Genomic DNA, 230686 nt, shown 5'->3' on the forward strand with positions numbered 1-230686 from the left:
GTGATCACTTGAGGTCCCGGCACGATGCCGTGGATCATCATCGCGCCGACCATCAGCGCCATCACCGCGTTGGACGGCAGGCCCATCACCAGCAAGGGAATAAACGAGGTCTGCGCCCCGGCGTTATTGGCTGATTCCGGCGCTGCCACGCCTTCAATCGCGCCCTGACCGAAACGCTCCGGCTGCTTGGCCAGACGTTTCTCCACCATGTACGCGGCAAACGAGCTGAGCATCGCGCCACCACCGGGAAGAATGCCCAGCAGCGAGCCAATGCCGGTGCCGCGCAGCACCGGCTTCCACGCCTGACGAAAATCATCCAGCCCCGGCAATACGCGGCCAATGCGTTTGAGCAGCGGCGAACGGGTTTCGTCCCGTTCCAAATTGGCGATGATCTCGCCAATGCCAAAGATGCCCATGGAGATCACTACGAAGTCGATGCCATCCGCCAGTTGCGGCAGGCCGAAGGTAAAGCGCTCCTCACCGGAGTTCACATCCACCCCGACCAGCCCCAGCAGCAGGCCGAGCAAAGTCATTGCCAGCGCTTTGAGCAGATCGCCCTGAGCCAGCACCACAGCGGCCACCAGCCCCAGCAGCATCAGCGAAAAATACTCAGCAGGGCCGAAGCGCAAGGCAAATTCAGACAACGGCGTAGAGGCAGCCGCCACCAGCAAAATGGCCAGACTGCCCGCTACGAATGAGCCAATCGCGGCAATGCCCAGTGCCACCCCTGCCCGGCCTTTGCGGGCCATGGCGTGGCCGTCAATGCAAGTCACAACGGAGGATGATTCCCCCGGCAGATTGACCAGAATCGCCGTGGTCGAACCGCCGTACTGAGCGCCGTAGTAAATCCCCGCAAGCATGATCAACGCCGCAGCAGGCGGCAGGCCGTACGTCACCGGCAACAGCATGGCGATGGTGGCCACCGGGCCTAAACCCGGCAGCACGCCCACCAAAGTGCCCAGCGTGACGCCGATCAGGCAATACAGCAGGTTTTGCCAGGTCAGCGCGGCATCAATGCCGATAGAGAGGTTGGCCAATAATTCCATTAAAAAACCACCTCAGACCGGCAGCACCGGGAGCTGCAAACCCAGCCCCCAGGCAAACACCAGCACACCGAAACCGGCCAGCGCCACAGCCAGCCCGGCCAGCTCGGCATAGCGCACCTGGCGTTGGGCAAAGCCGCTGATCAGCGTCAGCGCAACAATGGCCAGCAGCAAACCAAGCGACGGCACCAGTAAGGCAAACGCCAGCACACTGGCCACCACAAACAGCGCCGGGCGCACGGCCAAAGACGTTTGCTCGGTATCCCGTTCTACCCGCTCAAAGCTCAGGCTGCGCACCAGCACCACAACGCCCAACAACACCAGCAGCGCACTGACCAATAACGGGAAATAACCCGCGCCCATGCGCATGGCCGTGCCCAGCGGATAGGTCGTGGAGATCGAGCCGACAAACAAGCCGAAAACAATAAACAGAGCGCCGGAAATGGCGTCGCGCAGGTTGCGGATTTTCAAGCCGCCGCGCGCAGAGAAAGAAGCAGCAATTGGCATGTTCGTCTCCGGGCCCATCACAGAGCCGGTTATCACAATTGTGAAACCTGCTCCGCTGGTGCGGTCGCAGACGTATCGGGCGGAGTCTCCGCCGTTGTTAAAGCAGGTTGAGCGCGGTTTTGCCGGCCAATATCAGGGCGCTGTCCCGTTGTGGGGTGTGCACCCGGCCGCACAACACATTGCGGTAATGCCGTTGCAGCGGATGATGCAGGGACAGGCCATGATTGCCGGTCAGCTCCAACGCCTTCTCCACCACAGCCACTGCGTTCTCAGTGACCGACACTTTGATCAGCCCCGCCTCCTGGCTGCTCAGGGGATGAGTGCTGAGCGCATCCAGTTGCAGGCGATTGCTCAGCAGCAAGCGCTCGATGTCGCCGACGGTTTCCTGCACACGCGGTACGGTGCTCAGCGGTGCGCCGAGGCTGGCAGGTGCACGCTGGCCCAGCCATTCGATCAGCCAATCACGGGCCGCTTGCGCCGCGCCGTCATAAATCGCCCCAAGCAAGGTCGACATGCCACGGTTGAAGTCGGCCTGCGCCGGTGCGTTGATCGGTGGCGGCGCATCCGCCGGGAACACATCCACCGCATGTTCCAGCGGCAGGTGCACGTTCTCAAAGATCACCTCATGGCTGCCGGTGGCGCGCATACCTAGATGAGACCAGCTTTCCACCACGCGAATACCCGGCGTATCCCGATGCACCAGCCAAGTGCCCACCAGCGGCACCGGGTCATCACTGCGCGCCCACACCGCCAGCCAGGTCAGCCCCGGAATGCCGGTGGTGTAGAGCTTGTGTCCGTCCAGAATCCAGCCATCGGCCTGACGTTTGGCCACGGTTTGCGGCAGGCCGCCACGGGCAGGCGAACCCAGCTCCGGCTCAACCCGCAGGCTGTTGATCAGCGCGCCCTCTTCCAGCGCTTCGCGGATCACCCGGCGCTTAAGTTCGGCAGGCCAGTTGGGGTTGTCCGCCAGCCGCCGGTGATACAGGTACTGCATGCACAGCACCAACGCAGTGGACGGCTCGCCTTTGGCCACCGCCGCAATCACCTTGCGCAGCAATGGCAGATCCGCCCCGCCGCCACCTGAGCGCTTATCACAGGCTAAGCCGAGCAAGCCGTGCTGTTGCAACAGCTTGAGATTGGCGTGCGGGAAAGCACCGTCGCGGTCGTACTCAGCGGCATCCTCCGCCAGCGTGCGGGTCAACTCGGCGAGAAATTTATCGTCGATTGCCACCTGCGGGCTGCGGCTAACCAGATTCAATACCGTCATGCCACTTGCGCCTGACGTGCAGCGACTTTGGCGCGGGTCAGCGGCAGCAGCTCGCGGCCGTAATCAATTGCGTCTTCAATCGGGTCAAAGCCACGGATCAAGAAGGTGGTGACGCCCAAGTCGTAGTAATCCAACAGCGCATCGGCCACTTGCTCCGGCGTGCCCACCAACGCGGTGGAGTTGTGCGCGCCACCGACGACTTTGGCGATCCCGGTCCACAGACGCTTGTCGACCACATCGCCTTTCGCCGCAGTTTCACGCAGGCGTTGTGCGCCAACGCTTTCAGTCTTGTACGGCAGCACCGCACCGGCAGACTCCAGACGCTGGCGAGCGCGTTGCAGAATGTCATCGGCCTTGGCCCAAGCCGCCTCTTCGGTGTCGGCGATGATTGGGCGGAACGACACGCTGAACTGCACTTCACGGCCATGTTTGGCTGCTTCAGCCCGGACACGCTCGATGGTTTCCCGGGTTTGCTCCAGCGACTCGCCCCACAGCGCGTACACGTCAGCATGCTCGCCCGCCACCTGAATCGCTGCCGGGGATGAGCCGCCAAAGTAGATCGGCAGTTTGCCGTGCTTCGGTTTTATTGCCGAGAACGCCTGCTCAGCGCGGTAAATCTCGCCTTCATGATTGAACGGCTTTTCGCTGCTCCAGACCTGCTTCACCACCCGCAGGAATTCATCAGTGCGGGTGTAGCGCTGGTCGTGATCCAGCCAGTCACCGTCCTTGCGCTGCTCGGCATCGCTGCCGCCGCTGATCACGTGCAGCGCCAGGCGGCCATCCAACAGGTGATCCAGACTGGCCAGCTTGCGTGCCGCCAATGTCGGCGCAACGAAACCGGGGCGATGCGCCAGCAGGAAGTTGATCCGCGAGGTGGAGACACCGGCCAGCGCAGTGACCAGAAAGCCGTCCGGTTGATCTGACCAGTAGCCCACCAGAATCCGGTCAAAACCCGCTGCCTCATGGGCCTGTGCGCTGCGCACAATGTAGTCCTTGTCAAAGACCGGCCCTGTAGGCGGGATGATCTCGGTGGAAAGCCGGTGGCCGATCATGCCGATAAATTGAACGCTCATAACGGGCTCCCTTACTGGTAGGCGTTGCTGAAAGACGTGTCGATGATGCTGCTGGTGTCGAAGGCTTTAGGCAGTGCGCCGGTCTGCACCAGGAAGTCTGCGGTTTCCTGATAATCCTTCGCCGCCTGCTCATCCACCGGGCCGACGGTCATGTTGGCTTGGCCGATCCAGTGACGGGACACGGCCACATCAATGTTGGCCTTCTTGGCCCATAGGTCGGCGTAAGTTTCTTTATTCGCCTCAACCCAAGCGCGGGCCTTTTGCAGGCGATCAAGGAAGTCGGCAATGGCCTCACGCTTCGGCTCGATGGAGTTGGCGTTAGCGGCCACGCTGGACAGGCCAGGCATCAAATCACGGGCAGTAATAATCGGCTTAGCACCGCTGAACACCACCTGCTGGGAAATGTACGGTTCCCACACTGGGAAGGCGTCCACGCTGCCGCGCGGAAATGCGGCGGCCGCATCAATCGGCATCAGTTTGACGAACTCCACGTAGTCGTGGGGCAAGCCGGCTTTATCCAGCGCCCGCAGGGTCAGTTGCTGGCTCCAGGCACCGGGCCAATAGGCGACTTTTTTACCTTTAAGGTCATGGATGGTTTTCGCCGTGGAGTCTTTATTCACCAGCAAAGCGATGGTGTCCGGGTTCTGCCGCGACACGCCGATCAACTTCACCGGTGCACCTTTGGCGGCGAGGAAGATAAAGCCCGAATCCCCCAGAAAGCCCAAATCCAGCGCGCCCACTTCAAGCCCTTCTGCCACTGGCGCAGCGGACTGAAAGTGCTTCCAGTCGACCTTATACGGCGCGCCTTCCAACACACCGGAGGCCTCTACAGAAGCGCGCACGTTGTAGTAGTTCTGGTCACCAATGCGCAGCACGGTTTCTTCAGCGGACTGAGCCAGCGGTGCAACCACAGCAAGGGCAATCAGGCTACGGCGTAACAGATTCAGCAACTTCATTTTTATTCTCCGAATGTTCAGCCAGCCCGGCGCTGTTGCAGGGCGTCGATGTGTTCACGAATCGCCGGGATCAGGCCCCGGCCATACAGCTCGGCATCGTCCAGCGGATCGAAGCCACGAATCAGGAAAGTGGATGCGCCGTGCTGCCAGTAGCGGCCAAGGGCCTGCGCCACTTGTTCAGGCGTGCCGACCAGCGCGGTCGAGTTCCACTGCGCTCCGGTAAGCCGGGCCACGCCCATCCACAGGCGCTCATCCAGCACTTCACCACGCTGGGCAGCCGCCAGCAGACGCTGGGAACCGGCATTGGCCGGGGCGTGATCGTGCAAAGGCAAACCGAGGCGCTGACGGTTCTCGCGGATGCGTTCAAGGATCTCCGCCGCACGCTTCCAGGCGTCCTCTTCGGTGTCCGCCACAATCGGCCGGAACGACACAGAAATACGCGGGCTGCGGCCTTGCGCCTGCGCGGCTTTACGTACGTGCTGCACATGTTCGGCAAAGTCCGCCACCGGCTCGCCCCAGAGCATGTAGGTGTCGGCGTGGCGGGCAGCGACATCAATCGCCGCCGGTGAGCTGCCACTGAAATAGATCGGAATATGCGGCTGCTGGCGGGTGCGCACAGTCGGCAGCGCACCTTTGAAGCGGTAGTAAGTGCCTGCATGATCCACCGGACCATCGGCGGTCCAGATCGCCTTCAGCGCTTGCAGGTATTCATCCGTGCGGGCGTAGCGCTGGTCGTGGTCGAGCCAGTCGCCATCGCGCTGCTGATCCACATCGCTGCCGCCACTGATCACGTTAAGGGCCAGGCGGCCATTGCTGAACTGGTCCAACGTCGCCAGTTGCCGGGCAGCCAGCGGTGGAGCGATCACGCCCGGCCGGTACGCCAGCAGAATGCCCAGACGCTCGGTCGCCGCCGCAATAAAGGAGCTGACCACCGCGCCTTCCGCGCCATTGGAGAAATACCCCACCAATGCCCGGTCAAACCCGGCCTTCTCATGGGCCTGCGCAAAACGCCGGACAAATGCAGGATCAACCGCATCCCCCAAGGGTTGATCCACTTCAGCGCTGGGCGTCGCTGTGATCATCCCGATAATTTCTACCGTCATGTCGCATTCCTGTGTCGGTTATGCCAAACGCCAGCCATGACCTTCTTTTTTCTTATAAGAAGAAACCGATGCCTAACGAACGCTTATAAAAGTAATGCGAGGAATGACGGCTGTGAAATTCAATTTCGGCATAACCTAATATGCAAAAACAGCATTCATATTTTTATTTATATTGCTAACTGCGCATTTTAAGCAGATACGAAATGCGCCAAATGAAGCACAGAGGTATGGATATACCGACATGCCCGAAGCATGGCCGCAGTTTTGTGGGAACGGCTTTAGCCGTGAAAGCTACTGGCACGGTTTGCTGGCGTGTTGAGCAGATACCTATTCGCGGTTGAAACCGCTCCTACGAGAGTGTGCAGCTCATGCTGGAATATGGGCGCACAAGGCCTTGTGCTTAGCGAGGCGCTTCACTCGTTTGATTCTGCGCCAGACTCGCGGCACGTCTTCAAGTGGGGCCATAAGTAGAAGGATGGACCAGTAGGCCCAACCTCGCGTTCTGCTCATTAGATCCCGGTGGCGCCGATCAGGTAGTTCAAGCAGCTCAGTGATAAAGCGGTAAAAACCGGCTTGGCTGAGATATTGATCATCCAGACACTCCAACAAGCGCTCAGTAAGGTACTTGACTGCTGACACAAGAGTTGCAGCGGGAAAAATGATCAGCACCACAAGCGGAATCAGGTTGACCCACATGGCAAAGATCAAGTCCCAGGTATCGCTGATGAACTGCTCGAATGATCCAAATATGAACTCAGCATCCATATTTGCGATCACGATAGCGGCAATTATCGCGACCAAACCAGCCATATAAGTTGCAAAATTACCGGCAGTGGGCAAGTGGAAAAAGCCCATCGTTTTGCGCCACATGGGCTCCTGAGCTCGCACCCTCAGAGACTGTAACCACTCCCACTCCTTCACCAGTGCTTTGGCCAGATCCCGAATGTCCCCCGGGTGCTCAAAGGTACGGCGCAGGTAAGCCAGTTTTTGCTGATCGAAATGACGATGGGCAACCCGAAAGCGTGGTTGAGCCGCCTGAGGGTGAAACAACTGATAGCGCCGCTGCGCGCCCATGAAATAGGCCTGTACAACTCCCGGAGCTATGAACAGCTCACAGATATATAGAACAGTCACCTGCCAGCCACTTAATAGGTCAACATCGCTGGCGATGCCCAGATAAACATCTAAGGCGACTACACCAACAATCAGCCCCATCAATGTAACGCACAGCCAAAAAACAAGGGTTCCACGCGCATAGAAGAGTAATGAACGAAACGTCTTACGGTAATGCCTGATCTTGTCGCTGATTGCCTGCATGCGGCTCCCCTGCTGATCACTTCAGTATCGCGATGAGTAGCTGCTGAAATACCACGCAAGATGGCTTAATGCCACACCCGATTCTCTACCACAGTCCGCAGCCCGGACTAGCCACCCAAGCTGGCGTAAACCGGGGCACGCTGTCACATACGGAGAAAATCAGGACGGTGTTTGAGGGCCGTAGCATAGGCCTGACAAAGATGCCGAATGAAGAAACCACGGTGGGTAACCCGCTGTGCGGGCTTACGCCACCCTACGCTCGCCGCCGGTCAGGCTTTGCGCGCGTCACCTAGGCGCTCACTGATCACTTCACCAAACAGGCCGATGGCGCCTTGCAGGTTACCGACAAATGCGGCGCGGACCAGCCACAGGTCGATCATGGGTTTGAAGTCGCTGACGTTGAGCACTTCCAGTTGGTCGCGGTGGCGGCTGCCTTCCAGCAGCGGTTCGGGCACAAGGCCAAGGCCCATGCCGTTGGCGACCAAGCCCAGTTGCAGGTCGGTGCCGAAGATTTCCAGATTCACTGACAGGTTCATGCCCTGCTCCGCCAGCGCCCGTTGCAGGCCGGCGCGGAAGCCGCAGCCGTCCGGGTTGAGGACCCAGCCGTGGCTCTGGCAGTCCGCCAGTTTGTAGCTGCGTTTGCTCGCCGTGCCTTTGGGCGCAACCACAACCAGGCCCATGCGCGCCAGTGACTGACCGTGCAGCCCTTCGGGGAACACTTTGCCTGCCGGGAACAATGCAGCGACGGCATCCAACTCGCCGTTTTCCAGACGCTTGAGCAATCCACTACCCCAACCGTTGGAGACTTGCACGTGTAAGTCCGGGTAGGTGTTTTGCAAGCGCTGCAGGGCTTCCAGCAGCAGCGTATCGCCGACGGTTTGCGGTACGCCCAGGCGCAGTGAGCCGGTGGGCATCGCGTCGCTGGTGACCAGTTCGCGCAGCGCATCCACTTCACGCTGTATGGCGCAACACTGCTCGTACACACGCAGGCCCATAGGAGTTGGTTTGAGCGGTTTGGTGTTGCGGTCCAGCAATTCGACACCGAGCGACTCTTCCAGATTCTGCAAGCGACGGGTGATTGCCGATTGCGTCAGTTGCAGGGCTTCAGCCGCGTGGCTGAGGGATTGCAGGCGGATAACGGCTACGAAGGCATCGATGTCATCTATCTTCATTCTACTTTCGCATATTAGCTTATGAATAAATTGAATTTTGCTGATTATAAGCGAATTGCTACCGTGTGCACCTCGCAAACATCCAATGCCAGCGAGTCGTTGTCGAACCGGCCTTAAAGTGCAATTTACCCGGCGTCTCAGGTAGCTAAGCATTAAGCCCCGACTTTCAACATCAACTTTATCTGGCCATTGGCACTGGAAAATTACAATGAGCACACCTTTGAACCTGCACCGTCTGCGCACCTTTATTGATGGTCTGGCCAGCCTGCTGGATCAACAGCCTGAAGAACCGGCCATCCTTGAGCAAGGTGCTGACCTGCTGCGCCAACTGGTCAGCCATGATGACTGGCTGCCTGCCGAATTCGCCCAGCCCGATCCGCAACGCTATCAGCAATACCTGCTGCACTGCGACTCGCGCCAGCGCTTCTCGGTGGTGAGTTTTGTCTGGGGGCCGGGGCAGCAAACGCCGGTGCACGATCATCGTGTATGGGGCCTGATCGGAATGCTACGCGGGGCCGAGCTGTCGCAGAACTTCAGCCGTCAAGCCGATGGCAGCCTGCAACCTGATGGACCGGCCATTCGCCTAGAGCCAGGCCATGTGGAGGCGGTGTCGCCCAACGTCGGCGATATCCATCAGGTGAGTAACGCCTTCAGCGATCAGACCTCCATCAGCATTCACGTCTACGGCGGCAATATCGGCGCGGTACGGCGTGCGGTGTATGCCGAAGACGGCAGCGAAAAAACCTTTATCTCCGGTTATTCCAACCTCCTCCTTCCCAATTTATGGGACCTGTCCAAAGAGAGCCTTGCATGAGCCAAATTGCCACCCGCTCCTACGCCAGCATTCGTCAGGCTTTGCTGAATAAAGAAGAACTGGCCCTGATTGATGTGCGTGAAGAAGCGCCCTTCGCTGAAGAGCACCCGCTATTTGCCGCGAACATTTCGCTGTCCCGGCTGGAGCTTGAGATTTATGCCCGCGTGCCGCGTCGCGATACCCGCGTTACGGTCTATGACGATGGCGAGGGGCTGGCAGTAGAAGCCACAAAACGGCTGGCCAAACTCGGTTACACCGATGTGGCGCTGCTTGAAGGTGGCCTCAGCGGTTGGCGTGAGGCTGGCGGCGAGCTGTTCCGCGATGTGAACGTGCCGAGCAAAGCCTTTGGCGAGCTGGTCGAAAGCGTGCGTCACACGCCCTCGCTGGCTGCAGAAGAAGTCAAAGCGCTACTGGATGCTAAGGCTGATGTTGTGGTGCTGGATGCCCGCCGCTTTGATGAATACCAGACCATGAGCATCCCCACCGGCATCAGTGTGCCGGGGGCTGAGCTGGTGTTGCGTGCCCGCGAGCTGGCACCCAACCCAAGCACCCGGATTATCGTCAATTGCGCAGGCCGCACACGCAGCATTATCGGCACCCAGTCGCTGGTAAACGCCGGTCTGCCGAACCCGATTTCGGCTCTGCGTAACGGCACCATCGGCTGGACGCTGGCCGGGCAACAGCTTGAACACGGCCAGTCGCGCCGCTTCAGTGAGGTCAGCGAAGAGACCCGCGCAAGTGCCGCTGCATCCGCCCGTGCCGTGGCCGACAAAGCCCGCGTGGGCCGCGCCACGCTTGATGACCTGAAGCGCTGGCAGGCTGAAAGCAATCGCACTACTTATCTGTTCGACGTGCGCACGCCGGAAGAATATGAAGCTGCTCATCTGCCCGGTTCCCGCTCAACACCGGGCGGCCAACTGGTGCAGGAAACCGATCACTTCGCCAGCGTGCGCGGTGCGCGCATTGTGCTGGCAGATACCGACGGCGTACGCGCCAACATGAGCGCCTCCTGGCTGGCGCAAATGGGTTGGGATGTCTACGTGCTGGATGGTCTCAGTGACGCTGATCTGACCGCGCGCGGCGCTTGGCCTGCACCGCTGCCTGAGCAGCCACAGCCGCAAGCCGTCAGCCCGGCTACCCTCAATACATGGTTGAGTGAAGGCAATACGCAGCTGCTGGACTTCACCACCAGCGCCAACCACGTTGCCCGGCATATTCCCGGAGCCTGGTGGGCGTTGCGTTCGCAATTGCCGCAAGCCCTGGAAAAAATTCCAGTGGCTGAGCGCTATGTGCTGACCTGCGGCAGCAGCCTGCTGGCTCGGTTTGTTGTCGCAGAACTGCAAGAGCTGACCGGCAAGCCAGTAGTCGTATTAGAAGGCGGAACGGCGGCCTGGGTTGCGGCTGGTCTGCCAGTGGAAGCAGGTGAACAGCGCCTGGCCGTACCGCGCACGGATCGCTATCGCCGTCCGTATGAAGGCACAGACAACCCGCGTGAAGCCATGCAGGGTTATCTGGACTGGGAGTTCGGTTTGGTCGAACAATTGGGCCGCGATGGCACGCACGGGTTTTACGTGATTTGAATCAGGTCAAAGCCTGTCGCGACATTGAGAACCACGGTGGATGGCTTCGTCCATCCACCCTACGCGAGCGTCGTTCATGAGGGTGCGATAAGGCCGCACAGCGGCTTATCCACCAGCGTTTTCACGCCTTGCACAACACGCAAGAAATCCGGCGGAGATAAAGGCCATGGCGGATGGCAGCGTCCATCCGCCCTATGCGAGCGCCGTTCACGTTTGGGCCGATAAGGCCGCATAGCGCCTTATCGGCCTATTCATCATCAGGAAATGACGTTATCGCACTGCTGCGCGTTGGCCTGGCTGATGTTGCTACCGGCCGGTACGCTGCGGGTCAGCCAGACGTTACCGCCAATCACGGAGCCTTTGCCGATGGTGATGCGGCCGAGAATGGTCGCACCGGCGTAGATCACCACATCATCCTCAACAATCGGATGGCGCGGCTCGCCTTTATGCAGGTTGCCGTTTTCATCGGAGGTGAAGCGTTTCGCACCCAGCGTCACCGCCTGATAAATCCGCACATGGTCGCCAATGATCGCGGTCTCGCCGATCACCACGCCGGTGCCGTGGTCGATAAAGAAGCTCTTGCCGATCTGCGCGCCCGGATGGATATCAATCCCAGTGGCCGAGTGCGCCAGCTCGGAGATGATCCGCGCCAGCAAGGTCAACTCAGCCTTGTATAGATAGTGGGCGATACGGTGATGAATCACGGCAATGATGCCGGGGTAGCACAGCAGCACTTCATCCACCGTGCGCGCAGCCGGATCGCCGTTATAGGCGGCGATCACATCCAGATCGAGGCTGCGGCGCAGCTCCGGCAGACCGGCAGCAAACTCGCGCACGATCTGCACGGCGCGTTGCTCTATGTCCTGCCCGGTTTCGCCGCGCAGACGGGCGATGTAGCGCAGCTCCAAACGCACCTGAGCCAGCAAATTGTTCAGCGCTGTATCCAGGGTATGGCCGACGTAGAAATCTTCGCTTTCTTCACGCAACTCATGCGGACCAAGACGCATGGGAAACAAGGCTCCGGTCAGATCCTTGATGATTTGCGCGATCGCACCGGGAGATGGCAGCTCGCGGCCACCCAATTCTTTTGCCCGTCCGGTACTGCTGCGCCACTCGGCGCGAACGGCCCGTAACTGTTCAACAATTTGATCCAGCTGCCAGTTAACCGGCAAGGCTGCGCTTTGCCCGTCTTGGGGGCCTTTTTGCATCTCAGACATGCTATTTCCTGACGCGCCAGCTTGTGGCACAGCGCGTTTCAACGCGTATGAGTGGAAAGACGTGACCAGTTGTCCCGGTCAATCCTGAAGCCATGGCAGCTGCCAGAATCGCCAACCGCCATGTTTACTTTGCTGGTATTGCGCATCCCGACAGCCTTCGACCCCTTCCAGCACATTAAAGACCCGGCTAAAGCCTGCCTCGGATGCTGTCGCTGCTGCAGCGGCGGAGCGATATCCACTACTGCAGATCAGGCCGATTGCTGTCTCGCGTCCGGCGAGGGTATCCAGCTCCTGAATAAAGTGTGAATTGTGAATCATATTCACGCCAGTCTGCCAGGCAATGTGCATAGCACCCGGCACGCGGCCAATCGCTTGTAACTCTTCACGCGAGCGTACATCGACCAGAAGCAAGGAGCCCTCCTCCGCCAGCAACCAAGCTTCCGGTGGGTACAGGCTCCCGGCATACGATGACTCCAACAACCGGGCACGCAAATAAGCCTGCTCGAATAACGCCTGTTGTGAAAGATTCAGCACTTCACGGATGCTGACTGGGCGTTTCATCTCTTCCTGTGAGGGGTAACGGGTATCCATTGTGTATTCCTTGCCACACTCGCAAAGCGATAGGCTCCCCCAACTGAGCCACTCTACAGCGAGTACGATATAACTAAAAAATAACTAAAAATTTTACGGAAATAGCTGTCAGCGATAATAGGACTCGACCACGCCCTCATCGGTTCTGACAATCTGACAACCGGATCAGCCCTCAACTTTCCGTTTAACTTGCGCACCATCCGTCACGCAAAGCGCCTAAAATGCGCGCTCCTTCCGTGTCAGGCCTTCCTCAGATGTCAGTTGCAAGAATCCTTTCCATTCCCCTGTTCGCACTAGCAATGGGGGGCTTCGTTGTCGGTAGCAGCGAATTCATCATCATGGGCTTACTGCCCGAGCTGGCAGCGGATCTAAATGTTTCCCTGGCAGACGCGGGCCTTCTGGTCACTGCCTATGCCCTGGGCGTAGTAATTGGCGCGCCCCTGCTCGGCCCACTGCTGGACCGCATCGCCCGGCGTAAAGCGGTGATCCTGCTGATGCTGGCCTACACCATCGGCAACCTCGCCTGCGCCCTGGCCCCGGATTACAAATGGTTGGTTGCGGCGCGCCTGCTGACCGCCATCAGCCACGCTGGTTTCTTTGGCTGTGCAACCCTGTTGGCCCGTGATCTGGCACCACCGCACCGGCGTGCTTCGGCCATGGCGCTGGTTATCACTGGTCTGACTATCGCCAACGTGCTTGGCGTGCCGCTGGGTGCCTGGCTGGGACAAAGCACCAACTGGCGCGTAACCTTCTTTGTGGTTGCCGGGATCGGTCTGCTGGCCTTTATTGCGCAGTACATGTGGCTACCTGCAACGCCAAAACCGACACGCAGCGAGGGCGGCAGCTGGCAAGGCATCATGCAGCGTCCGGTGCTGCATGCACTGCTGGTGTGCTGCCTGTCTTCGGTGGCGCTGTTTGCTGTATTTACCTACATCAGCCCGTTGCTGCGGGAAGTCAGTGGCTTCAGTGCGGAGAAAACCAACTGGGCACTGCTGCTAGTCGGCATTGGCCTGACCTTGGGCAATCTGCTGGGTGGCCGCCTGGCGGATAAGGGTATCCGTCATCCGGTGCCGCTGGCGCAAGCTGGCAGCATCATTGCGCTGCTTGGTTTATTCCTGTTCCCTGACAGCAGCCTGATGGTGCTGGCCAGCCTGCTGCTGTGGGGCATGGCCAGCTTCGCCATTTCCGCGCCGTTGCAGGTGATTCTGGTGGAACAGGCTGGCGAATCGGCAGGCCTCGCAGCCACCCTCAGCCATGCAGCGTTCAATATGGGTAATGCTGCCGGTGCTTGGTTTGGCGGGTTGTGGCTGAGCACCCAGCTGGGGCTGCCGCACTTGCCGGTCTTTGGCATTCTGCTGTTGGCCCTGACCATCGCAGTAGCCTGGACGTTGCCGCGGCTGCATGCAGCGCAAGGTAAATAGATCTACTTAAAAATAAGGCCGCTCTCCCCCTGCTAAAGAGAGCGGCCTTAAAACCACTCAACGTGCAGTAATGACTGCCAGCTTCGTGATACCTGCCCGCTCGATGGATGCCATGGCTTTGGCGACAACGCCGTAGCCGACTTGGTCATCCGCCTGCAGCTGTACCTTAATCTCCGCATCGCTCGCTTTGGCGTTAATCAGGCTGCTTTCCAGCTGCTCGGGCTGAATTTGATCTTTATTGATGAAGAACTGGCCTTCACTGTCGATGCTGACCACCAGCGGGTCTTTCTGATCGGCCGGAGCAACAGCCTCAGTTTTCGGCAGATTGATCGGAATCGAGTTGGTCAAAAGCGGCGCGGTGACGATAAACACCACCAGTAGCACCAGCATCACATCCACCAGCGGCGTGACGTTGATTTCACTCAGCACTTCATCGCTGTCTTGAGTTGAGAAGGCCATATCAGGACGCCTCCTGCACTTTCAGACCGGCTTGCGCAGCAGCACGTTTGCTGCCGGGATGCACGATCACCTTGAAGGCACTCTTCTGTGCCAGGCTGTAGAAGTCATGGGCGAAGTCATCCAGATCAGCCGCAGTCAGTTTCAGGCGACGCAGAAAGTAGTTGTAAACCAGCACGGCCGGTACCGCGACAGCGATCCCCACACCGGTGGCTACCAGTGCAGCACCAATCGGCCCTGCGACGGTTTCTAGGCTGGCATTACCGGCTGCACTGATGCCCTTAAGCGCCTCCATGATTCCCCATACGGTGCCAAACAGGCCGATAAAGGGCGACGTAGAGCCGATCGAAGCCAACACCGCCAAGCCGGACTCCAGTGAACGACGCTCACGCTGAATCTGCTGACGCAGGGCACGCTCAAGGCGATCCTGATGGTTGATGGCCTGGCTCAGATCACCGGGCTGACTGGCGTCTGGCACCTGAATCGCAGAGAAGCCTGCCTGCGCCACATGGGCCACCGCGCCGGACGGGTTATGGCCCAACTCAGCGGCAGAGTCCAAGCTGGTCGCGCCCCAGAATTGCTTCTGGAACTTGCGGTCCTGATGACGCTGTCGAGTGAACTGAATGCCCTTGATCAAGGCCAGCCCCCACGTCACAACAGAAAAACCAATCAGCAACCAGATAACGGCGTGTTCGACCGATTGCAGTGGGGAATCAACTAGCAGGTTCATGGGTTACTCCTTAACAAAGTGTTGGCCGCAGCCGTTATCACATTCCACGCCTGAGTCCTCTCAGGCTTTCTGTTCATGAGCTGGCGTCTCAATCCAGACGAAAATCCAGCGGTACCGTTACCCAGCCATCAATCGCCTGATCACCGCGTTTGGCCGGCACAAAACTCCAACGCTTCACCGCCCGTAGCGCTGCTTCATCCAACGCATCACGACCGCTACTTTTTTGAACCTGAATCTCACCCGGCTTGCCGTTAGCCAACACATGCACCCGCAACAACACCGTGCCTTCCCAACCGCGTCGCTGCGCCAGGCCCGGATACTCCGGTGCCGGGTTATTCAGGTATCCGGCATTGGCTGAAGGGGGTGTTTCCTTCACCGGAGCTGGTGCAGGTGGTGCTGGCGGTGCAGGTGGTGTTTCAGCCTTGGGCTCCGGTTGCGGCGGCTCAGGCTTGGGTTGCGGTTTGGGCACAGGTTTAGGCTGCGGCTTGGGTGGCTCAGGCTTTTTCACTGCCAGTTCATCAACCACCGGTGGAGGTGGCGGTGGTGGCTCTACAACCGGCGCGACAGGCTCCGGCGGTGGCGGCGCACTGGCAAACTCGATGGTCATGGGAGGAATCTGCGCTGGCACTTCCGGCAGCACGGGCTCTTCACGTTGACTGAGCCAGAACAACACCGCGCCATGCAGCGTCAGCGCCAACACGCCAAGCAAAATGCCCTCACGACGACTCAGCAGTTTGTTGCGCTGACGCACACCGATGCGTTGCAGCCCCAGTGCCTGACGCAGCGGAACCCCAAGATCAAGCACCTCTGCCGGGCTACGCGCTTGCCGCCAGAATGCATCATTGATCTGTTCCGCTTTAACTAAGGGCCCCATCGGCTAACTCCTGAACATCTCAATCATCGTCCCTACTCCCCGCAAAGCAGCGAGCTAGTGGTCTTCGTTGAGGTAGATGATTAGCCCAGGGGCTTAGCCCATAAAGTAATTTTTAATAAGATATTAATTACTTTAAGAAATATAAGATTTTAACTATTTGATTATTAAGGGCTTTTTTAAACCATGCATTTAGGGCATTAAAAAAATGCCTCTATAGCATTGAGACGGGGTTTGTGAAGGCCTTGGAGACCGGCTTCACACCACCTAAGCCATTGCTTCATGCGAAAAACCACGGACATTCCCCCAACAAAAAAGGCGGAAGCACCGAAGCACTTACGCCTTTTGATCCAGCCAATTGATGGGTTAAAACGGCCGGCTTCCTGCGAGGCTGATGCGTTTCATCCGCCTGCGCTGAGTCGCCGGAAAGGCATTACGGCCATGCAGTGTGGCCTGGTTATCCCAGTAAACGATGTCGCCTTCTTCCCATTTGTGGGTGTAGATAAAGCGTGGATTTTGCAGGTGCTCGCGCAGGCGGGCGATCAGCGCCTTACCCTGCTCCGGGTCGTAACCGGGGATTTCCACTTCCGTGTGCACGCTTAAAAACAGCAGGTGCTTGCCGCTGTCGGGATGGGTACGCACCAGCGGGTGCTCAGTGCCCTGAATCGGCTCGATATCGGGTGTGCGGTAGGTTACAAAGCCACCGCTGTAGCCGTTTTTCAAGCGAACAAAGGGGTTGTAGTTGATCAGGCGCAGGTCATCGATGGTCCGTTTGGTTTCATCATCCAGCGCGCTGTAGGCCAGCGCCAGGTTGGTGAAGAAGGTTTCACCGCCCTCTTCTGGCACTTCCAGTGCGTATAACAACGAACCCGCTGACGGCGTCGGCGTCCACTGGTGATCGCTGTGGGACGGAATGGCGAAGTTGCCCAGCTCGCCGTCGCCAGTATTGGCGACTTTTACGATTTCAGGTGCCCGCCCTTCATCGTTGGAGGACAGCACGGCAAAGTCAGGGTGTGGCTGGAATACCGAGCCAAACCAAGAGGTAAAACGCAGAAACTGAGCATCGTCGAGCTGCTGTTTTTTAAAGATCAGAATGTGGTGTTCATTCAACGCCTGCTTCAAGCTGAGAATCTGCTCTGGAGTCAGGTCTTGGCGACCATCCAGGCCATGAATTTCGGCACCCAGTGGCGCAGCTAAGGGCTGAATGCGCAAGCTTGATACAGATTGTTGCGGATGCAATGCGGTAACGGCTGAAGTCATGCTCAGAACCTCCGGGATTCTGTCTGAGTGCCCGCTGAGCAAAACTCAGCAGGCATGTCTGCTTATTGCTTTTTAGTGGTTCGGCTGTGCTTGCCATCAATACTGACCGGCACTTCTCCGCTCAGGGTGACGCGACGCACGATGCGCTCCTGAGTGCCGTAGTCATCCACTGCGTAGTGCTGTGTGGCGCGGTTATCCCAGATCGCCACATCACCTGCCCGCCAGCGCCAACGCACGATGTTTTCCGGACGGATCACATAGCTCTGCAGGATGTTGAACAGACCTTGCGACTCAGCCGGGCTAAAACCTTTGATGCGTTTTACAAAGTGCCCCAGCAACAGGCTGCGCTGGCCACTGATCGGGTGTACACGCACCAGCGGGTGCTCGGTTTCATAGACGGTGGAGGCAAACACTTTGCGATACGCCTCAAGCACCGCAGGATCTGTATTGCGCTTGCCGTGGGCGTAGTCGTACTCGTTGCTGTGCACGGCCCAGAGCTTGTCTGCCAGCTCACGCAGTTCATCGGGCAAATCGCTGTAGGCCGTTTCGGTATTAGCCCAGAGTGTGTCTCCACCAGCGGCTGGGGCCACCACCGAACGCAAGATGGAGGCTTTCGGGTAGGCATCCACAAAGGTCACATCGGTATGCCAGGAGTTGGCGCGCTGTCCGTTGGCACCGTCGAGTTCCAGCAAGTATTTCGTGCCTTCACGTACCGGTACGGTCGGGTGTGAAATCGGCTGGCCGAGCAAGCTGGCAAATGCCTCCTGGCTTTGATCATCAAGTTGCTGATCACGGAAGAAGATGACTTTGTGCTCGACCAACGCTGCCTGAATGGCCTCAACAACATCCGCCGGCAAGTCGGCTGATAGCTGCACGCCACGGATTTCAGCACCGATGCGCCCGGCAACCGGGTGGATTTCAAGTTGAGCATGAGTCAATTTTTGCGCGAGATTGGTCATGATGTAATTCCTCGGTTGATGCAGTTAGAAGTCGTAACGCAGGGAGATGCCTGCCGTCCTGGGCTGGCCTACAGATGCGGAGTACATACCGTTGGTTGAGGCGAATACGCCCAGGTAGTAATCCTTGTCAGTGACATTGCGGACCCAGACAGAAGCGTCGAACTGCCCGTCGCCAAGATCACCACGCACGCCGGTGGAAAGGTTGAGCAAGCCGTAACCGTCGATCTTCGAAAGGTCGGAGTTGTCCAGCGTGCCCTCCGCCTCCGAGCGGTAGGAGTAGCCAGCAGTCACATAGGGTTGCAGGCCGTTATCCAGGTTCCAGCTGTACTCACCGCTGAGGTTGCCGATCCAGCGCGATGCCCCGACTACAGGTTCTCCCGTCAGGTCGCAGGTGGCATTGGGATTCACAGTGGAAACCTCGCTCGGGCACGGCGCGTTCTTGAACGATTGGTAGGTCACATCGTTGAAAGAACCGTTAGCAGTCAGCGTCAGGCCGCGGATCGGGCGCGCTGTGGCCTCAAACTCCACACCACGTGAACGCACACTGCCGGCGTTGGCCAACACCGAAACCGGCAGCAGCGAACTGTCGTTCAGCGTCAAGGTTGTCGCCTGGTAGCCAGTGATGCCAGTCCAGAACAAGTTGGCGTTGAACAGCAAACGCTGATCGAACCAACTGCTTTTGAAGCCCAACTCCGCGTCGTTGGCCCGCTCAGGTCCGACCAGTAATGAGTCAGCACCAAGCACCGGAGCACTGGCCACGGCCAAGTTGACCCCGCCGGATTTCTCGCCATGAGACAACGAGGCGTAACCCAACAAATCCGGGGTGAAGCGATAGCTCAGGCTGAGCAACCCGGAAGGAGCGGCGTTGTGAAGGGTCAGGTCACCGGAATCATAGGCACCGGTCTGGTTATTCCGAATTATCTGCCCTACACCGGTCACATCAGCGCCACCTTGAGGCGCGAAACGTTTGACCCGTGCCTGCTTCTCCTCGTACGTCCCACGCACGCCGGCGGTGAAGTCCAGACGATCCGTCAGATGCCAGGTCCCCTGAGCAAACAAGGCATAACTGTCAGTCTTTACTTTGCCGTTGGTTTTGCTGCTGATGTTGTTCAGTGCATTGAAGCTATTAACGCCTGCGGGTAGCAGATAGCGATCGGCATCTGGCCCCATCTCTACAAAGTTCTTGTTGCCCAGGTTTTGCTTGAAGTAATAAGCCCCAAGGACGTAATCGAACTTGCCGCCGGTGGGCGAAGCCAGTCGAAACTCCTGAGAAAACTGCCTGTCATGCACTGCAAAACCAGTGTTGCGAATGGCCGATATATCCAGCGAGTCGTCGTTAGCAGGCGTGAAGTTCCAGAAGCGATAGCCGCTGATAGAGGTGAAGTTGTAGCCACCCTCCAGCTTCCAGTTGGCCTCGACCGAAGTCCCCCCCTGATGCACGCTGACATGCTGGCGACTGTCGAGATTTACCTTCTTATCGTCCGGGTTACGGTGCGGTGAAGCTCCGACCAGCGCGGCACGGTCCCAGTAAAGTTGGGGGGCGCCATAGACCACCATGGTGCCGTTGGTGGAGTCCTCTGTGTTGTAGTCGGCGATCCAACGCAGGCTGAAATCATCACTGGGTTCAAACAGCAATTGGCCACGCACACCCTCGCGCTCACCGCCATTGAGTTTGTGGCCGTTGTAGGTGTTTTTGATGTAACCGTCTGAACGGCTGCGATAAGCGGAAAGACGCCCGGCCAGAGTATCGGTCAGGCCGCCGGAAACAGTGCCCTTGGTCTGGAAATAACCATCCTCACCGCCTGAAACCTCAAAGCTGCGCTCCGGGGTAAAGGTCGGCTTGCGGGTGCTGATATTGAGCACACCCGCTGTAGTGTTCTTACCGAACAATGTGCCTTGCGGACCGCGCAACAGCTCCAGCTGCTCAATGTCCAGCAGATCAAACACCGCCATGCCCGGACGACCAAGATAAACGTTATCCAGGTAAATCCCGGCGCTGCCTTCAAGACCATCACTGGCCGGGTTATTGCCGATCCCGCGCACGGCAACGCTGGACTGACGGGCATGGATGTACGCCACGTTTACGCTGGGCAGCACCTGCTGCAGATCCTGCACGCGATACACTTTCTGCGATTCGAGGGTGGCACCACTGAGCGTAGTGATTGGCGTCGGTACGTCCTGAACATCCTCCGCGCGACGACGTGCCGTCACGGTGACTTTGCCCAGCGCCACATCATCAGCCGAGGCCTTACGGGCTTTGACAGAGTTCGGGTTAACGTCCGCACTGACAGCCTCAGATACATCGGCAGGTGCACCGATGTTCTCTGCCAGCACCGCACCGGGAGCAGACAGCAGCAAGGCCATGCACAGCGCGGAATCCGATGCAGGTACGCGCAACCGGCTAATCGACCGGGACAATGGAGCAACAGCGAATCTTCGGATCAGACGCATCGGCAATTCCTTTCTTATCGACTCCCGCAGGCAAAAGCGGGCAGCAGTTGGCCGCACCACCGGAAGGTGATGTCTCTCAAATTCAGCGTTAAGTGGGGTATCCGGTAATCAGCGAAGGGCTGATTCAACTCGCATCCAAATGCACATCATTGCTGTGCATGTGGTGCTGGTTATCGGCGGTAGAGAGGTAGTTAGTTCGGTCATGGTATGGCCCTGTCAGCAGCGCAATATGCTTATCTCTTTTTGATCTACATATCTAATAAAACATAAGTTGACGGAATAAGAGCCTGCATTTAAAACCAGCACCTGAGCTGCCGCAAATGCCTTCGCCCTATATTTTCAATGCAAGGAATGCATCATGGATTTACGTCAACTTCGCTACTTTCTGGCCCTGAATGAGCACCGCAGTTTTGTTCGCGCAGCAGACGCCATGGGTATCACCCAGCCTGCATTCAGCCGCTCTATCCAAGGCCTTGAGCATGAATTCGGCTGCCAGTTGGTGGACCGTGGCAGTAAAGATTTACACCCAACCCCCGAGGGCCGTGTCGTACTGCAACATGCGCTGGCTCTGGTGCGTGGTGCGAGCAACCTGACCAACGAAATCAACCAGATGACCAAACTCGACGCAGGCGAGTTGCAGTTTGGTTGTGGTCCGGCGCTGTCAGAGAAGCTGGTACCGGACGCGCTGCTTCACTTCATGCAGCGCTATCCGCACATCCATACACGTCTCAGAGTCGACAATTGGGAGAGCCTGAGCCGAAGCCTGGGCCGGGATGAGATCGAGTTTTTTATCGCCGACGTTCGCCAGTTCGAGTCCGACCCCAGCTTGCAAATCCGCTTGCTGCGACCGCGCAGCGGCCTGTTCTTCTGCCGCCCCGGCCATCCACTGCTGGAGAAAGAGAGCCAGTCCACCAACGATCTGTTCGACTACCCGCTGGCCGCCGCACGCCTACCCGCAGGCATACATAAAGTACTGGCGAATCTCAGCGGCAAGACCCAGCTAGATCAGCATATTGAATGCGAGCACTTGCCTCTGCTGCTGAAGCTGGTGCGCAGCAGCAACACCATCGCCATGAGCACACAGGAAGCCATGAACGATTACCTGCACGAAGGAGAATTCGTGCAATTACACCTGCGCAATCTGCCTGCTGATCTGGACAGCCTGAAGGCCCACTGCGGCATTGTCAGCCGCGCTGGTTATCGGTTGTCGCCTGCAGCTAACGCGATGATTGAATTGCTGGTGAAGTTGGATCAGGAGGCAGATCAGAGTAAGGCTGCTTAGGCCTGCGCCCAAAAACCTGGACACGCTAACCAAACAAACAAAAACGGAGGCAATCACCTCCGTTTTTCAGTAGCGTCTAATCTTCAGCGACTTGCCTGAGCAGGCGTTGCAGCCACTGCTGCTGAGGCTGCCTGATCGTTCAGCGCCGCATCAAGAAACTCGCTCTGCACCCAGCCCTTCACTTGGAAGCCCTTACGGATCAGGCGCTGTTCAGCAGCGATGTTGACGCCCTTCTGCAGATGATCGAGGAATGCCTGATCAAGTCGCGGATCGAAGAGGTCAGCAAACTTGTCGTCACCGTAGCTTTTTTCCAGCAGGCCAGCAGGGTAATTAGCTCGTTCAGTCACCCGTTGCAGGTAGGTCGCTTTGTTGTCGTCATTACGCAGCCAGTTCACCGCTTTCTGCTGAGCCTTGAGCAGGCGTGCCGTGACTTCAGGGTACTGATCGACAAACTTGCCAGTGCCCAATAACACCGTTAACGCACTCCCCTCACCATTGAGATCATCTGTACTCAGCGGCAGGTCAGCCAGCCCCCGGCTATTAAGTGCGATCAGATCGAAGATGCTCCAGGTAGCGTCAATTTGCTTAGCTGCCAGTGCCGCTGCTGCCGCGTTGGTATCCAGGTTGATCACTTGCAGATCGCGCTCCTTCAGGCCCTCAGTCGCCAGCGCTGCGTTAAAGGACAGCTGGTTGGCGGTGCCTTTGAAAACCGCAACGCGCTTGCCTTTGAGGTCGCTCAGCGTCTTGATACCAGAGCCCGGAACAACGCCAAGATAGTATTTGATATTGCGTGCACTGGCGCTCAGCAGGCGCGTATCAAGACCGTTGGCCTTGCCGATAATGGCAGCCAGGTCGCCCAAATAGGCGAAGTCGATCTGGTCGTTGGCCAGGGCCTCATTAATCACCGGGCCTGCGCCTTTAAAGAAGTTCCACTGCACCTTAATGCCGTCTGCAGCGAACTCTTGCTCAAAGATGTTCTGCACACGCAACACGTCCACCACCCCACCACCGGTTGGCTTGTTTCCCGCGCTAAGGTCTGGGACCGCAATTCTGATTTCCTTGGGCAGCTCAGTGGCATGGGCCAGTTGACCAAAAGTGGTGAGCAGGCCCACCAAAACCGGAGCGGCGAACGCCCCAAAGACACGCACAAAACGATTATTCATTGAAGGGTTTCCTTGTGCTTGCAAGACGCCGGATGGCTTTGACGGGCTGACAATAAGCACAAGAAATCCAGTCAATAAAATAATAAAAGATTATTTTTTAATTCAATTAACGCATAAAAAGCCTACCACGCGGGCTGGCCGGCAAATGCGATAGAGGCATAAAAAATATTCACAAAAGGCATTGGAGGGAAAAAGAAAAAGCTCCTTTAAATGGGCTTTCTTATCGCTCAAATGAATTTATATGAAGTTTTATATGCCAATAATCATCTTTTCATATAAGCCCGAATCACACCCTCCAACAGCCCGCTGGAGGGCTTTTAAATGAGCACAGCGAGTCAACTCGGACGACTTACGCTGACTGCACATTTGCGTGCGGCCAAGCCCGTTTCACCTGATCGGTTCCTGCCCTGGATTGTCCCTGCGCTTTTATTTGCCTTATGGCTCGCAGCCAGCCACTGGCACTGGATGAGCGAGCAGGTTTTACCAAGTCCGGCGCTGGTGTGGGATACCTTGCTTGAGCTTGGTCGCGACGAGCTGTGGACGCACTTGGGCATCAGCCTGCAGCGCCTGGCACTGGGATTGGCCGGCGGGGTGTTGAGTGGCCTGCTGCTAGGTGCCCTACTCGGAAGCAGCAAACTGGCGGAAAGGCTGATTTACCCGACCTTCGCTGCGTTGGCACAGATCCCGACGCTGGCATGGATTCCATTGTTCATGCTGCTGTTCGGCATTGGTGAAGCACTGAAGCTGGTGGTGCTGATTAAAGCGATCATCGTACCGATCACTATTCATACGCTGGTAGGCGTGCGTGATGCTCAGCCGCGCTTGCGCGAAGCAGCCGAGGTACTGCGTCTGTCCCCCGTGCAGCAAGTCTTCAGACTGATCATTCCGGCAGCGTTGCCCTCCTTCATGGCTGGCCTGCGTCTGGCGCTGGCCACTGGCTGGTCCTCACTGCTGGCCGCCGAGCTGCTGGCCTCAAGTGAAGGACTCGGCTACCTGATGGTTTGGGGCCGTCAGCTGTTTATGTTGGACATCGTGTTTGTCTGCATTCTGGTGATCGGGATATTCGGTGCATTGTTTAACACCGGGATCAACTGGTTGGATAAGCGGCTGGTGTACTGGCCACACCCTGCAACTGCTGCCTTTCACCGCCAGCCTGTCGGGCCGGGCTGGCAGCGTGTGCAACCCTGGCTCCTGCCTTTAGCGTTACTGGTAATTTGGCAGAGCGCTGTGCAGTTGCGCTGGGTCGACAGCAACATTCTCGCGGCACCGCTGCACGTGCTGCAAGCGACGTGGGAAGGCCTGCGTGATGGCTCACTGGCTGAGGCCATGCTGCGCAGCCTGTCACGTGCACTGGGCGGGCTGTTGATCGGCGGCGGTCTTGGCTTGCTGTTTGGTCTGCTGCTGGGGCTGTGGAAACCGGCTGAGCGTCTGTTTGGCGGCAGTTTGTCGGCGTTGCAGCAAATCGCAATCTTTGCCTGGGTACCGCTGCTCACGGCTTGGTTCGGTTTAGGTGAAGCCGGCAAGTTGTCTTTTATCAGCCTGGCTACCTTTTTCCCACTGCTGATCGCCAGCCAACGCGGTATTGCCAACCTTTCGCCACAGCTCAACGAAGCCAGCCAGGTACTGCGCCTAGACCGCCGTCAGCACTTGCTGCGCGTGGTCTTGCCGGGTGCAGCACCGGCAATCTTTGCAGGCCTGCGTCTGGCGCTGATCTTTGCCTGGCTGGGCACCATCGGTGCCGAATACTTCATGCCCTCCAACGGTGGTATCGCCAGTCTGATGATCGGCGCACAACAGCTTTTCCGCATGGATCAGGTCATGGCCAGCATGTTGCTGATTGGCCTCACCGGTGCCCTGCTCAACACCCTCGGACAACGTCTTGAAGCGCACGTCTCGCGCTGGAGAAACGCATGAACAGCCTGACCTTCGCCACGCCGGGCGAATCCCCCTTGGAAGCAAAAAACATCGTCAGTTTTGATCGCGTCAGCAAGCACTTTGCCGTCGAAGAAGGCTCGCTGGAGGCCATTCGCGAATTCAGCCTGAACATTGACGAAGGCGAATCCATTGCCATCCTCGGCTCCAGCGGCTGCGGCAAATCCACCTTGCTGCGCCTGCTGGTAGGACTGGACCGCGAGTACGGTGGGCACATCAGAGTCGAAGGTAAGCAGATCAACGGCATTGGCAGCGAACGCGGCATCGTCTTTCAGGAGCACCGCTTGTTCCCATGGCTGACTGTGGAACAGAACATCAAGCTCGGCTTGATCAATGATCCACTGACCCAGGCTGAACGCTTCCGCAAGGTCGATGAATTTATCCATTTGGTCGGGCTCGACGGCTTTCAGCGCGCCTACCCGCACCAACTCTCCGGCGGCATGGCGCAACGCGTGGCGATTGCCCGCGGCCTGGTCGCCAGCCCGCGTATTTTGCTGCTGGATGAACCATTCGGCGCGCTCGACGCCCTGACCCGCCAACAGATGCAGGAAGAGCTGCTGGCCATCCGCGCCCGCGCCGGGATCACTACGCTGCTGGTTACGCATGATGTGGAGGAAGCCATCTTCCTTGCTGACCGCGTTGTGGTGCTGGCACCGCGGCCGGGCCGGATCAAGCGCATTGTCGAAGTAGACCTGGCACATCCGCGTAATCGCGGCAGCTATGAATTCCTGCAACTGCGCGAAGAGCTGTTGCACGAACTGACCGGAGATGGTGACTACCGCCCGCCAATGCCACGCGTGCAGGACCTGCCACTGTCATCCATCGCCTATTGATCAACTCCCGGGCCGCGCCCACCTGTATGAGGTTTACATGAGTAATCGTCCCAATTTTCTGGTGATTCTGGCTGATGACCTGGGCTTCTCGGATGTCGGTGCGTTTGGCAGCGAAATCTCCACGCCAAACCTGGATGCACTGGCCACAAATGGTCTGCGCCTGACCGACTTTCACGCAGCCTCGACCTGCTCTCCCACACGCTCAATGCTGCTTACCGGCACCGATCACCATATTGCCGGGATCGGCAGCATGGCCGAAGCCATCAGCCCCGAGCAGCAAGGAAAACCCGGCTACGAGGGCTACCTGAACGATCGAGTCGTCGCCCTGCCCGAGTTACTACGTGAAGCCGGCTACCAGACATTGATGGCGGGTAAATGGCACTTAGGACTCAAAACCGAACTGGCTCCCCATGCCCGGGGCTTTGAGCGCTCGTTCTCCCTGCTGCCTGGCGCTGCCAACCACTATGGTTTTGAGCCGCCGTACGACGACAGTACGCCGCGAATCCTCAAGGCGACGCCAGCGTTGTATATCGAGGACGATAAATTCGTCGACAAACTGCCCGAGGACTTTTATTCATCGGACGCCTTCGGCGACAAGCTGCTGCAATACCTCAAAGAGCGTGATCAGAGCCGGCCTTTCTTCGCCTACCTGCCCTTCTCCGCACCGCATTGGCCGTTGCAGGCTCCCAAAGAAATCGTCGACAAATACCGTGGCCGCTATGACCAGGGGCCAGCTGTTTTGCGCGAAGAACGACTGAACAAGCTCAAAGAGCTGGGCCTGATCGAACGTAACGTGGAACCCCATCCGGTGCTGGCACTGACAGCAGAGTGGGAACGCCTTAGCCCGGAAGATCGGGCCATATCCGCCCGCAGCATGGAAGTGTATGCCGCGATGGTTGAGCGTCTGGACTGGAACATCGGCCGCGTCGTGAATTACCTGCGTGATCAAGGCCAGTTGGACAATACCTTTATCCTCTTCCTCTCCGACAACGGAGCCGAAGGTGCTCTGCTGGAAGCCTTCCCGAAATTCGGCCCGAACTTAAAAAGCTTCCTCGATCAGCATTACGACAACAGTCTGGACAACATTGGCCGCGCCAACTCCTATGTCTGGTACGGCCCGCGCTGGGCTCAGGCAGCAACCGCGCCTTCACGCCTGTTCAAGGCCTTTACCACCCAGGGCGGCATCCGTGTCCCGGCGCTGATTCACTACCCGAAACTGGCTCGCCAAAAGCAAATCAGCCATACCTTCGGCACAGTGATGGATGTCACTCCAACCATTCTTGATCTGGCGGGTGTCCGTCATCCGGGTAATCGTTGGAACGGCCGCGAGGTGGCACCGGTACGCGGCAAATCCTGGCTGGGTTATCTGTCCGCAGAAACCAAAGAGGTGCACGACGCAAGCAGTGTGACCGGATGGGAGTTGTTCGGCATGCGTGCGTTGCGTAAAGGCGACTGGAAGATCGTCTACATCCCGTCACCGTTAGGTCCTGCCCGTTGGCAGCTCTACAACCTGAGCCAAGACCCCGGTGAAGTACACGATTTAGCCAAGAGTCATCCTCACATCCTTGAGGAACTGGCAGCTCACTGGCAAACGTACTCGGAAGAAACCGGGGTAATCATCGGGCAATCCCCGTTTCAACTGGATAAGTAATGCTACCTGCGGAGCGGCCAGGCGCTACTCCGCAGGCGTCTCACAACAGGTGTTTCTGCACCTCTCCGGTGAGAGTGACTTCCTCTGCTTCATCCTCTCCCAGAATCCGCGCACTGGCCGTCATGCCGGCACTGAGATGGACGCCTTGTGGCACCTTGTCCAAAGCGATCCGGACCGGTATGCGCTGGGCCAAACGCACCCAGTTAAACGTCGGCTCAACATCTGCCAACAACTGACCGTCTGGCGATGAGTTACGGTCGGTAATGCCCCGGCTAATACTTTCCACATGGCCGGACAACTTCTGATCCCCGCCCATTAACCAAATCTCGACAGGCATACCTTCTCGAATCTGCGGCAATTTGGTTTCTTCAAAATACCCCTGAATGTAGAACGAGCTCTCATCCACCAGCGCCATTACCGGCTGGCCGACATTCACATAGTTGCCTTGGGCCAGACGCAGGTTGGTGATATGTCCCGAGCGCGGAGCCCGGACTTCGCTGCGCTGCAGATTCAGCTGTGCCAGCTTCACGGCTGCCTGTGCCTGACGGAACTCACCTCGTGCGACTTCCATATCCAGCTTGGCGTTGTCGACTTGCTCAGCGCTGATGGCCGCCACACCCAGACGCTGGCGGCGGCTGGCCTGATGCTCGCGCTGGCGTAACTCGTCTTTGCGGGTCTGCTCAAGCGCCATCGCTTGCTCAAGTTCAGCCTTGTAGCGATCACGATCAATCGTCATCAGGACATCGCCTTTTTTGACGGACTGATTGTCGACGACTTTCAGTTCGACCACCCACCCCGAAACATCCGGCGCAATCGTCACCACATCTGCACGGATACGCGCATCACGGGTCCAGGGTGAATACATATAGTGCTGCCAGATCCAGTGCCCGGCGAACAATGCGACAGCCACAACCACCAAGGTTACGGTCACACGAATAAAGCTCTGCAATGAAAATCCCTCTTACTCAAACAGATGAAACAGCACCCGCTAACCCAATACGGCCACAATCGTCGCCAGTACACACACATAAAGCGCGCAGTCGAACAGCGCTTCATGCCAAATCCAACGAGTCAGACCCGCCCAATGGATACCTCTGCGCAACACACCGGTCACAACCAGAGCGAGCAAGGCGAATACCAGCATCGGGCTGAACAGAATCCCTCCCAGCTCTAACTCACGCAGTCCCATAGATTTCCCCACGCATTGAACACCAATGACGCCAACCACTGCGCAACTGCAACAATGCTGATTGGGCCAGACGCCGGTCAGGGCTGGACGGCAGCGCCATCAAAGCCTCGGATAGATGATTGATAGCAGGATCAAGCGCCTCCTGCCTGTCGGACTGAGGGCCCGCGTTTACCACTGCTTCATAGCGCAAGACGAATTGGTTCCAGTCGCTGGCAAGCTCAGGCAGCAACTGCACGCAGCCGCGCAGTTGCAACAATTCGTCCCCCAGATCGAGTGCAGCGACGCCCTCCTCCCAGACACTTTGCGACTGACCAGAGCCCACCGGATAGTAGCGCGCCAGTTGTACCAGACGATCAGCCATACGACCGCCGAACCAGCTTTCAGCCCCTGCCAGACTCAGGCGAGCCAGACGCCCCATGTCTCGCGCTGTCGCCTGCAACAAACGACGCCCCAGCCAGTTGCGGTTGCGTAGGCTGATCAACCTGAACGCCATCACCGCGCAACTCACACCAATCACCAGCCCCAGAGACTCATTGATAAAGAATGGCACGTCGTTGGTAACACCCGCCGGAGCAAGAGAAAGCACCACCAGATGCATACAGAACGCTGTCGCAACCGCACCTGTGGCAGGCGAGCTCATTGCCAGCGCTGCGATAAACATCGGTACACCCAGCACCAGACAAAGCAGCTCAAAGTCGTAAATAACCGGGATCAGCAGTTGCGTAATCACAAAAGCAACCGGCAGCGCCCAGAAGGTTCCACGCAGGAACATCATTCCGAGCTGGATCGCATTGTCCCGGCTGGCAAACAAACTGCACACCACCGCACATAAAAGCATTGCCCCAGTTGCCGAAGGCCAGGCCGTCGCCATCCAGAAGCTCGCCATCAGCAAAAATGCCAACGCACTGCGCATGCCAAAAAAAGCTGCGGTTTGCCAATCATGGTGCCATGACAAAGCCGGTGGCAGTTCGCGACTGGGTTGAGCGTTGCACACTGCATCAAACGAGTGCTGCGCCTTCAGCAGCGTGCCGATAAACAGAGCAAGACGATCCAGACAATGCTGCTGCGATGCTGTCCATTCGCGGGAAGACAAGGCCTCTACCAACTCCCCACGCAGTGCAGCCCAGTCAATGGCTTCATGATCGTCTAGGCCGTCGCGAACACGGGTCAGCCAGATGCTCACCTCTGCGGCCTCATTAGCCGACAATTGCCGCCACTGCCGCGCCACTCCACGGGCCAGACGCAGCATAGCCAACAGATCACGGCTCATCAGACGTACCGCCTGAGCCCGCAAGCGCCCCTGATAGCCTTCAAACCAGGCATGTTCGCGCTGCGCATCCACCGCGACGATGCGCCCGAGCATTTCCAGCAACCCTTGCCGAGGCAAACTGTCTCCGCTGAGAGACTGACTGGCAGCCTGAAGACCTGCGCGCCAAGTGCCTTGCGCCTGCCCTACCAACTGATGATTAACCCGGATCGGCCAGAGAATGATCTGCACCATCGACGCACAAATAATCCCCAGAGAGATTTCCGTCGCCCTCGCCACCGCCTCCTCAAATACATTCAGCGGGTTCCCAAGCGACGGCAGACAGATGATCCCCACGGTGTAGCCCGCCAACACAAACGAATAGGCCCAGGCACTGCGCATCATGGTTGAAGCCGCTGTACACAGCCCAAGCCAAAGCGCCACAGCCGCCAGAAATATCCAAGGCGATTGGCTGAACATCGCCATCACCACAATCGACATCACCGCCCCAACCAACGTCCCCAGCAATCGGGCGATAGCCTTTTGCAGCACCATGCCTGACAGCGGCTGCGCGACAATAACTGCCGTCATCATGGCCCATTGCGGCTGATCCAGCCCGAAGCGCAAGGCACACCACAACGCCAGAAAAGCCCCTAGCACGGTCTTGATCGCAAACTGCACAGACCTGAGGCTGGGAGCCAGAAACGGCTTGAGGAAATTCGGCACTCTGACTCCCTGTCGGACAGTGAATAGATCGTGGGATTTAATCGACAAACAATATTATTAGGCTGCTAACTATTTTCGCAAAAAAATAGTTCTGCAGTCAGATGAACGGTAATAACTGGAGAACTTCGCTCCCCAATGACAAGCCTCTAAGGGGTAAGTTCACCCCTATGCGGGATAAAAAAACGCCGTCATCACATGATGACGGCGTGCAATCCTGGGCAAACAGCCAAGGTGTCGTGGTTTGGTAAGCTCAGAAGGCAGGCAGCACAGCTCCCGAATAGCGCTGTTCAATAAAGGTTTTAACTTCCGGGCTGGTCAGAGCATCAGTCAGTTTCTGGATCGCCGGGCTGTTCTGGTTATCAGGACGGGCAACCAGGAAGTTCACATAGGGGGAATTACCGTCTTCAATCAGCAGCGCGTCTTGGGCTGGGTTGAGCTTGGCTTCCAGCGCGTAGTTGGTGTTGATCAATGCCAAATCTACTTGATCCAACACGCGCGGCAGGATGGCAGCTTCCAACTCTTTGAATTTGAAGTTGTGCGGGTTGCTGCTGATATCTTTGGGTGAAGCAACAGCGCTTTTCGGGTCCTTCAAAGTAATCAGACCAGCCTTCTGCAACAGCAGTAGCGCGCGGCCGCCGTTGCTGCCCTCATTTGGGATAGCAATGCTGGATCCATCAGGCAGTTCGGTAATGAGTTTGTGTTTGCTGGAGTACGCCCCGAACGGCTCGACGTGCACGCCTTTAACGACAACCAAGTCAGTGCCGCGACTGCTGTTAAAAGCATCCAGATACGGCTTGGTCTGGAAGTAGTTGGCATCCAGTTGCTTCTGTTGCACTTGCAGGTTGGGCTGTATGTAGTCAGTGAAGACCTTAATCTCCAGATCAACGCCTTCTTCAGCCAACTTCGGCTTGATCAGCTCCAGAATCTCGGCATGCGGGACCGGCGTGGCAGCAACCACCAGCTTTTCGCCAGCGTTTACAAAACCAGAAATGAGGGAAGCCGCAAGAGCGGTGAACAACAGTGTCTTTTTCATGTCGGAGACTCATCCATTAGCAGCCTTACACATGCATGTATGGCGAATAATCTGGGAAACCAGCCCGCTTGGCGGTTTCAGTTGGGGCGACACTACTGTTATTTTTTATTCCTCAAAAATACTGTTTTATTATTTTTATATAACCAAAGCACAAATACGCTTTTGATTAGGGACTCTGCCGCATGGACCTCTCACAGCTGACCCGCCACCTGGACCGCATCCAACGCCTCACGCTGCTGACGCAGCCCACACCACTGGAAAAACTCCAGCGTCTCTCGCAAACCCTGGGTCGCGAGATTTACATCAAACGCGATGACACCACACCGTTTGCCTTGGGCGGCAACAAGGTACGCAAGCTGGAATACCTCGGCGCAGCCGCACTCGCTGAAGGGGCTGACACCCTGATCACCGCCGGAGCCATCCAGTCCAACCACGTCCGCCAGACTGCCGCCCTCGCCGCTCGCCTCGGCCTGGATTGCCTGGCCTTACTGGAAAACCCGATCGGCACCAGCGCAGCCAACTACCTTGAAAACGGCAACCGCCTGCTGTTGGACCTGTTTGGTGCCACCGTAGAAAACGTGCCCGACCTTGATAACGCCGATCAGCTACTGAACCAAGCGGCTGCGCGTCTTAACGTGCTGGGCAAGCGGCCTTATGTAGTACCGATTGGTGGCTCCAACGCCCTAGGCGCGCTGGGCTATGTGCGGGCAGGCCTTGAGCTGGTCGAGCAGATCAAACAGAGCGGCCAGCAGTTTGCCGCCGTGATAGTGGCCTCAGGCAGCGCCGGTACCCATAGCGGCCTGGCGCTAGGGCTGGAATATGCCTTGCCGGGTACTCGCCTGATCGGTGTCACCGTCTCCCGCCCTGACGCCACTCAGCGCCCGAAAGTGGAGGGTCTGCTTAAGCAAACAGCTGAACTGCTGGAGATTGCAGTGCCGGCCAGCCTTAACATCGAACTGTGGGACAGCTATTTCGGCCCGCGTTACGGCGAAGCCAATCCGGCCACTCTCGCCAGTATTCAACTGCTGGCCAGTCAAGAAGGCATCCTGCTCGACCCGGTTTATACCGGCAAAGCCTTTGCCGGGCTGGTGGATGGCATTGAACGTGATCTGCTTGGCAATGGCCCGGTGCTGTTCGTGCATACCGGTGGTGCTCCTGCACTTTTCGCCTACCATTGATGCGAACAGTGATCAGCACCCAATTAGAAACAACCGATATATAAGAATAATTTTTAAGTATTTTAACTTCTAAAAGGAGCGCTCTAGAGTGAGCGCACTTTTACTGCAGCGCGAGGATCGCACCATGCAACGTTCCCTGTTAAGACGCCCTCTCACAGCGTTAGGCCTCGGATTGGCCTTTGTTGTTTCCCTCTCCCTCCAAGCCGTACAGGCAGCCGATTTGCTCGATCAGATCAAGCAGAAAGGCGAAATCAAAATTGGTCTGGAAGGCACCTACCCGCCATTCAACTATCAGGACGAGAACGGCAAGCTCACCGGCTTTGAAGTGGAGTTCGCCGAAGCAGTGGCCAAAGAGCTTGGCGTCAAAGCTGTATTCCAGCCGAGCAAGTGGGATGGCATCCTCGCCGCGCTTGAAACCGGTCGGCTGGATGTCGTGGTCAACCAGGTGACCATCTCTGAAGAACGTAAAAAGAAATACGATTTCAGCACGCCTTATACCGTCTCCGGTGTTCAGGTGCTGGCCCGCACCGGCGAAGAAGACCAATACAAGAAACCTGAAGATCTGGCTGGCAAAAAAGTCGGCGTGGTACTGGGCACCAACTACGAACAGTGGCTGAAAGATAACGTGCCGCAAGCCGACATCCGCACTTACGACGATGACGCCAGCCGTAATCAGGATGTCCGCGTTGGGCGCCTCGACGTGATCCTCGGTGACCGCTTGGCTGCCTTTGAACTGGTTGATAAATCCCGCGGCAAACTGGCCGTAGCTGGTGAGCCATTTGCCCCGCAAGCTGCCGGCATCGCCCTGCGCAAAGGCAACCCGCAGCTGCAGGCCGCACTGGATAAAGCCATCGCCGATCTGCGTGCCAACGGCACCCTCAAGGCGATATCGGAAAAATGGTTCAAGGCTGATGTAACCCAATGATCGAAGCAAGCCTGCAGCTTGCGCTGGATTCCGCGCCCTTCCTGCTCAAGGGCGCGCTGTACACGGTAGTTCTGAGCCTCGGCGGCATGTTTTTCGGCCTGCTGCTGGGGTTTATTCTGGCAATCACCCAGCTTTATGCCTTCGCCCCGCTGCGCCTTCTGGTGCGCATTTATGTGTCGTTCTTCCGGGGCACGCCGCTGTTGGTGCAGTTGTTCATGATCTACTACGGTTTGCCTGAAATCGGCATCCAGCTTGAGCCCCTCCCTGCCGCAATGATTGGCCTGTCTCTGAACATGGCCGCCTACGTTTCCGAAATTCTCCGTGCGGCGATTGCCTCGATTGATCGTGGCCAGTGGGAAGCCTCCGCCAGTATCGGTATGAGCCGCGTGCAAACGCTGTACCGCACCATCCTGCCGCAAGCTGCGCGCACCGCACTGCCACCGTTGGGCAACAGTTTTATCGGTTTGGTAAAGGACACCGCACTGGCCGCCACCATTCAGGTGCCGGAGCTGTTCCGTCAGGCCCAGTTGATCACCGCACGCACCTTCGAGATTTTCACCATGTACCTGGCTGCAGCCCTGATCTACTGGCTGCTCTCCAGCCTGCTGGCGCACCTGCAAAATCGCCTGGAAGCACGCGTTAATCGACATGAAAGGGATAACTGATGATCAGCGTGCGTAACCTGAAAAAGTCCTTTAAGGGCCAGCCGGTGCTCAAGGGCATCGACTTGGACATTCAACCCGGCGAAGTGCTGGCGATTATCGGCCCCAGCGGCTCGGGCAAGACCACCCTGCTGCGCTGTCTGAATCTGCTGGAAACCCCGGACAGCGGCAGCATCCGCGTCGGAGATATTGAGATTGATGCAGCCAAACCCATAAGCCAGCAGCGGTCGCTCGTGCGTAAGCTGCGCCAGCAAGTGGGTTTCGTCTTTCAGAACTTCAACCTGTTCCCGCACCGCAGCGCGCTGGATAACGTCATTGAAGGGCCGCTGATCGTCAAAAAAGAGCCCAGAGAACAGGCTGAAGCCAAGGGCCGCGCACTGCTGGCCAAAGTCGGCTTGGCAGGCAAGGAAGAGGCTTATCCCAAGCGTCTTTCCGGCGGCCAGCAACAGCGAGTCGCCATCGCCCGTGCACTGGCCATGGAACCTGAGGTGATTCTGTTTGATGAGCCCACCTCTGCCCTGGACCCGGAGCTGGTAGGCGAAGTGCTCAACACCATTCGCGGGCTCGCCGAGGAAAAACGCACGCTGGTGATCGTGACCCATGAGATGAGTTTCGCCCGGGATGTGGCCAGCCGGGCGATCTTTATTGATCAGGGCGTGATCGTCGAACAAGGCGCTGCTCAGCGATTGTTCAGCAACCCGCGTGAGCCGCGCACGCGTCAGTTCCTCAGCAAGTTCCTGCCCGTGGTTGAGCAGGATGGCAGCGGAATTTAAGGCGCGTCCTGCTCCGGCACGTAAATCATCCGGCCATCGTTGAGACGGTAAGTGATACCGGCCTTGCTGCCCTGTCCCTCACCGATCTCACCGCTGGCCTGATACTCAGTCAACTCCTGCCCATCTTTAACCAGCATGCGCATGTCGGCTTCGCCGGGGTTCTCGATCACCACCACTTTGTTCTGGTTGAACGGGTTGAGCGGACTCTGCACGATGACGATCAGCAGAATACCGATCACCACCAGAAACACGTCGATCAGGTTAACCACCGACAGCATCGGGTCATCTTCATCCTCTTCCAGAAAGCGCATCAGCAGGCCTCCTGCTGACGTTCGATAGCACGCAGCTCTTGCAACAGCCAGCGGCGGCGAATGGTGAGGATAAAGAAGCTGATGCTGGCGGCCAGCAGCGCCACGATCACCGCAGAAAACGCCACTACCAGATTCTCGCCAATACCCTGTCCATCGTTCTTAGTCAGCGCCAACAGTGCCGGCCCCATAGGAATCATGGTTGCCACTAGTCCCAGCATTGGCGTGCTGCGCGAGACCACGCGCAACCATTCCAAACGCTGCATGATCAGCAGTTCCAGATCATCGCTAGTTCCCCCATGGGTAGTTTTCCAGAGCGCCAGCACTGAACGATAACGACCGCTACGGCGCTGCCAAACCTCAACCGCAAAACTGCCCAGCGCTACAAAGGCGTATGCCAGCGCCAGCAAAATCAAAACCAGTACCGGTGTCAAAAACCAGCGGGTGAGTTCGTACAAACTGAATTCAAAGGTATTCATAACTACTGCTCAGTCAGGGTGGCCGGAAGCGGCCACCGATATGTTGTGATTAAGGATTCAAACTCGCTGGCTGCGCACCTGGCGCCAGCCGCCATACAGCAGGCACAGTGACAACAGGGCAAAGCCCAGCCAGATTTGCCATTGCGGCGTGGGCGCTGCGCTTTCCTGAGTGACCTCCTGCAACACCTGGCCACTGACGGTTTCACCGGCACCAGCGTTGTCGCCATCGGCCTCTGCCGGAGCTGCGCCAGTCAGGCCAAAACCCGCCGCCGACTGCTCGATAAACTCACGGGTCACCGGCTGCGTGCCGCTGGTTGCGCCCTGCTCGTCCAGCTCCTGCCAGCGCTCGGTCAGCTCCTTGCGGGTTTGCTCATCGGCATCCCAGTAGCCTTTGCGAATCGCCTCTAGCATGCGTTCAACCAACTGCGCCTGAGCACTGGGGTTATTCGCCTCAAACCACTCATTAAGGCCGAGGTTGCGCTGATCCATCACGTAGGTCTGGTGCAGCGCTTGCCACTGATCCGCCCGCACCATGCTGCGGTCCATGGCCTGCCAGCCCCAAACGTTGTTGACGATGTTGAGCAGCTCCAGCGTACCGGCGTAGCCTTCCTTCTGCATGGCGCCGATCCACTGCGGATTGAGATAGCGGCTGCGCAGTTCGTTACTGAGGAATTGCGCAGCCCCTTCCATACGCGGCGTATTGGTGCGCAGATCAGCGATGTACAGCGCCGGGCTGCTGCCATCCAGATGACGAATCACCAAAGAGAGACCGCCCAGATACTCGAAAGGATGATCGGTGGACAGCAGGCCATTAACCGTCGAGGAGCGCGCCAGCACGGCAGCTTCAACGCCCTTCAGCTGCTCGCCGAACAACTTTGCTCCCGCTGCCTCAGGCACTAGCCCGCGACTGCCATAGCCACTGCCCAGCCGGGACAGATACTGCTCAGCCAAGGCCGATTCGTCCTCCCACTGGGTTGAGTCCAGCGTCAGGTCGGTCACCCCACTGCCGTAGTCGCCCGGCTCATTGCTGAAAATCCGCACACTGGCCAAGCGCTTAGCCTGCTCGGCCGCCATGCCCTGCTCCTGCAAACGCCCCTGAACGGCTTTGCTATTGGCGGCGATCGGGTTATCCGCCTCATCCAGCTGCTCCAATCGCTCCACGGCCTCTGCCAACAGACGCATAAAGCCGTCGAACTGATCGCGGTAAACGCTGGTGGCTTGAATCACCACATCAATGCGCGGCCGGCCAAGTTCGGTACGGGGAATAATCGCCAGCGCCCGCACGCGCCCCCCCTCATCCCACACTGGACGCAGGCCCATGGCGTGCAGCACCTGGCTTTCCAGAATCCCAAAGTGACGCATGGCCTCAGATGACCACAGACTGAACGCCAATTTGCGCGGAGCCTGCCCTTCATGCTCGGCCTTGTAGCTGTCGATCAGTTGCTGCAGGGCTTGCTCGCCCGCCTCATAGGCTGCGCGAGTCGGCAGCTTGTCCGCCTCAAATGCATAGATATTGCGGCCGCTGGGCACCTGCGGATTACGCACCGGATCACCGCCAGAACCGGGCGCGACAAAACCACCGGCAAGCCCAGCGAGCAGCGCTTCTATCTCGCCGGTGCGGGCCAAATTCAGCTCATAGCCACGGGCCTTTTCCAGTTGCTCGCGCAAGCCCGCGCCAGGTAACTCATCCAGTGAGTAAGCCTGCAAGACGTAACGATCCAGCAGGCTATAGGCCTCGGTCTTTTTCAGCTCGGCAAAATCCATAGCCACCGGCTCCGCCTCGTAAACCTTACCGCTGGCCTCAGCCACGGCCTTCAAATAAGGCTCTCCAAGCTGCTGCAAAACCGTACTGAGGCGATGCTCAGGCCGTGACGGTTCTCCAAAGGTATGCAACCCCAACGGCAGGTTATCCGTCGCCAGTGCATGCAGATGGTCATGCAGGCGGGCGAAGAAGGTATCGAAGTCGGCTTTGGCTGTTGCTGCGTCTAATTGCAGGTCCTCCAGCAACCCAGAGGCTTGTGAAAACTCAATGATCTTAATCGCGGTCTGCTGCTGAACAGCGCCCTCTTCCAGTTGCTGATACTGATGAATCAGGTCATGCAGATCACGCAGTTCGTCGTACAACCCGGCCGGCGCAAACGGCGGTGTCTGGTGGCTGACAGTCACGGCACGGCCACGGCGACGGGCCTGAATCGCTTCGCCAATGTTGTCCTGAATATAGGGATAGAACACCGGCAGATCAGCCATCGCCAAAAAACTGTAATCGTTAACCGACAAGCCCCGGTCCTTGCCCGGCAGCCACTCTTGGGTGCCGTGGGTACCAAAGTGAATCAGCGCATCTGCCAGATCATGCAACAGCAGATAAGCGGCCAGATAAATGTGATCCGGCGGTACTTTGCTGTCGTGATAGGCCTCACCAGGGCGACCGGCCCGCGGCGGTTGCGACATCAGTGTCAGGCTGCCCAGCTTGGCCCGGGGGATGATGAACTGGGGTTTGCCGCTCAGCGTGCGAATGGCCCAATGCTTGGACGGATCACCCCAGCGCGCAGTCAGCTCATTGCGCACCGACTCCGGCAACTTGCCCAGCCAGCGCTGGTAGGCTTCAAGCGGAACACCAACGGCCAGATCATCCTTAAGCAGAGCATCCAGAGTTTCCGGGCGGTAATAACCGCCAAGCAGACGCTGCGCCGTCTCGGTCAGTTGTGCCTCGTTGCTGACCGGGACCTTGTAGCCTGCCTCAGCAAGGCGAGCACTCAGAGTCGCCAGACTGCGGGGCACATTCAGGTGCGAGGCGGAGATGTTCTTCTCGCCATCCGGGTGGTTCCAGAACAGCAGCGCCAGGCGTTTCTGCCCGACCGGCAGCGTTTGCAAACGAACCAACCGGTTGACCTTACGCATCAGTGCTTCGGCCTGCTCGGGGATCAGCACTGGCTCACCCTTCTCTACTGCACTGATCACCAGCGGATCGCTCATCCCCCAGCTTTCCGGTACGCCGAGCAAGGGCGCAACTGCATGCATGGCGATCCCGGAAGTGGACTCGCGCCAGCCTTGAATATCTGTGCTGCGCTCACCGAAGGTTTGCAAAACCGGGATATTCAGGTCGAGAAACTCAGCCTGCCGCGCAGCAGCATTTTGCATGTGCGTGAGATTGATCAGCACCTGCACGTTGGCAGGCTTAACGATCTCAGTCAGCCCGTGCGGGTTTTGCGCATCAAACCAAAACAACACCGGTGCCTGCCCGTGTGCTTCGCTGAGCTTAATCAGCCCATCCAGCATGCCCAGTTCAGCGTCCGCGATCGCCCCGCTATGGATGACAAAGCCGACACGCGGCGCGCCTTCAGGCCAGCGCTTGCTGCCCCAGGCCAAGTAGGCGTTTACATCGCTGAACAGCTCGGGCGCATCCGGGTGATACATGCCGGTTGCAGGTAGCGGCTTAGGCGGCGGCATCTGCGAAACATCCTGCCCGGCCTTAAGGGCTTTCCAATAGGACAGGAATTGGCGCAGATTTGCCTCACCACCATTAGCGTAATAACCGATCATGGCGTAGGCCATTGGCGGCGGAAGGTTACCGAAGGCCGGAGCGCCGCCCCCCACACGAATCCAGGGCGTTCGCGCATCTTTAAGACGCTCACCTAAGAAGGCCTGCATCTGCGCCAGATCATTCGGGCGCGGCGTATCCAGAATCAGCAGACCCGCGCTAAGTAAATCATCCGATAACTCTCGCTCGCGGCTAATGTTGCGACTATCCAAACGCATCCCGGCTTCGCTGGCCCAACTTTGCAAGCGCTGAAGCTTGCCCGGCAGGACGAAGTCGTTGGCCAATACGCGCACATCCGGCTGCGTATCGGCCTGCACCGTACTGGCAACGAATAGCCAGATCATGATCAGAAATAATGTGCGCATTTCAGAAGCTCAGGCTCAGACCAACGTGGAAAGTGCGCCCCGGTTCGGGGTAGTTGAACAGCGCGTCTTCATCGGCCAGACGTACATCACCGATGTTCTGAATGCCGCCGCGCACACTCAGCTCATTGGTGAGTTGCTGGGTCATTTCCAGATGCCAGAGACTATAGGCTGGCAGGCTGTACTCGCTGTCACGGCTGTAGCCGATCTGGCTGCCGACGTATTCGTTACGCACCTGAGCGGTAAAGCGCTCGGTGGGTTTCCAGCTCACGTGAGTATTGGCCAGATGCCGTGAACGCCCAGCCAAGCGACGATCCGCGCTGCGGTCGATGGCATCCAGATAGGTGTAATTCGCGCCCCAGTGCAGATCAGCTGGCAAGTCGATTTCCGCGCCCAACTCCAGACCACGAATGCGCGCTTTATCGACGTTCTCGTACTCGCGCATCTCACGCCCGCGCTGCCCGCAGGCCTGCACACAAATGGTTTGAATCAAGCCTTTGACGTTGTTCTGGAACACACCTGCCGACAGCGACCAGCCATCACCGGCGTAGTCACCGCCAAACTCGTAGGTGGTGTTGATCTCAGGGTCCAGATCCGGGTTACCGGTAATGGTGAACATGCCACCACCGCCCACAGCGGAGTAACCGGGTGACAGCTCCTTCAGCGTCGGCGCATTAAAACCACGCCCAACACCGCCGCGCAGGGTCAGCGCCTCATTGACCTGATGGACCAAATACGCGCGCGGGCTTTTCTGCCAACCGTAGTTTTCGTGGTGATCGAATCGGCTTCCCAGCACCAGCGACCAGTCATCCTGAAACTGGATTTCGTCTTGGAAAAAGGCAGCACGGTGGATCGCCTCTGCGTCACCGCCGGCAACGCTGTTGTCTTCCAGTTGCTCTCTGCGCCATTCGCCACCGACAGTAAACAAGTGCATGTTTCCAACCGGCAGGCTGATGCTGGCATCGGCTACATCGTCGGTCATGCGTTGCCATGGGTTACTCGGCACCTGGCCGTTGGTGTAGCGGTTGTCCCGCTCAAGACGGTTGCGATAAACCCGCAACGAGCTGTCGCCCCACGACCAGTGACCGGTGTGGGCCAGCGAGAAATTCTCACGTTCGATACGGTCCTTAGACTCGTATTCCACAGGCTGTCGTCCGGCACTGCGATTATTACGCCAGCGTTTTTCCAGGCCGCGCCCCGTGGTCAGATCAATCCGTTGCGCCTCATCCGGCGTCCAGCTCAGGGTTGCGGAGCCGCTGTCTACAGAGCGACCTTCAAGCTCAGACAACGCAGAGTCACGACGGTCTGATGTTTCCTGACGGCGGCGGCTTTCGCCATTCAAGGACAGACCCAATACACCCGGAATCAGCGGACCTCCGAGATAACCTGCCAACTGGTGGGTATCGCCTCCTTGACTGTTATCCACCACCCCGCCGTTGATCAGCGCACTGCCCTTCCACTCATCAGTGGCTTTGCGGGTGATGACGTTGACCACACCGCCGAGCGCCTCTGAGCCATAAAGAGAGGACATCGGCCCACGAACCACTTCAATCCGCTCTATCGCCTCAACCGGCACCCAGCTCAGATCGAAATCTGCATGAGCAATGGCGCTAGCCGAGTTGCTGATGCGCTGGCCATTGACCAGAAACAGTGTGTGTTTGGCATCCATCCCGCGAACACTGATTCCGCGACGCCCGATCCCGATACCGGAAAACTGCAAACCCGGTGTTCCGCGAAGAGCGTCGACCAGATCCTGAACGGGACGGGCCGCCAGCTCCTCCCGGGTGATCACGGTAACGCTGGCTGGCGTGTCCTTAAGCGAGCGCTCCGTGCTGGTCGCAGTGATAACGGTGGAATCAAGGTCAAGAACTCGTGCTTCGCTGATACCCGAAAGCAGTAAAACCCAAGCAGCCAGAGGCCATCGGGGGCCTGAAGAAAGTGAAAACATAGTCCGTCCCTTTGCTGAAAGGGCCAGATATTATTTTGTTATAACATAACATTCAATCAACAAAACGGATGTCTGCATCTGAACGCATAAGCTTCTCAATGCTTTATGCGGCAGCCACCTCTCCTTAAAAGTGTAATTTCTTCCCGGGCGCAAAACGGGCAGCGATGATCATCAGCACCAAAGCACCAACGCCCATGCAGACCCAGGCCAGGGTCAGATCAGCGAAACGCTGGCGAATAAGCCCGGCCAGAATCGGCACCACACTGGCGATGATGTAGCCACCGCCCTGCACCATGCTCATCAACGCACCGGCCTGTGCCGGGGTTTCGGCATGATCCATCGTGATGATCAAGGACAGCGGGAAGATGGCCCCGATCCCCAGGCCCAGCAGTATTGCGGCAGTAATGGCGAGGTCGGCTGGCGAGAATATCAAGCACAGCAGCCCAAAAACCTGCACAACCAACGTGCCCCATACCAACACCCTGCGATTCGGGAAGTAGCCCACCAACGTCGACACCAGCAAGCCGGCCACCACCTCGGCCACCGTCACCAGCCCCAGCAGCAGGCCGCTCTCGGTCGACGTCCACCCCAGCTGGGTGTAAAACGGCGGCAACCAGGCCAGCACGAGTGTGTACGCGCCGGTGGCAATGCCAAAAAAGGTCATTAGCAGCCACGCACGCGGCTCATTAAGAGGCAATCTCAGGGAGCCCCCCGCCCCTTTGTCGGAAGCCGCAGTGCCAAGCACCAGCCACAACAACGCTGCCAGCAGCGCAGGCACAGCCCAAAACGCCAGCCCACCATGCCAACTGATAACAGTGGCTAGAGGTGCCACGCTCGCTGCGGCAATGGCTGCACCGGCCATGATGCCGGTGGTGTACAAGCCCATGACCAACCCCACGCGCGCCGCAAACTGAGTCTTGATAAAAGCGGGCAACAAGGCCTGAACCAGAGCAATTCCCAGACCACCAAGCGCTGCAGTGATAATCAGGCCGCTGCTGTCGTGCCAGAGCCAACGCGCCGCGCAGGCGACGGCAATCACCGTGATCCCCAGCAGAATACCGCCGTACTGGCCAAACAGCCGCTGCAACACATTGCCCGCCAGCGCACAAATACCCATAGCCAGGACCGGCAGTGTGGTCAGCAAGCCAGCCTGAGAGCTGGTGATGCCCGTCGCAATCTGGATGTCATCCAGCACCGGACCGACGCTGGCCAGAATTGGTCGTAAATTCAGCCCCAACAGCATTAGTGCCAAAAGGATGAAACCGGCTGGTGCCGCGTGACGGCGAGCGCCAGACTGTCCACTCATACTTAAATACCTTTACTTCGACCGCTCAGGCGAGAGACGATAGTTTGATAAAAAGAATCTTTATATCAAGATAAATGCGATGAACGACAGAGCGCGCTTTGCAATAGAACAATGGAGCCGGGAAAAACCTCACCTGCCGAGCTTGCCCATGGAGCTGATTGGGCGCCTGGCAGAGGCCGCTCAGCGTATAGCCCATCAACACCTGAACCCACTATTTGCCCAACACGGCCTGCAAGCCGGTGAGTTTGATGTACTGGCCACTCTGTTACGCAGCGGCGATCCCTATGCACTCACTCCTACCGCGCTTTACGAAGCAGCCATGATGTCGTCCGGGGGCATGACCAACCGCATCGATCGCTTGGAAAAAGCCGGGCTGGTGGAGCGCCGCAAAAACCCGCATGACCGACGTGGCACGCTGGTCACGCTCACTGAATCAGGACTGGCTTTGATCAACCCACTGATGGAACTGCACGTCGCCAATGAACAGTGCATCCTGCAGTGCCTCAGTGAAGTCGAACAACAGCAGCTTAATGATTTGCTGGCTAAACTGATCAGCGCGCTCCCGACCACCTCGCGGCCGTGAAGGGTCAACCACCGATAATTTTCATCACCGTTGTGCCGCCGGCGAATGACATATCCTGCTTGTCCGCCAGCGCCCGCACCAGCATCCGCTGCAAGGCTGGCAAAGCAATGTGCCGAGGCTCATTGAGCAAATCACCGATGAAGTGCCGTTGGGTGGATGACAGACAACCGTGCAGCCAGCCGGTAGAAGACAGACGCAGCCGCGAGCACGTCCGACAAAACGGCACACTCTCGTTGGCAATCACACCAAAGAAGCCCCGGCCCACGATCTGATAACGAATGGCAGTCGCATCCACTGCCGCCTCAGCCTGGGTGTACTGATAGTGTTGGCTGATCTGCTCAAGCAACTCATCCAACCCAACAAACTGGCGCTTGAACCCCGCGTAATCGTGGGACAAATGCCCCATACGCATCAGCTCGATAAAGCGCAGCTCAAAGCCATTATCAATGCAATAATCCAGCATCGGCATGACCTGATCCAGATTCTGCCCACGTAACGGCACCATATTGATTTTGATCTTCAATCCGGCTTCGCGGGCCAGACGCAGCCCTTCGAGCACACTGGCGAGGTCGCCGCCACGGGCAATCTCGCGGAAACGCTGGGGATCAAGGGTATCGAGAGAGATATTCAGTCGGCGAATGCCACATTCGACGAGCAACGGTAACTTGCGCGCCAGTAACTGACCATTGCTGGTCAGGCTGATGTCCTCCAGTCCAAGCTGACTGACACCCCGCAGCAACCCTTCCAGTTTCGGACTGACCAGCGGCTCGCCGCCGGTAATGCGTAAACGCTCAATCCCTGCAGACTCAATCAGATAGCTCACAGCTCTGACCAATACGTCCGCACTCAGCTCGTCCTGAGCTGCAACCAGACGCTTTCCGTCCGGAACACAGTAGCCACACGCGTAATTGCACGCAGCGGTGAGGCTGAGGCGCAAGTTACGAAAGCGCCTGCCTTGGCGGTCAACGATCATGCGGTGCTCCTGAAGAATAAACGCAGGTAATGGGGCAACACCCTTGCAACTGATCGTTTAGAGCAGGCAATCGCAACCGGGCTCAGTTGGAAACGGGATCACCTTCACGCTTGCGACGGTTGCCCATGCGCACACCGATGTCCATCAAGAACTGGAAGAAACCTTCCTGATCTTCCAGCACGTTGCTCCAAAACGGCGAGTGATACAGAGCTACAGCACCGTGGACCAGCGCCCAAGCCGCACAGAAATGGAAGTATGGCGGAACATTTTCCAGCTTGCCTTCAGAAATACGTCCCTTGATCAGCTGAGTCAGTCGCTCAAAGTTGGAGGCGCGGATCTGGTGCAACTGCTCCACCATATCAGGCACTTGATTGCCCTTGACCACCTTCTCTTCCAGGCGGTCAAACAGACGATAGCGCTGCGGGTCACGCATGCGGAACTCGAAATAAGCTCGCGAGAGCGCTTCCTTGTCGCGGTCCACGTCAGAGGAATGCAGCAATTCGTTCAAATCACGCTCGTAATCAAGCATCAGACGCAGATAGATTTCAGCCTTAGATTTGAAGTGCTTGTAGATCGTGCCCTTACCGATGCCCACGGCATCAGCAATCATTTCTACTGTCACACTGTCTTCACCCTGCTCGAGAAAGAGCTTGAGTGCTGTATCAAGAATTTCCTGCTCTCTGCGGCGAAACTCACGGACCTTGCGGGGCTCTTTATGCATATAGGGACTGCGGCGTCTATAAACGAAGTCTCTTATTATGCCTAACTGTTAACAAATTGCACGGGCCTTACCACAATGTATGCAACTGAGAATGAGTTTCCCCAACAGACCGGTCTGCACTACTTAAACCATGCTGCAGTGGCCCCCTGGCCGCAGCGTGCTGTTGAGGCTGTCACCCGTTTTGCCATCGAGAACGCCCACACCGGAGCTCGTGATTACGCGAACTGGCTGCAGCTCGAAAGACGTCTGCGCGAACGCCTACAGCGCCTGCTCAACGCCCCGTCACGCAGTGACATTGCTCTGGTCAAGAACACCTCTGAAGCCCTGTCTTTTGTCGCCTTTGGTCTGGACTGGCGCGAAGGCGACCAGATCGTAATCAGCGACGAAGAATTCCCATCTAATCGGATCGTCTGGGAAGCCCTGGGTCCACTTGGTGTAGAGGTCGTTCAGGTCAATCTGCATGGCGCAAATGCTGAAGCCGCTCTGCTTGCCGCATGCGGACCGCGCACCAGACTCATGGCGATCAGCGCAGTGCAATACGCCAGCGGGCTACGCCTTGACCTCCAGCGTCTGGGCGCAGGCTGCAACGCACGCGGCGTGCTTCTATGCGTGGATGCCATCCAACAGCTGGGAGCGTTCTCCCTTGACGTGCAAAGCTGTAACTGCGCGTTCGCCATGGCTGACGGCCACAAATGGATGCTCGGCCCTGAAGGGCTGGGCGTGTTCTACTGCCGGGAAGACCTGCGCAGCCAGCTAAAACTGCACGAATACGGCTGGCACATGCTGGAAAACGCCGGTGATTACAGCAAACCCGAGTGGCAACCGGCCCGCAGCGCCCGCCGCTTTGAATGTGGCAGCCCCAACATGCTGGGCGCCACGGCACTGGAGGCCAGCCTTTCACTATTAGAAGAAGTGAGCTTAACGACCATTGAGCAGCAGATAGAAGAACGCATGCAATGGCTGATCGACGGGCTGAAAGCACTGCCACAGGTGCAATTTCATAGCGTTCTGGAACCGGAACGGCGCGCAGGGATTCTGACATTCAGCCTAGATAACTGGCAGCACGCCGCGCTTTTTGAAGCGTTAAAGCAAAAGCAGGTGATATGCGCACAACGTGGAGGCGGTATCCGCTTCTCCCCTCACTTCTACACCAGACAGCAATCGATAGATGAAACACTTCACATACTCCATACCCTGTCGACCAAATAAGCCAGTGAGGGGCTAAGAAGTATTCCAAATAGGTTTAAGAATTCCGGCGAACGGTCTGGACGATCCACAATCTTCGCCAATACTGGAACTTACTGGTGTTCGGCGCCATCCCCCAGGTGCCTCACCAGGCAAGGTGTCGTTGACCGCGCACCTTGATTTACTCCTAATGGTCTTGACCCGGACTCACCCCCAGAGCCCGGGTTTTTTTTATCTACCGTGAGCCCTACGATCATTTCACTCGCGCCAGCGGGAACAAGCGTTTGAAGTTTTCAGTGGTCTGCTCAGCCAACTGCTCAAAACTCACGCCCCGCAACACGGCCAGATACTCCGCCACATCGCGGACATATTCCGGCAGATTGGGCTTGCCACGGTGGGGAACCGGGGCCAGATATGGAGAATCCGTTTCTACCAGCAGACGATCGGCAGGTACCTGTCGCGCGACCTCACGTAACGCCTCGGCATTGCGGAAGGTCACGATGCCAGACAGAGAGATATAAAAGCCGATATCCAGAGCAGCCTTGGCCATTTCCCAATCTTCGGTAAAGCAATGCAGGACCCCCGCCTGGGGCAGCGCCGCTTCACGCAGCAACGCCAGCGTGTCAGCACGGGCCTCACGGGTATGCACGATCACCGGCTTACCCGTCACTTGCGCTGCCTGAAGATGCAGGCGAAACGCCTGTTGCTGTAATTCAGCGGCCTCCGGCTCGTAGTGGTAGTCCAGGCCGGTTTCGCCAATCGCCACCACATTCGGATGATTCAGCTCACCCAGTAACCAGTCCAGTGCAGGCGCAGCCCCCGGTTCGAGATCCAACGGGTGAACGCCCACCGAGCAATCCACATCCGCATAGCTCTCAGCCAGGCTTTTTACCGCCGCAGCATTGTCGGCGCTGACGCCGATACAGAGAAAATGACCAACGCCACGCGCACGCGCAGCCGCCAAAGCCGCATCGAGCGAGCCGCCATGGGCAGCCAAATCGAGACGATCAAGATGGCAGTGGGAATCAACCAACATGCTAAACAATCACTTGAAAAGAGGTGCCAGAGGCCGGCACCCGATACGATTTGAATGAAACGCTTACATAGTATGCGTAGGACGATCTGACGTCAGCGCACCTGCAAGATAGGTTTCGATTTTGTTGCGGGCGCTGTTGTCACCATCATTGAACTGAACACCCACACCTGCTGCACGGTTGCCTTGGGCACCTTTCGGAGTGATCCAGACGACCTTTCCGGCAACCGGGATTTTTTCTGGCTCATCCATCAGGTTGAGCAGCATGAACACTTCATCACCGAGCTTGTAGCTCTTGTTGGTAGGAATGAACAAACCACCATTTTTAATGAATGGCATATAAGCGGCATAGAGCACGGATTTGTCTTTGATGGTGAGCGACAAGATCCCATTACGCGGGCCCAGGTTAGGAGGCAAACTCATGCGGCATTCCTGTTATTTATTCTCGGTCGGTCGATTCTATCTCGGTCCCGGCAGGCTTGCCCACTGCACAAGCAGCGCTTCAAGCAGCAAAATCCGGTTCAGATTGGCCTTATTGATGACTTTTTGCCTCTGTGCAAGCAACCAATCCTGAATTGCCAGTACTTTAGGCTGGGACGACTTATCCGCCAGATACTGAATCACCTTACTCATATCCGCCTGCCCAAGGCCTGCTTCATCACCGCTCAGTTGGTAGCGCAACATCAGCTGAGACCACTGACAGAACCAGTCAAACAGCAGCGGCAGAGATACCGAATTCCAGCTCTCCGCCAATTGACTTGGGCCAATCTGTTGTTTCAAAAGCTTCTTAACACCTTCCACCACTTCGGCGCGCTGAGCGATTACGCCCTGCTCATGCATCTGCACAGCCGTCAGTGGCGAGCCATTCGCCAGAAACAGCAACTCTTCAACCACCTGTTGACTCAGGTCAGGCAGCTTCTGCTTGAGCCAGCTCTGGCTCTGTGCTGGACTTGGCAATGGACAGGCCTGCTGCACACAGCGGCTTTTTACAGTTGGCAGCAACCGGCTTGGCTGGTGACTGATCAGCAACAACACCGTATTACCAGAGGGTTCCTCAAGGCTTTTAAGCAAGGCGTTGGAAGCGTTGATATTCATCGACTCAACTGGCTCGATCAGTACCACCTTGCGCCCAGCTAGCTGCGCGGTCTGAACCACAAAACCAACTAGTTCGCGGACCTGATCCACCCGAATAGCCTTATCAGCCTCCTCAGGTTCAAGCACATAAGTGTCGGGATGAGTGCCAGCCGCAAGCAGATGACAGGACTTGCATTGTCCGCAGGCATTCAGGCCGTCAGGCTTGAGACAGAGCAGCCGCGCCATCAGGCGTTCGGCTAGAGCACGCTTACCGATCCCGGCCGGACCGTGCAGCAAATAGGCATGGGCATGCTGTGTGCGCCCGGCCAATTGCTGCCAGAGTGCATCCTGCCATGGGAATGCCTCAGCCACGAGTCAACACCAGTAGCTCCGGCAAGAGCTGATCAAGGCTCTGCTGGACGTCTTGCAAGGGTTTGGCGGCATCCACAATGCGATAGCGCTGCGGGTGCTCTGCGGCCCGCTGCAGATAGGTTTGCCGAACCGCTTCAAAAAACGCCATACCTTCTTGCTCAAAGCGATCCAGGCAGCCCCGCTCCGCCGCACGTGCCAGCCCCACTTCAACCGGCAGATCAAAAACCAAGGTCATATCAGGTCGCAACGCGCCCTGAACAAAGTCTTCCAGCACGGCAATGCGCTGGTGAGAAAGTCCACGGCCACCGCCCTGATAGGCATAGGTGGCATCGGTGAAACGATCACAGATCACCACACAGCCACGCTCAAGCGCTGGACGAATGACCTGATCAATATGCTGAGCACGGGCAGCAAACATCAGTAACAGCTCAGTATCACTGGCCATCAGCTCATCACTGGGCGCCAGAAGGATTTCCCGAATCCGCTCAGCCAGCGGCGTACCGCCCGGCTCACGGGTCAGCACTACATCAATGCCCTGCTCACGAAAACGCGTAGCCAAGTAATCCCGGTTAGTGCTTTTGCCAGCACCTTCTGGGCCTTCAAGGGTGATAAACAAACCACTCACACACTGTCCTTACTGTTGTTGGGGCGTTACCGGAGCCGGACTGGAACGGTAATCTGCCCGACGCCTGAGCTGGTACTCACGCACAGCACGATTATGTTGCTCAAGCGTTTCTGAAAATACATGGCTACCGTCACCGCGAGCAACGAAATACAGACTTTTCCCAGCGACTGGATTAAGCGCTGCATTTATAGCCTCACGCCCAGCCAGCGCAATCGGTGTCGGAGGCATGCCATCTATGGTGTAGGTGTTATACGGCGTGTGCTCACGCAAATCAGCGCGGGTAATCCGGCCGTTATAACGCGCGCCCATACCATAAATGACGGTTGGATCGGTCTGCAGGCGCATCCCTATGCGCAAGCGGCGGACAAATACCCCGGCAATTTCCCCGCGCTCCTGCGGTACACCGGTCTCCCTTTCGATCATGGACGCCATGATCAAGGCATCGTAGGGTTCCTTGTAGGGCAAGCCGTCTTGTCGCTTCTCCCATTCCTCGGCCAACACCTTTTCCAAACGGGCATTGGCCTTTTGGAGCAGATCAAGATCCGTCGTGCCGCGCACAAAACTGTAAGTGTCAGGGAAAAAACGACCTTCTGGGTGCAATCCAGCCAACCCCAACCGACTCATCAATTCTTCGTCATCAATATCGGACAAGGTTTGTTCAAGGCGCTGCTCACGAGCCAGCGCTGAACGTACTTGGCGGAAGTTCCAGCCCTCCACCAAGGTGATAGAGTATTGAATCACGTCACCACGCTGCCACATGGCCAGCAAATCAGTGACGGTTTGCCCTGGGCGCAGCTGATATTCACCGCTATGCAAGGGCTGACGGTGTAGATTGAAGCGCCAGTACTGACGCAACCAGAAGGCTTTATCAAGGATACCGTCTGCCTCAAGCCGATTTAGCACGCCGCCTGGCGTAGCTCCGCTGGGGACTTCAATCACGCGCTCAGCTGTCAGTTTAAGAGGCTGATGCAGCGCCTCGTGTTGCTGCCAGGCTGCCAGACCTAACAACAGACCGGCGAACACAACACTGCATTCGAGCAACAACAAAAGTTTTCGAATCAATTCAGCAGTCCAGAATATTTTGAGCAATGGCCTGCAGTTTACGGGTGAGCGCGCCAACCGGCCAGTCATGAGTCAACAGGGCACGCACTGGCCAGACACCATAGAGACTGTTACACAACATGACTTCATCGGCAGCCAGCAGTTCGTCATAGCTGATATCGCGCACCTGACAAACAATGCCGTGTTTTTCTGCCTGGGCCAGCAATTCGGCACGCATCACCCCAGCGACACCGCAACGGGACAGTTCGGCTGTCACCAGTGCCCCATCGATAACCATCAACAGGTTGCTGTACACCCCCTCAATGACACGACCGGAAACGTCACGCATCAGCCCTTCGGCATGCTCCGTGTCCTGCCACTCATCACGGGCCAATACTTGCTCGAGGCGATTGAGGTGCTTCAGCCCTGCCAGCAGGGGCTGCTCAGCTAAACGCGTAAGGCAGGGGAATAAGCGCACGCCCTGCTCCGCATTGGATTGCGGATAGACTGGCTTGGGTGCAGCCTGAAGAATCAGACGCGGTACAGAAGGATTCGGAGAGGCATAACCACGCTGGCCATCGCCGCGGGTGAGTATCAGTTTGCAAACGCCCTGGCCCACCAGCTGGCAAAAATCCAGCAACTGCTGACGCACGCCCGGTTCATCCAGTGGAATCGCCAGGCGTCGGCAGCCTTCCGCCAAGCGCTGCATATGGCGCTCAAACAGAATGGGGTGGCCGGCACTGACGGCGATAGTCTCGAACAGACCATCGCCGTATGCCAAGCCACGGTCCTTGACGGACAGTAACTCAGCAGGTCGGCCATCAACCCAGATCAACATCAGCCTGCAAACCGGCGGAACACCAGCGAACCGTTGGTTCCACCAAAGCCGAAGGAGTTGGACAACACCACGTCAATTGGCATTTGCCGTGCGTGATGCGGCACAAAATCCAGATCACAACCCTCGCTCGGATTTTCCAGGTTGATGGTCGGTGGAGCCACCTGATCACGCAACGCCAGGATACTGAAGATGGCTTCAACAGCCCCGGCAGCCCCCAACAAATGTCCGGTCATAGACTTGGTTGAGCTTACGGCAACCTTATAAGCATGATCGCCAAACACAGATTTCACCGCCGATGCTTCTGCCTTGTCGCCCGCCGGAGTCGACGTGCCGTGCGCATTGATGTATTGCACCTGATCAGGATTCACACCAGCATCGCGCAGTGCCGTTGCCATACAGCGGGCTGCACCAGCCCCATCTTCAGGTGGCGAAGTCATATGGTAGGCATCGCTGCTCATACCGAAGCCAATCAGCTCAGCGTAAATAGTTGCACCGCGGGCCTTGGCGTGCTCCAGTTCCTCAAGAACCAATGCACCAGAACCATCAGACAGTACGAAACCATCACGATCCTGATCCCACGGACGGCTGGCCCGGGTCGGATCATCGTTGCGAGTGGACAGAGCCCGAGCTGCACCGAAGCCGCCCATTCCCAGACCGCAAGCAGCCATCTCAGCACCGCCTGCAACCATTACATCCGCCTCGCCGTAAGCAATATTGCGGGCGGCCATGCCGATGCAGTGGGTACCAGTGGTGCATGCCGTAGCGATGGCATAGTTTGGCCCCTGCAGCCCCAGATGGATCGACAGGAAACCGGAGATCATGTTGATAATCGAGCCAGGCACAAAAAACGGCGAAATACGCCGTGGCCCCTGCTCAATCAACGACCGGCAGTTATTCTCGATATTGGTCAGACCGCCAATACCTGAACCCATGGCTACGCCGATGCGCTCACGGTTGGCATCGGTAATTTCCAGACCGGAATCGCGGACAGCTTGAAAACTAGCCGCAAGACCGTACTGAATAAACAGGTCGAGTTTTCTGGCCTCTTTCGCCGACAAGTACTCCTCAACATTGAAGCCCTTGATCGAACCACCAAAACGGGTGGAATAAGCCGAAAGGTCCATATGTTCGAGAGCAGCAATACCGCTGCGCCCTGCCAAAATACCCTGCCAGCTGCTCGGCACATCGTTACCCAGTGGCGACAGCATGCCCATACCGGTAACTACGACGCGTCTACGCGACACAGCCTTCTCCTTCTCTAGTTTTCACCGCTTGATAAGCCGCCTAAAGAAAAGCCGCACTCCCATAACAGGTGTGCGGCTTTTCCTAGCCGAGAAACGACTGATTACGTCTTACGCGTGAGCGGTTACGTAGTCGATCGCTTCTTGAACAGTGGTGATCTTCTCAGCTTGTTCGTCCGGGATCTCGGTCTCGAATTCTTCTTCGAGAGCCATCACCAGCTCAACGGTGTCAAGAGAGTCGGCACCCAGGTCTTCGACGAAGGAAGCGCTGTTGGTTACTTCCTCTTCTTTTACGCCAAGTTGTTCAGCAACGATTTTCTTGACGCGTTCTTCGATGGTGCTCATACCTTGTTTTCACTCCTATTGGACAAATCCAGGCAGCTGTTATGCAGCCAAGTGTATAGAAAGGGTTTTTAGCATTTCAAGCTGAATGCCGGGATACCCCAAAACACTTCAACGATCTGTCTATAAACCAGTTGCACTTTTATAACGGATTTTAGACAGCATCTATGACAGTTTTCTTAAGGCATCCGTCACATTTAGCTCATATACATCCCGCCATTCACAGGGATAGTAGCCCCTGTGACGTAAGCTGCACCATCTGAAGCAAGGAAAGCGACCACTTGCGCGATCTCATTAGCTTGCCCCAGACGACCCAGCGGAATCTGTGCCTGCAGCGCTTCACGCTGCGCTTCAGGCAGTTCACGGGTCATATCTGTATCGATAAAGCCCGGAGCCACTGAGTTCACAGTGATCGAGCGCGACCCGACTTCACGCGCCAGAGCACGGCTGAAACCTTCCAGACCGGCTTTGGCTGCTGCATAGTTTACTTGGCCAGCGTTGCCCATGGCACCCACTACCGAACCAATATTGATAATCCGGCCCCAGCGCGCCTTGGTCATACCACGCAGAACACCTTTGGACAGACGGTAGAGACTGTTGAGGTTGGTGTCGATCACATCGAACCACTCGTCGTCTTTCATACGCATCATCAGGTTGTCACGGGTAATGCCGGCGTTGTTGACCAGAATAGCAGGCGCACCGAACTGCTCGGTAACAGCTGCCAGCACAGCCGCTACGGACTCGTCGCTGGTAACATTAAGTTCAAGGCCTGCGCCTTGAATGCCATTAGCCTTGAGCGTTTCTGTAATACGCTCAGCACCGGAAGCCGACGTTGCAGTACCGACCACAACTGCCCCCTGACGCCCCAACTCCAGAGCAATAGCCTGGCCAATGCCACGGCTCGCGCCCGTTACCAGGGCAACCTTACCTTGCAGGCTCATTATTCGTTCTCCTCAAATCAGTTCAGGGCGGCACCTGCGGCCGCAAATGCGTCCGGGGTATCCAGATTATGGGTATTAATGCCTTTGACGCAGCGCTTGTTCAGACCGCTCAGCACTTTGCCCGGACCGCACTCAACGAGGTCAGTCACACCGTTTTCGGACAGGCAAACAATCGATTCTACCCAGCGAACAGGGCTGTATAGCTGCGCCAGCAGGTCACGCTTGAGACCATCCAGATCAGTCACGGCCGCAGCACTGACGTTCTGCACCAGAGCAATCCCAGGAGCCTTCCAGTCAATCGCGGAAACCGCTTCAGCAAAACGCTCGGCAGCCGGACGCATTAGCTCACAGTGGGATGGCACGCTGACCGGCAGTGGCATGGCGCGCTTGGCACCACGCGCCTTACATGCCTCAATTGCGCGCTCGACCGCAGCGGTTGCACCGGCAATAACCACCTGGCCTGGCGCGTTGAAGTTCACCGCACTGACAACATCGCCCTGAGCGGCCTCAGCACAGGCGGCCAAGACATCAGCATCTTCCAGACCGAGAATAGCGGCCATAGCGCCCTGCCCGGCCGGTACGGCTTGCTGCATCAACTTGCCCCGGTGTTCTACTAGCTTCACCGCATCAGCCAATGACAGACTACCGGCAGCAACCAGAGCGGAGTACTCACCCAGACTGTGGCCAGCCACAAAGGCAGGACGAGCAGCATTCTCTGCCAGCCATACACGCCACAAGGCTACAGAAGCAGTCAGGATTGCAGGCTGAGTCTTATCAGTCTGATTAAGCTGCTCTTCTGGCCCCTGTTGAGTCAAAGCCCACAGGTCGTAACCCAGAGCCTCTGAGGCTTCTGCAAAGGTTTCAAGAATCAGCGGTCGCTGCGCACCGTGCTCTGAGAGCATACCCAGAGACTGCGAACCCTGACCTGGGAAGACGAATGCAAGAGATGCGGACATGGAAGCGTGTTCCTAATATTCGTGATCGTCAGTGATGTGCGCGGATTAACGTCGCACGCAATAAACTGTCAGTTGGATGACTGGCCATTTGATGCAGTCACATTCTAAAGCAGTTGGTCCCCCAAACGACCGTAAAGGCGCTTGGGTAAATTCTCTTCAATTTCCCGCAAAGCCCGGCGAATAGCACTTTTAAAGCCCTCTGGCCCGGCAGAACCATGGCTTTTAACCACGATGCCCTGCAACCCCAGAAAACTGGCCCCGTTATGCTCTGCCGGAGCAAGCTCAACCTGCAGACGCTTTAATAACGGCATCGCCAGCAACCCGACCACCTTCGCAGCCAGACCAGATTTAAAAACCTGCTCAACACGTTCCGAGATCATGCTGGCCAAACCTTCACTGGATTTCAGCAGGATATTACCGACAAATCCGTCGCACACCACGACATCCGCGTCCCCACGGTACAAACCATCGCCTTCTATAAAGCCGATGTAATTCAAGCCCCGGGTCTGCTGCAAAAGGCTGGCGGCCAGTTTGACCTGCTGATTGCCTTTTATATCCTCAGTCCCCACATTCAACAGCGCCACGCGCGGCTGAGGCTTACCCAGCACCTCGGCTGCCACCGCCCCCATGACCGCAAACTGCTGCAGATGCTCGGCACCACAATCCACATTTGCGCCCAGATCAAGCAAATGACAGAAACCTGAACGAGTCGGGATAGCCGCCACCATTGCAGGGCGATCAATGCCCGGCAGCGTCTTCAGCACATGCCGTGACAACGCCATCAAAGCACCTGTATTGCCTGAACTGACGCACGCCTGTACCACTCCATCGCGCAAAAGCTCTAGACCGACACGCATGGAGGAGTCCGACTTGTTACGCAATGCCTGCGCCGGGCGCTCGTCCATTGCAATCACTTCAGCAGCATGCACAACGCGCAGGCGCGAACGATCAACCTCGGGATAACCAGCGATCAGAGATTCAAGCAGGGAGGATTGGCCAACAAGGACCAGATGTAACGAGGGGTATTCGGCCAAGCAAGAAATGCAGGCCGGAACAATGCTGTGGGGACCGAAGTCCCCACCCATTGCATCAATCGCAATGATCGAGACGGACAAGGATTACTCGTCAGCGCCCTTGTCGATCACTTTGCGACCACGGTAAACACCTTCTGGCGATACGTGGTGACGCAGGTGTACTTCGCCAGTGGTTTTCTCAACCGACAGAGCATTTGCTTCGAGAGCATCGTGGGAACGACGCATATCGCGAGCGGAACGGGATTTTTTGTTCTGCTGAACAGCCATAACTAATTAACTCCTAAACGTTTGGGTCACGCTTTAACTGTGCCAATACACTGAACGGGTTGGACCGCGCTACCTCGTCCTCGCTCAACTCGGGCTCTTCTTCGAGGCCGGCTGGCTGCTGGCAATCTTTAGGGTCATGAGCCGGGACAATGGGCAAAGCAAGCAGAAGCTCATCTTCAACCAACGCCAGCAGATCCAATGGGTCTTCACCCAACTCAATCACGTCATAGCCCTTCGGCACTGACTGGGTATTAGCACCCTCCCTCACCACAGCGTAATCACACTCACTATGGATCGGCAAAGTGACCAGCTCCAGACAACGCTGGCAAACCATTTTCACTTCAACCTCAAGTTCACTGTGGAAAACCACAGCTTTGCGCTCGTCGCGCTCGAACGAGAACTTCGTACGCACCATGCCTTGGTTATCGGCAAGCGGGCTGCAAAGACGCTCTAAATCAGCCAGCGGCATCTCACCCTCAAGGGTGGTGCTGCGATCGGCTAACTTTCGCGGATCAACGTGAGGTGGAATCGGGCCATTTGACATAGGCGGCGCATTCTAGGGATGCAACCCGCCCCTGTCAAAGGAATTCAGCCTGTCCACTGACTAATGCGATAGTTAGAATCGACAAATCCCCCTCAACTGACCAAGGAACAGCACCGTGCTGCCGTTAGTATTGGGCTCAAGCTCCCCCTATCGCCGTGAACTACTGAACAAGCTGCGCTTGCCATTTACTTGGAAAGCGCCGGAAATCGACGAAACCCGCCAACCGGACGAACCCGCCGAATCACTGGTGCGCAGACTGTCACTGGAAAAAGCTCAAGCCCTCACCGGGGACTTCCCCAATCATCTGATTATCGGCTCAGACCAAGTAGCAGTACTAGACGATGAAATACTGGGCAAGCCACACACATTTGAACGTGCCAGATTGCAACTGGAAGCCGCCAGCGGCAGAAGCGTGACTTTCCTGACAGGACTGACACTCCTCAACTCCCATACCGGCGAAGCACAGACCGACTGCATTCCATTTACCGTCCATTTTCGCCAACTGAGCGACGCGCAAATCAAACGCTACCTGGAAGCAGAGCAACCCTACGACTGCGCCGGAAGCTTCAAATCCGAAGGACTGGGCATCAGCCTGTTCCGCAGCACCGAAGGCACCGACAGCAACAGCCTGATCGGCCTACCCCTGATCCGCCTTGTTGACATGCTGCTTGCAAACCAGATTCAGATTCCCTGAACAAAAAGACCCGGCATGAGCCGGGTCTCTATTCACCACTTCAACACCTAGCGCAGAGTCGGCCCCTGAAAGCCCATCCACAGTGCGATACGCTCTGCAACACTGGTACCGAGCGCTTTGGCAAAACGGTCGAAGGGCGTCTCCTGAACGGTAAAATCAACGAGATTTTTCTCGCCAATAACTTCGCGCGCCACGTAACTGGTGCTGCCAAGCCCATCAATTAGCCCCAATTCAAGCGCCTGCTCACCCGACCAGATCAAGCCGGAGAACAGCTCCGGATGCTCAGTATCCTTCAGTCGGTCACCACGCCCCTTCTTCACACTGGCAATGAACTGCTTGTGCGTAGTTTCCAGAACAGTTTTCCAGAATTTGGTTTCTTCAGGGTTCTGCGGCTGGAACGGATCAAGGAACGCCTTGTGCTCACCAGAGGTATACAAACGGCGCTCAACACCAACCTTCTGCATCGCATCCACAAAACCGAAAGAAGCCGCCGTAACACCAATCGAACCAACCAGACTGGCCTTATCCGCATAGATAGCATCAGCCGCACTGGCAATGTAATAAGCCCCTGAAGCCCCAAGATCGGAAATCACCGCATACAGCTTGATATCAGGATGCTCGCCACGCAGTCGGCGAATTTCATCGTAGACATAACCCGACTGAACCGGACTGCCGCCCGGACTATTAATGCGCAGAACGACGGCTTTAGTGCCCGCATCATCAAAAGCAGCACGCAGACTGGTGACAATATTGTCGGCACTGGCCGATTCCTTGTCTGCGATCATGCCGCGGATTTCGATAAAGGCGGTGTGACTATCCGAAGCTGCCGAGCCCTGCCCCATTTTCAGCGCAGGCGAAAAGATCGCCAAGGCTGCAAATATATAGATAAAGGTGAGGAGCTTGAAAAAGATCCCCCAACGACGCGAGCGACGCTGCTCCTGAACACTTGCCAGCAGTGTTTTCTCAAGCAGCTTCCAGCTCTTAGCCTCTTCACCCTCGACCGGTGCCTTCCATTCATCCGCCATGTACAACTTCCTCAACTGAACACTTGGAAACCCGCCCATCTAACCAGGCAGCCAACTCGGTAAAACAGTCAATCTCAAGCACAGGATTACAGGCACGCAGCATTTCAAGCGATTGCGCACCATAACTCACAGCCACAGAATCCATACCGGCACGCTGAGCCATAAGCAAATCAAACGTAGAATCCCCCACCATCAGCGCCCGATCAGCACGCACGCCGCTCTGATCAAGAATCTCATGCAACATCAACGGATCAGGTTTACTGGCCGTCTCATCCGCACAGCGACTGAAATCAAAGTAATCCTCCCAGCCTCTTCCAGCTAGCGCACGCTGCAACCCAGGCCGGGCCTTTCCAGTTGCAACTGCCAATTGGTAACCCAGCTCACGGAACGCCGCCAGCGACTCAGCCACACCCTTAAATAAAGGAGAAGGCTCAGCATCCAACTCCCGGTAGTGCATGCCGTACAGTTCCCGCAAACGCATCACATCAGCATCACTTTGCATGTGCGGATAGAGGGTACGGATTGCTTCCGGCAGAGCCAAACCAATAATCCCGCGAACCTGATCATCCGTACAACGCGGCAGCATGAAGGCATCTGTCGCACGATGCATGGATTCGACGATACGACTGATGGAGTCTGCCAGAGTGCCGTCCCAGTCAAAGATCAGCAGCTGATAATCACGCACTCAGACGCTCCAGAGTCTTTGCCCAGACCTCATCAACCGGAGCCTCAACTTTGAGCTGCGTGCCATCCGGCATCGGCACATGCAATTCATAGGCATGCAAGAACAACCGCTTTCCACCCAGTTCACGCACCTCTTTGGTGAAATCGTCATCACCGTACTTGCTGTCCCCGGCAATGCTGTGCCCGGCATATTGAGTATGAACGCGAATCTGGTGCGTCCGTCCTGTGACCGGCTTTGCCTCAATGAGCGTTGCAAACTCACCAAACCGGCGCAGCACACGGAACACCGTCAGCGCTTCCTTACCCTCAGGATTGACCTCAACCATACGCTCACCTGAACGCAGGTTGCTCTTGAGCAAAGGCGCACTGACCTGCTTCTTCGCAGTCGGCCAATGACCGCGAACCAGTGCCATATAGCGTTTATCAACACCATCACCGCGTAACGCCTCATGCAGGTGACGCAACATGCTGCGTTTTTTGGCAATCATCAGCAACCCAGAGGTGTCACGATCCAAGCGGTGGACCAACTCAAGATCTTTGGCATCAGGCCGCAACTGGCGAAATGCCTCGATAACACCGTAATTCAGGCCACTGCCTCCATGTACAGCGATACCGGCCGGCTTATTCAGCACAATCAGCGCCTTGTCTTCGTAGACAATTGCCGCCTCCAAACGCTGCAACAATCCCTGAGCAAGGGGCTCAGGCTCATCACGATCAGGCAAGCGCAACGGCGGCACACGCACAATATCCCCAGCCTGAAGCTTGTACTCCGGCTTGATGCGACCTTTATTCACCCGCACTTCGCCCTTACGCAAAATCCGGTAAACCAAAGTCTTGGGCACACCCTTGAGTTGAGTGCGAAGAAAATTATCGATTCGCTGGCCGGCATACTCCGGCGAAACCTCAAGCAACTGAACGCCAGAGGTTGGAGAGGAAGGATTTGTCATCCTCTGATCATACATTTTTTATGCAATTGAAGCACTTATTCATTGCTGCTATAGTCGGGAAGCCGCCATAAGCGGACTGGCAAAAGAGTGCTTGCAAAATTGCCACCTCTGCCAACGCAACCCATTTGGGACGCAGGCCGTCCGACGGGTTATTCAAGACGTCCTTCACGATGCTGGATAGCCCGGAAACAAAGCCTAATAAAGCCTTTATGCGCAGTTGAATCCACGGATAACTGCGAGAAAAGTAACCCGCTGCGTAAGAATGCGAGCGGCACCCGAGTTTCAGCGATACGTGTAGGGTGGAGATGCACAACTGTTGGTCTGCGTAGCAATTTGCTTTACCAAGACGCGTTACCCGTCCGCTACCAACAGCTGATTCCTCCTCCTGACTTAATGCTTACTGGAAATCACAGCAAGCAGGAGACGTCCGTCGCGGACCAGCAAAATGCTGCCGCCGCTTGACACTGGAGCGCTTTACGACCGCACCAGCGACGCCCCTGACACCGACAACTGAAGTCGTGTGTGCCGAACGCCGCTTCCGCTAGCACCGGAAATCGACGGTACTACATGAAAAGAATGCTAATTAACGCAACTCAACCCGAAGAGTTGCGTGTTGCCCTGGTAGATGGCCAAAAACTCTACGATCTGGACATCGAGTCAGGCGCTCGCGAACAGAAAAAATCTAACATCTACAAAGGCCGTATTACCCGCGTAGAGCCCAGCCTTGAAGCCGCTTTCGTTGACTTCGGTTCCGAACGTCACGGTTTCCTCCCTCTCAAAGAAATCTCCCGCGAATACTTCAGCAAAGCTCCGGAAGGACGCGTCAACATTAAAGACGTCCTGAAAGAAGGTCAGGAAGTTATCGTCCAGGTAGAGAAAGAAGAGCGCGGTAATAAAGGTGCAGCACTGACCACCTTTATCAGCCTGGCTGGCCGTTATCTGGTTCTGATGCCAAACAACCCACGCGCTGGCGGTATTTCACGCCGCATCGAAGGTGAAGAGCGCAACGAGCTGCGTGAAGCACTCAATGGCCTGACCGTTCCAAACGACATGGGCCTGATTGTGCGTACTGCCGGCCTTGGCCGCAGCAGCCAGGAAATGCAATGGGACTTGGATTACCTGCTGCAACTGTGGAGCGCCATCAAAGAAGCCTCTCAGGATCGCGCAGCCCCATTCCTGATTTATCAGGAAAGCAACGTCATCATCCGCGCAATCCGCGACTACCTGCGCCAGGACATCGGCGAAGTCCTCATCGACAGCATCGAAGCCCAGCAGGAAGCACTGAGCTTCATCAATCAGGTGATGCCGCAGTACGCCAGCAAGATCAAGCTGTACGAAGACAGCGTTCCGCTGTTCAACCGCTTCCAGATCGAGAGCCAGATCGAAACCGCCTTCCAGCGTGAAGTGAAGCTGCCTTCCGGCGGCTCCATCGTGATCGATCCGACCGAAGCTCTGGTGTCCATCGACATCAACTCGGCACGCGCCACCAAAGGCAGCGACATCGAAGAAACCGCCCTGCAGACCAACCTGGAAGCGGCTGAAGAAATCGCCCGCCAACTGCGCCTGCGTGATATCGGTGGCCTGATCGTAATCGACTTCATCGACATGACTCCGGCTAAAAACCAGCGCGCCGTTGAAGACAAAGTGCGTGAAAGCCTGGAAGCAGACCGCGCCCGCGTACAAGTCGGCCGCATCTCCCGCTTCGGCCTACTGGAAATGTCCCGTCAGCGTCTGCGCCCATCCCTCGGCGAAAGCAGCGGCATCGTCTGCCCGCGCTGTAACGGCCAGGGCATCATCCGTGACGTTGAATCGCTGTCTCTGGCGATTCTGCGCCTGATCGAAGAAGAAGCCCTGAAAGACCGCACCGCTGAAGTACGCGCTCAGGTACCAATCCCGGTTGCCGCTTTCCTGCTCAACGAAAAACGCAACTCGATCACCAAGACCGAGCTGCGCACCCGCGCACGCATCGTCATCATCCCGAACGACCACCTGGAAACTCCGCACTTCGAAGTGCAGCGTATCCGCGACGACAGCCCGGAAGCACTCTCTGGCCAATCCAGCTACGAGATGGCAGCCACCGAGGTTGAAGAAGAGAAGCAGGCTACTGCAACCCGCACCCTGGTTCGCCAGGAAGCTGCCATCAAGACTGCTCCGCAGCGCACTGCACCAGCACAAGCTGAAGCAGCCCCGGTTGCTGCTCCTGCAACTACGCCCGAACCGAGCCTTTTCAAAGGTCTGGTGAAGTCGCTGGTCAGCCTGTTTGCAGGCAAACAGGAAGAAAAACCAGCAGTTGTTGAGAAGAAAACTGAACGCCCGCAGCGCGAAGAGCGCCGCAACGGCCGCCAACAAAACCGCAACCGCGCCGGTCGTAACGGCGAAGAGCGTAAGCAGCGTGAAGAACGCGCGCCGCGCGAAGATCGTGCCGCCCGTGAAGAACGTGCACCGCGTGAAGAGCGCCAGCCGCGCACCAACCGTGAAGAGCGCAACCTGCGTGAGAACGTGGAAGTCCGCGAACCACAGGAGCAGCGCCAGTCCCGCCCACCGCGCGACCGCAAACCTCGCGAAGAACGCCAGCCTCGTGAACTGCGCGAGCCACTGGATAGCGCACTGACCGAGAACAGCGCCGAGGAAACTCGCGAGCGTCCGCAGCGTGAACCACGCCAGCCACGTCAACCACGTGAAGAGCGTCAACCACGCAACGAGCAGGCTGCAGCCGCAGCTGATGAAGAACTGCTGAACAACGAAGAGCAGCACGATGACGACCAGGACAACAGCGAAGGCGGTGATCGCCCGCGTCGCCGTTCCCGTGGTCAGCGCCGTCGCAGCAACCGTCGTGAGCGCCAGAACGATGCCAATGGCAATCCGATTGAAGCCGGTGAAGAAAACGCTTCAGGCGAGGCCACTGCTGCAGCCGTTGCCGGTACCGTTGGCGCTGCAGTCGCAGAGGTTGTAGTAGCCGAGAGCGCTGCTTCTGAACAAGCACCTGCAGAAGCTGTGCCTGCTGAAGCTGTAGAAGCGCCCCAGGCAGACGAAAACCACGCAGCCAACGAAGTAGCTACTCCGGTAGAGACGGCCCAAACCGAGGTTGCTGAAGCAGCCCCCGCTGTTGAAGTTGCTGCCGAACCAGCAGCAGAGGTTGCTCCTACTGTGATCGCTGAAGCTGAACCTGCGCTGGCAGTGAAAGAAGTTGCAACTGTGGAAGAGGTGCAGACCGCTGTCAGCGAACCTACCGAAGTTGCGGCTCTTCCAGTTCAGACTGTAGAACCAGTAGCAGCACAACCGGCAGTGACAGCACCGAGCAATGGCCGCGCGCCTAACGACCCGCGCGAAGTACGCCGCCGCAAACGTGAAGCTGAGGCAGCCGCCAAAGCAGCTGCAGAAGCCCAAGCCCTCGCAGCCGCACAACCTGCCGCTGTAGTTGAAGCAGAGCCTACCGCTGAGACAGCCCCGGCCACTGAAGCGGAAGCAACTGTTGCAGCAGCTCCGGCTGTTGAGGCCGAGCCTGCTGCTAACGTGACACCCGCAGTTGAATCTGAACCAGTGGCTGAAACAACATCCGTTGCAGACACCACTGAAGCAGAAACTGTTGCCACTGAGGCTGAGCCTCAGGCAGAGCAGGCTCAACACGAGCCCAAGCCTCTGAGCTAATCGTAAGCTGCCGTAAAAAAGCCCCGCTTGGTCAACCAAGCGGGGCTTTTTATTACGTACGTTTTAGCTGTTACTCAGGCGCATAACCCAGAGTGTGCGGCTCATCTATATCCCAGAAAATACCAGGGTCATTAACACTGACGACTTGCACATCTGCCCCAAGCAGTAACGCGCGTGCACCACGGTCTCCACTTAGGCCAATCAGAGCCTGGGTGTGCACTGAGCCAAAGCCCACAGGATGTCCCATACGCCCATGCATCTGCGCCACAGCGGCCGATGCTGTCGACAGTGCAGCAGCAACCTGCTCAATGGTCTGAGTCTGAATAAACGGCATGTCGCCCAGCATAATCAGCCAACCCGAAGCATCAGCCGTGGCCCTGACGGCAGTCGCAATGCTCTGCCCCATCCCGGCCGAGACTAATGGCAACACCTGACAGCCATACCGCTCTACCAACGCCATGACTTCAACATATTCAGGCAGAGTAACCACCACCCGACGCGGCAGGCAGGCTGGCAAGTTAATCAGTACTTGTTCCAGCACCGGACGTACAACGCCATCCAGCCCATGACAGTCTGCCAGTAACTTATTCTGCCCCTCCCCGGCTACTTGGCGATAACGACTACCTTGCCCGGCGGCCAAGATCACGACACAAGGCGGCTGAATCATTCGCTGATCTGTTCAAGCGCTCGCTGCGTGTTCTTGTGCAGCAGCTGTACCTGATTTTTGATGGCGACAATTTCCGCCATCACCGACAACGCGATTTCTGCTGGCGTGTGACTGCCGATATACAACCCAATCGGCCCATGCAAACGGGCAATGGCTTCATCACTCACCCCCAGCAGCGCAAGGTTTTCACGGCGTTTCTGACTATTTTTACGAGATCCCAACGCCCCGATATAGAAGGCCCTGGACTCAAGCGCTGTCAGCAACGCCATATCATCCAAACGCGGATCATGGGTCAGCGCAAGAATAGCGGTGCGCTCGTCAGGCTGAATGCTCAGTACGGCATCATCCGGCATACCGGGCACAAAGCGGCCATGCTGCTCATCCCAGCCATAGATGAACTCTTGGCGTGGATCGCAAACCAGTATTTCAAAGTCGAGCATGCGGGCCATCTCTGCCACGTAGCGGGAGAGTTGCCCGGCACCGATCAGCAGCAGGCGCCAGCGCGGACCATAGACCGCACGTAGGCGCTGCTCATCAAACGCCAGCGAGTCGGTTTTGTCCGCCGACGTCAAGGTGACCTGCCCACTCTCCAAATCCAGCTCACGGGCCACTATCTCGTGAGCGTCACAACGGGCCAACAACTCTTCTACCCAGCCTACATCATGGATTTGCTCTTCAATAAGGCGCAACGTACCGCCGCAGGGCAAACCAAAACGAGCGGCTTCCTCTTTAGTCACGCCATAGGTAACCCATTGCACGGGCGGAGCATTTTCCGGCAGCCGCCCGTCATGCAACCGAGCGATGAGGTCATCTTCAATACAACCACCGGATACCGAGCCAATGACCACACCATCCCCGCGCAGCGCCAGCATGGCGCCGGGCTGTCTGGGAGCACTCCCCCACGTTTGTACAACGCTATAGAGCACAACGCGCTGGCCTGCGCGACGCCACTCCAGCACGCTGCGCAGGACATTCAGATCAACGCTGTCCATCAACTTTTAGCCTGACGCCAACCTTGCAGCTGTATACCAACCGGCAAGCTGCGGATGCGCTGGCCTGTAGCAGCAAAGATAGCGTTGCACAGCGCCGGAGCGATCGGCGGCACACCTGGCTCACCAACACCGCCCAAAGGCACCTCTTCAGCAGGCGTAACAAAGTGCACAGCCACTTGCTTAGGCGCCAACCCTATACGGGCGATCTCGTACATATGGAAGTTGTCCTGCTGGACCTTGCCGTCCTTAAAGGTAATCTGGCTAACCGCCGCATTACCCAAGCCCATTACGCAGGCCCCCTCCATTTGTGAGCGCACTCGGTCCGGGTTGATCTGTCGGCCACAGTCCACTGCAATGTCGGCTTTATGGACAATCAGGTTACCGCTGTCCTCAACCTCGACCTCCAGTACCACTGCCACATAGCTGACAAAGCTATAGTGCAGCGCCAGCCCCAAGCCCCGGCCTGCAGGCAATGTGCGCCCCCAACCAGCTGCTTTAGCCGCTTTTTCCAGTACTGCCCGCATACGCCCGGTATCAATGGGGTACAAAATTGGCGACTCACCATAGTTCCACCCTGCTCCGTCCAGGCTTGCCGGATCAATCTTACGATCTGGCCCCAACAGTTTGAGGTGATAAGCCAGTGGGTCTTGCCCTGCCTTATGCGCCAACTCATCGATAAAGCTCTGAATAGCAAAGGCATGGGGAATGTTCAGCACCGATCGATACCAACCCACACGGGTATGAGCTTCTGCTTCGGGGTTTTCCATACGCAAATTGGGGATGGCATAAGCCATATTGGTAATGCCCATACCCAGCTCAAACGGCGCGGTGTGCTTCGCGCCTGGCGCAAACAACGCGGCAATGGTCGGCGAGGCCACTCGTTGTAGCCACGCGGTCGGGCGACCGTCTTGATCAAGCCCTGCCTTAATGTACTCTGCAGCCACGGTATGGAAGTAGGAATGCTGAAGGTCATCCTCACGTGTCCATTGAACCCGTACCGGGGTTCCTTCAACAGCCTTGGCCAAAATGGCGGCCTCAACAATGTAGTCAGGTTTGGACTTGCGCCCGAAACCGCCCCCCAGCAGGGTGACATTTATCTTCACTTTATCCAGAGGGATTCCCAACCGCTCTGCGACACGTTCACGGGTGACCTGCGGAGCCTGAACCGGCGCCCAGACCTCGCACGCGCCAGCTTTGTACACAGCCAGAGCCACCATTGGTTCCATCGGTGCCTGCGTCAGGTGCGGCAGGTAGTAGGTCGCCTCATGGGTGCTGGCAGCTTTACTGAGTGCTTTGTCAACATCGCCGTTGTTACGCACAACTTTGCCAGCCTTTTGCACGACAGCCTCAAGCTGCTGACGGTATTCAGGCGAGTTGTAACTTGCATTGGGGCCGTTATCCCATTGCAACTTCAGGGCTTCACGTCCTTTGATCGCGCCCCAGGTATGTTTGGCCAGAACAGCAACGCCGCCCAGTGGTTGAAACTCGGATGGCAGCGGTGCTCCATCGATCTTGATGACCTTCACCACTCCCGGCACTTTATGCGCCGCACTGTCATCCACCGACACCAGTTTGCCCCCATAAACAGCGGGACGCGCGATAGTGGCATAGAGCATTCCATCAAGGCGGACGTCTGCACCATAAACGGCCTTGCCCGTGACGATATCTTCACCGTCAATGGAGCGCGTAGAGTCTTTACCGATGTAGCGAAACTCGCTGGCCGGTTTCAAGCGCAAGCGATCCCGTGGCGGCACGGGCAAATCAGCGGCCGCCTCTGCCAACTCGCCATACCCTAAGGTACGCCCGGAAGGCTGATGCAACACTTGATGCAACTGCGCTCGGCACTCAGAAACCGGGACCTGCCAGTGCTTGGCGGCAGCCTCCTCCAGCATGGTGCGAGCTGCAGCCCCGCAACGGCGCATCGGCTCATACCAATGACGCATGCTTCGCGAGCCGTCCGTATTCTGGTTACCAAAACGCACCTCGTCACCGTAGGCCTGCTGTACTTTGATCTGTTCCCAGTCAGCCTCCAGCTCATCAGCCACGACCATCGCCAGGCTGGTACGAATACCCTGCCCCATTTCTGAGCGGTTACAGATAACCGTCACACTGCCGTCTGTGGCGATGCTGATATAGACCTTAGGGTCATCTACCACACCATTCGGCATGCCATCACCGCCGTACTTTTGCTCTTCGGCGGCCAGTGCTGACGGCCAATTCCAACTTGCCATCAGCACTAAAGCGCCAGTGGCGCCCAGACCTTTGAGAAAGCTACGGCGGCTGAGGTTATTGAGGGTATAGGCGATCGGTGAGTGATTCATTATTGCGCCTCCTTCAGCTGAGTGGCTGCCTGACGGATGGCGGTTTTAATACGGTTGTACGTACCACAGCGGCAGATGTTGCCGATCATGGCCTCTTCAATCTGCTGATCTGTTGGGTTCGGGTTGCTCTTAAGCAAAGCAGTTGCAGACATGACCTGACCGCCTTGGCAGTAACCACATTGGGCAACACCGGTGTCCAGCCAAGCTGCTTGCACCAACTTACCAACCGGATCCTGATCCAGCTTATCGATTGTGCTGACGTCCTTACCAGCCACGGTGCCGATAGGTGTCACGCAACTGCGAATGGCTACACCATCAAGGTGTACAGTGCAGGCACCACACAAGCCCATACCGCATCCAAACTTGGTTCCTGTATAGCCCGCAACATCACGGATAGCCCACAACAAAGGCATGTCCTCTGTCACGTCCAGTTGTTGTTCTTGACCATTTAGTTTCAGGGTAATCATGTGCTCGCTCGCCATCATCAGGTTATGGGTTCAAACCGACTGGGTTCCAAACACCAAAGGAAAATAAGTCGGCTGAGGCAATCGGCTCTTGTATTTATCGGCCATTTGTAAGGTCTGTGGTGCAATAAAAAACAGACAGGTCTGCAGTACGCCACACACAGCGCAACTTGGCCAGCCTAAGCCAGACAAATAGCGCGGTCTGCTGCGCACGCTGATCGAGTTAAGACTCAGTACAGATTAGGCTCTATTTCCAGCTGAACGCGGAAATGTTTGGCGATATCGGCCTGGATACGCTGCGCCAATGCCAGCAACTGGGCACCGGAAGCGCTGCCATAGTTGACCAATACCAGCGCCTGTAACTTATGAACACCGGCATCGCCATCTCTGAAACCTTTCCAGCCAGCCTGCTCAATCAACCAGCCGGCGGCCAGCTTGACCTGCCCATCAGCCTGCGGATAGGCAACCAGTCCCGGATACGCCTGTTTGAGCTCAGCAGCTAACTCAGCGCTGACCAAAGGATTTTTGAAGAAACTACCGGCATTACCCAATACCGCCGGGTCTGGCAGTTTCTCACTGCGAATACTGCATACGGCGCGACTGACATCCAGTGCGGTTGGCTCACTCACGCCCTGCTCCTGCAAACGCTGCTGCAAGGGGCCATAGTGCAAAGCCAGAGATACCGAGCGATGCAGCTTGAAACGCACTCGTAATATCACCCAACGCCCGGCCTGCTGTTTAAACAGACTATCGCGGTAGGCAAACGCGCATTCATCCAGAGAGAAGTCTTTCAGTTCACCGCTTTCGCGGTTCAGCGCCGTTAAGCCAGCAAATACATCTTTAATCTCAACACCATAAGCACCGATATTCTGCATTGGCGCTGCACCAACGGTGCCCGGAATCAAACTGAGGTTCTCGAGACCAGACAAACCTTGCTCAAGCGTCCACAAGACAAAAGGATGCCAAACCTCACCTGCCTCAGCCTCTACGACAACGCTCTCACCATCATCGCTCAGCACTCGCAGGCCACGGCTGCTCATGCGCACGACCAACGCATCAACATCACGGGTCAGCAACAAGTTACTGCCGCCGCCAATCACCCACAGGGGAACTTGTTCGACAGCTGCATAGGCAAGCGCTTCACGCACATCTGATTCATTGTGGGCATCGGCAAAAAAACGCGCCCGCACATCTACACCAAAGCTGTTATAGGGCCTAAGCGAAATCTGTGACTGCACCTGCAGTGTCATAAACGTCCCTTTATTTCAGCCAACAGCGCATCACAGGCCTGCTCAATCAGGTCCAGCACCTGCTCGAAGCCATCTTCACCGCCGTAATACGGGTCAGGCACCTCACTGAGGGACAACTGATAACGACGCAGAAACAAATCAAGCTCAGCCTTGGCCGAGGCTGGTTGAATCTGTTGCAGATTAGCCAGGTTGCTTTTGTCCATCGCCAGAATCAGATCAAAGCGCTGAAAGTCTTCCGGCACCGCCTGGCGCCCGCGTAATGCCGACATGTCATAGCCGCGACGCTGGGCGGCCCGACGCGTACGGCTATCCGCCTGCTTACCGACATGCCAGTCACTGGTACCGGCCGAATCCACCTCAACGCGATCGGCCAAACCCGCTTCGTTCAGCTTATGGCGCAACACCGCCTCAGCCGTAGGTGAGCGGCAGATATTGCCCAAACATACAAACAGAACGCGCATCACGCCCCCAACAACTGGCGGACCCGCGCCAAGTCCTCAGGCGTATCAACCCCTGCCGGAGGCGCTTCAAGTGCGTCAGCCACATGAATACGCACGCCATGCCACAACGCACGGAGCTGTTCCAGGCATTCGGCGTTTTCCAGCCAGCACGGGCCCCAGCTGACGAAATCATGCAGAAATTGCGCACGGTAGGAATAAATACCGATGTGGCGGCGATACGGCACATCAGCCGGTAGCTGCTCTTTATCGCTGGCAAAGGCATCCCGCGCCCACGGCAATGGTGCACGACTGAAAGTCAGCGCCAGGCCAGTTTTATCCGACACCACCTTGACCACATTGGGGTTGAACAAGGCCTGAACTTCTTCGATTGGCTCCGCTAACGTGGCGATGGCGGCCTGAGGGTTATTCGCCAGATTGGCCGCAACCTGATCGATGATCGACGGTGGAATCAGCGGCTCGTCGCCCTGCACATTGACCACTATCGCATCAGGAGCCAACCCCAAAACCGTGGCCACTTCGGCCAGACGATCAGTGCCAGAGTTGTGATCAGCACGAGTCATCACGACTTGCGCACCAAAGGCCTGGCAGGCTTCAACAATGCGCTGATCGTCGGTGGCAACCACCACTTGTTGCGCGGCACTACGGCTGGCCTGCTCCCAGACGTGCTGGATCATCGGCTTACCGGCAATATCCTGCAGGGGTTTGCCCGGCAATCGGCTGGAAGCATAACGGGCCGGAATAACAACAGTAAAAGCAGTGCTCATTTACTTATCCAGACGCTCATCAACAGTGAGAGTGCGAGCTTCGCCTTCCAGCATGACAGGGATGCCATCACGCACGGGATAGGCCAACGCGTCGGCCTTGCAGATCAGCTCGCTCTTGTCAGCCGACAGATGCAGGGGACCTTTGCAGATCGGGCAAGCGAGGATATCGAGAAGTTTCGGGTCCATTGCATTTCCTTGTTTAACGCAGCTGGCGCAGGTCAGGGTTATCAGATCATCCAGTGTCAGCTTGATGACACCAGGCGTTGTACGTGCTGGTCAAACCAGTTGGCAAACTCCGGCGATGGCTGGGCATCTACTGCCAAGTACCACCAGTCATCCTGGGCAAAGCCACGGCATTTGACGGCATCTTTTTCAGTCATCAACACCGGCAGTTGCGGAGTGAAATTCAATACTTCAGGGCTGTAGGGCGCATGGTCGGCAAATGCATGGGTGACCGGCGTCCAGTGTAGTCCCTCAATAGTGTTGAAGAAACGCTGTGGATTGCCAATACCCGCCACCGCATGCACCGCCTGCCCCGGCGGAAAATGGCTAAGCGGATAGCGCTGCGAGCTTTTCAGATTGATTAACGCCTGAGGCTGTAAAACAAAACCATAGCCATCAGCAGGCGCATCGTAAGTACCGTTGTAAAGCAAAGCATCCACACGCTGCAGGCGCTCGGCAGGCTCCCGCAGCGGCCCTGCGGGCAGACAGCGGCGATTACCAAGACCGCGCGCGGCATCAATCAACACCAGCTCCAGATCACGGGCCAGACGGTAATGCTGCAAGCCGTCATCACTGAGGATCAGATCCAACGGCTGCTGAGCCAATAAGGCCTGCACTGCCCTGCTCCGATTGGGATCAATCATCAACGGCACGCCGCAGCGCTGCACAATCAGCAGCGGCTCATCGCCAGCCACACTGGCCGGCTGATCGGCTTCAACTCGCCAGGGAAACTGTGGAGGTTTGGCACCGTACCCCCGACTGACAACACCCACGCGCAGCCCCAACTGGCGGCAGCGCTCGACCAGCCAGAGAATCATCGGGGTTTTACCCGTGCCTCCCACCGTGATATTACCGACAACGATGACCGGCACAGGCGCACGATAGCTTTCACTCTGCCCATTCAGGAAACGCTCACGTTTGCGCCGCACCACAGTGCGATAGAGCCATTCCAGTGGGCGCAATAACATCAGGGCAGGATGACCGCCATACCAGGCCCTGTTCAGGCGATCAGCGAGACTCATTGGCAATCAGCTTCAAGGTTTAGCCTGCGCCTCGACCGTAGTCAGTCGCAGATGGGAGAAACCCAGCTTACCGGCCGCATCCATAGCGGTTACGACAGCCTGATGATGGGTCTGCGCATCCGCACTGATAATCAGTGGCAAGCTGTTATCACCGCTGGATTCTTTCTGCAGCGCGGCCATCAGGTTATCCAGATTGCTTTCCATCAATTGCTGCCCGTTCACCGAAAAGCTGCCATCAGCCGCAATCAGGATCTCCACCTGCTTCAGTTCAGTCTGCTCAGGCGGAGTCCCACTTGCCGCCTCAGGCAAGTCAACCTTCAACTGGGTTTCACGGGTAAACGTAGTGGTGACGACAAAAAACAACAGCAGGATGAACACCACATCGATCAACGATGCCAGGTTGATCTCAACATTTTCCCGGGGTTTGCGCCGGAATTTCACGCTTTATCCTCACCGAGGTCCACGTCACGATCGCCTTGGACTACTTCAACCAGGCGAATGGCTTCCTGCTCCATGCCGACCACCAGCTCATCGACACGGCGCTGCAGATAACGGTGGAAGAACAAGGCGGGAATAGCCACCATCAGACCGGCTGCCGTAGTAATCAGTGCCTTGGCAATGCCGCCAGCCAGCGAGGCTGCATTGGTCATGCCTGAGCCCATAAAAGAACTAAAAATGTCGATCATGCCCAGGACCGTACCCAAAAGGCCCAGCAGCGGCGCGATACCAGCGATCGTGCCCAGCGCATTTAGATAGCGTTCAAGCTCGTGAATAACACGGGCTGCCGCCTCCTCGATGCACTCCTTCATGATCTCGCGACCATGTTTGGAATTGGCCAGACCTGCGGCCAGAATCTGCCCAAGCGGGGAATCTGCACGTAACTCTTTGAGCTTCTGGTTGTTCAGCTTCTTTTCCTTGATCCACTTCCAGACCTGACCTAACAGGTGTGGTGGTGAAATGCGGCTGGGCCGCAGTGTCCAGAGTCGTTCAGCGATAATGCCTGCAGCAGCGATAGAACACAGAATGATCGGCAGCATAATCCAGCCGCCAGCTTTGACCAGTTCCCACACGGTGGCAGATCCCCTTCACAAAATTCTCGCAACTCTAGCATAGGCCCGCCGTCACGCGGACCGGCTCTTTGCTCATTTTTCACGCCAAAAACGCAACTCATCTCTGGCACCTGTCGCCGGACGGTATCGGCCCAGCTCAATTCTGAGAGTTCCCGACTCAGCCGTGTCATAGAGATCAGCCCCCACAGCCGAATAACGCTGCACAACTGATGCATGCGGATGACCAAACGCATTGAATGCGCCCCGTGAAATCAACGCGGAGTCAGGCCTAAGGCGGCTCAGCAACGTTAACGATGAAGAACTTTGGCTGCCATGATGCGGCGCAAGCAACCAGTGCACTTTTTCCGCCCAATCTTCAGCAGCTAATGCCTGCTCGGCGACGTGATCGATGTCGCCAGTCAGCCACAGGCGCTCGCCGTTAGCCTCAATTACCAGCACACAGGAGGCCTGATTTCCCGTGCGCGCAGCATGCCAGCGCCACAGCCGGAAACTCACACCATCCCAATCCCACTGTTCACCGGAGGCGCAGGCATCAACGGGTATAGCAATGGTCAGTTTCTCCGGTTCACCACTCACAGCACGCCTGACATAAAGACTGCGCACAACAGCTGACGCCCCGCCACTGTGGTCTGAGTCAGCATGGCTGATGAGCATCAGATCCAGTTTGCGCACATCCAGCGCCCGCAACGAGGGCACAACGATTCGTTCACCAGTATCGAAGTCCCCAAATCTCGGCCCCGCGTCATAAAGCAGATCATGGTTCTGGGTTCTAACCAGTACCGCAAGCCCTTGCCCAACATCCAGCAGCGCCACATCTGCCAGACCATGCGCCGGGCGCTCCGGCGCACAAAAATACAGCGGCAGAAGCAGGATCAACCCCAGCGCGCGAAGTGGCAGCGCTGCGGGCAACAGCAGCACCAGCGTTCCCAGGCCGACACAGCACCACGTCCATAGAGGCAACACAGGCGCTTGCCAGGCAGGCATCCACTGTGCGATCTGAGCCAGCACGAGAAACAGCAGGCTGAGAACATTGCCAGCTAGCCACAGAACAGCCTCTCCTACCCCTGCCAAAGGCAGTAAGAACAGCCCGATCAAACCCAAAGGTACCACCACAAAACCGACCACCGGACCGGCGATCAGATTGGCCAGCGGGCTACTAAGGCTGACCGGCAAGCCTAAAGCCACCAGCATCGGCAACAGACCCAGCGCCATGGTCCACTGCACGCGCCACAAACTCACCCACCAGCGCCAGGCCCCCAAGCGTCCGGAGAACAGCAGCATCAATAGCAGCACGGCTCCAAATGACAACCAAAAGCCAGGCTGCAAGCACACCAACGGCTCCCACAGCAGAACTGCCAGCAGACTGAAGCCAAATGGCCTGATAACGCCAAGATGCCGATAGCGCCAACGCCATAGCAGCACCAGCGCCACACCGACACAGGCACGCTGTACCGGCACTTCAAAACCCGCCAGCAAGCCATAGCCCAACGCCCCGAAAGCACTTACCAGACACGCCACAGGCAACCACGGCCAGCGCTGCGGCCACCCCCCCAGCCTCGCCAACCCTGCAATCAGGCCGTAGAGCAACGCCGCCATCAGACCAACGTGCTGACCTGAGATCACCATTAAATGCACGGTGCCAGTTTGCTGAAACATCGACCAGTCAGCACTGCTCAGCCCTGAGCCGTCACCCAGCACCAGCGCACTGAGCGCTCCGGCCTGCCCTGCTGCACCAGACGCCAACAACTGTTGACGCAATCCTTCGCGAACGGCTCCGGGCCCTGCTCCTTGGGTAATCAGCTGTCCGCTCTTCACGCTGCCTGTCGCGCCGATGCGCTGGCTAAGTAGCCAGGCTTCGTAATCAAACGATTGCGGATTAACTAGGCCTCGTGGCCGCTTCAGATGGACCGCCAGCCGCCAGACATCGCCGCCGCGCACCTGCGGCCCACCGTACCAGGACAGACGCATCTTGCCCGGCAGCCGGGTGCGGCGTGAGGTTGCATCTTCCAGTTCGAAGCGCACAACCTGCTGACTGTTATCCGGCAGGCCCACAACCGTACCTTGCAGCCATAAAGTGCGGCCATTCAGTTCAGACGGCAGACGATCATCCAGCGCCAGCTGAGCACTCCAGCAGGCCCAGCTCAACCCCAGCAAGAACAATCCCAGCGGATAACCTCGAAAAGGCAGCAGGACAATGCCCGCGACAAGCATCAGACCAACACAACCTGATGATGGCAGTGCTGGCAACCAGCGCAGTAGCAATAGACCTGCGAGCAGAGCGAACATCCCTATCCGCATGACCCACTCCCTGAGTCCCTGATGAAGCCCATGCAACAGCACAGGCTGTCACTTCATCCGCCGAAACATACATCGACTCACCCGGTTCGGCTGCCCGAGCATTCTCAAAGACGAATCAACAGCGTGCGTATATGGATCGGAGCACCTACTTCTGCGTCAGCGCCGCAACAGCCTCACGCAACCACTGCACGCACTCCGGCGTCATCCAGGTGCCTTTCGACAAGTGCGGTTCATCCACCATTGCCTGACGAAACTTCTGATGTGTCTCCGGATTGGTTCCTGCATAGGAATGGAACAGTGCCAACCACTCCCCGGCCAACTCAGAAGCCTCTCCCGAAAAGGTATCAAGCCTGGCAGCTACGGCCTGATGCAGGCGCTGAACATCGGCCAGGTTGTACAGCCGGTAACCTGCCGCGCTTCTGGCAGAGGGGAGCAGAAGCCCTGTTTCCTTCTAATGGTGCAGGGTACGAACCGATATACCGGCCCGCTTGGCCAGCTCACCCACCTGAATCAACATTCCGACTCCCTATGTTCTGCCAGTGAACGAACTCTGAGGCCTCACGCGACGTGAGGGTCAAGATCATAAATGCAAAAAAAAACGACTCACAAAGGAGTCGTTCTTTCGCTGCGTCATCTGCCACTACCTATTCGTAGCGCAGCGCCTCTGCAGGCTGAATGCGTGATGCACGCCAAGATGGATAGATAGTCGCCAGAAAGCTCAGGCTAAATGCTGCCGTGCAGATCAGCACCACATCAAACACCTGCAAATCCGAAGGCAGATTGCTGACGAAATAGACATCCGAGCTCATCACATGCTGCCCCGTCACGCGCTCAATCCAGCCTACCAACTGACTGACATTCAGCGCAGCCAGCACACCCAGCACCGCACCAATCAGTGTACCGATCAGGCCAATCACCGTGCCCTGCACCATAAAGATGCCCATAATCTGCTGCGGCGTAGCACCCAGCGTCCGCAGGATTGCGATATCCGCGCCCTTATCCGACACCACCATGATCAGAGTGGCAATGATGTTAAATGCCGCCACTGCCACGATCAGCAGAAGAAGCAGGCCGATCATGGTTTTTTCCATCTTCATCGCGCTGAACAGACTGCCCTGAGTTTGTGTCCAGTCACTTGGCTTGTAACCCTGCCCCAAGCTCGCAGAGATACTCGCGGCCACTTGTGGTGCCTGATACAAATCAACCAGCTTGAGACGAACGCTCTGCACTTGGCCGGGTTCAAAACGCTGAATCTGCGCGGCATCAGCCACATTAATCAGTGCCAGAGAGCTGTCCAGTTCAGCCCCAACCTTGAAAATGCCCACCACGTTCAGGCGCTGCATGCGAGGGCTGATGCCGCCGGGCACACTACTCAGTTCCGGTACGATGAGCGCCAGTTTGTCACCAATGCGCAACTGGAAGCGGCGCGCTGTAATTTCACCGATCACCACCCCGAACTCACCTTCACGCAGGTCCTCAAGGCGGCCCTGAATCATGTGCTGGCCAATGATTGACACCTGCGGCTCAAGCAATGGATCAACACCGTGCAATTGTACCGGCTGCATCATGCCCCGGTAAGAGAGCAAGCCTTCAAGCTCGGCAAACGGGACCGCACCCAACACCTGCGGATTTTTCCGAGCTTCTGCCGCCACACTCTGCCAGTCATTCAACGGCTTTTCCGCTGAAATACTGGCGTGCGGCACCATGCCGAGAATCCGGGTGCTCATTTCCTTCTGGAAGCCGTTCATCACCGACAACACCACAATCATCGCCAGCACACCCAGTGCCAGACCGATCATTGATGTCATCGAAATGAAAGAAATGTAGTGGTTACGCCGCTTGGCACCGGTGTATCGAATACCGATAAAGAGACTCAGCGGGCGAAACATTAGGCTACCACCAACTTGCCGCCTTCCAGACGCAGCACGCGGTCCATCTGCTGCGCCAGAGACATATCATGAGTCACCACCAGAAAGGCCGTCTGAGAAGAACTGCTGAGCTCCTTCATCAGCTCCTGAATCCCCTGAGCGGTGTGCTGATCCAGGTTGCCGGTCGGCTCATCCAGCAGCACCAATCCCGGACGGTTAACCAGTGCGCGTGCAATCGCAACACGCTGCCGCTCACCACCTGACAGTTCAGCCGGTTTGTGCGCCAAACGATGCCCCAGCCCGACGCGCTCCAGCAAAGCTGTTGCCCGCTCACGCGCCTCGTTAATCGGCGTGCTACCTATCAGCAACGGCATGCACACGTTCTCCAGCGCAGTGAACTCAGGCAGCAGGTGGTGGAACTGGTAAACAAAGCCCAAGGCCCGGTTACGCAGCAGCCCGCGCTGTTTTTCATTCAGCGCAGACAACTCCTCACCTGCCAGCCAGACACTACCGGTACTTGGTGTATCCAACCCGCCCAGCATGTTGAGCAGTGTACTTTTGCCCGAGCCGGAACTCCCTACGATGGCTACACGCTCGCCTGGATGCAACTCCAACTGTAAGTCCTGCAGGACCACAACCGACTGCGGACCTTCGTCATAACTCTTGCCGAGATTGCGGCAACTCAACACTGCTCGATCTTGCATAACCTGATCACTCATAACGCAGAGCCTCCGCTGGCTGGGTGCGCGCAGCACGCCAGGCCGGATAAAGGGTGGCTAGAAAACTCAGAAGCAACGCAGCACCACATACCATCAGTACGTCCGCCAGCATCAATTGGGAGGGCAAATAGTCGATGAAGTAGACATCTGCATTGAGAAACTGAATACCGAGGACCTTCTCAACCCAGGCGATCACACTGCTGATATTCAGCGCGGCCAATATCCCCAACACCGCACCAATCAAGGTGCCAAATACACCAATCACAGTCCCCTGCACCATAAAGATGGACATGATCTGACCCGGCGTAGCACCCAGCGTTCGCAGAATGGCGATGTCCCCCTTCTTGTCGGTGACCACCATGACCAACGTGGAAATGATGTTGAAAGCCGCCACCGCCACAATAAGCAGCAACAACAGGCCAATCATGGCCTTCTCCATGCGGATAGCCTGATACAGATTGCCGTGTGTGCGGGTCCAGTCCCGGGCGTAATAATCACCATTGCCCAACTGTTCAGACAACGCCCACGCGGTACGCGGAGCTTGGAACAGATCAGCAAACTTCAGGCGGATACCCTGAACCTGATCAGGCTTCCAGCGTTGCAGACGTGCGATGTCCTGCACGTGGGTCAGCGCAAGGTGTCCGTCTACTTCACCAGCCCCGACGTGGAAGATGCCAACCACGGTGAAACGCTTGAGTCGCGGGAACATACCGCCTGGAGTAACCGTCACCTCAGGGGCAACAAAGGTAATCTTGTCCCCTACTGCTACGCCCAACTTAGAAGCAGCCTTGTCGCCCAACACCATGCCGAACTCGCCGGCTTTGAGCGCTTGCAAATTGCCCTGCTGGAAGAAGTCATCAATGATCGACACCTTCGACTCTTCTGCCGGATCAACTGCGTTGATCAGCACCTTCTGGACCTGCCCGTTATTACTGAGCAGACCTTGCATCTGGCTAAACGGCGCGGCCGCTACGACCTGGGAATTCCCCTGCGCACGCTGGGCCAGATCGCGCCAGTCATTGATAGGTGTCGGGCTTTCGATAGTCGCGTGGGGCACCATGCCGAGCACACGGGTGCGCATCTCATGATCGAAGCCATTCATAACCGACAACACAAGAATCATCACCAGCACACCCAGTGCCAGTCCAATCATCGAGGTCAGGGAAATAAAAGAAACAAAATGGCTTCGGCGTTTGGCCCGCGTGTAGCGCGTACCAATAAATACAAATAATGGTCTGAACATATCGGGCTGATTCGCGGGAAAAAGGAACGTCCTTGTGGCAGGGCAGAAAAAGCGGCCGTACACTCTGACCACTACTGTTGCTATGGATTCGCCATGCCGATGCAAGAAGATATTGATCGCCGCGAATACTATCGTATAGACGATACGATAGCACTGGAATTCACCCAGCTTACAGGTCCTGAAGCTGTAGCCAGTGATGAGCTTCACGACAGCTCACCGCTGTTCAACCTGCTCAGCGATCTGCAACTCATGGATATCGAATCCCAACATCTGTTACGCAACATCAGTGAGCGTGACCGCACGCTGGCCAATTACCTCAAGCTCACCAACAAGCGCATTGAATTACTGGGGCAGGCACTCTCCCAAAGTCTCCTTCGCGATATTGGTCCGGCCCGGGAAGTGAGCATTTCCGAAGGCGGCATCAATTTCCTGCACAACACCCCAGTTGAGCAAAACAGTCACCTAGCGCTGAAAATGATCCTTATGCCTCAGGCACTTGGACTGTTATTACGCGCCCGAGTAGTCCACTGCCGCGCCGTAGCCAATGAAAAATTCGAGTTGGGCCTTGAGTTTGAGTCACTCACTGAAGCCCAGCGCCAGACGCTCGCAAGGCATATCCTACAACGTCAGGCACAAAAGCGCCGCGAGGCTCTAAAACAACCCAAGTGAGATCGTCATGAAACAGTTTCTGTTTATGATGCTGCTTCTACCAGGCCTAACGATCGCCGATACCCTGCGCATTCCGATCGGGCAACAAGGCGGGGATCTGCCCCATCTTCCTCAATATGGCGAATCCAGACGCACTGTACTGGAGCGTTTCGGCCTGGCCGATGAAGAACATCCCAGTGTCGGCAACCCACCAATTACGCGCTGGGACTACCGTGAATTCAGCGTCTACTTCGAGCGCGATCATGTCATCAACAGCGTTCGTCATCATTCCAGCACCAGCCAAAACATTAAGGAGCAGCAGTGACAGTTATCTACGGACATCGCGGTGGCAAAGGTGAGGTGCCCGAAAACACACTGGCCAGTTTCCAGCAATGCCTGAGTCACGGCGTACGTCGCTGCGAGCTGGACCTGCATCTGTCCCGCGACGGCGAGCTGATGGTCATTCACGACCCAACCCTAAAGCGTACAACCGGTCGCAGAGGTAAAGTTGTCGAGCACGATGCAGCCGAGCTGGTGACTTATGACGCCCGCAAAGGTGGCCCAGGCGCAGTTGTACCCTGCCCGATCCCCAGACTTGAGGAGCTGTTTCAGAAGTGCGATTTCGAACACTGGCAACTTGAAGTCAAGAGTGCCTCCAAGGTGCGCTCAGCTCGCATGGTGGAACAAATCTCAGCACTGGCCGCCAAGTATCAGCTGACTGACAAAGTCACCGTAACATCCAGCTCCCGTGTAGTCTTGAGCGCACTCAAGGAGCTGGCCCCGCACCTGAAGCGCGGACTGGTAGCCGAATACGCTTGGCTGGATCCGCTGAAAGTCGCCAAAAACTACGATTGCCACCTGCTGGCATTGAACTGGACGCTGTGCACACCGGAGCGCCTGCTCAAGGCACAGAAAAACGGCCTGCATGTATCCGTCTGGACGGTCAACGAACCAGCACTGATGCGCCGCCTGGCTGACTTCGGCGTAGACAGCATCATCACTGACTTCCCCGGTCTGGCCGTGGATACATTAGGCAAAGCGGCCTGTGCTTAAACCGGCCTGATTCGCGCCCACAAAAAACCGGCCATACTGGCCGGTTTTTCTTAGACAGCCTGATCAGAAACTCTCCCGATTAGGCCAACGCCACTCACTGGAGTTCCTGAACGGATCCCCTCCGGCCGGCTCAGGCCGCCGGCCGGAGTCGCTCAAAAAAGACGGTTCAGACCATCAAATGCCGCCACACGATAGGCTTCCGCCATAGTCGGGTAGTTGAACGTGGTGTTGACGAAGTACTTCAGCGTGTTCAGTTCACCCGGCTGATTCATGATTGCCTGGCCAATGTGAACAATCTCGGAAGCCTGATAGCCGAAGCAGTGAACGCCCAGAATTTCCAGGGTTTCACGATGGAACAGGATCTTCAGCATACCCACAGGCTCGCTGGAAATCTGCGCACGGGCCATGCCTTTGAAGAAGGCCTTACCCACTTCGTATGGGATTTTGGCCTGGGTCAGTTCGCGCTCGTTCTTACCCACGGAGCTGATTTCCGGGATGGTGTAGATGCCAGTCGGAACATCATCCACAAAGCGCCAGTTATCCCCTTCGCAGATATTGCCGGAAGCCGAACGACCCTGGTCATAAGCAGCACTGGCCAGACTAGGCCAGCCGATAACGTCACCCGCTGCGTACACATTCGCAACTGAAGTACGGTAGTGCTTGTCGACTTCGATCTGGCCGCGGCTGTTGGCTTTGATTCCGATGTTTTCCAAGCCCAGTTGGTCGGTGTTGCCAGTGCGACCGTTACACCACAGCAGCGCATCCGCCTTGATCTTCTTGCCGGATTTAAGGTGCAAGATCACGCCGTTTTCCAAGCCTTCGATGCGCTCGTACTCTTCGTTGTGGCGAACCAGTACGTTGTTGTTGCGCAGGTGATAGCTCAGGGCGTCGGAAATTTCATCATCAAGGAAGCTCAGCAGCTGATCACGGTTGTCGATCAGGTCAACCAATACCCCAAGACCACTGAAGATCGAGGCATATTCGGAACCGATCACACCAGCTCCGTAAATGATCAGACGACGCGGGGTGTGGCTCAACGTCAGAATAGTGTCGCTGTCATAGACACGCGGATGGCTGAAATCAACGTCAGCCGGACGATACGGACGGGAGCCGGTTGCTACGATGATCTGCTTGGCCACCAGCTTCTCGACGGCACCATTCGGGCAAACTACCTCGATAGTGTTTTCATCTGCAAAGCTGCCGGTGCCGAAGAACACGTCAATACGGTTACGTGCGTAGTAGCCAGTGCGCGAAGTCACCTGCTTGGCAATCACACGCTCAGCACTTTTCAGCACATCGGGGAACGAGAACCAGCGCGGCTCGCCGATCTGGCGAAACATCGGGTTGGTATTGAACTGCATAATCTGGCGCACGGAATGACGCAGCGCCTTTGACGGGATTGTCCCCAGATGGGTGCAATTACCCCCAACTTCACGACGGTTATCCACTACAGCAACCTTGCGCCCGGCCTTGGATGCGTTCATTGCTGCACCCTCACCCGCAGGGCCGGAACCCAGCACCACTACGTCGTAGTTATAAACCGCCATGATTTCTCCTCAGATCGTACCGGAGCCACTCTGTTTACTCCGGCGACACCACCCAGCTATCTGCGGATGGTTTAATTAATACAAATACAGCCTTGAGCCTAGCGGGCCGACAAGACAACTAAGACTTGGTCGCGTCATACGCCAAGGCATCCGCATCGTTTTGCGGATTGTTATTGATCTCTTCACACTTCTCGCGGTTGCCGCCGCAAATGGAGCATTCTTTTTCAATACCCAAGTTAGCGATACCGCCACATGAGCCTGCAATTGGCTTACGCCCCATCATCACCCCAATGGCCATCATGCCGACAACCAGCAGCATGACCACAAACACCATGACAACAATCATTGCTTATCTCCTTCAGCAAACAACCGCTCGAATGCACTGCTGCCCTCTGTGACGAACCCGCTGTCAGAGCGGGTCACGAAAAACGCCGCCACATCATGTAGCTCAGCAAAAGCCATGCCGCGCTCAGTACCCAATACCATTAGCAGAGTAGACAAGCCATCTGCACGTAATGTCGAAGGGTCAATCACCGTCACGGCCGCAAGCTTGTGAGTAATTGGCGCACCGGTTATCGGGTCAAGCGTATGCGAATAGCGCTTGCCGTTTTCCTCAAAGTAATTGCGATAGTCACCGGAAGTGGACACTCCGTAACCATCCAGTTCAATTATACGTTGCGCTACACGCTGGTCTGTCTGTGGCGCCTCTAGCGCGATACGCCACGGATTGCCGTCAGGCTTTTTGCCGATAGCCTTGAGCTCACCCGTGACCTCAACCAGAGTGCTGTTAATACCTAACTCAGCAAGTCGCTGAATGATCAGGTCAACCGTGTATCCGGCAGCAATGCTGTTGAAATCCACCTGAACATCATTGTCTTTACAGAGTTCATCCCCCTGACGACGCAGGTGTTGCATGCCGGTTAAAGCCTTGGCAGCTGTCAATGCTTCTGAATCAGGGACTTTTTCAGCACGGGCTTTGGGACCAAAGCCCCAGAGGTTCAGCAAAGGTTCAAGCGTCAGATCAAATGCACCATCACTGAGCGCATTCAACTCCCGACCTGTATCGATAAGTTTAAACACCGGTGCAGGCATCGCCTGGCAAGAACCTGCCGGGGCATCGTTAAACTGTTCGATTATCGAATCAGGACGGTAAGTGGACATCTGCTTATCCACTTCAGCCAATATCGCCTGGGTTTCCGCCTTGAGCTGCTCAAGGCTAGGAGAATCACTGCTACGAACATATTTGATGGTGTAGGTGCTACCCATGGTCGGGCCGGAAAACTCTTCTACACGATCAGAAAAGCCGCAACCCGTTAAGGCTGCCAGCAAGCTGGCAACAATAACGGGTCGAAGGTACACAAAATTCATGCTTAGCCGCCGAAGTCATCGAGCAGGATATTCTCCTCCTCTACTCCCAAATCGACCAGCATCTTGATCACCGATGCGTTCATCATGGGTGGGCCGCACATGTAGAACTCACAGTCCTCTGGAGCAGGATGATCCTTGAGGTAGTTCTCGTACAGCACGTTATGGATGAAGCCGGTGTAACCCGTCCAATTGTCTTCTGGCAGAGGATCGGACAAAGCCAGATGCCACTGGAAGTTCGGGTTCTCAGCCTGCAGCTTGTCAAACTCCTCAGTATAGAAGGCTTCACGCAGAGAGCGGGCACCATACCAGAAGGTGATCTTGCGCTTGGACTTGAGGCGTTTGAGCTGGTCAAAGATGTGCGAGCGCATTGGCGCCATCCCGGCACCACCACCGATAAAGACCATCTCAGCATCGGTATCTTTGGCGAAGAACTCACCGAAAGGTCCGTACACAGTGATCTTATCGCCCGGCTTGAGGCTGAACACATAGGAAGACATCTTGCCTGGCGGCAGATCGTCCTTACCAGGAGGCGGCGAGGCGATACGGATATTGAACTTAACAATCCCCTCTTCTTCCGGGTAGTTAGCCATCGAGTAAGCGCGAATGACGGTTTCCTCAACCTTGGACACGTATTTCCACTGGTTGAACCTGTCCCAGTCACCGCGATACTCCTCCTGAATATCGAAGTCCTTATAGTGAACTTCGTGCGGTGGACACTCCAATTGCACATAACCACCGGCACGGAAATCGACATTCTCGCCTTCGGGCAACTTCAGCGTCAGCTCCTTGATGAACGTAGCGACGTTCGGGTTGGACTCGACGGTGCATTCCCACTTCTTGACTCCGAAGACCTCCTCCGGGACTTCGATCTTCATGTCCTGCTTAACCGGAGTCTGGCAAGACAGGCGCCAGCCCGCACGGGCCTCACGCTTGGTGAAGTGCGATTCTTCGGTGGACAGCATCTCACCACCACCGCTTTCCACAATGCACTTGCACTGAGCGCAGGTACCACCACCACCACAGGCAGAGGACAGGAAGATGTTATGGTTGGCCAGCGTCTGCAGCAGCTTGCCGCCAGCCGGTACAACGATGGTTTTTTCGCCGTTGATCTCGATGCTTACGTCACCGCTGGAAACCAGCTTGGCGCGGGCAGCGAGAATCAGCACCACCAACGCCAAAACAATGGCGGTGAACATGCCGATGGCGAGAAAGATTTCGTAATTCATCTGTTCATCCTTTCCTTACAGCTGCACGCCGGAGAAGGACATGAAGCCCAACGACATCAGACCGATGGTGATGAAGGTGATGCCCAGCCCCTGCAAGCCAGCCGGTACATCGCTGTACTTGAGCTTCTCGCGGATACCCGCCAGCGCGGCTATCGCCAGCGCCCAAGACAGACCAGAGCCAAATCCATAAACGGTACTTTCGGCCAGGTTGTAGTCGCGCTCTACCATGAACAGGGTGCCACCCATGATGGCGCAGTTCACGGTGATCAGCGGCAAGAACACGCCTAAGGCGTTGTAGAGCGCCGGTACGTATTTATCCAGCAGCATCTCGAGGATCTGTACGATAGCCGCGATCACGCCAATGTAGCTGAGCAGGCCAAGGAAGCTTAGATCGACCTCAGGCAGACCAGCCCACGCCAGCGCACCATCCTTCAGCAGATAGGTATAAATCAGGTTGTTCGCCGGCACGGTGATGACCTGCACCACAATCACCGCGATGCCCAGACCAATTGCAGTCTCGACCTTCTTGGAGATAGCGATGAAAGTACACATGCCTAGGAAGAAAGCCAGCGCCATGTTCTCGACGAACACAGCCTTGGCCAGCAGGCTGAGATAATGCTCCATTAGTAGGCCTCCTTGCTGGATACCTGAGGTGCCATCTTGTAGGCATTCGCCTCTACCTGATCCTTCTTCCAGCTACGGATAGCCCAGATGAAAAGACCGATAAGGAAGAACGCGGAAGGCGGCAGCAACAGCATGCCGTTGGGCTGATACCAACCACCATCGTTGACCACCGAAAAGACCTCGTAGCCCATCAGTTTGCCGGCACCGAACAGCTCACGGATGACACCCAGCGCAATTAGCATGGCGCTATAGCCCAGACCGTTACCGATGCCGTCAAAGAACGACAACATGGGCGGATTTTGCATGGCGAAAGCTTCGGCACGCCCCATCACGATGCAGTTGGTGATAATCAGACCAACGAACACCGAAAGCTGCTTGGACAAACTGAAGGCATAGGCCTTGAGGACCTGATCGACCACGATTACCAGCGAGGCGATGATCACCATCTGCACGATCATGCGGATCGAACCCGGGATCTGGCTGCGGATCATCGAGATGAACAGGTTGGAGAAGCCAGTCACCAGCGTCAGCGCGGCGGACATCACCAGCGCGGTCTGCAAGTTCGAGGTCACTGCCAGCGCCGAGCAGATTCCGAGGATCTGCAGACCAATAGGGTTGTTGTTGAAGATCGGATTAAGCAGGACTTCTTTAATAGTCGGCTGCGACATGATCAGGCCTCCCCTGCACGCAGGTTAGCGATAAACGGGCCGAAGCCGTTCTGGCCGAGCCAGAACTTCAGCAGCTTGTCCACACCGACGCTGGTCAGGGTGGCGCCGGCCAGGCCGTCGACTTGGTGAGTAGCTTGCGGGCTCTGCGGATCGACACCGCCCTTGACGATCTGTACGGCGAGTTTGCCGTTTTCATCGAAAAGGGTCTTGCCAGGCCATTGGCCTTTCCATTTCGGATTGTCCACCTCGCCACCGAGACCAGGAGTCTCGCTATGCTGGTAGAAGCCCATGCCCACAACAGTGTTCAAGTCACCTTTCAGGGCGATAAAACCGTGCAGGGTCGACCACAGGCCATAACCACGCACCGGAAGGATCAGGGTGTCCATTTCGCCGTTCTTTTCCACCAAGTAAACAGTGGTGTAACGCTCCTGGCGCTTGATCCCGGCTATATCTTCGCTGCCCTTAAGAACCTCGGAGGTTTTCGGATCCTTGGCGGCCTTGAGCGGGTCGAAGGTAATCGGATCAAACGCATCAGAGAACTTACCGCTCTCCAGGTCCACCAGCTTGGCGGTAATGGTGCTGTCGAACACTTCCTTGACCTTGGCACCGGACATGCCAGCCTCTCCCAAGCCAGCAATGGCAAGGATACTGCGCTGCTTGTCCAACAGGCGGTTTTCAACCTGGGTCGGCTTCAGTGCCACGGCAGCGCCGGCGACGAACACCGAGCACACCAAGCACACCAGTACTGCCACCGTCAGCGTGCGGATGGTGGATTCTTTTTGACTAGACATTGCGTGCCAGCCTCCGCTTGATATTGGCTTGAACGACAAAGTGGTCGATCAGCGGTGCAAACAGGTTGGCGAACAGGATCGCCAGCATCATGCCCTCAGGGAAAGCCGGGTTGACCACACGGATCAGCACAACCATCACACCGATCAGGGCACCGAAGATCCACTTGCCGGTATTGGTCATGGACGCCGAAACGGGATCGGTTGCCATGAAGAACATACCGAACGCAAAACCCCCCATCACGACGTGCCAGTACCACGGCACGGCGAACAGCGGATTGCTGTCCGATCCGATTGAGTTGAACAACATGCTGGTAGCAATCGTGCCCAGCATGACGCCTGCCACAATGCGCCACGAAGCAATCTTGCTCAGCAGCAACACCAAACCACCGATCATGATGGCCAGCGTGCTGGTTTCCCCCAGCGAACCTTGAATCGTACCAATAAAGGCATCCATCCAAGTAACACCGTGATTGATGACGTTATCAATACCGCCAGACGCAGCCAGGCTCAGGGATGTTGCACCAGCAAAGCCATCCACAGTGGTCCACACCAGATCGCCGGACATTTGCGCCGGGTAGGCGAAGAACAGAAATGCACGGCCAGCAAGTGCCGGGTTGAGGAAGTTCTTGCCGGTACCACCGAATACTTCCTTACCGATCACCACACCAAAGCTGATCCCCAATGCAACCTGCCACAGTGGGATGCTCGGCGGCAGAATCAGGGCAAACAGCACGGAGGTGACGAAGAAGCCTTCGTTAACTTCATGTTTGCGGATCGAAGCAAAGAGCACTTCCCAGAAGCCGCCGACGATGAAGGTCACCGCGTAGACAGGCAGGAAGTAAGCAGCACCCTGGATGAAGTTGTCCCACAGGCTGTTCGGATCGAAGCCAGCCAGCGAGCCGATCAAAGCAAAGCGCCAGCCATCTTGGCTTGCCAGCAGCTCGGGGCTCTGGGCAAAGATCAGGTTGGCTTGGTAGCCCGCGTTCCACATACCAAAGAACATGGCCGGAAAGGTGCACAGCCACACGGTGATCATCATGCGTTTGAGGTCGATGCCATCACGCACGTGAGCGGTAGTCTTGGTCACACTGCCTGGACGGTAGAAGAAGGTGTCAAATGCCTCATATAAGGCATACCACTTTTCGTACTTACCGCCCTTTTCGAAGTTGTGCTCGATCTTATCGAGAAATGCACGAATGCCCACGGATTAACCCTCCTTCTCGATGCGGGTGAGGTTGTCCCGCAGGATCGGGCCATATTCATACTTGCCAGCACAGACATAGGTGCACAGCGCCAGATCTTCTTCGTCGAGTTCCAAACAGCCGAGTTTCTGGGCCATTTCGGTATCACCAACGATCAGATAACGCAGCAGTTGAGTTGGGAGGATATCCAGCGGCATCACTGCCTCATAGTTACCTACCGGAACCATGGCACGTGGGCTGCCATTTGTGCTTGTGGAGAAGGCAAATTTCTTGGCGGCCATAAGCTTGGAAATAAAGATATTCATTACCGAATGCTTGTTCACGCCGGCGCGCATGTAATGCAGGAGTTCGCGCTCATTACCTTCAGCCAGACAGGAAACCTGGAGGTGATAACGCCCCAGGAAGTCGCACGCACCGCGGGCAGTACGGCCACCCAAAACAGAGCCGGACACTACACGGTTGTTACCGCTATTCAACTCACCCGCGGTCAGCTCAGAGAGATTGGCCCCCAAACGGGTACGTAACAGACGCGGTTGATTGACAACCGGCCCGGCCAGAGACACCACGCGCTCTGTCCAAAGCTGGCCTGTAGTGAACAATTTGCCGACCGCAATCACATCCTGATAGTTGATAGTCCATACGCTCTTGTGCACATGTACCGGGTCAAGGAAATGAATATGCGTACCAGCTAGCCCCGCTGGGTGCGGACCAGCGAATGCTTCGGTGTGCACATTAGCTACCTGCTCGCCCGGCAATTGCTTGCCATCCGCTTTACACAGGAAGACTTTGGCCAGATTGGTCAAAACCTTCAGGCCGTTCTCAAAGTCTGCTGCGTATTCAGCAATGATCACAGTCGGATCGGCTGCCAGAGGGTGCGTATCGATTGCAGTGACAAAAATCGATGCTGGCACAGCATCTATAGCTGGCACCTTGCTGAACGGACGCGTGCGCAGCGCAGTCCACAGGCCTGACTGCTGCAGCAATTCACGAACTTTTTCATCACCGGCAGTGCTCAGTTTGTCTGCACTGAGATGAGCAAATGTAATGGCCTCATCGCCGTCAACATCGATTACGACCGATTGCAGTACACGCTTTTCACCACGGTGAATGGCACTGACAACCCCCGCTGCCGGGGCGGTGTAATGGATGCCCTGGGACTTTTTGTCCGAAAACAATACTTGTCCAAGTTTGACGCGATCACCGACCTGAACGTCCATGGTCGGTTTCATGCCGTGATAGTCGAAGCCTATGACGGCGACGCTACGCACAGGCTTACCAGCCTCAATACGCTGCACCGGCTCGCCGGTTATGGGCAAATCAAGCCCATGTTTGATTTTGATCATAGGTTTGCCTAACCACTGATTTATTAAGCCTTTTAGGTTACCGATCGCACCTGCTGAAATTTAAAAGTGCGACACAGCGTTTGAATCCATCAAACACTGCACTTAAATGTCGGTCGCGGGAAAATCTGGCCAATTATAGAGGCCAGAACCAAAGACTGGCCACACAAGACCTTGTTTTTCTTGACCGTTGGCTTTGCACGTAAACCTACGCCACATGCGTAAAACGGCCTTACACACACCTTTTGTAAAACAAAAAAGCAACCACTGCTGTGCAAAATTCAAAACATCACAAACAAAAAACGGGAGCCGAAGCTCCCGTTTTTTGTTACTTAGCGATTAGCGTGGGAAAGCTGGCGGATTTACACCGGCCATATCTTCCATCACACGAATCACCTGACAGCTGTAACCGAACTCATTGTCGTACCACACGTACAGCACAACACGGTTGTCATTGCAGATAGTGGCTTCTGCGTCGACTACACCTGCGTGGCGCGAGCCAACGAAGTCAGTCGAAACAACTTCCTGCGACTGTACGAAGTCGATCTGCTTCTGCAGCTCGGAGTGCATGGCCATCTGGCGCAAGTACTCGTTGATCTCTTCGCGGGTGGTGGCCTTCTCAAGATTCAGGTTGAGGATAGCCATAGAAACGTTCGGCGTCGGAACACGGATCGCGTTACCGGTCAGTTTGCCTTTCAACACCGGCAGAGCCTTGGCCGCAGCAGTGGCCGCGCCAGTCTCAGTGATAACCATGTTCAGCGCAGCACTACGACCGCGACGGCTTCCTTTATGGAAGTTGTCGATCAGGTTCTGGTCGTTAGTGTAGGAGTGAACGGTTTCAACGTGACCGTTGACGATGCCGTACTGATCATTAACAGCCTTCAGCACCGGCACAATGGCGTTGGTGGTGCAGGAAGCAGCGGAAATGATCTTGTCGTCAGCACTGATTTCGCTGTGGTTGATGCCGTGAACGATGTTCTTCAGCGCGCCTTTGCCAGGTGCAGTCAGAATCACGCGATCAACGCCCGGGCACTTCAGGTGCTGACCCAGGCCTTCTGCATCACGCCATTTACCAGTGTTATCCACCAGCAGCGCGTTCTTGATGCCGTACTGGGTGTAGTCAACCGAGGACGGATCGTTGGAGTAGATCACCTGAATCAGGTTGCCGTTGGCAGTGATGGTGTTGTTGGCTTCATCAATGGTGATGGTGCCATTGAACTTGCCATGCACTGAGTCGCGGCGCAGCAGGCTGGCACGCTTGATCAGGTCGTTCTCTGCACCTTTACGTACAACGATGGCACGAAGACGCAGGCCGTCACCGCCGCCAGTTTTCTCGATCAGGATGCGCGCCAACAGGCGACCGATACGGCCAAAACCGTACAGCACAACATCAGTGCCTTCGCGGGCATCACCGTTCTGCTTGCCTGCAACGTCAGCCAGTTCGTCCTTGACAAACTGTTCAATGCTGCGGCCATTGCCTTCGGTTTTGAACTTACCGACCATCTTGCCCAGATCAACCGAAGCCGAACCCAGCTTCAGTTCGCTCATGGTTTTGAGCACCGGGAAGGTATCGTGAACCGACAGTTCGCTTTCATCGCTCAGGCGATGACGTGCGAAACGGTGGGCTTTAAGAATGTCGATAACCGAACGGTTGATCAGACCACGGCCGTAGATCGAGGTGACCACGTTATTGTTACGGTAGAGCTGGCCAATCATCGGAATCATCGCTTCTGCGAGAGCTTCACGATCAATCCACTCACCGAGACACTGGTCGGGCTTCTGAGTCACGGGCAGTACCTTCCACTTTGTAGGGGCTGAAAAAAAGGGGCTACATTATGACGATGCCGGCGTTCGGGAGCAATCCACGACTGTCTTGACTGACACCACTGCCAATCGCCCGCTACAATCCCCCGCTTCGTACCACCAACGTGAGCCACCTGTGTCCGTACTGCGCCTTCCGTCCCTACCGGCCAGCGCCGGGAAACAACATTGGGGCAACTTGCCCGGAGCTGCACTGAGTCTGGCGATTGCCGAAGCTGCCAGCAGCGCCAAACGTTTCACTTTATTACTGACGCCTGACAGCCAAAGTGCCGAGCGGCTTGAGCAGGAGCTACGTTTTTTTGCGCCTGAGTTGCCGATTCTGCATTTTCCTGACTGGGAAACCCTGCCGTACGACCTGTTCTCTCCGCATCAGGACATCATTTCCCAGCGGGTTTCGACTCTCTACCGCTTGCCGGAACTGAAACATGGCATTTTGGTTGTGCCGATCACTACGGCACTACATCGCCTAGCTCCCAAGCGCTTTCTGCTGGGTAGCAGCTTGGTGATGGAGGTCGGCCAGCAGGTCGATGTGGAGCAACTGCGCGGCAACCTTGAGGCGGCAGGCTATCGCTGCGTTGACACGGTGTACGAACATGGCGAATTTGCAGTTCGCGGAGCCCTGATTGATATCTACCCGATGGGCAGCAGCGAGCCTTACCGCATCGACTTGTTTGACGATGAAGTGGAGACACTGCGCACCTTCGACCCGGAAACTCAGCGCTCCGTAGATAAGGTCGAATCCATCAAACTACTGCCTGCCCGCGAGTTCCCGCTGGAGAAAAAGGCTGTTACTGACTTCCGTGGCCGCTTCCGCGAGCGTTTCGACGTAGATTTCCGCCGCTGCCCGATCTATCAGGATCTCAGCACCGGCATTACACCAGCCGGTATCGAGTATTACCTGCCACTGTTCTTTGAAGAAACAGCCACCCTCTTCGATTACCTGCCAACTGACACACAGGTGTTCTCACTTCCGGGAATCGAAAAAGCCTCCGAGCAGTTCTGGACCGATGCACGCAGCCGCTACGAAGACCGCAGAGTCGACCCCGAGCGCCCTCTGCTGCCTCCAGCCGATATTTTCCTACCCGTAGAAGATTGCTTTGCCCGCCTAAAAAGCTGGCCCCGCGTAGTCATCAGTCAGGACGACATAGAAGAAGGTGTCGGTAACAGCTGCTTCAACGCGCGCCATTTACCAGACCTGGCAATTCAGGCCAAAGCCGGTGAGCCACTGGCTGCGCTGCGCCGCTTTATTGAGGAATACACCGGTCGCGTACTGTTCTGCGCCGAGTCCGCAGGTCGCCGCGAAGTGCTGCTTGAGCTGTTGGCCCGACTGAAACTCAAGCCGAAAGAGTTTGAGAACTGGCAGGCTTTTACTACCGGCAAGGATCGTCTGGGCATCTGCATTGCACCGCTGGACGAAGGTCTGCTGTTGGATGATCTGGCCCTGGTAGCCGAAAGCCCGCTATTCGGCCAACGCGTCATGCAGCGTCGGCGTCGGGAGAAAACCCGCGATGGCGGCGACAACGTCATCAAAAACCTAACCGAGCTGCGCGAAGGCGCGCCGGTGGTGCATATCGACCACGGCGTGGGCCGTTACCTCGGCTTAGTCACCATGGAGTTCGACGGCCAGGCCGCCGAGTTCCTCGCCCTGCAATACGCCGACGAAGCCAAACTCTATGTACCGGTCGCCAGCCTCCATCTGATCGCCCGCTACACAGGCAGCGACGACGCTCTGGCACCATTGCATAAACTGGGTTCTGAAACCTGGCAAAAAGCCAAGCGCAAAGCAGCAGAACAGGTGCGTGACGTAGCTGCCGAATTGCTCGACATCTACGCACGCCGCGCCGCCCGTGAAGGATATGCCTTCGCAGACCCGAAAGTTGACTACGCCACGTTCAGTGCCGGCTTCCCGTTCGAAGAAACACCCGACCAGCAAGCCGCCATTGATGCTGTGCGTGAAGACATGCTGGCAGCCAAACCGATGGATCGCCTGGTCTGCGGCGATGTGGGGTTTGGTAAGACCGAAGTAGCCATGCGCGCAGCCTTTATTGCCGTACATAGCGGCAGACAGGTCGCCGTTCTGGTGCCCACCACCCTGCTCGCCCAGCAGCACTACAACAGCTTCCGTGACCGTTTCGCCGACTGGCCGGTAAAAGTGGAAGTGATGAGCCGCTTCAAGAGCGCCAAAGAAGTCAGTGACGCCATGCAGCAACTGGCCGAAGGCAAGGTGGATATCGTTATCGGCACCCACAAACTGCTGCAGGATGACGTCAAGTTCAGCAATCTGGGGCTGGTGATCATCGACGAAGAACACCGTTTTGGGGTGCGCCAGAAGGAACAGCTCAAAGCGCTGCGCAGCGAGGTGGACATTCTCACCCTCACCGCTACACCAATTCCGCGCACCCTGAATATGGCTGTGGCCGGCATGCGCGATCTGTCGATTATCGCCACGCCGCCCGCCCGTCGCCTGTCTGTGCGCACCTTTGTGATGGAAGAACACAACAACGTCATTAAGGAAGCGTTGCTGCGTGAACTGCTACGTGGTGGCCAGGTGTATTACCTGCACAACGATGTAAAAACCATCGAAAAATGTGCCGCAGACCTGGCTGAATTGGTCCCGGAAGCTCGTATTGGCATCGGTCACGGGCAGATGCGCGAGCGCGAGCTGGAACAGGTGATGGGCGATTTCTACCACAAGCGCTTCAACGTGCTGGTGGCCTCAACCATTATCGAAACCGGCATCGACGTCCCGAGCGCCAACACCATCATCATTGAGCGCGCCGACAAGTTCGGCTTGGCGCAACTGCACCAACTGCGTGGCCGCGTCGGCCGCAGCCACCACCAAGCGTACTGCTACCTACTGACTCCAGCGCGCAAGGCGATGACCGACGACGCGCAAAAGCGTCTGGAAGCCATTTCCGGCGCGCAAGACCTTGGCGCTGGCTTTACCCTAGCCACCCACGACTTGGAAATCCGTGGTGCTGGCGAACTGCTTGGCGATGGCCAGAGCGGGCAGATCCAGGCGGTCGGCTTCACCCTGTATATGGAAATGCTCGAACGGGCAGTCAAATCCATCCGCAAGGGTGAACAGCCAAATCTGGAACAACCACTGGGCGGCGGCCCGGAAATAAACCTGCGCGTACCGGCGCTGATCCCCGAGGATTATCTGCCGGATGTGCATGCGCGCCTAATTCTGTACAAACGCATCGCCAACGCCAGCGATGAGGAAGGCCTGAAAGAGCTGCAAGTGGAGATGATCGACCGCTTCGGCCTGCTGCCGGATGCGACCAAGAACCTGATCCGCCTGACGCTGCTGAAACTGCAGGCAGAAAAGCTTGGCATCACCAAAGTCGATGCAGGTCCGCAAGGCGGACGGGTAGAGTTTGCGACGGACACCTGCGTCGACCCTCTGACCCTGATCAAGCTGATTCAGAGCGCACCAAACCGCTACAAATTCGAAGGTGCAACTCTCTTCAAATTCCAGGTGCCGATGGAGCGCGCCGAAGAGCGTTTCAATACAATTGAGGCCTTGTTTGAACGCCTCACCCCGTCAACCTAAGGATTGCTTCATGCGTGCATTACGTTCACTGGCTTTGCTCGTACTTACCCTATTCGGCGGGCTCAACGCCCCTGCTGCACTGGCAGATAGCTTGTTCTTGGTCGAAACCATCGTTTTTCGCCAGTCTGAGCAGGTCATCCCAAGCACTCAACAGCCCAAGGATGACTGGAGCGAAAATGCCCGCGTCTTAGACAGTAGTATCAGTCGCGTTTCCACACTGAACGATGAGGCCAGCAAACTGACACCTGAGAACGGCTATCAGATTCTGCTACACAAAGCCTGGCAGCAAAGCATCAGCAGTGATGACAGCAGCGTTGCCATCAGTGAGGGGCAAGGCCAGTTCGGGCACTTTCCGGTACAAGGCACCATTACCCTGCGCGAAAAACGACCGGTGGAGCTGGATGCCGACATTTGGGTCAATCGCTTCGACAACCATGGTTCAATTTCCCAGAGCGAGCGACTCAAGCGCACCTCGCGCCTGAGCGTGGGAGAATTAACCTATCTGGACGGTGGCAGCATCGGCATGCTGATCCGTATACGGGCCTTGTGAATCCCGGCAACTAAAAAGGGCCGCATTAGCGGCCCTTTTTAGTTCAGTTGCAATCACATCAAACTCAAGTGGTCTGCAGAAATTCCACAACCTGCTCAGCAGCAAACGGCCAGTTGAGCTCCGCGCCGGTGTCCAATCGACGCAATACCGGTATGCGCAAGCCATAAGCCTCGACCCATTGTTCTTGTTCGGCAATATCGATTAACTCGACCAGCAGGCCACGCTCAGCAAACGGCATGAGCACCGCCTCAGCCACTTCGCAAAGGTGGCAACCAAGGGTTCCGAACAGTTGGCACTCGGGAAACATCAGCAGGCATCCAGGTAACGAAAGGCGCAGTAGTCTATCACTGCGCCTGACTTAGAGACCTAGATCAGCTTGCTGAGTCCTTCAAGCAAGCTCTGATTGAGTTGGCCGGCCTTGTCCAATGCCGCCGGGCTGAAGCGGTCATCCAGCGAGAAACCACCGTTAAGCAGTGCCAGCAGGTTTTCCGGAGCCGCCTCTTTATCCGAGACCTGTTCAGCGCTTTTCAGCGCATCCAACAATGCCTGGGCGTAGTCGGCCAGCCAACCGTTAACAGCACTACTGGCCTGGCCATTGCCTTCCTGAGCGACTGCACTGTAAGCGTCGGTTGCCTGGCGAATGCTAGTCTGGGTCAGTCGTAGGCTCATGGACGCGAGTTGTTCGCCATCCATTTTTAAGTTCATGGCCTTATCGAAGGCCCCGGACAGATCGCCGGCGTAAAACTTGTCAGACAGCTCCTGTACCTGACTAAAGAGTTTTTCCAGCGCGGCCACTTCTTCATCGTCAAGCTCGCCATCCACCTGAACCTGCCAGGCGCCGATCTGGATGCTGCCTGACTGGCTGCTGGCAACTGCCACACTGCTGGAGCCGTTGCTACTAAATGCTGCTGCGCTCTGCGACCAATTGGCCGAGGCTTGTGCCACAGAGATACGCAGACGATCACCATCACGAGTGGTGATCGCCATATCAAAGGTCTCAGCCTGAGCGGTAAAGCGCTCACTGTAGGCTGCTGCGCTCAGATTCGCGGTACTACCAGACAAAGGCTTGATCTGCTTGGACAGCTCGCCGAGACCATCCTGAATCTTCTGATAGGTTGAGTCGATATCCTCAGCCACCTTGCCCTGCAGTGCGCCCATTCCATCGAGAATCTTGCGGGCGTCAGCAAAGCCCTTCTCAATCCCGGCCCGGGCCTGATCGAGTAAACCTTGTAACTGCGCGGTATCCGCCCCTGCAGCTTTTTCAGCCTGCAGGCGCTGCCCAACGAATCCCAGCACTCGTTCCGCCACTTTATCCGGCGAATAATCACTGGCCTTAGTCGTTAATGCGCCCGGCTCAAGTCCTAACCGCTCGCCCAAACGGTTAGCCAGCGTCGACTGACCATCAACGCCGTTGCGGCTGATAGGTTGCGGATTGAACGCCGGAAGGCGGGAAGCTGCGGAGGCAAAGCTAGCCAAGGGATTCATGACAGTGCACCTGAAACGGGTATTCAGCTCTATAGCGGCAGCCCCGGACTATTCTTTAGGCATACGTCTTAATAACCGGACTAATGGCGTAACGTTGAGCAGCGCATACGATCTGACGAATGACATTGGGCACATTTTGTGAGGCCGTCCCATACTCAAAAGCCACACTTAAGTGCTAGTTAATTTGTGAACATTTGTCCCTGATCAAAGTCGAATGGATCACACCCTACACGGAAGAGGAAGAAACAATGCCCCGTAAGTCCGCTTCAACTGCCAATGCCGCGCAAGACAAACTGCTCGAACAATTCCAGTCTTTGGTTTCTGATACCGAAAAACTACTTCAGGAATCCGCCGACTTGGCTGGCGATCAGGCAGAGAGCCTGCGCGAACAACTCCGAAACAGCCTAAGTAAGGCCCGGGACGCACTGAAGGGCACCGAAGAATCCCTTAAAGAACGTGGCAAAGCTGCAATTGATGCCACAGAAGGCTACGTGCAGAGCAATCCCTGGCAGACCATTGGTTTCGCAGCTGCGATCGGTGTGCTGATCGGCCTGCTCATCGGCCGTCGTTAAGGGAAACTCATGGACGCAACAACGCCCACCACTGAAAGTACGCGCAGCAACTCCCCCCGCCGATTTGCCAGCGCTCTGTTGGGACTGTTGCAAGGCCATGTCGCCCTGTTTGTCGAAGAGTTAAAAGAGCAGCAAAGCAATACGCTCACCCTGCTGATAGTCACCGGCCTGGGGCTTCTGTTTGCTTTGCTGCTTATCTTCGGCCTTTCGGCAGCCTTGCTGATCGCTTTTTGGGACGACCACCGCTTGTTGGTCATCTGCCTACTGTGCGCCTTTTATGCGCTGGGGCTGCTGACCTGCGTGGGTGTCCTGATCAGCCGCTTACGTAATGCCCCGACACCTTTCAGTGCGAGTCTCGAAGAATTGGCCCGCGACCGGGAGCAATTACTGCCATGAACCTTCCTGAAGTACCCGCCAAAGCCTCACGCCGTGAACTGCGAAAATCGGTACTACGCATGCAACTCGAACTGCATCGTCAGGAAATGCGCCATGAGGCTCTGGTGATGCTGGAGCCGCTGCGCAAAGTCCAGGGGCTGCGCAGTTCCATTGGCAGCACGTTAAAAGCCGGCCCCGCTCCGTTGTGGCTAACCGGCGGTGCACTATTGTTCACAGCCCTGGGGCGCAAGCGCCGTGGGTGGCGGCAAGTACTACGTCTGGCGCTGATTGCGCTGCCCCTTTTGCGTCGCAAAGTTAAAAGCTGATTTCCCTGATAATTGACGGGTTTAATACGCCGGGATCTTGCATCCTCCCGCCATAAAACCGAAGCTAGCGGGCATTGGCCTGTTATGGCGAGGATCAGCTTTGGATTGGCACTCACTGCTTAACCGTGAACGACTCGGCAAACCTACCCATAGTGCAGCCGAACTTGGACGTACCCCTTTTCACAAAGACCACGACCGCATCATCTTCTCCGGCGCATTCCGCCGTCTGGGCCGCAAAACTCAGGTCCATCCTGTCTCCAGCAACGACCACATTCACACCCGCCTGACCCACTCTCTGGAAGTCGGCTGTGTGGGACGCTCGTTAGGTATGCGCGTTGGCGAGATGATCCGTGACACATTGCCTGAATGGTGTGCGCCCAGTGATTTGGGCGTAGTCGTGCAGTCTGCCTGTTTGGCCCACGACATCGGCAATCCGCCCTTCGGCCACTCAGGTGAAGATGCCATCCGCCACTGGTTCCATCAGGCTGCCCAGCGCGGCTGGCTGGACAGTATGAGCGACAGCGAGCGCAATGATTTTCTCAACTTCGAAGGCAATGCCCAGGGTTTTCGCGTGCTAACCCAGCTGGAGTATCACCAGTTTGATGGCGGCACACGGCTGACCTACGCAACCTTGGGCAGCTACCTGAAATACCCTTGGACAGCCCGACACGCAGAAGCCCTAGGCTATAAGAAGCACAAGTTTGGCTGTTACCAGAATGAACTGCCTGTCTTGAGCCAGATCGCCCACAAGCTGGGCTTACCGCAACTGGAAGATGAACGCTGGGCACGCCACCCACTGGTGTACCTGATGGAAGCAGCGGACGACATCTGCTACGGCCTAATCGACCTGGAGGACGGCCTGGAAATGGAGCTACTCGAATACAGTGAAGTAGAAGCTCTGCTCCTCGGTCTGGTCGGTGAAGACTTACCGGAAACCTACCGCCAGCTGGGTCCTAGCGATTCCAGACGGCGGAAACTGGCGATTTTACGTGGCAAAGCCATCGAGCACCTGACCAATGCCGCCGCCCAGGCTTTTGTCGAGCAGCAAGATGCGCTGCTGGCGGGTAATCTCAGCGGTGACCTGGTGGAGCACATGCACGGCACCGCCAAACACTGCGTACAAAGTGCAAAAGACATGGCCCGCCAGAAAATCTTCCAAGATAAGCGTAAAACCCTGCATGAAATCGGGGCTTACACCACGCTTGAGATTCTCCTCAACGCATTTTGCGGTGCAGCCCTTGAGCAACACGGAGGACGTAGCCCTTCGTTTAAGAACCGGCGAATCCTTGATCTTTTAGGCAACAACGCCCCCGATCCTAATAGCTCCCTTTACCACGCCTTTTTGCGCATGATCGACTTCATCGCCGGGATGACGGACAGCTACGCTACTGAAATGGCCCGCGAAATGACGGGGCGCTCCAGTCCGGTTTAAACCATGCGCACATCTCTCAGAGAAATATTCAGCTGGCATGCCGGCCCTCCCGCGTGGGGGGCTGCGCTGGTGGCTGGGCTGGGCTGCGGATTGCCCTTACTGCTGGGGCTGTTCAGCGCTCATCCCGGCTTTCTCTGGGCGTCGGTTGGTGCCTTTCAAGCAGCCCAAGCCAATCCTATGCATCGCCTGGGCATGTTGCGCATGCTGATGCTGTGCATGCTTGGGGCACTGAGTGCCGGACTGGGGTTTTGGGTTGCCGACCAACATGTCTACAGTCTGTTTGTGTTTGCCGCATACGGTTTCCTACTGGCATGGCTGCAGCGTTTTGGCAGTGAGGCCGGAAAATTAGGCGTGGGCTTGGCTATCTGCTTGTGCCTCGGCCAGGCCCAACAAAGCCTGGGCGCGATGAACAGCCCGTATGCTGCCGCGATGTTGTTTATCCTCGGCGGACTGTGGGTCATGCTGCTGGCGTTTTTCCTGCGCGGCTTTCATGGCCTACGCATGTGGCCGCATATACCGCGCTTGCGCAGCTTGTTTAAAGTACTGCGCCAACATGCCAAACGCATGCCGCAGCATAAATGGCGTCTGCATGCACTGGGCTGTACCCTGGCCTTTGCTCTGTCGGGCTTGGTAGTCAATCTGGCCAATCTGCATCGTGGCTACTGGCTCACTATTACCGTCCTCTCGACCCTGCAACTGGAGTTCAAAGGCAGCCTGGTCAGGGCCGTTCAATCCACACTGGCCGGCCTTAGCGCAGCCGGCCTGCTGATTCTGCTGGGCCACAGCCTACAGAACCCGGTCATGATGATCAGTTTGGTATTGCCTCTAATCGTTCTCAGCCGGGCACTGCAAGCCAACCATTACGGCCTGTTCGTGGCACAAACCACCATTTGCTTCGTGCTGCTGGCAGAAAGCCTGTCCCATGACTGGCATCTACCAGCCATCCGACTGTTCAACAGCCTGCTGGGTGTGGCGATTGGTCTGACAGTGGCGCTGTTCATTTATGGGCTGGCACGCAGGATAGAGCAGCGCCAGCCACCGATGCCTGCCCCTCAAAACGAACAGTAAGCAGCCCCCCCGCACACTTTTCCAATGGGGCGCAACGCGCGGGCAGCAAACTGTCCAGCTTTCACTATGCTTTCGACAGAGCATTAAGTACTAAGGTGTCGAATGCATACCCTTCCGGAGTCTGACAAGCGCAGGTTTGCCCTGCACATTCACATAAGCCTGCTATTCAGCCTGTTGCTGCTGGGGTCAGGCATCATCTTGGGTATTTTCAATTATCAGCAGACCAGCAAGATCATCCTCGACAGCAGCAGTCAGCTGTTCGGGCAAATGCGCAATAGCGTCGAAGCCGACCTGAAAGGCACCTACCAGCCGATCCGTTCCATGCTCAACTTGCTCGCGCGCAATGAACAACTCAGCGGACGCGACCGTCACGCCCGTATGGTGATGCTGCCGATCTTCACCCAAGCTCTGATTGATAATCCTCGGCTCACGTCGATCTACGTGGGCTACCCCAATGGCAGCTTCTACATGGTGCGTGCCCTACGCAACCAGACGACCCGGGAGCTGTTCTATGCCCCGCCCGAAGCAGCGTACCAAGTCTGGAGTATCGACCGGATCAGTGAACGCCGTGCGGACTCGGAATTTCTTTACATCGATGCGCAACTTAACATCATCAGCCGCCGCCAGAACCTGCGCGAGCCCTACGACCCACGCAGTCGCCCGTGGTATAGCAACGCCTTGCAAAGGCCTGGCCATTACACCACCGAGCCTTACAGTTTCTTCTCTACCAAAGAGATCGGCACAACCCTGGCCTTGGCCAGTGATGATAAAGGGGTAGTGGTCGCCGCCGACCTGACTCTGGCCGACCTTTCCGCCACCCTGGCCGCACACACACTGACACCCTCCTCCGAGCTGGTCCTGTACAGCCCAGACGGACGGGTTGTGGCCTACCCTGATGCTGGCAAGCTGATCAAACCCGGTAACGATCAGCAGCGCACACATATCGCAGAACTGAGTCCGGTGCTGGACACCTTTTTAACGCTCGATGTGGATGACGGCAGCCCGCTGAACCATGTCGTGATAAATCATGAACGCTGGCAAGTGTCCTACTCAAAGTTCAGCGAGGGCGGTCCCAACGGTTTACGCCTGCTCATTCTTGCCCCTGAAAAAGAGCTGCTGAGCGATGCCTACCGAATCCGCTGGCAGGCCGCCGCCATCAGCCTGACCATTTTGTTGTTGTGCATACCTCTGGCCTGGCTGCTCTCCCATATCCTGGCCAAATCCCTGCGGGTTCTGGTCGGAGAAGCTGAGGCGATAAGGCGCTTCGACTTCAGTTACCCCGCCAGCGGGCGCAGCCTGGTTAAAGAAGTCGACCAACTCGCGGTGTCGATGAAGCGCATGAAGGAGACCTTGTCGAGCTTCCTTGATATCACTGCCAGCCTATCCGCCGAAACGCGCTTTGATTCGCTGCTCAAGCGAGTGCTGCGGGAAACCGTTGAGCTCAGCGAGGCCCATGCTGGCTTGCTCTACCTGCTGAACGGCCACGACCTGGAACCCATCGGACTGTTTATTGATGGTCAGCAGCAAGACCTGAGTGAACACAACCTTAGTCACATCGACCTCGCCGCAGATGACACACCTAATGTGTTCAAACACGTTGCGTCAGGCGGTACCAGCATCAGCGAGTCGCTGGGGGAGACAGCCTCGGATACCTTTCACGGCATCTTGCAGGCGCTATCTTGCGAGCAAGCCCACTTGGTCTGCACCGGCTTGCATAATCGCCAGGGGCAAACACTTGGCGTGCTGTTACTACTGAACCGAAACGAAGGACAAGACGACAATCTAGCCATGCTGCGGCCGGAGCGGATTGCATTTGTCGAAGCGGTCTCTGGAGTTGCTGCGCTCTGCATCGAAAGTCAGCGTCTACTGGAGCAGCAAAAAAACCTGCTGGATGCCTTTATCCAACTGCTGGCAGGTGCCATCGATGCCAAAAGCCCCTACACCGGCGGGCATTGCCAGCGGGTTCCAGAAATCACCCTGATGCTGGCCAAAGCTGCAGCCGAGAGCGAAGAAGCGCCGTTCCGAGATTACCAACCCACAGACGAAGACTGGGAAGCCCTGCACATCGCCGCTTGGCTACACGACTGCGGCAAAATCACTACGCCCGAATACGTGGTGGATAAAGCCACCAAACTGGAAACCCTCTACGACCGTCTGCATGAAGTGCGCATGCGATTTGAGGTTATCAAACGCGACGCCTGGATCAGCTACTGGCAAGCAGTGGCTAACGGTGGCAACACAGAAGAACTGGCCCAAATCAGAGACAACCTGCTACATACACTCGACGATGAATTCGCATTTGTCGCCCAGTGCAACCTCGGCAGTGAAGCCATGGACGAAAGCGCTCTGCAGCGGCTCCACGAGATTGGACAAAGGACCTGGAGCCGTACCCTCAGTGATCGCATAGGCTTGTCCTGGGAAGAAAACCAGCGCCAGTCACGTACCACCGAACCTGCTCTCCCGGTCGCCGAATACTTGCTGAGTGACAAGCCGGAACATCTGTTTGAACGCCCGCCGAATGAAAAAATCGCACAGAACAATCCGTGGAATTTCAAAATGCAGGAGCCTCCGTACAAGTACAACCGCGGTGAGCTGTATAACCTTGGCATACGGCGCGGCACCCTGACCGACGAAGAACGCTACATCATCAACGGTCATATGCTCCAGACCATCCGCATGCTGACCCTTCTGCCGTTCCCGCCGCACCTTCGTAGCGTGGCCGATCTTGCCGGGGCTCATCACGAAAAAATGGACGGCACGGGCTATCCCAAGCGATTGAAACGCGAAGACATGTCGCTGCCAGCCAGAATGATGGCAATTGCCGATATATTCGAGGCGCTAACTGCGGTGGACCGCCCCTACAAGAAAGGGAAACGCCTGTCTGAGTCGCTCAACATCATGGCGGGCATGTGCACAAACGGCCATATCGATGCCGAACTGTTTGGGCTCTTCATCCGGAAACAGATCTACCTGCACTACGCCAAACGCTTTATGCAAGACAATCAGATTGATCAGATCGACGAACAGGCAATATTGGCCAGAGCTGGCCTGAAATGAGAGCAGATTGGGCTCAGCCTAAACAACTCGGGGCCCGAAATCGGGCCCCGATGAATCAGACTCAAGCCTTGTTGACTGGAGTCTCTGGGTACCACACGTCCAGTAGCGGGCTAACAGTCAGCTCAGTCAGCTCAGAACGGGCTTTCAGCCAGCTCTCAACGGCTGCACGCTGTTCTTCGTTGACCGAACCACGCTTGGCCAGGCAAACCAGACCAAAATCGTCACCGCCAACATAGGCCAGACCATTTGCTTCCATCGCCTCGCTCAGGAACGCATCCAGAAATGCATCAATGGCCTCTTCGCTCAAGTCTTCCTTGAAGTTCAGATTCAGCTCAAAGCCCAGCTCCTGGAATTCATCCACACAGAGTTTTTTGCGCAGACGGCGGGAACGGTTAGTAGCCATGGAACAATCCTCACAAGTAATAACGGCCCGCACTCTAACAGGTTCGCCAGCAAAGTGCCTCTTTATGGGGCGATGCGCTGAACGATCAGCAGCGAGTTTCCTGACCTGTGGCGCGATTTGCCCTGATCTGAACAGCGGATTCGGGCATAATCTACGGCGTTCATTCAGGCCGCCCGGCCATTGCTGCGCCTGCCTTTTCAGCTGGAGACGAGCTGCACATGATGAAAACACTTCGCCGACTGGCCCTTGCCAGTTTGCTTCTGCCTGTGTGCCTGCCCCTGGCCGCAGCTGAGAGCCCTCTCTCAAACAAAGTTCAACAAGCCCTCAAAGTAAACAAAATCAGCCCACAATCGCTGTCCATCGCCGTTATTCCGCTGGACGCCCCAGGCAATAGCGCGTTCTACAACGCCGACATTTCCGTCAACCCAGCCTCCACGATGAAGCTGGTCACCACCTTTGCCGCGCTGGAACTTCTAGGCCCAAACTACCAATGGAAAACCGAGTTCTATACCGATGGCACTCTGCGTAACGGTGTGCTTAACGGCAACCTCTACCTTAAAGGTGGCGGTGACCCAAAACTCAACATGGAGAAACTCTGGCTGCTGATGCGTGATCTGCGCGCCAATGGTGTACAACAGGTCAATGGCGACCTGATTCTGGATCGCAGCTATTTCGCTCAGCCGCTGCACCCGGAGTTCGATGACGACGGTGGCGACGCCTACAAACCATTCTTGGTTGCGCCTGACTCCCTTCTGGTCAACCTCAAGGCTTTGCGCTTTATCAGCCGTACTGAAGGCGGCAAGGTGTATGTGGCCGCCGAGCCGCCCATTGCCTCAATCCAGATCGACAATCAGGTCAAAGCCCTGCCAGCTGCCAAATGCCCGGGCTGGCCGGATGTCCGTTACAACCCGGTCTCAGACAGCAACGGCATCCGCGTTGTCGTCAGTGGACAGCTGGCTGAAGGTTGCAGCTCGCAAGCCTACATTGCCCTGCTCGACCACCCCGGCTACGCCGCTGGCGTTATCCGCAGTACTTGGCAGGAGCTGGGCGGCAGCATCAGTGGTCAGAATCGCCTGGGCGCGGTGCCCGACAAAGCACGTCTTCTGGCCCGCGCTTACTCGCCAGACCTCGCGGAGGTAATCCGCGACATCAACAAGTACAGCAACAACACCATGGCCAAGCAGCTGTTTCTCAGCATCGGAGCTCATTACCGCACCAGCAGCGACACCGATGACGGCAAAGCTGCTCAGCGGGTTATCCGCAGCTGGCTGGCACGCAAGGGCATCACTGCCTCGCATCTGGTGATGGAAAACGGCTCGGGCCTGTCCCGCGCAGAGCGCGTGAGTGCCCGTGAGCTGGCTCAGTTACTGCAAGCCGCGTGGAAGAGCCCCTACGCAGCCGAGTTCATGACCTCACTGCCCTTGGCCGGCATGGACGGCACTATGCGCCGCCGCCTGCAGAACAGCCCACTAAAGGGTGAGGCCCGCATCAAAACGGGTACCCTCAACAATGTTCGGGCAATCGCAGGCTACAGCCGGGACAGCAATGGCAAAACCTGGGCGGTGGTCAGCATTCTCAACGACCCGCGGCCATGGGGAGCATCATCGATTCTTGATCAGGTTCTGCTTGACCTGCATCGCCAGCCCAAGATCACAACCCAACGCTAGTCGTACCTGACGGCGTGCACGCGCGCCGTCAGTCAGGAGAACCCAGTGCTGATTCCCCATTATCTGCTTGAGGCTGAAACGCTCACCCGCTTGATTGAAGACTTCGTCACCCGGGAGGGCACTGACAACGGCGACGAAACCCCGCTGCATACCCGTACAGAACGGGTAAGACGGGCGCTCGAACGCCAAGAAGCCGTGATTGTCTTTGACCCAGAAAGCCAGCAGTGTCAGTTGGCCCTGAAACGGGATGTCCCGAAAGAATGGATTGAAGCTTTGAATCAGGCGCTCGACGAATAATCGCCCCTCCCCCGTCTGACCAAACGCATCGGCTGGTCAGTGAGTAGAGACATAGATTTACTTAGTGCGCGGCATCCGCATTTTGTCAGCCATTGCAGCCATCTCGTCATAGATCAACTGTGGGTTCTTCTGCTTCACCGCCCATGCCATCCGTCCCTGCTCATGGGGCAAAATCATGAACTGACCTTTGGCCACTTCCTGATAAATATAATCCGCAATGTCCGCAGCACTGATCGGCGAACCTTCCAGCAGCTTGCCAACCTGAGCCTTCATCTCCGGCTTAGGGCCACGGAAGGAGTCCAGCAGGTTGGTCTGGAAGAAAGAAGGACAGACCACGTGCACATCAATCTCCTGCATCTTCAACTCAGCCAAGAGGCTTTCAGAAAGCGCCACTACACCGGCTTTCGCCACATTGTAGTTACTCATTGCCGGCCCCTGCATCAGCGCTGCCATTGAAGCAATATTGATGATTGTCCCTTTACTCTCGACCAGCAAAGGCAGAAACGCCTTACAACCCTTAACTACGCCCATCAGATTGATTGCGATCTGCCAATCCCAATCTTCCAAAGAGAGCTCATTAAAGAATCCGCCAGATGCCACACCCGCGTTGTTAACGATGACATCAATACCACCGAGCTTCTCTTCGCACGCTTGAGCGAATGCAGTCAGCTGACTGAAGTCCCTTACGTCACAGCGCTGAGTAAAACCATCACCACCGGCTTCGCGCACCATCTTGAGGGTTTCAGCGACCCCCACGTCATTCACATCCGACAACGCCAGCTGCCAACCTTCACGCGCCCAACGCAACGCGATTTCACGCCCCAAGCCTGATCCTGCACCGGTGATCATCATGCGATTTTGCATAACGAGATCCTTTGATGGTTATTGTTCAGCGCATTCTAGCCAAGCCACCTAATAATCCATTCACCATCAAGGTGCTGAATACAGACTCCAAAAGTTGCTCGAACATCCTGTTCAAGCTTGTCCCTCGTGATTACATAAAGAAAGAGGCCGGTCTTAGCCGGCCTCTTGCTGCATTATTTGACGGACAACTTGTCCCGATTCTTCTCAAAAAGCCCTTCGCCAATTCCCTTCACTTCAAGCAGCTCATCAACCGAAGCAAAACTGCCATGCTGCTCACGATAGCTGACGATTGCCTGCGCCTTGACAGCCCCTACACCAGATAACTCGCGCTGGAGGGTATCAGCGTCCGCTGTATTGAGATTAACCAGAACTGATGCAGATGATGGAGAAGATAAGCCCGGCTCACCTGCTTTAATAGTCTCAGCAGCACCCACCACAGACACTGAGGCACACAAGGCAAAAGCCAGAATCGCTAAAATATTTTTCATGGAAGAGTCCTTTCGTATTTTATGAGTTATGAGCAGAGCGCCCACACTCTGGACCCTAAACGACTGCCAAAAGGAGTCAAAAATGCAATTGATCTAATGCCAATAGATTCACAGCTACGCCTCTGAATCTGGATATTACGCAGCACAGACCACACGCTAGGGCTTTTAAGAGTAATCCGCTCATGACTCGGCAAGCACCTTGCTGACCACCCAACAGCAGTGCTAACAATTCGTCCTCACTCTAGGGTGACGTGCTTCTGCTTATAGGCCCAATCGACAATGCTCTGTTCCGGGCAATACCCCGTTACCAGCTCGGTTAGCAGCTGGCGAAGGCGCACAAAGTCATCCTCATCCACCGCATCCAACAACTCAGACAAACGTGCCTTAAACAATGGCCAAGCCAGATACTCTTCATTGGCCTTCATGATCATCGGATGGTCAGTCTCGGCGACCCCCTCACCAATCAACAACTCCTCATAGAGTTTCTCGCCGGGGCGCAGGCCACTGAACTCAATGGCAATATCACCATGCGGGTTGGTCTCTGAGCGGACACTAAATCCCGAGTACTGAATCATCTTCTCAGCTAGATCGACGATTTTGATCGGGTCACCCATGTCTAACACAAACACGTCGCCCCCTACTCCCATAGCCCCGGCCTGAATCACCAATTGAGCAGCTTCAGGAATGGTCATGAAATAACGGGTAATGTCTGGGTGGGTCACAGTAACCGGGCCACCGGCTTTGATTTGCTCCCGGAACAATGGGATCACAGACCCCGAAGAGCCCAATACATTGCCGAAGCGGACCATGGTAAAGCGCGTTTTGTTGACATGGGAGATGTTGCTGGAATCGCCAAATAACGTCGGCGCAGACTCACTACTCAACGCCTGCAAAACCATCTCAGCCAGACGCTTGGTGCTACCCATGATATTGGTTGGCCGTACCGCCTTATCGGTCGAAATCAGTACAAAATTCGACACGCCTGCACACAGAGCAGCCTGCGCGGTATATAGCGTACCTAGAACATTGTTGTACACGCCTTCAGCAATGTTGTGCTCAACCAGCGGAACCTGCTTATAGGCCGCAGCGTGGTACAGCGTCTGCACCTTCCAGCTGCTCATCACATCCAACAGCTTCCTGGCGTTGCTGACAGAGCCCAGTATGGGCACCAGCTTTATAGACATAGCAGAGCATTCAACTTTTGCCTGCAACTCCTTGTGAATGCTGTAGAGGTTGAACTCACTGTGCTCGTACAAGATGACTACCAGCGGCTTCAAGGCAATAATCTGCCGACACAACTCAGAGCCAATTGAGCCACCAGCCCCCGTAACCATAACCACTTTGTCGCTTACACAACCACGCAATAAGTGGGGATCGGCCGGCACCGGATCACGTCCTAACAGATCTGCAATATCTACTTCGCGAATGTCCTCAACCTTAACTTTGCCGCTGGCAAGGTCAGCAAAGTTTGGAACACTCCTTACATGAATTGGGAAATGCTCCAGCAGCGTCAGGATTTCCCGTCGACGACTACGGGAGATTGACGGTAACGCCAGCAAAACTTCCTGTGCGCCGGTCTTATCAATCATGGCCTGGATATAGGCCGGACTATACACGTGCAAACCCGCGATCGAACGATTGGCAATACTGACGTCGTCGTCAATAAAAGCTACCGGCCGCATATGACGCCCCATCCGCAGCGCAGCAACCAATTGGTTCCCGGCTACACCTGCTCCATAAACAGCAACACGGCGCTCATGTGGTGAAATGCTAGACAGGACGTTATAGGGCGAAGCAGTAAACCAATCCCCCATAAAATACTGCCGCATGCACAAGCGCAGGCCACCAATAATTACCAAAGCCAAAAACCAGTAATTGAAAATCACAGTTCGGGGAATCGTCTGCGCATGCACGCCTAAGAAGTAGGAAACACCTGCCAGCACAAGAGATGAAAGAGTCACTGCCTTGATGATTGCAATCAAGGCATCGTTGCCGAAATAGCGCATAACCGCGCGATACATACCCATCCTAATAAATACAGGTATCGATACAACAGGAGCCAGAATAAATAACCAGGTGTACTTCTCGAACGGCCCCCAAATATCAGAAACACCTAGTCGGACCAGGAATGCCAGCCATAGGGCGCTCCAGACCAGTAGAATATCCGTCACTACCTGAAGCAGACGCTTTCGGCTTTTGGGCATTGCTAACAGCCAGGCTCTGGCTCTATCCATCTTCACCCATCCTGAACCACAAATAGATAACGGCAATATTGAGTAATTCCAGCGACCCTGCGCATGTTCCTCGCTAGTTCAAATAGGGTTATGCCTTGTACCCGCTCCGAAGTAAAAAGCCAAAACACCAAGCGGTATGAACGCTAAAAACAAACCAGTTATAACCGATAAGTACTCCGTAGCGACCAACATGCTGATGGGCAACAAAAACAAAAAGTTAATACACGCTACCGAGATAGTCACACGCTTATGGCCATATCGATTAGCAGCATGCTGATAAGCATGTGATCTATGCGCTTGATACACTCGCTCCCCGCGAATAAACCGGCGCGCTAACGTAAGCGTGGCATCGACAATAAATACACCCAGCATTATTGCCCAGCAAAACATAAGATCAGGCTTATGCCAACCGGCGTTTATCGCCAAGAGTCCAAGACATAAACCCAGAAAGCCGCTGCCAACATCCCCCATAAATATTCTCGCTGGCGGGAAGTTCAGGATCAGAAAACCAGTGACAGCGGCGGCCAGCAATAGAGGTACAGCAATAAGATGTTCGAAACCAAACAGCCCGTAGATTAGGCACATGGCTACGCAACAGCAGATGGCCTCTATAGCCGCAAGACCATCGATACCATCCATAAAATTATAAAGATTCAGCAGCCATACCAAGCTGGTAAGCCCCAGCAGCCATGACAACAGCTGAGGTTCAACAACAAAACCTGCCAATGTGAAAGATGGAAGGCCATTCAGCCAATACAGGCCGACCCCGGCTCCTAGAAAGTGGGCAAGCAACCGCCATCTTGCGGGGATCGACGCATGATCATCAGCAAAACCTATCAACGCGACGACTCCACAACCACCAGCCAAACTGATAGCAAGTGACGACTGCGCTGTTCCAAGCAAATAAAGAAGTACTACAGCTGAGATAAACGCCAAGACAAAGCCCACCCCTCCACCGCGGGGAGTCGGTATAGCATGGGAGCTTCGGGCGTTTGGAATATCCAGGATGTGTCTGGATAATGCGTACTTGAGAGATCGCTGGGTCAGAAACCAGGAAAGCAGAAATACTGGGACCGCGAGCCATGAAAATGACATCAGCTATACAGCTCCAAACTAAGATTTTTATAGTTATACAAGACTAAACTATGGAGCCAACTAGTTACCCAGCCTGACCGCCCTTCAGTTGCCCCATATGGCAACTGAAGGATATTTAATCATCAGCCCTCCAAAAGCTTCAAAAGATACTGACCATAGCCAGTCTTTTTCAGATCGTTAGCCTGAACCAGCAGTTGCTCGGCATCTATCCAGCCATTGCTAAACGCAATCTCCTCTAAGCAAGCGACTTTCAAGCCTTGGCGTTTTTCAATGGTATTCACAAAATGGCTGGCCTCAAGCAATGAGTCATGAGTTCCGGTATCCAACCAAGCAAAACCACGACCTAGCAGCTCGACATTCAGTGAATCTTGTTCCAGGTACACACGGTTGACGTCCGTGATTTCAAGCTCGCCTCTTGCAGAAGGCTTAATATTCTTAGCAATATCAACAACCTGATTGTCGTAGAAGTACAAACCTGTCACAGCGTAGTTAGATTTAGGCTTTAGCGGCTTTTCTTCGATACTCAGTGCCCTTCCGGCTTGGTCGAATTCGACTACGCCAAATCGCTCCGGATCAGACACGTGATAACCAAACACCGTCGCCCCTTGAGTTTTCGCGTTAGCCGAGTGCAAGTAATCGCTGAAGTGCTGGCCGTAAAAAATATTGTCCCCCAGAATCAAACTGCAGGGATCATTGCCAATGAACTGTTCCCCAATCAGAAATGCTTGAGCCAAACCGTCAGGGCTGGGCTGTTCTGCATAACTCAGTTGAATCCCAAATTGGCTACCATCTCCGAGGAGACGGCGAAAGCCAGGGAGATCATCAGGTGTACTGATAACCAAGACCTCACGGATACCGGCCAACATCAGTACAGAAAGCGGATAATAGATCATTGGCTTGTCGTAAATCGGCAGCATCTGCTTGGACACACCAAGGGTCAGAGGGTGCAGACGAGTTCCAGAGCCGCCAGCCAGGATTATTCCCTTTCGGTTCAATGAATTCATTTATTGAGTACTTCCATTAACATACGTCTAACGCCAACTTTCCAGTCAGGCAAATAAATGGAAAATGCGTCCTGTAATTTATTTGTATTGAGGCGTGAGTTTTTAGGGCGGGCTGCAGGTGTTGGAAATTCCTCACTGCATATTGGCTGAACTGTTTCAACTCGCAGCGGCAATCCCAGTTCGCGTGCAATCGAAAAAGCGTACTCCGCATAACCATGCCACGAAGTTTCGCCCGATGCGGCCAGATGATAGATCCCTGAGTATTCCGGTCGTGCAACAGCAGCTTTAATAGCTTGGGCCGTAACGTCTGCGATTAACTCCGCACCAGTTGGAGCCCCAACCTGATCCGCCACAACACTTAAAGATTCCCGCTCGCCAGCCAGGCGCAACATGGTCTTAGCGAAGTTATTACCCCGCGCACCATAAACCCAGCTAGTACGAAAAATCAGGTGGTTGCATTTACTAGCAGTTATCGCCTGCTCTCCAGCCAACTTGGTCACACCATATTGGTTCAATGGTCCCGTGTCAGCAGACTCAGTCCAAGGCTTGTCGCCCTCTCCATTGAAAACATAATCAGTCGAGTAGTGGACCAATAATGTTCCAAGAGAAGCTGCTTCTTCAGCAAGCAATTGACATGCTATTGAATTGACTTGGTATGCGCGCTCAGGCTCCGTTTCTGCCTTATCAACTGCGGTATAGGCAGCGGCATTAACGATGACGTCAGGTTTGAGCAATCGAATTGTTTTGCGAAGCGCTTCCGCGTTAGCTAAATCACCGCAAAGCGCACCCTCGTAATTTCGGTCCAGCGCGATTAACTCACCCAGAACCATTAACGAGCGCTGGAGTTCCCAACCGACCTGGCCGTTTTTTCCCAGCAATAGAATCCTCACGGTTACGTCTCACGTTGCGAATATTGCTGCTCGAACCAATTCTGATAGCTGCCACTTTTAACATGGGCTACCCACTCTGTGTTGGCCAAATACCACTCGACAGTCTTACGTATCCCCGTTTCAAATGTCTCCTCAGGCGTCCAACCTAACTCGCGCTGAATCTTGCTCGCATCAATAGCGTAACGCATGTCATGCCCCGGACGATCCTGAACATAAGTAATCAGCTGTGCGTGTGGACGATGAGGTGAATCAGGCAGCAACTCATCCAGCAAGGAACATAGCGTATTAACAACCTCTATATTCTGCTTCTCGTTGTGCCCTCCGATGTTATACGTCTCACCGACAACACCTTCGGTCACAACCTTATATAAAGCTCGGGCGTGATCTTCAACATACAACCAGTCACGAATCTGATTACCCTTCCCGTAAACAGGCAAAGGCTTTCCCTCAACCGCATTGAGAATCATCAGGGGAATCAGTTTCTCAGGGAAATGATAGGGCCCATAATTATTCGAGCAGTTAGTAACAAGAACTGGCAACCCGTAGGTTCGGGCCCAAGCACGAACCAGATGGTCAGAGCTGGCCTTGCTAGCTGAATAAGGAGAACTAGGCTGGTACGGAGTCGTTTCGGTAAAAAGGTCTTCGGGACCTTCCAGGTCTCCGTAGACTTCATCCGTTGAAATATGGTGGAAGCGAAACGCAGCCTTACGCGCCTCATCCAAACTCATCCAATACTGGCGAGCGGCTTCGAGGAGAACATATGTGCCGACTATATTGGTCTGGATAAACTCAGAAGGCCCAGAAATGGATCGGTCAACATGGGACTCTGCTGCCAAGTGCATAATCACATCAGGCTGGTGAGACTGAATAACTCGCTCAACTTCTTCGCGATCACAGATATCGACTTTTTCAAACCTGTATCGCGAACTGCTCGAAACAGATGACAGCGACTCAAGATTTCCAGCATATGTCAATTTATCTACGTTGACGACCTCATCACCCGTATTATTGATTATATGCCGCACCACTGCCGAGCCAATAAAGCCGGCACCACCTGTCACCAGAACCTTCACAAAAGTACCTTTGAATACCCAAACCAGCTACGAAAAACAGATAAGAAAATTATACGTCTTACCTGAAAGAAGAAAGGCTCACCCATTAGAGGGCAGCTTAAAGAGATCAACGCCCATTAGGAGAACCTAATCAGGCATCTTCTTCCTCATTAACCCGATCACGTAATTCCTTACCAGGTTTAAAGTGAGGAACGTATTTCCCATCTAGCCGTACCGAGTCTCCGGTCTTAGGATTTCGACCGATGCGGGGAGCTCGATAGTGCAGTGAAAAACTTCCAAATCCGCGGATTTCGATACGATCGCCTGTCGAAAGTGCCTGAGACATTTGCTCAAGCATGGTCTTGATTGCCAACTCGACATCTTTAGACGAGAGCTGTCCCTGTTGGGAGACTATGCGCTCGATCAACTCCGACTTGGTCATGATTTTCCCTTCTTTTTCAAGCGGCTAGATCACTGGATAGGGTGTTTTTAGCATGCCTGATCGGATTTGAACAGCCTATAAAACAATGTGTTATAAAATTTCAAGCACAAAAAAGGGCGACCGAAGTCGCCCTTTTTCTGGATAACCTGAACTTAGTTCTGGTTTTCCATTTGCGCACGGATCAGATCACCAATGGTGGTCGGACCAGCAGTTTCAACTTCCTGCTTACGCATTTCTTTGATTGCTTCTTTCTCGTCTTCAACGTCTTTCGACTTGATCGACAAGCTGATTACGCGGCTCTTACGATCAACGCTGATGATCTTGGCTTCAACTTCTTCGCCTTCTTTCAGTACGTTGCGAGCGTCTTCAACGCGATCACGGCTGATTTCAGAGGCCTTCAGAGTAGCTTCGATGCCATCAGCCAGAGTGATTACAGCACCCTTAGCGTCAACTTCTTTAACAGTACCGCGAACGATAGTGCCTTTGTCGTTAACAGCAACGTAGTCGGAGAACGGGTCTTCTTCCAGTTGCTTGATACCCAGGGAGATGCGCTCACGCTCTGGATCTACGGACAGGATAACGGTTTCCAGCTCATCGCCTTTCTTGAAGCGACGTACAGCTTCTTCGCCTACTTCGTTCCAGGAGATGTCGGACAGGTGAACGAGGCCGTCGATGCCGCCATCCAGACCAATGAAGATACCGAAATCGGTGATCGACTTGATGGTACCGGAGATCTTGTCACCCTTGTTGAACTGGCCGGAGAAGTCTTCCCACGGGTTGGTTTTGCACTGCTTGATACCCAGGGAGATACGACGACGCTCTTCGTCGATATCCAGAACCATAACTTCCACTTCGTCACCAACGTTAACAACTTTGGACGGGTGGATGTTCTTGTTGGTCCAATCCATTTCGGATACGTGCACCAGACCTTCCACGCCTTCTTCCAGCTCTGCGAAGCAGCCGTAGTCGGTCAGGTTGGTTACGCGTGCAGTAACGCGGGTGTTCTCCGGGTAACGTGCCTTGATAGCAACCCATGGGTCTTCACCCAGTTGCTTGAGGCCCAGGGAAACACGATTGCGCTCGCGATCGTACTTGAGGATTTTAACGTCGATTTCGTCACCAACGTTGACGATCTCGGAAGGATGCTTGATGCGCTTCCAAGCCATGTCGGTGATGTGCAGCAGGCCGTCGACGCCACCCAGATCCACGAACGCGCCGTAGTCGGTGAGGTTCTTGACGATACCTTTGACTTGCTGACCTTCCTGCAGGGATTCCAGCAGAGCTTCGCGCTCGGCGCTGTTCTCGGCTTCCAGAACGCTGCGGCGGGAAACGACAACGTTGTTGCGCTTCTGGTCCAGCTTGATAACTTTGAACTCGAGTTCTTTGCCTTCCAGGTGAGTGGTATCACGCACTGGACGGACATCAACCAGGGAACCTGGCAGGAACGCACGGATGCCGTTAACGTCGACAGTGAAGCCGCCTTTAACCTTACCGTTGATAACGCCCTTGACCACTTCCTCAGCGGCGAAAGCTGCTTCCAGAACAATCCAGCACTCGGCACGTTTGGCTTTTTCACGGGACAGTTTGGTTTCACCGAAACCATCTTCAACCGCGTCCAGAGCAACGTGAACTTCGTCACCGACATTGATAGTCAACTCGCCAGCTTCGTTCTGGAACTGCTCCAGAGGAATCAGGCCTTCGGACTTCAGACCAGCGTGAACAGTTACCCAACCAGCTTGGTAATCGATGTCCACGATGATAGCGGTGATGATCGAGCCTGCCTGAAGGTTCAGGGTTTGTAGGCTTTCTTCAAACAGTTCAGCAAAGCTTTCGCTCATTTTAATTCCTGTAAATTTAGGGCAGGGAATCCGCCCAAACCACACTCCAGACAATGTGGGTACGTTCATATTAAAAGAGACAAAAGGGTCTGGGACTGGGCACCCAAGCGTCTCCCTTTGAGCAAATCAACTTAAGGCAGTTGACGCTCGGTCATTCCACGATGTCGCGCGTTGCGGCCTCGTGAAGAATTCGTTCAAGCACTTGCTCAATAGTCAATTCAGTGGAATCCAGCACAATTGCGTCAGCTGCTGGCTTGAGCGGCGCTACCGCACGCTGGCTATCGCGCTCATCGCGCGCCTGAATCTCTTCGAGAAGACTCGCGAGATTAACATCATCGCCCTTTGCCTTCAACTGCAAGTAACGACGACGCGCACGTTCTTCTGCACTGGCTGTAAGGAATATCTTCAGGGGCGCGCCCGGGAAGACCACCGTCCCCATGTCGCGGCCATCGGCAACAAGCCCCGGCAATTCCTGAAAAGCCTGCTGCCTCTGCAATAGCGCTTCACGCACGGCGGGAAGGGAAGCGACCTGTGAAGCACTGGCCCCAACTTGCTCATTGCGGATCAGGCCGGTTACCTCCTCCCCCTCAAGGATGATGCGCTGCTCCTGGCCACCATCAGCAGCAATAAACTGCACGTCCAGATGAGCAGCGAGCAGCTTCATAGCCTCTTCGTTAGTCAGATCGATACGGCGATTTCCTGCTGCAAACGCCAGCAGACGGTACAGGGCGCCGGAGTCAAGAAGGTTCCAGCCGAGTTTTCGTGCGAGCAAACCGGCAATAGTGCCCTTGCCTGATCCACTCGGGCCGTCAATAGTGATGACTGGCGCAACAATCATGCCTTACCCTCTTCAGCCACCCGGATGCCCACCTGCGCAGACAGCGCCAGGAAGTTCGGGAACGATGTCGCGACATTGGCGCAGTCATGAATACGGATTGGCGCAGTCGCGCGCAACGAGGCGACACTGAACGACATGGCAATGCGATGATCGCCATGAGCCCAGACCTCACCACCACCGATGCTGCCTCCTTCAATGATAATACCGTCCGGTGTCGGCTCCGCCTTAACCCCCAAGGCGATCAGACCATCGGCCATCACCTGGATGCGGTCCGACTCCTTGACCCGCAGCTCGGCGGCGCCACGCAGAACGGTACGCCCCTCGGCCACAGCAGCCGCGACAAACAGTACCGGGAACTCATCGATTGCCAGCGGGACCAGATCTTCAGGGATATCAATCCCCTTCAGTTTGGCACTACGCACACGAATGTCAGCCACCGGCTCGCCACCGACCTCGCGCTGATTTTCCAGGGTAATGTCCCCGCCCATCAGCTTGAGGATGTCGATAATGCCGGTGCGCGTTGGGTTGATGCCTACATGCTCCAGCACCAGCTCCGAGTTTTCGGCGATGCTGGCAGCCACCAAAAAGAATGCGGCTGAGGAAATATCCGCCGGCACTTCAATATGGGTCGCACTCAGCTTGTGACCAGACTCAACACTAGCAGTGCTGCCGTTAACATCGACCGGGTAGCCGAAACCACGCAGCATACGCTCGGTATGGTCGCGGGTTGGCGCAGGCTCAGTGACCGCAGTACGGCCAGCGGCATACAGACCCGCCAACAGCAGGCAGGACTTAACTTGAGCGCTAGCCATCGGCATGTCGTATTCCATACCAGTCAGGCGCTGGCCGCCCCTGATGGTCAGCGGCGGACGCCCTTCAGGCCCAGTCTCGATTACCGCACCCATTTCACGCAGCGGCTTGGCTACACGATTCATCGGGCGCTTGGACAGCGAGGCATCGCCGGTCAGCGTGGTATCGAACGGCTGTGCTGCCAGCAAGCCCGAGAGCAGGCGCATGGAGGTACCGGAGTTGCCCATATACAGCGGGCCTGCCGGCGCTTTCAGACCATTCAGGCCAACACCGTGAATGGTCACACGGCCGTGATGCGGCCCCTCAATTACCACCCCCATATCGCGGAATGCCTGCAATGTAGCCAGCGCATCCTCACCCTCAAGGAAACCTTCTACATGGGTAACGCCTTCGGCCAGCGAACCCAGCATGATGGAACGGTGAGAAATGGATTTATCACCCGGCACACGGATGCGACCGGATACAGAGCCACCAGGATTTGCCAGAAAAATCAGATCATTCGCGTGCATAGCGTCCACATAAGCCCGACGGGCCAGAATTTTGCCGAAATGCTCACGGGCAACCCGGGCGCGGGTAAAGACGCCCAGCAGTTGATGCCCATCCCCTGCTTCAACCGCGTCGCGCAATGCGTCGAGGTCGTCGCGAAATACATCCAGTGTGCGCAGCACAGCCTCACGATTAGCGAGAAAAATGTCGTGCCACATCACCGGATCACTGCCGGCGATTCGTGTGAAATCACGAAAGCCACCGGCTGCGTAACGAAAAATCTCAAGGTTCTCACTGCGCTTGGCCAGCGAGTCGACCAAAGTAAAGGCCAGCAAATGTGGCAAATGACTGGTCGCTGCCAGCACCTCATCGTGGTGCTCGACATCCATGTGCTCGACATCTGCACCCAGCGCACGCCACAAGCCATCAACCAGCTGCAATGCCGACTCATCACTGAACTCCCCTGGAGTGAGGATGACCTTATGGCGACGGAACAGCTGGGCATTGGCCGCCTCGACACCGCTCTGCTCGGAACCGGCAATCGGGTGACCGGGTACAAAGCGTACAGACTTGCCGACAAATGAACGGCGCGCTGCCCGAACGACATTACCCTTGGCACTGCCCACATCCGTCAGCACGGCATCGCCTAAGTCCAGATTAACCAGCTCAGCCAGCAGTCTTTCCATCGCCAGAATCGGCACAGCCAACTGGATGACATCCGCCCCCTGACAAGCCAGAGCCAGGTCAGTTTCGCAGCGATCAACCACACCCAACTCAACGGCTAGGCGACGCGACTCGGCATCCAGATCAACCCCTACAACCTCGCGAAACAGCCCCTGCTCGCGCAGCCCTTTGGCAAACGAACCACCAATCAACCCCAGACCGACCACCACAAGGCGGCCCATCTTAGGGACAACAGGTTGCACCTGAGTTACAGCCGCCTGCGATCCACTCACGCGCTCAACACCTTGGCCAACGCCTCAAGGAAGCGAGCATTCTCTGCAGGCAAGCCAATCGAAACACGCAGGAAGTTCGGCATGCCGTAACCGGCAACCGGGCGCACGATCACACCTTCGCGCAGCAGCGCCTGATTGATCGCAGCGGTATCACGACCAAAGTCCACGGCAATGAAATTGCCCTTCGACGGAATCCAGCTCAGCCCCAGCTCACGCAGCCCGGCTTCAAGCTGAGCCATACCGGCATCGTTCAGCTCACGGCTCTTCTGCATGTACTCAACGTCATCCAACGCCGCGCATGCAGCAGCCAGCGCCAGGCTGTTTACATTGAAAGGCTGACGCACACGATTGAGCACGTCAGCAATCTGCGCCGAGCTCAGTGCGTAGCCGACACGCAGCGAAGCCAGGCCATAGGCTTTGGAAAATGTGCGAGAAACCAGCAGGTTTTCGTAACGCGCCAAATACTTGAGACCATCCGGTAACTCATCGCCTTCAGCAAATTCGATATAGGCCTCATCCAATACCACCAATACGTCTTTAGGTACTTTAGAGAGGAATATCTCCAGCGCTTCAGGACCAAACCAGGTACCGGTCGGGTTATTCGGGTTGGCAATAAATACGACACGGGTGTTCGCGTCGATTGCCGTCAGCATGGCCTCAAGATCATGACCATAGTCTTTAGCCGGAACCACTTTGGCCTCGGCACCAACAGCCTGGGTTGCGATTGGATAGACCGCAAAGGCGTACTGACTGAAGACTGCATTAACGCCAGGTGCCAGGTAAGCACGGGCAACCAGATCAAGAATATCGTTGGAGCCATTGCCCAGCGTGACCTGATCAATCGCTACCCCACAACGGGCAGCCAGACGACTTTTCAGCTCAAAGCCGTTGCCATCCGGGTAGCGGGTCAGTTCGGCCAGTTCGGACCGAATTGCCTCCAGCACCTTCGGGCTTGGGCCCAGCGGGTTTTCATTGCTGGCCAGCTTGACGATCCCGGCAGGATCAAGATTCAGCTCTCGGGCCAACTCATCAACTGGCTTACCTGGCACATAAGGGGACAGTTGCTGCACGCCCGGCTGAGCCAGGGCAAGAAAATCAGTCATTGCAAAGCCTCACGCATAGCTTGCAGCTTTCATGCGCTCCGGCAATACAGAGCACATGAAAGCTGGTGGAGCAATTTAAAGAACCGCTTTCGGGTATGAGCCCAGCACCTTCACGGCCACGGCTTCATGATTGATCTTTTCCAGGACATCCTTGATTAGCGGATCACGGTGATGGCCGACAAAATCAATGAAGAACACATAGGTCCACTTACCACTGCGCGAAGGACGCGTTTCGATACGAGTCAGGTCGATGCCATTGTTATGGAATGGCACCAGCAGCTCATGCAGAGCACCAGGCTTGTTGCGCATGGAAATGATCACCGAAGTCTTATCATCCCCTGTCGGCGGCACTTCCTGATTACCGATAATGAGGAAGCGCGTGGAGTTGTCCGGGCGGTCCTCAATTTTCTCGGCCAGTTTGCTCAGGTCATAGAGCTTAGCCGCCATATCACCGGCGATCGCCGCACTGTTCCATTCGCTTTTGACACGCTTGGCGGCATCGGCATTGCTGGAAACCGCCACACGCTCCACATTCGGATAGTGCGCATCCAGCCACTTGCGGCACTGAGCCAAGGACTGTGCGTGGGAGTATATACGGGTGATTTTGTCGGTCTTAGTGTTCTCGCCCACCAGCAGGTGATGGTGAATGCGCAACTCAACCTCACCACAGATCACCAGATCATGCTCAAGGAAGCTGTCGAGGGTGTGGTTGATCGCACCTTCGGTAGAGTTCTCAACCGGTACCACACCGAAGTTGACCGCACCGGCTGCCACCTCACGGAACACCTCATCAATGGCCGCCATCGGCACACTAATCACTGCATGTCCAAAGTGCTTCATTGCGGCAGCCTGGGAGAACGTACCCTCAGGACCGAGATATGCCACACGCAGCGGATTTTCCAGAGCCAGGCAGGAAGACATGATTTCGCGGAATAACCGCGCCATTTCCTCGTTACCCAAAGGCCCCTTGTTGCGCTCCATGATGCGTTTAAGCACCTGAGCCTCGCGCTCCGGACGGTAAAAGACCGGCTTTTCACCTTCTGCCAGCTCTTTCATCTTGACGCGCGCCACCTCTTCAGCACAGCGGGCGCGATCACTAATCAGCTCGAGAATCTTTTCATCAAGATTGTCGATACGCAGACGCAATGCCTGCAGCTCCTGCTCAGACATCAGCCGTGCTCCTTCTCGAACTCGGCCATGTAGGCAACCAGCGCCTCGACTGCATCCAGACCCACAGCGTTATAAATGGAGGCACGCATGCCGCCAACGGAGCGGTGACCTTTCAGGTTCAACAGACCGCGCGCATCGGCCCCCAACAAGAACGGCTTATCCAGACGCTCATCAGCCAGGCGGAAAGGCACGTTCATCCACGAACGAGCATTGACGCTGATCGGGTTGCTGTAGAAGTCACTGCTGTCGATAGCTTTGTACAGCAGGTCTTTCTTAGCACGGTTCAGCTTCTCCATCGCCTCAACACCGCCCTGCTCCTTCAGCCACTCAAAGACCAAGCCAGACAGGTACCAAGCAAAAGTCGACGGGGTGTTGTACATGGAGCCGTTATCGGCAGCAATTTTGTAGTTGAGCATGGTCGGGCAAATACTGCGGGCGCGGCCGAGCAGGTCCTCGCGGACAATCACCACAACCAGGCCGCTCGGGCCGATATTCTTCTGCGCACCGGCATAGATCAGGCCGTAGCGGGACACATCCACTGGGCGGGACAGAATATCGGAAGACATATCTGTCACCAGCGGCACGTCGCCCACCTCTGGAATCCAGTCGAACTGCAGACCACCAATGGTTTCATTGCTGGCGTAGTGCAGGTAAGCAGCGTCCTTAGACAGCTTCCACTCGTTCTGCCCCGGAATGGCGAAGTAGTCGTATGCCTTAGCGCTGGCGGCGACATTTACATTGCCGAAGCGGCTGGCTTCTTCAATGCTCTTTTTCGACCAGATACCGGTGTCGATGTAATCAGCAACACCGTCTTCAGGCAGCAGGTTCAGCGGAATCTCAGCAAACTGCTGGCTCGCGCCACCCTGCAGGAACAACACCTTGTAGTTGTTCGGAATCGCCATCAGGTCGCGCAGGTCTTGCTCGGCCTTGGCTGCAATCGCCGTGTACTCGTCACTGCGGTGGCTCATTTCCATGACTGACAGACCTTTACCCTGCCAATCCAGGAGTTCAGCCTGGGCGCGTTGCAACACTGCTTCAGGAAGCGCGGCCGGGCCGGCGCAGAAGTTAAAGGCTCGCTTGCTCACATCCACTCTCGCTCAAAAATAGGGCGGCCGTGGAATTCCACGGCCCGCCAGACACTACACCAGCGGGGCGGCCTAAGCCGCCCCGACAGATCACTCTTCGCTTAGCGGGGCTGCATCCTCGCCCGCATCGGCTTCAGTGGCATCCTCTGCCTGAACGTCGGCAATTTCTTCGCCTTCCAGCAGCTCATCTTCGCCATCGTCCGACGGTTCCTGTACGCGCTCCAGACCAACCAGGGTTTCATCCTTGGCCAGTTTGATCAGGGTTACACCCTGCGTGTTACGGCCCAAGCATGAAATTTCGCTAACACGGGTACGCACCAGTGTGCCTTGGTCAGAAATCAGCATGATTTCCTCACCGTCGAGCACCTGCACAGCCCCAACCAGCTTGCCGTTACGCTCGTTGCTGACCATGGCGATAACGCCCTGACCGCCACGACCACGGCGTGGGAACTCCTGAATCTCGGTACGCTTGCCGTAGCCACGCTCGGAGGCGGTCAGGATCTGCGCGCCACCTTCTGGGATCAGCATGGAAATGATGCGCTGACCTTCCATCAGGCGCATGCCGCGCACACCGCGAGCGGTACGCCCCATGGTGCGGACGTGTTTTTCCTTGAAGCGGATAACCTTGCCGCCGTCAGAGAACATCATCACATCACGCGCACCATCAGTGATGGCAGCCGCGATCAGGGTGTCACCCTCTTCCAGCTTCAGGGCAATCAGACCGCTACTACGCGGACGGCTGAACTGCACCAGCGGAGTCTTCTTCACAGTACCGAACGCGGTTGCCATAAAGATGTAGGCGCCAGTCGGCTCGTCCTGCTCGTCATCCGCCACCTCGGAATCGCCGTCCTCAGCGCCTTCAGCCTCAACAACCTCACCTTCCAACACGACGCCTTCGGCATCGTCCAGCTCGTCTTCGTCACCACCACTTTGCTGCAGGGCTTCCAGATCGACCTGAAGCATGGCGGTGATACGCTCACCTTCATCCAGCGGCAGTAAGTTCACCAGCGGACGACCACGTGCAGCGCGGGAGGCTTCCGGGATTTCGTAGGTTTTCAGCCAATAAACCTTACCTTTGCTGGAGAACAGCAGCAGCGTGGCATGGCTGTTGGCAACCAACAGGTGCTCGATGTAATCCTCATCTTTCACGCCAGTCGCCGACTTACCGCGACCGCCACGGCGCTGAGCCTGATAGGCATGCAGCGGCTGGCTCTTGGCATAGCCACCGTGGGAAATAGTGACAACACGCTCTTCTTCGGTGATCAGGTCGGCAATGGTCAGGTCCATGCGCGATGCAACGATTTCGGTGCGACGGTCATCGCCGAATTCAGCCTTAATCGCCTCCAGTTCTTCGCGGATCACTTCCATCAGGCGCTCGGCGCTGGTCAGGATGCGAATCAGCTCACCAATCTGAGTCAGAATTTCCTGATATTCGGCCAGCAGTTTTTCATGCTCAAGACCGGTCAGGCGGTGCAGGCGCAGATCCAGAATGGCCTGAGCTTGTTCCGGTGACAGGAAGTACTTGCCATCACGCAGACCGTATTGCGGGTCTAGGTCTTCCGGGCGGCAGGTATCGGCACCGGCACGCTCAACCATTGCTTCAACGGCGGCGGATTCCCACGCAGTGCTGATCAGCGCCTGCTTGGCTTCTGCCGGGGTTGGCGAGGCTTTGATCAGGGCAATAACCGGATCAATGTTTGACAGCGCAACGGCCTGCCCTTCAAGGATATGGCCACGCTCACGCGCCTTGCGCAGCTCGAACACGGTGCGGCGGGTAACCACTTCGCGACGGTGCAGAATAAAGGCTTCGAGCATGTCTTTAAGGTTCAGGACACGCGGCTGACCGTCAATCAACGCTACGACGTTGATACCGAACACGCTCTGCATCTGGGTCTGCGCGTACAGGTTGTTCAGCACAACCTCTGGCACTTCACCACGGCGCAGCTCGATCACCACGCGCATACCGTCCTTGTCGGACTCGTCGCGCAGCTCGGTGATCCCTTCGATTTTCTTTTCTTTGACCAGCTCAGCGATCTTCTCGATCAGGCGCGCCTTATTCAGCTGGTAAGGCAGCTCAGTCACGACGATCTGCTGGCGGGTACCGCTCTTGTCGATGTCTTCGACTTCAGCACGGGCGCGCATGTAAATGCGGCCACGGCCAGTGCGGTAAGCCTCGATGATACCGGCGCGGCCATTGATAATGCCCGCAGTAGGGAAGTCCGGACCTGGGATGTGCTGCATCAGCTCATCCACAGTCAGCTCCGGGTTCTCGATCAGGGCCAGACAGCCGTTGATCACCTCAGTGAGGTTGTGCGGCGGGATGTTGGTCGCCATGCCAACAGCAATACCGCTGGAGCCGTTAACCAACAAGCTTGGAATTTTGGTCGGCATGACCGCCGGAATCAGTTCAGTGCCGTCATAGTTCGGCACCCAATCCACGGTTTCTTTGTGCAGGTCAGCCAGCAGCTCGTGAGCGAGCTTGGTCATACGCACTTCGGTGTATCGCATGGCTGCAGCGTTGTCGCCGTCCACAGAACCGAAGTTACCCTGACCATCTACCAGCAGATAACGCAGGGAGAACGGCTGGGCCATACGTACGATGGTGTCGTATACAGCGGTGTCACCGTGCGGGTGATATTTACCGATTACGTCACCAACCACACGGGCGGACTTCTTGTATGGCTTGTTCCAGTCGTTGCCCAACTCGCTCATCGCAAACAGCACGCGGCGGTGTACAGGCTTCAAGCCATCACGTGCATCAGGCAGTGCCCGACCGACGATTACGCTCATTGCGTAGTCGAGGTAAGACTGCTTGAGTTCGTCTTCAATATTGACCGGGAGGATTTCTTTGGCCAGTTCGCCCATGAGTAGCCTGGTTCCTTTTTCTGGTGAAACTCCGCGCCATTCGTCCTGAATGACAGGGAGCCAGTCGCCCAGCCTTACGGCTTACAGCGACTCACGACAAATCAATCAGTTATGCCATCTATCAGCGCTGGTAAGAGGCCCCATCAAGGGCCCCTGAAACCGCCGGAGCTTACCACAAACAGTACGCTGCACCTATCCCTTAGAGCAGCGAGTAGACGGTACAGACAGCGACTGGTGTCAATGCAGACGTTTACGGCACATTAACTGTGCCAGTTTCTCGGCATCCGGACGCTCTACAACGCCTTTTTCCGTCACCAGGAAGTCGATCAGATCGGCAGGCGTGATGTCATATACCGGATTAAATGCTGCAACCTCTCCGCCCAGGCCTTCACCGGCCATCGCCAGAAGCTCTCCAGCCGCACGCTCTTCCAGAACGAGCTCATCACCATGGCACAACGACATATCGATACAGCAGCTCGATGCCACCACCATAACTCGAACGCCATGATGCATGGCTGCCACGGAGAGCTGGTAAGAGCCAATTTTGCCGACCACATCGCCATTTGCGGCAATTCTGTCCGCACCTAACACCAGCCAGGTGATCGGCTCCATCTTCATTAAATGAGAAGCTGCAGAATCCGCCACCACAGTGACAGGGATGTGCTCCTGAGCCAGCTCCCAGGCGGTTAGCCTCGACCCCAGCAGCAGCGGCCGGGTTTCATCGGTGTAGATGCGTTCAACCAGTTGCCGTCGCCAAGCGGCACGCACGACGCCCAACGCTGTACCAAACCCTCCGGTTGCCAATGCCCCGGCATTGCCGTGGGTCATTAGACACTGCGCACCTTCCTGATGACGCCGAATCAGCCCTATACCATATTCCGCCATGGCCAGATTGGCTTCACGGTCAGCCTGATGAATCGCCACTGCTTCAGCCTCCATCAGCGCTGGCAGATGATCAGCACTTGAGTGTCGCTGCAACTGTTCACGCATATGCGCCAACACCTGCAACAAGTTAAAGACTGCAGGCCGCGCCGACTCCAGCTCAGCAATGTCGCTCAGCACAGACTCAAACCACTGCTCACTACAGCGAAAATGACGCCGAACAGACATCGACACTGCATATGCTGCACAGATGGCGATTGCCGCACCACCACGCACGCTCAGGGTTCGAATTGCCTGGGCGACCTCAGTCGCTTCCACACACGGCAGCCAAACGTTTCTATCCGGCAGCATCCGCTGATCCAGAATATGCACAGCGCCGTCGCACCAGCGGACTGAACAGACCACCTCGGTCGATAACAATTGATCGCGCATCACTCCCCCATACTCAGCCGGCCATTATAGGCACAAGGTCGGCCAAACCTATGCACAGCTCACTGACAACCCTTCATGACCCAGGCGTTCCCCTATACACTCCCCCTCTTTTTTATGCGTTATGGAGAACCCGCCATGCCCCGCCCTGTGCTTGACCTGCTGCTCCTGCCGGACTGGCTGGTCCCGGTCGAACCTGCGGGCGTGCTACTGAAGAACCATGGCTTGGGCGTAGCGGACGGAAAAATCGTACTGATCGCGCCCCGCGCAGATGCGCTAAAGCATCAAGCCAAACACGTGATGGAACTGCCGGGGCGGCTACTGACGCCGGGCTTGGTGAATGCCCACGGGCATGCAGCAATGAGCCTGTTTCGTGGTATTGCAGACGACTTACCGCTGACCACCTGGTTGGAAAAGCACATCTGGCCAGCTGAGGCCAAATGGGTCACCGAGCAGTTCGTGCAGGATGGCACCGAACTAGCCATTGCCGAACAGCTGAAAGGCGGAATCACCTGCTTTTCGGATATGTACTTTTACCCGCAAGCAGCCTGCGGGCAAGTTCACGAAAGCGGCATTCGCGCCCAGATCACCCTACCCATCCTCGACTTCCCGATTCCCGGTGCCCGTGATGCCGCAGAAGCTCTGCGCAACGGCATGAGACTGTTTGATGACCTGCGCCACCATCCGCGCCTGAAAGTCGCCTTTGGTCCTCACGCTCCTTACACCGTCAGCGATGACAAGTTGGAGAACATTCGGGTTCTAGCCGACCAGCTGGACGCAGGCATTCATATGCACGTTCACGAAACCGCCCATGAGGTTCGCCAGAGCCTGGAGCAAAGGGGCGAACGTCCCCTGGCCCGACTCAATCGCCTCGGTCTCTTGGGCCCGCGTTTCCAGGCCGTGCATATGACCCAGATAAATGATGACGACCTCGAACTACTGGTCACCAGCAACAGCAGCATCATTCATTGCCCGGAATCCAATATGAAGCTGGCCAGCGGCTTCTGCCCGGTTGAAAAACTCTGGCAAGCGGGCATCAACGTAGCCATCGGTACTGACGGCGCAGCCAGCAATAATGATCTCGACCTGCTTGGCGAAACCCGCACCGCAGCCCTGCTGGCCAAAGCGGTCTCCGGATCGGCCTGCGCCCTAGACGCCCACCGAGCCTTGCGCATGGCCACACTTAACGGTGCCCGAGCGTTAGGACTGGATGACCAGATCGGCTCGCTGGAAGTCGGCAAACAGGCCGACTTGGTAGTGTTTAATCTTAACAACTTGGCCCAGCAGCCAGTGTATGACCCACTTTCACAGCTGATTTACACCGCAGGCAGCGCCTGTACAGAGCACCTGTGGGTCGGCGGCAAGCAATTGCTGGAGAGCGGCGCCTTGCTGCGCATGGACGAGCAACGCATCATCGACACCGCCCGCGCGTGGGGTGAAAAGATCCGAACCGGCCAGACGGGCACATCTGCATGACAAACGCTGCGACAAACTGACATACGTCTGCCATGCAACAGACGCCCAATGCACCCGACTAAACTGGCAACATGAGCTATTTGGCTCTCACCCTTGCCGCACTCTGATTCAGGGAACCTTATGAGCAACGTAGACCACGCCGAAATCGCCAAATTTGAAGCACTGGCCCACCGCTGGTGGGACCGTGAAAGCGAGTTCAAGCCCCTGCACGACATCAATCCACTACGCGTCAACTGGATCGACCAGCGCGTCGGTCTGGCTGGCAAGAAAGTGCTGGACGTTGGCTGTGGCGGCGGCATTCTCAGCGAAGCTATGGCCCAGCGCGGCGCTAACGTAACCGGCATTGACATGGGCGAAGCACCGCTGGCTGTAGCACAGCTACACCAGCTGGAGTCTGGCGTACAGGTTGAATACCGCCAGATCACCGCAGAAGCGCTGGCCGAGGAAATGCCCGCCCAGTTTGATGTGGTCACCTGCCTGGAGATGCTTGAGCACGTACCCGACCCCGCCTCGGTCATCCGCGCCTGCTACAAAATGGTCAAACCCGGCGGCCAGGTGTTTTTCTCCACCATCAACCGCAACCCCAAGGCTTACATGTTCGCCATCATTGGTGCGGAATACATCATGCGCCTGCTGCCACGCGGCACCCATGACTTCAAGAAATTCATTCGCCCTTCCGAGCTCGGCGCTTGGTGCCGCGCTGCCAATCTTCAGGTCAAAGACATTATCGGACTGACCTACAACCCGCTGACCAAACACTACAAGTTGGCCCCGGATGTGGACGTCAACTATATGATCCAGACTCTGCGCGAGGAATAAGGGGCATGCGTTTACGTGCAGTACTTTTTGACATGGATGGCACGCTACTCGACAGCGCCCCCGACTTTATCGCCATCTGTCACGCAATGCGTACAGAGCGCGGGCTGGAGCCGGTTGCGGACAAACTGATCCGTGACAACGTCTCCGGTGGAGCCCGTGCCATGGTCGCCGCCAACTTCAATATGAGCGTGGATGACGACGGCTTTGAAGCCCTGCGCCTGGAGTTTTTGGAGCGCTACCAAAACCACTGCGCAGTCCTGACCCGCCCATTCGACGGCATTGGTCAACTGCTCAATGAAATTGAGCAGGCCAATATGATCTGGGGCGTGGCCACCAACAAACCAGTACGCTACGCCGAACCGATCATGCAGCAACTCAGCCTGGCCGAACGCTCTGCCGTGTTGGTCTGCCCTGACCACGTCAGCCGCAGCAAGCCCGATCCAGAGATGATCCTGCTCGCCTGCGAGAAAATGGGCGTAGCGCCGTCAGCCACCCTGTTTGTCGGTGACGACGAAAGGGACATCGAAGCGGGCCGGGCCGCAGGCTGCAAAACAGCTGCAGTCAGCTATGGCTACATCCATCCTCAGGACAATCCCCGTAACTGGGGCGCAGACGTGGTGGTGGACAGTCCCATGGAACTGCGTGACGTTCTTGAACGCGCTCAATGCGGCTGCTGAATCCCCACGCAGCCACAAATGAATCAATGAGGCTTATTCATGTTTGATTACACTGCCCGCCCTGACCTGCTGAAAAACCGGGTAATTCTGGTCACAGGCGCAGGTCGCGGAATCGGCGCTGCAGCGGCCATGAGCTATGCTGCCCATGGCGCTACCGTGCTCCTGCTGGGCAAAACAGAAGATCATCTGGCCCGCATTTACGATGCCATCGAAGCCGCGGGATACCCACAAGCTGCGGTCATTCCGTTCAACCTGGAAACCGCACTGCCACACCAGTACGACGAACTCGCGGCCATGATCGAAGCCGAGTTCGGCAAAATTGACGGTCTCCTGCACAATGCCTCCATCATCGGCCCACGCACTCCGCTGGAACAGCTGTCTGGCGATAACTTCATGCGCGTCATGCAGATCAACGTCAACGCCATGTTTATGCTGACCAGCACCCTGCTGCCGCTGCTGAAACTCTCGGACGATGCTTCAGTGATATTCACCTCCAGCAGTGTCGGCCGCAAAGGACGGGCGTACTGGGGCGCCTACGCGGTGTCAAAATTTGCCACCGAAGGCCTGATGCAGGTGATGGCCGATGAAGTCGAAGGCATCAGCAATGTTCGCGCAAACAGCGTAAACCCAGGTGCAACCCGCACCGACATGCGCGCCCAGGCTTACCCTGGTGAAAACCCGCAGAACAACCCTCTGCCCGAAGCCATCATGCCGGTCTATTTGTACCTGATGGGTCCCGACAGCAAAGGCGTCAACGGCAAAGCATTCGACGCCCAGTGACCCCCGCATCACCGCCGGTTTTCCGGCGGTGATAACCGCAAAGACAGCAATTAGCCACTACGCACGGCAAAATTCCGGCAAACATTTGCCACTACCGCTCTCCAACACCTCTGAAAGCCAGTAAATTCAAGGCTTATCAAGGTTGGCATGAAAATCGCTCTAGCCCATACATTACCGCGTTACGGGTTAGAGGTAGAGTTTCATGTCACCGCGTAAACCAACCAACACTATTGATTTTGATACCGCCAAACTGCAACGCCTTGGCTACACCAAGCCTGCACAGAAGCCGATCAAGCCAATCAGCTTGGCGCAGTTGCGTCAGCAGCTCAATTTGCGCCTGCAAACCTCACTGGAAGTGGAGCGCATCATCGAGATGTTCTTCAACGAGGTGCAGCAGCTAATCCCGCTGAACACCCTGAGCTACGAGCTGAGCTCCTGCGACCTGCGATTCGAACTGGGTGAACGCGCCACGCACTGCGCCAGTTACCACCTCAATCATCAGGACCAATACTTAGGTGAGCTGACCTTCCGCCGCAGCGTCCGCTTCAGAGAAGAAGAACTCGCACAGCTGGAATCACTCTTGGCCAGCCTGGTCTACCCCCTGCGCAACGCCCTGCTCTACCGAGTTGCCGTACATTCTGCGCTGCGTGATCCGCTGACTGAGACCGGCAACCGCATTGCCATGGAGCAGGCGCTGGGCCGCGAAATCGAAATTGCCCGGCGCAACCTGCAGCCTTTGTCGATCCTAATGATCGATATCGACCACTTTAAACAGATCAACGACAACCATGGCCATGGTACCGGCGATGAAGCCCTGAAAGCCGTAGCAGGCGCTCTGAAATCCAGCCTGCGCAATGTCGACATGGTCTTCCGCATCGGCGGTGAAGAGTTTCTGGTGCTACTGTCCAACACTAGCCAGGAAGCAGCCTCCATGGTGGGTGAGCGCCTGCGCCAGGCGGTGATGAACACCCAGTATGTGGTAAACGGCGAAGCCATGACGCTGTCGATCAGCCTTGGTTGTGCAAGCCTGCAACCGGGCGAGTCGAAAGACAGCCTGATGCACCGTGCTGACTGCGCTATGTATGCCTCCAAACGCGCCGGCCGTAACCGTCTGTCTATGGCCAGCTAAAACCTGCTGCCTCATAGATGCGCATAAAAAAGGCGACCCTAAGGTCGCCTTTTTAGCATCTGCCAGACTTTATTCAGGCTTGCGGCCACGGCCAAAGCCAGGACGCTGACCGTCCCGGGCCGGCTGGCTGCGGCGTTTGTCAGCACCTGCTGGCTTGCGACCCGGACGCTCAGTCAGCTCAATGCCAGGACGTTGACGCTTCTTGCCTACTTCAGCCGGACGCTCCGCCACCGGCGTACCACGACCTTGTTCCTGACGCGAGGCGCGCCCACGCCCGCCTTCAGCAGAGGCTGGCGAACCGTTGGCCGGACGCAGCGTGCGTGCCGGGCGCTCACCACGTACAGGTTTGGCCGCCTTGCGCTGCATACGCTCCAGCTTGTCACGGGCCTTTTCCTTCATCTCTGGCAAGGCAACCGGCTTGAGGCCAACTTCCTCACTGAGGATATCGACTTCACGCTGCCCCATCTCACGCCAACGCCCCATCGGCAGGTCAGAAGTCATGAATACCGGACCGAAACGCACGCGCTTCAAACGGCTGACCACAACGCCCTGGGATTCCCAAAGACGGCGTACCTCACGGTTACGACCTTCCATCACCACGCAGTGATACCAGTGGTTAAAGCCTTCACCGCCCGGCGCTTCCTGAATATCAGTGAACTTAGCTGGGCCGTCTTCCAGCATGACGCCAGCCTTCAGACGCTCGATCATCTCTTCAGTGACTTCACCACGTACGCGCACAGCGTATTCACGGTCCATCTGATACGAAGGGTGCATCAGGCGGTTAGCCAGCTCACCGTCAGTGGTGAACATCAGCAAACCGGTGGTGTTGATATCCAGACGACCGATATTGATCCAGCGGCCTTCACGCGGACGCGGCAGACGATCAAACACAGTCGGACGGCCTTCAGGGTCGTCACGGGTGCAGATTTCACCTTCTGGCTTGTTGTAGATGATGACGCGGCGAACGGTTTCAGCACGCTCTTCGCGGCGAATCACCTTGCCATCAACGGCAATGGCGTCATGCAGGTCAACGCGCATACCCAACGTGGCCACTTCACCATTGACCTTAACGCGGCCAGCGGTGATCCAGGCTTCAACTTCACGGCGGGACGCCAGCCCCATACGGGCCATGACTTTTTGCAGCTTCTCGCCTGCAGGACGGATTTCTTCGATTTCACTCATCTGGGCACCTCCCGGTGTTATCTGGTGAATAGACGAGCCAGACTGGCTCATCGAGGGGCGCGGATCATACGCGAAATATGGGTACACCGCACGGTTCAGATTAGCTGGTGATCAGCAGACCTTCAGTTTTTATCCTAAGACAACGCCGAAAGCGTCAGCAAACGCATGTCTGCTTCAGCCAACACCGCCCGCTGCTCGGCCTTGTCGAGCTTTTTCCAGGCTTTAATTTCAGCTTTACTGCGACCGCAACCGCGACAGATATTTCGATCAAACTTGCAGACTTTAATGCATGGATTCTTCACATCAACGCCCTAATTGCCTGATACCGGCTCCTCCTCGGCAACTGGCCGATCTTCATCGGTATCATCTTGAGTGTCTTGGCCCAACGCTGGCTCATCCTGCTCACCTGGCCAAACAGCCAGGTCATCGAAATCGGTTTTTAGACCTACTTCCATAGAGTCCAGTTCTGCCAGCAGGCTGCTGAAACTGGTTTCTTCTGAGACTTCGATGGTTTCTTCTTCAGCCGCTGCTGCATCAACCCGTGCCTGCAATCCTTCTGGAACAGCAGGATCATCATCAAAGGCCAACGCTGGCTCAGGCTCCAACTCACGTAGAGCGGCCAGTGGCGGCAGCTCATCCAAGCTTTTCAGGTTGAAGTGATCAAGGAACGAACGGGTGGTGGCAAACATAGCGGGCTTGCCCGGCACATCCCGGTAGCCCACCACACGAATCCACTCTCGCTCAAGCAAGGTTTTGACGATCTGACTGTTGACCGCAACGCCCCGCACATCTTCAATTTCGCCTCGGGTGATCGGCTGGCGATAGGCGATCAGAGCCAGAGTCTCCAACATCGCCCGGGAATAACGCTGCGGACGCTCTTCCCACAACCGGCCCACCCACGGCGCAAAACGCTCGCGTACTTGCAGTCGGTAGCCAGAGGCCACTTCCACTAACTCAAAGGCCCGACCTTCGCAGGATTTGGCCAGATGTTCCAACGCCTGCTTAAACAGCCCAGGCTCTGGCCGTTCGGCTTCTTCAAATAACTCGAACAACCGCTCAAGGGAGTTGGCTTTACCGGAGGCCAGCAAAAAAGCTTCAAGCAAGCTGGCCAGTTCCTGGGGATCATTCAGATTCATGCTTATTCAGCCCGCGCCCGCACATGGATTGGCCCGAAGGCTTCGTTCTGCACCAACTCGACCAATGATTCCTTGATCAACTCAAGCACCGCCATAAAGGTCACCACTACGCCAAGCTTGCCTTCCTCGGCAGTAAAAAGACTGACAAAAGGTACAAATGCCCCGCCTTTGAGACGTTCCAGCACTTCGCTCATACGCTCGCGGGTGGACAAGACCTCCCGCGTGACCTGATGGCTTTCAAACATATCCGCCCGGCGCAGTACTTCTGCCATGGACACCAGCAGCTCTTCCAAACTGACATCCGGCAACAGCTTGCGGGCACGGGCTTCCGGTGCATCCAGACGTGGCACGGTTATATCGCGGCCAACGCGGCTCAGGCCATCAATACCTTCTGCGGCGGCCTTGAAACGCTCGTATTCCTGCAGGCGGCGGATCAGTTCGGCACGCGGATCTTCTTCCTCAGCATCCGCCTCAGCTGATCGCGGCAGCAGCATGCGTGACTTGATCTCAGCCAACATAGCAGCCATCACCAGATACTCAGCGGCCAGTTCCAGGCGAACTGTACGCATCAGCTCGACATAGCTCATGTACTGTCGGGTGATCTCTGCAACAGGAATATCCAGAACATCAATATTCTGTTTACGGATCAGGTACAGCAGCAGGTCCAACGGCCCCTCGAAAGCCTCTAGGAAGACCTCCAGCGCGTCCGGCGGAATATAAAGATCCTGCGGCAGCTCGGTCAGCGCCTGGCCATAGACCACGGCAAATGGCAGTTCTTGCTGAGCGCCAGCCTGTGGGTCCGGGGCAATTTGTTCTGTCATAGGGGTTCTCGCGTCCGGGCTCAGCGCTCAGCGCCGAATGGTGTCGGATCACCACACCCAACCCGTAGCACCTGTGGTTCTTCTTCAAGCAGACTGACCACGGTAGAAGCCTCGAGATTGCCGTAGCCACCATCAATCACCAGATCCACCTGATGCTCAAGCATCTGGCGCATCTCGTAAGGATCGCTCATGGGCAGAGACTCGCCCGGCAAAATCAGGCTGACACTCATCAGCGGCTCACCCAGCTCAGCCAGCAATGCCAGGGCAATAGGATGACTCGGCACACGCATGCCGATGGTGCGGCGCTTGGCATGCAGCATGATACGCGGCACTTCCCGGGTCGCATTGAGAATGAAGGTGTAAGGGCCCGGCGTGTAGGTCTTGAGCAGGCGGAAGGCGGCCGTATCAACCTTGGCAAAGGTGCTCAACTGAGAAAGATCAGAGCACGCCAAGGTAAAGTTGTGCTTGTCATCCAGTTGGCGCAGGCGACGGATTTTCTCCAGAGCGCCTTTATCACCCAACTGACAGCCGAGTGCGTAGGAGGAATCGGTCGGATACACCACGACGCCACCGTTGCGAATGATGTCAGCAGCCTGCTTGATCAGCCGCGGCTGGGGATTTTCCGGGTGTATCTGAAAGAACTGGCTCACTCTCGATCCCTGATCAGATTGCTATTTGTTGTTCTGCCTGGCCAAAGCGTTGCCACAGAAGCGGCAGATCGTCAGGTAACGGGCGATACATGCCCAACTCTGACCATTGGCCCGGACCATGGAAGTCACTACCAGCACTCACTAACAGTCCGAATTCTCGCGCCAGAATGGCCAGCGTGCCAACCTGTTCTGCAGGCTGCATACCATTGACCACCTCCAGCGCATGCCCGCCAGCACCTATAAACTCCGCCACCAGCTTGCGCCTTTTACTGCGGGTAAAGTCGTAATGCCAAGGGTGGGCTAGGCTCACCCATGCGCCAGAACGGCGTAGTGTGCCGACAGTCTCAGTCAACTCTGGCCAATGCTGTTTAACGTCGCCCAGTTTGCCTGCACCGAGCCATTTACGGAAAGCCTCGGTACGATCCTTCACATAACCCGCACGTATCAGATAATCAGCAAAATGTGGCCTGGCCGGGGCATTACCGCTGTCGCCGAGCGCCTGCTGAATCTCTCGGGCACCTTCTAGCGCCCCACTCATGCCTTTAAGAGCCAAACGCCTGGAGATTTCCTCGGCCCGCAGCCAGCGACCTTCATGCAGGGCAGTGATGGCCTTCTGTATAGCGGGAGCGGCAGGATCAAAGTCATAACCCAGCACGTGAATAGTCGCCCCGCCCCAAGTACAGGACAGTTCGATGCCACTTATCAAACGGACTCCCAGCTTGCGCGCTTCAGCCCGCGCCTCTTCAAGGCCTTCCAGGGTGTCATGGTCCGTCAGCGCCAACGTCCGTACACCACGCTCATGGGCGCGGGCCACCAGCGCAGCCGGGCTGAGTGAGCCATCTGACGCGGTACTGTGGCAATGTAGATCAACTTCCATAACGGGCACTTTTCGAGTCATTCATGTTTGTTATTATGCAGGCAGATCACGATTCTTGCTGGCCCACACGACCATTCCCCTAAGTAAGCTGAGTTTGGCTGTTTTTATCTGGCTCGCCAGCAGCACACCTACTGATTAAGGACCATGATGTTTTACGCAATCATCGCCACCGACGCTGAGAACTCACTGCAAGGCCGTCTGGATGCACGCCCTGCACACTTGGCCCGTCTCGAACAGCTGAAAAATGAAGGTCGCCTGCTGCTGGCTGGCCCGCATCCGGCGGTAGACAGCAACGATCCGGGCCCTGCTGGCTTTTCCGGCAGCCTGATCGTGGCAGAATTCGAATCCCTGACGGCTGCACAGCAATGGGCTGAAGCCGATCCTTATCGGGCCGCCGGGGTGTATGCCTCTGTTCTGGTTAAACCATTCAAACGTGTACTGCCGTAACCCTCTGACGTCTGCCACCTCTAATAATTAAGGATTTCCGATGAGATTAGGCTCACTGATTCTGCTGACAGCGTTATCTGCTCCTTGCTCTGTGCTTGCCGAACAAACCACACCGGTGTCATCTGAAATCTCAACGGCTGCGGCTGCTCCGACTGCAGCAGTGCAAGCGTCCACAGCGCTCGAACTGCAGCTGCAACAGCAAACGGCAGAGCAGGACGTTCAGCTGCAAGCTGCCCGCGAAGAAAATCAGCGCCTGCTCCAGAGACTGAGCCAGGCTCAGGCCAATAGCGCTCCACCGCCGCTGATTAGCGAACAACAAGCTTGGTACCTGATCGGCGCAGGTACTTTCCTGCTCGGCACTCTGCTCGGTGCATTGCTTCGTGGAAGCCGGCGGACCCGCCGTGAGTGGCTCAACTAAGCCATGTCTCATCTGCTACTGATAGACGATGATGTCGAACTCTGCGAACTGCTGGGCAGCTGGCTGACCCAGGAAGGCTTCCAGGTCAACGCCTGCCACGACGGCGCCAGCGCGCGTGAGGTCCTAAGTGCACTCACGCCCGAGGCCGTAGTGCTGGATGTCATGCTCCCGGATGGCAGCGGACTGGAGCTGCTTAAAAAGCTTCGCAGCGATTATCCAGACCTGCCGGTTCTGATGCTATCAGCACGTGGAGAGCCGCTGGATCGAATATTGGGCTTGGAACTGGGAGCTGATGATTACCTGGCTAAGCCATGCGACCCGCGCGAGCTCACCGCTCGTTTGCGGGCCGTGCTGCGGCGCAGCCATACCCCCGCGCAAAGCAGTCAATTCGATTTGGGCGACCTGCATTACAGTCAGGCCCGAGGCACCGTCAGCATTGGTGATCACGAAGTCACCTTGACCGTCTCCGAAAGCCGCATTCTTGAAGCGCTGCTGCAACAACCCGGCGAGCCGGTAGACAAACAAGTGCTGGCGCAGCTGGCTCTGGGCCGCAAACTAACCCTGTACGACCGCAGCCTGGATATGCACGTCAGTAACCTGCGCAAAAAGCTCGGCCCACACAGCGACGGCCGTCAACGTATCCTGGCCTTACGCAGCCGTGGCTACTATTACGCGGTTTAACCGTTTATTTACCAAAGCTTTACGTTGCCCTGACTGCGCTTGACCTTGACCACCCTAAACTGAGCTCATCCGGTATCCACCGGGCTCAGAGAAGGAGAAATACTCATGCGCAAGACGCTAACCGCAGCCCTGATCGCCCTGACCCTGCCAGCTATGGCTATGGCCATGCCACAAGGTGAACACCGACGCGCCGATGACTTTGGCCCCCGCTTTGCTAAGCAGCTGAACCTAACCCGCGAACAAAGCCGCGACATCCACAAAGCCATGGCAGAAAGCATGCGCACTCGCCATGACATCACCCAGCGTTATCTGGACAAACTGCCTGCAGCCGAAAAACAAGCCATGCAGGACGAACTCAAGGCTGCCCGTGACAAGCAGCAAAGCAGCATTCGCAGCCTGCTGAATTCAGAGCAGCAGAAAGCCTTCGACGAGCTGCAAAAAAAGATGCAGGCGCGACAGGCTGAACGGGCCGAATTCCAAGCCTGGAAGGCCGAGAAGGACAAAAAGGCGCAATAATCTGGCGTCTCTCAGCGCCCGTCACACCTCACGTGTGACGGGCTTTGTCATGCGTGGTTAAGGAGCCGGTGTGCGATCACTTTTTTGGCGTGTATTTGCTAGTTTCTGGCTGGCCATTGCCCTTACGGCCGGGTTTTCTTTACTGCTGGGACGGGTTATCAATCAGGACGCCTGGTTGTTGAACCAACACCCGGCGCTCAAAGGCCTGGCCGAAGCCTGGACACAGCGCTACGAAAACGATGGCCCCGATGCTTCGCAGCAATTGCTGGAGGCGCGCAAGCGTGAATACCGGGTGGACGTGCAGGTGCTGGATGAAAATGGCATCTCCATTATCAGGGGTACCTTCCCTCCCCGAGCCGCCGCCTATGAAGCCCGGCATCCCAACGAAAAGCGCCTGCCGTGGCGGCGCCTGAGTGTGGAATACACCAGCCCGAAAAGCGGCGAAACCTACTTGCTGATTTACCGCCTGCCACTGCCTGCCGTCATTGAATGGCAACGTCAGAGTTTACTGTGGCCGATCAGCGCCATCAGCATCGCGTTATTGGTTGTCATCCTCGTCAGCCTCTGGCTGAGCCTGTCCATCACCCGTCCGCTCAACCGCTTGCGCGGCGCGGTACATGATCTTGGCCAAACCGCCTACCAGCAAAGCAGCTTGGCACACCTTGCCAAGCGCAGGGATGAGCTGGGCACACTGGCCGCCGACTTCAACCGCATGGGCGAACGGGTCCAGGGGCTGATCAGCAGCCAGCGCCAGCTGCTACGTGATGTTTCCCATGAATTGCGCTCGCCGCTGGCGCGCCTGCGCATTGCTATTGCCCTGAGCGAGCGCGCCGAACCGGCCGAGCAAAAGAAATACTGGCCACGCCTTACTCAGGAGTGCGACCGCCTGGAAGCTCTGATCAGCGAAATTCTGACCTTAGCCCGGCTGGATGCAGAATCCGGCAGCGTGCAAACCATTGCGCTGCGCCAAATGCTCGAGAAACTGCAGGAAGACGCCCGCATCGAAGCACCGGTGCAACACCTCCGAGTCGAATGCGAACCCAATCTGCCCCTTGTCGGTTGGGCGGATATGATCCAGAGCGCGCTGGAAAATCTGCTGCGAAACGCGCTGCGCTTCAATCCGCCGGAACAGGCCATAGAACTGTTAGCGCGCAAAGAAGGTGACTGGATTTGCCTGAGTGTGCGCGATCACGGTCCCGGCGTAGCTGAAGAGCACCTGGCCAGACTCCACGAGCCCTTCTTCCGGGCTCCGGATCAGTCCGCCAACGGCCATGGACTTGGCCTGGCCATAGCACGGCGTGCAGCTGAGCGGCATGGTGGCCAGCTAATCCTGGCCAACCACAAAGATGGCGGGTTTATCGCAACCCTGCGCCTGCCGCTTAAACCTTCGGCCAGCGCGTAATGAACGGCGTGATGTCAGGACGCGGCGCAGTCCGAGGTTCCTTCTCAGGCGTACCCAAATAGAGATAACCCACCAGTTGCTCATTGGCTTGCAAGCCCAGCCCGGCCAGCACCTGCGGGTTGTAGGCCATATCCCCAGTACGCCAGACGGCACCAATGCCCTGGGCATGAGCCGCGAGCAACATAGCGTGAGCCGCGCAACCAGCCGCGAGCACCTGTTCCTGCACCGGTACCTTGTGGCCCTCACTCACACAAGCAATCACCACAACCATCAGCGGGGCCCGTAATGGCATGTTACGGGCCTTGTTCAGGGCTTCCGGGGTGCTCTCAGCAGGCAGAGATGAAGCAAACAGCTCGCCCAGTTCCACCAAACCATCGCCCTCAATGGTGAGAAAACGCCAAGGCTTTAGCTGACCGTGATCCGGGGCGCGCAATGCTGCCTGAAATAAGCGTTCACGCTGCGCCGCATCAGGGGCAGGTGCAACCAGGCGCGGGACCGAAACCCGCTCAGTCAGCGCGACAAGAGCATCCATCAGAAACCTCAGGTAGTAGAGTGGTCCGCCATTCTAATACCTGAACGCCGAAGTGGGACAATGCTCTACGCTATGCCACACGATCCGGCGACATTTCCGGCTGCTGAGGCGGCGTCAGTGGCGGCAGGCCATGGGCGCGGCGGGCATCGTCGCAGCGTGGGTTATGTACGCCATCAACCCAAGACGCTTCAAACTCGCGGCACGGTGAGGAGCGATGCTCATACAACGTGCAACGCACGCCGTCACCTACAGTGCCCATCAAGGCCGTGCAGCGTGAAGGTTTAGCGTCAGTCCCGATCATGGCAACACGATGCGGACTGATCTGTACCACTTTGTCATCCGGCACAGTTCCACCTGCCGATTGACACTCTCCCCAGAAAAAAGACACACGAAAAAACGCGCAGCAGGCACCGCACGTGAGACACGGATTGTTATCAGACATGATGTGGTCGACTCAGAAACCGGTGAGCACCGGCGCAAGTGGAATATTCTTATTCGGCGCAAAGCGCTTGTAAAGCGGCACCTTAGGGCTCTGCACAGGTAAACCGGTGCAGAGTAGAATGCAGCCTTTGTTCATCAATTGCCGAGTCTGTTCATGTCAATGCCGACCGTGCGCATCATCGCCTTTATCCTCGGCATTTTCCTGATAACCCTCGCCGTCAGTATGCTGATTCCCATGCTGACGCTGCTGACCTACTCCGCTACCGGCGACCTCAGCGCCTTCATCTGGTCCAGCCTGATAACAGCCATAGCAGGCCTGGCCATGGTGCTGCCTGGCCGCCCAAAAGAAGCACACCTGCGGCCGCGTGACATGTACCTGCTGACAACCGCCAGTTGGCTGGTGGTCTGCATCTTCGCTGCACTGCCGCTGATCATGGTGCAGCACATGAGCTACACCGATGCGTTTTTCGAAACTATGTCAGGTATCACCACCACCGGCGCAACGGTGCTGGTGGGACTGGACAGCACCTCCCCCGGTATTCTGATCTGGCGTTCGATGCTGCACTGGCTCGGTGGCATCGGTTTTATCGGCATGGCGGTGGCCATTCTGCCGCTGCTGCGCGTGGGCGGGATGCGCCTGTTCCAGACCGAATCCTCAGACTGGGGCGAAAAGGTCATGCCGCGCTCACACATGGCCGCTAAATACATTCTGGTGATCTATCTGGCGCTCACCCTCATTGGTTTCCTGGCCTTCTGGCAGGCCGGGATGACACCATTCGATGCGATCAACCACTCAATGGCGTCCATCTCCACCGGCGGTTTTTCCACCTCAGATCAATCCCTGGCGCACTGGCAACAACCAGCCGTGCACTGGGTTGCGGTGATCATGATGATCAGCGGCAGCCTGCCCTTTACCTTGTATGTGGCAACCCTGCGCGGCAATCGCAAGGCCATGATCCGTGATCAGCAGGTACGCGGCTTTTTGGGGTTCCTGCTGGTGACCTGGCTGGTACTGGGCACCTGGCTGTGGCTGAACTCGAATAACGACTGGCTGGACGCCCTGCGCATCTCAGCGGTGAATGTCACCTCAATCGTCACCACTACCGGCTTTGCCTTGGGCGATTACACCACCTGGGGCAGCTTCGCCATCCTCCTGTTTTTCTACCTGACCTTTATCGGCGGCTGCTCAGGCTCCACCGCTGGCGGCCTGAAAATCTTCCGTTTGCAAGTGGCCTACGTGTTACTCAAGGCCAACCTGCAGCAACTGATTCATCCCCGCGCGGTGATTAAGCAGCGCTACAACAACCACACCATCGACGAAGACATCGTCCGCTCGATGATTACCTTCTCGTTTTTCTTTGCCATCACCATCGGTGTGATTGCCCTTGGACTGGCGGCAGTAGGATTGGACTGGACCACTGCACTGACCGGTGCCGTCACCGCCGTGTGCAACGTCGGCCCCGGTATGGGCCCGATCATTGGCCCAGCCGGTAACTTCGCCAGTCTGCCGGATACTGCCAAATGGCTGCTGAGCCTGGGCATGCTGCTGGGCCGCCTGGAAATTCTCACCGTACTGGTATTGCTGACCCGAGCGTTCTGGCGGCATTGATCTGCGCCGGAACCCCCTGAACTGACTAGACTCTATAACGCTTCGTCTTGACGACATGGACCTTTGTTAAATGGCTTGGCCAACCCTTCGGATCATCACCTTCATCAACGGCATCTTTTTGCTGACGCTGTCCATCAGCATGGTCATTCCCATGCTGACGCTCACCATGTTTTCCCGGCCTGAAGAGATCAACCCGTTTCTCTGGTCCAGTGTGATCACCTTTATGTCCGGCCTGAGCATGGTCCTCTACGGCCGTGCCCGTGACGTGCACCTACGACCACGGGACATGTATCTGCTGACTGTCTCCAGCTGGGTATTGGTGGGGCTGTTTGCAGCGCTGCCGTTTATGTTTTCCCAGCACTTGGATTTCACCGACGCGGTGTTTGAGAGCATGTCTGGGATCACCGCCACTGGAGCCACCGTACTGGTTGGTCTGGATGAAATGTCCCCCGGCATTCTGATCTGGCGCTCGGTGCTGCACTGGCTCGGCGGTATCGGTTTTATCGCCATGGCGGTGGCCATTTTGCCGATGCTGCGCATCGGGGGAATGCGTCTGTTCCAAACAGAATCGTCAGACCGCTCTGAAAAAATCATGCCGCGCTCACATATGGTCGCCAAATACATGGTGGCGGCGTATGTGGGGGTCAGCACTTTGGGGTTTCTGGCACTGTGGCTGGCAGGTATGAGCGTGTTTGATGCGATCAACCACAGCATGTCGGCCATCTCCACAGGCGGATTCTCCACCTCGGATCAGTCACTGGCGAAATGGACTAATCCTGCCGTGCACTGGGTCGTTATCGTCCTGATGATTCTCGGCAGCCTGCCGTTCATGCTGTTTGCCTCGGCCTTGCGCGGAAACTTTATGGCGCTGGTCCGCGATCAGCAGGTGCGTGGCTTCATCACCATTTTGCTGTGCACTTGGTTCATTCTTGGGATCTGGTACTGGCTTACGACCGATATGCACTGGTACGACGCACTGCGTCATGTAGCGTTCAATACCACATCGATCATGACCACCACCGGGTTTGCCTTGGGCGACTACACCCTCTGGGGCGGCTTCGCCAGCATGCTGTTCTTCTACTTGGGTTTTATCGGTGGCTGCTCAGGCTCAACCGCAGGCGGTCTGAAAATCTTCCGTTTCCAGGTGGCTTACACCCTGCTTAAAGCCAACCTGATGCTGTTGATTCACCCGCGCGCCGTGATCAAGCAACAGTACAACCGACACAATCTGGATGAAGATATCGTCCGCTCAATCCTCACCTTCTCCTTCTTTTTCAGTATCACCATTGCCGTTCTGGCGTTGGGCCTGACGCTGTGTGGTCTGGACTGGATTACCGCACTGACGGGAGCCGCCAGTACTGTGGCCGGTGTAGGCCCCGGCATGGGCCCGGTGATCGGCCCGTCCGGCAACTTCGCCAGCCTGCCAGATGCCGCCAAATGGATGCTAACGGTCGGTATGCTGCTGGGCCGCCTGGAAATTCTGACAGTTCTGGTCCTGCTGTTGCCGGCCTTCTGGCGCCACTAAGGCTTAAGCCGCGTCCGGTATTCGCCGGGCGTGGTATCAAACCAGCGGCGGAACGCACGGAAGAAGTTGCTCGGGTCGGAAAAACCCAGCAGATAGGAAATTTCCAGCAGTGTCAGGTTGATCTGTTCCAGATACTGCACCGCCAGTTCGCGGCGTGTGTCGTCCAACAATTGCTGGTAACTGGTGCCCTCATCTTGCAGTCGCCGCTGCAACGTCCGCTCTGATAACAACAACGCCTGTGCCACCACCTCACGCTTGGGCTCCCCCTGAGGCAGCAGGCGGCACAGCACCTGGCGCACCTGATGCGTCACCCTGCTGCCGGAAAAGCGTGCGAGATATTCACCGGCAAACCGATCGTGCAACAGTGCCAGCGACTCATTAGCCGATGGCAGTGGTGCCTCCATATCAGCGACCTCCATCAGCAGGGAGCAACATGGTGCATTGAAGCTGATGGGACACTGAAAAACATCCTTATAAGGAGTCAAGTCCTGAGGAGCACTCCCCGTAAAGTAAGCATGGCGCGGCCGCAAAGGCCGGTCGGTAATCCAACGGAAAAACGCCAGCGAGTACGCCATTGATGCCTCACCGCTCTGCGGAGCCGAAGCAATACGGTCACCATGAACAACCAGCTTGATCTCATAGCCTTCCGGCGTTGACTGGAGGCAAAGATCAGCACCTTCCGCAATGATTCGCTGGTAACGCACCAGACGTGAAATACCTTCCTTGAGGTTGCGGCTGCTCATCAAGGCGTAACCGACCACATTGAATGAGGATGGCCGTAGAACCTTCGCCATGTTCAGGCCAATCGCAGGATTGCCGGTTAATTCAACTGCGCGTTGCCATAAGCGAGTCATCCCATCCTGAGGGAAACGAGCTTCCGGATCGCTCAGTAAGGAATAATCCAGGCCAAGCTGAGTGAACAGACTTTTACTGTCCAAGCCACCGTATTCGAGCGCTGCAGCAATCCCTGCCGCCCAACTTGAGGATGTGGTGCGTTCTGTCATGTGATGTTCTTATTAGGCGCTTATGGCAACGAAAGGATACTAATCTGGCACCAAATGTCAGTAGGTTTATCCACTCCCGCGCCTAGACTGCTACCAAGCCTGCGTGGCTGCAAGTCGTCAAAACAGCAATAACAAGAGGAGAGCTGTGATGAGTACCAAGGCACAAGAGCGCTTCACCAGCTTTGCTGAGTTCTACCCTTATTATCTGCAAGAACACAGCAATGCCGTTTGTCGTCGCCTGCATTATGTCGGCAGCATTCTGATTCTGGTGATGCTGGCCTACGTGCTGATGACCCAACATTGGCTGTGGCTGATCAGTCTGCCATTCATCGGTTATGGCTTCGCCTGGGTCGGCCATTTCGTTTTTGAGAAGAACCGCCCCGCTACCTTCGATTACCCGCTCTATTCGCTGATGGGTGACTGGGTAATGCTCAAAGACGCCTTCACCGGTCGCATCAAGTTCTAACGTACTAAAATGACGGTTTCCAACTAACAATAAAGCGTTAGGCGGAAACCGTTCACACTGCTGAAATAGCTCTGGCACACCGCCTTGGTTATGATTCCCGCCTTTTTGATGTCGAACCCCCTTCGCGTCTGAGCCGTAAACAGCAGGGATTGCACCATAACTATGGATGACTTGAGCTCTTCGCTTATCAGGAATCTTCCAGCCCCACCCATGCGTGAATACTACTCACGCACATTGGCCTACGTCGCCATGGCGGCCACCGTAACCGCTGGGGTGATCTGCCATTGTTTCACCTACGAAATCATCTGGCTTATTCCTTATCTACTGATCTACCCGCATCTGGCCCACCAGATTGGCCGCCGTTTCAGGCATCAGTACCCAGAAGAAACACGCCTCTGGCTGCTGTTTGTCGACGCTATGCACACCGGCAGCATCATGGCACTGCTAGGTTTCTCCATTGTTCCCTCAATGATATCCGTGCTGCTTCTGGCGTCCATCTCACTGGTGTCCGGCGGACTGCGTTACCTGAGCCTGACCATGCTGGTCACGCTCAGCAGCGCCGCGCTTTGCGCCGCCCTGTCTGAGGTTCAGATAGACCTCAATACCCCACCTCTGGTGGCGATGGTCAGCCTCTCGTTCAGTGCCCTGCACATCTGTGTCACCGCCTACTTTGTGCACCGCCAGAGCCTCAAGCTGATGGAGGTCACACAGGGCATGACCGAGGAAAAGCACAAAGCAGCCCAATTGGCACAGAACCTAGCCAAGTACCTGTCGCCTCAGGTGTGGGAGTCCATCTTTACCGGCCAGCGCAGCGTGCGCCTGGAAACCCAGCGCAAGAAGCTGACGGTTTTCTTTTCCGACATCAAAGACTTCACCGAACTGTCCGATGAGCTGGAAGCCGAAGCCCTCACCGATTTGCTCAACAGCTATCTGAACGAGATGTCGAAAATCTGCCTGAAATACGGCGGCACCATCGACAAGTTCGTCGGGGACAGCCTGATGGTGTTCTTCGGCGACCCAACAAGCAACGGCAGCAAAATCGACGCCATTAACGCCGTTTCAATGGCCATTGCCATGCGTAATCACATGCGAGTGATGCGCCAGCAATGGCGTAAACAGGGCATCACCAAACCCCTGCAAATCCGCATGGGCCTTAATACCGGTTACTGCACAGTGGGCAATTTCGGCGCGGACACACGTATGGACTACACCATCATCGGCCGCGAGGTGAACTTGGCCAGCCGCCTGGAGAGCGCAGCCGATACCGACGAAATCCTGATTTCCCACGAAACCTATTCACTGATCAAAGACCAGATCGTGTGCCACGATAAAGGCAACATCTGGGTCAAGGGTTTTACCCGCCCGGTGAAGATTTATCAGGTCGCCGACTTCCGTCACTGCATGGGCAAGCCGTCCAGCTATATCGAGCATGAAATTCCCGGGTTCTCCATGAGCCTGGACACCAACCACTTAAACAGCTACGACAAAGAACGGATTATCAGCGCATTGCGCGAGGCCGCTCACGAGCTGGAAAAAGACACCGTCAACCCGGACTAGGCTCGGCCCGCATACAGGGCAAGCCATCCAGGGCAGGCTGAGCGCGCAGAAACGCCTCGGCCGAAGCCCGCCAGCTATGCTCCTGCATCGCGCGGGAACACCGTTCCCGGTCCAACAACAGTGCAGCCATACACGCAGCCTGCAGATCATCCGACATCACCCCGCTGACGCCCTCCACAATCACGTCCAGCGGCCCGGCAACCGGGAACGCCGCCACTGGTGTCCCACAAGCAATAGCCTCCACCATCACCAGCCCGTATGTGTCCGTCAACGACGGAAAAACCAAGACACTAGCCTGCTGATAAGCCTCGCGCAGCTCAGCGGCGAACAGATATCCGCTGAACTGCACATCCGGGTATTCCTGCTGCAGAGTTTCACGCTCAGGTCCATCACCCACCACTCGCTTGATGCCCGGCAATGCCAGATCGAGAAATGCCCTGAGGTTCTTTTCCAGCGCAACCCGGCCGACATACAGGAACACCGGCAGCGCTTTGGATGGCGCATGCTCGCTAGGATAAAACAGCTCCGCGTCGACACCTTTTCGCCAGATTTTCAGCGTGGTAAACCCCAGCGCAGAAAATCCCTCATAAAGCCGCTCAGTGGTCACCAGTACGGCCTGACTCGGTGCATGAAAATGGCGCAATAAGGCATAACCCCAACGCAGCGGTACGAATGGAAATCGCGTGGTGACGTATTCAGGAAAGCGCGTATGGATAGCCGTGGAAAATGCCAGGCCCCGCCGTTTCAACCAGAACCGTGCTGCCCAGCCCAATGGCCCCTCTGTGGCCAGGTGCACGCAATCCGGCGAAAACGCTTGGATGGCCGGGCCTACACGCCAGAGATCCCAGACCAATGGAATTTCGTTATAAGTCGGACACGGGACGCTGCGAAAATCCTGCGGTGACAGCACTTTCACCACATGCCCGAGACGCGTCAGCTCCTGCTCCAGTGAGCTCAGACAGGTGACCACTCCATTGACTTGCGGCGTCCATGCATCCGTAACGATCAGAATCCTCACGCAACCGGCTCGACAGCACGTGCTTGTTGCCGCGTCATCTGCGCGACCGGGTCTTCAGCCAGGCGATACAGAATGATCGAACCGTCCATGTGCTCAATCAGAGCAGAGCAGGACTCAACCCAGTCCCCACAGTTCATGTACTCAAACGCGCCCATCGGCCTGATTTCAGCGTGGTGAATATGGCCACACACCACGCCGTTAAAACCGCGTCTGGAGCACTCATGGGCAATCGCCTCCTCAAAATCGCTGATGAAGTTCACTGCGGTTTTGACCTTGTGCTTGAGGTACGCCGACAGCGACCAATAACCGTAGCCATAGCGACTGCGCCAGTAGTTAAGCCAGCGGTTGAGAGTCAGTGTCAGGCCGTACGCCGAATCCCCGAGAAATGCCAGCCAGCGGTGGTAACGGGTAATCACATCAAACTGATCTCCGTGAATCACCAGCAGGCGGCGGCCGTCGGCCGTGGTGTGCTCGGCCTCATCCACCAGTTGCACATTACCGAGCGCCAGCGCGCTGTAGCGGCGTAGGAATTCATCGTGATTTCCGGTGACGTAAATCACCTGAGTACCGCGCTTGCTCATAGTCAGCAGGCGACGGATGACGTTACTGTGACTCTGCGGCCAATACACGCCACTACGCAGTTTCCAGCCGTCGATGATGTCCCCGACCAAATAGATTTTGTCAGTGTGATAACGCTTGAGAAAACGGGCCAGATGTTCGGCCTGAGAATCCCGCGTTCCCAGGTGCACGTCGGAAATCCATAACGTCCGCACACGCTGTTTACGGCTGGGCCTGGCTAAGTTGGCAGTATTCATTGACAGCCTCCGGCACGTTTTCTTCGAGTGTGCGCAGCACCGGTGAACCCTCCGTTACAGCCAGACGACAGTCTCGTGACAGTCCTCAGCCGGGCGGGTGTCCAGCCGCAGCCCGTTCAGCCTGATAGACTGCGTTTCTCAGCACAGGAAGCGCGGTCATGTCCTCACCTCTTTCGATTCGTCACTACACTCACGACCTCATATGCCACAGCCATGAGCATGCTCAGCTGGTATTCGGCCTGAGCGGACGGTTGGACTTTGAGGTCGAAGGGCATGGCAGCCAAGTGGTCAGTCAGATGCTCTCAGTCATACCTCATGAAGCCCGGCATGCGTGTGGCAGTCCAACTGGAAGCCGCTGTCTGGTGGTGGATGTCCCCCCTGCATCCTGGCTGCAACAGCACCTCGGTCAGCACGCCTCAGCAGTGCGCCGGCTACTGGATACATCCGCCACATTCAGCCTGAACACCCAGCAGAGCCAGTTGGTCAGTTGGCTGGCTAACAGCCCGGTGAACGATCCGGTCATTGCTGAACAAGGCTGTGCTCTATTGCTCGCCAGCCTGAGCGTGCAAGCTCCGGCAATGCCTTCCAGCAGCGACCTGCCCATGGCCGCTTTGAATGCGCACATCGACCGCCACGCCGCACATCCGCTACAAGTCAGTGATCTGGCACAGCTGGCCGGCCTTTCTGTCGCACGCTTTCACGTGCGTTTTATGCAAGAAACCGGTCAGACACCTATGGACTACTTACGCACCCGCCGGCTCGAACAGGCCCGTGAGCTATTGCTCAACACTGCCCTACCAATCAGCGAAGTGGCGGCCAGGGTCGGCTACAGCTCACAAAGCGCCTTTACCGCCGCGTTGTCCCGCTACTTGGGGCAATCAGCCCGCGCCCTACGCCAGTCGCGCGATTAAGGCGACAAATCACACAAGTCCTGCGACAGATCGAACGGCTCCAGACGCTTAGACTGAGGACAACATTTCACGGAGCATGTGCTGTGTCGTATATCGAATGGGAAGATTTCCAACGGGTTGAGCTGCGTGTCGGCACAATCATTTCCGCCATCCCCAACATCAAGGCCAACAAGCCGGCTTACGTGCTGCAGGTGGACCTAGGGGAACTCGGCATCAAAACCTCAAGCGCGCAAATCACCGTGCATTACCGCTGTGATGAGCTACCTGGCAAGCAGGTATTGTGTGTCTGTAATTTCGCTCCCAAGAGAATTGCCGGAGTCCGTTCTGAGATTCTGGTGACCGGTGTGTATGACAGCGACAATCACGTAGTGCTGGCCGGTTTCGACAAGCCGCTGCCCAATGGAGCCCGCCTGGCATGACACCCCGTAATGCGCTATTGGCTATCCATTTAGGTGCCCTGTTGTTTGGTCTGTCCGGGATTTTCGGCAAGCTGGCCGACACCTCGGCTGAAATGATTACCGCAGGTCGTTCGCTATTCGCGGTGATCGCCCTGTTGATCTTCGCTAAGCTGGTCAGCAAAGTTCGCCTGGTCAACCTCGGCCTCCGGCAGACCGCTGCCCTGGCCTTGGGCGGGGCTTTGTTGGGCGGTCACTGGTGGGCCTTCTTCGAAGCCGTGCGCATCTCCGGGGTTGCCATTGCAACGCTGGGCTTCGCTAGCTTCCCGGCCTTTACAGTGGTGCTGGAGAGCTTGCTGCTACGGGAGCGGGCCAGCCGCATTGAGTACGCCATGATTGCGCTGGTGTGCCTTGGACTGGTGCTGGTCACACCGCACTTCGACCTCAGCAGCCAGGCCACAGCGGGTCTACTCTGGGCGGTGTTCTCAGGGCTGCTGTTCGCGCTGCTTTCAGTACTTAACCGGGTTTCAACTCAAGGGATCGAACCGGCGCAGGCAGCGTTGTACCAGAATATCACCGTCCTGCTGCTATACCTGCCCTTTGCCTGGCCAACGCTGCCACACACCCAGGCGCACAACTGGTTGTGGATGGTGATGCTCGGGGTGCTGTGCACCGGCCTGGCACATACGCTGTTTGTGGCCAGCTTGAAGGTACTCAAAGCCAGAACCACAGCCGTAATTTTTGCCCTTGAGCCAGTCTACGGAATCGCCTTTGCCTGGGTTCTGTTCAATGAACAACCAACCTTACGCATGCTCGCCGGTGGACTGCTGATCGTAAGCGCCATCTTCATCTCAGCCAGGCTGGTTAAACACTAGCCACTAACGGTGGGTACGGTCGTTGTGGCCAAGGTCGCGTTGCGGGTCAATTACATCCCGGACCCGCTGCTTAAGCACCTTGGCTTCGGGGAAGCCACCATCGGCTTTGCGCTCCCAAACCTGCACACCGCCGCACGTGATTCTGAAGGTGCCGCCTGTGGCAGGCTCCAGACTGACGCGAGCCAAGTCATCGGAGAAGGTAGAAAGCAGCTCCTGCGCCAGCCAGGCAGCCCGCAATAACCACTGACACTGCGTGCAATAGGTGATGACCACCTCAGCCTTAGGATTCGACATCGCACACCTCACGTTAAAAACGCCGATGATACGCCCAAGCTGCAACAACAAAAACGCCCGCAGGCCAAGGCACTGCGGGCGCTTTTAAGGGGACTTAGTGATCAGGCAATCTTCGCCAGAAGATCACGGGCTTCCTTCTGGGCGTTTTCGTCACCCTCCAGAATCACCTCGTTAAGCACCTGACAGGCTCCGTCGATATTGCCCTGATCAATGAACGCCTGAGCGATATTTAGCTTGGCCAGGTTGTCCTTAACCGTGCTATCGAAATCATCGTCCAGTTGCAGATCAAGTTCGAGCAGCTCGGCGCTGAGTTCATCTTTCCAAGTGCCATCGTTGGCCTCTTCCACCAGCATGCTTTGGGCAAACGGGCTGCGGGCGTCGCGACTATCGGCCAGGTCAAAGATTTCAGCGGTTTCCTTAACCGGCTCAGCTTTGCTCGGTGCAGGCGCAGCGAAAGGATTTAAATCCTCCCAATCGGCATTGAGGGTGAAGTCATCCAGATTCAGTGGACTTTCAGGCTGCTCTGCCGAGCGTTTTGGGGCCTGAGGCTCGTCCAGTTGCACATCGTCCAGCAGATTCGCCGGTGGCTGGACAAACAGCTGGGCGTGGCTGGCCTTCAGTTCATCCAGACGCACTGGGTTAAAACCGGTGGCACGTACCTTCGGCTCAAGCTCCAGATACCCTTGACCATCGCCTAGTTTGGCCAGCACTTCCAGGTAACGGAAGCCGATATCACCACGCGTTGGCTCAGCAGCCCAAGCCTGACTAAGGGTTGCCGCAGCCTCTTTAAAGTGGCCGTAGGCGATATACACATTTGCGGTTTGCAGGGCATCTGTCTGTGCAGGTGCGGCCCGCACAGGAGCAACGCCCTGTTCTGCGCCCTTCTCAGCACGTACATACACCGGAGCAATCGCCGCACTGCGGCTGGAAGCAGCAACCGCCGTTTGCTGCAGCACATCTGCCGGTTTCGGATTACGGTTTCTACGCCACAACAGGGCCAGCACGCCCGCCATAACCAATGCCAGCAAACCGGCTGCACCTGCAAACCAGTTGGATGATGTCTCGCTGTTTTGCATCGTGACGCTTTGCACAGGCGCTACGGCAGCCTGCTGAACCGGTGCTGCAGGCGCAGCCACTTCACGTTCAGCCAGCTCGGCCTGCAACAGAGCAATCTGCTGATCGCGGGCAATCATCTGCTCCTGCAGCTGCTGTACCTGCTGTGCCAGTGTCTCGACATTCTGCTGCAGTTGCTGGGTTTGCTCAGACTGGCTGGCAAGCGCTTGACCGAGCTGATCGGCCTGCTCATTGAGGGCTTGTTCAGGGGCGACATCAGCCACCTCTGCCGCAACAGCCGGAGCTTGAACGGGCGCAACTGCAGGTGTTTCAGCCGCCGGAGCAGCGACCTGTGCAGGTGCTGCGGTTGGGCTTGGCAGCTCAGCCCGGTCAGGCAGGCGAAGCTCAACACCTGCACGCAGTCGGTTCATGTCACCTGCAACAAACGCCTGCGGGTTCAGCGCGTGGATATCCGCCATCAGCGACGGAATAGCACCCGCCGAAGGCGCATAGCGCTTGGCAATCTTCCACAGGCTGTCGCCGCTCACCACACTGTAGCCCTTGCCCAGCTCTGCTTTTGGCATTACTGCTGGAGGCGGAGCAATACGCGGCGCCGGCGTTGCGGTGCGTGCGACAGAAACCGACTGCACCGCTGCAACGCTCTGATACGCCGACGAGCCCGGTGGATCCAGCAGCACCGTGTACTCGCGGTACATCTGGCCACTCGGGCGCTCAAGTTCAACGATAAAATTCAGATAAGGCTCGCTGACAGGCTGATTCGATACCACACGAATAACGCTGTTATCGCCCTTGAGTACTGGGGTAAAACGCAGGTCGTTGAGGAACATCAAACGCTCAACCCCAGCACGGCTGTACACCTCGGCCGGGGCCAGACGAACACGCAGATCGTTATCGCTGAGCTCCCCGACATTTATCAGTTTGATCTCGGCATTCAGCGGCTGACTCAACGCCGAATGCAGCGTGATCTCACCCAATCCGAGTGCCGAAGCAAAACCCGAGTAGAGGGCAGAGCTGGACGCCAGGCCGATAAGCAGATGACGAACCTTTTCCATTGAAATCGCTCCCGGTGAAACGCCCCACAACCTCTTCCTGCTATACAGGAGCGTCCAGCACCAGAGATTGTCAGACAGGCGGCTCAAACAATGCGAAGGGAAACGGTCCGTGTACAGCCCCAAGCTTCACAGTCATTGGCAGATGCAAGTCAGTCGCTGCAATTCAACCAAAAATGGCAATATGCCACATTAATGGCAGAGTAACAGCACAGTCAATTAAATGACAAGTAAGAGTTTAAATTCGAGCAGTGTCATCTTCTCGTCAATTTAACGCCTCTTGCAGCCAGTATAGTCACCAAAAAAATCAGTGCGACTAGCCAGAATGTCTGTTTGAACGCCGTCATTTCAGCCAGCGAATCGCCGCCCTCCGTAGCGTGCCGCCATTCCAGGAAAAAGGTCATCAGGTTCACCCCGAAGGCTCCGCCCAACTGACGTACGAAGGTAATCGCCCCAGTGCCTTGCGCCAACTCCTCGGGCTTGAGCATATCCAGCGAGCCAGTGCTGAGTGCTGGCAGCATCAAAGCCAAGCCTGAGCGTCCCAAACAGGCCCACAGACATAAGACTAAGAACGAGGCGCCGGGAGCAATGAGAGCAAAGCCAACAGCCGACACGGCAAATGCCAAAAGCCCCAAACTCAACAATAAGGCCGCTGACAAACGGTCACTCAGCAAGCCGCCAACAAAGGACGCAGCCCCCATCAGCAACCCTGCCGGCAGAAGCAAGAGACCGGCCTCTCCTGCCGTAAAGCCTTCACCCATTTGCAAATAGAGGGGAATCAGGTAGGTCGAGCCATACAGGCCAAAGCCTAGGGTCAAGGCCACCCAACTGGCGCTGACAAACGCACGGTGCCGCCACAGATGCATCGGCAACAATGGCGCTTGCGAACGTCGGTTACGCCTCACGAAGAGCCCAATCGCCAGCAATGCCAGCACGCCCGGCCCCCACACTTGCGGAGCCTGCAAGGGATAGCGCTGCAGTTCAGTACAGAAACCAAGGCCCGCGAAAATAGCCAGACACAACCAGATGAAGCCTTGTGCATCCAACCGCAAGCGCAGCAGATCAGCCTGTGTCGGCAACAGCCACTGGCCGCTCACCAGCGCCAGCGCACACAGTGGCAAGGGCATCCAGAAAATGCCCTCCCAACCAAAGTGATCCACCAAATACCCGGCAATACCCGGCCCCAACGAGGGTGCCATCATGATGCCCAGACCATAGATGCCCAACGCCATGCCTCGCCCGCCATCATTAAAGGTGCGGAAGATCAGCACGGTAGCCAGCGGCTGCACGATGCCCGCACACGCCCCCTGAACAATACGCACTGCAATCAGGTGCCAGGCATCCTGAGCCAGTAACGCCAACAGCGAACTGGCGACAAACAGCAGCAAGCCAATCTGAGCGGTCAGCCGTGCGCCGAAGCGTGCATGGGCCCAGGCGCTCAGCAGCAGGCCGGCCGTCATCGCGGCAAGGAAGCCGGTGGACAGCCACTGCGCCAGTGAGCGACCAATGCTGAAGTCGGCCATGATGACCGGGATTGCCACGTTAATGCTGGTCGAGGACAGCACCATGGCCATGCTGCCAAGCATCAACACAGCCAACAGCCAGTTCGGGTAGCGCTTACCGTAACGTAGCTGCAGGCTGTGCAGATCCGTGGCCATTAACGCCTTTCCAGGTTTCTCAGAACCTGTGCATGCACAGCTTGGCAGCGACGCAGATCGTCTTCGTCGATACCAGCGAAGACTTCCTGACGCAACTGCGCAGAAATGGCCTCAATCTTTTCAATTAGCGGTCGCGCCTGCGGGCTCAGAGCGACCTTCTTCGCGCGGCGGTCTTCCGGAACAGCCTGGCGGCTGACTAGCCCCTGGGCTTCGAGGCTGTCCAACAGGCGGGCCAGGGTCGGGCCTTCTACGCCGACACTCTGCGCCAATTCGCGCTGAGTCGGCAGTTCATCAAAACGCCCCAGATGCAGCAGCACTAGCCAGCGCGCCTGTGAAAGGCCTAAGCCCACCAGACGGCGGTCCAGCTCGGCTCGCCAGGATCGGGATAATTGCGCAACTTGCATGGCAAAACGGTGTTGATCGGTATGCGACATGGAAAGCAGCTCGTGACCAAAAACTAATAATTAGTCAGCTAACCATAACGTCAGCAATCAAACAAGCCTGTCGAAAAGTACAAGCATTGCATTAGTTTTCACAATTCTAGCCACCACCCCGCTTTCACCCGCGAAAAGCCAGGGTAGACAGCCTCTCTCAGGCCTCAAACTCTGCCTGCAAAGCTGCGCGAACGCAGTGCAGAACGCCCAGATCGACCTGACCAGCAAACATCTCGCTGATTTCAGCCACAGGCGGCAATTCTCCTTCACCATCCAGGAAGGCATCCTGGATCTCACCCAGCAGTTCTTCCGGCAGATCCAGCGCCTGCTCCAGAGACAGCTGTTGGCGAGCGATGGCCTCAGCCAGCATGCCGTACACCGATTTTTCTGTGCAGCTGAGCTGGCTGGCAATTTGTGCAGGCGTCATCCCGGCGCGGGCCAGGCTAACCAGTTCATGGCGCAGATCTGCCACTGCCCGCGGCGTGTCTTCAGCGCCATTAAGCACTTCCAGGAACGCCTCACCATATCGCTCAAGCTTGCGCGCCCCCACACCGCTGACTTGGGCCATTTCCGCCAGTGTGGAAGGTTTGCTGCGCAGCATTTCCAGCAAGGTTGCATCTGGGAAGATCACGTACGGCGGAACGCTATGTTCCTCTGCCAATTTGCGCCGCAGGGTGCGCAGCGCTTCCCACTGCGCTTTCTCATCACTGCGCACCAGCTGGCTGGCGGCGCTAGTGGTGGCTTTGGCACTCAGTTGCGGTTTCAGGTCACGACGTAGTTGCAGGGTTACATCACCTTTTAGCAGCGGTCGGCAACTGTCGGACAGGCGCAATCCGCCAAAGCCTTCCAGATCTACATCCACTAACCCGCGCGCCACCAACTGGCGAAACAGGGAGCGCCACTCTCCGTCATTCAGTGATTTGCCGATACCGAACACGCTCAAGTGCTGATGACCGAGATCACGCACTTTGTCGTTTTCACGGCCCTGCAACACATCCACCAGATGGCCCACACCGAAGCGCTGGCCTGTGCGATAGATAGCCGACAGCGCTTGCCGCGCAGGTTCAGTGGCGTCCCAGGTCTGCACGGCATCCACACAGTTGTCGCAATGACCGCACGGCTGTTCCAGCTCTTCATCGAAGTACTTCAGCAGCGCCTGGCGACGGCAGCGAGTTTCCTCGCACAGCGCCAGCATGGCATCCAGCTTGTGCTGTTCGATACGTTTGTGGCGCTCGTCGCCTTCAGAGTTGTTGAGCATCTGCTTGAGGAAAATCACATCCTGCAAGCCATAAGTCATCCAGGCATCTGCCGGGAGACCATCACGCCCTGCACGTCCGGTCTCCTGATAGTAGGCTTCCAGAGATTTGGGCAGATCCATGTGGGCGACAAAGCGAACGTTGGGCTTGTCGATGCCCATGCCGAAAGCAATGGTTGCCACCATGATCAGACCTTCCTCATTGAGGAAGCGCTTTTGATGGTAAGCGCGCAAATCATTGCTCAGGCCAGCGTGATACGGCAGCGCCGGAAAACCCTGTTCACTCAGAAAACTCGCAACCTCTTCCACCTTCTTGCGTGACAGGCAATAGACGATGCCCGCATCGCCTTTACGCGGCGTCAGGAAACTCAAGAGCTGCTTTCGCGGCTGCTCTTTGGGCACGATGCGGTAAAAAATATTGGGCCGGTCAAAACTGGAGAGAAAACGCTCTGCCGATTGCAGGTGCAAGCGCTGCACGATCTCTTCACGTGTACGCATGTCTGCCGTGGCAGTCAGGGCGATACGTGGCACGTCCGGGAACAACTCAGCAAGCTGCCCCAGCTGCAGGTATTCCGGGCGGAAATCATGGCCCCATTGCGACACGCAATGCGCTTCATCAATGGCGAACAGCGCAATTTGCAAGCCCTCAAGGAAGCTCAGCATACGCGGCTGCACCAGACGCTCGGGAGCCACATACAACAGTTTGATTTCACCGCGACGAATACGTCCGGCAATCTCAATCTGCTCTTCCGTGCTCAGGCTGGAGTTCAGTGCCACAGCCGCCACCCCGAGTTCATTGAGGGTAGCGACCTGGTCCTCCATCAGCGCAATCAGTGGTGACACCACCACGGCCAAGCCGTCACGCAACAAGGCTGGCACCTGAAAGCACAGCGACTTGCCGCCGCCGGTTGGCATCAGCACCAGTGCGTCGCCGCCACTGGCTACACGCTCGATAATGGCATCCTGGCGGCCCCGAAAACTGTCGTAGCCGAATACGTCTTTAAGGATGCGTTGCGCCTGCTCAAGCATGAAGGGTCTCCAAAACAAGCCGTGCATTATACGCACCTGTCGGGAGAGTCGGCTGCGGCGCATATGCTTTACGTCTAAATACACCTGTATTGAGCCGTAGCTATGGCCGCTAAGGCCTTACTGGACTAGAATCCAGCGTTGTTTATTCCCTTAAGGTAGCGCCCAATGTCCTTCGCCGAGCAACTCTCCCGCCTTCAAGCCTTCCTCGATGCTGACGAGTTGCATGAAGAAGCGCTGGACTACATTGCCGCTCACGGCTATCTGACTGCGCTGTCCATCTGCCCGGAAAAAGTCCCGGAGCGCGAGTGGATTGATGCCCTCTTCTCGGAAACGCCACATTACCGTGACGACGCCCAGCGCGAAGAGATCGAATCCACCCTGATTCAGCTTCAGGCCCATATCGCCCGTCAGCTGGCCAGTGATGATGATCCTGAAGTGCCGTGCGAACTGGACCTGGGTGATGACCCGGATGAATCCGAACTGCGCGGCTGGTGCATCGGTTTTATGGAAGGCGTGTTTCTGCGTGAAAGCGTGTGGTTCGACGACGCCGAAGACGAAGTCAGCGAGCTGCTACTGCCGATCATGGTGGCATCCGGTCTGTTCGACGAGCAGCCGGAATTTGCTGACATTGCCCGTGACAGCGATCTGGTCGACAGCATGGTTGATCAGATTCCTGACGTACTCACTGCCCTCTTTCTGCTGTGCAACGCACCGGAAGAAAAACCGGCGCTGCTGAAACCCCGCCACCATTGATACCGCGCCCGCCCCATGGCGCGCCCTATCAAAAAACAGCGTAACCCGCTCATTCGCTATGCTCTGCTGGCCATCGGCTGGCTGAGCGTAGCGCTGGGCGTTATCGGTATCTTTCTCCCGGTCTTACCGACGACACCTTTTCTGTTGCTTGCCGCTGCCTGTTTTATGCGCAGCTCAGAACGTTTCTATCTGTGGCTGATTCATCACCGCCATCTCGGGCCGTGGATCGTCGATTACCTTGAAGGCGAAGGTATCCCCCTTAAAGGCAAGGTTTACGCGATTAGCCTGATGTGGTTAAGCATCGGCGTCTCGAGCTACTTGGTGCCGCTGTTTTGGGCGCGCCTGTTTATGCTCACCAGCGCTGTGCTGGTGACGCTGTACATCCTCAGGCAGAAAACCCTGAAAAAAGGCTGAGTTCGGAATACCTGCCGCTTATTGGTATATTCGTACGATAAAACTAAGCTTCCCTTTCAGGGGCACAAAGACCGAGGCGCAGTACATGCAGGCCTGTCAGTCCAAACGCGGATGGCATCAGCGCTTCAAACCAGCGCTGGCGGGCTTGTGCATCTTGATGATTGGCCTGGCCAGCGCGCTGGCAGAATGGGATTTCGGCCTGGTGATCCAGAACGCCGAAAAGCGTTACGGCAGCTTAGGGCCCGGTAAAGACCGCATTCTCGCTTGGGAAGAACAAATCAAAGCCAACCTGACCAGCTCCGAGCGGGAAAAGCTCAACGACATCAATCGATTCTTCAATCGTCAGGTGCGTTTCTCGGATGACATCAATGTTTGGCGGCAAAACGATTACTGGGCAACCCCCGTTGAGATGCTGACCAAAGGTGCCGGCGACTGTGAAGACTATTCCATCGCCAAATACTTCACCCTACGCCGTCTCGGCATCCCCAGCGAAAAGCTGCGCATCACCTACGTTAAGGCGCTGAATTACAACCAGGCTCACATGGTGCTGACTTACTACGCCACGCCCACCTCAGAGCCTTTGGTGCTGGACAACCTGATCAACGACATTCTGCCGGCTTCCCAGCGCAAGGATTTGCTGCCTGTGTATTCCTTCAACGCGGAAGGCCTGTATTTGCCGGGTTCCAACAACAAGAAAAGCGACACAAAAAAACTCTCGCGCTGGCAAGACCTGCTGAAAAAAATGCGCACTGAAGGCTTCGCCATTGGCGAAGGCTAGGAGGACACATGTCATTGCTCAAACAGCTTTTTATCGCCATCTGCCTGTTGTTGGCCGTGGCGTTCACCGGCAGTTTTATCGTCGGCGTAGAAAGCTCGCGTGAACAACAGCTCAGCCAGCTGCGCTCCCACGCGCAGGATGCCGCCACGGCGCTGGGCCTGTCTCTGACCCCACATGTGGATGACTTGGCGATGTCCGAGCTGATGATCAGCTCAATCTTCGACAGCGGCTACTTCGCCAGCATTCGCCTGATCCGCATCCCCGACAACGAGGTGCTGGTTGAACGCAGCACCGATTCGGCCAGTGAGACTGTTCCGAAATGGTTCAGCAGCCTGATCAATCTGCAACCGCAAACCGGTGATGCCCTGATCATGCGCGGCTGGGAACAGGCCGCACGGGTTGAAGTCATCAGCCACCCCAACTTCGCCCTCGCCCGCCTCTGGGACAGTGCCATCGGCAGCCTGGCCTGGCTGCTGCTGTGCGGCGTGGTCAGCGCCACTCTCGGCGGCTGGTTGTTGCGCCAGCAGCTACGTCCACTGGACAAGATGGTGCAGCAAGCTCAGGCCATCAGCCGCCGTGAATTCCTGACTCTGAACAAGGTGCCACGCACCCCGGAACTCAAGCGCGTCGTCAGCGCCATGAACCAGATGGTGGACAAGCTCAAAACACTCTTCGCCGAAGAAGCCTCACGCAGTGAGAAGCTGCGTGAAGAGGCCTATCAGGACAGCATCACCGGCCTGGCTAACCGTCGACAGTTCGATATCAGCCTGGCCAACCAACTCGACACGAACGAACAGAACACAGAGGGCTACCTGCTTCTGCTACGCGTTAACGATCTGGCAGGACTCAACCAGCGCTTCGGCGGGCAACGCACGGACGTATTGATTGCGGCGGTTGGTGAGCTGTTCAAGCGCCTGCTGGCCCAGCATCCGCATGGCGGCTGGCTGGCATCACGTAGCCGAGGTGGTGAATTCAGCCTGCTGGCACCGGGGCTGGGCAGTGAAGAAGCCGAACAGCTGGCCAATGACCTGCACGACGGCCTGCAAACACTGCTGCAAACCGGAGCCAGTGATTGCAACCCGGTTGCCCATGTCGGCATCACCGCCTTCCGCCCCGGCGAAGAGCCAGCCCAAGTGATCGGCCGTGCCGACCAAGCACTGGCTCAGGCCCAGTCAAACCATGATGCCAACCGCAACTGGGCACGCTTGGACGACTTCAGCGCGCAGCCCAGCCAAAGCCTGCATGAATGGCGCGAATGGATTGATGAGGCGCTCAACAAGGGCAAGGTTCAGCTATATTTTCAGCCGGTAGTTCAATGCGGCAACCGCGACCAGTTACTTCATCATAAAGTCCTGGCACGCCTGCTTGATCCTCAAGGCGACGCCATTGCGGCCGGGCGTTTCCTGCCGTGGATTGAGCGCCTCGGCTGGGCTCATCGCTTCGACCTGGCCATGCTGGAGCACAGTCTGCAGCATCTGCAGAAACATCCATCGGCACTGGCGTTGAGTCTATCCAGCGCGACCATCCGCGACAGCAATGCCTTCAATGCTCTGATTGACCTGCTCAAGCAGCATCCGCAGCAAGCCCCGCTGCTGACTCTGGAACTGGACGAACGTCATCTACCGCCTGCCGCCGAGCTCGACCAGCTGAGCCAGCGCGTGCGTGATTGCGGTTGCCAACTGGGCTTGCAGCACTTCGGTGGGCGTTTCAGCCTGATCGGCAACCTGACTCACCTGGGGCTGGCCTACCTGAAACTGGATGGTGCCTATATCCGCGCGATCGACCTGGAAAACGACAAGCGCTTGTTTATCGAGGCGGTATTCCGCGCCACCAACAGCATCGACTTGCCTTTGATTGCAGAAATGGTGGAAACCGAAGGGGAATTCGCCGCCCTGCGCGACCTAGGCCTGTACGGTGCCATGGGCCGCTTGCTCGGCGCACCACTGCCTTGGCGCGGCTGAGGTGAATAAGGGCGCGTCACTTGGCGCGCCCACCTGTCAGGCCTCAGCTGGCAAACAGATAGCCTTCCACGTCCAGCCCTGCATCGCGCATCTGCGCCAGTTTGTAACGCAGGGTGCGGGGGCTGATGCCCAGACGCTCGGCGGCTTCTTTGCGGCGGCCCCGCTCAGCACGCAAAGTGTCGATGATCATCTGAAACTCATGACGACGCAGATCATCGCCCAGCGCGCTGGACTCGCCCGCCGACGGTTCACTGAGTGGCACGACAGCAGTCGGCGCCGGAGCAACTTGCGCCGCAGGCACCGGGCCCAGCCCGATCACAGCGTTCAGGCACAGATCATCAGGCTGAATCAGGCCGCCCTGCTGCAGAATCACCGCACGCTGAATAGCGTTATCCAGTTCGCGCACGTTCCCCGGCCACTGATGCTGCTGCAGCGCCTGTTGGGCCGCGGCAGAAAGACGAATGGGAGCATGATTCATCTTCTTCACATACTTGGCCAGCAAGCGCTCCGCCAGCGGCACAATATCTGCCGGACGTTCACGCAACGGCCGCCAGGCCAGTGGAAACACAGACAGACGATAGAACAGGTCTTCCCGGAAACGCCCCGCCGCAACCTCAGAAGCCAGATCACGGTTGCTGGTCGCCAGCACGCGAATATCCAGACTGATCGGCTTGCGCGCGCCCACCCGCTCCACTTCCCGCTCCTGTAGCACCCGCAGCAGCTTAGCCTGCAAGCCCAACGGCATTTCAGAGATTTCATCCAGCAGAATCGTGCCGCCTTCTGCCAGTTCAAATTTTCCCGGCGCACTGGCAATCGCGCCGGTGAATGCGCCCTTTTCATGGCCGAACAGTGTGGCTTCCAGCATGTTGTCTGGAATCGCTGCACAGTTGATGGCAATAAACGGCTTATCCGAGCGTGGCGATTGCTGGTGAATGTACTGTGCCAGCACCTCTTTGCCAGTGCCGGACTCACCGGTGATGAGCACGGTTGAATCGCTCTGCGCCACCCGTGCGGCAAGCGCCAGCAGCTGCACACTGACCGGCTCAACCGCCACCGGACCGTCCTGCTCAGCGCTGGCCACGCGGCCTAAGGCGTGCTTGTCGACCAGCGCCAGCAGCGTTTTCGGCTCGAAGGGTTTGACCAGATAATCCACTGCGCCAAGACGCATTGCATCCACCGCCCGCTCCACCGCCGCAAACGCGGTCATCAGCAGCACCGGCAGTTGCGCATAGTGCTGACGTACCTGAGCGAGCAAGCCATGACCATCCATGCCAGGCATGTTGACGTCACTGATGACCATACTGAAAGGCTCTTCACGTAAGGCCAGTAAGGCTGCCTCCGCACAATCCACCGCGCGGTATTCATGGCCGGCGATAGCCAAGGTGTCAGCCAGCGCTTCGCGCAGGGCTCTGTCGTCTTCGACCAAAAGAATTTTGCGACTCATCACAGCCACTCCTAACCCACAGTTTGCGGTGTACAGATCAGCGGCAGACTCAACACGGCACAGGTGCCAAAGCCAAGCCGCGAACGCAGTTGCAGATCACCTTTATGGGCCCGGGCCACAGCCTTGACCACGGCAATACCCAGACCGGTTCCGGTGGTTTTGGTGGTGAAAAAGGGTTCGCCCAAGTGCTGCAGCGTTTCAGCGGCAATCCCCGGCCCGTTGTCGCTGACACACAGGCGCAGGGTTTGCCCACGCACGTAGAGATGCACTTTAAGCAGAGGTTCAGATGCGTCAGCCTGCACGGCATTCTCAATCAGGTTCAGCACTGCACCGGTGAGAGTGTCGCGGTTGCACAGCACTTCACCGAAGTTGCTATCGCACTGCCAACGCACTTGCAGCCCCTGCACGTGAGGTTCGGCGGCGCTGCGCACAGCTTCAAACAATGCCTTGGGCGACAGTCGGTCCGGCAGCGGCAAATCGCCCCGGGCGAAAACCAGCATGTCGCGGACCTGATGCTCAAGCTCGTACAGACGCTCCTTGAGGCGCACAGCAAAGCGCTTTTGTTGCTCGCTGGTCAGGGTTTCATCCGCCAGATGGCTGGCATACAGCATCGCCGCAGACAGTGGCGTACGTACCTGATGGGCCAGTGAAGCGACCATACGCCCCAGCGCCGACAAGCGCTCGTGCCGAGCCAGCTGGTCTTGCAGACGGCGGGTTTCGGTCATGTCGGTCAGTAGAATTAGCTGTCCGGGCTCACCATCAAGCGAGCGGGTGGCGAGCGAAAGACGGCGACCATCTTTGAGAGAGATTTCATGGCCATCGTCTTCGCGAGGGGAAAAATTACGCACGATAACGTCGCGCCAGAGCATGCCCAGCAACGGCTTGCCTAACAACGCACAGGCCACCGGATTAGCCTCACGCACCACACCTTGAGCATCCAGCACGATGACCCCGCCGGGCAGCAGATCTAGCAGGCTTTGCAGACGCTGGGCCAACCGCTCTTTCTCGGCCAGTTCCTGCATGCGCTGGGCGCTGACCAGCTCAAGTTGCCCTTTCAGGTCGTTCACCTTGGCTTCCAGCATGCTGTAGGAAGCACTCAACTGATCAGACATGTGACTGAACAGGCTAAAGGCTTGCTCAACTTCAGCAGGGCTGGCAGGTGCGGTCAGACCTGAGGAGGCTTGCAGTTCCAGACGTTGGGCGGTCGCGTTCATCGTTCTCTCTCGGTGAAGCGTCATAAGACGGTCAGTTGCCGAGAGCTATAGCAATACCCGTGCCTGAAAAATTTATCCTTAAAAATCAGATAGATAAAAATAAAGCCGAAGACTTTAAGAGCCTTCGGCTTTATTTTAGAGATGAAACGCCAAGTTGCTGACAGGCTGTCTGCTTACTCGTCGACACCCTCATCTTCGCGGCGGCTCATGCCGTATTTGCGCATTTTCTCCACCAGCGTGGTGCGGCGGATGCGCAGACGTTCAGCCGCGCGGGCCACAACGCCACCGGCATCGTCCAACGCTTGCTGAATCAGGCCCTGTTCCAGATTGCCCAGATAGTCCTTCAGATCCAGCCCTTCCGGCGGCAGCATAGCGACTGTGTCGACGCCTGGCAGACCAGCCATCAGTGTTGCCCGCTCATCCAGCTCCTCGCGGATACCTGCCGCCAGGGATTCATCGTCGTCATCTACATGGCGGAACTTCTTCGGCAGCTCACCCACGCCGATAACTCCGTACGGATGCATGATCGCCATGCGCTCAACCAAGTTAGCCAGCTCACGCACGTTACCTGCCCAATCATGGCGACACAGCGACATGATTGCGGCGGAGTTGAAACGGATGGAGCCGCGCTTTTCGACTTCCATGCGCGAGATCAGCTCGTTGAGCAGCAGCGGGATGTCTTCGATACGCTCACGTAGCGGAGCCATTTCGATGGGGAACACGTTGAGGCGGTAATACAGGTCCTCGCGGAAGCTACCGTCCTCAATCATCTGCTCGAGATTTTTGTGAGTTGCGGCAATGATGCGCACGTCGGCATTTTGCGTTTTGTTGCTGCCAACCCGCTCAAAGGTACGCTCCTGCAGCACGCGCAGCAGTTTGACCTGCATCGGCAACGGCATATCGCCGATCTCGTCGAGGAACAGTGTGCCGCCGTTAGCCAGCTCAAAGCGCCCGGCACGGCTGGTGATTGCACCGGTGAATGCACCCTTTTCGTGGCCAAACAGCTCACTTTCCAGCAGCTCGGCCGGAATCGCACCACAGTTAACGGGAACAAATGGAGCTTCGCGACGCTTGGAGTGGTAGTGCAGGTTACGCGCTACCACTTCCTTACCGGTGCCAGACTCACCAAGAATCAACACGCTGGCCTCGGTATCCGCCACTTGCTGCATCATCTTGCGCACTTGCTGAATGGCACGGCTGGTGCCGACCAAACTACGGAACAGGTTGGGCTCACGCTGACGACCGCGTTCGCGGGCTTGGTCGTACATTTCGCGATACACCTGCGCGCGATGCAGGCTGTCCAATAGCTTGTTGTAGCTCGGTGGCATTTCCAAGCTGGCCAGAACACTGCGGCGCTGCTCTTCCGGCCATTCTGCCGGAACCTGATCAGCTATCAGCAGCGTCGGCACAAGGGCATCCCAGGCAGCCAGTTGCTTAAGTACTTCAAGCGCACCGCCTTTTGCCTGCACCTCGCCCAACAGGACGCTAAGCACTTCGCGGCTGGACTCTAACTCTGTGACTGTTTGCCGCCAATTCTGGCTGTCACAGGCCAGATGATCTTCCCCCAGGAAATTCAGAATTACCGTCAAGTCACGACGGCGCTCACTGTTGTCATCAATCAGGAGAATCTTAGTCTCACGCCACATAGTAAATCTGCTGTTCCTGAAGTGGAAAATTCACCACTAACCCGGCTTTCAGGGTCAGCGCTACTAATTGGCCACTAGTAAAGTCAATTTCGAAGGTGCTGTCAATTTTATGGCGTATATTTTTCGCTGAACAGCTGAAGTTACAAACTATCGTCCAACAAAAGATTTTGGATATTCGTAACAAAAGGCGGAACTAAGGCGGGAGCCGACCTCTTTGCGAGGACGGCTTTTTGAAATGAGAACTAGCTCAAAAACTGATATACCTTGGCGCTTTGCTTGGACTGGTTGAGCTGCACCATCTCCTGAGCCAGTCGGCGTTGCTCAACCTGACACAGGTTGACCAGCTCGCGGTACAAATCCAGCAGCTCCTGCATACGAGCGCGCAATAGCGCCTCGTCAGCGACTGACTCAACCATGACGTCGTCAACCGCCTGCCTGCACTGCAGATCAAGCTCACCTATGGCAGCCCAGTCGCGACTGGCCAAAGCCTGGCGCAATGCGCTGCCGGTTTCTTCTAGACGCTGCACGGATGTGCTCATTTACTATTCCTCGACTGGGGGCGCCTCACTGCGCGATTGCATCCCAGCCTGACTTCACATTGCGCAGCAGACCTGCAACTTCATCCAACGGTTCGACCTGATTGTTGACGTTCGCTTCAAACAGTCGACCGGCCATATATTCGTACAGACTATCCAAATTGGTGGCGATCTCGCCACCCACTTCGAGGTTCAGACCTTGGCGCAGGCCACCGATAATACCGATCGCCTTGCTGATCAGCTCACCTTTCATGGCTGTCTGGCCACGTTCCATTGCACCACGCGCCTGGGCAATACGGGTCAGGCCGCCTTCCATCAACATCTGAATCAGACGATGCGGGCTCGCTTCAATAGCCTGAGCCTGAGTGTTGACGGTTTGATATTGCTTGAGGGCCGCCATTGGGTTCATCGCATGTTCTCGCTATTGGCTAAGTTGATACTTCTTGTATCGGTCAGGCCAGGCAAAACTTTAGCGATAAACCCTTCTAAATCAGCTTTCCAGAGCGGGTTGGGCTTCTGGTTCGATCGCGTCCCAGGCGGTTTTGATCTTTTCCAGCAGCGCCTGCACTTCGTCCAGAGACTCCAGCGACTTATCCAAGGCAACGCCAGCCAGTCGGCGGGTCATATAGTCGTACAGCGAGTCTAGATTTTCGGCGATATCGCCGCCCAGTGACTTGTCCAGACTGGCCTGAAGCACACCGAGGATCGTGATGGTGGTGCCAACGGCCAGGCCGCGAATCTCAGTATCACCTTCAGCATGTGCATGCTTGGCCAGCATCACGCGCTGCAAGGCACCTTCCAGAAGCAGCTGAACCGTACGGTGCGGAGAAACCTCTTGGTTCAGATTGACCTGCTTATAGGTGTCGATCGGGGCCTTGCTCATTTCGAATCCTTTTTAACGACGCCAGGCAAGCTGGCCAGAGAGTTGGTCAGGTTTTCACTGGTGCGGGTCAGTTGAGCAATCAGGCTATCCATGGCGTTGTACTGAGCATAGAGGCGTGTTTGTAGCTTCTCCATACGCATATCCAGAGCCGATTGCTGGGTCTTGATATTGGCTTTGGTCTCCCACAACGCGCTGTCGCGCTGTTTGATCACACCGTCTGTGCCGAGGTAAGGCTTGGTCACACCCTCGAGGCGGCCCATCAGGCCATTCGCGCCGGCCAGATATTCACCGACCTTGTCGTAGTTGTTCACCAAGTACGCGTCGAGTTTTGAGCTGTCGAGACTGAGGGTGCCGTCTTTGGCCGTGGTAATACCCAACTCGGCCAACGAACTCGGGCCATTCGCATTGGTGTTGAGGCTCACCATTTCTTTACGCAGTCCAGCCAGCAGGTTACGTACAGAAGAGTCGCCGACCAGTGCGCCGGTCACCGGAACTTCACCTTCTTGAGCAGAAGGGACAACCACGGTCAGGCTGTTGGTGGCGCTAATCAGCTTGTTATAGCTGTCGACGAACTGTTGCAGATTGGTGCGTACTGCCCCTTTGTCCTGGCTGATGGTGATATCCACGGTTTTGTTCGCAGCGATATCGTCCGCCGACTGCACACCTGTGAGCTTGATGGTGACGCCATCAATTACATCATCAATTGTGTTGGTCAGCTTCTCAACCGAGAGGCCATCTACGGTGAACAGTGCAGATTTGGCAGTGTCGATAGTTTTACTGTTGCTGCCCGGGACTGATGCCAACGCACTGAGGCTATTGTCCCCAGCGCTGCTGTCATCACCGCTTGCAGTAACGCTAAGATCCTCGCCATTGCTGGAGCGAATAACCAGACGTGAACCGCCTTCAACGGTTTCCAAGGATGCACTGATACCCTGAGACTCACCTGCGGCGTTGATCTTCTGCAGGATGGTGTCAAGGCTATCACCCGCTTCAACCTGAACATCCAGGCTAACCGAACCACTGGCAATGGTAAGCGAGCCTTGCTTGAAGGTAGCCGCTGCTCCAGTTTCAACGACTGGCAGCTGAGTAACACTACTGCCGCCTTCGAAGCTCAGCGAATTAAGCGTGTTGCTGCCGGTTTTGAGACCGTCTTCGTTCACTGAAACTTTCAGATCATTGCCTGATCCAGTTTTGCTGGAACTAAGCACAAGCCGTGAGCCAGACGAGTCCGTCACAATACTGGCGCTAATGCCACTGTTCGCACCAGCGCTGTTGATAGCGTCACGAATACCCAGCAGATTGTTGTTCTGCTCGGTGATATCCACATCAATACTGGTTTCGCCAGCACTAATGGTCAGTGAGCCCGTATTAAAAGTCGCTGCCGAACCGCCCGTTACAGAAGGCAAGACCACCTTGCTGCTGGACGCGAGCTGCTGAACCTGAAGACTAAATTTGCTGGGCGGAATGTTGCCGCTCGACGTCACCGTCAGGACAGAAGAGTTTGAGGACGAGACACTTTGTTTCTGGAAGGCAGAGGCTTTATTTAGGTTCTGCAGTGCGCTGCTCAGCTCGTTAACAGCGGAGTACAGAGTGCCCAGCGCTGAAATCTTGGCCTCAGTGGTTTTCAGCAGATTATTAAGCTGATTCTGCTTGGGCGCTTTTTCAGCCGCCACAAGTGCAGGAACGATCTCATCGATCTTAATTCCCGAACCTAAACCTGATATCCCAGCCATGCTTCACCTCGCCAAAAATATGACTGCCAACCGTTGATGTCGATTGACAGTCAAAAGCCATGCCAACCTTTTGAGTCAGGCCTCGGCCTTGAACAGCAGACTGCGAACCTCCGAGAGGTTTTCTGCCAGTTGCAATGCTTCCTCGGAAGGAATCTGACGGATCACGTCACCCGAACCACTATCGGTAACTTTAACCACGACCCGACCACTCCCCTCTTCGAGGGAAAAATTCAGGCTCCGGCTGACTGTCTGCACGAAGTCCTGGATTGTAGAGACAGCAGCCTCAACATCTTTGCGAGAACCACCTGTATTCACGACATTGCCTTGCTGCTCGCCGGTTTGACCTTGAGCAGTTGAACTCGAAACGCGGCTGTCGTTGAGAACCGTCGCTGTAGCGGAGTTTGCAATAGACCTGATATCCATAATCCTCTCCTCAGAATGAGGCAACGGGGGAAGGAGCTGCGCCCATTCCCCCGAAGTCTAGCTTGTTATGCTTAGCCTAGGAGGCTGAGCACTGCTTGTGGAAGCTGGTTGGCCTGAGCCAAGATCGCTGTACCAGCTTGTTGAAGGATCTGATTTTTAGTCAGTTCCGAAGTCTCAGCTGCGAAGTCGGTATCACGAATCCGGCTGCGAGCTGCAGAGGCGTTTTCCGAAATATTCTGCAGGTTAGAGATTGTGTTTTCAAAGCGGTTTTGTACAGCACCGAGTTGAGCACGCTGGGAGTCGATGTTAGCAATCGCACCGTTGATGATACCCAGAGCATCCTGAGCACCAGTCGCAGTACTGATATCGATCTCACGAACAGTTTCCAGCTCACTGAACACCGCGCCGCTAGCTACTGTGGACATACCAGCGCCCATGCCACTTACGGAGAAGGCGTCGGACGCTTCGAAGCGAACCTGGCCATCAACCCGCATACCGGCACCAGAGGTGATAGTACCCGAGCCCAGTGCAGTTTCACCGGCGAAGTCGTATGCAGTCAGGCTTGCAGTGCCGGAAGTTGCTGCAAAGTCACCGATTACAATGGCGTCACCACGTGAACTAACCAGCTCAATCTCGCCACCTTTGGAGATGGCAGAAATACCAGTCTTACCAGTCTCTTTGTTGATTGCATCAGCCAAAGCGCCCAGATCGGATGGGTCTTTGATTACTGCCGATACAGTTGCACCATCAGTCTCAGTGGTTTTGCTGCTAGCGCCGTACAGTTTGAACGACACAGTGTTGCTACCCGAAGCACCGGCAGAGATGCCACCCAAGCGGGCAACAGTACGAGCACTGGCGGTCACACCGGTTTCATCGCTCTTAGAGTTAACAGCCGCAGAAACTTCACTGGCCGAACCACTCATTGCGTAGGAGACAGAAACATCACCATCGGACAGTTTGGAGTTGATGCTAAAACCGCTGGATGCGAATGCACTGCCAGAAGTCGCGTTGAAACCACTGCCCAAAGTCGCTGGAACGTAACCGGTACCTGCAGAACTGGTGAAGCGGTTTACACCGATACGGTCAGTCGCCGCGGAACCAATGGAAACGCTAATGGTTTCATAAGCGTTCGCACCCACTTGGAAGCTCTGGGAGCCGAAAGAGCCGTCCAGAATCTTGCGACCACCAAAGCTGGTAGTTTCGGCGATACGGTTGAGTTCTTGTTGCAGCTGAGCCACTTCACCTTGAAGGGCAGCACGTTCACTCGCACCGTTGGAACCGTTAGCCGATTGCAGTGCCAGATCGCGCATACGCTGCAGGATGCCGGTGGACTGTTGCAGAGCGCCTTCAGCGGTCTGAGCCAGGGAGATACCGTCATTCGAGTTACGGGTAGCAACGTTCAGACCGTTGATCTGGCTGGTCAGTCGGTTGGAAATCTGCAGACCAGCAGCGTCATCTTTTGCGCTGTTGATGCGGAAACCAGTCGACAGGCGCTGCAGGGAAGTATCCAGACCCTTGGCCGAGGTATTGAGGTTACGCTGAGTGTTCAGCGAGGCAACGTTAGTATTTACAGTAAGGGCCATGGTGAATTCCTCCAAAGGACCTAGCAAAGTTTGTCTGAGCTTGCGAGCTTCGGGCCTGCTTGCTCAGACGCCCCATAAAGTTCGCATTCGTTACTTTTATCGGCACGTCCCTAAAGAGCTTTAGGGCCATCTCCGAATTTTTTTTTGACGCATTAAAATTGGCACCAAGGCGGTTGGAGGCTCATTTAAGGCCTCCTTTATTAGCTGCAACAGTCTCTAGACGGCTCCGACCAACACTACTTCAGTCAAGGCGTAGTGTTGGCCACACCGCTATTGGCCAGACCAAGCCTGTAGCCAGTTCCTGGCTGCGTTTTCGTCGAGCATCCAGTCGCTGAGCACACGCGCCTGCAACTGATCTCCCATCCTTGCAGTCGCATCCAAATCACGGATATGAGCACGGATTGCATCGACCCAATCCTTAAAGCGATTTTTCACCCGAGTGACCGGGAAATCACCCTGATAGCAAGCCAGATCGCTACAAATGACCGGGTACCCACATACGCCATATTCAAGGAGACGCAGGTTGCTCTTGCACTCGTTGAAGAGGTTTTGCTCGACAGGTGCAAGCGCCAGATCCAGATTTAAGCTAGCTAACATCGCCGGATACTTAGCTATATCGACACCTGGGTGGAATTCGTGAATGTAGGGGCGAAGTTTGGCCGGACACATACCGAAGAACACCCATTCCACTTCATTGGCGAGCTCTTTCACCACGTCAGCGATCATCTCCAAGTCGCCGGTATGGCTCACGCCGCCGGCCCAGCCTACTCGCGGCTTATTACCTTGCCTGCGCTGACTTGATAGCCCTTCCCACCACTGCGGGGCCAAGCGGTTTTCAACCACTTTGATTTCACCGTGCAGACCTGAAAACGCATCTGCCAGGCGCTCGGTTGACACCACAAAGCGGTCTACAAAACCCAAGCCTTTGCGCAAGGATTTCAAAATATCCTTGGGCATCTGCTCACGGTGCATGTTTTTAAGCGGGAGGTTAGGCAGATAGTCATCCAACTCATAAACCTTGTAAGCACGCGAGAACTTCTGGATACGACGCATGGCCTCAAGACGTTCATCGCCAATCTGACGTTGCAGCACGATGACATCCGGGTTGTAACGCTCAAGGTCAGCCACATGTAACAGGCCGGCAGACAACATACCGTCAGCCAGACCAGCCTGTTGCTGGGCTTTGAACGGCAGTATGACGCGGTAATTACCACAACCATGCCCATCAGCCGGATGAGCCAACACCACAGGGAGCGGACGCCAGCTCAGCGGACGCCAGGTCAGCTTGAAATCAGGCTCGATTTCAAAACCCACGCCGTTAAGTGACAGGTTTGCGTTGTAAGCGGGATCGCGGGCGAGGACAGACACCCAGCGCTCGTACATCGCATCCTGCTCAGACACAAAACGCTTGAGTTTGGCCTCAGCGGCGGCAGTATCCACACTGTTCTGGCTGACGCTGCCTTCGTGTAACAGCTGCGCAAATGGTGTCCATACAGTCAAATAGCCGGCCTGACGGGACTTCAGGCACAAATCCACATCGTTGTAGGAAACCTTGAAGACCTCCTCATCCAACCCACCGACCTGCTCGTACACTTCACGGCGAATCATCAGGCAGGCAGCAGTCACAGCGGTGTAGTTCTGCACCACTTGCATGCGCTGCATGTAACCCGGCGCATCCGCCGGCGAGCCAATAAACGGATGGTCCGCTGGCCCGCGCAGGCCCAAGACCACACCGGCGTGCTGAATGCGACCGTCTGGGTACAGCAGCTTGGCCCCAACAATACCCACTTCCGGTCGCTGAGCGTGATTGAGCAACTCGTCCAGCCAGTTCCCGTCGATAATGGCTGTGTCGTTGTTCAGCAGAACCAAGTACTCGCCGCGCGCTTCACGGGCAGCCATGTTGTTAATGGCCGAGTAGTTGAACGGGTGTGGATAGCGCAAGACACGTAACTTGGGCTCATTAAGGCCAATAATCCCTTGCAGCCACTCGCGAGCTTCCGGGGTTTCGCTGTTGTTGTCGACGATGATGACTTCGTAATTCTGGTAACGCGTCAACTCCAGCAGCGACTCGACACAGCGCTGCACCATAGGCAGTTGGTCTTTGGTCGGAATGATGATCGACACCAGTGGCTGGTTGGGGTGCTGATAATTGATGCGGTAGCGGCCCGGCAGATGCTCCTGCAGCTCAGCCGCATAACCGCGCAGGTTCAGGTGACGCAGCAGCGTAGCCTGTTCTTGCGGATTGTCCTGCAGCTGCGGCGCATCGGTGATCAAAAGCGGCTCAGCGACATGGCCCAGACCGTTCAGGCCATCCTGTTCAATCAGGCGCAGGATCAGATCGAACTCCATGGCCTCAGGCAGATCCGCAGAGTAACCGCCCAGCTCCACAAACAGCTCGCGCTTAACCAGCCAGTGGTGCGCCATCACTACCGGCATGCTCAGCAGGTAATCCAGGTTGAACCCCGGACGCAGGGCTGCGCCGAGTTCGTCATTGGCCAGACGGTGCATTTCATCACCATACAAGGCCCGGCATTGCGGCTGCCGGATCAGCTCCAATGCAGCCATCATCAGACCACTTGGGGTGAACTCCTCACCGGCGCGGGCGAGCATAAACCACCCAACCTGGCTCTCACTGATGACGCTATTGAGCTGCGCCACATAGTCAGCCGGATCGATGTTGACGAAATGCAGCTTGTCCGCGGGACTGGTCTGCGGCACGTTCGCAGGCGTCAGTACGATAATTTTCAGCGTGGCGTAGAGGCAGCGATCCAGACCAAGACTCTTGATAGTGGTCATCAGCTTGGCACTGTCGCCTTCCAGATCGACCACGACCACACCCAGCAGCGGCCCACCCTGATGCTGCTCAAGGTAACCGGCAATCAGCTGGTTCTCCTGCTCGGTAGGCAAGCGGTTGGCCAGCCAGGTGCGGGTAATGTCGACTTCAGCAGCCGTTGTTTGCGGCGCGGTAAAACTGACAGTCTGGGCTGGTGCCCCCTGATCCAGATAGCGTTGCAAGGCCTGACGTAAGCGGGTCGGCGACAAACGCACATCCAACATGGACGCTTTAAGGCCATCCACGCTGCCGGGGAACAACTGAACCTGACGCTGGAACTCAACTTCCTGGGCCAGGAATGCATCGGCATCGACCGGTTTACCCGTTAGCTGGCTGACCACACGCGACGACAGCTCGGCGAGATGCAGCGGAGTATCGGCCATCGGCTGGGCAACACTGCCAATCCGCGCCAGACTGTGGAACATGCCCCGGAACAGTGGCAGTGCCACATCAATCTCCGGCCAAAGTTGCCACTCCAGATCAAACAGTGTGCCGTTGCCTTCAGCATCAAGCACCAGATTGAACGGCGTGGCATCAAAGTATTGACCGGGAAGCACAGTGCGACCGCCCTTATCAACGGCTGCACTAAACAGCACGCGGGACAACGGACGCAGCCACTCGGCCAGAGCGCTCACCCCCCAGCCTTCACGGTTCATCAGGGTCAACAGCGAGTTGAAAAGCAACTCACCCTGATGCAGCGGCTCAACCGGACTGAACTGCATCCAGGCTGGCAGTGCGGCGTGGCTATCAAGCAGTTGGCGGCGCACTTCCAGTGCAGTGCCCGCACAATGGATGCTGACTTCTTTACTCAGCTGGCGACGACGGCCCTGAGAGTAGGTGAACGCAACAGCGTCCGGGTCACCAGTCCAGTTACCGCTGCCTTTCTTGGCAACGATAAAGAAAGAGTTTGCCAGATCACCGACCAGGCCGTTTTCAACCAGGCCGCGCTGAGCCGCGCCTTCGGAGAACGTGCGCTGATAGTTCGCCCCTTGCACCGGCGCAAATACGCCGGAAAGCAGGTTGACCAGTACGTCATCGCGCTGCTCGAGGGCACGCTCGGTGAGCACCATCGAAGGCAGTTTGTAATCTGGGTACGGATAGAAAAACTCAAGCTCAGAGAAATCGGCCTGCTTAAGAATGCGGGCCAAATCGCGACGTCCGAACGTCACCGCTTCGCCGTCGCCATACAGGCTTTCGATACCATAGAACGGCACGCCCTGGTGATCTTCGTAGGCACCGGCCCAGTACTTGAGACCGAGCTTGTTCTCAATCGCGACCAGCAAAACCCCGTCCGGTTTAAGGAAGGATCGCGCCAAGGCCAGCGCTGCGCCAACTGGATCCTCACCGCCAATAAACTTGCGGCTGTACTCAAGCACCCCGATCAGCGTCACGACATCAAAACGCTCGTCGGTTTCAAAGTTCTGGAAGTTGTCGTTGTAGACCTTGACGTTGTTCAGGTCGCGGCAACGGGCTGCCGTAATACCGGCACGACGAAGGCTACCTTCAACACACGTGAGCTCGCACCCGGACTCCCCCAGGAAGCGACTGATTGCACCGCAGCCTGAACCCAGCTCCAGCACCTTTTTACCCTGCAGGCTGGCAGCAATCGGGCGGAACAGGTTGGCGCGCATCGGACTCAGGTGATAGAGCGTCGGCCAGTTGCTGATGTGCTGCTGCAGCTCTTCAGAGCCTGTGGAGACATCCGCAGCGTTCTTGATGACGTTATAGAGGAAGTTCTCCACCGCATCGCCGTCACTGTAGTTAAAGCGATTCGCCTCAGGGCGCGTGTAGAGATTGTGTTCAGCGTCAAACTTATACCGAGTGCTCACATCAAAGCCTTCCAGTGAGTTGATAGATATCCAGGCTCATGCCTGCTCGAAACCATGTGGAAATCGTTTCAGCCCTTCAGCGCATTGATCGATAACGCCAGATGATCATGCGAGTAAGGATGTACCGCTCCGAAATACTCAACAGGCACATGAGGAATTTCCCAATTCTTCCCCCGGATGCTCTGGTACTCCCTGTGAAAAAGCTCCCACTTCGAGCCTTCATCATTGGATGAAGTCCCGCCATGGAATTGATGGAAGGTCCCTTCTCCCAACAGCACAATCAGGTTCTGCGGCAGCAGTTCCAGCGCGCGGCGGAATATATCCAAGTTGCACAATCCGCCCCCCGGCAGCTCAAACGCAGGGTCATAACCGCCCAACTGCTCCCAGGTTTGCTTAAGCATGAACAGTGCATTGCTTTCGCTGGTGGGTCCGAACCAGCCACGCGGAGACGAGCCGGCGTAACAGGACACAACAAACAGCCGATACGGGTCTTTGGCCCAGTCGATGGATGCCAGCAGGAAGTCTTCAAACTTTTGCTCATAGCCCATCGCCACACTACGCGACTGATGGACTGGCCCCAGATGGAAACCTACGGTTGAAATCACCGGCTCTTCGCGCAGGTTCCTGGCTTTGAGCACACGGGCCAGCAGCCCCGGCGTCACCATACGTGCGCCGTCTACGATCACTCCACACACTTCGCCACGGGCCTCAGCCAAGCCAAGGTTTACCGCCGCGACAGGGGATTTGTTCGGCTTTTCCACCTGCAGACAACGCACATCCGCGCCCCAAGTACTCAGCACGCTCTGCGGCACAGGCTCGGCCGAACCGTTATCCACTACGATGATTTCGTAATCATCGGCACTGATGCCCTGCTGTAGCTGCGGCGAGAGGGACTGCACGGTGCGTGGAAGTTCACGCTCCATATTGAACGCCACAACAATGACAGAGAGTTTTTTCATAGTCCTCTCCACGCCAGCAGCTTGCGCAGTTTATGCATCTGTTCTTGTGGCTCGTGAGAGGTCCTGACGGTTTTAATCAACTCGCAGGTGGAGACAATCAGTTCATTATTTGGAGCCATCGCACCTTCCCTACGCAGCACCCCTTCAGGTACAGCCAGGTCGTTATGGACGTACTCCTTGAGGATGGTTTCATAGTTATCGCTCAGCGCGGTATTGGAAGGGTCCAGGCCAATAATCAGCAGCAAGCCACTGGGCCATGTATCCAACAGAATCTGAACCAGATCCGGGCGGTAGCGCTTGAGGCAGTCGCGCAGTTTCCAGACATCGCCAGTCCACACTGTGGTCTTGCGATCCCGGGCAGCCTGAGCCGGGTGGTTGGGGCACATGTCATCCAGGACCACCACAGTCCAAGGAGTCGCATACGCCTCAATATTAATGAAGTCACGCAGTGCGTATTCGAACAGGTGCATGCCATCAATAAAGGCCAGATCCACCTTCTCTTCGATGTTGCTGTTTTTTGCAGCAGCAAAAAAGTCATCGCTGGTCATCTCATAGAACAGCGTTGTGGCGGGAAGCTCTTTAGTGAACTGCTTGAGCGGGTCAATTCCCACTGCGCAGCCTTTGGCCAGACTCAGGCTCCCGGCGTTGCGTACGCCCACTTCCATATAAAGGTCCGGTAACAACTGCTCATGCAGTATGTTCAGTACCTCAAGGTAATTGCGCTGACCCGCGACAGCTTCTTGGCTCATGCCACCACTCCCCTTCAATCCCATGCGTGCTAGCTAGATAAACCAAGCCCGCGAGCACTCGCTCGAACGTCTTGGTCAGGGTGCAAATGTCAGTGTTCTGACGCTAAGCACAGTTTGGGTGGTTCTCTGCAAATATCCCGCCAACTCCCTTGGCCAACCCGCTTAGTGTTCGCCCGTCGCCCTAAGAGCAACGACAGGGCACTCGAAAAGCACCACTGCGCCCATCGAATCAGGCCAGATGCTGTTAAAAAAAAAATCAACCCGAACAGCCTCGCTGCAAACCTTGCTGTAGACATCCCGCTTACAGAATGACACTCCTGCCAAAAGATAGCTCAGTGCCACTATTTTATTTTTTACGTTAAAGTTGTTCGACAATCTGCCGATTTCCCAGCCGACTCTCCCCCAAAATAGCTTGGGGCAACAATTAATAAGCCTGAAAAACAAGAACGGGCTTGTGCATCTGATAATCAGAGGGCAGCACACAATGAGCACAACAATTACGAGCTTTAAGTCCTACACGCTTGATCAGATCGTTAGCCTGAGCACAGAGCAGATTCGAAGTGCAGGCTCTGGCGCAATTAAGACACTGTCAGCCCAACAGATTCAGATGTTTTCCGCTGAACAAGTAAAGGCGATTAGCGAAGACGTCATCGTTAAACTCAGTGCATCACAGATCAAAGCCTTCTCTGATTATCAGATTGAATACGGCCTGACCTCAGGCCAAGTCAGGAACTTCACCAGCGCTCAGTTGCGCAGCCTGGATACCAAGCAGATTGCCAGCCTGACCTATGCGCAAATTGATGCCATCAACGATGATCTGGACAAGGTGCAGAAGCTCACTGCCCAGCAGTTGGCCGCGCTGAGTGCAGACCAGTTGCGTGCGCTGGAAGAAGATGCTGATGACTCTGCCTTGACCAAAACCCAGGTCCAGGCCCTGACTGCGGCTCAACTGGATGCCGTTAATGTGCTGAGCACTTATCAGATTCAGCAGCTCTCGACCCGCCAGATCGGTCAACTGACTGTTGAACAGCTGCGCTCCATGTCCGAAGAGCAAATCGGCTCGTTGACCTCTGCGCAGATCCAAGCCCTCAAGCCTGCGCAACTGGATGCCATCGACATCCTGGGCACTGCGCAGATTGCCAGCCTGAGCGCCAAGCAGGTCTCCACGCTGACCACAGATCAGCTGCAAGTTATGACCTCTGAACAATTGGGCGCCCTGACCGGGACCCAAGTCAGAGCACTTAAGACCAACCAGATTCAGGCACTGGACGACAGTCAGATACGTAGCCTGTCTCCTAACCAGACCCGATTCCTGACCGCTGCACAGGTGGGTGCATTCACCACCGACCAAGTCAAGGCCCTGTCCGTAGACAGCCTGCAGACCATGTCGACCCAACAGGTTGCAGCCTTGACCGCCGGCCAGATCAAAGCTTTGTCAGATGAGCAGCTCTCAGGATTGCTGCCAGCCCAGATTAAAGCCCTGAAGAACGACCGCATCCAGGCACTTGAACCCAATCAGATCAGCTCCCTGAGCACCGGTGCAATCCGCGCCATGACCAACGCCCAGATTACGGCGCTGGGTTCGAACCAGCTCAAGGCCCTGACTGATGATCAACTGGGTGCCCTGACTACCGCCCAAGTGCGCGCATTAGGCCATGATGATGACGGCATTAAGGCACTTGAATCTAACCAAATTGCTGCGCTCAGTGCCAACGGAATCATGGCGCTTACCACTGCTCAAGTGGCCAGCCTCAGTAATACTCAATTGCAGAGCCTGACCACCGATCAGACAGCTTCTCTGACCTCGGCGCAAATTCGTGCAATCGGTAACAGCTCGCTCCAAACACTGAGCAACGAACAGATTGCTTCGCTCTCGACGTCCGCCATTGCGGCCCTGCGTACCGATCAGATTCAGGCACTGACTACAGACCAAGTCCAGGCGCTGACCACAACCCAAGCTGAAAAACTTAACAGCAAAGCCGCACAAAGCCTCACAAGCGGTCAGCTGAAGTTGATGAATGCCGAAACAATCGCCAAGCTTTCCAAGGCCCTCACTTCCGGTCAAATCCAGCACCTGACCACAGAACAGGTCCAGGCGTTGACCACAACGCAGTTCAAGTCACTGACAACGGCACAAGTTGCAGCACTCAGTGGTGAGCATCTCAAAGCATTAAGCACCGACCATCTGGCCAACATGACCACTGCACAGGTGCGTGCACTGGGTACCGGCACCAACGGCATCAGCGTACTCAGCGGTGAGCAGATCAAGGCCTTGAGCACGGCTGCAATTGCAGCCCTGCGTACAGAGCAAGTGGCAGCATTGACCGCTGACCAAATCACCAGTCTAGAAGATGATCAGGCTGCAAAACTGACCGCAGCGGCAGTCAAAGCGCTTAATAGCAGCCAGATCCAGGCACTGGAAACTCAAGACATCAAAGCCTTGGGCACCAAACTGCAAACCAGTCAGGTTGCACAACTGACCATTGAGCAAGTTCAAAGTCTGGACACTGATCAAATCAAAGCCCTGAGCACTACTCAGGTTGGCTCATTGACCGACGAGCAAGTTGCAGCCATGTCCGCCACTCAGATTGGGGCCATGGAAACCAACCAACTGCGTGCGCTCAAAACCAACCAGCTCAACAGCCTGTCTGCTGAAGCTCTGAAAGCATTGAGCACTACTTCGGTCAAAGCGCTGACCACCGCTCAAATCAGCAACCTCAGCACAGAGCACGTGCGTAACATGACCAGCGCTCAGGTCAACGCGTTGACGACTCAGCAGATCCGCGCACTGACCAGTGACCAGGTCAAAGCCCTTGAGTCAGAAGACATCGCTAACGTCCAAGCCAGACTGAAAGATCAGCAGATCAAAGAGCTGACTGACACCCAAGTCGCCGAACTGGATACCTCGGCGCTGACTACCAGCCAGGTTCGCGCACTGCAAACCACTCAGCTGGCGCTGATGTCGTACAACCAGATCAAAGACCTCAGCAGCGACCAGATGCGTGTCATGAGCACCGGCCAGTTAGCTGGCCTCAGCGCAGGCCAGGTTGCCAGCATTGATGGCATTGATCTGAAAGCCCTCAACACGACTCAGCTGAACGCCCTTAGCGCGTCGAAAATGCAGGGGCTGACTTCTGCTCAGGTGAAAGATCTGACCAACACCCAAATTCGTGCGCTGGATAGCACTCGCCTGAATGCCATCCTGAATAACCTGACAACCGACCAGATCAGCCAGCTCACCACTACTCAAGTTAAGAGCCTGAATACGGATCAGCTGATCAGCCTGACCAACGATCAGGTGTCCAAGTTCACCCAGAACCAGTTGCGCGCGATGGATTCGACCCAAATGGCTGCCATTGCAGATCTGGGTGCAGCTGATATCAGCCACTTCACCTCAGGGCAGATCAGCGGGCTATCCGCTACCAAATTGAGCGAGCTGACCTATAACCAGGTCAAAGGCCTGAGTTCTGAGCAAGTGCAAGCGCTGGACGACGCGCAAGTTGCTGCCATTGTGAAAAAACTCACCGGCGACGACATCAAAGACCTGTCTGTGACCCAAATCAGCGGCCTCTCCGCCACCAGCATTGGCGCACTGAGCACCAACCAAGTTGCTGGTTTGAGTGACGAGCAACTCAAAGCCCTGGATGACACGCAGCTGTTGACTGAACTGACAGCGTCTACAGGAGGCAATCTGTCGTTGCTGCGCCAGTTGGGTGATCGGGTTGATCAGCTCACTGTTGATCAGATCGCAGCCCTTAATGTCAGCGGCGTTACCGACGCTAACAAGGGGCTCAGTGCAGATCAGATCGCCAAGCTGACCGACGTACAACTGCGCGCACTGACAACTGAACAAGTAGAAGTGCTGACACAGGGCCAGTTGGAGAAGATCTCCAACGCCAGCTTCGGTGCTCTGCTGAACAGCCAGATCGAAGCGCTGACGCCCGCGCAAATGGCCCACATCAGCGCTGGCCAGGTGGGTGCTATGTCCGCCAGCCAGACAGCCACCCTGACTGCAGCGCAGATCAACGGATTGGCATCCGCCAGCATCAAGGCAATCACGTCTGACAACATCAAAGAGCTGAGCAAAACTCAGCTTCAGGGCATGAATGACGCTGCGCTAGGTGCGCTCAACGCAAGTCAAGTCAGTCAGTTCACCAATGATCAACTCGAGCACTTGGGAGTCGCCAAACTCGAGAAAGTGGATCTCAGTGCACTGACCACTGCGCAAACCGACTTCCTCAAGGAGATTCTGTCCGCGGACGATCTGGATACCCTCGGCATCTCCTGATTGAGTTGAGCGGCAGGCTGGACGGCAATTTTGCCATCCAGCCTGTTATCGCCCGTTTTCTGATGAACTGGACATAAATGGCCAAGAAGAACGCCCTGCCTCAGACAACACAGCCAGACTTCGCTCAGGCCACGCTTCAAGCCTGGAACGGACAGTTGGGTTTACTCCAACTGTTAGAGCTCTGTAACCAACTCAGCGAACAAAACGCGCCGCTGGCTGCTGTTCTGTACCAGACCTGGCTCAAACGTAACCGCACCACCCACGACCACCTTGCCCTGTTCAACCTGGGCGTGATCCTGTTCAACGAAGGGGATTACGCCGGAGCAGGTGAGGTCTATAGCCGGGCCATACGCTTGGCACCTGATTTTCTGCAACCTCGCTTTAACCTGGGCTTGGTGCATGAACGCCTGGGCCAGTTCGACATTGCTACCGCCCAGTGGCAATGGATTGAAACCCATGCCGACGCCAGCGACCCTGAACAACGCCAGTTCCTGTTAATGGCAGTGAACAACTTGGGCCGTCATTATGAAGAACAAGGCCGGCTTGCAGATGCCTTGCACTCGCTCACCAAAAGCCTGCGTATTGAGCCCAATCAACCGGATGTGATCCACCACTGGGTCTTCCTGCGCGCCAAACAGTGCGTGTGGCCGGTTTACGAACCATTGCCCGGACTTCCGGAAGCCATGCAGCGCGAGTACACCTCGGCCATGGCAATGATCAGCATCTCCGAAGACCCGCAGCAGCAGCTGATTGCCGCCCAGAATTATGTGCGCAACAAAATGGCTCCGGTGACTCACAAACTGGCACCGGAAAAGCCGTACAAGCACAAGAAGCTGCGCATTGCTTACTGCTCCTCAGACTTCTGCCTGCACCCGGTTGCTCAGCTCACGGTGGAACTGTTCGAACTGCACAATCGTGACCAGTTTGAGGTGTATGGCTTTGACTGGAGCCGCGAAGATGGCTCGCCCATCCGTCAGCGCGTGATCAAGGCGATGGATCATTTCGAGCGCATTCACCACCTCAGTGATGAAGCCGCTGCGCAGCTGATCCGCCAGCACGAAATCGACATCTTGATCGACCTGCAAGGGCAAACCCTTGGTGCACGCCCCGCCATAGTCGCGCTGCGCCCTGCTCCGATCCAGATCACCTACCTGGGTCTGCCAGCCACCACCGGCCTGCCATCAATCGATTACGTGATAGCGGACAAATTCCTGATCCCGGAAGACCAGGCTCAGTACTACTCAGAAAAACCGCTGTACTTGCCGGACGTCTACCAGTCCAGCGACCGTAAACGTAAACACGCGGCCATCCCAACCCGCAGCAGCTGCGGCCTGCCGGAAGGCGCAGTGGTGTTCTGCTCGTTCAACAACAACTACAAGTTCACTGAAGAGATGTTCGACTGCTGGATGCGAATCCTGAAGCGCACGCCTAATTCGGTGTTGTGGTTGCTGGCGGACAACCCGTGGGCGCAGGCCAACCTCATTGCCCATGCGCAAGGTGCAGGCATCGATATGACCCGGCTGATATTCGCGCCACGCGTATCACCAGAGGATTATCTCGCGCGTTTTGCTGTAGCCGATCTGTTCCTAGACACCTACCCGTTCAACGCTGGCACCACCGCCAACGATGCGCTGTGGATGGGCCTGCCGGTGCTCACCCGCACCGGTAAAACCTTTGCTTCACGCATGGCCGGTGCGCTACTGACTGCCGCGGGTATGCCCGAGCTGATTACCTATGATGTAGCCAGCTACGAAGAACAAGCCGTAGCACTGGCCAACTCACCGGACAAGCTCAAGGCCATGCGCAAGCAGCTGGACGGCGTCCGTAAAAATGGCGTGCTGTTTGATACGCCCCGGCTGGTTAAAAACCTGGAAGAGCAGTTCAAACATTTGGTCAGACCGCACTAACAAGAAGCCCGCCATTTGGCGGGCTTCTTGTTTCAGGTATCAACGCAACTGGTTAAACAGGTTGAGGCTGGCAATCTTCACATAACTCTGTTGCGCCGCCTCAAGCACGATGGTCTGGAACGACAAACGCGACAATGCTTCGGCGTAGTCCAGCTCACGCAAATCAGCCTGAACGGCCTTGTTTACCAAGGTCACGTCCTCATTGTCGGTTTGCGTGGTATCGATCAGATTCAGGCGCGCGCCAATCTGCGTCTGCACGCCCAGCACGTTACCAATACCGTTATCAATGTTGGTCAGGGCTATAGCCACTTCATCACGAATCGCCAGGTTGCCGTTGGGCGAATCCGGCATCGACTCCAGCGCCTGACGCAAACGGCTGACGGTGTCGAGAATGCTGCGCTGCTCCTGGAACTGCGGCATGACCGTGAACTGATCACCTGCTGCCAGCGTGTCATTAACCTGCAAGGTAACGCCAAGCACCTCGACCGTATCAGGCGGCCCAGCCATTACCGGAGCCGTTTGCAACACTGGGTTACCTGCTTTGTAAGGCTGAGCAAACACCTCAAAATCAGTCCCGTTGTAGCGCATCATCACACCTGAGGTCGGGAACTGACTGTTGAACACGGGCGTATTAGTGATGCCTTGCGGGACCAGCCGCGCAGATGAGGTGTTGCCTGATGAACGACTGGTTGAAAAATCAGTCGGCACGGAGGACAGCGTAAAGCTGTGAGTTCCGGGAGTGCCCGGTGTTTCTGTGTCGGCCAACAGCCTGTCCATGTCCTTCGGGTTGTCCCCGTCTTTGAGGATCACATCCAACTGGAAGCGCATGCCGCGAAAGTCGATCACATTGCCGCTACTGGCGTTTGGATCAATTCGCCCACCGCCTTTAATGTCGGAAGTCACATCGTTGCCATCCTTATCGTACATGGCGAACTCAGTGCCGCTGACCATCACCATCGAATAAGGCTCGCCCTCGCGGAACTGGCTGTTGTAGAGCTTGTTGTCCTGCACCAGGCCGGGCGAAATAAACATGCGCTGCTCATCGGCTGGTTTGGCAGCAAACGATGTGGACTGCAACGGCGGCATGGGTAGGTTGGGGTTGTCTACACCGCCCTCCCCCTGCACGCGGTTGGCATTGGTGACGGACTGAAACAAGCTTTTGCCGTTGTCATTGATCGCAACCGTGGTCGAGGACGCCACCTGCAAGCTGCGCTGGCCTTCATCACCGTGATAGGAGTAAGTGCCGTCCGGGTTACGGGTGAAGGGTTGAGTCTTCCCCAAGTTACCGCTGAACAGGTACTCGCCCCGGGCGTTGCGCGTGTTCATCAGGTTAAGCAGTTCATCCTCACGCTCCGCTAGCTCTTGAGCCAGAGAATTGCGGTCTTCTGCAGACAGAGCCCCACCACCCGCTTGCACAGCCAGCTCACGGATACGCTGCATAACAGTGTTGACTGAGTTCAGAGTTGCCTCTTCCTGCGTCAGGCTGTTCTTAGCCGCCGTCAGGTTGGCTTTGTACTGGCCCAACATAGAGGCCTGCTGCTCCAGCTGCATCAGGCGCACGGAGGCAACCGGGTCATCCGCCGGCGTCAGAATACGGTTGCCGCTGCTGATCTGCTCCTGCGTGCGGATCACATTGGAGTAGTTGCGGCCCAGGCCACCTACCCCGTTATTGAAGGCCTGCAGCGAAGAAATGCGCATAACCATATTGCTAACCTCGAAACTCTACAGGCTGCCGCAGCAGCCCATCAGAATGAATTAATCAATGTATCGAACAGGCTGCGGGCAACTTGAATAATCTGTGCCGATGCTTGGTAGTACTGCTCAAACTTGATCAGGTTTGCCGCCTCTTCATCCAGGTTCACCGCCGACACCGAATCCCGGTTGTCGGTAGCCTGTTTGAGGATCGCGGTATTCGCTTCACCATCCACCCGCGCCTGGCTGGTCAGAGTACCGACACGTTCAACCAGATCACCGTAAGCATCATTGAAGCTGGCCCCAGTGGTTTCCGGCGATAGCGGATTAACGCCGATAACCGGGCGCTTCTGCAGATCAATCAACTGCAAGGCGTTGCGGTTATCGGAGACGCCATTGGTGTTAAACGACACGGAGAAACTGTCGCCTGCCTTCGGCCGACCACCAATGTCCACGGTGTAGGTGAACTCTTCCAGATACGGCGGACCGACTTCCGGCGGAATGGTGATCTCGATGGTGTTGTTCTGACCTGGCGTAATGCTGTTGCTGTACAGGATATTACCGGCCGTGTCGTACACATCAAATGTTTGCAAGCCACCCGCTACAGTCGGCTCCGGCCCCATCACAATGCGAACGGGTGGCTGTTGACGCAGGCTGTCTTCAACCCAGGTTTTGGCGTCTGGGTCGTAAATATCAATCTGGGTTTTCAGTGTCGGCTGACTGATGGTGCCGGTACCGACGTTAGCCGGGCTGACCTCAGATTTCAGCGGCGAAGCAAAGGCCAGCTCCTCCGGCTGTTTCATATCCGCGCGGATGCCTTGCGCCGCATTGCGGGTCGGGATCAGGCGGAACTTATCACCATCCACAACGCTACCGGCATTGATGTTGATCGACAGCCCATCGAACTCGGCAGGCGGCACCGAGCCTACATCAAACGGGCCGAAGTCCTTGCCGTCATCCAAACGGCGCACTGTGAATTCTGATGCGCTGGTGAAGGTGACTTCGTAATCACTGGTGGTCAGCAAATTAGTGTCAGTGATCAACACATTGAGGTTGGCGTCACCGTCGTAGTTACCCACCTGAGCAAGGCTGCGCAGCTTGGTCAGTTCTGGATCGTTGATATCACGGAACAGACCTCGGCCGAATTCGCCGTTGAGGTCCAGCCCCTGACCGAGCTGACGGTTCATCTGATCAGTAACAGACAGCGCGAGGCGGCCGATGGAATTGAGGGTGTTGTCCAGTACATCTTCGCGGTAGCGGATAAGCCCGCCCATTTCACCGCCTGTGACCATGCTGGTGATGGTCTGGCGCGAGTTGCCGCTGACAAACTGCACCTCGTTGCGCATCGGATCTTTAGTGCCAGGCACCACCTCCAGACGCGCCGCCTTGTTGCCAACCACCAGGGGCTGACCTGAACCGACAAAGACGTTGTAGCTGTTGTCATCCTGCGCCACCACCGACACACCAACGAAGGTCGACAGCTGACGGATTGCCTCTTCACGGGAATCCAGCAAGTCGTTCGGCGCGCTGCCGGATGCAGCTGCTGTGGCGATCGCGTCATTCAGCTTGGCGATTGAGGTAGCCAGCTGATTGACCTGATCACTGATGGCCGACATCTGCTTGTTAACAAATGCGTTCTGCTCATTCAGACGGTCGTAGACGGTATTGAAACGCTTGGCCAGGCCTTCGGCTTCAGACAGCACCAGCTGCCGCGCCGGCAAATCAGAAGGATCCTCTGCAGCCGTCTGCAAAGCTGCGAACAGCTTCTGCATGCCCGGCGTGATCCCGGTGGTGGTGCCTGCCAGCAACGAGTCGAGCTGGCTGATCTGGCTCAGGTACGACTGCGCATCGCTGTTCAGCGCCGTGCTGCTACGCACCTGATTTGTCAGGAACTCGTTATAGATTCGACGCACATCCGCCAGCGTTGTGCCGGTGCCGATAAACCCTGCACCACTGAACTGCGGTGTCTGTGTCGACTGAATCGTGCTTTGCCGGGAAAAGCCCGGCGTGTTCACGTTGGTGATGTTGTGGCCGGTAACCGCCAGTGAAGTTTTATTGGCGCTCAGACCGGACAAGCCGATTTGGAGTAAGTCAGCCATTGTTCATCAACCTTTTGCTGGCGGCACAGTCACGGCCGCAACGGTTTGGTAGGTCTGCATCTGCCGGGCTATCTGGGCAATCTTGCGGGCGTAGTTAGGGTCAGTCGCATAACCGGCCTTTTGCAGTTCCTGGGCAAATTGCTCGGGCTTGTGGGTATTGGCCAGCGCCCTTTCATAGCGTTGGTTGCCCTGCAGGAAACTCACATAGTCATCAAAACTGTGGGCGTAAGAGGCATACGCACGGAACGATGCGGACTCTTTCACCGGCTTGCCATTCACGTATTCAGTGGTCACTACACGGGCCGACTCACCGCCCCAACTGTTATGACTCTTAATGCCAAACAGGTTGTGACTGCTGCTGCCATCTTGCTGGCGGATAACTGATTTGCCCCAACCGGTCTCAAGCGCGGCCTGCGCCACCAGATAACGCGGGTCGACACCAATCTTGTCAGCCGCTTGTTCAGCCAGCGGCAGCATGGTGGCAATAAATTCTTCTTTAGAACCGAATGCAGCCTTGCCCGGTGCCAGCGGCGGCTGCGCCAAGCGGCGACCAGTAATCGCGTCAGCACCGTTAATGCTCAATACCTTGTCACCCGGAGCGGCAAAGCTCTTAGCTGGAATCCAATCCTCTTTGCTCAGCGTGTTGGCCTCATCACCCGCAGTCGGCACGATGCCAGCCAGCAAGCGATCAGTCAGTTTGCCCGGCAAAGACAGACGACGCTGATTGAGCAGCGAGGTGTCATCACGGCTAGCGTCAGCAAACCCAGCTTTTTCCATCGGTTTGCCCGGTGCCGCCGGAACCGGCTCATTGACCTGAGCAAACGGATTCGGACGGTCACTGACGTTCTTGATCTTGGATAGCTGACGGGTCAGTACATCGGCCAGACCTATGCCGTTATTGCTGCTGGCCATGGTCACTGACAGCTGCTGGTCATACATATCTTGATAGGTTTTGCCTTCGCTGCTGTTGAGGTAATTACCTTCAGCAAATACCTCGTTGGCAGAACGCATAGCCTTGAGCATTTCGTTCAAAAACAGCGACTCAAACTCCTGAGCCACCTTCTTGATGTTTTCCTCGTTATCACCGCCCACTTTGAACTGCTGAAGGCGGTTCAGATCGTTGTATGAGCCCGAATCGATGGCGCCTTTAGCACCACCGAGTAAGCCTGCAGAAATTCGAGAATCCATAGCGGCAGCCTCAAATCACGATCAGATCAGCCTGCAAAGCGCCCGCTTGTTTCAGCGCTTCGAGGATGGCCATAAGGTCGGAAGGCGCAGCGCCTACCTGATTCACAGCACGTACAATTTCATCCAGCGTGGTGCCCGGGCCGAACTTGAACATTGGCTTGGCTTCCTCTTCTGCATTGACGCGGGAGCGCGGCACCACTGCGGTCTGGCCACCGGAAAGCGCTTCCGGCTGGCTCACAATCGGGTCTTCGGTGATGGTCACAGTCAGACTGCCGTGGGTCACGGCAGCTGGCTGCACGCGCACGTTCTGGCCAATCACGATGGTGCCTGTGCGGGAGTTAATGATGACCTTGGCCACCGCCTGCCCGACTTCCACTTCGAGGTTTTCCAGAATCGACAAATAATCGACACGTTGGCTTGGGTCCAGCGGCGCGGTCACCCGAATCGAGCCACCATCAATGGCTTGAGCAACCCCAGGGCCGAGCAGATCGTTGATGTGATCGACGATGTTCTTCGCCGTGGTGAAGTCAGGGCGATTCAGGTTCAGGGTCAGAGTATTGCCCTGATCGAAGCCGCTCGGCACCGGACGCTCAACCGTGGCACCAGCCGGGATACGGCCAGCCGACGGCACGTTAACCGTGATGCGTGAACCGTCGCCGCCTGTAGCATCAAAACCACCGACGACCAGGTTGCCCTGCGCCACGGCATAGACGTTGCCGTCGATACCTTTCAGCGGTGTCATCAGCAGGCTGCCGCCACGCAGACTTTTGGCATTACCGATGGACGATACGGTGACATCGATAGTCTGGCCAGGCTTGGCGAAAGCAGGCAGATCAGCATGGATGGATACAGCCGCTACGTTCTTCAACTGGACGTTGCCGCCCTGCGGCACCTTGATGCCGAACTGCGCCATCATGTTGTTGAAGGTCTGCACGGTAAAAGGCGTCTGAGTGGTCTGGTCGCCGGTGCCGTTAAGGCCCACCACCAGACCATAGCCGATCAGTTGGTTGGTCCGTACACCCTGAATGCTGGCCAGATCTTTAAGGCGCTCAGCCTGGGCCGTCGAGCTGATAATCAGTGCGGCAGAGGCGGCAAGCAGGTACTTGATAAACGTCATGCTGGTCATCCTCAGAACGGCCACAGCGGGCTCATAAAGAACCGGCTCATCCAGCCTGGCTGGCTGGCATCTGCAAAGGCACCAGTGCCCGAATAAGTGATACGTGCATCAGCGATACGAGTCGATGACACGGTGTTGTCAGTGGCGATGTCATCAGCACGCACCAGGCCGGTAATACGCACCAGCTCATCACCGGTATTCAAGGTCATCCACTTCTCGCCGCGTACCAGCAGAATGCCGTTGGGCATCACTTCAGCCACAGATACGGTGATTGAGCCGCTCAGGCTGTTGCTCTGACCGGCTTGACCGGAGCCCTTGTTGGCACGGCTTGCATCCCAGTCAGCGCTGAGGTCCAGGTTATCGCCAGTCATCCCCAGCGCACTGAGACCGGCAAGCGGGTTCTTCGGCGCAACCGCCATACCAAACAGGTTAGGCACGCCCAGGCTGCCGGAACTATCTTTGGACAATTGGCTGTTGTTGTTTTTGCTCGCCTGAGTGCGCTCGTTCAGGGTGATGGTGATGATGTCACCCACACGGTAAGCCTTACGGTCAGTGAACAGACCATTTTCAAAACCAGCCTGATAGATAGCGCCGTTGTTCTGGGCAGCAGGCAGTGGTGTACGTGGCATGACCGGCGCGTAATAAGGGTCATTCGGCTTCGGCGAAGGTGCCATACAGCCACTCAAAGCCAGAGAGCCAATGACTACGCTGAGAGTTACAAGCCGTTTCATATTACTTACCTCATGTCTTGCCAGAACCGGCAATACGCGCCGGATCAACCTGTTCTGCCTGCGCCAGTCAGTGCCGGCGCATTTCAGCGATTAAAGATTCTGCGAAATAAAGCCCAGCATCTGATCTGCTGTGGAGATGACCTTGGAGTTCATCTCGTAGGCGCGCTGGGTGGTGATCATATTCACCAGCTCTTCCACCACGCTCACGTTGGAGTTTTCCAGGGTGTTCTGCAGCGTCGTGCCCAAACCGTTCAAGCCCGGTGTACCGACTTGTGGCGCGCCACTGGCTGCGGTTTCCAGGAACAGGTTGTTGCCGATCGCTTCAAGGCCCGCCGGGTTGATGAAGTCAGCGGTTTGCAGGTTGCCGATGATCTGCGCCTGCGGATCACCCGCCGTGGTCACAGATACCGTGCCGTCCTCACCCACAGTGAAGGTGCGCACTTCGTTCGGCAGCACAATGGCTGGCTCCAGCGGATAGCCACTGGAAGTCACCACTTGACCGTCGGAGTTCAAATGGAAGCTACCGTCACGGGTGTAAGAAACCGTGCCATCCGGCATCAGAATCTGGAAGAAGCCACGGCCATTAATTGCCATGTCCAGCGGCTGCTCGGTGGTTTGCAGGCTGCCTGCGGTGAACACTTTCTGCGTGCCGACCACCCGCACACCGGTACCCAATTGCAGACCGGAAGGCAGTTGACTGTCTTGCGTGGACTGGCCACCCGGCTGACGACGGATCTGGTACAGCAGGTCTTCAAATTCCGCACGATCGCGTTTGAAGCCAGTGGTCGAGACGTTGGCCAAGTTGTTGGAAATGGTGGTCAGGTTCATGTCCTGGGCGGTGAGGCCCGTCTTGCTGACCCAAAGTGCTGGAAGCATAGCGTTTCTCCTCGGGCGACGGTTTAACGTCGCCGCGTTGTGATCATCAGGTCATCTGCAAGACGCGGGCCATGGCTGAGGAATTATCCTCGGCGGTGCGCATCATCTTCACTTGCAGCTCGAACTGGCGGGACAGAGACAGAATGGCTGTCATTTCTTCGACGGCATTGACGTTGCTCGACTCAAGAAAACCCGACGTCACCTGCACCGTAGCATCAGCCTCAACAAGGCCCTGCCCTGTGTAGCGGATCATGCCGTCCTGCCCCTTCTCCATCTGTTTGAGATCGGGGTTGACCAGCTTGATGCGGTCAACCTCGGCCAGCACATTGGGAGCCTCGCCCAACGCACGAATGGAGATGGTGCCGTCAGCACCGATCTCAATTTTCTGCTCTGGTGGAATGGCAATCGGCCCGGCATTGCCCAACACCGGCAAACCATTGCCGGTACGCAACACCCCGAGCGCATCAACATTGAGGCTGGCAGTCCGTACGTAAGCCTCACCGCCATCTGGTGCCTGGACAGCGATCCAACCCTTGCCACCCACAGCCACATCCAGGTCGCGCCCGGTCTCCTGCAGTGAGCCAGGGGTGAAATCAGTCCCTGGACGCTCACTCATCGCGTAAACCCGCGCCGGGAAACTGTCACCAAACACAGGCATCGAACGGGCCTGTTCAAAATCCCGTCGGAAGCCGGTGGTGGATATGTTGGCCAAATTGTTGGCATGGGCACGCTGAGCCAGCGTGTTCTGGTGCGCCCCAGTCATGGAGACGTAAAGCATCTTGTCCATGTTGATCCTCCGCGTGGGCCATCGCCCTTTGCTCAATACAGGCTATTAAGCAAAGGATGTGCCAAATCAACAAATGGAACGCAAGGCACTGATTTTATTAACTTAAATAGAAAAAGGCTCCCGCAGGAGCCTTTTTTATGACGCTTTGAATGCATCGTGAAGCAAAAAACAACCGACACGCCTCACCAAGCGTCAAAGCCTTAACGCAGGTTGATGATGGTCTGCGTAATTGCACTCTGAGTTTCGATGGTTTTAGCGTTCGCTTGATAGTTACGCTGGGCCACAATCAGGTTAACCAATTGGTCAGACAGCTCGACGTTGGAATCCTCCAGCGCCCCGCCCTGTAGCGCCCCCAAAGTACTACTCATCGGTTCGCCGATTGCGGGTTCCCCGGACTCATGAGTTTGCACCCAGGAAGTTTTCCCTACCGGCGTCAACCCCTGAATGTTGGCGAAGTTAGCCAGCAATATTTGACCTTGAGCCTTGGACTGGCCATTGGTGTAACGAGCAAAAATGACACCACTGTCATCAACTTCCAGACCAGACAGCTGGCCGGTAGTGAAGCCATCCTGATTAATGGAGTTCACACCAAAGCGAGCTGCATATTGGGTCGTGCCACGCATATCGAACGTAATCGGAGAAGCCGCAGCACCATTGGGCACCATGGTTCCCGGATTCGCAGGGTCCGCCTCAGCCGGCTGCCAAGTACCTTGAGGCAGAGCGAACACACCATTCGGTGCATCAACCGGAATTGCAGGCGTGTCTGTCAGCTGCGGCGGAACACTGACAACCAGAGGAGTGAAAGCGGGCTCCCTAAGCTGGCCAGCCTCGTCAAAATCCAGGCTGTAGCTGAAAGGCTGATCGCTCGACGGATCAGCCGGGTTAACCCCATCGATCAACACATGCATGGTCCAGCCATTGTTAGCCGGTGCTTCGTTTTTAACGAAGTACTGGGTCATGACATGGGCATTACCTTGGGCGTCATAAATGTTGGTTGAAGTTGACTCGTTGTATGACAAGGGGTCACTGGGGTCAAAAGTCGGCGCCAGCATTGTCCCTGCATTGGTCGGGCGAACCTGAGTCGAGTTGAGGTTGAGCTTTTGCGCGACCTGAGTAGTCGCCTTAGGCTCCTGCTGATCCACCTGAATACGCAGATCAGCCTGAACCTTGATCAGGTTGCCGTCGATATCAGCGGCATACCCCTGCAAGCGCTGGCCGAAGTTATTGACGATGTAGCCATCACGGTCAGTGCCGAAATACCCGGCACGGGTGTAGCTGATCGCCCCGTTATCACTGGTGATGAAAAAGCCGTTGCCATTCACCGCCAGATCCAGCGGATTCTGGGTGTAATTGATGTTGCCTTGGTTAAATTGCTGAGAAACATCCCCCAGCATCACACCGCTGCCTTGTTGATTTTTGCCCGTACCCAACACAGAGGCTGCGTATACATCGGCAAACTCGGCACGTGAAGATTTGAAGCCAGCAGTGCCTGCGTTGGCAATGTTATTACCGGTTACGTTCAGGTCATTGTTGGCAGCACGCAGGCCACTGAGACCGATATTGAAACTCATAAAAAACTCCTATGCCGACCAGCCGGCGAGCAAAAACTGAAAACTACTGACCGATAACCTGAACTTGCGAGAGCGGAACACTGCCAATCCCGGCCAAGTTCAACACCAACTCGGAACCACCCAGCGTGACGCTATCCACATTCGCCGGGAGCATCGTGTACAAGCCCTTAGTCCCATCTGAATAACTGGCCTGTGCCTCAAATTTGTATGTGCCCGGCGGCAACGTATTGCCGCTAGCATCCTTGCCATCCCAGATGAAGCTGACATTGCCAGCTTCTTGAGCACCGAGATTGACACGCCCAACCGCTGCCCCTGCCTGGTCATAAACGTTGACGTAAACGTTGCCACTACTGATGGGCAGCACCAGGCTCGCCTTAAAGCTTTCACTGGTGTCCACCACGGCCTTATCTGTTGGGATAACAACCTTGGTCCCAACCATTGAAGACGCCTGCAATGCTTGCGAGGACTGATAGCCCGTCAGCAGCGCCTCCATACTGGTGTTGAGCTTTTCAACCCCCTCGACCTGACTGAACTGAGCCAGCTGAGCGATAAATTCACCATTGCCCTGAGGCTCAAGTGGGTTCTGGTTATTCAACTGTGCAACCAGCAGCTCTAGAAATTGGTTCTTGCCGAGTTCATCGGACTTGGCACCGTTCTCCTGCTTGATCTGGTACTGATCAAGCACAGAACCCGTAACGTTACTAACCGTGCTCATCTACGTTGCACTCCTGATCCGCCGCTTACTGGCCCAATGTCAGCACACGCTGCATCATTTGCTTGGCGGTATTCATCATTTCGGTGTTGGTCTGGAAAGCACGACTGGCGGAGATCATGTCTGCCATTTCTTCCACCACGTTCACATTCGGGTAGTACACATAGCCGTTTTCGTCTGCCGAGGGGTGGTTCGGCTCGTAGCGCGGCATCAGCGTGCTCTGATCCTCAACGATGCCCAAGACCTGCACACCAACACCGGCGTTATCCTGATCAGCAAACAGCGATCCACGATCGCCCCCCTGCTGAGCAGCCTGTTGATACATGGTGGCAAACACCGGATGCCGTGCACGGTAGGTCTGATCAATACTGGAAGAGACCGTTTCGGCGTTGGCAATGTTGCTGGAGATGGTGTTGAGACGAGTGCTCTGGGCGCTCATGCCAGTACCGGCAATGTTGAATACGCTAAGAAGAGACATGGTTCAGGCTCCTGTTATTCGCCGCGCAGGGCACCGATCAGCCCTTTGAATTTGCTGTTAAGCAGAGTGAAGCTGGCCTGGAAGTTGACCGAGTTTTCTGCGTAATTTGACTGTTCGATCTGCAGGTCGACCGTGTTGCCATCAATAGAAGGATGCAACGGTATGCGGTAATCCAAGTCACCATCTCCGATACCAACCCCTTCACCAGCAATGTGCTTGGCATTTGTACGATCCAGGCTGATGTGCCCTTTGTCGTTTTTGGCGCTTTGCGCCGCCAGCACATTGGCGAAGGTCAAATCGCGCGCTTGGTAGTTGGGGGTGTCAGCATTGGCAATGTTGTTAGCCAGAACCTCGGCACGCTGCGCGCGGAAGCCCAAGGCCTTCTCATGGATACCCAGTGCCCGATCGAAGTTAATGCTCATGGTCAGAAACCTATTCTGGTTGCCGTAATGGAAGTCGTCGCAACCAGCAAAGCAAAGGTTGTGCCACAATAAAGAACCCTTATATATCAATGAGTTATCCGGATATCGCAGCTCTCTTAATTGCCAAGCGGCAAAGGATTTCCGCCAATCTGCCACCGCGCGGCAAACGATTTCAGGCTAAAACGGCTTGGAGCGACAAAAACCCGACACTTATCTGAAACGCCCCAACGCCATCTGTCAGCCCTCTCCACCTCCGCCCAGTTCTTCTATTAGCCGCCAGAAAACAACCGTGAAATTGGCACGCTGAACGGTAGGACAATTATGAGAGAATGCCTTTGACAACCATTCTCATTCACATTAGTATCTCGACCACTCTCCAAACACTACTTGAGCGTGATCCATGTACGTTTGTCTTTGCGAAGGTGTTACTGACGGTCAGATCCGTGAAGCCATTTACGAAGGCTGCTGCAGTTATCGTGAAGTGCGCACCAGCCTCGGCATTGCGTCCCAATGTGGAAAATGCGCCTGCCTTGCCAAGCAGGTGGTTCGTGAAACACTCAGCGACGTGCAAAACAGTCAAGCCGCTCTCGCCTATCCAGCAACATTCGTCGCTGCCTAATTCACGCTCTTCTTAAAAGCCGGACCTTGCGTCCGGCTTTTTTGTATCTGTAATCAATGCCTTAGCGTTTAGATGCAGAACTAAAGCCTTCTCATTCACATTAAATTTAACTTTAAATTCAACTACTTAGGTTTGACAGCCGATCGGGTGCGAGCCAGAATCCTGCATTATCCCCTCCTCTTCAAGGCAGAAGCAGACATGAAAGGCGACAAGAAAGTCATCCAGCATCTGAACAAGATCCTCGGTAACGAGTTGGTCGCAATTAACCAGTACTTCTTGCATGCCCGCATGTACGAAGACTGGGGCCTGAAGAAGCTCGGCGAGCACGAGTATCACGAGTCCATCGACGAGATGAAGCATGCGGACAAGCTGATCAAGCGCATCCTCTTCCTCGAAGGCCTGCCCAACCTGCAAGACCTCGGCAAAATCCTGATCGGTGAAAACACCCAGGAAATGCTTGAGTGCGACCTGAAGATTGAGCACAAAGCCCACGCCGACCTCAAAGCCGCCATTGCCTATTGCGAAAGCGTTGGTGATTACGCCAGCCGCGAGCTGCTCGAAGACATCCTCAGCTCAGAAGAAGAACACATTGACTGGCTGGAAACCCAACTGAGCCTCATCAATGCCGTCGGCCTGCAAAACTACCTGCAGTCGCAAATGGACGAGTAACCGTCCTATTCCGAAAACGGGAGCCAAGGCTCCCGTTTTTTATGCCTGCCAATCCTGAACTGCAGGCGAAAAAAAACCGATGCACAGGCATCGGTCTTTTTCAACACAAGAGGCTTAGGCGTTGGTGCCCTGCACAGCCCCTTTGATCAGGGACTGCAATTCACCCTTCTCAAACATCTCAACCATGATATCGCTGCCGCCTACCAGCTCACCGCTCACCCACAGCTGCGGGAAAGTCGGCCAGTTTGCGTACTTAGGCAGGTTGGCACGGATTTCCGGGTTTTGCAGGATGTCGACGTAAGCGAACTTCTCACCACAGCCCATCACAACCTGAGCAGCCTTAGCGGAAAAGCCGCACTGCGGAGCGTTTGGCGAGCCTTTCATGTACAGCAGGACAGTGTTGTTGGCGATCTGCTCTTTGATGGTTTCGATGATATCCATGGGGCACCTCAGAACTTGACTAACCCGACCCACAGGTCGGCACGGTGGCGGCATTGTATATAAAAGCCGAGCGCAATGCTCGGCCTTACGCTGCGACACAATTGCTTAGCCGACAAACTCCAGCCCTCCTCAAACCTTAGGAAACCGAACAATCCGACTAAAATTTGCAGCACTGGAGTGTTGGCTGAGTTGTACTGCCCTATCAGTTGCTTATAAGATCGATGTTTCCCCGTTTCGTCGCAATATGCGGCCCCCAGCCGCAGGTTCTGCTGTTTCTTCCGTTTGAGAAAGCCATTGGACCTGCGCCCAGCTGTTAAAAGGTAGTTATCGATGAGCGCTAGACACTTTCTCTCCCTTAAGGACTGCACGCCGGAAGAACTCAACGGCCTGATCCGCCGAGGCATGGAGCTGAAGGACCTGCGCAACCGAGGCGTCCTGTTTGAGCCTCTGAAAAACCGCGTGCTGGGCATGATCTTCGAGAAAGCCTCTACCCGCACCCGCCTGTCTTTCGAAGCCGGCATGATTCAGTTGGGCGGCCAGGCTATTTTTCTGTCGCCGCGTGACACTCAGTTGGGCCGTGGTGAACCGATTGGTGACGCTGCGATTGTTATGTCGCGCATGCTCGACGTGGTGATGATCCGCACCTTCGCCCACAGCACCCTGACCGACTTTGCCGCCAACTCCCGTGTACCGGTGATCAACGGCCTGTCCGATGACCTGCACCCGTGCCAGCTGCTGGCCGATATGCAGACCTATCAGGAGCATCGCGGCAGCATTAAAGGCAAGACCGCCGCGTGGATCGGCGACGGCAACAACATGTGCAACTCCTATATCGAGGCAGCTATCCAGTTTGACTTCCAGCTGCGGGTCGCATGCCCGGAAGGCTATGAGCCGGATGCCCGTTTGCTGGCTGAAGCCGGTGACCGTGTTCAAGTACTTCGTGACCCACGCGAAGCTGTGGCCGGAGCACATCTGATCAGCACCGACGTGTGGGCGTCGATGGGCCAAGAAGAGGAAGCGGCTGAGCGTATCAAGCAATTCCGCCCTTATCAGGTCGACCGCGCTCTGCTGGACTGTGCCGCAGAAGACGTACTGTTCCTGCACTGCCTGCCAGCTCATCGCGGTGAAGAAATCAGCGAAGACTTGCTCGATGATCCGCGCTCGGCTGTGTGGGATCAGGCTGAAAACCGCCTGCATGCGCAGAAAGCACTGCTCGAATTCCTGGTAGAACCGGCGTATCACCACGCATGAGCCAGGCACTGCTGAACCTGCGGGACCTGAGCTGCAGTTACGATAGCCACAAGGTTGTCCAAAACCTCAACCTGCACCTCAATGCAGGCGATATCGGCTGCCTGCTAGGGCCTTCGGGCTGCGGTAAAACCACAACACTTCGGGCTATTGCCGGTTTTGAACCGGTACACGCCGGTGAGATTGAGCTGGCTGGCGGTGTGATCTCCAAAGCAGGGTTCACCCTGGCTCCGGAAAAACGCCGGATTGGCATGGTGTTTCAGGACTACGCCCTGTTCCCACACCTGACGGTCGCGGAGAACGTCGGCTTTGGTATTCGTAAGCAGGCCAATTGCGAAAAAGTGGTGGACGAGCTGCTCGAGCTAGTCAAGCTAGGCCACCTCAGCAAGCGCTACCCTCACGAGCTATCCGGCGGCCAGCAACAACGGGTAGCGTTGGCCCGCGCACTGGCGCCATCACCTCAACTGCTGTTGCTGGATGAACCCTTCTCCAACCTGGATGGCGAATTGCGTCGCCGTCTGAGTCACGAAGTTCGGGAAATTCTAAAACTGCGTGGCACCAGCGCGATTCTGGTCACCCACGATCAGGAAGAGGCTTTCGCCGTAAGTGATCAGGTCGGGGTCTTTAAGGAAGGCCGTCTGGAGCAGTGGGACACGCCCTATAACCTCTACCACGAACCGCACACGCCTTTTGTCGCCAGCTTTATCGGCCAGGGTTACTTTATCCGCGGCCAGTTGCTGAGCCCGGATTCGGTCCAGACCGAACTTGGCATCATCCAGGGCGATCGCGCGTACAGCCTGCCTCTCAGCAGCGCAGTGGATGTCCTGCTACGCCCTGACGACATCGTCTATGCGCCTGACAGCGACCTTAAAGCCATGATAGTGGGCAAGACCTTCCTCGGTGCTGCCACCCTGTACCGCCTGCAACTAAGCACCGGCACACAGCTGGAAGCGATCTTCCCCAGTCATGCCGATCACCAACCGGGCCAGTCTGTGGGCATTCGCGTCGAGGCTGATCACTTGGTTCTGTTTCCAGCTCAGGGCAGCATCGCGGCGCAGGTAAATCTCAGCGAAAGCGGTGTCAGGCGCTACAGCAGCAGTTGAGCGTCACAGCGCCGCCAACAACTGCCCCTGCGCTACCAACACCGCATGCCCGGCAATCCTGACCCGGTTGCCCACCAACTCACACTGCAACTCTCCGCCACGGGCTGAGCACTGGCGCGCACTGAGCGAACTCTTGTTGAGTCGCTGCGCCCAGTAAGGCGTCAGCATGCAATGGGTTGAGCCTGTCACCGGGTCTTCGTCTATACCGATGGCAGGAGCAAAGTAGCGGGAGACGAAATCATGCTGTTCACCAACAGCCGTCACAATCAACCCAGAGCCCGGTAGCTGTGCCACAGCGTCAAGATCAGGCTGGCAGTCACGCACCTGCGACTCAGAACCTACAACAGCCATCAACTCCTGAATCCGGCCTTCGCTTTCCAGCGCCAGCAGAGCCTCAAGCGGTACACCCAAAGCTCGCTCCACTGCCCCATCAATGGCTTGAGCAGTCAACTCCCGCAGCGGAAAGTCCAGCACCAACTGCTCACCCTGCCGACTCACGCGCAAAGGGCCAGAAGCACTGACAAACTCGATCGTCTCTGCGCCCTCACCCAACACCTCAAACAGAACATAGGCAGAGGCAAGCGTGGCATGGCCACACAGAGGCACCTCTACTTCCGGCGTGAACCAGCGAATACGCCAGTGAGCTTCTTCTTTAACAACAAAGGCGGTTTCTGCCAGATTGTGTTCAGCCGCAATGCGCTGCATCTGCGCCTCGTTCAGCCAATTTTCCATGCAGTAAACGATGGCCGGATTGCCTGCGAACGGGCGATGGGTAAACGCATCTACTTGATAGAAGTTGAGTGCCATATATGGGCTCCTTTAAAGCTCAGGAGTATGCCTCAAGGCTGCCCATCTGCACCTGACACAGTCAGGGGCAAAAAAACGCCAACAGTGGCGGGTCAGAATCAGTGCTCAGTCACGCCGTAAGCGTCAAACAACGCCTTGAGGCGACCGTCTGCACGGAAGCGCTTTATCCCTTCATCGAAGATCTTGGCGTAGCGCACGCTGGACTCCAGCACCGGAGAGAACGCAATGTAGATAGGCACATCCGGGCTGCGGCAACCGGCCTCGCGAACAGTGCCTGCGCGCCCCTTTTTTGCCAGCATCGCCTCAACCACCCAGGGATTCTCCAGCACCACATCCAGACGCTTACGCTGCAGCTTGCCCAAACTCAATGCCAACGCGCGGTCACCGGACGCAAGCTGAACCCGCGACGCATCGTTGCGGTAAGCACTGATGTAAGTATTGAGGATGTCACCGTAGCTGTAGTCGTTGATGACCCCCAGCGTCTGGCCATCCAATGAATTCACGCCGCCCCACGTCCAGGTCGAGTCCAGGCGCGTATAAAAGCAGTTGCGCGACATTGCCATCGGCACGTCATGAAAAAGAAAGTCCGGGGCATCCTCGACGCCGGCACCGATGGCGCCATTAAGCCCGCCTCGCCGGACTAACTGCAGGGTGCGCGCCCAATTCATGGTCTGATATTCAACGCGAATGCCGAACTCAGCGAAGATATCGCGGGCCAGCTCGACAAAAATGCCGGGCCTCTCCGAACCCTCTTCACAATTGACCGGGCACCACTCGTCCGCAGCGATTTTCAAGGTCTCACTGCGTGACAGCTCGGAGTAGCCGATCAGCAGCAGAAGCAGTCCATGAGTAGCCAGCAATCGTATAAACGACATGCACAATCCAAGGCTCAAGCCTGAATGAGAGCCACGCTTCCTTAAATCTGCGTGGCACGTTGTTACTAACAATTCAGATAGTTATAGCTCTTAGCATGCGAGCTGTCTTTAGCGAGCCCCTCATTCCCGCCCTATTGCGGCGAACTGCGCCCCGGCCAATTCAGCCAGCTCGTGAGCAGACAGCTGCACCTCAAGGCCACGCCGACCGGCGCTTACATAGATCGATGGATGCTGCTGTGCCGAGTCATCTATAAAAGTGCGCAAGCGCTTTTTCTGACCCAACGGACTAATCCCACCTAACAAATACCCAGTTGCCCGCTGAGCCGCAGCAGGATCAGCCATTTCAACTTTCTTTACACCAGCTGCATGAGCCAGCGCTTTTAAATCGAGTGAGCCAGCAACAGGGACCACTGCCACCAACAGTTCGGCCTTTTCACTGGCCGCCAGCAGCGTTTTAAAAACCTGCGCGGGGTTCAGATTAAGCTTTTCCGCAGCCTCAAGACCATAAGACGGCGCTTTTGGGTCGTGCTCATAACTGTGAACCTGATGGTCGACACGACGCTTTTTCAGGAGATCCAACGCTGGAGTCATCCCCAATCCCCAATGGCTCATAAAGACAAGTCGACCAATCTAGGACAAAACTTAAAATGACTCCATAGCACCCAATGCATTAGCCGACTTTTCTACGGACCTAAACCCAGCGCCACCGGTCAGATAGGCACATATGTTCACTTTCGATCTTTGACAGCATCATTTAACCGATTTATTTTTCGTTTTCGAAAATATGGACATTACACATGACCTGGATGGTTGCCTTAAGGCGGTCCCTCACCGCTCCTGCTGTTGGCGCGCCATCCAGTCTCACAACAACAAGGAAAGCGCCCGTCATGACTGCCCCCGCCCCTACTCTTCTCGGTCAGTGCACCGCCGAATTTTTAGGCACTGCACTTCTCATCTTTTTTGGCACCGGCTGTGTGGCAGCCCTAAAAGTGGCTGGAGCCAGCTTCGGCTTATGGGAAATCAGCATCATCTGGGGGATGGGCGTCAGCATGGCGATTTACCTCAGCGCCGGTGTATCCGGTGCGCACTTAAATCCTGCGGTGAGCATCGCCCTGAGCCTGTTTGCCGGTTTCGAAAAGCGCAAAGTACCCTTCTATATCCTCGCCCAGATTGCCGGTGCGTTTTGTGCCGCCGCACTGGTCTACTACCTCTACAGCAATCTGTTTATCAACTATGAACAGAGCCACAATCTGGTCCGAGGTAGCCAGGCCAGCCTTGAACTGGCCTCGATATTTTCCACCTACCCGCATCCGGCGATTTCAGTCGGCCAGGCATTCCTTGTTGAAGTGGTGATCACCGCTATTCTGATGGCGGTGATCATGGCTCTGTCTGACAACAGCAACGGCCTGCCGCGCGGGGCACTGGCTCCCCTGCTGATTGGCCTGTTGATTGCTGTAATCGGCAGTGCCATGGGACCGCTCACAGGCTTTGCCATGAACCCGGCCCGCGACTTCGGACCTAAATTGATGACCTACTTTGCAGGCTGGGGTGATGTAGCCTTTACTGGCGGCCGTTCAGTGCCCTACTTTCTGGTACCGATTTTTGCGCCCATTGTCGGTGCCTGTCTGGGCGCGGCGCTGTATCGAATTCTCATCGCCCGCCACTTGCCCGCCCCCGTTTCACCTACTGCCAAGGCCGAACCGAGCCCGCAGAACAACGCGCATGCCTAACCGGTTTGCTACACGACTTACACTTGCTGCAAGGCCACTGCTATGACAGACAGTCAGAACAAGAACTACATCATCGCCCTTGACCAAGGGACCACCAGTTCTCGCGCCATCATCTTTGATCGCAACGCCAACGTGGTTGGCCTCTCTCAGCGTGAGTTTGCTCAACACTATCCGCAAGGCGGCTGGGTTGAGCACGACCCCATGGAAATCTTCGCCACCCAGAGTGCGACCATGGTTGAAGCACTGGCTCAAGCCTCGATCAGCCATGATCAGGTCGCTGCAATCGGCATTACCAACCAACGTGAAACCACCGTAGTTTGGGACAAACACACTGGCCGCCCGGTCTACAACGCCATTGTCTGGCAGTGCCGCCGCAGCACCGAAATCTGCCAGCAGCTCAAACGCGACGGACACGAAGACTACATCCGCGAAACAACCGGTCTGGTCACCGACCCGTACTTCTCGGGAACCAAACTCAAGTGGATCTTGGACAATGTTGAAGGTGCCCGCGAGCGCGCGGAAAAAGGCGACCTGCTGTTCGGTACCGTCGACAGCTGGCTGATCTGGAAATTCAGCGGCGGCAAAGTGCATGTCACCGACTACACCAACGCCTCGCGCACCATGCTCTTCAACATCAACACCCTGCAGTGGGATGAGAAGATGCTGCAGATCCTCAACATCCCACGCCAGATGCTGCCGCAAGCCCGTCCTTCGTCTGAGGTGTACGGCTACACCAAAAGCAACATCGCCATCGCCGGGATCGCCGGCGACCAGCAATCAGCACTTTTCGGGCAAATGTGCGTTAACCCCGGCGAAGCCAAAAACACCTACGGCACCGGCTGTTTCCTGCTGATGAACACCGGCAAGAAGGCCGTTAAGTCCGCCCACGGCCTACTCACCACACTGGCCTGCGGACCACGCGGTGAGGCGGCTTACGCACTTGAGGGCGCGGTATTCAATGGCGGCTCCACCGTGCAGTGGCTGCGTGATGAACTGAAAATCGTCAATGACGCCTACGACACCGACTACTTCGCCAGCAAAGTCAAAGACAGCAATGGCGTGTACTTGGTCCCTGCTTTTACCGGCCTGGGAGCGCCTTACTGGGACCCTTACGCTCGGGGCGCCCTATTTGGTCTGACCCGTGGCGTTAAGGTTGATCACATCATCCGTGCCGCACTGGAATCGATCGCCTACCAGACTCGTGACGTGCTGGACGCCATGCAGCAGGATTGCGGCGAACGCCTGAGCGCATTGCGTGTGGACGGTGGCGCTGTCGCCAACAACTTCCTCATGCAATTCCAGGCCGATATTCTCGGCACCAAGGTCGAGCGCCCACAGATGCGTGAGACCACAGCCCTTGGCGCTGCCTATCTTGCAGGCCTGGCTACCGGCTTCTGGGGCAGTCTGGATGAGCTGCGCGACAAAGCCGTTATTGAGCGCGAATTCCAGCCGCAACTGGGCGAAGCGGAAAAAGAGCAGCTCTACGCGGGCTGGAAAAAAGCCATCGAACGCACCCGCAACTGGCAAGATCATTAAGCCTGGCTACTGCTACTAAGCCGCTGCCAGCGCTGTGCAGCGGCTTGTCCAGCCCACCTTGTAGTCGCACTTGCTTTTATTGATGATGAGCGCCATTGCCGATGCCACATAAGGATGGTCCATGAACCTGCCGCCACGCCAACACAACATTCTCGAACTGATACGCGAACGTGGCTACGTCAGCATCGAGGAAATGGCCCAGTTGTTCGTCGTGACCCCGCAAACCATCCGCCGCGATATCAACCAGCTCGCCGAGCTGAACCTACTACGCCGCTACCATGGCGGTGCTGCCTACGACTCCAGCATTGAAAACACCGATTACGCCATGCGCGCCGATCAGATGCGCGACGAAAAACAGCGTATCGCCCAAGCTATTGCCAACCAGATCCCTGATCACGCCTCGCTATTCATCAACATCGGTACCACCACAGAAACCATTGCCCGCGAACTGCTCAACCACACCGCACTCAAGGTCATCACCAACAACCTGCACGTAGCCGCCCTACTGAGCGCCAAAGATGATTTCGAAGTGCTGTTGGCAGGCGGAACCGTCCGCAGTGATGGCGGCGTGGTGGGCCAGGCAGCAGTGGACTTTATTCAGCAGTTCAAAGTCGATTACGCCATCGTCGGCATCAGCGGTATCGATGATGACGGCAGCCTGTTGGATTTCGACTATCAGGAAGTCCGGGTCTCCCAGGCCATCATCCATAACGCCCGACAAACCATCCTGGCAGCCGACTCCAGCAAGTTCGGGCGCAACGCCATGGTGCGCCTTGGCCCAATCAGCCTGGTCCACAGCTTGGTAACAGATCAGCCGCCTTCAGCCGCGTTCTGCGAATTGCTGCACCAGCACAAAATTCGCCTGGACGTGGTTTAAGTCAGAGCACGCAGCTGCCTGTTTTCGTTTCTGATCATCCGTTTGTCATCTGCAGCCACTTAACTGGAGATTCAGACTGGCTGGAAGCTTTCTGCTGAGCTAGTATTTTCGAATACGAACATTGATGTTCACTTTCGATATTCCGGCGCAATCAGGAGACCCGCCATGCCCAACACCCAGACACCCGCAGCCCAAGTAGCAGACACCTATGATCTGGTGGTAATCGGCGGCGGAATCAATGGCGTTGGCATTGCAGCAGATGCTGCTGGGCGTGGCCTGTCTGTTTTCCTTTGCGAAAAAGACGATCTGGCCAGCCACACCTCCTCAGCCAGCAGCAAACTGATCCATGGCGGCCTGCGCTATCTGGAGCACTACGAGTTTCGTCTGGTTCACGAAGCACTGGCCGAGCGCGAAGTCCTCCTGCGCAAGGCACCGCATATCGTCAAACCCATGCGTTTTATCCTGCCGCACCGCCCTCACCTGCGCCCAGCCTGGATGATTCGCTGCGGCCTGTTCCTATACGACTACCTGGGTAAACGCAAAACTCTGGGCGCGTCGCGCAGCCTGCGCTTTGGCCCTGACCATCCGTTGCAGTCCCAGATCAGCCGTGGTTTCGAATACGCCGACTGCACCGTGGACGACGCTCGCTTGGTAGTGCTCAATGCCATGGCCGCCCGTGAGCGGGGCGCTCACATCCATACACGTACCCGCTGCGTCAGCGCCCGGCGCGTTGACGGACTCTGGCAAGTCGAGGTGCAGCACGCTGACGGCCGTCTCAACACATTGCGCGCCCGCGCCTTGGTCAACGCTGCCGGTCCATGGGTGTCCAGCTTTATCCGCGATGACCTGCAACTGAAAGCTCCCTACGGCATCCGTCTGATTCAGGGCAGTCACATCATCGTGCCGAAACTCTACGATCTGCCGCAGTCGTTCATTCTGCAGAACGAAGACCGCCGCATCGTGTTTGTCATCCCCTATCACGAACACTTCACCCTGATCGGCACCACAGATAAGGAATACACCGGCGACCCTGCCCAAGTGCGCATCAGCGATGAGGAAGTCGACTACCTTCTCAGCGTGGTCAACAACCATTTCAAAAAGCAGATTAATCGCGCCGACATCATCAGCACATACTCAGGTGTACGCCCGCTGTGTGACGACGAATCAGATGATCCCTCAGCCGTGACCCGCGACTACACCCTCGCCCTAAGCGAAAAGAGCGCGGGCGCACCGCTGCTGTCCGTGTTCGGTGGCAAGTTGACGACCTACCGCAAACTCGCCGAGTCAGCCATGCAGCAGCTCAGTGAGTTCTTCCCGAGCATGTCCCAACCCTGGACCGACAAGGCTCCCTTGCCGGGAGCAGAACAACTGACCAGCACCAGCGAACTGACCGACAGCATCCGGACCAGCTTCAACTGGCTGCCCCTCAGCATTGCCCAGCGCTGGACCCACACCTACGGCTCGCGCACCTGGAGCATGCTAAACGGCATCAAGAACCTCAGCGACATGGGCGAACACCTAGGCGCGGGGCTCTACACGCGGGAAGTCGATTACCTGTGCGAGCAGGAGTGGGCGGTCACGGCAGAAGATATCCTCTGGCGACGCAGCAAACTCGGCCTGTACATGGATGAGGAACAGCAAAACGCCCTGCGCCACTACCTATCCGCCAAAGCGGGTGGCAGCCACGGCCTGCCAGCCGAGACGGTCAGCTAACAGGCGTAAAAAGCTCAAAACGCAGACGAAAAAAAAGGGCGACAAAGTCGCCCCAAGTTGCCTTGCGTGCCCCTGAATCGGCAGGATTCAGCTTTTATTGCTGTCGCGTTTGCGAGCGTCCTGCCAGATGAAATAACCAACCGCACCGACGAAAGCGACCATCAAACCGACAGTGCCAATACCTGCGAGAACGACTGTATCGATGAACATGGTGCCTCCTGTTTGTGGCTTAACCCGTTTGGGAATGGCTCCACCTTAACAGGGCAACGCCGGGGCTAATTGATCCAGATCAACAGCCATCCAGCGGCATTGACAGAGAGGTTAATGAACTGATCCAGATCAACTAATCAGCCCCTCTCAGAGCAGAAATCAGCGCTTTTTCGGCTTTTTAGCAGGCTTTTTCTTTTTGCCTTTCGGCAGCGGCAGTGCCTGCTCAAAGGCAGAGCGCACCTCATTCAGGCGCTTCTCATGCAAATCATGGATGCGCTTGTCGCGCTCGGCAGAAAAGTCGATCAGCTTGGGTTCGTTACTCATAGCGGGCTATTTATCAATCGAAAGGTCAGATTCAGGCGGGGTGTATTGCAGCGTTGCGTCTTAGCAACTTGATGTTGCCAATGATGCTGGGTTGGCCCCCGCATTACCAGCAACGAACCATGTTCCAGCTGAACTGAGTGCTCAATACGCTTCTGCCCTTTGCGACGCAGATCCAAACGGCGGCTTGCCCCCAAACTCACGGAGGCGATCACAGGCTGCGTGCCAAGCTCTGGTTCATCATCACTGTGCCACCCCATAGAGTCCCGTCCATCCCTATATAAGTTGAGCAAGACGGAATTGAGTGGGTGGTTGATGGTGGCCTGCAGGCGCTCACGCATAGCCTCAAGCACGGACGTCCAGGGCATGGGCTGATGGGTGTGGCCAGAGTAGCGGTAACTCGCGCCCTCATCACCATGCCAAGCAACCAAACGCGGCGTCGGGTGCTCCTTACCAAATAGCTTCAGTACAGGCTGTTGCCAGGCGGTCTGCGCAACTATCTGGCGCTGCCACTGCGTTGCAAGCGGTTCTGTCAGCCATCCCGGATAGAGAGTCAGATCAGCGTCCGGGTAATCCAGTACAACCGGCTTGCTATTCATCGACACTGGCCTCTGATAAATCCTGCGGGCAGCTCCACAGTCAATCAAGGAAGAGCCCGCCCTCTACACCCTCAAACCTCTATATCCACCCACAACCCCTGCCTGGGCAGATCCTTCAGCTTATCGAAATCCTCCTCGGCGATATCGCCTTGAGCGATTTCCTGCGGCGTGTAGCCCCGGCGGCGCTGACGCCTGCGTTGCTCCTCACGCAGCAACATCTCAGCTTCTTGCGGATGCCGCTTATCCAAGCTGACGCCGCTTTCCTTGGCGCTTTCAGCCGCTGGGGTGACCGGTTGGATATCAGGTCGTGGTTTGACCACATCCTGCTGTGCGGTAACAGGCACAAGCCCCTGAGGAATTGGTGGCAGCATCCTTTACAACCTCCAGCATCCGGCATTTAACTGCGTCGGAGATGACTTTACCTACCATTCGTCACACATTTAAGCGCGACACTATTGCAAAGTTCTTCACTTCAGACCGTAAACACGGTCTCTTATTGACCGCTAGCCGCCCCACAAAGTGCACTACGTTCATCATTGCGCCTTTGGCCAGCGGCTGTGCTGCGTTAATATACCCAGCTTTTTTACGCGGGAGAAAAGCATGGCGCAGTATCAACCGGGGCAACGCTGGATCAGTGACAGCGAGGCAGAACTGGGTCTGGGGACCGTACTGATGCAGGACGGCCGCATGCTCACCATGCTCTACCCGGCTACAGGTGAGACGCGCCAATATGCAGTGCGTAACGCCCCCCTGACCCGCGTGCGCTTCTCTCCGGGTGATGAAGTCACCCACTTCGAAGGCTGGAAGATGACCGTTCAGGAAGTGGACGACATCGACGGCCTGCTGGTTTACCACGGCATCAACGCGCAAAACGAAGACGTCACCCTGCCGGAAACCCAGCTGTCCAACTTCATTCAATTCCGTCTGGCCAGCGACCGCCTGTTTGCTGGCCAGATTGACCCACTGCCATGGTTTGGCCTGCGCTATCGCACACTGGATTACACCAGCAAGCAACTGCAATCCACTCTCTGGGGCCTCGGCGGCGTACGCGCCCAACCGATTGCCCACCAGCTGCACATCGCCCGCGAAGTCGCTGACCGTATCGCGCCACGGGTTCTGCTGGCTGATGAAGTCGGTTTGGGTAAAACCATTGAGGCGGGCCTGATCATTCACCGCCAGCTGCTCAGTGGCCGCGCCAGCCGCGTCCTGATCCTGGTGCCTGAAAACCTGCAGCATCAATGGCTGGTGGAAATGCGCCGCCGCTTCAACCTCGAAGTGGCGCTGTTTGATGCTGAGCGCTTCCTTGAGAGCGACGCCAGCAACCCATTTGAGGACTGCCAGCTCGCACTGGTCGCCTTGGAATGGCTACGCGAAGACGAAAACGCTCAGGACGCGCTATTTGCTGCAGGCTGGGACCTGATGGTAGTCGATGAAGCGCACCACTTGGTTTGGCACCCAGAGCAAGCCAGCCCGGAATACGCGCTGGTTGAACAGCTGGCGCAGGTCATTCCCGGTGTTCTGCTGCTGACTGCAACACCTGAGCAGTTGGGCCTGGACAGCCACTTCGCGCGCCTGCGCCTGCTGGATCCAAACCGTTTCCACGACCTGCAGGCCTTCCGCGCCGAAAGCGAGCACTACAAGCCGATTGCTGAAGCGGTACAGGAGCTGCTCGACCAAGGCCGCCTGTCAGACGCTGCAAACAAGACAATCCGCGACTTCCTCGGCACAGAAGCCGAAGAACTACTGAGCGCTGTCAGCGCGGGCGATACCGAAGCCTCGCAGCGTCTGGTTCGCGAGCTGCTGGACCGCCATGGCACCGGCCGTTTGCTGTTCCGTAACACCCGTGCCGCTGTACAGGGCTTCCCTGAGCGAGAGCTGCATGCTTACCCGCTGCCAAGCCCGGATGAATACATGGAGCTGCCGCTGGGCGAGCACGCTGATCTGTACCCGGAAGTGGCCTATCAGGCCCAGCCGGATGTGGATGAAGAGCAGCGCTGGTGGAAATTCGACCCTCGTGTCGAGTGGCTAATCGACACGCTGAAGATGCTGAAAAAGGTCAAGGTGCTGGTGATCTGCGCCCACGCCGAAACGGCCATGGACCTTGAAGATGCCCTGCGTGTGCTCAAAGGCATTCCAGCCACCGTATTCCACGAAGGCATGAGCATCCTTGAGCGAGACCGAGCCGCCGCCTACTTCGCGGACGAAGAGTTTGGCGCGCAGGTGCTGATCTGCTCCGAAATCGGCTCCGAAGGGCGCAACTTCCAGTTTGCCCATCATCTGGTGCTGTTCGATCTGCCTGCCCACCCGGATTTGCTTGAGCAACGGATTGGCCGTCTTGACCGTATCGGTCAGAAGTACCGTATCCAGCTGCACGTGCCATATCTGGAAAACAGCCCGCAAGAGCGCCTGTTCCATTGGTATCACCAGGCACTCAACGCGTTCCTCGCCACCTGCCCGACGGGTAATGCCCTGCAGCATCAGTTCGGCAGCCGCCTGCTGCCGCTGCTGGAAGGCGGCGACGATGACACGTGGGAAAAACTGGTTGCAGAAGCACGTGACGAACGTCTGCGCCTGGAAAGCGAGTTGCACGACGGCCGCGACCGCCTGCTGGAACTGAATTCCGGTGGCGCTGGCGAAGGCGAAGCCCTGGTCGAAGCAATCCGCGAGCAAGACGACCAGTTCGCCCTGCCGATCTACATGGAACAGCTGTTCGACGCGTTTGGTATCGACAGTGAAGATCACTCCGAGAACGCTCTGATCTTGCGCCCCAGCGAAAAAATGCTGGATGCGAGCTTCCCGCTGGGCAGCGATGAAGGTGTCACCATCACCTACGACCGCGAACTGGCGCTAGCCCGTGAAGACATGCAATTCCTCACCTGGGAACACCCTATGGTGCAAGGCGGCATGGATCTGGTGCGCTCCGGCTCCATGGGCAACACCGGCGTGGCACTGATCAAGAACAAAGGCCTCAAGCCAGGCACCGTGCTGGTGGAAATGCTCTATGTGAGTGAGGCCGTCGCACCCAAAGCTCTGCAACTGAGCCGATATCTGCCGCCGGTAGCGCTACGCTGCCTGTTGGATGCCAACGGCAATGATCTGGCGCACAAAGTGTCTTTCGAAACCCTGAACGATCAATTGGAAAGCGTACCGCGCGCCAGCGCCAATAAGTTTGTTCAGGCTCAGCGTGACAGCCTCGCCACACTGATCAATGGCGGTGAAGGCAAAGTCGCACCGCGCCACGAGCAGCGAGTGGAAGAAGCCAAACGCCGCTTGGCCTCGGAAACCGAAGAGGAACTGGCCCGTTTGATTGCCCTGCAAAAGGTCAACCCGAGCGTGCGCGACAGTGAGATCGAAGCACTGCGTCAGCAACGTGAACAAGGCCTGGCCTTCCTCGACAAAGCTGCGTTGCGCCTCGAAGCGATCCGCGTGCTGGTCGCAGGCTAACCTACACAGGGGCGGACTTAGTGCGCCCCGCTCCCGCCCATCAGTACCGCCTGCTCCTGCTCACACAGCCCCAGCAAATAATCCCAGACCAAACGCAAGCGCACCGAGCGATGCAGCTCCCGGCGCGTACTCATCCAGTATTTGCGTTCAATAAACAGCTCCGGCAAAACCGCCTGCAGCTGTACATCATACGCACCGACAAAGTGCGGCAAGATCGCAAGACCAACGCCAGAACGCGCTGCCTGCTGTTGGGCAGACACACTGGTACTGCGGAAGATCACCTGCGGATGGCGGCAGAAACTCTGCTGGAACATCAGCTCCTGCGTGAACAGCAGATCATCCACATAACCAATCCATGCGTGCTGGTTCAAATCCTCGCGACTGCGTAGTGGCGGTGCCTCCCTGAGGTAAGCAGGGCTGGCATACAACCCCAGACGGTAACGGGTAAGTAAACGGGAGATAAGCAAATCAGCAATAGGCTGCTCCAGAGTGATAGCGATATCCGCCTCCCGGTTGGTGATACTGACAAAGCGAGGCACCGAGACCAGCTCAACCTCCAACCCCGGATATTGCTTGAGCAGGCCGCCCAGACGCTGCGCCAGAAAACCGTTGCCCAGCCCTTCAGTAACGCCAATGCGCACCTGGCCAAGCGGTGAAATACTCTGGCTGAGCTCCTCTTGCGCCAGCAACGCGGTGTTCTCCATTGCCTCTGCATGCTGCAGCAGCGCCTGCCCTGCCGGAGTCAGCTGGTAGCCACCGGTATGTTGCACAAAAAGCTGTGTGCCCAAGCCGCGTTCAAGCTGCTCAATGTGCCGCGCCACTGTGGCGTGAGTGGTGTCCATCCGCTTGGCTACCGCCAGTAATCGGCCGGTGCGGTGCAACTCAAGGAAGTAACGCAAATCCCCCCAATCAAACACAGACACCTCCGCCTGTTAGAAAACGAACAACCAATGGTCAAAAATGATCGTTTTTTTAACGCGAATGAACGATTAGCCTCAAGCATCAGACAACAATAAGAAGCAATGAGGTGCGCAATGTCACAGGATTCCTGGGACTACATCATCGTCGGCGCAGGCCCAGCCGGCTGCCTGCTTGCCAACCGCCTGTCTGCAGACCCGAGCAAACGCGTCCTGCTGCTCGAAGCCGGTGGCAAGGACAACTATCCCTGGATCCATATTCCGGTCGGCTACCTCTACTGCATTGGCAACCCGCGCACTGACTGGTGCTTTGATACTGAACAGGTGCCAGGCTTGGCGGGCCGCGCTCTCAAATATCCGCGCGGTCGCGTTCTCGGCGGTTGCTCCTCAATCAACGGCATGATTTACATGCGCGGCCAGGCCCGGGACTACGACAGCTGGGCCGCACAAGGCAATCCAGGTTGGGCCTGGAACGACGTGTTGCCACTTTTCAAAGCGGTTGAAGATCACTATGCCGGTGCCTCCGAGCTGCATGGCAGCGGCGGCGAGTGGCGGGTGGAACGCCAGCGTTTGTCTTGGGAGATTCTGCAGGCCTTCCGCAGTGCCGCCGCGCAAACCGGGATCGCCCGGATTGAGGACTTCAACGGCGGAGATAACGAGGGCTGCAGCTACTTTGAAGTCAATCAGCGCTCCGGCGTTCGCTGGAATGCCTCTAAAGCCTTTCTCCATCCTGTGACCCACCGCCCCAACCTAAGCGTACTGACGGACGCTCAGGTTGAACGCATCCTCCTCGAAAACGGCCGTGCGAGCGGTGTGTTGCTACGTCATCAAGGTGAGCACAAGCAGGTACTGGCGCGCAGGGAAGTCATCCTCTGTGCCGGTGCAATTGGCTCCCCCACACTACTGCAACGCTCGGGCATTGGCCCGCAGCGCCTGCTGCAAAAGCACGGCATTGCTGTTCGACATGCGCTCGAAAGCGTAGGCGCCAACCTGCAGGATCACCTGCAACTGCGCCTGATTTATCGCTTTAGCGGCGCACCTTCACTAAACAAGATCGCCGCCAGTGTCTGGGGCAAGATGGGCATGGGCTTGCAATACCTGTTCAAGCGCAGCGGGCCTTTATCCATGGCCCCCAGCCAACTCGGCGCGTTTGCTAAGTCTGATCCGCAACAGACCAGCGCGAATCTCGAATACCACGTACAACCCTTGTCGCTTGAGCGTTTCGGCGAGCCGCTGCACAACTTTCCAGCCTTTACTGCGTCCGTTTGCGATTTGCGTCCGCTCAGTCGCGGCAGCGTACAGATTCGCTCGGCCGATATGGATGACAAGCCCATCATCCAGCCCAATTACCTGAGCCACCCGCAGGATTTGCAAGTGGCAGCCGATGCCATCCGCCTGACCCGTCGCATCGTCTCAGCCCCAGCCCTGTGCCCTTATCGCCCGTTGGAATACAAGCCAGGTCTGGAATACCAGAGTGAAGATGATCTGAGGCAAGCCGCAGCAGAAATTGGCACCACCATTTTTCATCCAGTCGGCACCTGCCGCATGGGCGAAGACTCCACAGCCGTAGTTGACAGTCGCCTGCGTGTCCACGGCATCCCCGGTCTGCGGGTTGTCGATGCGTCAATCATGCCCACCATCACCTCTGGCAATACCTGCTCGCCGGTGCTGATGATCGCGGAGAAAGCCGCCCGCATGATCTTGGCCGACAGCGAGCGCCTGAACCTTAGCTCCACCCTGAACTCAACCCAATTTGCATCCACCGCGTGGTCTTAATTCTGCGGTAGATGCATGCAACCGGTGCCGTACGGCCAGGAGGTCGATACCGAATAATAAAAAACTGAAGCCCCACAAGGGCAGGAGAACGCTCAATGAGCCTATCTGCAAAGAACCCGACCTGCGCATCTACTCAGGTATCCCGGCATGAAGAACGCAAAGTGATCTTGGCCTCGTCACTGGGTACGGTTTTCGAGTGGTACGACTTCTTTCTCTACGGTGCCCTGGCCGCGATCATCAGCAAGCAGTTCTTTGCCGGGGTCAATGACACAACTGCGTTTATCTTTGCTTTACTGGCGTTTGCCGCCGGCTTTCTGGTGCGACCGTTCGGTGCGCTGGTGTTTGGCCGTCTGGGTGACATGATCGGGCGTAAGCATACCTTTCTCGCCACTATCGTACTGATGGGCCTGTCAACCTTCTGCGTCGGCCTGCTGCCCTCTTACGCCAGCATTGGCGTGGCAGCGCCGGTCATGCTGGTGGCCCTGCGCATGCTGCAAGGGCTGGCATTGGGTGGTGAATACGGCGGTGCTGCCACCTATGTAGCTGAGCATGCTCCCGCTAATAAACGCGGCAGTTACACCAGCTGGATACAGTCAACAGCGAGTGCCGGACTACTGCTGTCATTACTGGTGATTGGTGTATGTCGTTATCTGACTGGTGACGACTTCGAGGTCTGGGGCTGGCGTCTACCGTTCCTGTTGTCGATCGTACTGCTGGGGATTTCCACCTGGATCCGCCTCTCAATGCACGAATCCCCGGCCTTTGTGAAAATGAAAAACGAGGGCAAATGCAGTAAAGCCCCGCTGCGGGAATCCTTTACCCGCTGGAACAATCTGAAAGTGGTACTAACTGCTCTGTTCAGCATCAACGCCGGTCAGGCTGTAACCTTTTATACAGCCCAGTTCTATGTCCTGTTCTTTCTGACCCAAGTGCTAAAAGTGGACGCCGGTCTGGCCAACAACCTGCTGATCATTGCCATCGTTATCGGAGCACCGTTCTTTATTGTCAGCGGCTGGTTGTCTGACCGAATCGGCCGAAAACCGGTCATTGTTGCCGGGCTACTGCTCGCAACCCTGTTGTATTTCCCGCTGTTCAAGGCGCTGACTCACTACGCCAACCCTCAAATTGATGCAGCCTCAAGGCAAGCCCCTGTCACTGTGATTGCGGATCCTGCAACCTGCACATTTCAATTTGATCCGGTGGGCAAGGCGCGCTTCGACACACCGTGCGACCTGACCAAAGCACAGCTGGCCAAAGGCGGCATTCCTTATCAGACCCTAGCCAGTGAACCTGGCAGTACGCTGGTGGTAAAAGTGGGTTCGCACAGCATTACAGGGCTTGATGGCGAAGCTCTGAGCGCAGCACTGAAACAGGCTGGCTATCCCGCTGAAGCTGACTCATCCCAACTCGACCACACCATGGTGGTTGTCATCATGGTCGCCCTATTGCTGATTGCCTGCCTTTGCTATGGCCCGCTCGCGGCCATGATGGTTGAACTGTTTCCAACACGCATCCGCTACACCTCACTGTCACTGCCTTACCACATCGGTAATGGTTGGTTTGGTGGGCTTCTGCCGACGATCTCCTTCGCGCTGGTAGTTTACACAGGCGATATTTACTACGGTTTGTGGTACCCAGTGCTAATAACCGGCGCGAGCCTTATATGCGCGCTGCTATTTCTCCGTGAGACACGCCACAGGGACATCCACGCCGAATAACCACTCGGAAGTACCGCCGAGCATAGCGCCATTACGGTTTGAAATTGCAGCTCACCCTCCTAGCTAACACTTCAAACCGTACGCCAAACACCCGCACAAACAGCTCCACAGCCACTGTCGATGCACACGGTGAGTGCACGGGCATCACTCCCCAGCAAGCCCACGCTGCATGGCTTCGGAATCAGCCACGAAATTGCGGGAGGCCATGAAGAGCGCCACCATCGTCAGCAACATCGCGACCGGCACCATATACAATGCGTCGTGCAAGCCAACAGCCCTAAAAGCTTCCGTCATCTCTACTGCACCTGCCGCCACCATAGCAGCGTTGGCAAAGTAGTCCGAAAGTCCTCCTACAACCACAGGCCCTAAACCGCCACCGAGCAGATACAACCCGGCAAAGAACAATGCCATCGCCGTGCCACGCAGACGAGGCTCAACTACATCTTGAATCGCAGTGTACACACAGGTGTAGAAGTTGTAGGAAAACAGCCAACCTACACTGAATATTGCCACGAAAAGCGAAATGTCTATCCGGCCGGCCCACAATGCAAGACCGGTTGCTGCAGCAGCGACCAGTAAGCTGCCGGTCGCAAACAATAAGCGTCCACGCGCCCAACGCTGGTGGATTTTATCGGCAAGCCATCCACCCAACGTCAGTCCGATCAGCCCTGTAACACCGACAATGACCCCTGTTGCAACGGCCGCGTCTTGTAAGGACAAAAAGAAGTAACGCTGCAACATAGGCACCATAAAGGAGTTGTTGGCGTAGGTTGCGAAGTTGAATGCCAGCCCCGCCACGACTAACCACCAGAAAGTCCGAATCGACAGCACTTTACGCATCGGTTTTTCGACGACTTCAGCCTTGGCCTGCATCTGTTCAGCTGCGCCACGCTGCGGCTCTTTAATTAAAAAGATGAACACAGCCAAGATCAGTCCAGGGACCGCAGCAATAAAGAATGGCGCGCGCCAGCTGCCAAAGGCTTCAACCATTGCGCCGATGGTGAAATACGCCAGCAGTAACCCCACCGGCAATCCAAGCATGAATATGCCCATAGCTCGGGCGCGCTTATTCGCCGGAAATAAATCACCGATTAATGAATTAGCCGCAGGCGCATAACTCGCCTCACCGATGCCAATTCCCATGCGCATAAGCAAAAAGCTCCAATAGCTCCAAGCAAGCCCATTGAGAGCAGTCAGCCCACTCCAAACCGTTAAGCCCAACCCCATTATTTTGCGACGCGAGCCTGTATCGGCCATTCGCCCTAGGGGAATACCCGCAATTGCGTAAACCAAAGTGAAGGCTGTGCCCATAAGCCCGATTTGGAAATCGTTGAGATTCCATTCCAACCGAATGGGCTCGCCCAGAATCGCAGGAATCGTCCGGTCAAAAAAATTGAATAGGTTAGCCAAAAAAAGAAGGAGCAAGACGCGCCAGGCATTGGACGCTTGTTGAGGCTGGTGCATGGTTTATCTCTCTTGTTGTCAGCACACGCAATCAGTGCCGAACATTACACAGCACCTTGAGGTGCAATCTAGAAGCAAGAGCCGCCGTTGTCAGCGACTATTCGCCTGCGTTATATCGGTTAATGAAAGAGCTGCTCCCTAGCCACGCCATATTCCTATCCGCCCACCTGATGAACCTTCAGCCCCCAGCCTGGCAGCAATAATAGTGCAGCCGCTTGCTGCGTAATACGCCAGCGCAGCATTTACAGCCCCCTCAAACCAATAGGCAGTCGACCTGTAAGCTCATGATCAACAAAAAAATGCTCTGGATCAGAAAGGTCGATCTATGACTTTGCACGCTCAAGCATGAATAGAAACCTGTGCTTCACTAAACGTAATCCTTTGTTAAGCAAGGCCAGGTCTCATGCAGTGGTTCCCAGTCCAATTTTTATCTGAGCTGCCGCTTGACCACTATGTGGTTCTCACCTGCAGCCATACCCTGTGGTTGGTCTTACTTTCCTACCTGATTGCGGTATTCGGCAGCCACATCACCCTAACAATCGCAAAACAGGCCAGTAGAACCGCCAACACAATAATGAAACGGGTATGGACAGTGCTGGGAGCCATATGCCTGGCAGGCGGTATTTGGACCATGCACTTTATCGGCATGCTCGCTTTCAAAGCCCCGGTTTCCATTCATTACGACCTGAGCGTCACGCTTTTTTCATTTCTGGTGGCCCTGACAGCCTCACTGATCGCCATGCACTACATGACCATGCAAGCCCCGCGCATGCTCCAGCAGATTCTCGCGGCAGTACTGATTGGCGTGGGCATTTCTGCCATGCACTACAGTGGAATGACGGCCATGCAATCAGTGGCCAAGACCTATCACCATCCAGGATTGTTTGCCCTTTCAATCCTCGTCGCTATCAGTGCTAGCTATGCGGCGCTCAAGCTCGCCGAATACTTTCGTGATGGAGAGAAACGTAACGTCACCTGGCTGAAATATTCAGCAGCCATGGTTATGGGCGCGGCTATCTGCTCAATGCATTACACCGGCATGAGCGGGTTGTACTTAGTAGTCCCGGATAATACTCCTCTGCAACTGCGCAGCGCCGATAACAGCGTTCAGCTGGGGCTGATCATTGCGTCAATCACCTTCCTAATTCTGAGCCTGAGCCTTGCAGCAGCTTGGGCCAGTAGAAAACTGGAAGAGAAAGAACAAGACCTGCAAAGGGTAAACATCCTGTTGCACCAACTTGATCAAGCTCAGGCTTCACTTGAACAGATCGCCCACTTCGACCCCCTCACAGAGCAACTCAACCGACGCGGGTTCAACCGCGTATTCAATGCCGCGATAGAGGAACACACCATTTCAGGACGCAACCTGGCAGTGATGTTCCTCGACGTCGACCATTTCAAACGAGTCAACGACACCCTCGGCCACGATGCCGGTGACGAACTCCTACGCATCGTTGCGCAGCGCATCCGCAGCTCCTTGCGTGAGCGCGATATTGTTTCCCGCCTCGGAGGAGATGAATTCTGCATTGTGACCAGCATCGATAGCGATGATGCCCTTCTGCCGCTCGCCAATCGCATACTGGAAAAAATGAAAGAACCGATCAACTTGGGCGAACGCAAAATGGTGATGACCACCAGTATTGGCATCAGCCGCTTTCCGCAAGACGGCGTTACCGTAGAAGAACTCATCAAACATGCAGACTTGGCGCTTTATCAGGCCAAGGCTGACGGACGTAATACCATCCATGTGTTTAAGCAGCACCTCACAGAAAAAGCTTCCATCGAACTGCAACTGGAAGAAGATCTGCGCCAGGCCCTACAACTGGATAAAGACCTAAAGCTCTACTATCAACCCATAATCGACCTATCCAGTGGCGAAGTAACCCGACTAGAAGCGCTAATCCGCTGGCAACATCCCCGTCTTGGCTTACTGACACCAGAGCGTTTTATAGGGATTGCAGAAGCTAATGGATTTGTAGAACTCCTGGATAAATGGGTTATGCAACAGGCCTGCAAAGACCTCGCAATCATGCTTGATCAAGGCTATCGAAACACTAAGATCGCAGTTAACTGCTCAGCAATAAACCTCACCCACAACCTGCTCTCCGAAAGCATCAGCGACGCACTTCAGGGCAATAACTTGTTGGCCGAGAGACTGGAGATTGAAGTAACAGAAAGTACTCTGCTGAGCAATATCCGTTGTGTCAAAAATCAACTCGAATCTATCAAAAGACAAGGCGTGAGCATCGCCCTGGACGACTTCGGAACCGGCTACTCATCACTGACGTATCTACGTCGATTACCCTTGGATGTACTAAAAATTGACCGCTCTTTCATCAAGGAAATAACAGAGTCGCCACAGGATAGGGAAATTGTCAGAGCCATCATCAGCATGGCCCACGCACTGAACATGAAAACCGTAGCCGAAGGTGTTGAGACAAACGCTCAACTGAGCTTGTTGGTGGAATTGTCCTGCGATCAGGTACAGGGCTACCTGTTCAGTAAGCCGCAACCAATGGAAGAAATCCACGCCCGATTCCCACCTAAGCGCCCTGTTTTAGAAAGTGCGTATGCGAAGTTTTAAATGTGTTTGTGTAATTGCAATTACACAAACACATCGTAATCAGCCTAAGGAAGTAGCAGGCTTGCGCTGGACACCCAACAGGATCCCTACAGGGAACCAGAATATGACCCAATAAGGGCTAGGCCGGTGAAACACTGCATAGACATCAGAAATCATTGCCACCATCGCAAAAACCAGCAATGCCAAGCCTAGTAGGGCGATCGGCTGCTCACGGCACTGCCAGCCTTTCCACAACAAACTCAGCAACAGCGCAACAAATAAGCTGATGCCGACGATGCCGTATTCATACCAGAGTTGCAGGTAGAGACTGTGAGCGTGAACGACTTCAAAACCATTGGAAAATCGGTAGAACAACTCCGCACCAGCACCTGCTCCATATATCCAGAACGCATTCAAGTGGTGAAACCAATTATCCCAGATATGATCCCTATTACTTAAGCCGACAGTATACTCAGCCAAAAAAACCGACCAATATAGATATATAAAAACAGCCCCAGCCAGTCCCCCTAAAATCAATAAGAGCTGAGATTTTCTATTGAACGAAATAATTAACAAAGTTAAAGCACTTAAAATTACAGAAAACCATGCACCACGTGAAAAGGTGAACATTACATAAAGAGCGACACCAAGTACGCAGACAACCAAACTTATAATCTGCCAGGTACGTAATGGAAAGCAAACGAAAAGCCAACAAGCCAAAACTATAAAAATACCGTAATAAAGGCCTGCAACAACAGGGTGCCTAAGATCAGCAAGACCGCCCCAGCCGAGCTCAAAAAGCCTGTAGCTGCGCACAGCTGGATAAACTAGAGGCCTATCTAAAACACCATATTGATTGAACAGTGTTAGCCAAGCAAATAAGGCAGAAACGAAAAACACACAGCCCACAAGAATTTTAAAACCAGTTAAGCTTTGGCTTGCAACGCTGACAGCATATACATAAAGAAGAATCAAAAGTACAACTTTTAGCCAGTACCACGCATCCCGAACAGACCCTTCATGTAAGGCACCAACTAAAAAAACCCAAGAAAGCAAAAGAAAAAACAAGATGAAGGACAACTGACAAGAAACTAAGAAATCAAATTTCCTGACAACCAAAAGAAAAAGAGACGGTATAAAAAGAGAAAAGTAAAGCTGAGTAGCATACTTACTACCATCTTGATTAAAAAGCAGTCCCGATATTTGAATAAAAATACCCAGACAGACTAATAAAAATAAGTAAGAGAAAGCTCCTTCACCTAGACCCCCACGCTGCCGTCGAAAAAAATAAGTCATCAAACCAGACTACCTAGCAATACCAATCATCGAGATTCAGCAACATCAATACGCATTACTACCAACGAACCCTTTATACACCGTCTTAACTATAATCTTTAGATCAAGACCTAGTGACCAATTATCGATATACCACAAATCATACTCTACACGCTTTTTCATCTTATCTAAGGTATCCGTCTCTCCGCGGTACCCATTCACCTGTGCCCAGCCTGTAATACCAGGTTTAACCTTGTGACGCTGCATATATGACTCTACCAGATCCTTATAATACTCGTTGTGAGCTAGCGCATGCGGACGAGGCCCCACAATAGACATTCGACCTTGTAAAACATTAAAAAATTGAGGTAGCTCGTCGAGACTAGTACGCCGAAGAAATGCCCCGACCTTGGTTACCCGGGCATCTCCTTTGGTTGCTTGAGTAACTGTGCCGGATGACTCGTCGTGGACAACCATTGAACGAAATTTATACACTTTAAAGCGTTTGCCATTAATCCCCGTACGGTACTGCTTAAACACTACCGGCCCAGGGGAGGTAACTTTAATTGCTACACAAATTAGTAAGCATACAGGAATAATAAGGATCGAAATCAATCCCCCTATAACTAGATCTTCGCTCCTCTTGATAAAGCGTGAAGCCCCCTCCATAGGAGTACAACTTAAATCTAGGGAGTATAGTCCAGCTATACTGCTGATGCGATGATTTAAAAGTGGGATATCACCCCATTCAGGGATAAAGCGTATTTCGACTGTATGATGACGCAACTCATAAAGCACAGCCTTAATAGCAGAACCTGCAGAAAGTGGCAAACACAACCAAACTTCATGTGCGCGACTGCTGTTTACAATCTCAACAATTTTATTCAACCAAACATTATCAGAATCGTACTTTAACCTTGCAGAAACTTGATAGCCATATTCTCGCAATGAGCTCTCAGCAACATTCAAATTAGAAGCATCAGAATCGATCTCAACTAAAACAACCCCTTTTAGGTTATGGCCGCTTAAGCGTAAAGCACGCAATACGTGGAAAAATATTGCCCTCACCAATACACAAGTAGCAAACCCGACTCCCAGCATTAGAAAAAACCACTTTCGGGAATAGACACCTGAAATCTTAAAGAAGAATGCCAAAGCAAAAGCAAAACCTGCCGCAGTCAGCCAGCCAAGGTTCAATGTAGCAAGCTGACGAAGGAACGAACGCCCTCGCCAGGAGCGGTAGCTACCACAGAGCAACAAACTCAATATGACAAGTAATGCAAAAGAGAAATTCGCCAAGGTATAACGAACATCCATTTCAAAAGTCTGAAAGCGGCAATAAAAAGATAGATATCCAGAACCAATAACAAGCAGAAAATCAAAAACCGCCGCCAGAACCGCAACAGGATAACGTTCAGCAAATGTAGGCTGGTAAGGTCGATTGAACAGCATAGTCTTCTGCGGTACTCCCTACTAAACAAAGTAAACCATAACGAGAGATTATTAAAAAACAACCATAGCAGGCAACGAAGATTTTCTCGAGCCTAGGAACACACGCAACGACTTTTTCTCAAAAAATAAGCAAAATAAAGACGCACACCATTTTCTGGCTCGAATTGGTACTGAATCACACAATGGGGGACAGCTACCATAAAATGACTCTCACCAAGAACGCACTCAAGAAAAGTGAGGCACCTAGCGAGATACATACGATCAGCGATACCCTACAGGGAAACGGGTTCTTATAGCTTAGGATGCCATTGGCACAAAAGCTGCTCGTACTCGCCCAAAACTTCGGGCCAAGTAAAACGCTCATGAAATCGCTGTAAACTCCCAGACTTCATAGTGGAGATATCAAAACCATCATCGATTAGACGGTCGAACAAACCAGCACAGTCAGACTCGTCTGCAAAATATGATGCGCTTTCACCAGCAACCCAGCGATTAAAAGAATTGTCTTGTGCAATAACAGCACAACCGGCACCAAGCGCTTCAACTAAAGAAGGATTTGTGCCACCAACACGGTGGCCGTGCAAATAAAATCGGCAATAAAATCGGAGCGCTTCGACAACTCGAGAATCATATATGGCACCGGGAAAAACCACTTCGTCACTAGCAACCTTCATTACAGCACGGTGAAAGTGATTGGATTCAGGCTGAAAATTACCTAGAACGACTAGCGTATGTCCTCGTACACGCTTACTAAAAGCACTCACTATCTCTAGAATAGAGTTTTCAGGTTCAGGGCGTGCAATAATTACTGAGAACTTCCCAGGAGTGAGGCCATATGTTTGTAAAGGTTCAACCTCGGCATTGCATACTTCTGCACCACCATAGGGGATCATAGTAATCTTGCTGCTACGTACCCGAGTCGCCAAATGGTTTTTAATTTGTGGATGATCAGCAACCAAGTGATTTCCGACCCAGCAACCGATTCGTTCATTTATCCAAAACCAAGTTTTGGCAACAGCCCCCCACTTATCTCGACGCCACTCAATACCGTCCATATTGATGATATTTACTTGGCCTTTTATACGCTGAACAACATTGAAAACAGCAGTATTATAGCCAAGAGTCAATACAATACCGTCATGAGATAGTGCGTGGAAGGAAGCTTTCAAATCAAAGAGAATCGTGCCAAGCACCCCCTGTGCTTTTACAGGAATATTAATTAAATTAACACCCGACCATAAGCTTTTAGTTATGGGACCACTTCCATCCTGCTGGCAGTAGACAGTTACATCCCATCCTTTCCCTACTAAATACAAAGATAGATTTTCAGCAAACGACTCAAATCCACCATGGCAAGCAGGCAATCCTCGGATTCCTAAAATAATTAGATGCTTACGATCTGACATCTACATTTCCTGACTTTAAATAATACAGAGAAAGCGAACAATAAAAGATCAAAACTGAGAGCTGATGCTTCCAACTCACAGCATTCGTCAATCCGCAAATAAGAAAAACCAATAAAACTGAAAAACATCGCCACTGTTCATTAGACAATTTATGAGAACGGACTGCCCGTACGAGAGGGTTGATGTAGATTAGCATGAACATCCCTCCACCCAATATTACCCCATAAGACACAAAATAATTGAGCATATCTTGGTGTGGATCGAATACCGAGTCGAAGGGCACTCCATAGTCATACTTCAAATACGCCCAATTACCCCCACCAACACCTAACCAGAAATTATCTAAGAACATAGATATGGTTGAAGACCACAAGATTATTCGAGTGACCATCGAAGATGAATCAGGCGTAATAGATATATAACCAGGATCATACCCTGACTCAAAAACCAACCTCACCCCATTAACGACGCTCTGTCCAGCTGAGGTATAGCCGAGAAGCCCAAAACCAGCAACAGCGCCCAAAAGAACGAATGCCACAAAAATATCGATTCGATTGTATTTAACAATAAACATTATAAACACGGCCAAAAATGTGGCGACTAACGAGAATCGTGTAGCAGAAAAATAAATAGCCAATAAAAAAGCAAATAGAGAAAATAAAGAATAAAACCTTTTATAAAAACTATCTCTCTGCAGGGAAAGGACAAATATAGCTGCCATAAAATGGCCAAATGCGTTAGTACCATAATTCCCGCTTGTCAATCGATCATGACCACGCAACCAACTAAATACAGCCGCCTCAACTATTACAGCCAAGCCGACAAAGATCAACGATTGAAAGAATTCTTTATTATAGGAAGTTACATTCGAAAAATTGAAAATAAACATCATCAAAATCAAATATCTTAGCTGGAACCCTCCTATAAGAGCCGTACCACCGTACCCGGAATAAATTGCCGATAACAATACAAGCGCATAAATTCCTACCACCGACACTAAAAGCCCCCAAAAGACTAATCTTGAGGACCTTGAAAAATCGCAGTATGCAATGACGCCCGCCATTAAAAAAATGTCAATATGAGTAAAGAAAGAGAATTGAGGCGAATCGGCATCTATCGAGATTGGCAATGATGGAAATATGTCATTGATTGCATTAGGAGTGAAGAAAACAATAAATGGTGCAATTCTCCAGTAATTTTTTTCTGAAGATAACGCACACGCCATAAGCACAATATAAAAAAATAGAGAAGCTATAGATAACCACCCCAGCTCCTCCAAGAAATGAAAATCACTAAAGATAAGACCTATAGCAAACCAAGAGACAACAAGAAGCATCAAAAAAAATTTTGATAGAATATTGATTTGATGACTCCCAACCACCCCCACGTTCATTTATATATACATCCCGATCCAAATCATAAACACTTGATATCAAATCTCTTAAAAAAGTCATCTAAAAAAATTTTCTCACCCGAAACTATAAGATCGACTTTATTCCCGGCAATAGATATAGATTCTATCTCCGAGTGACAACGCTTTATATTGATCAATGCTGAGCTATAGAAACTCATTACACGCTTAGGTCTCAAGGTCATAACTAACATTTCCGCTGGGATTTCAGCACTCTCAGCATCAAGCTTAGTCATTCCCGGAATTACACCCTCATTAAAGTCATGATGCGGCTTATAGTAATATTTGTACTCTGCTGGGGGATACTGTAAGTACATCTTCTCCAAACATTGAAAACGTTCAGACTCTGTCATTCGACCATTCGTATTTTGATCCAGAAAGAGGATTATTTTTTCATCATAATTAAGCTGAGGGGCCACAAACTCCAAGCGCCAAAGTCGTCCTAAGCTTTCTTTACGTACAGCTAGTTCGGGCATAGACAAGAATGCCCCGTCATATGAGCCAGCATCATAACCTGCTAGATGTCCAGCATACTTCTTATAAGGGTGAAGACAAAACAGGGCGAACACTCTTTTAGTCAATGATACAGGCTCATATACAAGCTCAGCATCATAATAATTCAGTAGCCCGTCCTCATATATAAAACACCTCTTGCCATTTCTTTGGACAAAGAAAAGATAATTCGTAAAAATGTTTGCCGGGTGAGGCATATACACATCAATATCTTTCTTAGTCAACAAATACCATTTAACTTTAAAAGAAAAAATGAAAAACATTATAAAATTTGATAGTTTACCACCTCGTCCTGTATGAAAAGATCGCTTATATCTCCTCTGCGTCTCAGGCCACAACTTACTAAAGCAGCAGTAAACCTCACCCTCTAGTGAATCAATAATTTGACGACTTGCGTAAGCATGATAGGGCGTAAAACCAATTACAATAGAAACTTTTGACAATTCACACCCCGACACTCAGAACCTAACGTTTAACAGCAAGAAGACCTTCAAGGACAGGTGTATTTCTTCTAACATCAACCAGTAATGTACTACCCAATACCTGTTCATAATGTTTGGGTGCCATGCCATATCCAGGACGAACACTTCTGATCATATCAGCTGTAATGGTATCTCCAGCCACACCATCTCGCACGAAGTATAATGACCTACGAAACTTAACATTTACACTTTCGCTGGACTTCCGACCGTAATCAACTTTACCCAGTGCTGACCAAGCAATTTTGCTACCTTCACACAATGCTTTTAAATCCTGTGGTTCCAGAGAAAAACTATCATCAGGCCCACCACCATTTCTGTCTAGGGTAAAATGCTTCTCAATGATGCATGCACCAAGAGCAACACTGGCAATTGCGGTTGTATTGTCCAAAGTATGATCCGACAACCCAGTTACCAGCCCAAAACGCTGCGTCATATCAACAATGGTTCTTAAATTATAATCCTCAGCAGGTGCTGGATATCCACTTACACAATGGAGAATCGCTAGCTCCTTGCATCCACCATCTCTTGCCGCTTCAATAGCTTCTGCAATTTCCTGATCATCCGCCATTCCCGTTGATATAATCATCGGTTTGCCGGTGCTCGCGACATATTTGATCAGCGGTAAGTCAACAGCTTCGAAAGAAGCAATTTTATATGCTGGAGCATTGAGATTTTCTAGAAGATCTACAGCCGTGCTGTCAAAAGGCGAGCTAAATATCGTAATACCCAGCTTTCTTGCGTAATCAAAAAGAGGCCCATGCCATTCCCATGGCATGTGCGCCTCTTCGTATAACTCGTATAACGACCGTCCATCCCAAAGCCCACCGCGTATCTGAAACTCTTCAGAATCGCAGTCAAGTGTAATTGTATCAGCCTTATAGGTCTGTAACTTTATGGCATCGGCACCTGCCGATTTTGCCTCTTCTATGATCTTCAGTGCAGTTTCTATCTTACCATTGTGGTTGGCTGATAACTCAGCAATTATATATGGTGGAGCCTCAGCACCAATAACTCTTCCATTTATTACTATACTTGGAATAGACATAAATCACCAAAATCCTGCTACGTCCACTCGGACGCAAGCAATCCGTATAAATATATTGAGTGGTACACCCCGGCCGTAAAACTCTGCTCCCGAAGCATACCTTCTTCTTTAAAACCTAACTTCCTGTGCAACCCCATTGACTTTTGATTAAAAGCCAATACCTGCCCACATACCTTATGCAAAGCCATTTCCTTAAATGCGTAATTAAGCGCACTCAGCCCTAGCAAGGTACCGATACCTTTTGATGCTGTCGGAGATGCATAAAAGCCCCAATCAGCTATCTTTGATTCCTTCACAACCGAAAAATTTATAAAGCCTTGCGAAGTACCGTCCAACTCGTAGATAAGTAAATGCTTGCAACTATTTTCTACTGCAGTGTCATACCACTTTAGATGCTCATCCAAGGTTATTATTTCTTGACTAAACATATAACGCCTTACATTAGGATGATTTCTCCAACTCAATATCATCTCTAACTCGGAACGTTTCAACTTCCGGACATTCCCTTTATCCATGCTTATCTCCCTCGACGAGAAAGTCAGCTATCAGAAAAACACCAGTACCTTCAGTAATCCTTATCGACTCTCTTGTCATAGAAAGCATTCTATGTGGACTTAGAAACTTTGAAAGACTAGTGGATATATCCTTAATATTATCTAATGTTCCCACTAACTCAGCAGCGTTCGCCGCGGCAAGAGCTCGTGCTCCTGCCAATTGGTTTTCGGCAAGAACAATCAACAGTGTTGGAACCCCTAAGCAGCAGCGCTCCCAAGAAGTACTCCCTGCAGCACCGATCGAGAGGTCAGCATCAGACATTATCTGAGCCATATTATTTACGCCGACAAAAACCTCCGTCTCCCAAGGCATACTTCGTGCCTGCACTCTTACATCGTCTTTCCAAGGGGCTGAAGCTCCCAACACAACACTTATTTTTGTTCCCTCAGCTAATTCTGCAGTTCTCAGCTCGTGCAATATTCGAGCTGTAGCATTAGATTGATCTACCCCCCCCATTGTAACCAGGATGTGGTTGAGCTCTCCTGCAGCCCGACGTTTTAAGCTGTATTCACGGAGTTCTGAAAACTCTGGCCTCAGCAACGCGTACTGTGGACCGATTAGAAACCGACAGGGCTTACGTACTAACTTGTCGTAGTCCTGAGCTTCACGCCCCAAATTTTGGTCTAACAATAAATCACACGAATGCTCACGATCAGCCAGATCATCGATAACCATGAGCCGATTATAGAAAGGCTTTAATAGATCCTCCCAGGTCGCATCAAGGGAATAGTGATCAACAATTAGCCAATCTAGCTTCATATCCTGAATAACTAACGAGGTTTGCGCCGCATCTTCAGCCTGACTTGAACCCAACCAACTCGCATGTGCCACCACATTGGTTGTCGCAACTCCGAGACAAAGGTCATCGACATTACCGACAGGCAAGGCATGAACTTTAAAACCGTTTTCAGCTATTAGGTCTAGCAAGTTGCCAGGATGCTCACGACAAATAAAGTGGCACTCAAAACCCTTCTCAGCTAATGCCTGAGCTAATGTTAGACAGCGCATAACATGGCCACTGCCTATCTGTAGTGAAGCATCCGCTCTAAAGGCAACCTTCTTCATGCATTCACCAAGCAGTCCATCCACCATCAACAACGATGTTAGCCCCATTGATAAATGAGGAGGATCTAGCAATTAAAAAAACTATCGGCCCTTTGATATCTTCTGAAATTCCTATACGTCCTAGCGGTACCTTTTTTGAAAGCGAATCCACAAAAAAAGGACTCTGTACTTGTACCGTTGGCGCAGGAAATGGGCCCGGGGAGATACTGTTAACTCTTATACCCTCATGGCCAAATTCACATGCTGCGTATCGTGACCACTGAATTAGTGCCGCTTTAGATGCACCATAGAAAGGAGGATTAACTGCTGATGCGCTTTCATAAATACGATGATCAGGGCTAACCATCCCGTACATTGAAGCGACATTTACAACACTGGCATCCCCATCCTCAATGACTGCCCTACGCAACAAAGGCAATGCATCTCTAACGATATTATGGGCGGCCAATACAGAAACAGAATAGCTGTTTAGATATTCGGCTTGAGCGGTGTTCTCTATACTCCCCGCCCCACCAGAATATGCATTGTTAACAATTCCATTAATTTTCTTGATATTGCTGCTATCAAAAAATGACTTAATACTATCGCCATTAGATACATCAAACACAGCAGACTGAGCCAAAAAACCTAAACGTTTAATTGATGAAACCAAATCTTCACATTTGCCATGATCCCTGGAATTTACAAGAACCATTGCACCTGCTTCGGCCAGTGCATACGCCATTGCCTGCCCTAAATATCCCGACGCCCCTGTTACCAAAACCACTTTATTTTCTAGGGAAAACATCTGATTTAAACTAGCCATTAAAGACTCTTCCATAGCGCTGGATTCAGTGCACTCTCAGTCAGAATAGGCCTCATTGACTCGATATCAAGTGACTCTTCCTCAGTGAGAGGGGCGTAGTCCTGCAACATCAAGTTATCATTCAATTGCTCGACAGACTCAACACCTACGACTACACCATCAATCCATGATTGAGCAAGAACATAACTCATACATAAATCACCAACTGAACGACGCTTATACCGCTCTGCACATCTTGCCAACCAATTAATATAAACATAAGAATCTACAACATTGGCCCTCCCCCAAACAGCTGGGCTATCGCTGAGCAGTACGCCTTGAAGGTAAATACTCCTTACATGCACTATCAGCGAGCGTTCTTTCTTGACTTTCTTAATGCTCTCTATAGTCTTTTTCCAGCGCCAATCTAGAAGATTATATGGAAGCTGAAT

Annotated in this window: 210 protein-coding genes (2 of these 210 running past the window's edge); 63 read left to right on the forward strand and 147 right to left on the reverse strand. The window is 55.8% G+C overall.

What is annotated here, in order from left to right; translation table 11 throughout:
* The 8 genes from AO726_RS01330 to AO726_RS01365 form a co-directional block, all read right to left on the reverse strand.
* Positions 1 to 1046, reverse strand: the 5' portion of a protein-coding gene (locus tag AO726_RS01330) for a tripartite tricarboxylate transporter permease (protein WP_058066244.1). Its footprint begins 460 nt before the window's first position; the window shows 1046 of its 1506 coding nt (coding positions 1-1046); the start codon lies at positions 1044 to 1046; its stop codon lies off the left edge, out of view.
* 12 nt (positions 1047 to 1058) lie between these two features.
* Positions 1059 to 1550 carry a tripartite tricarboxylate transporter TctB family protein gene (locus AO726_RS01335; protein WP_058066245.1) on the reverse strand — a complete coding sequence of 164 codons (492 nt, stop codon included), beginning with the start codon at positions 1548 to 1550 and terminating at the stop codon, positions 1059 to 1061.
* 97 nt (positions 1551 to 1647) lie between these two features.
* Positions 1648 to 2817, reverse strand: coding sequence for an acyl-CoA dehydrogenase family protein (locus AO726_RS01340; protein WP_058066246.1), 1170 nt, complete (start codon positions 2815 to 2817; stop codon positions 1648 to 1650).
* On the reverse strand, positions 2814 to 3890 hold the full coding sequence (locus AO726_RS01345; protein WP_058066247.1) for an LLM class flavin-dependent oxidoreductase: 1077 nt from the start codon (positions 3888 to 3890) through the stop codon (positions 2814 to 2816). Before AO726_RS01345 ends, AO726_RS01340 begins: the two co-directional genes overlap by 4 nt.
* 11 nt (positions 3891 to 3901) lie before the next feature.
* Positions 3902 to 4846, reverse strand: coding sequence for an ABC transporter substrate-binding protein (locus tag AO726_RS01350; protein WP_058066248.1), 945 nt, complete (start codon positions 4844 to 4846; stop codon positions 3902 to 3904).
* 17 nt (positions 4847 to 4863) lie between these two features.
* The gene (locus AO726_RS01355) at positions 4864 to 5928 is read right to left on the reverse strand and encodes an LLM class flavin-dependent oxidoreductase (RefSeq protein ID WP_152987237.1); all 1065 of its coding nucleotides are present in this window, start codon (positions 5926 to 5928) and stop codon (positions 4864 to 4866) included.
* Between the two features lie 387 nt (positions 5929 to 6315).
* Positions 6316 to 7266, reverse strand: a complete 951-nt coding sequence (locus AO726_RS01360; protein ID WP_058066250.1) for a hypothetical protein — start codon at positions 7264 to 7266, stop codon at positions 6316 to 6318.
* A gap of 269 nt (positions 7267 to 7535) precedes the next feature.
* Entirely contained in the window at positions 7536 to 8438 is a 903-nt protein-coding gene (locus AO726_RS01365; RefSeq protein WP_058066251.1) for a LysR family transcriptional regulator, read from the reverse strand.
* 208 nt (positions 8439 to 8646) lie between these two features.
* Between AO726_RS01365 and AO726_RS01370 the strand changes: the two genes are divergently transcribed.
* On the forward strand, positions 8647 to 9252 hold the full coding sequence (locus tag AO726_RS01370) for a cysteine dioxygenase family protein (protein WP_058066252.1): 606 nt from the start codon (positions 8647 to 8649) through the stop codon (positions 9250 to 9252).
* Entirely contained in the window at positions 9249 to 10832 is a 1584-nt protein-coding gene (locus tag AO726_RS01375) for a rhodanese-related sulfurtransferase (RefSeq protein ID WP_058066253.1), read from the forward strand. Before AO726_RS01370 ends, AO726_RS01375 begins: the two co-directional genes overlap by 4 nt.
* 257 nt (positions 10833 to 11089) lie before the next feature.
* Here AO726_RS01375 and epsC read toward each other — a convergent pair whose 3' ends face one another.
* Complete coding sequence (gene epsC / locus AO726_RS01380; RefSeq protein WP_058066254.1) at positions 11090 to 12049, reverse strand: serine O-acetyltransferase EpsC; 960 nt, start codon at positions 12047 to 12049, stop codon at positions 11090 to 11092.
* Between the two features lie 78 nt (positions 12050 to 12127).
* Positions 12128 to 12640, reverse strand: a complete 513-nt coding sequence (locus tag AO726_RS01385; protein ID WP_058066255.1) for a rhodanese-like domain-containing protein — start codon at positions 12638 to 12640, stop codon at positions 12128 to 12130.
* A 254-nt stretch (positions 12641 to 12894) separates the two neighbouring features.
* On the opposite strand from AO726_RS01385, the gene AO726_RS01390 reads away from it, so the two are divergent.
* Complete coding sequence (locus AO726_RS01390) at positions 12895 to 14061, forward strand: MFS transporter (protein ID WP_058066256.1); 1167 nt, start codon at positions 12895 to 12897, stop codon at positions 14059 to 14061.
* A gap of 57 nt (positions 14062 to 14118) precedes the next feature.
* Here the strand turns inward: AO726_RS01390 and AO726_RS01395 are convergent, their stop codons facing one another.
* From AO726_RS01395 to AO726_RS01420, 6 genes are all read right to left on the reverse strand, one after another.
* Positions 14119 to 14520, reverse strand: a complete 402-nt coding sequence (locus tag AO726_RS01395) for an ExbD/TolR family protein (protein ID WP_058066257.1) — start codon at positions 14518 to 14520, stop codon at positions 14119 to 14121.
* A gap of 1 nt (position 14521) precedes the next feature.
* Positions 14522 to 15247 (reverse strand): MotA/TolQ/ExbB proton channel family protein, encoded by a 726-nt coding sequence (locus AO726_RS01400; protein ID WP_058066258.1) that lies wholly within the window; start codon positions 15245 to 15247, stop codon positions 14522 to 14524.
* An 88-nt stretch (positions 15248 to 15335) separates the two neighbouring features.
* Positions 15336 to 16121, reverse strand: a complete 786-nt coding sequence (locus tag AO726_RS01405) for an energy transducer TonB (RefSeq protein WP_058066259.1) — start codon at positions 16119 to 16121, stop codon at positions 15336 to 15338.
* A gap of 363 nt (positions 16122 to 16484) precedes the next feature.
* Positions 16485 to 17378 (reverse strand): TauD/TfdA dioxygenase family protein, encoded by an 894-nt coding sequence (locus AO726_RS01410; protein ID WP_058066260.1) that lies wholly within the window; start codon positions 17376 to 17378, stop codon positions 16485 to 16487.
* Positions 17379 to 17440: 62 nt separating this feature from the next.
* The gene (locus AO726_RS01415) at positions 17441 to 18337 is read right to left on the reverse strand and encodes a TauD/TfdA dioxygenase family protein (protein WP_058066261.1); all 897 of its coding nucleotides are present in this window, start codon (positions 18335 to 18337) and stop codon (positions 17441 to 17443) included.
* Positions 18338 to 18361: 24 nt separating this feature from the next.
* Positions 18362 to 20788: a TonB-dependent receptor gene (locus AO726_RS01420; protein WP_342633106.1), complete on the reverse strand. Its 2427-nt coding sequence runs from the start codon at positions 20786 to 20788 to the stop codon at positions 18362 to 18364.
* Positions 20789 to 21146: 358 nt separating this feature from the next.
* Here AO726_RS01420 and AO726_RS01425 point away from each other — a divergent pair, with 358 nt between their 5' ends.
* Complete coding sequence (locus AO726_RS01425; protein ID WP_058066263.1) at positions 21147 to 22070, forward strand: LysR family transcriptional regulator; 924 nt, start codon at positions 21147 to 21149, stop codon at positions 22068 to 22070.
* Between the two features lie 83 nt (positions 22071 to 22153).
* Here the strand turns inward: AO726_RS01425 and AO726_RS01430 are convergent, their stop codons facing one another.
* A complete protein-coding gene (locus tag AO726_RS01430; protein WP_058066264.1) occupies positions 22154 to 23233 on the reverse strand; it encodes an ABC transporter substrate-binding protein in 1080 nt (359 codons plus the stop codon).
* Positions 23234 to 23554: 321 nt separating this feature from the next.
* Here AO726_RS01430 and AO726_RS01435 point away from each other — a divergent pair, with 321 nt between their 5' ends.
* The 3 genes from AO726_RS01435 to AO726_RS01445 are packed head-to-tail and all read left to right on the forward strand — an operon-like array spanning position 23555 to position 27649.
* Positions 23555 to 25147 carry an ABC transporter permease gene (locus AO726_RS01435; protein WP_058066265.1) on the forward strand — a complete coding sequence of 531 codons (1593 nt, stop codon included), beginning with the start codon at positions 23555 to 23557 and terminating at the stop codon, positions 25145 to 25147.
* Positions 25144 to 25998: an ABC transporter ATP-binding protein gene (locus tag AO726_RS01440; RefSeq protein WP_152987214.1), complete on the forward strand. Its 855-nt coding sequence runs from the start codon at positions 25144 to 25146 to the stop codon at positions 25996 to 25998. Before AO726_RS01435 ends, AO726_RS01440 begins: the two co-directional genes overlap by 4 nt.
* A gap of 37 nt (positions 25999 to 26035) precedes the next feature.
* Positions 26036 to 27649, forward strand: coding sequence for an arylsulfatase (locus AO726_RS01445; RefSeq protein ID WP_058066266.1), 1614 nt, complete (start codon positions 26036 to 26038; stop codon positions 27647 to 27649).
* Between the two features lie 40 nt (positions 27650 to 27689).
* Here AO726_RS01445 and AO726_RS01450 read toward each other — a convergent pair whose 3' ends face one another.
* From AO726_RS01450 to AO726_RS01465, 4 genes are all read right to left on the reverse strand, one after another.
* Positions 27690 to 28598: an efflux RND transporter periplasmic adaptor subunit gene (locus tag AO726_RS01450; RefSeq protein WP_058066267.1), complete on the reverse strand. Its 909-nt coding sequence runs from the start codon at positions 28596 to 28598 to the stop codon at positions 27690 to 27692.
* A 39-nt stretch (positions 28599 to 28637) separates the two neighbouring features.
* Positions 28638 to 28838 (reverse strand): DUF1656 domain-containing protein, encoded by a 201-nt coding sequence (locus AO726_RS01455; RefSeq protein WP_058066268.1) that lies wholly within the window; start codon positions 28836 to 28838, stop codon positions 28638 to 28640.
* Positions 28825 to 30810, reverse strand: a complete 1986-nt coding sequence (locus AO726_RS01460; protein ID WP_058066269.1) for an FUSC family protein — start codon at positions 30808 to 30810, stop codon at positions 28825 to 28827. The genes AO726_RS01455 and AO726_RS01460 overlap by 14 nt, the downstream gene beginning before the upstream one ends.
* 250 nt (positions 30811 to 31060) lie before the next feature.
* Positions 31061 to 31843 (reverse strand): MetQ/NlpA family ABC transporter substrate-binding protein, encoded by a 783-nt coding sequence (locus tag AO726_RS01465; RefSeq protein ID WP_058066270.1) that lies wholly within the window; start codon positions 31841 to 31843, stop codon positions 31061 to 31063.
* Between the two features lie 182 nt (positions 31844 to 32025).
* On the opposite strand from AO726_RS01465, the gene AO726_RS01470 reads away from it, so the two are divergent.
* The 4 genes from AO726_RS01470 (at position 32026) to tcyN (ending at position 35381) form a co-directional block, all read left to right on the forward strand.
* Entirely contained in the window at positions 32026 to 33021 is a 996-nt protein-coding gene (locus AO726_RS01470; protein WP_058066271.1) for a D-cysteine desulfhydrase, read from the forward strand.
* A gap of 124 nt (positions 33022 to 33145) precedes the next feature.
* Positions 33146 to 33946: a cystine ABC transporter substrate-binding protein gene (gene tcyJ, locus AO726_RS01475; protein WP_058067064.1), complete on the forward strand. Its 801-nt coding sequence runs from the start codon at positions 33146 to 33148 to the stop codon at positions 33944 to 33946.
* Positions 33943 to 34611, forward strand: a complete 669-nt coding sequence (tcyL, locus tag AO726_RS01480) for a cystine ABC transporter permease (RefSeq protein WP_058066272.1) — start codon at positions 33943 to 33945, stop codon at positions 34609 to 34611. The genes tcyJ and tcyL overlap by 4 nt, the downstream gene beginning before the upstream one ends.
* Positions 34611 to 35381, forward strand: coding sequence for an L-cystine ABC transporter ATP-binding protein TcyN (gene tcyN / locus AO726_RS01485; protein WP_058066273.1), 771 nt, complete (start codon positions 34611 to 34613; stop codon positions 35379 to 35381). Before tcyL ends, tcyN begins: the two co-directional genes overlap by 1 nt.
* Here tcyN and AO726_RS01490 read toward each other — a convergent pair.
* From AO726_RS01490 to AO726_RS01510, 5 genes are all read right to left on the reverse strand, one after another.
* A complete protein-coding gene (locus AO726_RS01490) occupies positions 35378 to 35692 on the reverse strand; it encodes a DUF2149 domain-containing protein (RefSeq protein WP_058066274.1) in 315 nt (104 codons plus the stop codon). The two genes, tcyN and AO726_RS01490, sit on opposite strands and share 4 nt — an antisense overlap.
* Entirely contained in the window at positions 35692 to 36168 is a 477-nt protein-coding gene (locus AO726_RS01495) for a MotA/TolQ/ExbB proton channel family protein (protein ID WP_058066275.1), read from the reverse strand. Before AO726_RS01495 ends, AO726_RS01490 begins: the two co-directional genes overlap by 1 nt.
* A 57-nt stretch (positions 36169 to 36225) precedes the next feature.
* Positions 36226 to 40071, reverse strand: a complete 3846-nt coding sequence (cobN, locus tag AO726_RS01500) for a cobaltochelatase subunit CobN (protein ID WP_058066276.1) — start codon at positions 40069 to 40071, stop codon at positions 36226 to 36228.
* A 1-nt stretch (position 40072) separates the two neighbouring features.
* Positions 40073 to 42016, reverse strand: a complete 1944-nt coding sequence (locus AO726_RS01505) for a TonB-dependent receptor domain-containing protein (RefSeq protein WP_058066277.1) — start codon at positions 42014 to 42016, stop codon at positions 40073 to 40075.
* A 124-nt stretch (positions 42017 to 42140) separates the two neighbouring features.
* Positions 42141 to 43322 carry an MFS transporter gene (locus tag AO726_RS01510; RefSeq protein WP_058066278.1) on the reverse strand — a complete coding sequence of 394 codons (1182 nt, stop codon included), beginning with the start codon at positions 43320 to 43322 and terminating at the stop codon, positions 42141 to 42143.
* A gap of 79 nt (positions 43323 to 43401) precedes the next feature.
* On the opposite strand from AO726_RS01510, the gene AO726_RS01515 reads away from it, so the two are divergent.
* Entirely contained in the window at positions 43402 to 43905 is a 504-nt protein-coding gene (locus AO726_RS01515) for a MarR family winged helix-turn-helix transcriptional regulator (protein ID WP_058066279.1), read from the forward strand.
* A 4-nt stretch (positions 43906 to 43909) separates the two neighbouring features.
* Here the strand turns inward: AO726_RS01515 and AO726_RS01520 are convergent, their stop codons facing one another.
* Together AO726_RS01520 and AO726_RS01525 are read right to left on the reverse strand one after the other, a co-directional pair.
* Positions 43910 to 44878 (reverse strand): GTP 3',8-cyclase MoaA, encoded by a 969-nt coding sequence (locus AO726_RS01520; RefSeq protein ID WP_058066280.1) that lies wholly within the window; start codon positions 44876 to 44878, stop codon positions 43910 to 43912.
* Between the two features lie 82 nt (positions 44879 to 44960).
* Positions 44961 to 45599, reverse strand: coding sequence for a TetR/AcrR family transcriptional regulator (locus tag AO726_RS01525; protein WP_058066281.1), 639 nt, complete (start codon positions 45597 to 45599; stop codon positions 44961 to 44963).
* Between the two features lie 75 nt (positions 45600 to 45674).
* Between AO726_RS01525 and AO726_RS01530 the strand changes: the two genes are divergently transcribed.
* A complete protein-coding gene (locus tag AO726_RS01530) occupies positions 45675 to 46808 on the forward strand; it encodes an aminotransferase class V-fold PLP-dependent enzyme (protein ID WP_058066282.1) in 1134 nt (377 codons plus the stop codon).
* 229 nt (positions 46809 to 47037) lie between these two features.
* Here the strand turns inward: AO726_RS01530 and AO726_RS01535 are convergent, their stop codons facing one another.
* The 13 genes from AO726_RS01535 to AO726_RS01595 all read right to left on the reverse strand — a co-directional run bounded on the left by AO726_RS01535 (position 47038) and on the right by AO726_RS01595 (position 57092).
* A complete protein-coding gene (locus AO726_RS01535; RefSeq protein ID WP_058066283.1) occupies positions 47038 to 47820 on the reverse strand; it encodes a TatD family hydrolase in 783 nt (260 codons plus the stop codon).
* A 63-nt stretch (positions 47821 to 47883) separates the two neighbouring features.
* Positions 47884 to 48240 (reverse strand): PilZ domain-containing protein, encoded by a 357-nt coding sequence (locus tag AO726_RS01540; RefSeq protein WP_058066284.1) that lies wholly within the window; start codon positions 48238 to 48240, stop codon positions 47884 to 47886.
* 36 nt (positions 48241 to 48276) lie between these two features.
* Positions 48277 to 49263, reverse strand: coding sequence for a DNA polymerase III subunit delta' (locus tag AO726_RS01545; RefSeq protein ID WP_058066285.1), 987 nt, complete (start codon positions 49261 to 49263; stop codon positions 48277 to 48279).
* Positions 49256 to 49888: a dTMP kinase gene (gene tmk, locus AO726_RS01550; protein WP_058066286.1), complete on the reverse strand. Its 633-nt coding sequence runs from the start codon at positions 49886 to 49888 to the stop codon at positions 49256 to 49258. Before tmk ends, AO726_RS01545 begins: the two co-directional genes overlap by 8 nt.
* A 9-nt stretch (positions 49889 to 49897) precedes the next feature.
* Entirely contained in the window at positions 49898 to 50950 is a 1053-nt protein-coding gene (gene mltG, locus AO726_RS01555; RefSeq protein WP_058066287.1) for an endolytic transglycosylase MltG, read from the reverse strand.
* 1 nt (position 50951) lies between these two features.
* Positions 50952 to 51767, reverse strand: coding sequence for an aminodeoxychorismate lyase (pabC, locus tag AO726_RS01560; protein ID WP_058066288.1), 816 nt, complete (start codon positions 51765 to 51767; stop codon positions 50952 to 50954).
* Positions 51767 to 53011 carry a beta-ketoacyl-ACP synthase II gene (gene fabF, locus AO726_RS01565; protein ID WP_058066289.1) on the reverse strand — a complete coding sequence of 415 codons (1245 nt, stop codon included), beginning with the start codon at positions 53009 to 53011 and terminating at the stop codon, positions 51767 to 51769. Before fabF ends, pabC begins: the two co-directional genes overlap by 1 nt.
* Positions 53012 to 53119: 108 nt before the next feature.
* Entirely contained in the window at positions 53120 to 53353 is a 234-nt protein-coding gene (gene acpP / locus AO726_RS01570) for an acyl carrier protein (RefSeq protein ID WP_058066290.1), read from the reverse strand.
* A gap of 194 nt (positions 53354 to 53547) precedes the next feature.
* Positions 53548 to 54291, reverse strand: coding sequence for a 3-oxoacyl-ACP reductase FabG (gene fabG / locus AO726_RS01575; protein ID WP_058066291.1), 744 nt, complete (start codon positions 54289 to 54291; stop codon positions 53548 to 53550).
* Between the two features lie 17 nt (positions 54292 to 54308).
* Positions 54309 to 55247 carry an ACP S-malonyltransferase gene (gene fabD / locus AO726_RS01580; RefSeq protein ID WP_058066292.1) on the reverse strand — a complete coding sequence of 313 codons (939 nt, stop codon included), beginning with the start codon at positions 55245 to 55247 and terminating at the stop codon, positions 54309 to 54311.
* A 104-nt stretch (positions 55248 to 55351) separates the two neighbouring features.
* Positions 55352 to 56362 carry a phosphate acyltransferase PlsX gene (gene plsX, locus AO726_RS01585; RefSeq protein ID WP_082629025.1) on the reverse strand — a complete coding sequence of 337 codons (1011 nt, stop codon included), beginning with the start codon at positions 56360 to 56362 and terminating at the stop codon, positions 55352 to 55354.
* Between the two features lie 3 nt (positions 56363 to 56365).
* The gene (gene rpmF, locus AO726_RS01590) at positions 56366 to 56548 is read right to left on the reverse strand and encodes a 50S ribosomal protein L32 (protein WP_009406838.1); all 183 of its coding nucleotides are present in this window, start codon (positions 56546 to 56548) and stop codon (positions 56366 to 56368) included.
* A 13-nt stretch (positions 56549 to 56561) separates the two neighbouring features.
* Positions 56562 to 57092: a YceD family protein gene (locus AO726_RS01595; protein ID WP_058066294.1), complete on the reverse strand. Its 531-nt coding sequence runs from the start codon at positions 57090 to 57092 to the stop codon at positions 56562 to 56564.
* Positions 57093 to 57207: 115 nt separating this feature from the next.
* Here AO726_RS01595 and AO726_RS01600 point away from each other — a divergent pair, with 115 nt between their 5' ends.
* Entirely contained in the window at positions 57208 to 57786 is a 579-nt protein-coding gene (locus AO726_RS01600; protein ID WP_446737403.1) for a Maf family protein, read from the forward strand.
* Positions 57787 to 57833: 47 nt separating this feature from the next.
* Here the strand turns inward: AO726_RS01600 and AO726_RS01605 are convergent, their stop codons facing one another.
* Genes AO726_RS01605 through rluC form a run of 3 tightly spaced genes read right to left on the reverse strand, consistent with a single transcriptional unit; the run spans position 57834 to position 60442 of the window.
* The gene (locus tag AO726_RS01605) at positions 57834 to 58811 is read right to left on the reverse strand and encodes a S49 family peptidase (RefSeq protein ID WP_058066295.1); all 978 of its coding nucleotides are present in this window, start codon (positions 58809 to 58811) and stop codon (positions 57834 to 57836) included.
* Positions 58801 to 59496, reverse strand: coding sequence for an HAD-IA family hydrolase (locus tag AO726_RS01610; RefSeq protein ID WP_058066296.1), 696 nt, complete (start codon positions 59494 to 59496; stop codon positions 58801 to 58803). The genes AO726_RS01605 and AO726_RS01610 overlap by 11 nt, the downstream gene beginning before the upstream one ends.
* On the reverse strand, positions 59489 to 60442 hold the full coding sequence (rluC, locus tag AO726_RS01615) for a 23S rRNA pseudouridine(955/2504/2580) synthase RluC (protein WP_058066297.1): 954 nt from the start codon (positions 60440 to 60442) through the stop codon (positions 59489 to 59491). The genes AO726_RS01610 and rluC overlap by 8 nt, the downstream gene beginning before the upstream one ends.
* 567 nt (positions 60443 to 61009) lie before the next feature.
* Between rluC and rne the strand changes: the two genes are divergently transcribed.
* Complete coding sequence (rne, locus tag AO726_RS01620) at positions 61010 to 64090, forward strand: ribonuclease E (protein WP_058066298.1); 3081 nt, start codon at positions 61010 to 61012, stop codon at positions 64088 to 64090.
* 70 nt (positions 64091 to 64160) lie between these two features.
* Here the strand turns inward: rne and AO726_RS01625 are convergent, their stop codons facing one another.
* From AO726_RS01625 to AO726_RS01695, 15 genes are all read right to left on the reverse strand, one after another.
* Positions 64161 to 64757 (reverse strand): nucleotidyltransferase family protein, encoded by a 597-nt coding sequence (locus AO726_RS01625; RefSeq protein WP_058066299.1) that lies wholly within the window; start codon positions 64755 to 64757, stop codon positions 64161 to 64163.
* Positions 64754 to 65749, reverse strand: a complete 996-nt coding sequence (locus tag AO726_RS01630) for an XdhC family protein (protein WP_058066300.1) — start codon at positions 65747 to 65749, stop codon at positions 64754 to 64756. Before AO726_RS01630 ends, AO726_RS01625 begins: the two co-directional genes overlap by 4 nt.
* Positions 65749 to 68070 (reverse strand): xanthine dehydrogenase family protein molybdopterin-binding subunit, encoded by a 2322-nt coding sequence (locus tag AO726_RS01635; RefSeq protein ID WP_058066301.1) that lies wholly within the window; start codon positions 68068 to 68070, stop codon positions 65749 to 65751. The genes AO726_RS01630 and AO726_RS01635 overlap by 1 nt, the downstream gene beginning before the upstream one ends.
* Complete coding sequence (locus tag AO726_RS01640) at positions 68070 to 68537, reverse strand: (2Fe-2S)-binding protein (protein WP_058067066.1); 468 nt, start codon at positions 68535 to 68537, stop codon at positions 68070 to 68072. Before AO726_RS01640 ends, AO726_RS01635 begins: the two co-directional genes overlap by 1 nt.
* A 227-nt stretch (positions 68538 to 68764) precedes the next feature.
* A complete protein-coding gene (gene murB, locus AO726_RS01645) occupies positions 68765 to 69784 on the reverse strand; it encodes a UDP-N-acetylmuramate dehydrogenase (protein ID WP_058066302.1) in 1020 nt (339 codons plus the stop codon).
* Positions 69781 to 70245, reverse strand: a complete 465-nt coding sequence (locus tag AO726_RS01650) for a low molecular weight protein-tyrosine-phosphatase (RefSeq protein ID WP_058066303.1) — start codon at positions 70243 to 70245, stop codon at positions 69781 to 69783. Before AO726_RS01650 ends, murB begins: the two co-directional genes overlap by 4 nt.
* Positions 70245 to 71009 (reverse strand): 3-deoxy-manno-octulosonate cytidylyltransferase, encoded by a 765-nt coding sequence (gene kdsB / locus AO726_RS01655; RefSeq protein WP_058066304.1) that lies wholly within the window; start codon positions 71007 to 71009, stop codon positions 70245 to 70247. The genes AO726_RS01650 and kdsB overlap by 1 nt, the downstream gene beginning before the upstream one ends.
* Positions 71010 to 71195 (reverse strand): Trm112 family protein, encoded by a 186-nt coding sequence (locus AO726_RS01660; protein WP_058066305.1) that lies wholly within the window; start codon positions 71193 to 71195, stop codon positions 71010 to 71012.
* Positions 71196 to 71251: 56 nt separating this feature from the next.
* Positions 71252 to 72253 (reverse strand): tetraacyldisaccharide 4'-kinase, encoded by a 1002-nt coding sequence (gene lpxK, locus AO726_RS01665; protein ID WP_058066306.1) that lies wholly within the window; start codon positions 72251 to 72253, stop codon positions 71252 to 71254.
* Positions 72254 to 72265: 12 nt separating this feature from the next.
* Positions 72266 to 72694 carry an ExbD/TolR family protein gene (locus AO726_RS01670; protein ID WP_058066307.1) on the reverse strand — a complete coding sequence of 143 codons (429 nt, stop codon included), beginning with the start codon at positions 72692 to 72694 and terminating at the stop codon, positions 72266 to 72268.
* A complete protein-coding gene (locus AO726_RS01675; protein ID WP_058066308.1) occupies positions 72691 to 73323 on the reverse strand; it encodes a MotA/TolQ/ExbB proton channel family protein in 633 nt (210 codons plus the stop codon). Before AO726_RS01675 ends, AO726_RS01670 begins: the two co-directional genes overlap by 4 nt.
* 72 nt (positions 73324 to 73395) lie before the next feature.
* The gene (locus AO726_RS01680) at positions 73396 to 75621 is read right to left on the reverse strand and encodes a DNA internalization-related competence protein ComEC/Rec2 (RefSeq protein WP_082629026.1); all 2226 of its coding nucleotides are present in this window, start codon (positions 75619 to 75621) and stop codon (positions 73396 to 73398) included.
* Between the two features lie 644 nt (positions 75622 to 76265).
* Positions 76266 to 77510, reverse strand: a complete 1245-nt coding sequence (locus AO726_RS01685; RefSeq protein ID WP_058066310.1) for a lipoprotein-releasing ABC transporter permease subunit — start codon at positions 77508 to 77510, stop codon at positions 76266 to 76268.
* Positions 77510 to 78193, reverse strand: coding sequence for a lipoprotein-releasing ABC transporter ATP-binding protein LolD (lolD, locus tag AO726_RS01690; RefSeq protein ID WP_162491571.1), 684 nt, complete (start codon positions 78191 to 78193; stop codon positions 77510 to 77512). The genes AO726_RS01685 and lolD overlap by 1 nt, the downstream gene beginning before the upstream one ends.
* A gap of 7 nt (positions 78194 to 78200) precedes the next feature.
* Positions 78201 to 79451, reverse strand: a complete 1251-nt coding sequence (locus AO726_RS01695; RefSeq protein ID WP_058066312.1) for a lipoprotein-releasing ABC transporter permease subunit — start codon at positions 79449 to 79451, stop codon at positions 78201 to 78203.
* Positions 79452 to 79544: 93 nt separating this feature from the next.
* On the opposite strand from AO726_RS01695, the gene AO726_RS01700 reads away from it, so the two are divergent.
* The 3 genes from AO726_RS01700 to AO726_RS01710 are packed head-to-tail and all read left to right on the forward strand — an operon-like array spanning position 79545 to position 81152.
* Positions 79545 to 80120, forward strand: a complete 576-nt coding sequence (locus tag AO726_RS01700; protein ID WP_058066313.1) for a PilZ domain-containing protein — start codon at positions 79545 to 79547, stop codon at positions 80118 to 80120.
* A gap of 7 nt (positions 80121 to 80127) precedes the next feature.
* Positions 80128 to 80424 carry a hypothetical protein gene (locus AO726_RS01705; protein WP_058066314.1) on the forward strand — a complete coding sequence of 99 codons (297 nt, stop codon included), beginning with the start codon at positions 80128 to 80130 and terminating at the stop codon, positions 80422 to 80424.
* Positions 80421 to 81152 (forward strand): glycerophosphodiester phosphodiesterase, encoded by a 732-nt coding sequence (locus AO726_RS01710; RefSeq protein ID WP_058066315.1) that lies wholly within the window; start codon positions 80421 to 80423, stop codon positions 81150 to 81152. The genes AO726_RS01705 and AO726_RS01710 overlap by 4 nt, the downstream gene beginning before the upstream one ends.
* 152 nt (positions 81153 to 81304) lie before the next feature.
* On the opposite strand, the gene sthA is transcribed toward AO726_RS01710, so the two are convergent.
* The 10 genes from sthA to AO726_RS01760 form a co-directional block, all read right to left on the reverse strand.
* Positions 81305 to 82699, reverse strand: a complete 1395-nt coding sequence (gene sthA, locus AO726_RS01715) for a Si-specific NAD(P)(+) transhydrogenase (protein WP_058066316.1) — start codon at positions 82697 to 82699, stop codon at positions 81305 to 81307.
* A 118-nt stretch (positions 82700 to 82817) separates the two neighbouring features.
* Positions 82818 to 83045 (reverse strand): (Na+)-NQR maturation NqrM, encoded by a 228-nt coding sequence (gene nqrM, locus AO726_RS01720; protein WP_058066317.1) that lies wholly within the window; start codon positions 83043 to 83045, stop codon positions 82818 to 82820.
* The gene (locus tag AO726_RS01725) at positions 83042 to 84067 is read right to left on the reverse strand and encodes an FAD:protein FMN transferase (RefSeq protein ID WP_241492037.1); all 1026 of its coding nucleotides are present in this window, start codon (positions 84065 to 84067) and stop codon (positions 83042 to 83044) included. The genes nqrM and AO726_RS01725 overlap by 4 nt, the downstream gene beginning before the upstream one ends.
* A gap of 2 nt (positions 84068 to 84069) precedes the next feature.
* Positions 84070 to 85293 (reverse strand): NADH:ubiquinone reductase (Na(+)-transporting) subunit F, encoded by a 1224-nt coding sequence (gene nqrF / locus AO726_RS01730; RefSeq protein WP_058066318.1) that lies wholly within the window; start codon positions 85291 to 85293, stop codon positions 84070 to 84072.
* Positions 85294 to 85308: 15 nt separating this feature from the next.
* On the reverse strand, positions 85309 to 85917 hold the full coding sequence (gene nqrE, locus AO726_RS01735) for an NADH:ubiquinone reductase (Na(+)-transporting) subunit E (protein WP_013714786.1): 609 nt from the start codon (positions 85915 to 85917) through the stop codon (positions 85309 to 85311).
* Positions 85917 to 86591: an NADH:ubiquinone reductase (Na(+)-transporting) subunit D gene (locus AO726_RS01740; RefSeq protein WP_177330536.1), complete on the reverse strand. Its 675-nt coding sequence runs from the start codon at positions 86589 to 86591 to the stop codon at positions 85917 to 85919. Before AO726_RS01740 ends, nqrE begins: the two co-directional genes overlap by 1 nt.
* Positions 86588 to 87376, reverse strand: a complete 789-nt coding sequence (locus tag AO726_RS01745) for a Na(+)-translocating NADH-quinone reductase subunit C (RefSeq protein ID WP_058066320.1) — start codon at positions 87374 to 87376, stop codon at positions 86588 to 86590. Before AO726_RS01745 ends, AO726_RS01740 begins: the two co-directional genes overlap by 4 nt.
* Complete coding sequence (locus AO726_RS01750; protein WP_058066321.1) at positions 87369 to 88580, reverse strand: NADH:ubiquinone reductase (Na(+)-transporting) subunit B; 1212 nt, start codon at positions 88578 to 88580, stop codon at positions 87369 to 87371. Before AO726_RS01750 ends, AO726_RS01745 begins: the two co-directional genes overlap by 8 nt.
* 3 nt (positions 88581 to 88583) lie before the next feature.
* Positions 88584 to 89921: a Na(+)-translocating NADH-quinone reductase subunit A gene (locus tag AO726_RS01755; RefSeq protein WP_058066322.1), complete on the reverse strand. Its 1338-nt coding sequence runs from the start codon at positions 89919 to 89921 to the stop codon at positions 88584 to 88586.
* A 336-nt stretch (positions 89922 to 90257) separates the two neighbouring features.
* On the reverse strand, positions 90258 to 91706 hold the full coding sequence (locus AO726_RS01760) for a glyceraldehyde-3-phosphate dehydrogenase (RefSeq protein WP_058066323.1): 1449 nt from the start codon (positions 91704 to 91706) through the stop codon (positions 90258 to 90260).
* A gap of 151 nt (positions 91707 to 91857) precedes the next feature.
* Between AO726_RS01760 and mfd the strand changes: the two genes are divergently transcribed.
* A complete protein-coding gene (gene mfd / locus AO726_RS01765) occupies positions 91858 to 95295 on the forward strand; it encodes a transcription-repair coupling factor (protein ID WP_058066324.1) in 3438 nt (1145 codons plus the stop codon).
* Positions 95296 to 95305: 10 nt separating this feature from the next.
* On the forward strand, positions 95306 to 95845 hold the full coding sequence (locus AO726_RS01770) for a CsiV family protein (RefSeq protein ID WP_058066325.1): 540 nt from the start codon (positions 95306 to 95308) through the stop codon (positions 95843 to 95845).
* Positions 95846 to 95909: 64 nt separating this feature from the next.
* On the opposite strand, the gene AO726_RS01775 is transcribed toward AO726_RS01770, so the two are convergent.
* Positions 95910 to 96152, reverse strand: coding sequence for a glutaredoxin family protein (locus tag AO726_RS01775; RefSeq protein WP_058066326.1), 243 nt, complete (start codon positions 96150 to 96152; stop codon positions 95910 to 95912).
* Positions 96153 to 96211: 59 nt separating this feature from the next.
* Positions 96212 to 97330 carry a DUF5610 domain-containing protein gene (locus tag AO726_RS01780; RefSeq protein ID WP_058066327.1) on the reverse strand — a complete coding sequence of 373 codons (1119 nt, stop codon included), beginning with the start codon at positions 97328 to 97330 and terminating at the stop codon, positions 96212 to 96214.
* Between the two features lie 248 nt (positions 97331 to 97578).
* On the opposite strand from AO726_RS01780, the gene AO726_RS01785 reads away from it, so the two are divergent.
* The 6 genes from AO726_RS01785 to AO726_RS01810 all read left to right on the forward strand — a co-directional run bounded on the left by AO726_RS01785 (position 97579) and on the right by AO726_RS01810 (position 104160).
* Positions 97579 to 97902 carry a DUF883 family protein gene (locus tag AO726_RS01785; protein ID WP_058066328.1) on the forward strand — a complete coding sequence of 108 codons (324 nt, stop codon included), beginning with the start codon at positions 97579 to 97581 and terminating at the stop codon, positions 97900 to 97902.
* A gap of 9 nt (positions 97903 to 97911) precedes the next feature.
* A complete protein-coding gene (locus AO726_RS01790; protein WP_058066329.1) occupies positions 97912 to 98298 on the forward strand; it encodes a phage holin family protein in 387 nt (128 codons plus the stop codon).
* Positions 98295 to 98603, forward strand: coding sequence for a hypothetical protein (locus tag AO726_RS01795; protein ID WP_058066330.1), 309 nt, complete (start codon positions 98295 to 98297; stop codon positions 98601 to 98603). Before AO726_RS01790 ends, AO726_RS01795 begins: the two co-directional genes overlap by 4 nt.
* A gap of 100 nt (positions 98604 to 98703) precedes the next feature.
* The gene (locus AO726_RS01800; RefSeq protein ID WP_058066331.1) at positions 98704 to 100035 is read left to right on the forward strand and encodes a deoxyguanosinetriphosphate triphosphohydrolase; all 1332 of its coding nucleotides are present in this window, start codon (positions 98704 to 98706) and stop codon (positions 100033 to 100035) included.
* Between the two features lie 3 nt (positions 100036 to 100038).
* Complete coding sequence (locus tag AO726_RS01805; RefSeq protein ID WP_058066332.1) at positions 100039 to 101103, forward strand: FUSC family protein; 1065 nt, start codon at positions 100039 to 100041, stop codon at positions 101101 to 101103.
* Positions 101104 to 101205: 102 nt separating this feature from the next.
* Positions 101206 to 104160, forward strand: a complete 2955-nt coding sequence (locus tag AO726_RS01810; RefSeq protein WP_058066333.1) for an HD domain-containing phosphohydrolase — start codon at positions 101206 to 101208, stop codon at positions 104158 to 104160.
* 61 nt (positions 104161 to 104221) lie between these two features.
* Here AO726_RS01810 and AO726_RS01815 read toward each other — a convergent pair whose 3' ends face one another.
* Positions 104222 to 104563, reverse strand: a complete 342-nt coding sequence (locus AO726_RS01815; protein WP_058066334.1) for a YggL family protein — start codon at positions 104561 to 104563, stop codon at positions 104222 to 104224.
* 218 nt (positions 104564 to 104781) lie between these two features.
* Between AO726_RS01815 and dacB the strand changes: the two genes are divergently transcribed.
* Positions 104782 to 106230, forward strand: coding sequence for a D-alanyl-D-alanine carboxypeptidase/D-alanyl-D-alanine endopeptidase (dacB, locus tag AO726_RS01820; protein WP_058066335.1), 1449 nt, complete (start codon positions 104782 to 104784; stop codon positions 106228 to 106230).
* Between the two features lie 45 nt (positions 106231 to 106275).
* A complete protein-coding gene (locus AO726_RS01825) occupies positions 106276 to 106527 on the forward strand; it encodes a YheU family protein (RefSeq protein WP_058066336.1) in 252 nt (83 codons plus the stop codon).
* A gap of 57 nt (positions 106528 to 106584) precedes the next feature.
* Here AO726_RS01825 and AO726_RS01830 read toward each other — a convergent pair whose 3' ends face one another.
* The 16 genes from AO726_RS01830 to mtnA form a co-directional block, all read right to left on the reverse strand.
* Entirely contained in the window at positions 106585 to 107391 is an 807-nt protein-coding gene (locus tag AO726_RS01830) for an SDR family oxidoreductase (RefSeq protein ID WP_058066337.1), read from the reverse strand.
* A gap of 173 nt (positions 107392 to 107564) precedes the next feature.
* Entirely contained in the window at positions 107565 to 107879 is a 315-nt protein-coding gene (locus AO726_RS01835) for a ComEA family DNA-binding protein (protein WP_058066338.1), read from the reverse strand.
* A gap of 236 nt (positions 107880 to 108115) precedes the next feature.
* Positions 108116 to 110113: a polysaccharide biosynthesis protein gene (locus AO726_RS01840; protein WP_058066339.1), complete on the reverse strand. Its 1998-nt coding sequence runs from the start codon at positions 110111 to 110113 to the stop codon at positions 108116 to 108118.
* A 78-nt stretch (positions 110114 to 110191) separates the two neighbouring features.
* A complete protein-coding gene (locus AO726_RS01845) occupies positions 110192 to 111208 on the reverse strand; it encodes an MraY family glycosyltransferase (RefSeq protein ID WP_058066340.1) in 1017 nt (338 codons plus the stop codon).
* Positions 111209 to 111330: 122 nt separating this feature from the next.
* A complete protein-coding gene (rfbA, locus tag AO726_RS01850) occupies positions 111331 to 112212 on the reverse strand; it encodes a glucose-1-phosphate thymidylyltransferase RfbA (RefSeq protein ID WP_058066341.1) in 882 nt (293 codons plus the stop codon).
* On the reverse strand, positions 112209 to 113102 hold the full coding sequence (gene rfbD / locus AO726_RS01855; RefSeq protein ID WP_058066342.1) for a dTDP-4-dehydrorhamnose reductase: 894 nt from the start codon (positions 113100 to 113102) through the stop codon (positions 112209 to 112211). The genes rfbA and rfbD overlap by 4 nt, the downstream gene beginning before the upstream one ends.
* A 2-nt stretch (positions 113103 to 113104) precedes the next feature.
* Positions 113105 to 114175, reverse strand: a complete 1071-nt coding sequence (gene rfbB, locus AO726_RS01860) for a dTDP-glucose 4,6-dehydratase (protein WP_058066343.1) — start codon at positions 114173 to 114175, stop codon at positions 113105 to 113107.
* 130 nt (positions 114176 to 114305) lie between these two features.
* Positions 114306 to 114596: an integration host factor subunit beta gene (gene ihfB / locus AO726_RS01865; RefSeq protein ID WP_058066344.1), complete on the reverse strand. Its 291-nt coding sequence runs from the start codon at positions 114594 to 114596 to the stop codon at positions 114306 to 114308.
* 152 nt (positions 114597 to 114748) lie between these two features.
* Positions 114749 to 116434, reverse strand: a complete 1686-nt coding sequence (rpsA, locus tag AO726_RS01870; RefSeq protein WP_058066345.1) for a 30S ribosomal protein S1 — start codon at positions 116432 to 116434, stop codon at positions 114749 to 114751.
* Positions 116435 to 116585: 151 nt separating this feature from the next.
* Entirely contained in the window at positions 116586 to 117272 is a 687-nt protein-coding gene (gene cmk / locus AO726_RS01875) for a (d)CMP kinase (RefSeq protein ID WP_058066346.1), read from the reverse strand.
* Complete coding sequence (locus AO726_RS01880; protein ID WP_058066347.1) at positions 117269 to 119473, reverse strand: bifunctional prephenate dehydrogenase/3-phosphoshikimate 1-carboxyvinyltransferase; 2205 nt, start codon at positions 119471 to 119473, stop codon at positions 117269 to 117271. Before AO726_RS01880 ends, cmk begins: the two co-directional genes overlap by 4 nt.
* A gap of 47 nt (positions 119474 to 119520) precedes the next feature.
* Positions 119521 to 120627, reverse strand: coding sequence for a histidinol-phosphate transaminase (hisC, locus tag AO726_RS01885; RefSeq protein ID WP_058066348.1), 1107 nt, complete (start codon positions 120625 to 120627; stop codon positions 119521 to 119523).
* 75 nt (positions 120628 to 120702) lie between these two features.
* A complete protein-coding gene (pheA, locus tag AO726_RS01890; RefSeq protein WP_058066349.1) occupies positions 120703 to 121797 on the reverse strand; it encodes a prephenate dehydratase in 1095 nt (364 codons plus the stop codon).
* On the reverse strand, positions 121797 to 122882 hold the full coding sequence (gene serC, locus AO726_RS01895) for a 3-phosphoserine/phosphohydroxythreonine transaminase (RefSeq protein ID WP_058067068.1): 1086 nt from the start codon (positions 122880 to 122882) through the stop codon (positions 121797 to 121799). Before serC ends, pheA begins: the two co-directional genes overlap by 1 nt.
* 90 nt (positions 122883 to 122972) lie before the next feature.
* Positions 122973 to 125747: a DNA gyrase subunit A gene (gyrA, locus tag AO726_RS01900; RefSeq protein ID WP_058066350.1), complete on the reverse strand. Its 2775-nt coding sequence runs from the start codon at positions 125745 to 125747 to the stop codon at positions 122973 to 122975.
* Positions 125748 to 125984: 237 nt separating this feature from the next.
* Entirely contained in the window at positions 125985 to 127061 is a 1077-nt protein-coding gene (gene mtnA, locus AO726_RS01905; protein WP_058066351.1) for an S-methyl-5-thioribose-1-phosphate isomerase, read from the reverse strand.
* Positions 127062 to 127196: 135 nt separating this feature from the next.
* On the opposite strand from mtnA, the gene AO726_RS01910 reads away from it, so the two are divergent.
* From AO726_RS01910 to AO726_RS01930, 5 genes are all read left to right on the forward strand, one after another.
* Complete coding sequence (locus AO726_RS01910) at positions 127197 to 128534, forward strand: TRZ/ATZ family hydrolase (RefSeq protein WP_058066352.1); 1338 nt, start codon at positions 127197 to 127199, stop codon at positions 128532 to 128534.
* Between the two features lie 120 nt (positions 128535 to 128654).
* Positions 128655 to 129353, forward strand: coding sequence for a bifunctional 2-polyprenyl-6-hydroxyphenol methylase/3-demethylubiquinol 3-O-methyltransferase UbiG (gene ubiG / locus AO726_RS01915; protein WP_058066353.1), 699 nt, complete (start codon positions 128655 to 128657; stop codon positions 129351 to 129353).
* Between the two features lie 5 nt (positions 129354 to 129358).
* On the forward strand, positions 129359 to 130030 hold the full coding sequence (gene mupP, locus AO726_RS01920; RefSeq protein ID WP_058066354.1) for an N-acetylmuramic acid 6-phosphate phosphatase MupP: 672 nt from the start codon (positions 129359 to 129361) through the stop codon (positions 130028 to 130030).
* A gap of 39 nt (positions 130031 to 130069) precedes the next feature.
* Positions 130070 to 130810 carry a YciK family oxidoreductase gene (locus tag AO726_RS01925; protein WP_058066355.1) on the forward strand — a complete coding sequence of 247 codons (741 nt, stop codon included), beginning with the start codon at positions 130070 to 130072 and terminating at the stop codon, positions 130808 to 130810.
* 202 nt (positions 130811 to 131012) lie between these two features.
* On the forward strand, positions 131013 to 131939 hold the full coding sequence (locus AO726_RS01930; RefSeq protein WP_058066356.1) for a GGDEF domain-containing protein: 927 nt from the start codon (positions 131013 to 131015) through the stop codon (positions 131937 to 131939).
* 69 nt (positions 131940 to 132008) lie between these two features.
* Here AO726_RS01930 and rluB read toward each other — a convergent pair whose 3' ends face one another.
* The 6 genes from rluB to AO726_RS01960 all read right to left on the reverse strand — a co-directional run bounded on the left by rluB (position 132009) and on the right by AO726_RS01960 (position 136605).
* On the reverse strand, positions 132009 to 133121 hold the full coding sequence (gene rluB, locus AO726_RS01935; protein WP_058066357.1) for a 23S rRNA pseudouridine(2605) synthase RluB: 1113 nt from the start codon (positions 133119 to 133121) through the stop codon (positions 132009 to 132011).
* 134 nt (positions 133122 to 133255) lie between these two features.
* On the reverse strand, positions 133256 to 133423 hold the full coding sequence (locus AO726_RS01940) for a DUF1289 domain-containing protein (RefSeq protein ID WP_058066358.1): 168 nt from the start codon (positions 133421 to 133423) through the stop codon (positions 133256 to 133258).
* A 9-nt stretch (positions 133424 to 133432) separates the two neighbouring features.
* Positions 133433 to 134257, reverse strand: a complete 825-nt coding sequence (scpB, locus tag AO726_RS01945; protein ID WP_058066359.1) for an SMC-Scp complex subunit ScpB — start codon at positions 134255 to 134257, stop codon at positions 133433 to 133435.
* A 2-nt stretch (positions 134258 to 134259) separates the two neighbouring features.
* The gene (locus tag AO726_RS01950; RefSeq protein ID WP_162491572.1) at positions 134260 to 134958 is read right to left on the reverse strand and encodes a segregation and condensation protein A; all 699 of its coding nucleotides are present in this window, start codon (positions 134956 to 134958) and stop codon (positions 134260 to 134262) included.
* A 140-nt stretch (positions 134959 to 135098) separates the two neighbouring features.
* Positions 135099 to 135728, reverse strand: coding sequence for an L-threonylcarbamoyladenylate synthase (locus AO726_RS01955; protein WP_058066361.1), 630 nt, complete (start codon positions 135726 to 135728; stop codon positions 135099 to 135101).
* A 13-nt stretch (positions 135729 to 135741) separates the two neighbouring features.
* On the reverse strand, positions 135742 to 136605 hold the full coding sequence (locus AO726_RS01960) for a PHP domain-containing protein (protein WP_058066362.1): 864 nt from the start codon (positions 136603 to 136605) through the stop codon (positions 135742 to 135744).
* A 147-nt stretch (positions 136606 to 136752) separates the two neighbouring features.
* Here AO726_RS01960 and AO726_RS01965 point away from each other — a divergent pair, with 147 nt between their 5' ends.
* The 5 genes from AO726_RS01965 to AO726_RS01985 all read left to right on the forward strand — a co-directional run bounded on the left by AO726_RS01965 (position 136753) and on the right by AO726_RS01985 (position 140069).
* Entirely contained in the window at positions 136753 to 137052 is a 300-nt protein-coding gene (locus AO726_RS01965; RefSeq protein WP_058067069.1) for a YciI family protein, read from the forward strand.
* Between the two features lie 40 nt (positions 137053 to 137092).
* On the forward strand, positions 137093 to 137470 hold the full coding sequence (locus tag AO726_RS01970) for a hypothetical protein (RefSeq protein WP_058066363.1): 378 nt from the start codon (positions 137093 to 137095) through the stop codon (positions 137468 to 137470).
* A 3-nt stretch (positions 137471 to 137473) separates the two neighbouring features.
* Positions 137474 to 138151, forward strand: coding sequence for a response regulator transcription factor (locus tag AO726_RS01975; RefSeq protein WP_058066364.1), 678 nt, complete (start codon positions 137474 to 137476; stop codon positions 138149 to 138151).
* A 105-nt stretch (positions 138152 to 138256) separates the two neighbouring features.
* Positions 138257 to 138667: an LTXXQ domain protein gene (locus AO726_RS01980; protein ID WP_058066365.1), complete on the forward strand. Its 411-nt coding sequence runs from the start codon at positions 138257 to 138259 to the stop codon at positions 138665 to 138667.
* 70 nt (positions 138668 to 138737) lie between these two features.
* Positions 138738 to 140069 (forward strand): sensor histidine kinase, encoded by a 1332-nt coding sequence (locus tag AO726_RS01985; RefSeq protein WP_058066366.1) that lies wholly within the window; start codon positions 138738 to 138740, stop codon positions 140067 to 140069.
* Here AO726_RS01985 and AO726_RS01990 read toward each other — a convergent pair.
* On the reverse strand, positions 140047 to 140601 hold the full coding sequence (locus tag AO726_RS01990) for a nitroreductase family protein (protein ID WP_058066367.1): 555 nt from the start codon (positions 140599 to 140601) through the stop codon (positions 140047 to 140049). The genes AO726_RS01985 and AO726_RS01990 overlap by 23 nt on opposite strands.
* A 70-nt stretch (positions 140602 to 140671) precedes the next feature.
* Complete coding sequence (locus AO726_RS01995; RefSeq protein WP_058066368.1) at positions 140672 to 141043, reverse strand: YkgJ family cysteine cluster protein; 372 nt, start codon at positions 141041 to 141043, stop codon at positions 140672 to 140674.
* A 153-nt stretch (positions 141044 to 141196) separates the two neighbouring features.
* Here AO726_RS01995 and AO726_RS02000 point away from each other — a divergent pair, with 153 nt between their 5' ends.
* Positions 141197 to 142651, forward strand: coding sequence for a TrkH family potassium uptake protein (locus tag AO726_RS02000; RefSeq protein ID WP_058066369.1), 1455 nt, complete (start codon positions 141197 to 141199; stop codon positions 142649 to 142651).
* Between the two features lie 70 nt (positions 142652 to 142721).
* Positions 142722 to 144176 (forward strand): TrkH family potassium uptake protein, encoded by a 1455-nt coding sequence (locus AO726_RS02005; RefSeq protein ID WP_058066370.1) that lies wholly within the window; start codon positions 142722 to 142724, stop codon positions 144174 to 144176.
* Here the strand turns inward: AO726_RS02005 and AO726_RS02010 are convergent.
* Entirely contained in the window at positions 144173 to 145180 is a 1008-nt protein-coding gene (locus AO726_RS02010; protein WP_058066371.1) for an AraC family transcriptional regulator, read from the reverse strand. The genes AO726_RS02005 and AO726_RS02010 overlap by 4 nt on opposite strands.
* A gap of 148 nt (positions 145181 to 145328) precedes the next feature.
* Between AO726_RS02010 and AO726_RS02015 the strand changes: the two genes are divergently transcribed.
* Entirely contained in the window at positions 145329 to 145646 is a 318-nt protein-coding gene (locus AO726_RS02015; RefSeq protein WP_058066372.1) for an Mpo1-like protein, read from the forward strand.
* Positions 145647 to 145808: 162 nt separating this feature from the next.
* A complete protein-coding gene (locus AO726_RS02020) occupies positions 145809 to 147203 on the forward strand; it encodes an adenylate/guanylate cyclase domain-containing protein (protein WP_058066373.1) in 1395 nt (464 codons plus the stop codon).
* Here the strand turns inward: AO726_RS02020 and AO726_RS02025 are convergent.
* Entirely contained in the window at positions 147190 to 148221 is a 1032-nt protein-coding gene (locus AO726_RS02025; RefSeq protein ID WP_058066374.1) for a glycosyltransferase family 4 protein, read from the reverse strand. The genes AO726_RS02020 and AO726_RS02025 overlap by 14 nt on opposite strands.
* Positions 148218 to 149036: a UDP-2,3-diacylglucosamine diphosphatase gene (locus AO726_RS02030; protein ID WP_058066375.1), complete on the reverse strand. Its 819-nt coding sequence runs from the start codon at positions 149034 to 149036 to the stop codon at positions 148218 to 148220. Before AO726_RS02030 ends, AO726_RS02025 begins: the two co-directional genes overlap by 4 nt.
* A gap of 158 nt (positions 149037 to 149194) precedes the next feature.
* Between AO726_RS02030 and AO726_RS02035 the strand changes: the two genes are divergently transcribed.
* From AO726_RS02035 to AO726_RS02045, 3 genes are all read left to right on the forward strand, one after another.
* Complete coding sequence (locus AO726_RS02035; protein WP_058066376.1) at positions 149195 to 149947, forward strand: helix-turn-helix domain-containing protein; 753 nt, start codon at positions 149195 to 149197, stop codon at positions 149945 to 149947.
* 83 nt (positions 149948 to 150030) lie between these two features.
* Entirely contained in the window at positions 150031 to 150366 is a 336-nt protein-coding gene (locus tag AO726_RS02040; protein WP_058066377.1) for a tRNA-binding protein, read from the forward strand.
* Complete coding sequence (locus AO726_RS02045) at positions 150363 to 151217, forward strand: DMT family transporter (RefSeq protein ID WP_058066378.1); 855 nt, start codon at positions 150363 to 150365, stop codon at positions 151215 to 151217. The genes AO726_RS02040 and AO726_RS02045 overlap by 4 nt, the downstream gene beginning before the upstream one ends.
* A gap of 3 nt (positions 151218 to 151220) precedes the next feature.
* Here AO726_RS02045 and AO726_RS02050 read toward each other — a convergent pair whose 3' ends face one another.
* The 5 genes from AO726_RS02050 to recQ form a co-directional block, all read right to left on the reverse strand.
* Positions 151221 to 151511, reverse strand: coding sequence for a SelT/SelW/SelH family protein (locus AO726_RS02050; protein ID WP_058066379.1), 291 nt, complete (start codon positions 151509 to 151511; stop codon positions 151221 to 151223).
* Between the two features lie 101 nt (positions 151512 to 151612).
* Entirely contained in the window at positions 151613 to 153637 is a 2025-nt protein-coding gene (locus tag AO726_RS02055) for a FimV/HubP family polar landmark protein (protein ID WP_058066380.1), read from the reverse strand.
* Between the two features lie 251 nt (positions 153638 to 153888).
* Complete coding sequence (locus tag AO726_RS02060; RefSeq protein ID WP_058066381.1) at positions 153889 to 155292, reverse strand: DHA2 family efflux MFS transporter permease subunit; 1404 nt, start codon at positions 155290 to 155292, stop codon at positions 153889 to 153891.
* The gene (locus AO726_RS02065) at positions 155292 to 155726 is read right to left on the reverse strand and encodes a MarR family transcriptional regulator (protein WP_058066382.1); all 435 of its coding nucleotides are present in this window, start codon (positions 155724 to 155726) and stop codon (positions 155292 to 155294) included. Before AO726_RS02065 ends, AO726_RS02060 begins: the two co-directional genes overlap by 1 nt.
* 157 nt (positions 155727 to 155883) lie before the next feature.
* Positions 155884 to 158010, reverse strand: coding sequence for a DNA helicase RecQ (recQ, locus tag AO726_RS02070; protein WP_058066383.1), 2127 nt, complete (start codon positions 158008 to 158010; stop codon positions 155884 to 155886).
* 165 nt (positions 158011 to 158175) lie between these two features.
* Here recQ and AO726_RS02075 point away from each other — a divergent pair, with 165 nt between their 5' ends.
* The 4 genes from AO726_RS02075 to lapD all read left to right on the forward strand — a co-directional run bounded on the left by AO726_RS02075 (position 158176) and on the right by lapD (position 161916).
* A complete protein-coding gene (locus AO726_RS02075) occupies positions 158176 to 158763 on the forward strand; it encodes a UPF0149 family protein (RefSeq protein WP_058066384.1) in 588 nt (195 codons plus the stop codon).
* A gap of 15 nt (positions 158764 to 158778) precedes the next feature.
* Positions 158779 to 159177 carry a YbaN family protein gene (locus AO726_RS02080; RefSeq protein WP_058066385.1) on the forward strand — a complete coding sequence of 133 codons (399 nt, stop codon included), beginning with the start codon at positions 158779 to 158781 and terminating at the stop codon, positions 159175 to 159177.
* Between the two features lie 85 nt (positions 159178 to 159262).
* Positions 159263 to 159955 carry a cysteine protease LapG gene (gene lapG / locus AO726_RS02085; RefSeq protein WP_058066386.1) on the forward strand — a complete coding sequence of 231 codons (693 nt, stop codon included), beginning with the start codon at positions 159263 to 159265 and terminating at the stop codon, positions 159953 to 159955.
* Positions 159956 to 159963: 8 nt separating this feature from the next.
* A complete protein-coding gene (lapD, locus tag AO726_RS02090) occupies positions 159964 to 161916 on the forward strand; it encodes a cyclic di-GMP receptor LapD (RefSeq protein WP_058066387.1) in 1953 nt (650 codons plus the stop codon).
* Positions 161917 to 161959: 43 nt separating this feature from the next.
* Here the strand turns inward: lapD and AO726_RS02095 are convergent, their stop codons facing one another.
* The 12 genes from AO726_RS02095 to AO726_RS02150 form a co-directional block, all read right to left on the reverse strand.
* Complete coding sequence (locus AO726_RS02095; protein ID WP_058066388.1) at positions 161960 to 163360, reverse strand: sigma-54-dependent transcriptional regulator; 1401 nt, start codon at positions 163358 to 163360, stop codon at positions 161960 to 161962.
* 11 nt (positions 163361 to 163371) lie between these two features.
* Entirely contained in the window at positions 163372 to 164574 is a 1203-nt protein-coding gene (locus tag AO726_RS02100) for a sensor histidine kinase (RefSeq protein WP_058066389.1), read from the reverse strand.
* 173 nt (positions 164575 to 164747) lie between these two features.
* Positions 164748 to 166220 (reverse strand): sigma-54 dependent transcriptional regulator, encoded by a 1473-nt coding sequence (locus AO726_RS02105; RefSeq protein WP_058066390.1) that lies wholly within the window; start codon positions 166218 to 166220, stop codon positions 164748 to 164750.
* 242 nt (positions 166221 to 166462) lie between these two features.
* Positions 166463 to 166759, reverse strand: a complete 297-nt coding sequence (locus AO726_RS02110) for a flagellar protein FliT (RefSeq protein WP_058066391.1) — start codon at positions 166757 to 166759, stop codon at positions 166463 to 166465.
* A 25-nt stretch (positions 166760 to 166784) separates the two neighbouring features.
* A complete protein-coding gene (gene fliS, locus AO726_RS02115) occupies positions 166785 to 167165 on the reverse strand; it encodes a flagellar export chaperone FliS (protein ID WP_058066392.1) in 381 nt (126 codons plus the stop codon).
* An 81-nt stretch (positions 167166 to 167246) separates the two neighbouring features.
* On the reverse strand, positions 167247 to 167639 hold the full coding sequence (gene fliS, locus AO726_RS02120) for a flagellar export chaperone FliS (protein WP_058066393.1): 393 nt from the start codon (positions 167637 to 167639) through the stop codon (positions 167247 to 167249).
* Complete coding sequence (gene fliD, locus AO726_RS02125; protein WP_058066394.1) at positions 167636 to 169372, reverse strand: flagellar filament capping protein FliD; 1737 nt, start codon at positions 169370 to 169372, stop codon at positions 167636 to 167638. The genes fliS (AO726_RS02120) and fliD overlap by 4 nt, the downstream gene beginning before the upstream one ends.
* A 75-nt stretch (positions 169373 to 169447) precedes the next feature.
* On the reverse strand, positions 169448 to 169795 hold the full coding sequence (locus AO726_RS02130; protein WP_058066395.1) for a flagellar protein FlaG: 348 nt from the start codon (positions 169793 to 169795) through the stop codon (positions 169448 to 169450).
* Between the two features lie 71 nt (positions 169796 to 169866).
* Positions 169867 to 171378, reverse strand: coding sequence for a flagellin (locus AO726_RS02135; protein WP_058066396.1), 1512 nt, complete (start codon positions 171376 to 171378; stop codon positions 169867 to 169869).
* Positions 171379 to 171648: 270 nt separating this feature from the next.
* Positions 171649 to 176040, reverse strand: coding sequence for a glycosyltransferase (locus tag AO726_RS02140; protein WP_058066397.1), 4392 nt, complete (start codon positions 176038 to 176040; stop codon positions 171649 to 171651).
* A gap of 68 nt (positions 176041 to 176108) precedes the next feature.
* A complete protein-coding gene (locus AO726_RS02145) occupies positions 176109 to 176999 on the reverse strand; it encodes a glycosyltransferase family 2 protein (RefSeq protein WP_058066398.1) in 891 nt (296 codons plus the stop codon).
* Positions 176996 to 177748: a class I SAM-dependent methyltransferase gene (locus tag AO726_RS02150; RefSeq protein WP_058066399.1), complete on the reverse strand. Its 753-nt coding sequence runs from the start codon at positions 177746 to 177748 to the stop codon at positions 176996 to 176998. Before AO726_RS02150 ends, AO726_RS02145 begins: the two co-directional genes overlap by 4 nt.
* Positions 177749 to 178232: 484 nt before the next feature.
* Between AO726_RS02150 and AO726_RS02155 the strand changes: the two genes are divergently transcribed.
* Both AO726_RS02155 and AO726_RS02160 read left to right on the forward strand, forming a co-directional pair.
* Positions 178233 to 182036, forward strand: a complete 3804-nt coding sequence (locus AO726_RS02155; RefSeq protein ID WP_058066400.1) for a hypothetical protein — start codon at positions 178233 to 178235, stop codon at positions 182034 to 182036.
* 77 nt (positions 182037 to 182113) lie between these two features.
* Entirely contained in the window at positions 182114 to 183943 is a 1830-nt protein-coding gene (locus AO726_RS02160) for an O-linked N-acetylglucosamine transferase, SPINDLY family protein (protein WP_058066401.1), read from the forward strand.
* A gap of 39 nt (positions 183944 to 183982) precedes the next feature.
* Here the strand turns inward: AO726_RS02160 and AO726_RS02165 are convergent, their stop codons facing one another.
* The 11 genes from AO726_RS02165 to flgB form a co-directional block, all read right to left on the reverse strand.
* The gene (locus tag AO726_RS02165; protein WP_058066402.1) at positions 183983 to 185647 is read right to left on the reverse strand and encodes a flagellar hook-associated protein 3; all 1665 of its coding nucleotides are present in this window, start codon (positions 185645 to 185647) and stop codon (positions 183983 to 183985) included.
* Between the two features lie 41 nt (positions 185648 to 185688).
* Positions 185689 to 187734 carry a flagellar hook-associated protein FlgK gene (flgK, locus tag AO726_RS02170; protein ID WP_058066403.1) on the reverse strand — a complete coding sequence of 682 codons (2046 nt, stop codon included), beginning with the start codon at positions 187732 to 187734 and terminating at the stop codon, positions 185689 to 185691.
* A gap of 6 nt (positions 187735 to 187740) precedes the next feature.
* Positions 187741 to 188922: a flagellar assembly peptidoglycan hydrolase FlgJ gene (flgJ, locus tag AO726_RS02175; protein WP_058066404.1), complete on the reverse strand. Its 1182-nt coding sequence runs from the start codon at positions 188920 to 188922 to the stop codon at positions 187741 to 187743.
* Between the two features lie 10 nt (positions 188923 to 188932).
* Positions 188933 to 190039: a flagellar basal body P-ring protein FlgI gene (locus AO726_RS02180; protein WP_058067070.1), complete on the reverse strand. Its 1107-nt coding sequence runs from the start codon at positions 190037 to 190039 to the stop codon at positions 188933 to 188935.
* Between the two features lie 11 nt (positions 190040 to 190050).
* Positions 190051 to 190770: a flagellar basal body L-ring protein FlgH gene (gene flgH / locus AO726_RS02185; protein ID WP_058066405.1), complete on the reverse strand. Its 720-nt coding sequence runs from the start codon at positions 190768 to 190770 to the stop codon at positions 190051 to 190053.
* 90 nt (positions 190771 to 190860) lie between these two features.
* Complete coding sequence (gene flgG / locus AO726_RS02190; RefSeq protein WP_058066406.1) at positions 190861 to 191646, reverse strand: flagellar basal-body rod protein FlgG; 786 nt, start codon at positions 191644 to 191646, stop codon at positions 190861 to 190863.
* A gap of 46 nt (positions 191647 to 191692) precedes the next feature.
* Positions 191693 to 192433: a flagellar basal body rod protein FlgF gene (locus AO726_RS02195; protein ID WP_058066407.1), complete on the reverse strand. Its 741-nt coding sequence runs from the start codon at positions 192431 to 192433 to the stop codon at positions 191693 to 191695.
* Positions 192434 to 192633: 200 nt separating this feature from the next.
* Positions 192634 to 194004, reverse strand: a complete 1371-nt coding sequence (flgE, locus tag AO726_RS02200) for a flagellar hook protein FlgE (RefSeq protein WP_058066408.1) — start codon at positions 194002 to 194004, stop codon at positions 192634 to 192636.
* Between the two features lie 43 nt (positions 194005 to 194047).
* Positions 194048 to 194719, reverse strand: coding sequence for a flagellar hook assembly protein FlgD (locus AO726_RS02205; protein ID WP_058066409.1), 672 nt, complete (start codon positions 194717 to 194719; stop codon positions 194048 to 194050).
* Positions 194720 to 194744: 25 nt separating this feature from the next.
* The gene (flgC, locus tag AO726_RS02210) at positions 194745 to 195194 is read right to left on the reverse strand and encodes a flagellar basal body rod protein FlgC (RefSeq protein ID WP_058066410.1); all 450 of its coding nucleotides are present in this window, start codon (positions 195192 to 195194) and stop codon (positions 194745 to 194747) included.
* A gap of 14 nt (positions 195195 to 195208) precedes the next feature.
* A complete protein-coding gene (gene flgB / locus AO726_RS02215; RefSeq protein WP_058066411.1) occupies positions 195209 to 195616 on the reverse strand; it encodes a flagellar basal body rod protein FlgB in 408 nt (135 codons plus the stop codon).
* Positions 195617 to 196016: 400 nt separating this feature from the next.
* Between flgB and AO726_RS02220 the strand changes: the two genes are divergently transcribed.
* Together AO726_RS02220 and bfr are read left to right on the forward strand one after the other, a co-directional pair.
* Positions 196017 to 196235, forward strand: a complete 219-nt coding sequence (locus AO726_RS02220) for a bacterioferritin-associated ferredoxin (RefSeq protein ID WP_058066412.1) — start codon at positions 196017 to 196019, stop codon at positions 196233 to 196235.
* 198 nt (positions 196236 to 196433) lie between these two features.
* Positions 196434 to 196904, forward strand: a complete 471-nt coding sequence (bfr, locus tag AO726_RS02225) for a bacterioferritin (protein WP_058066413.1) — start codon at positions 196434 to 196436, stop codon at positions 196902 to 196904.
* A gap of 114 nt (positions 196905 to 197018) precedes the next feature.
* Here bfr and grxD read toward each other — a convergent pair whose 3' ends face one another.
* Complete coding sequence (gene grxD, locus AO726_RS02230) at positions 197019 to 197345, reverse strand: Grx4 family monothiol glutaredoxin (RefSeq protein ID WP_058066414.1); 327 nt, start codon at positions 197343 to 197345, stop codon at positions 197019 to 197021.
* 330 nt (positions 197346 to 197675) lie between these two features.
* Here grxD and argF point away from each other — a divergent pair, with 330 nt between their 5' ends.
* Complete coding sequence (gene argF, locus AO726_RS02235) at positions 197676 to 198596, forward strand: ornithine carbamoyltransferase (protein WP_058066415.1); 921 nt, start codon at positions 197676 to 197678, stop codon at positions 198594 to 198596.
* A complete protein-coding gene (locus AO726_RS02240; RefSeq protein WP_058066416.1) occupies positions 198593 to 199696 on the forward strand; it encodes an ABC transporter ATP-binding protein in 1104 nt (367 codons plus the stop codon). Before argF ends, AO726_RS02240 begins: the two co-directional genes overlap by 4 nt.
* A 3-nt stretch (positions 199697 to 199699) precedes the next feature.
* On the opposite strand, the gene AO726_RS02245 is transcribed toward AO726_RS02240, so the two are convergent.
* From AO726_RS02245 to ybaK, 3 genes are all read right to left on the reverse strand, one after another.
* Positions 199700 to 200503, reverse strand: coding sequence for a PhzF family phenazine biosynthesis protein (locus AO726_RS02245; protein ID WP_058066417.1), 804 nt, complete (start codon positions 200501 to 200503; stop codon positions 199700 to 199702).
* Between the two features lie 98 nt (positions 200504 to 200601).
* The gene (locus tag AO726_RS02250; RefSeq protein WP_082629027.1) at positions 200602 to 201378 is read right to left on the reverse strand and encodes a substrate-binding periplasmic protein; all 777 of its coding nucleotides are present in this window, start codon (positions 201376 to 201378) and stop codon (positions 200602 to 200604) included.
* A 120-nt stretch (positions 201379 to 201498) separates the two neighbouring features.
* Complete coding sequence (gene ybaK / locus AO726_RS02255; protein WP_058066418.1) at positions 201499 to 201969, reverse strand: Cys-tRNA(Pro) deacylase; 471 nt, start codon at positions 201967 to 201969, stop codon at positions 201499 to 201501.
* A gap of 296 nt (positions 201970 to 202265) precedes the next feature.
* Between ybaK and AO726_RS02260 the strand changes: the two genes are divergently transcribed.
* The 4 genes from AO726_RS02260 (at position 202266) to glpD (ending at position 207234) form a co-directional block, all read left to right on the forward strand.
* The gene (locus AO726_RS02260; protein ID WP_058066419.1) at positions 202266 to 203108 is read left to right on the forward strand and encodes an MIP/aquaporin family protein; all 843 of its coding nucleotides are present in this window, start codon (positions 202266 to 202268) and stop codon (positions 203106 to 203108) included.
* 42 nt (positions 203109 to 203150) lie between these two features.
* Complete coding sequence (gene glpK, locus AO726_RS02265) at positions 203151 to 204644, forward strand: glycerol kinase GlpK (RefSeq protein WP_058066420.1); 1494 nt, start codon at positions 203151 to 203153, stop codon at positions 204642 to 204644.
* Between the two features lie 121 nt (positions 204645 to 204765).
* Positions 204766 to 205521 (forward strand): DeoR/GlpR family DNA-binding transcription regulator, encoded by a 756-nt coding sequence (locus AO726_RS02270; RefSeq protein ID WP_058066421.1) that lies wholly within the window; start codon positions 204766 to 204768, stop codon positions 205519 to 205521.
* Positions 205522 to 205686: 165 nt separating this feature from the next.
* Entirely contained in the window at positions 205687 to 207234 is a 1548-nt protein-coding gene (gene glpD, locus AO726_RS02275) for a glycerol-3-phosphate dehydrogenase (RefSeq protein WP_058066422.1), read from the forward strand.
* Between the two features lie 87 nt (positions 207235 to 207321).
* Here the strand turns inward: glpD and ccoM are convergent, their stop codons facing one another.
* The 4 genes from ccoM to AO726_RS02290 all read right to left on the reverse strand — a co-directional run bounded on the left by ccoM (position 207322) and on the right by AO726_RS02290 (position 208735).
* Positions 207322 to 207444, reverse strand: coding sequence for a cytochrome c oxidase subunit CcoM (gene ccoM, locus AO726_RS21490; protein ID WP_058066423.1), 123 nt, complete (start codon positions 207442 to 207444; stop codon positions 207322 to 207324).
* A gap of 159 nt (positions 207445 to 207603) precedes the next feature.
* A complete protein-coding gene (locus tag AO726_RS21255; RefSeq protein WP_162838884.1) occupies positions 207604 to 207768 on the reverse strand; it encodes a hypothetical protein in 165 nt (54 codons plus the stop codon).
* Positions 207765 to 208364: an alpha-ketoglutarate-dependent dioxygenase AlkB family protein gene (locus AO726_RS02285; RefSeq protein ID WP_058066424.1), complete on the reverse strand. Its 600-nt coding sequence runs from the start codon at positions 208362 to 208364 to the stop codon at positions 207765 to 207767. The genes AO726_RS21255 and AO726_RS02285 overlap by 4 nt, the downstream gene beginning before the upstream one ends.
* Positions 208365 to 208435: 71 nt before the next feature.
* Positions 208436 to 208735: a hypothetical protein gene (locus tag AO726_RS02290; RefSeq protein WP_058066425.1), complete on the reverse strand. Its 300-nt coding sequence runs from the start codon at positions 208733 to 208735 to the stop codon at positions 208436 to 208438.
* A 229-nt stretch (positions 208736 to 208964) separates the two neighbouring features.
* Here AO726_RS02290 and rapA point away from each other — a divergent pair, with 229 nt between their 5' ends.
* Entirely contained in the window at positions 208965 to 211808 is a 2844-nt protein-coding gene (gene rapA, locus AO726_RS02295) for an RNA polymerase-associated protein RapA (RefSeq protein WP_058066426.1), read from the forward strand.
* A 17-nt stretch (positions 211809 to 211825) separates the two neighbouring features.
* Here the strand turns inward: rapA and AO726_RS02300 are convergent, their stop codons facing one another.
* Positions 211826 to 212725 carry a LysR family transcriptional regulator gene (locus tag AO726_RS02300; RefSeq protein WP_058066427.1) on the reverse strand — a complete coding sequence of 300 codons (900 nt, stop codon included), beginning with the start codon at positions 212723 to 212725 and terminating at the stop codon, positions 211826 to 211828.
* Between the two features lie 117 nt (positions 212726 to 212842).
* Here AO726_RS02300 and AO726_RS02305 point away from each other — a divergent pair, with 117 nt between their 5' ends.
* Both AO726_RS02305 and AO726_RS02310 read left to right on the forward strand, forming a co-directional pair.
* A complete protein-coding gene (locus AO726_RS02305) occupies positions 212843 to 214501 on the forward strand; it encodes a GMC family oxidoreductase (RefSeq protein WP_058066428.1) in 1659 nt (552 codons plus the stop codon).
* Positions 214502 to 214596: 95 nt separating this feature from the next.
* The gene (locus AO726_RS02310) at positions 214597 to 216219 is read left to right on the forward strand and encodes an MFS transporter (protein ID WP_058066429.1); all 1623 of its coding nucleotides are present in this window, start codon (positions 214597 to 214599) and stop codon (positions 216217 to 216219) included.
* A 144-nt stretch (positions 216220 to 216363) separates the two neighbouring features.
* Here AO726_RS02310 and AO726_RS02315 read toward each other — a convergent pair whose 3' ends face one another.
* The gene (locus AO726_RS02315; RefSeq protein ID WP_058066430.1) at positions 216364 to 217683 is read right to left on the reverse strand and encodes a spinster family MFS transporter; all 1320 of its coding nucleotides are present in this window, start codon (positions 217681 to 217683) and stop codon (positions 216364 to 216366) included.
* A 403-nt stretch (positions 217684 to 218086) separates the two neighbouring features.
* Between AO726_RS02315 and AO726_RS02320 the strand changes: the two genes are divergently transcribed.
* Positions 218087 to 220267 (forward strand): putative bifunctional diguanylate cyclase/phosphodiesterase, encoded by a 2181-nt coding sequence (locus AO726_RS02320; protein WP_058066431.1) that lies wholly within the window; start codon positions 218087 to 218089, stop codon positions 220265 to 220267.
* A gap of 39 nt (positions 220268 to 220306) precedes the next feature.
* On the opposite strand, the gene AO726_RS02325 is transcribed toward AO726_RS02320, so the two are convergent.
* From AO726_RS02325 to AO726_RS02365, 10 genes are all read right to left on the reverse strand, one after another.
* Positions 220307 to 221542, reverse strand: a complete 1236-nt coding sequence (locus tag AO726_RS02325) for an O-antigen ligase family protein (RefSeq protein WP_058066432.1) — start codon at positions 221540 to 221542, stop codon at positions 220307 to 220309.
* A gap of 45 nt (positions 221543 to 221587) precedes the next feature.
* On the reverse strand, positions 221588 to 222973 hold the full coding sequence (locus AO726_RS02330) for an undecaprenyl-phosphate glucose phosphotransferase (protein ID WP_058066433.1): 1386 nt from the start codon (positions 222971 to 222973) through the stop codon (positions 221588 to 221590).
* Positions 222974 to 223263: 290 nt separating this feature from the next.
* The gene (locus tag AO726_RS20845) at positions 223264 to 224379 is read right to left on the reverse strand and encodes a DUF1972 domain-containing protein (RefSeq protein WP_082629028.1); all 1116 of its coding nucleotides are present in this window, start codon (positions 224377 to 224379) and stop codon (positions 223264 to 223266) included.
* Positions 224366 to 225772: an O-antigen ligase family protein gene (locus AO726_RS02340; protein WP_058066435.1), complete on the reverse strand. Its 1407-nt coding sequence runs from the start codon at positions 225770 to 225772 to the stop codon at positions 224366 to 224368. Before AO726_RS02340 ends, AO726_RS20845 begins: the two co-directional genes overlap by 14 nt.
* Before the next feature lie 23 nt (positions 225773 to 225795).
* Positions 225796 to 226746 carry a polysialyltransferase family glycosyltransferase gene (locus AO726_RS02345; RefSeq protein ID WP_152987215.1) on the reverse strand — a complete coding sequence of 317 codons (951 nt, stop codon included), beginning with the start codon at positions 226744 to 226746 and terminating at the stop codon, positions 225796 to 225798.
* A gap of 22 nt (positions 226747 to 226768) precedes the next feature.
* The gene (pseI, locus tag AO726_RS02350; protein ID WP_058066437.1) at positions 226769 to 227830 is read right to left on the reverse strand and encodes a pseudaminic acid synthase; all 1062 of its coding nucleotides are present in this window, start codon (positions 227828 to 227830) and stop codon (positions 226769 to 226771) included.
* A gap of 17 nt (positions 227831 to 227847) precedes the next feature.
* Complete coding sequence (pseH, locus tag AO726_RS02355) at positions 227848 to 228345, reverse strand: UDP-4-amino-4,6-dideoxy-N-acetyl-beta-L-altrosamine N-acetyltransferase (protein WP_058066438.1); 498 nt, start codon at positions 228343 to 228345, stop codon at positions 227848 to 227850.
* Positions 228338 to 229450 (reverse strand): UDP-2,4-diacetamido-2,4,6-trideoxy-beta-L-altropyranose hydrolase, encoded by a 1113-nt coding sequence (gene pseG / locus AO726_RS02360; protein ID WP_058067072.1) that lies wholly within the window; start codon positions 229448 to 229450, stop codon positions 228338 to 228340. The genes pseH and pseG overlap by 8 nt, the downstream gene beginning before the upstream one ends.
* Positions 229451 to 229454: 4 nt before the next feature.
* Positions 229455 to 230255 (reverse strand): SDR family NAD(P)-dependent oxidoreductase, encoded by an 801-nt coding sequence (locus AO726_RS20850; protein ID WP_082629029.1) that lies wholly within the window; start codon positions 230253 to 230255, stop codon positions 229455 to 229457.
* Positions 230255 to 230686 carry the end of an aldo/keto reductase gene (locus AO726_RS02365; protein ID WP_082629030.1) on the reverse strand. Its footprint extends 1290 nt past the window's final position, so 432 of the gene's 1722 nt are visible here — the last part of the coding sequence; the start codon falls outside the window, past its right edge; its stop codon occupies positions 230255 to 230257. Before AO726_RS02365 ends, AO726_RS20850 begins: the two co-directional genes overlap by 1 nt.

Source organism: Pseudomonas sp. TTU2014-080ASC, from assembly GCF_001446935.1.
Taxonomy (GTDB): Bacteria; Pseudomonadota; Gammaproteobacteria; order Pseudomonadales; family Pseudomonadaceae; genus Aquipseudomonas.

Excerpts from the sequence above, each read along its gene's own strand:
- gyrA (WP_058066350.1), bottom strand. The coding sequence starts at position 125,747 with ATGGGCGAACTGGCCAAAGAAATCCTCCCGGTCAATATTGAAGACGAA.
- grxD (WP_058066414.1), bottom strand. The coding sequence starts at position 197,345 with ATGGATATCATCGAAACCATCAAAGAGCAGATCGCCAACAACACTGTC.
- AO726_RS21255 (WP_162838884.1), bottom strand. The coding sequence starts at position 207,768 with ATGAGTAACGAACCCAAGCTGATCGACTTTTCTGCCGAGCGCGACAAG.
- AO726_RS01430 (WP_058066264.1), bottom strand. The coding sequence starts at position 23,233 with ATGAATAATCGTTTTGTGCGTGTCTTTGGGGCGTTCGCCGCTCCGGTT.
- AO726_RS02000 (WP_058066369.1), top strand. The coding sequence starts at position 141,197 with ATGTCAATGCCGACCGTGCGCATCATCGCCTTTATCCTCGGCATTTTC.
- AO726_RS01435 (WP_058066265.1), top strand. The coding sequence starts at position 23,555 with ATGAGCACAGCGAGTCAACTCGGACGACTTACGCTGACTGCACATTTG.
- AO726_RS02015 (WP_058066372.1), top strand. The coding sequence starts at position 145,329 with ATGAGTACCAAGGCACAAGAGCGCTTCACCAGCTTTGCTGAGTTCTAC.
- AO726_RS01390 (WP_058066256.1), top strand. The coding sequence starts at position 12,895 with ATGTCAGTTGCAAGAATCCTTTCCATTCCCCTGTTCGCACTAGCAATG.
- AO726_RS01745 (WP_058066320.1), bottom strand. The coding sequence starts at position 87,376 with ATGTCTAGTCAAAAAGAATCCACCATCCGCACGCTGACGGTGGCAGTA.
- nqrE (WP_013714786.1), bottom strand. The coding sequence starts at position 85,917 with ATGGAGCATTATCTCAGCCTGCTGGCCAAGGCTGTGTTCGTCGAGAAC.
- AO726_RS01375 (WP_058066253.1), top strand. The coding sequence starts at position 9,249 with ATGAGCCAAATTGCCACCCGCTCCTACGCCAGCATTCGTCAGGCTTTG.
- AO726_RS01960 (WP_058066362.1), bottom strand. The coding sequence starts at position 136,605 with ATGGAAGTTGATCTACATTGCCACAGTACCGCGTCAGATGGCTCACTC.
- AO726_RS01845 (WP_058066340.1), bottom strand. The coding sequence starts at position 111,208 with ATGTCATTTTCATGGCTCGCGGTCCCAGTATTTCTGCTTTCCTGGTTT.
- AO726_RS01815 (WP_058066334.1), bottom strand. The coding sequence starts at position 104,563 with ATGGCTACTAACCGTTCCCGCCGTCTGCGCAAAAAACTCTGTGTGGAT.
- AO726_RS02150 (WP_058066399.1), bottom strand. The coding sequence starts at position 177,748 with ATGAGCCAAGAAGCTGTCGCGGGTCAGCGCAATTACCTTGAGGTACTG.
- AO726_RS01930 (WP_058066356.1), top strand. The coding sequence starts at position 131,013 with ATGTCACCGCGTAAACCAACCAACACTATTGATTTTGATACCGCCAAA.
- AO726_RS02290 (WP_058066425.1), bottom strand. The coding sequence starts at position 208,735 with ATGCTGCCACCAATTCCTCAGGGGCTTGTGCCTGTTACCGCACAGCAG.
- AO726_RS01470 (WP_058066271.1), top strand. The coding sequence starts at position 32,026 with ATGGACCTCTCACAGCTGACCCGCCACCTGGACCGCATCCAACGCCTC.
- AO726_RS02320 (WP_058066431.1), top strand. The coding sequence starts at position 218,087 with ATGCAGTGGTTCCCAGTCCAATTTTTATCTGAGCTGCCGCTTGACCAC.
- AO726_RS01495 (WP_058066275.1), bottom strand. The coding sequence starts at position 36,168 with ATGAATACCTTTGAATTCAGTTTGTACGAACTCACCCGCTGGTTTTTG.
- nqrF (WP_058066318.1), bottom strand. The coding sequence starts at position 85,293 with ATGAATTACGAAATCTTTCTCGCCATCGGCATGTTCACCGCCATTGTT.
- AO726_RS01625 (WP_058066299.1), bottom strand. The coding sequence starts at position 64,757 with ATGATTCAGCCGCCTTGTGTCGTGATCTTGGCCGCCGGGCAAGGTAGT.
- AO726_RS01880 (WP_058066347.1), bottom strand. The coding sequence starts at position 119,473 with ATGGGCCGCCTTGTGGTGGTCGGTCTGGGGTTGATTGGTGGTTCGTTT.
- AO726_RS01810 (WP_058066333.1), top strand. The coding sequence starts at position 101,206 with ATGCATACCCTTCCGGAGTCTGACAAGCGCAGGTTTGCCCTGCACATT.
- AO726_RS02285 (WP_058066424.1), bottom strand. The coding sequence starts at position 208,364 with ATGAATAGCAAGCCGGTTGTACTGGATTACCCGGACGCTGATCTGACT.
- rfbA (WP_058066341.1), bottom strand. The coding sequence starts at position 112,212 with ATGAATTCATTGAACCGAAAGGGAATAATCCTGGCTGGCGGCTCTGGA.
- AO726_RS02130 (WP_058066395.1), bottom strand. The coding sequence starts at position 169,795 with ATGGATATCAGGTCTATTGCAAACTCCGCTACAGCGACGGTTCTCAAC.
- AO726_RS02205 (WP_058066409.1), bottom strand. The coding sequence starts at position 194,719 with ATGAGCACGGTTAGTAACGTTACGGGTTCTGTGCTTGATCAGTACCAG.
- argF (WP_058066415.1), top strand. The coding sequence starts at position 197,676 with ATGAGCGCTAGACACTTTCTCTCCCTTAAGGACTGCACGCCGGAAGAA.
- AO726_RS01840 (WP_058066339.1), bottom strand. The coding sequence starts at position 110,113 with ATGGATAGAGCCAGAGCCTGGCTGTTAGCAATGCCCAAAAGCCGAAAG.
- ihfB (WP_058066344.1), bottom strand. The coding sequence starts at position 114,596 with ATGACCAAGTCGGAGTTGATCGAGCGCATAGTCTCCCAACAGGGACAG.
- pseH (WP_058066438.1), bottom strand. The coding sequence starts at position 228,345 with ATGGATAAAGGGAATGTCCGGAAGTTGAAACGTTCCGAGTTAGAGATG.
- AO726_RS01455 (WP_058066268.1), bottom strand. The coding sequence starts at position 28,838 with ATGGGACTGCGTGAGTTAGAGCTGGGAGGGATTCTGTTCAGCCCGATG.
- AO726_RS02315 (WP_058066430.1), bottom strand. The coding sequence starts at position 217,683 with ATGCACCAGCCTCAACAAGCGTCCAATGCCTGGCGCGTCTTGCTCCTT.
- AO726_RS02195 (WP_058066407.1), bottom strand. The coding sequence starts at position 192,433 with ATGGACAAGATGCTTTACGTCTCCATGACTGGGGCGCACCAGAACACG.
- ybaK (WP_058066418.1), bottom strand. The coding sequence starts at position 201,969 with ATGACTCCAGCGTTGGATCTCCTGAAAAAGCGTCGTGTCGACCATCAG.
- AO726_RS01705 (WP_058066314.1), top strand. The coding sequence starts at position 80,128 with ATGAAACAGTTTCTGTTTATGATGCTGCTTCTACCAGGCCTAACGATC.
- AO726_RS02260 (WP_058066419.1), top strand. The coding sequence starts at position 202,266 with ATGACTGCCCCCGCCCCTACTCTTCTCGGTCAGTGCACCGCCGAATTT.
- AO726_RS02105 (WP_058066390.1), bottom strand. The coding sequence starts at position 166,220 with ATGTGGCGTGAGACTAAGATTCTCCTGATTGATGACAACAGTGAGCGC.
- AO726_RS02080 (WP_058066385.1), top strand. The coding sequence starts at position 158,779 with ATGGCGCGCCCTATCAAAAAACAGCGTAACCCGCTCATTCGCTATGCT.
- hisC (WP_058066348.1), bottom strand. The coding sequence starts at position 120,627 with ATGACTGATTTTCTTGCCCTGGCTCAGCCGGGCGTGCAGCAACTGTCC.
- flgJ (WP_058066404.1), bottom strand. The coding sequence starts at position 188,922 with ATGGATTCTCGAATTTCTGCAGGCTTACTCGGTGGTGCTAAAGGCGCC.
- AO726_RS01425 (WP_058066263.1), top strand. The coding sequence starts at position 21,147 with ATGGATTTACGTCAACTTCGCTACTTTCTGGCCCTGAATGAGCACCGC.
- AO726_RS02065 (WP_058066382.1), bottom strand. The coding sequence starts at position 155,726 with ATGTCGCATACCGATCAACACCGTTTTGCCATGCAAGTTGCGCAATTA.
- AO726_RS01520 (WP_058066280.1), bottom strand. The coding sequence starts at position 44,878 with ATGATCGTTGACCGCCAAGGCAGGCGCTTTCGTAACTTGCGCCTCAGC.
- AO726_RS01365 (WP_058066251.1), bottom strand. The coding sequence starts at position 8,438 with ATGAAGATAGATGACATCGATGCCTTCGTAGCCGTTATCCGCCTGCAA.
- rluC (WP_058066297.1), bottom strand. The coding sequence starts at position 60,442 with ATGACAAATCCTTCCTCTCCAACCTCTGGCGTTCAGTTGCTTGAGGTT.
- AO726_RS01445 (WP_058066266.1), top strand. The coding sequence starts at position 26,036 with ATGAGTAATCGTCCCAATTTTCTGGTGATTCTGGCTGATGACCTGGGC.
- AO726_RS02030 (WP_058066375.1), bottom strand. The coding sequence starts at position 149,036 with ATGAATACTGCCAACTTAGCCAGGCCCAGCCGTAAACAGCGTGTGCGG.
- AO726_RS01680 (WP_082629026.1), bottom strand. The coding sequence starts at position 75,621 with ATGCGGATAGGGATGTTCGCTCTGCTCGCAGGTCTATTGCTACTGCGC.
- AO726_RS01980 (WP_058066365.1), top strand. The coding sequence starts at position 138,257 with ATGCGCAAGACGCTAACCGCAGCCCTGATCGCCCTGACCCTGCCAGCT.
- AO726_RS01995 (WP_058066368.1), bottom strand. The coding sequence starts at position 141,043 with ATGTCTGATAACAATCCGTGTCTCACGTGCGGTGCCTGCTGCGCGTTT.
- AO726_RS02005 (WP_058066370.1), top strand. The coding sequence starts at position 142,722 with ATGGCTTGGCCAACCCTTCGGATCATCACCTTCATCAACGGCATCTTT.
- nqrM (WP_058066317.1), bottom strand. The coding sequence starts at position 83,045 with ATGATTGTTGTCATGGTGTTTGTGGTCATGCTGCTGGTTGTCGGCATG.
- AO726_RS01395 (WP_058066257.1), bottom strand. The coding sequence starts at position 14,520 with ATGGCCTTCTCAACTCAAGACAGCGATGAAGTGCTGAGTGAAATCAAC.
- AO726_RS01530 (WP_058066282.1), top strand. The coding sequence starts at position 45,675 with ATGTATGCAACTGAGAATGAGTTTCCCCAACAGACCGGTCTGCACTAC.
- AO726_RS01835 (WP_058066338.1), bottom strand. The coding sequence starts at position 107,879 with ATGAAAAATATTTTAGCGATTCTGGCTTTTGCCTTGTGTGCCTCAGTG.
- AO726_RS01490 (WP_058066274.1), bottom strand. The coding sequence starts at position 35,692 with ATGCGCTTTCTGGAAGAGGATGAAGATGACCCGATGCTGTCGGTGGTT.
- AO726_RS01420 (WP_342633106.1), bottom strand. The coding sequence starts at position 20,788 with ATGCGTCTGATCCGAAGATTCGCTGTTGCTCCATTGTCCCGGTCGATT.
- AO726_RS01700 (WP_058066313.1), top strand. The coding sequence starts at position 79,545 with ATGCCGATGCAAGAAGATATTGATCGCCGCGAATACTATCGTATAGAC.
- AO726_RS02340 (WP_058066435.1), bottom strand. The coding sequence starts at position 225,772 with ATGAACGTGGGGGTGGTTGGGAGTCATCAAATCAATATTCTATCAAAA.
- AO726_RS01830 (WP_058066337.1), bottom strand. The coding sequence starts at position 107,391 with ATGCAAAATCGCATGATGATCACCGGTGCAGGATCAGGCTTGGGGCGT.
- rluB (WP_058066357.1), bottom strand. The coding sequence starts at position 133,121 with ATGAGTGAAATCGAAGAAATCCGTCCTGCAGGCGAGAAGCTGCAAAAA.
- AO726_RS01335 (WP_058066245.1), bottom strand. The coding sequence starts at position 1,550 with ATGCCAATTGCTGCTTCTTTCTCTGCGCGCGGCGGCTTGAAAATCCGC.
- AO726_RS01510 (WP_058066278.1), bottom strand. The coding sequence starts at position 43,322 with ATGAGTGGACAGTCTGGCGCTCGCCGTCACGCGGCACCAGCCGGTTTC.
- flgE (WP_058066408.1), bottom strand. The coding sequence starts at position 194,004 with ATGAGTTTCAATATCGGTCTCAGTGGCCTGCGTGCTGCCAACAATGAC.
- AO726_RS01725 (WP_241492037.1), bottom strand. The coding sequence starts at position 84,067 with ATGAATTTTGTGTACCTTCGACCCGTTATTGTTGCCAGCTTGCTGGCA.
- AO726_RS02155 (WP_058066400.1), top strand. The coding sequence starts at position 178,233 with ATGAGCACAACAATTACGAGCTTTAAGTCCTACACGCTTGATCAGATC.
- lolD (WP_162491571.1), bottom strand. The coding sequence starts at position 78,193 with ATGCAAGATCGAGCAGTGTTGAGTTGCCGCAATCTCGGCAAGAGTTAT.
- bfr (WP_058066413.1), top strand. The coding sequence starts at position 196,434 with ATGAAAGGCGACAAGAAAGTCATCCAGCATCTGAACAAGATCCTCGGT.
- fliS (WP_058066393.1), bottom strand. The coding sequence starts at position 167,639 with ATGAGCAAGGCCCCGATCGACACCTATAAGCAGGTCAATCTGAACCAA.
- fliD (WP_058066394.1), bottom strand. The coding sequence starts at position 169,372 with ATGGCTGGGATATCAGGTTTAGGTTCGGGAATTAAGATCGATGAGATC.
- AO726_RS01685 (WP_058066310.1), bottom strand. The coding sequence starts at position 77,510 with ATGTTTCGCCCGCTGAGTCTCTTTATCGGTATTCGATACACCGGTGCC.
- AO726_RS01970 (WP_058066363.1), top strand. The coding sequence starts at position 137,093 with ATGAGATTAGGCTCACTGATTCTGCTGACAGCGTTATCTGCTCCTTGC.
- scpB (WP_058066359.1), bottom strand. The coding sequence starts at position 134,257 with ATGAATCTGAATGATCCCCAGGAACTGGCCAGCTTGCTTGAAGCTTTT.
- lapD (WP_058066387.1), top strand. The coding sequence starts at position 159,964 with ATGTCATTGCTCAAACAGCTTTTTATCGCCATCTGCCTGTTGTTGGCC.
- rpmF (WP_009406838.1), bottom strand. The coding sequence starts at position 56,548 with ATGGCTGTTCAGCAGAACAAAAAATCCCGTTCCGCTCGCGATATGCGT.
- AO726_RS01505 (WP_058066277.1), bottom strand. The coding sequence starts at position 42,016 with ATGTTTTCACTTTCTTCAGGCCCCCGATGGCCTCTGGCTGCTTGGGTT.
- AO726_RS02035 (WP_058066376.1), top strand. The coding sequence starts at position 149,195 with ATGTCCTCACCTCTTTCGATTCGTCACTACACTCACGACCTCATATGC.
- flgG (WP_058066406.1), bottom strand. The coding sequence starts at position 191,646 with ATGCTTCCAGCACTTTGGGTCAGCAAGACGGGCCTCACCGCCCAGGAC.
- mupP (WP_058066354.1), top strand. The coding sequence starts at position 129,359 with ATGCGTTTACGTGCAGTACTTTTTGACATGGATGGCACGCTACTCGAC.
- AO726_RS02100 (WP_058066389.1), bottom strand. The coding sequence starts at position 164,574 with ATGAACGCGACCGCCCAACGTCTGGAACTGCAAGCCTCCTCAGGTCTG.
- AO726_RS01355 (WP_152987237.1), bottom strand. The coding sequence starts at position 5,928 with ATGATCACAGCGACGCCCAGCGCTGAAGTGGATCAACCCTTGGGGGAT.
- AO726_RS02305 (WP_058066428.1), top strand. The coding sequence starts at position 212,843 with ATGTCACAGGATTCCTGGGACTACATCATCGTCGGCGCAGGCCCAGCC.
- AO726_RS02325 (WP_058066432.1), bottom strand. The coding sequence starts at position 221,542 with ATGACTTATTTTTTTCGACGGCAGCGTGGGGGTCTAGGTGAAGGAGCT.
- AO726_RS01650 (WP_058066303.1), bottom strand. The coding sequence starts at position 70,245 with ATGCGCGTTCTGTTTGTATGTTTGGGCAATATCTGCCGCTCACCTACG.
- AO726_RS01640 (WP_058067066.1), bottom strand. The coding sequence starts at position 68,537 with ATGATTACCCTGAAACTAAATGGTCAAGAACAACAACTGGACGTGACA.
- AO726_RS02045 (WP_058066378.1), top strand. The coding sequence starts at position 150,363 with ATGACACCCCGTAATGCGCTATTGGCTATCCATTTAGGTGCCCTGTTG.
- AO726_RS01515 (WP_058066279.1), top strand. The coding sequence starts at position 43,402 with ATGAACGACAGAGCGCGCTTTGCAATAGAACAATGGAGCCGGGAAAAA.
- AO726_RS02240 (WP_058066416.1), top strand. The coding sequence starts at position 198,593 with ATGAGCCAGGCACTGCTGAACCTGCGGGACCTGAGCTGCAGTTACGAT.
- AO726_RS01350 (WP_058066248.1), bottom strand. The coding sequence starts at position 4,846 with ATGAAGTTGCTGAATCTGTTACGCCGTAGCCTGATTGCCCTTGCTGTG.
- AO726_RS01345 (WP_058066247.1), bottom strand. The coding sequence starts at position 3,890 with ATGAGCGTTCAATTTATCGGCATGATCGGCCACCGGCTTTCCACCGAG.
- AO726_RS01910 (WP_058066352.1), top strand. The coding sequence starts at position 127,197 with ATGCCCCGCCCTGTGCTTGACCTGCTGCTCCTGCCGGACTGGCTGGTC.
- AO726_RS02060 (WP_058066381.1), bottom strand. The coding sequence starts at position 155,292 with ATGGCCACGGATCTGCACAGCCTGCAGCTACGTTACGGTAAGCGCTAC.
- AO726_RS02245 (WP_058066417.1), bottom strand. The coding sequence starts at position 200,503 with ATGGCACTCAACTTCTATCAAGTAGATGCGTTTACCCATCGCCCGTTC.
- flgC (WP_058066410.1), bottom strand. The coding sequence starts at position 195,194 with ATGTCTCTTCTTAGCGTATTCAACATTGCCGGTACTGGCATGAGCGCC.
- AO726_RS20850 (WP_082629029.1), bottom strand. The coding sequence starts at position 230,255 with ATGGCTAGTTTAAATCAGATGTTTTCCCTAGAAAATAAAGTGGTTTTG.
- AO726_RS01635 (WP_058066301.1), bottom strand. The coding sequence starts at position 68,070 with ATGAATCACTCACCGATCGCCTATACCCTCAATAACCTCAGCCGCCGT.
- flgH (WP_058066405.1), bottom strand. The coding sequence starts at position 190,770 with ATGAAACGGCTTGTAACTCTCAGCGTAGTCATTGGCTCTCTGGCTTTG.
- tcyJ (WP_058067064.1), top strand. The coding sequence starts at position 33,146 with ATGCAACGTTCCCTGTTAAGACGCCCTCTCACAGCGTTAGGCCTCGGA.
- dacB (WP_058066335.1), top strand. The coding sequence starts at position 104,782 with ATGATGAAAACACTTCGCCGACTGGCCCTTGCCAGTTTGCTTCTGCCT.
- fabD (WP_058066292.1), bottom strand. The coding sequence starts at position 55,247 with ATGTCCGCATCTCTTGCATTCGTCTTCCCAGGTCAGGGTTCGCAGTCT.
- AO726_RS02180 (WP_058067070.1), bottom strand. The coding sequence starts at position 190,039 with ATGACGTTTATCAAGTACCTGCTTGCCGCCTCTGCCGCACTGATTATC.
- glpK (WP_058066420.1), top strand. The coding sequence starts at position 203,151 with ATGACAGACAGTCAGAACAAGAACTACATCATCGCCCTTGACCAAGGG.
- AO726_RS02135 (WP_058066396.1), bottom strand. The coding sequence starts at position 171,378 with ATGGCCCTTACTGTAAATACTAACGTTGCCTCGCTGAACACTCAGCGT.
- AO726_RS01630 (WP_058066300.1), bottom strand. The coding sequence starts at position 65,749 with ATGGACAGCGTTGATCTGAATGTCCTGCGCAGCGTGCTGGAGTGGCGT.
- ccoM (WP_058066423.1), bottom strand. The coding sequence starts at position 207,444 with ATGTTCATCGATACAGTCGTTCTCGCAGGTATTGGCACTGTCGGTTTG.
- AO726_RS01790 (WP_058066329.1), top strand. The coding sequence starts at position 97,912 with ATGGACGCAACAACGCCCACCACTGAAAGTACGCGCAGCAACTCCCCC.
- AO726_RS01360 (WP_058066250.1), bottom strand. The coding sequence starts at position 7,266 with ATGCAGGCAATCAGCGACAAGATCAGGCATTACCGTAAGACGTTTCGT.
- rpsA (WP_058066345.1), bottom strand. The coding sequence starts at position 116,434 with ATGAGCGAAAGCTTTGCTGAACTGTTTGAAGAAAGCCTACAAACCCTG.
- AO726_RS02075 (WP_058066384.1), top strand. The coding sequence starts at position 158,176 with ATGTCCTTCGCCGAGCAACTCTCCCGCCTTCAAGCCTTCCTCGATGCT.
- cobN (WP_058066276.1), bottom strand. The coding sequence starts at position 40,071 with ATGCGCACATTATTTCTGATCATGATCTGGCTATTCGTTGCCAGTACG.
- rapA (WP_058066426.1), top strand. The coding sequence starts at position 208,965 with ATGGCGCAGTATCAACCGGGGCAACGCTGGATCAGTGACAGCGAGGCA.
- AO726_RS01805 (WP_058066332.1), top strand. The coding sequence starts at position 100,039 with ATGCGCACATCTCTCAGAGAAATATTCAGCTGGCATGCCGGCCCTCCC.
- glpD (WP_058066422.1), top strand. The coding sequence starts at position 205,687 with ATGCCCAACACCCAGACACCCGCAGCCCAAGTAGCAGACACCTATGAT.
- AO726_RS02020 (WP_058066373.1), top strand. The coding sequence starts at position 145,809 with ATGGATGACTTGAGCTCTTCGCTTATCAGGAATCTTCCAGCCCCACCC.
- AO726_RS01775 (WP_058066326.1), bottom strand. The coding sequence starts at position 96,152 with ATGTTTCCCGAGTGCCAACTGTTCGGAACCCTTGGTTGCCACCTTTGC.
- AO726_RS02095 (WP_058066388.1), bottom strand. The coding sequence starts at position 163,360 with ATGAGTCGCAAAATTCTTTTGGTCGAAGACGACAGAGCCCTGCGCGAA.
- AO726_RS01755 (WP_058066322.1), bottom strand. The coding sequence starts at position 89,921 with ATGATCAAAATCAAACATGGGCTTGATTTGCCCATAACCGGCGAGCCG.
- AO726_RS01340 (WP_058066246.1), bottom strand. The coding sequence starts at position 2,817 with ATGACGGTATTGAATCTGGTTAGCCGCAGCCCGCAGGTGGCAATCGAC.
- AO726_RS02250 (WP_082629027.1), bottom strand. The coding sequence starts at position 201,378 with ATGTCGTTTATACGATTGCTGGCTACTCATGGACTGCTTCTGCTGCTG.
- tcyL (WP_058066272.1), top strand. The coding sequence starts at position 33,943 with ATGATCGAAGCAAGCCTGCAGCTTGCGCTGGATTCCGCGCCCTTCCTG.
- kdsB (WP_058066304.1), bottom strand. The coding sequence starts at position 71,009 with ATGAGCACTGCTTTTACTGTTGTTATTCCGGCCCGTTATGCTTCCAGC.
- AO726_RS02270 (WP_058066421.1), top strand. The coding sequence starts at position 204,766 with ATGAACCTGCCGCCACGCCAACACAACATTCTCGAACTGATACGCGAA.
- fabG (WP_058066291.1), bottom strand. The coding sequence starts at position 54,291 with ATGAGCCTGCAAGGTAAGGTTGCCCTGGTAACGGGCGCGAGCCGTGGC.
- AO726_RS01400 (WP_058066258.1), bottom strand. The coding sequence starts at position 15,247 with ATGAACCTGCTAGTTGATTCCCCACTGCAATCGGTCGAACACGCCGTT.
- AO726_RS01795 (WP_058066330.1), top strand. The coding sequence starts at position 98,295 with ATGAACCTTCCTGAAGTACCCGCCAAAGCCTCACGCCGTGAACTGCGA.
- AO726_RS02055 (WP_058066380.1), bottom strand. The coding sequence starts at position 153,637 with ATGGAAAAGGTTCGTCATCTGCTTATCGGCCTGGCGTCCAGCTCTGCC.
- fliS (WP_058066392.1), bottom strand. The coding sequence starts at position 167,165 with ATGAACCCAATGGCGGCCCTCAAGCAATATCAAACCGTCAACACTCAG.
- AO726_RS02165 (WP_058066402.1), bottom strand. The coding sequence starts at position 185,647 with ATGGTTATGCGCATTTCTTCGCTGCAGGCCTTCAATAACGGGGTAGGT.
- sthA (WP_058066316.1), bottom strand. The coding sequence starts at position 82,699 with ATGGCGGTTTATAACTACGACGTAGTGGTGCTGGGTTCCGGCCCTGCG.
- cmk (WP_058066346.1), bottom strand. The coding sequence starts at position 117,272 with ATGATTGTTGCGCCAGTCATCACTATTGACGGCCCGAGTGGATCAGGC.
- AO726_RS01770 (WP_058066325.1), top strand. The coding sequence starts at position 95,306 with ATGCGTGCATTACGTTCACTGGCTTTGCTCGTACTTACCCTATTCGGC.
- AO726_RS02310 (WP_058066429.1), top strand. The coding sequence starts at position 214,597 with ATGAGCCTATCTGCAAAGAACCCGACCTGCGCATCTACTCAGGTATCC.
- AO726_RS02145 (WP_058066398.1), bottom strand. The coding sequence starts at position 176,999 with ATGAAAAAACTCTCTGTCATTGTTGTGGCGTTCAATATGGAGCGTGAA.
- flgB (WP_058066411.1), bottom strand. The coding sequence starts at position 195,616 with ATGAGCATTAACTTCGATCGGGCACTGGGTATCCATGAGAAGGCCTTG.
- AO726_RS01540 (WP_058066284.1), bottom strand. The coding sequence starts at position 48,240 with ATGAGTTTGCCTCCTAACCTGGGCCCGCGTAATGGGATCTTGTCGCTC.
- AO726_RS02330 (WP_058066433.1), bottom strand. The coding sequence starts at position 222,973 with ATGCTGTTCAATCGACCTTACCAGCCTACATTTGCTGAACGTTATCCT.
- AO726_RS01385 (WP_058066255.1), bottom strand. The coding sequence starts at position 12,640 with ATGGATACCCGTTACCCCTCACAGGAAGAGATGAAACGCCCAGTCAGC.
- lpxK (WP_058066306.1), bottom strand. The coding sequence starts at position 72,253 with ATGAGTCTCGCTGATCGCCTGAACAGGGCCTGGTATGGCGGTCATCCT.
- recQ (WP_058066383.1), bottom strand. The coding sequence starts at position 158,010 with ATGCTTGAGCAGGCGCAACGCATCCTTAAAGACGTATTCGGCTACGAC.
- epsC (WP_058066254.1), bottom strand. The coding sequence starts at position 12,049 with ATGTCTGAGATGCAAAAAGGCCCCCAAGACGGGCAAAGCGCAGCCTTG.
- AO726_RS01780 (WP_058066327.1), bottom strand. The coding sequence starts at position 97,330 with ATGAATCCCTTGGCTAGCTTTGCCTCCGCAGCTTCCCGCCTTCCGGCG.
- AO726_RS01415 (WP_058066261.1), bottom strand. The coding sequence starts at position 18,337 with ATGACCAATCTCGCGCAAAAATTGACTCATGCTCAACTTGAAATCCAC.
- AO726_RS01660 (WP_058066305.1), bottom strand. The coding sequence starts at position 71,195 with ATGGACCCGAAACTTCTCGATATCCTCGCTTGCCCGATCTGCAAAGGT.
- rne (WP_058066298.1), top strand. The coding sequence starts at position 61,010 with ATGAAAAGAATGCTAATTAACGCAACTCAACCCGAAGAGTTGCGTGTT.
- pseI (WP_058066437.1), bottom strand. The coding sequence starts at position 227,830 with ATGTCTATTCCAAGTATAGTAATAAATGGAAGAGTTATTGGTGCTGAG.
- pseG (WP_058067072.1), bottom strand. The coding sequence starts at position 229,450 with ATGAAGAAGGTTGCCTTTAGAGCGGATGCTTCACTACAGATAGGCAGT.
- ubiG (WP_058066353.1), top strand. The coding sequence starts at position 128,655 with ATGAGCAACGTAGACCACGCCGAAATCGCCAAATTTGAAGCACTGGCC.
- murB (WP_058066302.1), bottom strand. The coding sequence starts at position 69,784 with ATGACACTGCAGGTGCAGTCACAGATTTCGCTTAGGCCCTATAACAGC.
- flgK (WP_058066403.1), bottom strand. The coding sequence starts at position 187,734 with ATGGCTGACTTACTCCAAATCGGCTTGTCCGGTCTGAGCGCCAATAAA.
- AO726_RS02160 (WP_058066401.1), top strand. The coding sequence starts at position 182,114 with ATGGCCAAGAAGAACGCCCTGCCTCAGACAACACAGCCAGACTTCGCT.
- AO726_RS01975 (WP_058066364.1), top strand. The coding sequence starts at position 137,474 with ATGTCTCATCTGCTACTGATAGACGATGATGTCGAACTCTGCGAACTG.
- AO726_RS02110 (WP_058066391.1), bottom strand. The coding sequence starts at position 166,759 with ATGAGCACATCCGTGCAGCGTCTAGAAGAAACCGGCAGCGCATTGCGC.
- AO726_RS01605 (WP_058066295.1), bottom strand. The coding sequence starts at position 58,811 with ATGGCGGATGAATGGAAGGCACCGGTCGAGGGTGAAGAGGCTAAGAGC.
- AO726_RS01925 (WP_058066355.1), top strand. The coding sequence starts at position 130,070 with ATGTTTGATTACACTGCCCGCCCTGACCTGCTGAAAAACCGGGTAATT.
- pabC (WP_058066288.1), bottom strand. The coding sequence starts at position 51,767 with ATGTTGATCTGGGTTGATGGCCGACCTGCTGAGTTACTGTCCGTCAAG.
- AO726_RS01695 (WP_058066312.1), bottom strand. The coding sequence starts at position 79,451 with ATGTTCAGACCATTATTTGTATTTATTGGTACGCGCTACACGCGGGCC.
- AO726_RS01370 (WP_058066252.1), top strand. The coding sequence starts at position 8,647 with ATGAGCACACCTTTGAACCTGCACCGTCTGCGCACCTTTATTGATGGT.
- AO726_RS02220 (WP_058066412.1), top strand. The coding sequence starts at position 196,017 with ATGTACGTTTGTCTTTGCGAAGGTGTTACTGACGGTCAGATCCGTGAA.
- tcyN (WP_058066273.1), top strand. The coding sequence starts at position 34,611 with ATGATCAGCGTGCGTAACCTGAAAAAGTCCTTTAAGGGCCAGCCGGTG.
- acpP (WP_058066290.1), bottom strand. The coding sequence starts at position 53,353 with ATGAGCACCATCGAAGAACGCGTCAAGAAAATCGTTGCTGAACAACTT.
- lapG (WP_058066386.1), top strand. The coding sequence starts at position 159,263 with ATGCAGGCCTGTCAGTCCAAACGCGGATGGCATCAGCGCTTCAAACCA.
- AO726_RS01535 (WP_058066283.1), bottom strand. The coding sequence starts at position 47,820 with ATGTTGGTTGATTCCCACTGCCATCTTGATCGTCTCGATTTGGCTGCC.
- AO726_RS02050 (WP_058066379.1), bottom strand. The coding sequence starts at position 151,511 with ATGTCGAATCCTAAGGCTGAGGTGGTCATCACCTATTGCACGCAGTGT.
- AO726_RS01525 (WP_058066281.1), bottom strand. The coding sequence starts at position 45,599 with ATGCATAAAGAGCCCCGCAAGGTCCGTGAGTTTCGCCGCAGAGAGCAG.
- AO726_RS01440 (WP_152987214.1), top strand. The coding sequence starts at position 25,144 with ATGAACAGCCTGACCTTCGCCACGCCGGGCGAATCCCCCTTGGAAGCA.
- AO726_RS02010 (WP_058066371.1), bottom strand. The coding sequence starts at position 145,180 with ATGACAGAACGCACCACATCCTCAAGTTGGGCGGCAGGGATTGCTGCA.
- AO726_RS01410 (WP_058066260.1), bottom strand. The coding sequence starts at position 17,378 with ATGACTTCAGCCGTTACCGCATTGCATCCGCAACAATCTGTATCAAGC.
- AO726_RS01990 (WP_058066367.1), bottom strand. The coding sequence starts at position 140,601 with ATGGATGCTCTTGTCGCGCTGACTGAGCGGGTTTCGGTCCCGCGCCTG.
- AO726_RS01965 (WP_058067069.1), top strand. The coding sequence starts at position 136,753 with ATGTTTTACGCAATCATCGCCACCGACGCTGAGAACTCACTGCAAGGC.
- AO726_RS01785 (WP_058066328.1), top strand. The coding sequence starts at position 97,579 with ATGCCCCGTAAGTCCGCTTCAACTGCCAATGCCGCGCAAGACAAACTG.
- AO726_RS01595 (WP_058066294.1), bottom strand. The coding sequence starts at position 57,092 with ATGTCAAATGGCCCGATTCCACCTCACGTTGATCCGCGAAAGTTAGCC.
- AO726_RS20845 (WP_082629028.1), bottom strand. The coding sequence starts at position 224,379 with ATGTCAGATCGTAAGCATCTAATTATTTTAGGAATCCGAGGATTGCCT.
- AO726_RS01405 (WP_058066259.1), bottom strand. The coding sequence starts at position 16,121 with ATGGGGCCCTTAGTTAAAGCGGAACAGATCAATGATGCATTCTGGCGG.
- mtnA (WP_058066351.1), bottom strand. The coding sequence starts at position 127,061 with ATGCGCGATCAATTGTTATCGACCGAGGTGGTCTGTTCAGTCCGCTGG.
- AO726_RS01465 (WP_058066270.1), bottom strand. The coding sequence starts at position 31,843 with ATGAAAAAGACACTGTTGTTCACCGCTCTTGCGGCTTCCCTCATTTCT.
- pheA (WP_058066349.1), bottom strand. The coding sequence starts at position 121,797 with ATGTCTGAGCAGGAGCTGCAGGCATTGCGTCTGCGTATCGACAATCTT.